Consider the following 217,684-nt stretch of genomic DNA (forward strand, 5'->3'; position numbering starts at 1 on the left):
AACACCCTCTCGACCGCGACCGCATCGGGTCGGTGCTCGGCGATCGCGGCGCGGATGCCCGCCGCGACGACGGCGAGGCGGTCGCCGATCTCCGCATCCGGGGCGGAGCGGATCACCCCCACGTGGACCAGCGTGCCGCGGCGGGCACGGTCGACATCGACGATCCCGACACCGCACCGGGTCAGTCCGGGGTCGATGCCGAGCACGCGCAGCGAAGTGGTCACCCGATCAGGCTAGGCCGCGTGCGCCGTCGCCGGCTCGCGCCGCGCCTACGCGTCGTCGTTCTCGAGCTCCGCCTGGACCTCGGCCGACAGATCGAAGTTGCTGAAGACGTTCTGCACGTCCTCGCTGTCCTCGAGCGCATCGATGAGGCGGAACACCTTGCGGGCGGTCTCGGCGTCGATCTCGACCTTGAGGTTCGGCACGAACTCGACGTCCGCCGACTCGTAGTCGATCCCGGCGTCCTGCAGGGCCGAGCGGACGGCCACCAGGTCGCTCGCCTCGGTGATGACCTCGAAGCCCTCGGCGTGCGGCTCGATCTCCTCGGCGCCGGCCTCCAGCGCCGCCATCATGACGTCATCCTCGGTGGTGCCCTCGGAACCGACGACGATGACGCCCTTGCGGCTGAAGTTGTACGCGACACTGCCCGGGTCGGCGAGGGTGCCGCCGTTGCGGCTGAGTGCCGTGCGCACCTCGGCCGCGGCGCGGTTCTTGTTGTCGGTCAGACACTCGATCATGAGCGCGACGCCGTTGGGCCCGTAGCCCTCGTACATGATCGAGGTGTACTCGACGGCCTCGCCGCCGATGCCGGCACCGCGCTTGATGGCGCGGTCGATGTTGTCCTTGGGGACGGAGGTCTTCTTCGCCTTGAGCACCGCGTCGAAGAGCGTCGGGTTGCCCTGCAGATCGGCGCCGCCCAGCTTGGCCGCGACCTCGATGTTCTTGATGAGCTTGGCCCAGGACTTCGCACGGCGCGCGTCGATGACGGCCTTCTTGTGCTTGGTCGTGGCCCACTTGGAATGCCCGGACATAAGTCTCCGCTCGTCGTCTGCGCCCCGGAACGCCGCCCAGGGCGTCGTCCAGTCTATCGAAACGTGCCGCGGCACCGCTCCGGTTCCGCTGGCACAGGCGTTCGCGCGAGTTCAGGCATCTGCGCGCGGAGGCGCCTGTTCTCCCGCGCAGGCCTGAACTCGCAGTCGCGAAGTCAACGGCGGGAGATCCGATCCAGGAAGCGCCGGTGGAACCGCGTCTCGTTCGAGATCTCCGGGTGGAAGCTCAGGCCGAGCAGCCCGTCCTGCTCCACGGCGACCACACGGCCGTCCGGCAGCGTCGCGAGCACCGAGGCCCGCGGCCCCACCGCCTCCACGACGGGTCCGCGGATGAAGGCTGCGGTCACCGGCTCGTGGAACGCGGGCACCGTCAGCTCCGCCTCGAACGACTCGGCCTGCCGCCCGAACGCGTTGCGCCGCACGACCGCATCGAGTCCGCCGAAGCTCTGCTGCCCGTCGATCGCGTCGATGACCTCATCGGCCAGCAGGATCAGCCCCGCGCAGGTGCCGAGCACCGGCATCCCGCCGGCGATCGCGTCACGGATCGGCTGCTGCAGCCCGAACAGCCGCGCCAGCTTGTCGATCACGGTCGATTCGCCGCCAGGGATCACGAGGCCGTCGACCCGGGCGAGTTCCTCGGGCCGACGGACCAGAGCGACGTCGGCGCCGAGGGCCTCGAGGAGCACGGCATGCTCCCGCACGTCCCCCTGGAGCGCGAGGACGCCGACGCGCGGACTACCAGCCACGCTCGGCGAGGCGGTGCGGCGCGGGCAGGTCGCTCACATTGATGCCGACCATCGCCTCGCCCAACCCGCGGGACACCTCGGCGATCACCTTCGGGTCGTCGAAGAACGTGGTGGCCTTCACGATGGCCTTCGCCCGCTCGGCGGGATTGCCGGACTTGAAGATGCCGGAGCCGACGAACACGCCGTCGGCGCCGAGCTGCATCATCATCGCCGCGTCGGCCGGGGTCGCGACCCCACCGGCGACGAACAGCACCACGGGGAGCCTCCCGGTCTCGGCGATCTCCGCGACGAGCTCATAGGGCGCCTGCAACTCCTTCGCCGCCACGAACAGTTCGTCCTTCGGCAGCGCGGTCAGCGCGGCGATCTCTCCCCGGATCTTCCGGATGTGCTTCATCGCCTCGGACACGTCACCCGTGCCGGCCTCGCCCTTGGAGCGGATCATCGCCGCGCCCTCGTTGATGCGGCGCAGCGCCTCCCCCAGGTTCGTGGCCCCACAGACGAACGGCACGGTGAAGCCGAACTTGTCGATGTGGTTCACGTAGTCGGCGGGCGAGAGCACCTCGGACTCGTCGATGTAGTCGACGCCGAGCTCCTGCAGCACCTGCGCCTCGACGAAGTGCCCGATCCGCGCCTTCGCCATGACGGGGATGGACACCGCGTCGATGATGCTGTCGATCATGTCCGGGTCGCTCATCCGCGAGACGCCGCCCTGCGCGCGGATGTCCGCGGGGACCCGCTCCAGTGCCATCACGGCGACGGCGCCGGCGTCCTCGGCGATCTTCGCCTGCTCGGCGGTGACGACGTCCATGATGACGCCGCCCTTGAGCATCTCGGCGAGACCGCGCTTCACGCGTGCGGATCCGGTGGTGGGCTGCTCGGTCATGGGGGTCTCCTGTCGGATGATCCGAAATGGTTTTTGATCTAGATCAAAGGTAGCACTGTCCGCTCCACCTAGAATCTCGGAGGAGGATCATGAGCGAGCAGATCAGGGGAACCACCGCGGCCGAGATCGCGGACAGCGTGCGCGCCCTCCGGGACCGCGGCACGCTCCGCCCCGGCGAGGTCCTTCCTCCGGTGCGCGAGCTCGCGGCGACACTCGGTGTCAACCGGAACACCGCGGTCGCCGCCTACCGCCAGCTCGCGCAGGCGGGACTCGTGCATTCGCGAGGGCGCGCGGGCACCGTGCTCGCCGGCGTCGACGTCGTGCCGCAGGAGGGCTACGCGCCGGACACCGTGCTCCGCGACATCGGCACGGGCAACCCCGACCCTTCTCGGATCCCCGACCCGTCGCAGGCGCTCGGCACGATCGGCCGCCGCCCCGTGCTCTACGGCGAGCCGGTGATCGACCGCGGTCTCGAAGCGTGGGCACGGGAGTGGATGGGCGCCGACCTTCCAGGGCAGGACTTCCGCGTCACCGTCACCAGCGGGGCCGTGGATGCCGTCGAACGGCTGCTCGCCCAGGCCCTGATGCGGGACGACGCGGTGGCCCTCGAGGACCCCTGCTTCCTCGCGAGCATCCATACCGTGCGGCTCGGCGGGTACCGGGCCGTCACGGTGCCGGTGGACGAGGAGGGCATGACGGTCGACGGCCTCCGTGCCGCTCTGGACGCGGGTGTCCGCGCCGTCATCTGCACCCCGCGGGCACAGAACCCGACGGGCGTCAGCCTCTCCCCCGCCCGGGCGAAGGCGCTGCGGGCCGTGCTCGCCGATCACCCGTACGTGCTCGTGATCGAGGACGACCACTTCTCTCTGCTCTCGCAGCGCCCCTACGAGTCGCTGATCGGCCCGGAGCACCGACGGTTCGCCCTGGTGCGCTCGGTGTCGAAGTTCCTGGGCCCTGACATGTGCCTGGCCCTCGCGGCGACCGATCCCGAGACCGCTGAGCGCCTGGCGATGCGGCTCAGCCCCGGCACCACCTGGGTGAGCCACCTGCTGCAGCGCCTCACGCTCGCCCAGCTCACCGACCCCGCCGTGCGCGATGAGATCGCGGAGGCAGGTCGGCACTACGCCGCGCGGAACGCCGCCTTCGCGGAACGCCTGCGCGCGGAGGGGATCGACGCCCCGGACCCGGACGGCCTGAGCCTGTGGGTCGGCTTCGCCAAGCCGGCGCGCGCCATCGCCGACCACCTCATGCGCCGGGGCTGGCTCGCGCGCACCGGCGACGACTTCGCGCTGGACGAGCGCGCCGAGCCTTCGCGCCACCTCCGCCTGACCGTGCACGACCTCTCCGAGGACGACACGGCGACCCTCATCGCCGACCTCGTCGCCGCCGGACGATGACCACCCGACGCGGGCTCCGGCCCGCCCAGAATGAAAGGGACCGGGTATGAAGATCCTGTCCATCCAGTCCGCCGTCGCATACGGTCACGTCGGCAATTCCGCGGCTGTCTTCCCGCTCCAGCGCATCGGCGTCGAGGTGCTGCCGGTCTACACCGTCACCTTCTCGAACCACACCGGGTATGGCGCCTGGCGCGGCCCGCTGATCGACCCCGCCGATGTGGGCGAGGTCATCACCGGCATCGAGGAGCGCGGCGTGTTCGGCTCCATCGACGCCGTGCTCAGCGGCTACCAGGGCAGCGAGGGCATCGGCGACGTCATCATCGACGCGGTCGCCAGGGTGAAGGCCGCGAACCCCACGGCGCTGTACGCGTGCGACCCGGTCATGGGCAACGCGAAGTCCGGCTGCTTCGTGGCTCCGGCCATCCCGATCCTGCTCCGCGAACGCGTGGTGCCGGTGGCCGACATCATCACGCCGAACCAGTTCGAGCTGGGCTTCCTCACCGAGACCGAGCCCGACACGCTCGAGTCGACCCTCGCGTCGGTCGACCTCGCGCGGGCGATGGGGCCGCGCACGGTGCTCGTCACGAGCGTCGAGCGGCCGGACCGCGAAGAGGGCACGATCGAGATGCTCGCCGTGGACGACGCGGGCGCGTGGCTCGTGCAGACCCCGCACCTGCCGATGAAGGCGAACGGCTCCGGCGACGTGACGGCGGCGCTGTTCACCGCGCACTACGTCGCGACCGGCAGCGCGCAGACCGCTCTGGAGCGCACCGCCTCGAGCGTCTACGACCTGCTGCAGGCCACGCTCGACTCGGGCGAGCGCGAGCTGCAGCTCGTCGAGGCGCAGGAGTTCTACGCGAACCCGCGGATGCAGTTCACCGCACGGCAGGTGCGCTGAGTCCCCGGAACGGGGACCCCGACGCGACGGCTCAGCGGTCGGCGGGGGGCCACGCCTCGGCGACGGCCTCCCGCACCTCGCCGAGGAGCTGCGGGAGCGCCTTCGTCTTGGCGATGATCGGGAAGAAGTTCGCGTCCGAGCGCCACCGCGGCACCACGTGCTGGTGCAGATGCGCGTCCACGCCCGCTCCGGCCACCGCTCCCTGGTTCATGCCGAGGTTGAAGCCGTCGCAGCCGGAGACCTCGCGGAGCACGCGCATCGCGGTCTGGGTGAGGGCGCCGATCTCGGCGACCTCCTCGGCCGTCGCCTGGTCGTAGGTGGCGATGTGCCGGTACGGGCAGACGAGCAGGTGACCCGAGTTGTACGGGAAGAGGTTCAGCAGCACGTACGCGGTCTCCCCGCGCGCCACGATGAGCCGCTCGGCATCCGGGTACTTCGGTGCCTCGCAGAACGGGCATTCCTCGCGCAGCGGCTCCGGCCCGGCCTGGATGTACGCCATCCGGTGCGGGGTCCACAGCCGCTGGAACTCGTCGGGCACCCCGACGAGACGGGAGGCGTCCTCGAGGTCCGCCTCACCGTCCGTCATGCGAGGTCTCCCGCCTTCAACACCAGCGCGTGCGAGGCGATGGCGGCGCTGATCCGGCGCACCGCGTCGGCGACCGGCACGCCGTTCTCCTGCGTGCCGTCGCGGAAGCGGAACGACACCGTCCCCGCGGCACGATCCTGCTCCCCCACGATGAGGATCAGCGGCACCTTCGCGGTGGTGTGATTCCGGATCTTCTTCTGCATCCGGTCGTCGGAGTGGTCGACGTCGGCCCGCACGCCCGCCGCCCGGAGCTGCGCGATGACGTCGTCCAGGTAGTCGCCGTACTGCTCGGCCACCGGCACACCCACCACCTGGCTGGGCGCGAGCCAGAGCGGGAAGTCGCCGGCGTAGTGCTCGAGGAGGATCGCGAAGAAGCGCTCGACGGAGCCGAGGAGCGCCCGGTGGATCATCACAGGCCGGTGCTTCTGCCCGTCGGGACCGGTGTACTCCAGCTCGAACCGGTCGGGCTGGTTGAAGTCGAGCTGGATGGTCGACATCTGCCAGGTGCGGCCGATGGCGTCGCGGGCCTGCACCGAGATCTTCGGGCCGTAGAAGGCCGCGCCACCCGGGTCGGCGACGAGCTCGAGACCGGATTCGATCGCGACCTCGCGCAGCGTGTCGATCGCCGTCGCCCACTGCTCGGGCTCGCCGAGGAACTTCGGGTTGCCCTCCTCGTTCGTCGAGAGCTCGAGGTAGAAGTCGTTGAGGCCGTAGTCCCGGAGCAGGTCGAGCACGAGGTTCAGGTTGGTGGTGAGCTCCTCCTTCACCTGGTCCTGGGCGACGTAGATGTGCGCGTCGTCCTGGGTCAGACCGCGCACGCGGGTGAGCCCCGACAGCGTGCCGGACTTCTCGTAGCGGTAGACCGTGCCGAACTCGGCCAGACGCAGCGGCAGCTCCCGGTAGGAGCGCCCGCGCGAACGGAAGATGAGGTTGTGGAACGGGCAGTTCATCGGCTTCAGGTAGTAGTCCTGGCCCTGGCGGGTGACGTTGCCCTCGTCGTCGACGACCTCGTCGAGGTGCATCGGGGGGAACATGCCGTCCGCATAGGTCTGCAGGTGCCCGGACGTCATGAAGAGATCCTTCTTCGTGATGTGCGGGCTGTTGACGAGGTCGTAGCCGTTGCGCAGCAGGTGCTTGCGCAGGTTCTCCTCGATCTCGTAGCGGATGATGCCGCCCTTGGGATGGAACACGGCCAGTCCCGAGCCGATCTCGTCCGGGAACGAGAACAGGTCCATCTCGGCGCCGAGCTTGCGGTGGTCGCGACGCTCGGCCTCGGCGATGCGCTCCTGGTAGGCGCGCAGCTCGTCCTTCGTCGGCCATGCGGTGCCGTAGATGCGCTGGAGCTGCGGGTTCTTCTCGCTCCCCCGCCAGTACGCGGCGGCGATGCGGGTGAGGTCCCAGCCATTGCCGATCATGCGCGTGTTGGGCAGGTGCGGACCGCGGCAGAGGTCCTTCCAGACGACCTCGCCATCGCGGGTGGTGTTGTCGTAGATCGTGAGCTCGCCCTCGCCCACCTCGACGGATGCCCCCTCGGCGATCTCGCCCTCGGAGGCCGTCGACGGGCCCTTGAGCCCGATGAGCTCGAGCTTGAACGGCTCGTCCGCGAGCTCCGCACGAGCCTCCTCGTCGGTCACGACGCGACGGACGAAGCGCTGGCCCTCGCGGACGATGCGCTGCATCTCCTTGGAGATCGCCTTGATGTCCTCGGGCGTGAACGGGGTGTCGACGCCGAAGTCGTAATAGAAGCCGTCGGTGATGGGCGGACCGATGCCGAGGTTCGCCTGCGGGTTGATCCGCTGCACCGCCTGCGCGAGCACATGCGCGGTCGAGTGACGCAGGATGTTCAGGCCGTCGGGGCTGTCGATCGTGACGGGCTCGACGTCGTCGGTGTCGGTGACCGTCGCAGCGAGGTCCTTCAGGACGCCGCCGACGCGCATGGCGACGACGTTTCGGTCAGAGAACAGGGCGAAGCCGTCGGTCGGCTGGGCGTTTTCAGGCACTGATCACTCCATCTGGGTCTGGATCTAGGCTACTCGTCCGCTCGCCGGTCGCCGACCGTCACGCGGCGGTCTCCGACAGCGGATCCGCGGCCGCCGGTGCGAAGATGATGATCGCCGCCCCGGCCAGCGCCACCACGGATCCGATCACGTCCCACGAGGTGGGGCGGAATCCGTCGACGATGACGCCCCAGGCGAGGGAGCCTGCGATGAAGATCCCGCCGTAGGCGGCCAGGACGCGGCCGAAGTTCGCGTCCGGCTGCAGCGCCGCGATGAACCCGTAGGCACCGAGGGCCATCACCCCGAGGACGGCGAACAGCCACCCCCTGTCCTCCTTCACCGCCTGCCAGATGAGCCAGGCACCGCCGATCTCGGCGATGGCGGCGAGGAAGAAGAGGACGGTGATGCGCAGCACGGTCATCGCCTCAGTGTGACAGGCACGGCGTCCGACGGGGACGGTAGCGTGGGCGCATGACACGGACGATCGCCCGCTGGCTCCTTGCTCTCGCCCTCGGGACGATGGGCGTGCTGCACTTCACCCAGACACGCGGGTTCCGGGTCGTCGTGCCCGACTGGGCGACCCGCTTGACCCGGATGGACAAGGACACGATCGTCCTGGCGTCGGGTGCGGCCGAGGTCGCGCTCGCGGCGGGCCTGGTGGCTCTGCCGCGGGAACGCCGCAAGATGGGGTGGGCGACGGCGGGATTCTTCGCCGCGGTCTTCCCTGGCAACTGGCATCAGTGGCGCACCGGGAGATCGACGCCCGGGCTCGACACGGAGCGGCGGCGGTTCGGCCGCCTGTTCCTGCAGCCTCTGCTGATCGCCTGGGCCCTGTGGGCGACCCGATGACCTCGCCCTCGATCGTCTGGTTCCGCGACGATCTCCGCCTGGCCGACAACCCCGCGCTGCGTGCCGCGGTCGACCGCGACGAACCGATCATCGCGCTCTTCGTCCTCGATGAGGAGTCCCCCGGCATCCGTCGGCTGGGCGGTGCCGCGCGTTGGTGGCTGCACCATTCGCTGGCCTCCCTCGCCGCGCGGCTGCAGGAGAAGGGGACGACGCTGGTGCTGCGGCGCGGGCCCGCCGACCGGATCGTGCGGGAGCTGGTCGCCGAGTCGGGTGCCGGAGCGGTCTTCTGGAACCGCCGCTACGAGGCGGCCGGGCGCGAGATCGACGCGGGGCTGAAGGCGACGCTGCGCGACGACGGTCTCCAGGTGGCGTCTTTCGCGGGGTCGCTCCTGCACGAGCCGTGGACGGTCACCACCGGGAGCGGCACGCACTATTCGGTCTTCACGCCGTTCTGGCGGGCCTGTCTGGCCCTTCCGGCCCCGCGCGCTCCGCTCCCCGAACCCCGCGAGCTCCCCGGCGCCGGGAAGCGGCTCTCCTCCGATGCGCTGGACGACTGGGGGCTGCTACCGACCGCCCCGGACTGGGCGGGCGGGCTCCGCGAGACATGGGAGCCCGGGGAGCCCGCCGCGCGCCGCCGGTTGCAGCACTTCCTCGCCGACGACATCCGCACGTACGACCACGCTCGCGACGCCCCGGCTGCCGGTGCCACCTCCCGGCTGTCTCCGCGACTGCGCTGGGGCGAGCTCAGTCCGTTCACCGTGTGGCATGAGGCGATCGAGGTCGACGGGGCGGGCGGATTCCTCTCGGAGCTGGGCTGGCGCGAGTTCGCCTGGCACACGCTGTTCCACTTCCCCGACCTCGCGACGAAGAACCTGCGGCGGGAGTTCGACGCGTTCCCGTGGCCTCCGCTGGATCCCGCACGTCTGGAGCTCTGGCAGCACGGCGAAACCGGAGTTCCCCTCGTCGACGCGGGCATGCGCGAGCTCTGGCACACCGGGTACATGCACAACCGGGTGCGGATGGTCACGGCATCGTTCCTCGTCAAGAACCTCCTCATCGACTGGCGCCTCGGCGAGGAGTGGTTCTGGGACACGTTGGTGGACGCCGATGACGCGAGCAATCCGTTCAACTGGCAGTGGGTCGCGGGTTCCGGCGCCGACGCTGCCCCGTACTTCCGCGTGTTCAACCCGGAGCTGCAGGCCAGGAAATTCGACGGCGAGGGGCACTACATCGGGCGCTGGGCTGCGGACGCCCCCACTGAGCCGATCGTCGACCTCGGCGAGACGCGCAAGGCTGCGCTCGCCGCCTACGACGTCGTGAAGCGCACCGGAGCACCACGGGGCTGACGCGCGCCCCGGCCCGTCACGGACTCCGGCACATGGCAGACTGGTGGCCGTGAGCCCGTCCCGCAAGCCCGCCGTCGTGCGGGGCTTCGCGACCTCGTCGCTCGCGATCTTCGTGGCTCTCGCAGGTCATGTGAGCGGCGGCGGAGAGATGCCGGGCCCCTTGGGCATCCTCGTGCCCTGGCTGTTCGCCTTCATGGTGAGCGTGCTGCTCGCCGGACGGAAGCTCTCCCTCACCCGACTCGCCCTCTCGGTGGCTGTGAGCCAGTTCCTCTTCCACGTGCTCTTCGTGCTCGGCACGGTCACTCCGTCCGGCGTGGCGATCCGGCACGTGCACGGCGCACCGCTCGTGCTTCCCGCAGCCGAGGGCGCTGCGGTCGTCGCGACCGCGGACGCCGCGATGTGGCTCGGGCACGCCCTCGCCGCCCTCCTCACGGTGACGGCGCTCCACCGCGGCGAGCGGCTGCTCCTCACCGTGCGTGATCTCGCCGTCCGATTGATCCGCTGGGTGCGTCGGCGTGCGGACGTGACGCTCGCCCCGCGCTCCGCCACCTCTCCGTGTCGCCTGGCCGGGGTCTTCCTCGTCCGGACGGCCCATGATCTTCGGCTCCTCACCCCGCTTCTCGGGCGCGCACCGCCCTCTCTTCCCGCGCTCTGATCCGCGCCCACGGCTTCGCGCCGTGCGGTGCGTCCTCGCGCTGTCCCGGTGACGCGCGTCCGAACGCAGGTACCCACGTCGCTCGGCGACGTCTGAAGAGAGGCTCTTCCATGTCCCCTGTCCGCAGATTCGCGGCCGGGGCGGTGCTGGCGGCTGTCGCGATCCTCGCGACGGCAGCGCCGGCGACCGCCCATGACCAACTCCTCGAGAGCGACCCCGGCGACGGTGAGCATCTCGATGCTGCGCCCTCGAGCGTCACCATGACGTTCTCGGGCGAGCTCCTCGTCCTCGACGAGTCGACCGCCGGGGCCGTCGTCCTCGTCGTCGACGCGGAGGGCGAGGACTGGGCGACCGGCGAGGTGGAGGTGCGCGGCCGGAATGTCACGGCCGCTCTCAGGACGGACATGCCGGACGGCGGGTACCAGGTGCGTTGGCAGGTCGTCTCCGAGGACGGGCACCCGATCGCGGGGGTCATCCCCTTCGCCGTCGGAGACGCCGTCCCGCTGGAGTCGACACAGAGCCCGGAGCCGACCTCCTCCGCCCCGGACGACTCGTCGACCGCATCGGATCAGAACGCAGACGAGACGGGCGACCCGATCCGGGTCCTGCTCGTCGGCGGGGCGGGCGCGGCACTCGCCGTCGCTGCTTTCGCCCTCCTCCTCAATCTCCGCCGCCGCCGCGCGGCCGCCGTGCCGCCGGAATCCGGCGACGACACGGCAGAGAACTCCTGAAAGGCATCATCATGAACACTCGCACTTCTCTTCCCCGCCTCGGCGCGGCGATCGTCCTCTCGCTCGTCGCGCTCACCGGGTGCACCGCGCCCACAGCCGAGACGCCGACCAGCGCCCCCGCCGGTGAGGTCCTCCGGATCGACGACGCCTGGGTCAAGTCGGCCGATGACGGCATGTCCGCGGGCTTCGGCGTACTCGTCAACGAGGGCGCGGCGGACGTGACGGTGACGTCGGTCACCTCCGCCGCCTCGCCGATGATCGAACTGCACGAGACCGTGGAGAACGAGGCCGGGGAGATGGTCATGCGGGAGATCGCCGGGGGCTTCGTCGTCCCCGCCGGCGGCACCCTCGCCCTCGAGCCCGGGGGGAATCACATCATGATGATGGACCTCTCCGAGCCTCTGAAAGCCGGTGACGAGGTCGCGTTCACCGTCACCCTGTCGGACGACTCCACGTTCGAGTTCGCCGCGCCGGTGAAGGACTACTCCGGCGCGAACGAGAACTACGACGGCGCCGACGACCACGAGGGCATGGACCACTGATGTCCGCGCGCGTCTCGGGCGCCCGCGCCGGCCGCACCGGCTCGACTCGGCGGCAGTTCCTCCTCGGAGGGGCTGTCGCCGGTGTCGGGGCCGCCGTCGCGGTCGGGGCGGATGTCGCCCTCACGCGAGCGGACACGGAGGCTCCCGCGGCCCCCGCACCGCTCAACGGCTCCCTCACCGTCCCGTTCCACGGCGTCCATCAAGCCGGGATCGACACCGCGGCGCAGGCGCACGGCTCGTTCGTGGCGCTCGATCTGCGCCCGGAGGTCGACCGCGACGCGCTCCGCCGGCTCCTGCGGATCCTCACGGACGATGCGGCGAGGCTCACCCAGGGACGGTCGGCGCTCGCGGACTCGGAGCCGGAGCTCGCCGTCGCCCCGGCCCGGTTGACGATCACATTCGGCTTCGGTCCGGCACTCGTGGCACGGGCTGGCGGCAGCACCCCCTCGTGGCTCGCGCCGCTTCCCGCCTTCCGGGTGGACCGCCTGCAGCCGGAGTTCTCGGACGGAGACCTGCTCCTCCAGATCGCAGCTGACGACCCCCTGACCGTCGCACACGCGCAGCGCATGCTCCTGAAGGACGCGCGCGGCTTCGCGACCGTCCGGTGGATCCAGCAGGGCTTCCGCCGCGCACACGGCACCGAGCGACCGGGGACGACCATGCGCAATCTCTTCGGACAGGTCGACGGCACGAGCAACCCGCAGCCGGGGACCGACGACTTCGAGCGCGTGGTCTGGAGTGATGACGGCTGGCTGGCCGGCGGCACGGGCATGGTCCTGCGCCGCATCCGCATGGACCTCGACGCCTGGGACCGCCTGGATCGCGGGGGCCGCGAGGCCTCCGTCGGGAGGACCCTGCGCGAGGGCGCGCCGCTCACGGGGACGTCGGAGTTCGACGAGCCGGACTTCGACGCGACGACGGCCATCGGGTTCCCCGTCATCCCGGCGTTCGCGCACATCCGGCGCGCTCGCGGAGACGGGACGGAGCGCATCTTCCGACGGGCGTATAACTACGACGAGCGCCCGGCCGGAGACGGCGTGTCCGAATCCGGGCTGCTCTTCGCCGCGTTCCAGGCCGACGTCGCGCGGCAGTTCGTCCCGATGCAGCAGCGGCTCGACGAGCTCGACCTGCTCAACGAGTGGACGGTCCCGATCGGATCCGCCGTGTTCGCCGTCCCTCCGGGATGTGCGGAGGGCGGCTACATCGGGGAGACGCTCCTCGACTGAGGCCGAGGAGTCAGTGGGGTCCGCGTCGCCGCGCGGCGGCGACGGCGGGCCCCACGCCATCCAGGACGGGTTCTCCGTGGCCCGTCAGGACGACCCGCGCGCTCGTCCGTGCCAGGGTATCCAGCGACTCCATCGCCTCCGCGGTATCGGCGGTGGCCGCCCTGGCGACGATCTGCGGACCGGTCTCGCCGGTGTACGGGTCGAGCGTCACGAGGGCGTCGCCGGCGATGAGCACCCCGGACTCCTCGAACAGGTACGCGCAGTGCCCTTCCGTGTGCCCCGGAGTCCACAGGGCGATCGGGGTCCCGGGGGCGTCGATCGGATGCTCGTGCGTCACGCGAGGCTGCGCGTCGACGCCGCGGACGTTGAGCGCTCCGGCAAGAGCCATCCGGGTGATGGTGGGGATCCCCCGCGGATGGGTGAGCACGTAGGGGACGCGAGGTGAGGCCGGACGGTAGCTGTAGGGGTGACGGGCCAGTTGTGCGTCGCGAGGGTGGACGAACACCGAGACCCCCTCCTCGTGGAGCCCGCGCGCGACACCGACGTGGTCGAAGTGCCCGTGCGTCAGGACGACCGCATCGATGTCGGTCTCCTTCGCCCCGAGGTGGCCGAGCAGGTCGCGCAGCACGCCCCTGCTGCGCGGCAGTCCCGCGTCAAACAGCGTGAGCCCGTCCGCGGTCTGCACGAGGTAGCAGTTCACGTCCGCCACACTGATGCCGAAGAAGCCGGGAACCACCTCCGTCCACTGCCGCCCTCTGCTCATTCCCGGTCCTCCTCGTCGTCGGCGGGTCCGCGCCCCGCATCGAAATTGCGCTCGTATCGTTCCCTGGCCTCGAGCAGGACGTGTTCGCCGATGACGGCGATGGGCTCCACCTCTCGCAGCAGCGGCTCGCAGTCGGGCCCCCGACCGCAGTGCTCGCCACGGAGGATCCAGGCGATGCGCTGCGGATCCTTCTCGGCGAGGTGCCGGTACTGACAGAGCTGGCGCGCGAGCCAGTCCTCCAGCGGACGCGTCCACCAGCGTTCGGCGTCCAGCGGGTTCACGGAGAGACCGGGCAGCTCGAGGCCGCTCTCCGTGTCGACGCTGGAACGTCGAGCATCCGCATCCGGGCCCTCGGAGTAACGTACGTGCAGACCGCGGCATGCACGGACGACGGCGGCCAGTTGCGCCAGATGGTCGATGCGTCGCAATCCGGTCGCGGCGTCGCGATCGGATGTCGAGGCGAGGCCGCAGGTGCGGTCCAGAGCGGCATCGGTCATGGCCTGAGCGTACGAAGCGGTCCCCTCCTGCCGAGGGGGATTGACAATCCGCGGTTCTCGCCCACGTCGCAGCGGCGTCCGGGAACGGGCGCATGAAGTTACCGCGTGACTCCTGATGCGTCAATGCCCTCTCAGCGCGCGCACAGGAAGTCCTACGGTCGGGCAACCGCACCACACCCTGGAGGGGATCATGAGCGACACCACCCGCACCACCCGCTACGCCGGCACACCGATCCAGAAGACGGCGCTGATCATCGGCATCGTCTTCCTCATCGTGGGCATCGCCGGTTTCATCCCGGGCGTCACCCACTCGGCCGAGCACCTGCACGGCGCCGGAGCAGCGTCCGAGGCCCTGCTCCTCGGCGTGTTCCAGGTGTCCGTGCTGCACAACGTCGTGCACCTGCTGTTCGCGGTCGCGGGCATCGCGCTCGCCGCGTCGCCGCGCGCGTCCCGTCTCTACCTCATCATCGGCGGGCTCGCGTACCTCGTCGTCTGGCTGTACGGCCTCATCGCGGTCGGCAACGAGCAGCTGAACTTCCTGCCGGTGAACAACGCCGACAACTGGCTCCACCTCGGTCTCGCGATCGGCATGGTGCTGCTGGGCATCTTCGTCAGTCGAGAGCCGCGCGTCCCGCAGAACGGCGCGGGCACGGCGCGCGTCTGACCTCACCCCACCCGGTCGGGACGTCCCCTCCTCGCATGACGGAGGGGGCGTCCCGTCTGTCGCGTCCGGCGTGGAGCCGGAGTGCGAGCGGTGTCCGCGGCCCGGTCACCCGTCCACGGGTTGCACGGCGTTCCCCCAGACCCAGCAGCGGTACGTGCGGTCACCGGCACGGAACTCGATGCCCGCTGCGAGCGGGGTGGAGCGGACGACCTTCGCCTCCACGCGGATCGCCTCCGGACCGAACCGCACCCACGCCCGCACCCGCCGCTGGAGCGCGTGCGGATAGACGGTGACGGCGGACTCCCGCAAGGCGAGCTCGCGATCGGACAGGGACTGCAGGGGGCCCCGGCGCGCGGCGGCCTCGATGGCCTGATGCTGCGACCGCATGTCGTTGTACGCAGAGAGCGCACGACCCGAGTTCCCCACACCGGCTCCTTCCTCCGGCCCCGTCCAGGATATCGATATTCGAACACATCTTCGAACTCGATGTCGACGGCATCGACACGCAGATTCGCACCGAGGTCGCGGAGCTCCGCGATCGGACTGCGACCTCGCGCGGAATCTGCGACCCCGCGCGCAGGGAGGAGAGCTGGGGGCAACAAAAAACCCCCGGCGAACCGGGGGTTTCAGGTGGTGCGCGATACTGGGATCGAAACAGTATGCGCGACACTGGGCCAACCCCTGCCATCTCGCGGTTTATCCGCAATATGGTGCGGATGCGGCTGAGCCGTGTTAAGGTCACTGGGACGCACGAAGACGCACAGCCACGCACTAGATATTGCCCGTTGTTGCCCAGGGAGGACCGTATGGCCAGCAGAAGACGAAAGAGGCGCGAATCCTTCGGCGCCATCAGGCTGCGCTCCTCTGGCCGCTATCAGGCCTCTTATGTCGGCCCGGACGGTCGGCGTCACAACGCACCGCAGACATTTGACGGGATCACCGACGCGCGCGGGTGGCTAGCCGTTCAGCAGGCGCGGATACTCGATGGAACATGGTCCGAGTTTGAAACGGTGCGCGCAGAACAGGCAGGCAAGGGCCGCGGCACTTCATTTGCTGAGTATGCCGAGGATTGGGTTGCTACCCGCACCAATCGGAACGGTGAACACCTGCGCCCGCGGACTGCCGCTGAGTACCGCCGGCTCCTTGCAGGCGCCCTCTCCCCCTTCGCAGGCTCACGCCTTTCCGCAATCACTCCCGACCAGGTGCGCGCCTGGTACTCCTCGCTCATAGCGTCCGGAACGAAGACTCAGGCCGCGCGAGCGTACGAGCTCCTCAAAGCGGTCCTCACCACGGCCGTTGCCGATGGCCGGATCAAGACGAACCCGTGTCAGATACGCGGTGCTGCGTCTGCGTCGACGGGGAAGAAAGTCGAGCCGCCTACGGCCTCCGAACTGCAAACCATCGTGGACGCGATCACACCAAAGTTCTGTGCCGCTGTCGTCCTCGCCGCGTGGGCTGGGCTGCGCTACGGCGAACTCACGGAGCTCAGGCGGCGTGACATCGAGTTAATCGACACAGGCGAGGGAGCCCGCTCGATCGTCGTCAATGTGTCGCGTGCAGTTGCCCACGTCCCCGGCCAAGGGTTCGTGGTTGGGCGCACTAAATCGGAAGCCGGCGTGCGGACCATCGTCCTTCCACCACACGTCAACGAGATCGTCGAGTCCCACTTGGATGAACACGTTGGACGGTCTGCCGACAGCCTCCTGTTCCCATCCGCGGACGGCAGCGGACACCTCGCCCAGTCAGCCTTCTACAAGCACTGGGACCCTGCTCGCAAAGCAGCCGGCAGAGGTGACATGCCCTGGCACGCACTGCGGCACTACGGAGCAACCAGAGCGGCCCTCGCAGGCGCCACCCTCAAGGAACTGCAGGCGCGTCTCGGGCACTCCACCGTGGCGGCCGCGATGCGCTACCAGCACACTGCAGGCAGGGACGAAGAACTCGCGCGGCGCATGAGCGAACTCGCGTAAGTCGTGGCGGCACCCGTCGCCATACGAAGAGCCCTCGTCGAGTTGCAGCTCGACGAGGGCAAGGTCAAACAACTGGAGTCGCAATGACCAATGCAACTGTATCCGCAATTACGGACACCTCACAGTGCCCCGTCTTCCGCTGGTGCGAACTCGATCACACCGACCCGGACATTATCGAGCACGCAGCCAACGCCCACGAGAGGCACCTGACCATCACGGCCGGGGATGTGAGCGAGACCTTCCTACTGGAAGCTGTGAACGGGCGGCCACGGATTGAGTGCGTGTTCGACGGCGCGGAGATCTGGATCGAACCCGGTGAGGCCACCAACACGTTCCAGAACATCGCAGTGGTGTTCGCCAGGGCAGCCGCCGAGTATGAGCAGTTCGCCAAGGCCCTCTCGACGCGCCTCACGCGACCCCACAGCGTCACTGCCGAGCTCGCCGATCGGGACGTCTGATGGCGGTGCACGAGCAGTTCCACGCTCTCGAAAGAGCAGGTCTATCGGCTAGGGCAATTGCAGGCATCTGCGGCGTTTCCAGCCGAACGGTCGTACGGTGGCGGCACTCAACAGGGTTGACCCACTGCCCACCGGCCTCTCCCCTACCGCAGGACAAGCTGGCGGCGGCGCTACGGCTCCTCGAGGACGGGGCCTCTATCAGCGAGGCTGCGCGATCCATAGGCTGCTCCAACAAGACGCTCTCGAGGCGCTGGCCGCAGTACGCGTGGAGCCAGACGCAGGCTGGAAAGTTCGCGGCTATGGTCCGACGCGTCGAGCGCGGGTGGCGAGAGGACATAGCTAATGCCTGCTAAGAGACCACGTTCCCGAGTTGACGACCACATCGTCGCCATCATCCGAGAGGCGATGCGAGAGAAGCACATGCTTCAGAAAGACCTCGCCTGCGCAGCCGGGATGTCTCAAGCGCAAGTGAGCGTTCGATTGAGACCAACGGGGCCGTCCATCCCGATCGACCAAGTGGTCCGCATGTGTGGCGCACTCGGCCTAGACGTCTCCTCGGTTTTCAATCAAGCGGAACAACGCGCCAGGTCGTCCTGTCCAACGACAGGCGTGACCGAACCCGACGAGGACGAGCAGACGCGAGCGGTGGGACGGCGGATCGCCGCGTCTCTCTGGGTGGGCTGCGACGATCCTGACTTCATCGTGCTCGCCATCGACCAGAACATGTTCCGAGATGACAACCGCTTCTGGACTCCCAACCGCAAACAGCTCGCGCTCATGTGGGCACTCCACGACCTCGCCTACACGATCGGCCGCCGCTACCCAATCCGCGACCCATTCATTCTCAAGCCGGTGATCGAGCCTTCCGAGATCGTCCCCTAGGACGCATTGCTCGACCGCAGTCCTGCTATCCACACTTTGTCCACAAAGTTGTCCACAATCCGCTTTTCAACGAATTTCGACGCGCGAAAGTCCTCGTGATCCCCGGAAATACGCGGTTCTCCGGGATTACGGCAGGGCAGGCGTCGTCGCCAACGCAGCCAATTTCACGTTTTTGCACGCGAACGTCGGGGGCGCTTGCTCAAATAGATATGCGGCCTCGTGCCGTGCAGTACAGAGAAGAGCTTCGTGACACAAGCGCGCCCGCTCAACAGGTCAGAGCGTTGAGCGGGCGCTACCACGAAGACGCGCGGAAGTGTCGAGGTGGGTGCCAACAGGCTACCCGCCCCGACTTCAGACCAGGGAATCGAGGTTGGAAATGTCGCACACCGAGTGGAGAAGCATCGCCGAGGTAGCGGGCGATATGGGCGTAAGCACTGACACCGTAAGGCGCCGCATCACTGACGGAACAATTCGGGCCGTGAAGTTCGGCCCTAGGCTCATCCGGATTGATATGGCCAGCGTCGAAGGGTGGACCCGACCGCTGACCAGGGACGTGGCGTGACCATCGGTCCCGTTGAAAGGCTCCTCCGATACTCCTACGCCGGACAACCCGTCGTCGTACCGCCCGCAAAGATGACAAAGATCATCCGCAAGGCGCTCCGATCGATCGGCTTCGCCCGCACGGTCCAGCTGATCGATGCACTGCGGCGGGGAGCGATCAGCCAACAGCAATTGCGCGTCCTAACGCACACGGGCATCCCGGATCCCACGGGCGAGCTAGCGGCCCAACGGGTCGACTTCATGCGCGCATTGCATTGAGCGCTCCCATCGCAAGAACGAGCACACAATCTGGCACTACTCCACCAACACGACGCAACAGACGGCGCCCCTCATCCCGGCCGAAGAGGGGCGCCTTCTGCTTCAACTGAACATCACCCCGCGAAAGGGGCCACATGAGACGCAACACAAAGGAGACCGCGTTCCAGAGACGCATGAAGGAGTTCCACGAAGCACGCCAGCGGATCGCGGCGAGCCGGCAGCGGGCGAAAGGGGATGGCGCGTGGCAAAGACAGACGGGTTCGTCCGACTCCCCAACTGGTTGATCGATGACGCTGACCTCTCCGCGCACGAGTTGATCGTGTACATAGTTCTGCTCAGGTTCCGGAACCAGAAGACCGGAAAGTGCTACCCAGGCATGTCAACGATCGCAGACTGTGCCCGCATCTCTCGCCGATCGGTCATGCGGGCGATCGATGGCCTCGAGCAGCGCCAGATGATCAAAGTCGAGCGTAGGAGCACGATCAAGGACAACAAGCCGAACATCTACACAGTCGCGCTTGCGAACGAAGCGCCTGACCGGATCTGGGAGACGAGCGCAAGGGGACGAAGAATCCCTAAGCGTGTCACTAGTGACTCCGAGTCACTAGTTGAAGCCGTTATCGATCAGACCAGTGACTCCGAGTCACCGGCCAGTGACAAAACAGGTCTTAGACCAGTGACTCCGAGTCACCCAAACAAGACCTACAAGAACCAGATCCAAGAACAAGCTGTAACACCCGCATTCGCTGAAAGCGGGTCCGACCGATTCACATTCGACGAAGAACAGGACAACGGAGCAACCGAGAAGCAGGTGGCGTACCTGAAAGACCTCGCCATCCACCTCAACTACGCAACAGGCGGAGGCATCCCGAACGAACTGCAACTACAACGGTGGCGCAAGCTCACCAGGGACGAAGCAGACCAGCGAATCCGCGGATACCTCAAAGAGCTCGGCCGTCCGGACGACATCTACTACCCACAAGCCGGAGACCCAGAGTTCTTCGCACTCACCGACGCCGGCAAAGCCTTCGCAGAGTCAGCAGGTCAACCCGACGCAGTCTTCGAGTACGGATTCGGCATGAAGGAGAACTCCGCATGAACCGACCAGAGGCGTCCGGACCGCAACTCAAAGAAGGGAGAACACCGATGGGCGCAGCAGCCCCGAAGCCACTCAACTTCCGAGCACTAAGCAACGCCTGGGACGACCCACTCGCATTCGCCCGCGAACTGAGCCGGTATTACTCACAACTCGAAGCCTCGGGCCACAGGCAACCGACGCGCGACTGGACCACCGCGCTTCGAAAGGAGAAACCAATGAACACGGACGAGGACACCCCCACAATCGGGCTCAGAGACGCAGCCGGCCTCACCACGACCGATCCAGGGCTCTACGAGCCCGAGGGCATGAAGCGAGCCGCCGAAGGACTTTACGTCCCCCAGGACGAGACATGACCCGCTTCTACTCGGCACCACACAGATACCAACAGAACATCAACGACGGCCACGAAGCAGCGGTCACCCCGGCCGTCCTCCAAAACCCGACCGGCGCAACCGAACCAGGGATCGCGATCATCGTCGGCCGGTTACCGAAACTCGTGATCCCTACATCGGACGCAATCCGCATCGCAACAGACATCGCGGATGCTGCAACCAATCAGAACAACTAAGGAGACACCATGGCACTCGACCAGTTCAGCACCGAAATCAACACCCTCCGCGAAGCCGCCAGCACACAGATCCGCACCTTCCAGAACGACCGCGAAGCCGTCAAGACGAACCCCAACCTCAGCGCAACCGGCAAGCAGCAGGTACTCGACGAGTCCCGGGCAAACGTCAAGGCCGAGCTCGCAAAGCTCAGCCAGCAGGAAGAGGCCGCCATCGCGAAGAAGCTCGACTCTCTAGAGCAGTCCCTTCACACCCGCCTCGGAGACAGCGGTGCAGACCTCATCGCAATCCGCGACGCCGAGGAACGGGCCGACAACCTCGACGAGCAGCGCGATGCCGTACGTGCGATCAAGCGCGCCATCCGCTCCAACGACCGCCCGCTGGCCTACGCCGTCATCCGACGAGCCAACGAGATGGGCTGGACGGAAGCGATCGACACAGCCGCAGAGGCATACCCCGCGGCAGGGGAAGCCCTCCGCGATATCCGGGACCTCACCCGATTCCGGGACGACATCAGCCAGGTCCTCTCCCGGCAGATGTCCTACTACATCAGCGACCTGTGACCGGCACCGTACACATCGGGGAACACAGCTACACACTCCCCGACGACGAAGCCCGGGAACTGGGCGAGGCGGCGATACGGACCGCGACGGGTCGAGGCGGGTGGCTGTCACCCGACGACAACACCCTCATCGCAATCACACCGGGCACACCGATCAGCATCACCATCACAGGTGAGTTCACTGCCGACAACGTGCCCAACGCGAAACCGAAGCACATCCTCAATCGAGGTCACCAGCCGCGCCAAGCACGCGTCTGGTGAGCGAAAGAGGTGGCCAGGAGATGGGACCCTGGCCACCTCCCCCTCCCCCTCCGTCAGCGGCCCTCCCGAAGGTATAGGGCCGTTCTCTCCCCGAACGCCCAAACAATGGGCCTCTTTCGGGGGTCAAGTTGTAGTGAAAGAAGGTGTTGTTTATGGCTGGTATGCCGAGAGGCCTGGATGGCCCGGGCCGGAAGTTGTGGAAGTCGATCGATGAGCAATTCGATCTCGCTGAGCATGAGCGGACGCAGCTTGAGCAAGCATGTCGCGTGCGAGACACGATCGAGGTTCTTCGCGCTCGGGTTGCGACGGATGGGGTGATGATCAAGTCCTCTCAGGGTGATCGGCTTCATCCGGCGATCGTCGAGGTGCGTCAGCAGCAACTTGCTCTTGCGCGACTGTTGGCGACGCTCAAGGTTCCGGGTCTTGAGGAGGACGACCTGCCGGCGTCGCGGCCGGTGAGAGGCGTGTATCCGCTTCGGAACGCATCGTGAGGCGTAAGAGCGCGCCGCATTCCAGAATGGGGGTGACCGCGGATGAGGAGGAAGAGACTCGCTGATCGAGATCCGTCAATTGCGGAGTTGCTCGGTCCGGAGGGCCTGATGGCATCACGACCGGATGACCCCTCAATGCCTTACCCGCTTCGTGCGGCGGCATACCGAAGGTGGATGGATAAGCGTGCCGAGTGGGTTGCGCGGCGGGAACGGTATGCGCTCGAGCATGGCTGGCCGGGTGGCGACTACGCACGTCACCTGGAGGAGAACGAGGCTCACCCCGTGCCGGATGCGCCGTTCGACCCTGACTGGGAGATGCTGCACGGCGGCCTCTGAGATTTTCCGTGTGTGAAAAGGCCCTATACCTCTGGGGGGGCCGTGAAGGGGGCGGGAGGGACTCCCCGCCCCGCGAGTTTTGATGAGAAGGAGTTGGAGCGATGAATCCTTGGGAGATCGTTAGTTGGATCGGCGCGATTGCGGTGTCGATTGTGATCATCGGGCTGTTGGTCGTGTTCGTGAAGGGCGTGGTGAAGCCGTCGTCGCCGGAGCATCCGGTTGATCGGATGGCGCGGCGGCTTGGGGGTGACTCGCGTGGATGATCTGGATCTGGCGCGGCGGGTGTCGGCGATGGTGATCCTGGCGGAGCCGTCTGAGCGGGAGTCGGTTCTGCAGAGGGAGATACCCTTGGACCGGTTTGCTCGTGTGCTTGCCCTGCTGCCGGGGGTGATGGCAGCGACGGTCGATTCGGTCGTTGCGCGGGATAAGCGGCACCGGCTGGCTGTCCAAGGTGTCCTGCGTACGTTTTTGCAGGAAACGAAGCAGTAGCGGCGCTTGAGCCGGACAGGGCGTCTCGACCTCATTGGTCGGGGCGCCCTTCGTAATTCAACAGGGGATGTCGCCTACCTCTCTGCGTGGCCTTCGGGCTGTTTGGAGGTGCCGTAGTGGCACAGGAAATCGGTGTGGCCTATGTGAGCTTGCTCCCTTCTGGGACGGGCTTTTCGAAGGCGGTGGACAAGGAGGCACAGCAGTCGTTTTCGGCCGCTGAGAAGCGTTCTACGGGCTTCTTCGCGTCTTTGCGGAGCGGTGTGGGGAGGATCGTCGGCGGTGTGGGGTTGCTTGCCGGCACGGTCGGGGCGATCGCGCTGGGTGGGGGCATCTCGCGTGCTCTCAACATCGAGGACGCGACCGCGAAGCTTAAGGGTCTGGGGCATGACACGAAGGCCGTTGAGGCGATCATGCAGGACGCTCTTGCTTCGGTGAAGGGCACGGCGTTTGGTTTGGATGCTGCGGCGACGACTGCGGCTTCTGCGGTTGCTGCGGGTATTAAGCCGGGTCAGGAGTTGGAGCGGTATCTGCGGTTGACGGCGGATGCGGCGACGATTGCTGGCACGTCGATGGGTGAGATGGGCGACATCATCAATCAGGTGACCTCTAAGGGTTACGCGGGGATGGAGAACCTGAATCGGTTGACGGAGCGGGGTATCCCGATCATGCAGTGGCTCCAGAAGGAGTATGGGGTCACTGCGGATGAGCTTCAGAAGATGGTGTCTCGGGGTGAGGTTGACGCGGCCACGTTCCGTAAGGCGATCGAGGACAACATCGGTGGCGCGGCTCTCGAGTCAGGGAACACGACGCGCGGGTCGCTCGCCAACCTTGGCGCCGCGCTGAGCCGACTCGGGGAGGCGTTCGCTGGCCCTGCTCTGGGGCTCGCTAGGGACTTCTTCGGTGAGCTGACGACGATCGCGGATGGGATCACCGCTCGGGTGCAGCCGGTCGTGGAGAAGTTGCAGTGGACGCTGGATGGGATCGACTTCCAGTTCTCCGATTCGGTGCTGAACACTCTTGATCGCATGGTGTCGGGGTTCTCGGAGCTCAAGGGCACCTTCTCTGGAATGGAGGGGCTCACACCGGTCTTCACGGCGCTGGCCGGCGCGATGGCTCCGATGGTGGCCGCTCTACCGATCATCGGCCGGTTCCTTCCGGTGGTCTCTGGACCCGTGGGCGCCGTGATCGGTTTGATCGCTGGCCTTGTGATCGAATCCGACGCCTTGCAGTCTTCGCTTCTCGGGCTCGGTGAGACGTTCAAGCCTCTCGGCGCTGTGCTGCAAGAGTTGGGGACAACGGTCGGGCCAGTGGTGGCGGATTTGCTCGCGCGCCTCGGTGACCAACTCGCTGAGGTGGTGCCGCTGCTCGCCGACGTCCTGGTGGACGCGATCTCTCAACTGGCCCCGCCGCTGGTAGAGCTGCTGGTGGCGTTGCTTCCGCTCCTGCCCCCGTTGATCGAACTGGCCGTGGACATTCTGCCGATCCTTACGCAGGCGCTTCAGATGCTCATCCCGGTTCTTGTGCCGTTGATTCAGGGGTTGGCGGAGTTGACGGCGTTTGTGGTGAATCTGCTGTTGTTCTTGAATGGCAACACAACCATGGACGAGTGGGGCCGTCAGATTGAGGGCACCCAGGGGCCGATCATCGATATGGCGCGTGGGATCAATGAGTGGTTGGCGCCGGCGTTGAACTTCTTGATGGGGTTGGTGTCGCAGGTGGCGTCTACCTGGAATGCTGCGTGGTCGCGGGTTACGTCGTTCTTCAGTTCGGCGGCGACGAACATCAGCGGGACTGCGACGCGCATCTGGTCGACGCTTACCTCCTCTTTCAGTAGTGGTGTGAGCCGAGTCGTGACGATCTTTACTGCCCTGCCGCGTCACATTCAGAATCTGTTTGCGGGTGCTGGTTCGTGGCTAGTTAGTTCGGGTCGCGCCTTGTTGCAGGGGTTCATTGACGGTATCCGTTCGATGATCCGCAATGTCGGTGACGCGATCGGTGGCGTGTTGAGTTGGGCGCAGGGGTTCTTTCCGCATTCGCCCGCTCTTCGTGGCCCGTTCTCGGGTCAGGGTTGGGCTGCCGTTTTCGATGGTGGCCAGTCGTTGATGGAACAGTTCGCGTTTGGTGCTGAGTCGTTCCGTCCGCAGTTGTCGTTCTCGAACCTTGTCGGGCTGACGGGTGCGGCGGCATCTGTCGTCGCTAGTGGCCCTTCGGAGTTGATTGTTCGTGATGTGAACGACCAGCTTGTGGGTCGCATGGGTGTTGAAGCGGATGCGCGGATCGGCCGCTACGACCAGATCTCAAAGGCGTGGTCACGGGCTGGCGCCCGCTGGTAGCCCCACCTATTCAGGGCCCGTGTCAGATGTCGGTGACGCGGGCCGCTGAAGGACCATCGCCAAAGAGGCCTCCGCCTGTGTTCCCGCTCAGCTGGAGGCCTCTTCCGCAGCTACCAGTTCACTAGCAGGGCTCGTCTGCGAGCTGCTCGTATTCCTCGTATCCGAGCTCATCGTCCAGCGCGTGCTCCGCCTCGAGCGCGAGTTCCGACTGTCGACTCATGACTTCCCCATTTCTTCAGTTATGCCCGACCCCAGTGACCGAGGGTTGAAGTCTAGGGCCTCCTGGCCTAGCGAGATGGGGCACCCGCCTTTCAGGGGTCCCCGAGGCGCCGATCGTAACCACTACGGTTGCGCGCATGGACGTCAGCTTCTTCATGATCTATATGGGCGCCCTCGCTTCGTTTCTCGCGATCGGTGCGATGGTGACCCACCTCCTGCTCAGTAAGGAGATCCTGCCCGCAGGACCAATGCTCGAAGCTGCGCAATGGACCCTAGTGGTCCTTTCGCTCGTCGCCGCGATCGTATCGATCGTTGACACTATGGTTTGCCGCGGTCGGTCCAGCCGGAGACCCAGTTGGTCCGTCCGTGAGCGGGATCGTCCTTTTCGTCGTGCTGACGGTGCCAGGCATGGCCCCGATAGTCCTCGCCACCGTGGCATACGACGCGCACAAGGAACGCAAGAAGGAAGCTCGCTCCAACGGCTAGCGATGACTGCGCTCGAGGCCCTGGATACGCAGATCCAACGCTGCGATGATTCGGGCTTGTGCCTCCGCAAGGGCTAGAAGAGTGTCAACGATGTCGGACATGTTCGCGTTCTCCGGGTCCGCGTGCCACTGGATAGCAAGGGCCTGCACCTGATCAGACGTCGCAAGCAACCATCGATTCGCGGAGTCGGGCAGATTCGGGTCGTCGAGTTCCACGCTCAAAACCGTAACCCTGAAAGAGCACTGGAGTGAATGAAGGCCTTAGACGACACCCGGCAAGTGCTCAACCGCTCCCGTGTTGGCGGGCTCCGGCACGAGGTACAAGCCGGTGGGAGCGTTGGCAGTGAAGGCAAGAGCGTCGACCCATGCGCGGTTGATAGCAGGCTGACGGCTCCCCGAATACTTGAAAACAAGCGACGAACCAGCGTGGACCCACACGGTCGTGCGGCCGCCCCCGATGCTCGAGTCGTCCTTCCAGGTGAACGCAAACGGCTCACCACGTCGGAGTTTAGCCGTCATGACAAGTTGGAGGTGGGTGAGTGCGCGATCCTCGATATCGGTCTTTGGTCCGCCGTCGTAAATGAACTTGCCCATCACAGGTTCCTATCGCTCGTGCTTTTAACTACGATCCCATCTAGCAGCACGGACGGACACCCCACTTTCGTCTACCTCCCCCCGCAGAATGGCAATAGGTAGCGGGAGATCAGAGCCAGTTGTCTCCCGGATAGTCGTCGTACCAGTCTTGAGCGGCACCGGTCTCAGAACCGGGGGCCTCCCCAACAGCGTGTTCGACACTGACCACGACCCTCGTATAACGGGTGACGAGCACGCTCAGCGTCTCGAACCGTGAAGCGAAGGTCACGAACCCGGGCTCCCCGTGCGAGGCCGACTCGATGCGACCCATCAGATCACCGACGTCGCAGTCCTCCGCCAAGATGAACGTCTCCCCGTCGATGCTGATTCGTGTGGTGGGGGTCATGACAATCTTGTGCATCGTTTGTAGCCGGCTCATCGGGACACGCACGCGTGTGCTCCGCTCAGACTACGCAGGACTCGCCCCGTGTCAGGGGGCATTGCGCATCGGCCTCATGTGTGAGACCGACATGCGTAGACCGTCGACCCGTAGAGTGAACCCATGGGAACGATCCAGTACGGCGACAGCAGTGAGATCCACATCGAAGACCGAGCTCTCGCGCACCTCAAGGTTGCGATCGCGACCAAGCTGCGCCGCAACGAGAGCTTCACCCTTTCCTGGAAGCACCCAGAGGGCGATGCCCCCGGTCGCTCCACGATCTGGCTTCACCCGTCCATCCCCCTGCGTTTCACGTTCGAGACACCCGAGAACCCGCAACTCAACGCGAAGTGGGTTCAGACGCTCATGATGGAAGCCAGCTCCTCCGGCGGTATCACCCTCGTCGACGAGGTCGTTGACACCCCCGTGGAAATCGATGCTTCCGCCCTGGCCGACCTCGGGGCAGAATAGGCGGCACCGGGGAGGGGAGCGCGCGCCCATCTTGCGGCGCAGCTCGCTCGGTTGATCCCCTTCCCGCCCGCCGCGGGGAGGGGATCGTCTCTTGTCACTCGACGCTGATGTAGAGCGGTAGCGCAGCAGCCTGACCATGCCCAAGAACCGCCGGCGTGGATGGGTCTGGAGCAGAGGGCACCGAAGTGCGGACGCAGCCGTCTCAGGATCAAGGCAGTGTCTTACGCAAAGCAGCTTCTGTCGCTACGGTGTGCCCATGAGTACCAGCGATTACACCCTGGATCAGATCCTTCAGGAGATGAAGAAGCAGACGAAACTCCTGCAGGAGCTGGTCAAGAAGACTGGAGACGTGGAGAGTGCCGTCTGGGACACCGCGCCGGAGTAGCCAGCCGACGGCTCTTCGCAACGTGTGCCCCGTAGCGACAGAAGCATGGGGCGGAGCGGTTATTGCCTCGAGCGCAGTCAGACCGGCATACTGGCTCCGATCCCTTCTCCGCCTCCCCGCGGAGGAGGGATCACTCATGAACGGGAAGAGTAGTGGAGCGGTACCTGTCACGCGCCGAGTTCGCCGAACGCATCGGTGTCCTCACGAGCACACTCTCTCGCTACAAGCTCCCCGAACCAGACGCCATGATCGGCAGCACCCGCGGGTGGACCGCAGAGACGGTCGACGCATGGAACGCCGCACGACCAGGGAAGGGCGTCAGGCCGGGACAGAAGCCGTCAGTATGATGTGACGAAACCCAAGAGTCACATAGGAGCTTCACAACGATGCGATACGTCCTGCGCCCAGTAACAGTAGCCTCACTCGCGTCGATCGCATCAGACTGGGAAGCAATCAGCGGCGCTGAAGAGTTCCAGATTGAGCTCGCATCAGCGTTCGAGTTTGCCCGTACGCATCTTGATGAGGTGTTGGATCTCTACGACACGAAGGAAGGGCGAACAGACGCACTAGTGGAGATCGTTCGCAGTGATCGCGCGAGCATGTCGAAGCTTCTGAAGCTCTGGGTGAGTCCCGAGTTCTGGCAGATCTCTAGTGACGAACTGCGGGATCGTCTAGTCGAGCTCCACGCTAGCTCCTTCGCACTCGTGATCGATCACGGCATGAACAACAACATGGATACGGTGAAGCTCTACGGTCGCACAGATGCGATGATGGATGTATTGCGAACTTTGTCAGCTGTTTGGGATACTCTCGGAACAACCGGATGGAGTTCACGGCTTGATGGCCGCTGGCTGGCCATCACAAAAGACTAGGAAACGTAGCCATGAAGCATGAGCAGCTTGAGACGATCCTTGACGCCTTCGTTGGCGCGTTCGATCAGCTTTCCAACGAACAGCTCCACGAACTGACGATGGCCTCTTATGTGGAGGCTCGTCACGCCCTGCAGGCGCCCGTCGCGGCCTGACCGCCCACCAACTTCCACCAAAAGCCCCCGCTTGACGGGGGCTTTTGCGTGTCACGGGTGCGGCAATAAGGTTGCCCTGGCGGCGGCCCGGTCTTCTGTAGTCGACGCTGAGAGAGCGGGCAAGACGCCACGAGCCACCGCAGTTCACCTCGGCACCGGGATAGGCGTGAATCCGGCCTGTGGCGAGCCGATCTGGAGCTTCACAAGTTGCTCCCCCTCGCGGAAGGCATTCCAGGTGCGGAACAGGTAGAAGAGCGCCTGACCCGGAACGATCCGGCGCGACGCTCCGGCTTGCAGATCGTTCGAAACCCGGCGCGAGAGGGTGAGGAAGGGGTCTCCCGGGCCGTGCTGAATACCGTCACGGATGCGATTGAAGAACTCGGCCGTGTCGTCGACGTCGAGCTTGGAGAACTCGAGGAACGCGACTCCGAGGGCGCTGACGGGCAAGCGGAGGTAGCGGTACATGCCGCGTGCGTGTCGGGCAGCGAACTCGATGTCCGGGATCGCGAGCACGGCTTCCGCGAGCTCCGACTTGGTGATGCCCGTGCTGCCGCCCAGGTTGGATGCTGCGTGCTTCACGTCGCCGGCCTGATAGGCCGAGTAGAGACGAGCGATCGCCCCGACATCCTTCGCATCCGCTCGATCTGCAAGGCCCGTGATGACGAGCATGTCCCCCGCGTTCCGCGACGAACCAGAGTCCAGCACGACGAGGGCATCCTCGCTGATACCCCGCACCACGAGCACCCATGCCCCCTTGCCCGCTGCGACGATCGCCTGACACCGGTTCTGGCCGTCCACCAGCCGCCCTAAGGCGTCAAACTTGATCGCTTCCCCTGTGATGACCCAGCGGTCGCTCTGGATGTCTCGTGTAGCCGTTGATGCGGCTCTTGCGGACGTTGCGGTTGTTGTCGATGTTCAGCGCGAGCCAGCTCACCGCGAGCTCTGGCGTCACGAACACGTACTCGGCTGTTTCACCGCTCGGACCGTGAGCAACGGTCGGTGCTTCGTTCTTCATGGTCTGCCCCTGTCTCGGCGGAGCATCGTCTGTCTCCGCCGTCGAGACACAGTTGTAACCAAGAAGTTTTCGGGCCGCACTATTGCCGGATCATGTTGCCCAGATGTTGCCCGCGGGTGCCAGGGCAACAAAAAACCCCCGGAAAACCGGGGGTTTCATGGTGCGCGATACTGGGATCGAACCAGTGACCTCTTCCGTGTCAGGGAAGCGCGCTACCGCTGCGCCAATCGCGCCCGTTGGGGCTATTCAGTTTTCCCGTGAGGTGGCGACGGGATTCGAACCCGTGTAAACGGCTTTGCAGGCCGGTGCCTAGCCGCTCGGCCACGCCACCGTGTGGATTGACCCCACGTGCCGCCGATCTTCGAGAAGATCTACTGCACTCGAGCGGATGACGAGACTCGAACTCGCGACCCCAACCTTGGCAAGGTTGTGCGCTACCAACTGCGCTACATCCGCATTTCGTTCCCGGTTGTCCCGGGCACTTATGAAACATTAGCCGATGATCGGCGCTCCGCCAAACCCGCAGCGAATCTCGCGCGTGTCTCCCGGACTGGTCATCGGAGCGCCTGACGGTCGGGTAGTATCGGTTGACGTACCCCACGGGTATGGGCGATTGGCGCAGTTGGTAGCGCGCTTCCTTCACACGGAAGAGGTCATCGGTTCGAGTCCGGTATCGCCCACCGAATCCCCTCCGAAGGCCCCGGTCATCCGGGGCCTTCGGCGTTTCCGCCCGTCACAGGATCCTGCCGTCTCCCGGGCGGGAGACCCGCAGCCACCGGTAGCCGTAGGCCGGAAGCTCCAGCTCCACCTCTCCGTCGTCGTCGAGGGGCACGCGCCGCGCGTCGAGGAGGTCGACCAGGGTCGTGCCCGCGGGCTCCTCCCCCAGTCGGAACCGCGTCGTCGCCGGACGTTCCGCGAAGTTGTGCACGGCGATCGTGCGCCCGACGTCGGCCTCCAGGGAATGCACCAGCAGGGCGTCCTGCGGCTGCTCGATGACGGTGAACGACCCCCACCCGAGCTCCGGCGATACCCGGTAGAGCGCGGTCAGTTCGCGGAGGAAGTGCAGCAGCGAGCCATGGTCCTCGAGCTGGGCGGCGGCATTCACGTGCGTGGGCGCGTACCCGTCGGTCGGCGGCGGCGCGACGAGCCGGGAAGGGCGCGCGTCGGAGAAGCCCCCGTTGCGATCCGCCGACCACTGCATCGGCGTACGCACGGCCTGCCGCCCCTCGACGGCGATGTTCTCGCCCATCCCGATCTCCTCGCCGTAGAAGAGAACGGGGGTGCCGGGGAGCGTGAAGAGCAGGCTGTACGCCATCCGGATCCTCCGCGGGTCGCCTTCCAGCATCGGCGGCAGGCGCCGCGTGATCCCGCGGCCGAACACGCGCTGCCGCTCGTCCGGCGCGAACGCCTCGAAGACCTCCTGACGCTCGGCATCGGTCAGCTTGTCGAGGGTGAGCTCATCGTGGTTCCGGAGGAAATTCGCCCATTGCACCTCCGGTCCGAGGACCGGGCGCGCGGTGAGTGCGGCGACGAGCGGTGCCGGATCACGGCGGGCGAGGGACAGATACAGCGACTGCATCGCCACGAAGTCGAACTGCATGGTCAGCTCGTCGCCGTCGGTGCCCCCGAAGTACGCGCGCTGCTCCTCGTACGGCAGATTGACCTCGCCGAGCAGGATCGCCTCGCTGGAACGACGCTGCAGGAAACGCCGCATGTCGCGCAGCAGCTCGTGCGGATCGGGGATGTCCGCCGTCTTCGGAACCTCGAGGAGGAACGGCACGGCATCCACGCGGAAGCCCGAGACGCCGAGCTGCAGCCAGAACCCGATGACCTTGGCGATCTCGTCCCGGACCACGGGGTTGGCGATGTTGAGGTCGGGTTGGTGCTCGTAGAAGCTGTGCTGGTACCACTGCCCGGACTTCTCGTCCTTGGTCCAGATCCCGTCGGCCTGCCCGGGGAAGACCGGGTTCTTCTGTCCCTTTGGAGGCGCGTCGTCGCGCCACACGTAGTAGTCGCGATAGGGCGAGTCGACGCTGCGGAGCGCCGCGCGGAACCACGGATGACGGTCCGAGGTGTGATTGACGACGAGGTCGACGATCACGCGGATGCCGCGGTCACGGGCCGTGCGTATCACCTCCACGAGGTCGCCGTGGGTGCCGAGACGCGGGTCCACGCCGTAGAAGTCGCTGACGTCGTACCCGTCGTCGAGGTCCGGCGAAGGGTAGAAGGGCATGAGCCACAGGCACGTCACGCCCAGCTGTGAGAGGTAGTCGATCCGCTGCGCGAGGCCGCGGAGGTCGCCGACGCCGTCGCCGTCCGAGTCCAGGAAGGTCTCCACATCGAGGCAGTAGACGACGGCCGTCTTCCACCAGAGGTCGCTCGTATCGGTGATCTTCATGTGCGCTCCCTCAGAGCGGGCAGGATCTCGGCGGCGGCCGCCTTCAGGAACCGGGTCTGCTCCCGTCCGACGTGATGCAGGTAGATCCGGTCGAAGCCGATGTCGACGAGCTCCGCCACCCGTCCCGCGAGCGACCGGGCGTCGTGGTCGACGAGGACGGCCGCGCGCAGCCGCGCTTCATCGACCTCGCCCACCGCGGCGTCGAAATCCTCCGGCTGCTCGATGTTCCACGCGAGCGGCGGAGTGACCACGCCCTGCCGCCACTGCTCCTTCGCGATCGCGTACGCCTCGGCGTCGTCCTCGCCCCAGCTCACGTGCGTCTGCAGGATGCACGGCCCTTCTCCCCCGGCCGAGCGGTAGGCCTCCACCACCCTCCGCAGCGCGGACGGCTCCTGGGCGACGGTCGCGAGGCCGTCCGCCCAGCCGGCCGCCCACTCCGCCGTCTCCGGACTGACGGCGGTGGCGAAGAGCGGCGGCGGCTGCGCCGGCCGGGTCCAGACGCGGGCGCGGTGCACCCGCACGAGACCGTCGTGATCGACCTCCTCGCCGGCGAGCAGCCGTCGGATCACATCCACGCTCTCGTGCAACCGCGCGTTGCGGACGTCCTTGGCCGGCCAGACGTCGCCGGTCACGTGCTCGTTCATCGCCTCGCCGCTGCCGAGCGCGGCCCAGAACCGTCCGGGGAACATCTCCTCCAGCGTTCCGAAGGCCTGCGCGACGATCGCGGGGTGGTACCGCTGTCCTGGCGCGTTGACCATGCCGATGGGGAACCTCGTACGGGCCAGCGCCGCAGCGATCCAGCTGAACGCGAATCCCGACTCCCCCTGATCGGGGAGCCACGGGGCCAGGTGGTCGGAGCACATCGCCCCGTCGAAGCCGGCCCACTCCGCGCTGACGACCGCGTCCAGCAGCGCGCTGGGTGGGATCTGCTCATGGGAGGCGTGGAATCCGATGAAGACCATAGGCCGAGTCTGGCAAGGGACGACGCCCGGCGGCAGTGGTTGACAGGAGCGCCGGGTGCTGGCAAGTGGCGGCCGATGTCCGAGGGCGGACGTAGGCTGCCCGGGTGCCGAAACCCCGACTTCTCCCCGGCCCCTGTCCCCTCTGCGGTGGTCTCGCTGGGCTGCGAACGGACGACGCGTGGCACTGCGCGCTCTGCGGCTGGCGCTACGGGGACTCCCCCGACCCCGATCTGCCGTTCCCGCGGATCGACGTCGTGTACTACCTCCGCTACGACAACCGCGTGAAGATCGGCACGAGCAGACAGCCGCGGCGCCGTCTCGCGAGCATCCGTCACGACGAGCTCCTCGCCTTCGAGCACGGCGATCGGGTGCGCGAACAGCAGCGGCATCGGCAGTTCGCCTCCGCTCGCGAAGGCGGTGAGTGGTTCACCCTGACACCGGAGATCCGCGCCCACATCGCGGCGCTGCAGCGGCACGGCGACCCCTGGCATCAATACGCGCGCTGGCTCAGCGCCGCGCTCCGAGGGTGAACGCGCCTATCACTGCGCACAGGATCGCACCAGGGGATCCCCCGCTGCGCCGGCAGGAGGCAGACTCGCCTGTGAACGGGCGCACCCGGCGCCCCGCGTGAGAGGACCGGACATGAACGGACGAGAGAACATCCCCGCCGACGACGTCAGCGCGCAGGATCCGCTCGCCGGAGACGGGAGCGGCGACCCGAACAGCGACCGCCAGTTCCTGCAGGACCTGCCTCCCGCACAGGTCGACACCGAGCAGCAGCAGGAGCATCAGGCCGAGTCCGACGACGAGGCCTAGTCCGCGCGGACGACGAGGGGCGACCGGATCGATATCCGGTCGCCCCTCGTCGTGTGCGGATCAGGCGGTCGCAGCCCGTCCGCGGGTGCTCTGCGGCTGCGGCTGCGAGAACAGCACGACGACGATGACGGCAGCACCCACCACGACGTGCGGCAGCCAGACGTTCAGCGCCTCGCCTGCGAACCCGAACAGCCACGGCGAGAGCGCGAGGAAGAGGCTGGCGACGATGTCGAAGACGAGGTGCACGGGCATGGGGATCAGACCGAACGGACCCCACTCGTACTTCGTGAAAAGGCTGTAGACGATGAGGCCCACGCCGAGCACGATCGGGATGACGACCGGGGCTCCGCCCATACCGGCGAAGCCGAACAGCCAGGGCGCGGCGATCAGAGCGATCCCGACGACGTAGTCGAGAATTCCGTGGACCTTGGTCGGGATGAAACGCATGATTCCTCCTTGGGTGCCGCCGGCGGCGACTCATTAGAAGGTTCGGAGCCCTGCGCCCATCGGATGGGAGGCGGCTGCCGGGTCAGCTCTGCGCCCATCCGTACCGCCGCTGGAGCGCTGCCGCGACCCGTGCGTACCGGCCACGATCCAGGGCCGCCGCCTCACGGCGCAGCCCACGCTCATGGACGCTGTAGAGCTGTTCGATGTCCACCCACGATTCGCGGCCCTGCCCGTCCCACTCGCCGCTCCCGATCGAGAGGTAGTCGCGCTCGCCGTCGTGGGGCCTGCTGGTCATCCGTACCGCGTAGACCCGCTCGGAGGACTGCCGCCCGATCACCAGCACCGGCCGGTCCTTGCCTCGACCGTCGTTCTCCTCGTACGGCACCCAGGTCCAGACGACCTCGCCGGCGTCGGGAGCGCCGTCCCGGTGCGGCGCGTAGGCCACGCGGACGGCCGGCATACGCCCGGGGTCGAGCCGCACGGTCTCGGTACCTCGGATCTGCCCCGGCTCGACTCCGGCGTCCGGCGCCTTCGCGGATCGCCGCTCGCGCTCCTCGGCCGTCCGCAGACGCGCGTCCGGGCGCCGCGGACCGGGAGAGGTCCGCGACGCCCGGGGGGAGCCCACTGCTCGGCGCAGCAGGTCCGCGAGTGCCTTCAGGATGCCGTTGCTGGTCGTGCCCACACGGTCACCCTAACCGTCGTCACGCGTTCGCGAGAGCGTAGCCCTCCTCGCCGTGCACGACCTGGTCGACACCGGCGATCTCGTCCTCGTTCGTGATGCGGAACCCGATCGTCTTCTGGATCACGAAGCCGATGACCCACGCGACCACGAAGGAGTAGATCAGCACGCCCGCGGCGGCGATCACCTGCACGGCGAGCTGACGGGCGTCGCCACCGACGAAGAGGCCGGTGCCGGTGGCGAAGAAGCCGAGGTACACGGTGCCGATGAGGCCGCCGACGAGGTGGATGCCGACCACGTCGAGCGAGTCGTCGAAGCCGAGGCGGAACTTCAGCTCCACCGCGAGGGCGCAGACGATGCCGGCCACCGCGCCGAGCAGGAGGGACCATCCGGGGGTGAGGTTGGCGCATGCCGGGGTGATCGCCACGAGACCCGCCACCGCGCCGGAGGCGGCGCCGACGGACGTGGGCTTGCCGTCCTTGATGCGCTCGATGAGGATCCAGCCGAGGATCGCGGCCGCGGTCGCACCGAGCGTGTTCAGGCCGATGAGGCCGACGCCGCCCATGTCCTCGGCGAGCCACTCCGCACCGGCGTTGAAGCCGAACCAGCCGAACCACAGCAGTGCGGCGCCGAGCAGCGTCAGCGGCACGTTGTGCGGCTTGAGGATGCCCTTCTGGAAGCCGATGCGCTTGCCGAGCACGAGGGCGAGGGCCAGCGCCGCGGCACCCGCGTTGATGTGCACCGCCGTGCCGCCCGCATAGTCGATCACGCCGATGCCGCTGTCCTCGCCGAACAGGGTCGTGCCGAGGTTCATGATCCAACCGCCGCCCCAGACCCAGGCCGCGACCGGGAAGTAGCCGACCGTGGCGAAGACGCCGGCGAAGATCAGCCAGCTGCCGAACTTCGCCCGATCGGCGATCGCCCCGGAGATCAGGGCGACGGTGATGATCGCGAAGGTGGCGCCGTACGCGACGCTGAGCAGGGCGACGTTCGAGCCCTCACCCGAGGCGAGGCTGGACAGCCCGATGTCCGCGAACGGGTTGCCCGCGAAGGCCGTGGGGCTGTCGACGGCGCTCATGGAGAAGCCGAAGAGAATCCACAGCACGGCGACGAGTCCGATCGAGCCGAAGCTCATCATCATCATGCTGACGACGCTCTTCGCCTTGACGAGACCGCCGTAGAAGAAGGCGACGCCGGGCGTCATGAGCAGCACCAGTGCCGTCGCGGTGATCGCCCACGAGATGTTGCCGGGAGCATCCATAGGAAAACCTCACATCCGAAGTAATTGAGAGCTTCAGTGTGACCATGGGCGATTTCGCCCATGCGTGAGGTTTGTTTCTCCGCTGTTACAGCACGGCTCCGGGTGTGAACATCGCGTTACGCAGGCCTGCAGGCTTACGCAGAATGCGTGAGCGCGTTCAGCCGGGAGATGGCGCGCAGGTACTTCTTGCGGTAGCCACCGGCGAGCATCTCGTCGGAGAACACGGCGTCGAGCCCGACACCCGTCGCGAGGATCGGGATCTGCGCGTCGTAGACCCGGTCGACGAAGGCCACGAACCGCAACGCCTCCGACTGGTCGGTGAGCTGACGCACGCCGCGCAGCCCCACGCGGTGCAGCCCGTCGATGAGCCTGATGTAGCGCGAGGGGTGCACCTGGGCGAGATGCCGGATGAGGTCGTCGAACGCATCGTCCGACACAGCGCCGTCCGCCGCGGCCGCCTCGACCGCGGCCTCGTACGCCGCGTCCTCCAGCGCCACGGCGTGACCGTCGATCGCCCGCTGCCGGAAGTCGACGCCGTCGATGCGCAGCGTCTGGAAGCTGTCCGACATCGCGTGGATCTCGCGGAGGAAGTCCTGCGCGGCGAAGCGCCCCTCGCCGAGCGCGTTCGGCGGCGTGTTCGAGGTGGCCGCGAGCCGGGTGCCGGTGGGCACGAGTTCACCCAGAAGGCGCGTCATGACCATCGTGTCGCCCGGATCGTCGAGCTCGAACTCGTCGATGCAGAGCAGATCGGCGCCCTTGAGGAGGTCCACGGTGTTCTTGTAGCCGAGTGCCCCCACCAGAGCGGTGTACTCGATGAACGAGCCGAAGTACTTCCGCCGGGCGGGCATCGCGTGGTAGATCGACGCGAGCAGGTGCGTCTTGCCCACGCCGAAGCCGCCGTCGAGGTAGACCCCGGGCTTCAGTTCCGGCTCCTTCTTCGCCCGACTGAACAGACCGCCCCGCTTGACGGGAGCACCACGTCCGGCGAAACGCAGCAGCGTCTGCTTCGCCTCCTCCTGCGACGGGTAGGCGGGATCCGCCCGGTAGCTGTCGAACGTGGCGTCGTCGAACTGCGGCGGCGGCACCAGGCTCGCGAGCATCTCGGGTCCGCTGACCGTCGGCGTGCGCTCGGTGAGGTGGACGGTTCCGGTGCGGGTGGTCGGGTCGGTCATCACGGTCCTGAATCAGGCAAGGGCCTGTGTCGAAGTCTTACGGATCGGGTCCCGGGGGCGCGCGGAGGATCTATCGTCGAAGGGACGGATCCACACTACGCCGTCCGCACCGCCCGCTCGCCCGCTCACCGCTACGGAGACCCCATGGCCATCGAGTTCGACTCCTCCTCCCCCAAGTTCGCCGAGTACGCCGAGCCCGGCCGCCTGGTGACGACCGAGTGGCTCGCCGCCCACCTGGGAGAGCCCGGCCTCGTGGTCGTCGAGTCGGACGAGGACGTGCTCCTCTACGAGACGGGCCACATTCCCGGAGCGGTGAAGGTGGACTGGCACACGGAGCTCAACGACCCGGTCGTGCGGGACTACGTCGACGGCGAGGGCTTCGCCGAGCTGCTGAGCCGCAAGGGCATCGCCCGCGACGACACGGTCGTGATCTACGGCGACAAGAACAACTGGTGGGCGGCGTACGCGCTGTGGGTCTTCTCCCTCTTCGGTCACGAGGACGTCCGTCTCCTCGACGGCGGCCGTGATCGCTGGATCGCGGAGGGCCGCGAGCTGACCCGCGAGGCGACGAACCGTCCCGCCACGGAGTACCCGGTGGTGGAGCGGGACGACACGGCCATCCGCGCGTACAAGGAAGACGTGCTCGCGCACCTCGGCAACCCGCTCATCGACGTCCGTTCCCCGGAGGAGTACAGCGGCGAGCGGACCACCGCTCCCGCCTACCCGGAGGAGGGGACTCTGCGAGCCGGCCACATCCCCACCGCGCAGAGCGTGCCGTGGGCGAAGGCGGTTGCCGAGGACGGCGGCTTCAAGAGCCGCGCCGAGCTCGACGCCATCTACCGGGACGGCGCCGGGCTGCAGGACGGTGACGACGTCGTGGCCTACTGCCGCATCGGGGAGCGCTCGAGCCACACGTGGTTCGTGCTGAAGCACCTCCTCGGCTTCGAGAACGTCCGCAACTACGACGGCTCGTGGACGGAGTGGGGCAGCGCGGTGCGCGTCCCGATCGTCACGGGCACGGCGCCCGGCACCGTCTGAGGTGGGAGAATGGCGGGGATGAACGCCTCCGCCCTGCCCGAGACCCTCGCCGAGATCCGCGACGGATTCCTGGAGACCCCGGAATCGGATCGCCTGCTGCTGCTCCTGGAGTACGCCGACGAGCTGCCCGCCGTTTCCGATGAGGTCGCGGCGCATCCGGAGATGGGCGAGCGCGTCGCGGAATGCCAGTCGCCGGTCTACATCTACGTGGAAGTCCACGACGACGTCGTGACCATGCATGCGACCGCCCCTGAGGAGGCCCCGACGACCCGGGGCTTCGCGAGCATCCTCGTGCAGGGCATCACCGGACTGACGGCGGACGAGGTGCTGGCGATCCCCGAGGACTACCCGCAGTCGATCGGGCTCACCAAGGCCGTGTCACCGCTGCGGATCGGCGGCATGACCGGCATGCTGATGCGGGCCAAGAACCAGGTCAGGCAGAAGCGCTGAGCCCCTGTGCCGCGAGCCATTCCGAGATGGCCGTGGTCCAGCCCTTCTCGTCGTAGTTCCAGAGCTTGGTGTGCCGGGCGACGGTGAAGCGCGGCATGGTGACCAGGTCCGGCCGCGCCTCCTGCAGTGCGTGCGAGGCGTCCGCCGGGACGAAGCCGTCGTCGTCGCTGTGCAGGATGAGAATCGGCGCCCGTAGCTCATCAGCCCGAGCGACCATGTCCAGACGGTCGAACAGGATGGGCTCATCCGCACCGCTGAGCTTCGCCGTGAGCGGCAGCTGCAGCGCTCCCATCGCCAGCGCGGGCAGCGGTGCGCGCACCCGGGCGACCTGAGCCTGGAAACGGAGGACCGTGCGCCAGTCGACGACCGGCGACTCCAGGATGATGCCAGCGATGCGATCCCGATGGCCAGAGTTGACCGCAGCCTGCAAGGATACCGCCCCGCCCATGGACCAGCCCATCAGCACGATCCGCTCGGCGCCGTGACGCAGCGCATAGGCGATCCCGGCGTCGACATCGCGCCACTCGGATGCGCCGAGCGCATAGGCGCCCGCCTTGGTCCGCGGCGCCTCGCCGTCGTTGCGGTACGACACGACGAGCGTGGGCAGCCCCGCCGCGTGCATCACCGGCACGGCACGGAGGCACTCGGCGCGGGTCGTGCCGCGACCGTGCACCTGGATGACCCAGGTCGAGGAGTCCCCCGGGAAGAACCACGCGGGGCACGGCCCGGCCGGCGAGCCGATGAGCACGTTCTCCCATCGCAGGTGCAGCTCACTCGGCGACATGTAGTAGCTGCCGCTGAAGGACGCGCCTCGGTCCACCCTGGCACCGGGTTCGATCTTCGTGAGGAGCTTGCGCCGCACCGTCGTGCTGTCCGCGCTGAGAACCGCCCCGAGTTTGACGTAGCCGTACGTGCCCGTGGTGAAGAGGCCGTATCGCCCCGGCAGCTCGGTGTCGAGGGTGCGGCGGAGTTCGATGGTCTGCGCCCCGGTGTCGATCGCGAGGATCTCCGTGTCCTGGACGCGGCTTCGCAACGGGGTGACGACCCGACGCGCCACCGCGATCACGAGGATCCCGACGGTGGCGCCCAGGGCGAGGAGCGCGGGGACAACGATCGCAACGGCGTGCCTGAGACTCTTCATCGCCTTCCGACTCTAGCCTGTTGCCGTGACCGCACACCCCGAGGCCGGGACGCCCTTCGACGCCGCCGTCGCCGAACTGCGCGCGACCGCGTTCCGCGACGACATCGCGGTCCGCGAGATCCCCACGCCGCAGAACCTCGCGCCCTTCGCGATCGCGCTCTCCGCCGACGTCCGCCCGGGCGAGGACGGCGACTCGATATACGGGACCGGACGGTTCATCCTGCTGCACGATCCGGACGAGCCGGACGCCTGGGGAGGCGCCTGGCGCATCGTGATCTTCGCCCAGGCTCCGCTCGAGACCGAGATCGGCACGGATCCGCTGCTCGCCGACGTCACGTGGTCGTGGCTCGTGGACGCCCTGGACTCCCGGGAGGCGATCTACCACTCGCCGTCCGGCACGTCGACGAAGACGCTGTCGAAGGGATTCGGCGGCCTCGCCGACGAGGGAGACGGCGCACAGATAGAATTGCGGGCGTCCTGGACTCCGGAGGGCCCGTTCCGACCGCACGTCGAAGCATGGGCCGAGCTGGTCGGAATGCTGGCGGGGCTTCCGCCGGGTTCCGAGGGCATCGCCGTGATCGGCGCGCGAAAGGCTGTACGTGACTGAATACTCCGTGATCTCCGAAACCGAGGAGTTCCGTGCAGCCTGTGCTGCGCTCGCCGCCGGCACCGGCCCGGTCGCCGTCGATGTCGAGCGGGCGTCCGGCTTCCGCTACTCGCAGCGGGCCTATCTGGTGCAGGTCTTCCGGCGCGAGGCCGGGGTGTTCCTGTTCGACCCGCCCGCGATCGGCGACTTCGCCCCGCTGCAGGAGGCCATCGGCGACGTCGAGTGGGTGCTCCATGCCGCCAGCCAGGATCTGCCCTCTCTGCGCGAGTTGCACCTGGAGCCGAAGGAGATCTTCGACACCGAGCTCGCCTCCCGCCTGCTCGGTCATGACCGGGTGGGTCTGGCCGCCGTCGTCGAGGACACGCTCGGCATCACCCTGAAGAAGGAGCACTCGGCCGCCGACTGGTCGACCCGTCCGCTGCCCGACTCCTGGCTGGACTATGCCGCGCTCGACGTGCTGCATCTCGTCGACGTCCGCGACGCTCTCGTCGCCGAGCTCGAGGAACAGGGCAAGACCGCCTTCGCCGCTCAGGAGTTCGCCGCCACCCTGGCGCGCGCCCCGAAGGCCCCGCGCGAAGACCCCTGGCGGCGACTGAGCGGACTCCACCAGGTCCGTGGTGCCCGCAACCTCGCCGTCGCCCGCGCCCTGTGGGAGGCCCGCGAGATGTATGCGCAGCAGCAGGACATCTCCCCCGGGCGCCTCGTGCCCGACCGTTCCCTCGTCGCCGCGGTCCTCGCCAACCCCGCCTCCAAGCAGGCCCTCGCGGGAGTCAAGGAGTTCCAGGGCCGCGCGAGCCGCACCCAGCTCGACCGCTGGTGGCAGGCGATCGTCGACGGCCGTGCCGCGGAGACGCTGCCGCGCGAACGCGTGCCGAGCGACGCGCTCCCCCCGCCCCGCGCCTGGGGCGACCGCAACCCGGAGGCCGACGCCCGGCTGAAGGCCGCCCGTCCCGCCGTCGAGGCGGTCGCGGAGGAGCTGGGCATGCCCACCGAGAACCTCCTCACGCCCGAGTACCTGCGCCGGGTCGCGTGGGACGGCCCGGGCGCCACCGCGGAAGAGATCGGCGCCGCCCTCTCCGCACTCGGGGCACGCCCCTGGCAGGTTGAACAGACTGCACAGAAGATCGCCGACGCCTTTGTAGAGGCGACGCAATCGCCCGACACCACGTCCGCGACCGCTTCGTAGGTTCGATCCAACCGATTCCTCCCGGTTTCCGGCCGTTCATAGACTGAGGCCACCGCACTAACTTGGAGGCAGAGTGGCCGAGATCTCGGACGTCTTCTTCGTCGATGGAGTGCGCACCCCCTTCGGGCGCGCCGGCGAAAAGGGCATGTACTGGAACACCCGCGCGGATGACCTCGCCGTCAAGGCGACCATCGGCCTGATGGAGCGCAACGCGGCCGTGCCGGCGGACCGCATCGACGATGTCGCGATCGCCGCGACGAGCCAGACCGGCGACCAGGGGCTCACCCTCGGACGGTCGGTGGCGATCCTCGCCGGACTGCCTCAGACCGTCCCCGGACTGGCGGTCGAGCGCATGTGCGCCGGCGCGATGACGAGCGTGACCACAATGGGCGCTTCGATCGGCGTGGGCATGTACGACCTCGCCCTCGCGGGCGGCGTCGAGCACATGGGCCACCACCCGATCGGCGCGAACGCCGACCCCAACCCGCGCTTCGTGGCGGAGAAGATGGTCGACCCGGGCGCTCTCAACATGGGCGTCACCGCGGAGCGCATCTTCGACCGCTTCCCGCACCTCACCAAGGAGCGCTCCGACCGCTACGGCATGCGCAGCCAGCAGAAGGTGCAGGCCGCCTACGACGCCGGCAAGATCCAGCCGGACCTCGTGTCGGTCGCGATCAAGGGCGCCGACGGTGCCTGGGGTCTGGCCACCGAGGACGAGGGCCGCCGTCCGCAGACCACGATGGAGGACCTCGCCGGCCTCAAGACGCCGTTCCGTCCGCACGGTCGCGTGACCGCAGGGACGTCCTCGCCGCTCACCGACGGCGCGACGATGTCGCTGCTCGCCGGCGGCGGCGCCGTCAAGGAGCTCGGACTCGCGCCCAAGATGCGCATGGTCTCGTTCGCCTTCGCCGGTGTGCAGCCGGAGATCATGGGCATCGGTCCGATCCCGTCGACCGAGAAGGCGCTCAAGAAGGCCGGTCTCGACATCTCCGACATCGGTCTGTTCGAGCTCAACGAGGCGTTCGCCATCCAGGTCATCTCCCTGCTCGACCACTTCGGCATCGACGACGACGACCCCCGCGTGAACCCGTGGGGCGGCGCGATCGCCGTGGGCCACCCGCTGGCCGCATCCGGCGTCCGCCTCATGATCCAGCTCGCGGCGCAGTTCGCCGAGCGCCCCGACGTGCGCTACGGCCTGACGGCGATGTGCGTCGGTCTCGGTCAGGGCGGATCGGTCATCTGGGAGAACCCGCACTACGACGGAAAGAAGAAGAAGTGAGCTACGACGACGTCGACTTCTCGCCCATCCAGGCGCTCACCGAGGGAGAGGTCATCACGCACTCCCCCGTGCGTGACATCCGCCTCGCGTCGGGCAAGGTCCTCGCCCTGATCACGCTGGACAACGGTCGGGACCACACCCGCCCGAACACCCTCGGTCCGGCCACCCTCACCGAACTCGGCGCGACACTCGACGGCCTGAAGAGCCGCGCGGCGGCCGGCGAGATCCAGGCGGTCGGCATCACCGGCAAGCAGTACATCATGGCCGCCGGTGCCGACCTCTCGGACATCAGCAAGGTCGGCTCCCGGGACAACGCGCGTCTGATCGCCCAGCTCGGCCACAAGGTGCTCGGGAAGCTGAGCGAGCTCGGCGTGCCGTCGTTCGCGTTCGTGAACGGACTCGCACTGGGCGGTGGCCTGGAGATCGCGCTGAACTCCACGTACCGCACGGTCGACGCATCGGCGGCGGCCGTGGCGCTCCCCGAGGTCTTCCTCGGCATCATCCCCGGCTGGGGCGGGGCGTACCTGCTGCCGAACCTCATCGGCATCGAGAACGCCCTCGAGGTGGTCATCTCCAACCCGCTCAAGCAGAACCGCATGCTGAAGCCGCAGCAGGCCTTCGACCTCGGCATCTTCGACGCCATCTTCCCCGCCGCGAACTACCTCGAGAACTCGCTCGCCTGGGCGGACGCGGTCCTCGGCGGCAAGAAGGTCGTGCGCAAGAACGAGCCTGGCAAGATCGAGCGGCTCACCAAGTGGCCGATCGCCATCAAGATGGCGCGCGGCATGCTGGAGTCCAAGATCGGCACCGTGCCGAAGTCGCCCTACGCGGCTCTCGAGCTGCTCGACAAGGCGAAGAGCGGCACCAAGGCGGAGGGTTTCGCCCGCGAGGACGAGGCGCTGGCGGAACTCGTGACCGGGGACCAGTTCGCCGCGTCGATGTACGCCTTCGGCCTCGTGCAGAAGCGTGCGAAGCGTCCGGTCGGCGCACCGGACAAGCAGCTCGCGAAGAAGGTCACCAAGGTCGGCATCATCGGCGCGGGTCTCATGGCCAGCCAGTTCGCGCTGCTGTTCGTGCGCAAGCTCCAGGTGCCGGTGCTGATCACCGACCTGGACCAGGCACGCGTGGACAAGGGCGTCGCCTACATCCACGAGGAGATCGGCAAGCTGGAGGCCAAGGGCCGCGTGGACGCGGACACCGCGAACAAGCTGCGCGGGCTCGTCACGGGCACCACCGACAAGGCTCTCTACGCGGACTGCGACTTCGTGATCGAGGCGGTCTTCGAGGAGGTCGGCGTCAAGCAGCAGGTCTTCGGTGAGATCGAGAAGATCATCGCGGAGGACGCGGTGCTCGCCACGAACACCTCGTCGCTGTCGGTCGAGGAGATCGGCGCGAAGCTCGCCCACCCCGAACGGCTCGTCGGCTTCCACTTCTTCAACCCGGTCGCGGTCATGCCGCTGATCGAGATCGTGAAGACGCCGACGACCGCGGACACCGCACTGTCCACCGCATTCGTCGTCGCCAAGAACCTGGGCAAGAACGCGGTGCTCACCGCCGACGCCCCGGGCTTCGTGGTGAACCGCCTGCTCGCGAAGGTCATGGGCGAGGCGGCGCGCGCCGTCTACGAGGGCATTCCGATCGCCGACGTCGAGAAGGCGTTCGCGCCGCTCGGCCTGCCGATGGGGCCCTTCCAGCTCATCGACCTCGTCGGCTGGAAGGTGGCCGCGCACGTGCAGGACACGATGGTGCGCGCATTCCCCGACCGGTTCTACGCCAACGAGAACTTCCACGCCCTCGCCGAGCTCGACCAGGTCGTCGAGAAGGACAAGGGCGGCCGTGTGGTCGGCTGGACGAAGCAGGCCGAGAAGGTCCTGGCGCCCGCCGTCGGCAAGAGCCCGGCATCGGCGGCCACGATCCTGCAGCGCGTGCAGGACGGGCTCGCGACCGAGATCAAGCTGATGCTCGACGAGGGCGTGGTCCCGGAGGTCGAGGACATCGACCTGTGCCTCATCCTCGGGGCAGGCTGGCCGTTCATCGACGGTGGGGCCTCGCCGTATCTCGATCGCGAGGGGGCGTCCGAGCGCGCGTTCGGCGGTTCCTTCCACACCCCGCAGATCCGCGGCATCGAAAGCCGCTGATCACGTCTCCGCAGGGGGTCGCGCCGTAGGCGTGGCCCCCTGTGTCGTCCCCGGTGCCGGACGGGCATCCGGCTCGCCGCGGCGCGGCCAGTGCGACAGGGCATGCTCCGCGAGCGCGGTGATGGTCAGGGACGGGTTCACCCCCGGATTGGCGGGCACAGCGGCCCCGTCGACGACGTGCAACCCCGGGTGTCCCCAGACGCGCTGGTACTCGTCCACGACACCCTCCTCCGGTGACCCGGAGATCACGGCTCCGCCGAGGAAGTGTGCCGTGAGCGGGATCCCGAAGACCTCCGGCCACGAACCGCGCGCCTCGGCGGGAACCCCACCCTCGCGCTCCAGACGCGCGGCGATGGCACGGGCCGCGCGATGCGCCTCGGGGAGGTGGCTGGGGTTCGGCGCGCCGTGACCCTGCGCGCTCGTCAGTCTCGTCCGTCCGAAGCGGCGCCGCAGCGACAGCGTGAGCGAGTTGTCGGCGGTCTGCATGACGAGTGCGATGATCCCGCGCTCGCTCCACCGCCGGAGGGACGCGAGGCGCAGGGCCCGGGCGGGGCGGCGCAGCACCTGGCCCGCGAGCGCGACCAGGCGGCCCGGAAGCGCGCGTTCGCCCGGGACCAGCACGGTGGCGAGTGCTCCCATGAGGTTCGACCCCGGACCGTAGCGGACGTTCTCGACATGGGTGCGGTCATCCACGTGGAACGAGGTGGTGATCGCCACGCCCCGCGCGAGCTCCACCCGCTCGGGCACCCGGACGGCGACGGCGCCGTCCAGGGCCTCTGAGTTGGTGCGGGTGAGCCGGCCCACGGCGTCGGAAACGTGCGGCAGCGCGCCGGCGGCCTTCATCCGATGGAGGAGCTGCTGGGTGCCCCAGGTGCCCGCCGCCAGGACGACCTCCCGTGCCGTGACGGTCTGAGGACGCCGTCGGAGCCAGGAGCCGCTGCGGCGCGTCGTGACGGAGAATCCGCCGTTCGGGAGCTCCCGCACCTCGGTCACGGTACGCAGCGGCTCGATGACCGCTCCGCGGCGCTCGGCGAGGGCGAGGTAGTTCTTCATCAGGGTGTTCTTGGCACCGACGCGGCAGCCGACCATGCAGTTGCCGCAGAGCGTACAGCCCGTGCGCTCGGGGCCCTCACCGCCGAAGAACGGGTCAGCGACTCGCTCACCGGGTACGCCGAACCACACGCCGACGGGTGCCCGGCGGAAGGTGGCGCCCACCCCGAGGTCCTCGGCGGCACCGGCCATGATCCGCTCGACGGGTCCGTCGTGAGGATAGTGCTCCACCACGCCGAGCATGCGCTTGGCCGTGGCGTAGTGCGGGGCCAGAGCCGCGCTCCAGTCCCGGATCGACGACCACTGCGGGTCGGCGAAGAACGCCGCGCCCGGCTCGTACAGCGTGTTCGCGTAGTTGAGCGACCCGCCGCCGACGCCGGCGCCGGCGAGGATCATCACGTGCGGAAGCCGATGGATGCGCTGCACTCCGAAGCACCGGAGCGCCGGGGCCCAGAGATAGCGACGCACGTCCCAGCTCGTCTTCGCGAAGTCCTCGTCGGCGAATCGTCGCCCGGCCTCGAACACGCGGACGCGGTAGCCCTTCTCGGTGAGCCGGAGTGCGGCGACGGAGCCGCCGAACCCCGACCCGACGATCACGACGTCCTCATCGAACATGTGCGTCCCTCCTCTCCGCGTCGGTCATGACGGTCAGCGCCGCCGCGCGGACCGAGATCGTGCAGGTCTCCTCCCCCACGCGCTCGCCGTCCGCGTAGGCCACGAGACCGGGCGCGGCGACGGTGACCGTGCGCGCCCGGAGGTGATGCACCTCCGGGCGCGCGAGATGCCTCCCGCGTAAGAGCACGGGGAACAGGCGCACCAGGCGGACGCGGCCCAGGGGCCCCACGGCGACGACGTCGAGGGTGCCGTCATCCGGAACGGCGCCCACGCAGACCGGCATCCCTCCGCCGTAGCTGGCCGTGTTCCCGACCGCCACCAGAGTGCCGCGGGCGGGGATCGCCGGGCCGTCATCGGCGCGGATCGTGAAGTCGAGCGGACGCAGCCGGACGAGCTCGATGAGCAGCGCGAGGTAGTACCGCAGTGCGCCGGACGGCCAGCGGAGGCGATTGGTGCGATCGCTCACGCGGGCGTCGAACCCCAGCGCCGCCACGGTGAGGAACAGCGACGTGCCCGTCGATGTCCGCACCTCGCCGATGTCGATGGGCCGGGGCAGGCCGGTCAGGGCGAGCTCGACAGCCGCCGCCACGTCCGTGCGCGGCAGCCCGAGCGCTCGCGCCAGGTCGTTCCCGGTGCCGGCGGGGACCACCGTGACCGGGACGCCTGCGGCGCACACCACGTCGAGGATGCCCGAGAGGGTGCCGTCGCCGCCCACCAGGACGAGCCCGTCCGGTGCCGCGTCCAGCGCGAGCATCGCGAGCCGCCTCGTCTCCGCGGGCGACCCTCCGGCGTAGACGCGGACATCCGCGCCCCGCTGTCGCAGGTGATCGAGCGCCTCCTCGGTGGCCCGCTGCCCGCGGCCCTTGCCGGAGAGCGGATTCGACAGCACCGCGATGTGCCCCATCTCAGACGGTCGCCCTCGTCGGGACATCGACGAGCACGGCACCCGGATTCATGATGCCGCGAGGGTCCAGCTCCCGCTTGACGGCGGTGAGGATCCGCACGCCGGTCTCACCGATCTCCTGCGCGAGCCAGGGGGCGTGATCGCGACCCACGGCGTGATGATGGCTGATCGTCCCGCCGTTCGCGAGGATCGCGTCGTTCACCCTGCCCTTCACCTCGGCCCACGCGCCCAACGGTTCGCGTCGCAGTCCGGCGAGCACCGTGAAGTAGAGGGAGGCGCCCGTCGGATACACGTGCGAGACGTGGCACATGACGTACGAACGCGCGTCGACCGCGTCGAAACCGTCCCGCAGCGCCGCCTCGACGGCCTCCTTCAGAGTGCGCAGGTTCGACCAGGTGGTCGCCGTCTCCAGCGTCTCGCAGAACACCCCAGCGTCGAGCAGCGCATCGCGCAGGTAGGGTCCGTCGAATCGTCCCGCCGCCCACTCCTCCGCATCGCCGGTGCCCGCAGAGCGACCGCCCGCCGCGGCGAGGATCGCCGCGGTCCGGTCCCGGCGCGCCGCGGCCTCGTCGCCCTCGAACACCGTCACGACGCTCGCCCCCTTCGCGAGGGCCTTCCCGATCCGGCCGACCTGGGCGAGGCTCACGGCGGTCTCGGCCTCGTCGGAGAGACGGATGACCGTGGGACCCGCCCCCTGCTGCACGACGCGGCGGAGCGCATCGGCACCGCCGGCGAAGTCGGGGAAGGTCCACGACTCGAAGATCCGCACCGTCGGCACCGGGTGCACGCGGACCCGGACCTCGGTGATGACGCCGAAGATCCCCTCGGAGCCGAGGAAGAGGCGGAGAAGATCGGGGCCGGCCGCCGACCCCGGCGCGCGTCCGAGGTCGAGGTCTCCCGTCGGTGTCGCGACCCGGATCCCCGTCACCATCGCCTCGAACCGCCCGTTGCCCGCGGAGTTCTGTCCGGACGACCGTGCAGCCGCGAACCCTCCGATCGTGGCGTAACGGAAGCTCTGCGGGAAGTGGCCCAACTCCAAGCCGTGTGCGGAGAGCTGCGCTTCGGCATCGGGTCCGGTCGTCCCCGCCGCAAGGGTCGCCTCGCCGCTGAGCGTGTCGAGGTGGAGCAGGCCGGAGAGCCGGCGCAGATCCAGGCTGAGCACGGCGCGATGCGGGCCGGGCTCCGGGTCCAGCGCCCCCACGACGCTCGTTCCCCCGCCGAAGGGGATCACGGCGAGCCCCCGCTCCCCCGCCAGAGCGAGACACGCACGGACGGCGTCATGGTCCGCAGGAGACACGACGGCATCGGGCGCATCCTGCTCGAGAGCCCGTCGACGCAGGAGATCGGGCGTGGAACGTCCTCCCGCATGCCGGAGCCGTCCCGCGGTCGAGACGTCGACCGCATCGGCGCCCACGGAATCTTCGAGTGCAGCGACATCGTCCGCCGTCAGCCGGGACGGCCGGATGCGCACGTCCTCCAGCGCGGGCGGCTGCGGAGGGCGCCGCACGCGGCCCAGCAGCAACGGCAGCAGCCCGCGGACGGCGAGCGGGAGATCCTTCGCCCGACTCGGGTCGCCCCACCCGTTCCAGCGCATCTCGGGTCTGTCGGCTCCGCTGCCGTTCCGCTGCTCCATGCGTTACAGTGTGACACATCATGGAAGAACGTCAATCTCCCACTCTTCCCTCCGACTCCCTCGCCCCGGCGTGGGACGCCACGCAGCGGCGCGTGCTCGACGCGGCCGATGACCTGCTCGTCCGCGGCGGCGTGCACGGGGTGACGATCGCCGCCCTCGCACGGCGTTCCGGCCTCAGCCGGCCCACCATCTACCGGACGTGGCGGGATGCCGACGACGTCGTCCGTTCCGCGCTCCTGCGGCGGGTCGCCGACCTCCTCGACGGGTTCCCCGAGCGAGCCAACTCGCGAGACGCTCTCGTCGAGGACGTGCTGCGGTTCACCTCGCTGTTCCGCGGCGACCCGGTGTACGCCCATCTCCTCGACGAGGAGCCCGAAGCGTTCACCCGCTACACCCTGCAACGCGTGGGCTCCAGCCAGCGGCTCATCCTGCGGTGGCTGTCCGACGCTATCGCAGCCGGCCAGGCCGACGGATCGGTGCGCGGGGGCGCCCCGGGCGAGATCGCCGTCATGCTGCTCCTGATCGCCCAGTCCGCTGTGCTGTCGCACGCGACGGTGGCCGACCTCATCGACGAGCGGGCCTGGGAGCGCGAGCTCCGCGCCGCGCTGGACGGCCACCTGCGGCCATGACCCCTGCCTCGACCGCCCTCCACGCGGGCCGCCGTCGACGCGAACTCGACGCCGCGGCCGATGACATCTGCGACCTCCTCGTCGTCGGCGGCGGGATCACCGGAACGGGCGTGGCCCTGGACGCCGCATCGCGCGGGCTCCGCGTGACCCTGATCGAGGCGGAGGACCTCGCGTTCGGGACGAGCCGGTTCAGCTCGAAACTCGTCCACGGCGGGCTGCGGTATCTCGCGACGGGGGACGTGGCGACGGCACGCGAGAGCGCACGCGAACGGCATCTGCTGATGACGGTGATCGCGCCCCATCTGATCCGTCCGCTCGGACAGCTGCTCCCGTTCGCCCCCGGTGTCAGCGGCCGCCAGCGCGGGGCCGGAGCGGCGGGGATGGCCATGGGTGACCTCCTCCGCCTGCAAGCGCGCACGAGCGGGAAGGTGCTACCGGGACCGCACCCCGTCGGGACGGCGAGGGCGCTGCGCCTGTTCCCCGCGCTCAACCCCTGGGGACTCCGCGGCGGCATGGTCACGTATGACGGCCAGCTGTCCGATGACGCCGCCCTCGTCGTGGCCGTCGCCCGGACGGCGGCCGGTCTCGGGGCGCGGATCCTGACCAGAGTCCGCGCCGAGCGGCTGCATGCCGACGGGGCCACGACGACGGACATGCTCACCGGGGAACGCATCGAGATCCGTGCACGGGCGGTCGTCAACGCCACCGGAGTCTGGGCGGCGACTCTGGACGACGGCCTCACGCTGCGCCCGAGCCGCGGCACCCACATCGTCCTCGACGCCGCCCCCCTCGGGCATCCGACCGCTGCGCTCACCATCCCGCTCGAAGGCTCCATCAGCCGCTACGTGTTCGCCCTGCCCCAGCGCGGTGGGCGTGTCATCGTCGGACTCACCGACGTGGACGCGCCCGGACCCATCCCCTCCGTCGCCGAGCCCACCGACACCGAGATCGACTTCCTCCTGGAGACACTGAACCGCCTGCTCGCGGTGCCGCTGGCGCGGGACCGCGTCCGCGGCGCGTTCGCGGGGCTGCGTCCACTGGTCGACACCGGAGCGGCCGAGACGGCGGACGTCTCCCGCCGGCATCTCGTCCGCACCTCCGAGTCCGGGGTCGTCTCCGTGCTCGGCGGCAAGCTCACGACCTACCGACGCATGGCGGAGGACGCGGTGGATCTGGCGGTGCGACAGCGCGGCCTCCGGGTCGGACCCAGCGGCACCGCGACCCTGCGGCTGATCGACGATCCCGCCCCGGACGACGGCTCGCAGGACGCCGTTGCGGACGGCATCGCCCTCTCCCGACCGGTCGTCGAGCACGCTGTCCGGTCGCAGGGCGCTCTCACCGCGGCCGATGTGCTCGATCGTCGCACTCGGATCGGGCTGGTCCCCGACGAACGCGCCAGAGCTCTCCCGACCGTGGAACGGATCGTCGCCGAGACCCTCGCCGACGTCCCCTGACCGACGGAAGCCCGCTCCAGGGAACGTCCGTCAGTGGCGCTCGTGGAGTGGGAGCTCGATCGCTCCGGTCTCCCCGGCGTGGCGGGCCTTCGGGATGCGCGTACCGAGCACCTGCGCCACGACGTCCTGAGCGATCTTGGAGGCGGTGAGACCGGCATCGGCGAGGATCTGGTCGCGCGATGCGTGGTCGATGAACTCGTCGGGAAGACCCAGCTCGTCGACAGCCGTGTCGATGCCCGCCTCGCGGAGCACCTGCCGCACGCGCGTGCCGATGCCGCCCACGCGGATGCCGTCCTCCAGCGTGATCACCAGTCGATGCTGCGCAGCGAGCTCGACGACCGACGGTTGCACGGGGATCGCCCAGCGCGGGTCGATCACGGTGGCGCCGATGCCCTGGGCGCGCAGCCGGTCAGCCACGTCGACGGCCAGGGCGGCGAAGGGTCCGATCGCGACGATGAGGACGTCCTCGCCCTCGCCCCGTGCGAGCACGTCCACGCCGTCCTCGAGGCGCTCGAGCGCCGGGAGGTCGGCGGAGACATCCCCCTTCGGGAAGCGGATGACGGTCGGGGCGTCCTCCACGGCGACCGCTTCGTCCAGTGCCTCGGTCAGCCGCGCGCCGTCGCGGGGGGCGGCGATGCGGATGTGCGGGACGATCTGCAGCATCGCCAGATCCCACATGCCGTGGTGACTCGGTCCGTCCGGGCCGGTGACGCCGGCGCGATCGAGCACGAACGTGACGCCCGCCCGGTGCAACGCGACGTCCATGAGCACCTGATCGAACGCGCGTCCCATGAACGTGGCGTAGACGGCGACGACCGGGTGCAGACCGCCGTAGGCGAGTCCGGCGGCCGAGGCCACCGCGTGCTGCTCGGCGATGCCGACGTCGTAGACCCGGTCGGGGAAGCGCTCCGCGAAGGGGGCGAGACCGGTGGGCCGGAGCATGGCGGCGGTGATGGCGATCACGTCCGAGCGTCGCTCCCCGACCTTCACGAGAGCGTCGGAGAATACATCGGTCCACCCGCGGCCGCCTGAGGACAGGGTCTCCCCCGTCGTCGGGTCGATCTTGCCGACCGCGTGGAACTGGTCGGCCTCGTCGTCGCGGGCCGGCTGGTAGCCGCGACCCTTCTCGGTGATCGCGTGCACGATGACCGGTGCACCGTAGGACTTCGCGAGCTCCAGCGTCTCCAGCAGCGCCGGCAGATCGTGACCGTCGACCGGGCCGAGGTACTTGATGTCGAGGTTGGAGTACAGCGCCTCGTTGTTCGTGAACCGCGAGAGGAAGCCGTGCGTGCCGCCGCGCACGCCGCGGAACACTGCGCGTCCCACCGGCCCGAACGCACGGAAGAGGCGATCGGACTTGTGGTGGAGGTCCTTGTAGGCCGCGGCGGTGCGGACCCGGTTGAGGAAGCGCGACATGCCGCCGATGGTCGGCGCGTACGAGCGGCCGTTGTCGTTCACGACGATGACGAGGTTGCGGTCGTTGTCGTCGGAGATGTTGTTCAGCGCCTCCCATGTCATACCGCCGGTCAGCGCGCCGTCGCCGACGACCGCGACGACGTGTCGGTCCGCGCGGCCGGTGGCGGTGAGTGCCCGCGACACGCCGTCGGCCCAGCTCAGGGAGCTGGAGGCGTGGGACGACTCGACGACGTCGTGCGGGCTCTCCGCGCGTTGCGGGTAGCCGGCAAGCCCCTCCCGGACGCGCAGCTTCGAGAAGTCCTGGCGACCGGTGAGGATCTTGTGGACGTACGACTGGTGGCCGGTGTCGAAGATGAAGGGGTCGTCCGGAGAGGAGAACACGCGGTGCAGGGCGATCGTCAGCTCCACCACGCCGAGGTTCGGCCCGAGGTGACCGCCCGTCTGCGAGACGTTCTCGACGAGGAACGCGCGGATCTCCGAGGCGAGTTCTTCCAGTTGCTCCGGAGAGAGCCGATCAAGATCGCGCGGTCCAGAGATGCTCGGAAGAATGGGCATCTGCGCCTCCTCACAGGCCTCGACGGAGCGTCCGAACGGGTGCGGACGTCTTCCCGATCCTACCGCTCGGAGCCGGGAATCCCCCGAGGGCGGGGGACCCTTGACATGCCGAAGGGGCCCGTGTCGGTGGACACGGGCCCCTTCATCGATGCGCCTCAGACGAGCGAGCGCAGCACGTACTGCAGGATGCCGCCGTTGCGGTAGTAGTCCGCCTCACCGGGGGTGTCGATGCGGACGACCGCGTCGAACTCGACCGGCTGCTTGCCCTCGGGCGAGTGCTCGCTCGGGGTGGCGGTGACCTTGACCGTCTTCGGGGTGACGCCGTTGTTGAGCTCCTCGAGCCCCGTGATCGAGACGATCTCGGTGCCGTCGAGGCCCAGCGACTCCCAGCTCTCGCCGGCGGGGAACTGCAGCGGGACGACGCCCATGCCGATGAGGTTGGAGCGGTGGATGCGCTCGAAGCTCTCCGTGATCACGGCCTTGACGCCCAGGAGGCTGGTGCCCTTGGCCGCCCAGTCGCGCGACGAGCCGGAGCCGTACTCCTTGCCGCCGAACACGACGAGCGGGGTGCCCTGCTCGGCGTAGTTCATGCACGCGTCGTAGATGTACGACTGCGGGCCGTCCGGCTGGGTGAAGTCGCGGGTGTAACCGCCCTCGACGACCTGTCCGTCGTTCACGGCCGAGACCATGAGGTTCTTCAGGCGGATGTTCGCGAAGGTGCCGCGGATCATGACCTCGTGGTTGCCGCGACGCGAGCCGAAGGAGTTGAAGTCCTTGCGGTCGACGCCGTGCTCCGTGAGGTACTGGGCCGCGGGCGTGCCCGGCTTGATGTTTCCGGCGGGCGAGATGTGGTCGGTGGTGACCGAGTCGCCCAGCGTCGCCATGACGCGCGCACCCTCGATGTCCTTCACCGGGGTGAGCTCCATCGTCATGCCGTCGAAGTACGGGGCCTTGCGCACGTAGGTCGAGTCCTCGTCCCACTGGAACGTGTCGTCGTCCGGCGTGGGCAGGTTGCGCCAGCGCTCGTCACCGTCGAACACGGTGGCGTACTGCTTGATGAACTGGTCGCGCGAGATCGACGAGTCGACGATCTCCTGCACCTCGTCCGGCGAGGGCCAGATGTCCTTGAGGAACACGTCGTTGCCCTCCGCGTCCGTGCCGAGCGCGTCGGTCTCGAAGTCGAAGTGCATCGAGCCGGCGAGGGCGTACGCGATGACCAGCGGCGGGCTCGCCAGGTAGTTCATCTTCACGTCCGGGCTGATGCGGCCCTCGAAGTTGCGGTTGCCCGAGAGGACGGCCGTCACGGCGAGGTCGTGCGAGTTGATCGCCTCGGAGACCTCTTCGATCAGCGGACCGGAGTTTCCGATGCAGATGGTGCAGCCGTAGCCGACCGTGTAGAAGCCGAGGCCCTCGAGGTCCTTGTCCAGGCCGGACTTCTCGTAGTAGTCCGTGACGACCTTCGACCCCGGGCCGAGCGTGGTCTTCACCCACGGCTTCTGCTTGAGGCCCTTCTGCCGCGCCTTGCGGGCGAGGAGACCGGCGGCGATCATGACCGACGGGTTGGACGTGTTGGTGCACGACGTGATGGCGGCCAGCGTGACGGCGCCGTTGTCGAGGGTGTACTGCTCGCCCTCGGGAGTGGTGACCGGCACAGGGTTCGACACGTTGGCCGGCGCACCGCTGCTGATGTGCACCGGACGCGTGGTCGGCTCCTCCTCCCCCGGGACCTGTCCGGGGTCGGACGCCGGGAAGGAGTGCTTGGACTCGAGGTCGACGATGTCGTCGCTGGTCGAGGCCGTGGCGTAGTTCAGGATGTCCTGCTCGAACTGCGTCTTCGCCTCGGAGAGGAGGATGCGGTCCTGCGGGCGCTTCGGACCGGCGATGGACGGGACGACCGTGCTGAGGTCGAGCTCCATGTACTCGCTGAAGACGGGCTCGTGAGAGGCGTCGTGCCAGAGCTTCTGCTCCTTGGCGTAGGCCTCGACGAGCGCGACGGCCTCGTCGCTGCGGCCGGTGAGACGCAGGTAGTCGAGGGTGACGTCGTCGATCGGGAAGATCGCGGCGGTCGAGCCGAATTCGGGCGACATGTTGCCGATCGTCGCGCGGTTCGCGAGCGGCACGGAGGCGACGCCCTCGCCGTAGAACTCGACGAACTTGCCGACGACGCCGTGCTTGCGCAGCATGTCGGTGATGGTGAGCACGACGTCGGTCGCCGTCACACCGGCGGGGATCTCACCGGAGAGCTTGAAGCCGACGACACGCGGGATGAGCATCGACACGGGCTGGCCGAGCATCGCGGCCTCGGCCTCGATGCCGCCGACGCCCCAGCCGAGCACGCCCAGGCCGTTGACCATCGTGGTGTGCGAGTCGGTGCCGACACAGGTGTCGGGGTAGGCCTGGAGGACGCCGCCGTTGGTGCGGTCGTAGATGACCTTCGCGAGGTGCTCGATGTTCACCTGGTGGACGATGCCGGTGCCGGGGGGCACGACCTTGAAGTCCTGGAACGCGGTCTGGCCCCAGCGGAGGAACTGGTACCGCTCGCCGTTGCGCTCGTACTCGATCTCGACGTTGCGCTCGAGCGCGTTCTCGGTGCCGAACAGGTCGGCGATGACGGAGTGGTCGATGACCATCTCGGCCGGCGAGAGCGGGTTGATCTTGTTCGGGTCTCCCCCGAGCGCCGTCACGGCCTCGCGCATGGTGGCGAGGTCGACGATGCAGGGCACACCGGTGAAGTCCTGCATGACCACGCGCGCCGGCGTGAACTGGATCTCGGTGTTGGGCTCCGCGTTGGCGTCCCACGACCCGAGCGCCTCGATCTGCGCCTTCGTGACGTTCGCGCCGTCCTCGGTGCGAAGCAGGTTCTCCAGGAGGACCTTGAGGCTGAAGGGGAGCTTGTCGAAACCGGGCACCGTGTCGATGCGGAAGATCTCGTAGTCGGTGCTGCCGACCGTCAGGGTGCTCTTGGCACCGAAGCTGTTCACCGTGGACACGAATCCGTCTCCTTCTATTCGGATGGGAGCGACAGGCGCCTCCATCTTGCTCGCCGGTGCGGCCGCGCGGCTAGCAAGGGGGACCTAACCAGTCTGCTCCGCGCAGGTCACTGGCGAAAGCCCGTGATTTATCTTGATGTCGAGATAAATCTATCACGCCGCCGCGGGGTCGTCGTGCGACGACGCGCGGGGATAGAGCGCACGGATGACCAGCCAGGTCACGGCGATCAGCGGCGCGAACAACGGCAGCCCCATCACGAGCTTGAGGGTTCCGAGCGCCGTGACGTCGCCGGCCAGGTAGAGCGGGAACTGCACGATCAAACGCGCGAAGAACAGCGCGGCCCAGGCGATACCCAGCCAGAAGAACGCCCGCCGCTTGCGACGATCCGCACGCCAGGCGGTGCCCTCCCCCATCAGGAATCCGACGGCGAGTCCGATGACGGACCAACCGATGAGAGCGGAGACGAGGATCGCCGAGCCGTATACCGCGTTCGTGATGAGGCCGGGGACGAAGTTGTCCTCGCCACGGCCTGTCCATAGGGCCAGCCCGGCGGCGGCCACGGCGGCGATCAGTCCGCCGAGGGCGGCCGACGGCGGCGACTTCTGCACCAGCCGGACGACGGTGAACACGGCGGCCAGACCGACGGACACTCCGAGGGGCAGCAGCAGGGGGTCCGGCCGGAGGGTGAACAGGATCACGAACGCGAGGCTCGGCAGCACCGACTCCAGGATCCCGCGCCAGCCGCCCATGGCCGACCAGACGACCTTGTGCGTCTGCGCGTTCTCGGACGGATCGAGCCCAGCCTTGCGCGCCGCACCGCCGAGGGCTGCTCCGAGGATCTCCGACGCGCTCTGCGTGCGCGGCTCCTCGGGGTCCGGCGTGGTCACGCGGAGCCCGGCGTCGCCGGCATCTTCAGCGGGATGAGGTCGCGCGGCGGCATGGGCGCTCCCCCGCGCACGACGACGATCGAGCGGAACAGGTCCTCGACCTTCGCCGCGGCCTCGGGGTCGGACGCCGCCGCGCCGCCGATCACGCCGCGCAGGAACCAACGGGGACCGTCGATGCCGATGAAGCGCGCGAGACGCAGGCCGGAGCCCTCGCTGGCCGTCGCGGGGACCTCGGCGAGGAGCTCCTTGCCGAGCGGTCCCTCCCGCTCCTCGACGCGACCGCCCTGCGCCTTGACCTGGTCGCGCAGCTGGACCCGCGTCTCATCCCAGAGACCGCCGCTGCGCGGAGCCGCGAACGGCTGCACCTGGAGAGAGGACTCGGCGTAGTCGAGCCCGACCGCCACGATGCGCTTGCTCTGCTCCTCCACCTCGAGCCGCAGGTTCAGGCCCTCGCGCGGCAGGATCTTGATCCCGCCGAGGTCGATGTAGGGGCGGACGGGGTTCGCCTCGGAGTCGTCGAACGGGCCCTCGGTGGCGCGGTTCTCCGGCGCCGACTTGGAGGGGGTGTCGTTGCTGTCGGTCATTTCGCCTGTCCTGCTTCGTTCTCGGGGGTCTGTGCCTGATAGCCGGTCGATCCGAACCCGCCGGCGCCGCGAACGCTGTCCGGCAGCTCGTCCACCGGAAGGAACCGGGCCCGAGTGACGGGCATCACGATGAGCTGCGCGATGCGATCGCCGACGGCGACATCGTACGCGCTGTGGATGTCCGTGTTGATCAGGCTCACCTTGATCTCTCCCCGGTAGCCGGCGTCGACGGTGCCGGGCGAGTTCACGATCGAGATGCCGTGCTTCGCCGCGAGACCGCTGCGGGGCACCACGAAGGCCGCATAGCCGTCGGGCAGCGCGATGCGCACGCCCGTGGGCACGAGAGCCCGATCCCCCGGCTCCAACCGCACGGCCTCGGCGGCGACGAGATCGGCTCCGGCGTCGCCCGGATGCGCATAGCCGGGGACCACTGCGGCGATAATGGGGACATCAACGGAATCGGTCACCCCATGAGGCTAATGCAGAACCCCGCAACGGACGCACGTCCCCGCTACCACGAACGACTGGCCCCCAGCCTGTGGCTGCTGGTCACGATCGCCCTGGCGGGACCGATGGTGTCCCTGATCTTCGTGCCGGTCGGCTCGACCTTCGCGCTGCTCCTCGGAGCGGCGGTCTCGGCGCTCCTCGTGGTGGCGGCCCTCGCCCTCGCTCCGGTGGTGTCGGTGCAGGACGGCGTCCTCCGAGCCGGACGCGCCCACATCGACGTGCGCTATCTCGGCGAGCCGACGGCACTGACCGGCGAGGAGGCGCGCAGCGCCAGAGGACCCGAGCTCCCGGCTCGCGGGTGGCACCTCATCCGCGGCGGCATCGACGGAGTCGTCGTGGTGCCGAACACCGATGAGGCCGACCCCGTCGTGGCCTGGACGATCTCGACCCGCACCCCCGACCGCCTCGCCGCGGCCATCCGCGCCGCACGGGACTGACCGCCCCGCAGACGACAGCGCGCCCCTGACCGGGATGGTCGGGGGCGCGTGGGGCGTCGCTCGGAGGGCTGCTCAGGCAGCGCACTCCTTGCAGATGGGGCCGTCGGGTCCCTCGTGGTCGAGCTGCGAGCGGTGCTTCACGAGGAAGCAGCTCATGCAGGTGAACTCGTCCTGCTGCGCGGGCAGCACGACGACATCCAGCTCGAGGTCGGAGAGGTCCGCGCCAGGGAGGTCGAAGCTCGACGGGTTGTCGGAGTCCTCGTCTCCGGTCGTGCCGGACAGCTTGTCCGGCACACGCTCCTTGAGGGCTTCGATCGACTCGGAGTCGTCTTCACTCTTTCGGGGAGCGTCGTAATCGGTTGCCATGCGGTGAATCTCCACTTTCATGGTGCGAGTGGGCGGGTGCGCCGTCGGGTAATCGGCGGCCATAGTTTGCATGACCGGCGGGCGTTTCGCAAATGCCCTCCCATGCGACAGGGCAAACTCACGGCACGCCCGCCGTATTCCCTGTCCCGGCCCGTCCGGCGTGACACCATGAACGCACACCCATCAGAGGGGCATTCGCATGGAAAACGTCACCATCGTCGGCACAGAAGCAGGAGTGCTCGTCCTCGCGACCGAGGCGGGCGAGCGGTTCGCGCTGCCCATCGACGCGGTGCTGCAGCGGGAGATCCGCCGCGCGACCCGCCAGGCCGAGCCGGCCGCACAGAAACTCGCCGCGAGCCCGCGGGATATCCAGGCGCAGATCCGCGCCGGTCTCACCGCCGCGGAGGTCGCCGAGCTCCTCGGGATCAGCGTCGACGACGTCGCCCGGTTCGAGGGCCCCGTCCTCGCCGAGCGCGAGCACATCATCGGCCAGGCCCTCGCCGTGCCCGTCCTCATCGGCAGCGAGGTCGAGCCGGACGCGCAGCCCACCTTCGGAGCTGCGGTCCGCGCCAAGCTCGCCGAGGTGTCCGCATCGTCCGAGCGCTGGGCCAGCTGGAAGGAGGAGTCCGGCTGGATCATCAAGCTCGAGTTCTCCGCCAACGACGTCGAGCACGACGCGCGCTGGAGCTTCGACCCGCGACGCAGCGCCCTCTCGCCCCTGAACGCCGATGCCACGCAGCTCTCCCGCCAGGGTTCACTCCCGGAGGGACTCATCCCCCGCCTGCGCGCGGTGGAGGCCGACCGTGCCGCCTCGCCCTATAAGGACGACAGCCGTTTCGATTCGGGTGCCTTCGGTCCCCGCCTCGTGCCGACGCCCGCCGCGGAGGCGGAGGAGCCGGCGCAGCCCGAGCGTTCGGCACCGGCGGTCCAGGACGCGGCGATCAACCGCGCACCCGACTCCGCCTCGACGAGCCCGGAGACCGCGGACCTCCTCGAGGCCCTGCGTCGTCGCCGCGGACAGCGGGAGCCGTCGCCGATCGAGCACGAGGTCGAGGAGATCCAGGAGGATTCCGACCCGATCGCCCTGTTCGCCGCGCTCGAGGAGCCGGACGACGAGCCCGAGGCTCCGGAACCCGCACCGCGTCAGCCCGGGTCGGGCGACAGCGAGGGCAGCGGACGCCGACGGCGCCGCAACGCGATGCCGTCGTGGGACGAGATCGTCTTCGGAGCGCGCACCGACGAGTGATCGTTCCGGGGCCCCGTCAGGAGGCGAAGGCCCCGAACCGCAGGAACGGTACCCGGGTCTCGTCCGGCGTGAGCGCTCCGTGCTGTCCCACCATCCCTCGGTTGCGCTGGTCCTCGGCGGTGCCGTCGTAGAGCGCGCGCACTCCGGTGGCGATGACCAGCACGTCGCCGATGCGATCGAGGACCTCATCGCGCACGACCGGACCGAAGAGGCCCGCCCGGACCGCCTCCTCTCGGGTGACGACATCGGCCGCGCCCTCGAGATCGCTGCGCAGACGCGTCGTCACCAGCGCCGCATCGGCGTCCGGCTCGCGGTAGAGGTGCAGCATGCGGGGTTCCCCACCGACATGACGGATGCCCCCGAGATGCTGCTCCTCGAGCACCACCTGCCGGTGGAACGGGACGTCGACCATGCCGTGGTCAGAGGTCACGACCACGCCGACCCGCGGAGGGACGCGAAGCGACAGCGCGCCGTCGATCCGCTCCAGGGCGGCCACCCACTCGGCAGAGGCGACACCGTGCTTGTGCCCCGCCTTGTCGACCTCGGGAAGGTAGCAGTAGACGAGCGATCCCGGATGCTCCTCGGCCAGCGTGTACGCGACCTCGATGCGTTCCTCCGGCGTCGCGGCAGGCACGAACGTCGCCCCCCTCAGCGTGGCGCGGGTGAAGCCGCTGTGCGCGTAGGTCGCGAGTCCGACCGCGAAGGTCTCCCGCCCGGCGACTGCCGCGCGCTCGAAGACGGTGGGCGCCGCCTGCCAGGTGAGCGGGTCGAGGCCGTCCGTCTCCCACCCGCTGAGCTGGTTCACGAGGACATCCCGTTTCGGGTCCCTGACCCGGTACCCGACGAGACCGTGTTCTCCCGGCCACACGCCGGTGGTGAGGCTCGTCAGCGCGGCGGCCGTCGTCGTCGGGAAGACCGTCTGCGCGATGTCCTTCTTCGTGATCGACGCGGTCAGCGACCGCGCGTGACCGGCATGCCCGCGGAGGCTGATCGCACCGAGGCCGTCGATCACGACCAGCACCACCGCGTCGGCGCGGGGCAGCGTGGCGGATTCGCCGCGGAGAGCGGCGCACAGGTCGTCCGCCACCCCGACGACGCTCCGGGCGCCCGGCGGCGCGGACGGTAGCATGAAGGACATCCGAGCCAGTCTGACACAGGCTCCCGTACGCCCTCAGGAAGTCCATGCCGAAAACCCCGCCGCCCGAGCCTGTCGAGGAACGCATCCAGGACATCGATCTCTCCCACGAGATGCAGGGCTCCTTCCTCGAGTACGCGTATTCCGTCATCTACTCGCGTGCGCTCCCCGATGCCAGGGACGGCCTGAAGCCGGTGCAGCGCCGCATCCTCTTCCAGATGGCGGAGATGGGATTGCGGCCGGACCGCGGCCACGTCAAGAGCGCCCGCGTCGTGGGCGAGGTCATGGGGAAGCTGCATCCGCACGGCGACTCCGCGATCTACGATGCCCTCGTCCGCCTCGCCCAGGAGTGGGCGCTGCGGGTGCCGCTCGTCGACGGTCACGGCAACTTCGGATCCCTGGACGACGGCCCGGCTGCCGCGCGATACACGGAGGCGCGCCTCGCCGCCCCCGCGCTGTCGCTCACCGAGAACCTCGACGAGGACGTCGTCGACTTCATCCCGAACTACGACGGCCAGTTCCAGCAGCCCGCGGTGCTGCCTGCGGCCTTCCCGAACCTGCTCGTCAACGGCGCCAGCGGTATCGCCGTGGGCATGGCGACCAACATGGCGCCGCACAACCTCATCGAGGTCGTCGCCGCGGCGACCCACCTCCTCGAGCACCCGGACGCCACCACCGAGGACCTCATGGAGTACGTCCCCGGCCCCGACTTCCCGTCGGGCGGGATCCTCATGGGGCTCGACGGCGTGAAGGACGCCTACACGACCGGTCGCGGCGCCCTCAAGGTCCGCGGACGCACGTCGATCGAGCCGCTGGGTCCCCGACGTACGGGCATCATCGTCTCCGAGCTCCCGTACATGGTCGGCCCGGAGCGTCTGATCGAGAAGATCCGCGACGCGGTGCAGGCGAAGAAGCTTCAGGGCATCAGCGACGTCACCGACCTCACCGACCGCAACCACGGCCTCCGCGTCGCCATCGGCATCAAGACCGGATTCGATCCCAACGCCGTCCTGGAGCAGCTCTACCGGCTCACGCCGCTGGAGGACTCCTTCAGCATCAACAACGTCGCGCTCGTCGACGGCCAGCCCCGAACGCTCGGCCTCAAGGAGATGCTCAGCGTCTACGTCGGCCACCGCATCGAGGTCATCACGCGCCGCAGCCGGTACCGTCTCGCCCGTCGGGAGGAGCGCCTGCACCTGGTGGAAGGGCTGCTCATCGCGATCCTCGACATCGACGAGGTCATCCAGGTCATCCGGTCGTCCGACGACACCGAGCAGGCACGCACCCGGCTCCGGTCCGTGTTCGACCTCAGCGAGCCGCAGGCCGAGTACATCCTCGAGCTGCGGCTGCGCCGCCTGACGAAGTTCTCGCGCATCGAGCTCGAGGCGGAGCGGGACGCCCTCCTCGCGGAGATCGCGTCGCTGCGGGAACTGCTCGCCAGCCCGGCGCTGCTGCGTGCCGCCGTCGCCCAGGAGCTGGACGCCGTGGCCGAGGCCTACGGGACGCCGCGCCGCACCCTGCTGATGAACGCGGCCCCGCCGAAGCCCCGCGCGACGAAGGGCGCGGTGGATCTGCAGATCGCCGACGGTCCGACCACCGTGGTCCTCTCGACGACGGGGCGCGCCGTGCGCGTGGACCTCGGCGAAGGACAGGAGCTCACCGCCCCTGCCCGGCGGAGCAAGCACGACGCCATCCTCGCGACCGTCGAGACGACGGTTCGCGGTGAGGTCGGTGCGCTCACGAGCACGGGACGCGTCGTCCGCTTCTCCCCCGTCGATCTGCCCTCGGTGCCCGGCACCTCCGTACAGCTCGCCGCGGGGACTCCGCTGCGCGACTACCTGGGGGTCACGACCAAGGGCGAGCGCATCGTCGGGTTCATCCGATTCGACAGCGACACCCCGGTCGCCCTCGGCACCGCGCAGGGAATCGTCAAGCGGATCGTGCCGTCGACCCTGCCGGTGCGCCCGGACCTGGAGGTCATCGGCCTCAAGAGCGGAGACTCGGTCGTCGGTGCGGCCGACGCGGCGGACGACGCGGACCTCGTGTTCCTGACGACCGACGCCCAGCTTCTGCGGTTCTCGGCCTCGGCGGTCCGCCCGCAAGGAGCACCCGCCGGCGGCATGGCGGGCATCAAGCTCGGCTCCGGCGCCGCGGTCCTCTTCTTCGGTGCCGTCACCCCGGACACCGACGTTGTCGTCGCCACGGTCGCCGGCGCGGAGAGCATCCTGCCCGGCACCGATCCGGGCCGCGCGAAGGTGTCGGCGTTCACCGAGTACCCGTCCAAGGGCCGCGCGACCGGTGGCGTCCGCGCCCACGCCTTCCTGAAGGGCGAGGACCGCCTCACGGTCGCCTGGGTCGGCCCCCGCCCGGCTCTGGCCGTCGACCCCACCGGCGCGGTGCGCAAGCTCCCCGAGCCCGGAGCGCGCCGCGATGCCTCCGGCCAGCCGATCGACGGCGTCATCGGCAGCATCGGCCGGACCCTCGTCTGACCCGTCCGCCAAGAAAGGGGACCCGGCCTCGCCGGGTCCCCTTCTTCGTCCCCGCCGCCCTCAGGCGTCGATGGCTTCGCGCGAGAGCTGGTCCGCGGAGTCGATGATGAACTCCCGCCGCGGGGCGACCTCGTTGCCCATGAGCAGCTCGAAGACGCGGCCCGCGGCCTCGGCATCCTCCATCCGTACCCGGCGGAGCAGGCGACCGGAACGGTCCATCGTCGTGTTCGCGAGCTGCTCCGCGTCCATCTCCCCGAGACCCTTGTACCGCTGGATCGGCTCGTGCCAGCGCTTGCCGGCCTTGCGGAGCTTGGCGAGCAGGGCGTGCAGCTCCTGCTCGCTGTAGGTGTAGATGGTCTCGTTCGGCTTCGAACCCGGGTTGATGACGATGATCCGGTGCAGCGGCGGCACGGCGGCGAACACGCGTCCATGCTCGATGAGCGGTCGCATGTAGCGGAAGAACAGCGTGAGCAGGAGCGTGCGGATGTGCGCTCCGTCGACATCGGCGTCGCTCATGAGGATGATCTTCCCGTAGCGCGCCGCGTCGATGTCGAAGGTCCGCCCGGAGCCCGCGCCGATCACCTGGATGATGGACGCACACTCGGCGTTGGACAGCATGTCGCCGACCGAGGCCTTCTGCACGTTGAGGATCTTCCCGCGGATGGGCAGCAGCGCCTGGAACTCGCTGTTGCGGGCGTTCTTGGCCGTGCCCAGCGCCGAGTCGCCCTCGACGATGAAGAGCTCGCTGCGCTCCACGTCGTTCGTCCGGCAGTCGACGAGCTTGGTCGGCAGCGTGGACGACTCGAGCGCGTTCTTGCGGCGCTGCGTCTCCTTGTGGGCGCGTGCGGACACACGCGCCTTCATCTCGGAGACGATCTTGTCGAGCAGCTGCGTGGCCTGGCTCTTGTCGTCGCGCTTGGTGGAGGTGAAACGCTGCTGGAGGTCCTTGCGCATCACCTGCGCGACGATCTGGCGGACCGCGGGCGTGCCGAGCACCTCCTTCGTCTGACCCTCGAACTGCGGCTCCGGCACGTTGACCGTGAGGACGGCGGTGAGGCCGGCGAGGACGTCGTCCTTCTCGAGCTTGTCGTTGCCGACCTTGAGCCGACGCGCGTTCTGCTCGACCTGGCTGCGGAGCACCTTCAGCAGCTCCTGCTCGAAGCCCTGCTGATGCGTGCCGCCCTTCGGCGTGGAGATGATGTTCACGAAGGAGCGGATGCGGGTGTCATAGCCGGTGCCCCAGCGCAGGGCGATGTCGACGGCGCATACGCGCTCAACCTCGGTCGCCACCATGTGGCCGTCGGGCTGCAGGACCGGGACGGTCTCGGTGAACGTGCCCTCTCCCTGGATGCGCCAGGTGTCGGTCACCGGCGGGTCGACCGCCAGGTATTCCACGAACTCGGAGATGCCGCCCTCGTAGAGGTACGAGGTCTCCACGGGGCCGGTCGGAGTGCCGTCCTCCCCCACCACTGCGCTCGCGGCGCGCTCGTCGCGGACCACGATCTCGAGGCCGGGGACCAGGAAGGCGGTCTGCCGCGCGCGGGTCTCGAGCTCGGCGAGCTGGAAGGCGGCGTCCTTGGTGAAGATCTGACGGTCGGCCCAGTAGCGCACACGCGTACCGGTGACCCCGCGCGGCGCCTTGCCGACGACGCGCAGCTCACTGTTCTCCTCGAACGGGGTGAAGGGCGCATCGGGCCGCTTCTCCCCCGAGTCCTGGTAGATGCCGGGCTCGCCGCGGTGGAAGGACATCGCGTAGGTCTTGCCGCCGCGGTCGACCTCGACGTCGAGGCGCTCGGAGAGCGCGTTCACCACCGAGGCGCCGACGCCGTGGAGACCGCCCGACGCCGCGTAGGAGCCGCCGCCGAACTTCCCTCCGGCGTGCAGCTTGGTGTAGACGACCTCGACGCCGGTCAGACCGGTCCGGGGCTCCACGTCGACGGGGATGCCGCGACCGCGGTCGTGCACCTCGACGCTGCCGTCGTCGTGGAGGATGACGTCGATGCGGGAGCCGTTGCCGGCGACCGCCTCGTCGACGGAGTTGTCGATGATCTCCCAGAGGCAGTGCATGAGCCCGGGCGAACCGTTCGAGCCGATGTACATGCCGGGGCGCTTGCGGACCGCTTCGAGTCCTTCGAGCACCTGGAGATGATGGGCGGAGTACTCGGCATTCACAATCTCCGAGTCTATTCGCGGGACGGTCCCGCCCCCCGCAGACACTCCCCGCGGCACCGCCTTCGCGCGTGTGCGCGTACGCGCTGAGCGAAACACGCCGTCGACCGGGCATGCCCCCAGGTGCAGCGTGGTTGTATTGAGCACGACCAACAAGGACGCCGACACCCGAGGAGGCCCCGAGATGAATGCAACGACCGAACGTGAGACCTCCGCTGTCGAGTACCGCCTGACTGCGATGGACCGGTGTGACTCGTGTGGAGCGCAGGCCTACATCGCCGCCGAGGTCAACGGCTCCGAGCTGCTCTTCTGCGCCCACCACGGCCGCAAGTACGAAGAGAAGCTGCGCAGCGTGGCCACGAGCTGGCACGACGAGACCGCTCGTCTCGTCGAGACGGTCTGATCAGCGCCTGAACCGGCCGAGCCGGTTCACTCCACGACCCTCCGCCGAATCCGCGGACCGAGGCGGGTGAGGATCTCCTCGCCCACCGTCGCGATCCGCTCGGCGAGGGTCGTCGCTGTCTCCTCCCCCTGCGTGCCCGGCCCGAAGATCGTCACCTCGTCGCCGACAGCCATCCCCGGCCAGCCCTCGACGGTCGTCGTCGCCAGGTCGATCTCGGGCGCCACGCGGGGGCCTGCCGGGGTACCGACCGTCATGCCGGCCAGCGTCGAGGGCAGGCCGTCGAGACTGCCGACGGCCACGACCGCGGCGTCGCCGTCGACCCGGACGACCGGGGCCACGAGACGTGCCGCCGGCTGCACACCGTCGAGATCCGGGCCGTCCGCCGAACGGATGCCGTAGCAGAACGCCCCGATCCGTGACACCGTGCCGCGCAGTTCCGGACGCCACCAGGATGCCGCCGACGCTGTGAGGTGCAGGGCCGCCGGCACAGCTCCGGACAGACCGGTGTGCTGCACGGCATCGAGGAACACGGACTGGGCCTCGTCGTCCTCGGCGTCGCTCGCCTCCGCGATGTGACTCCACACGCCCACGAGCGCGAGGGTGCCCGCGCTCTCGGCCGCCCTCGCCTCGGCAACGGCCGCCGCCCAGTCCTCCGGACGCACGCCATTGCGATGGAGGCCGGTGTCGATCTTGAGGTGCACCCGGGCACGCACACCGAGCACATCGGCCCGCGTGACGATGCGGCGCAGGTACTCGATGGTGCCGACGCCGAGCTCGATGTCCTGCAGGAGCGCCTCGTCGATCTCCTCGTCGGTCGAGGTCGCCCAGGCGAACACGGACGCGGTCCCGCCTGCGAGGCGCCGGACGTCGAGGCCCCCGCGCACGTCGTAGCTGCCGAACGTCGTCACCCCCGCCTCGCGCGCGGTCTCCACCGCCCAGCGGAGTCCGTGGCCGTACGCGTCGTCCTTGAGCACCAGCATCAACGTGGAGTCGCCCAGTCGGTCGCGCACGGCCGCGATGTTCGCGCGGAAGACGGCGCTGTCCAGGCGGAGTTCTGGTCGCATCGGCCCACCCATCATGCCTCCCATCCGCGCACGGCGTGAGCACCGGGGACGGCCACGAGCTCCGCGGGCGTCATCCCGGTGACCTCGGCCCAGCGGGCGATCGCGTCGGATGCGGGGCCGGTCCCGCCGAAGAACGTCACCGTGTCTCCCACCTCGGCCGCGGCGCCCTGGAGGTCGATCACACAGACGTCCATGGCGACTCGTCCGACGATGGGACGCAACGCGCCGGCGATCTCCACGTCGGCGTGATTGCCGAGAGAGCGGACGACACCCTGCGCGTAGCCGCCCGTCACGAGCGCGACCTCCGTGTCCGCTGCGGCCCGGAAGGTGTAGCCGTAGGAGACAGCCTCCCCCGCGCGCAGGCGCTTGGTGGACATGACCCGGCCGACCAGGCGCATGACCGGAGGTGTCGCCGGGATTCCCTCCGCGGACGGCAGCCCGTAGAGGAGGACGGGGTCGACGTCGGGCGTACCGACGGTCGTGGCGCTGATGCCTTCAAGGCGCAGGGCCTCGACTTCGCCTGGCGAGTCCACGAGGACCTCCTCGACGCCCGCGGCTGTCACCGCGTGGGCCACGGCGAGCAGTCCATGCCCCCATGCGTCGCGGCGGAGATCGGCACGGCGGCCCCCGGCACGGATCGCCGCGGACGCGCCGGCAGCAAGGGCCGAACGCGAGATCATCGCCTGCGGAAGCGCACTCGAACTCGTGTCACACACGTCCTCCAGCCTAGCTTCCGCGCTCTCAGGAGCCTGGGGGCTCCCCGCGTAGACTGGGACGTCGATCCCTAGACCCGGAGCTCCATGTCTCGTCTTTCTCTCGCGCCCCGCATCCGCTATCTCCTCGGCCGTGCCCGCCGCATCGACGTCGGTTCGGTGTTCGAACGGGCGAAGGAGGCCTCGGCACAGCACCACCGTCCCGTTCCCACGATCGTCGCCGACATGCTCTGGTCGGCGGCCCGCCACAACGTGGGCTTCCAGGACTACATCGACTACGACTTCGCGATGCTCAACCGTGCCGAGCGCGAGACGTACATGACGCACCCGGTGTCCAACCAGCTCTCCCAGAAGTACGACCACCCCGACTTCCGCTGGATCTTCCAGGACAAGATCGAGTTCAACCGGAAGTTCTCCGCACATCTGCATCGCGAGTGGATGGTGGTCGAGGAGGGCAACGCCGACGAGGTCCGTGCCCTCACGGAGCGCCTCGGAACGATCGTCACGAAGGAGCCGGTCGGCCAGGCCGGGACCGGTGTGCACCGATATCACGCCGCCGACATCACGGACTGGACCGAGTTCCACCGCGGTCTCCTCGACCGCGGCGAGCTGCTGATCGAAGAGGTCATCCGCCAGCATGACGACCTGGCGGCCGTGTGCCCCGGGACCGTGAACACCACCCGCATCACCGCCTTCTTCGACGGGGAGAAGGCGCACATCCTCGCAATGGCGCAGAAGTTCGGCCGCGGCGCGGTGAGCGATCAGATGACCTTCGGCGGCTTCTACACGATGCTCGACGAGAACGGGCACGCCGTGGGGGCCGGCTATGACTCGCACGGGCACGTGCACGAGACCCACCCGGACTCGGGCTTCCGCATCGCCGACTTCCAGCTGCCCTACATGGACGAGGTGCGCGCTTTCATCGATCAGGTCGCCCGGGTCGTGCCGCAGGTGCAGTACGTCGGATGGGACGTCGTCGTGACCCCGGACGGCCCCGTGCTCGTCGAGGGGAACTGGGGGGCGGGCGTCTACGAGAACAAGCCCAGCGTCACCGGCATCCGTACCGGGCACAAGCCGCGCTACCGCGAGGTCATCGGCTTCTGACCTTTCGACAGCTCACCCTTCGACAGGCTCAGGGACCCCGCATGGGTCGCTGAGCGCGTCGAAGCGCCGGGCCACCCCTGTACATGCGAACCGGCCCCTTGCGTTCACACGCAAGGGGCCGGTTCGGTCGTGAAGGGGTGGGTCGAGCTGTTCAGACCGCGCGGACGATGCCGAGCGGGGTGGACTCGAGGCCCTGGCCGAGCGGATTGTCCCCGAGGATCTTCACCAGCCGCAGCTCCCCCGCCTTGTCCAGGGTGGAGCCGAGGATGTTGCCGCCGAGATCGTTGATGTCGACCACGGCCACCTCGGCCTGGCCGCCGATCAGCGTCTTCAGGTGCGCCGCAACCCGGTCCGGGTCCTTCGGCCCGAGCACCACAGCCTCGTTGTACGGCGGGATGGTGTGCTTCGTCGGTCCGTCGATCGCGCGGGCCTTGTCCCCCGCGATGCGGTAGAAGTCGCCCTTGCGCCCGAACGCCTTGGTGACCGCCGAGACGGCCGCCGCGAAGAGGATGCGCGGCGTGCCGCACTCGCGCAATGCCATCTCCATCGTCTCGGGCATGCCGAGACCGATGCCGTACGGCGTGCGGGTGACGTACTTCGACAGGAACAGCGCGAGCTTGCGCGGCTTGATCTCGTCGAGGCGGTAGGACCGGCCCTGCGTGATCGCGACGATCTTCTCGGTCACGAAGAGCAGGTCGCCCGGCTGGACGGCGGCCTTCGCGTACTCCGTGATGATGGCGTCGAGATCGTCGTCCGGCATCACGACGCGGGTGCGCAGCGGGATCCGCGCGTAGCTCTTTCCGTCGACGCTCGTCTCGAGCGCCTTGCCCTCGTTCGCCTGCATCACTCGAGGTAGTCCCGCAGCGACTGCGAGCGGCTCGGGTGGCGCAGCTTGGCCATCGTCTTGGACTCGATCTGGCGGATGCGCTCGCGCGTCACGCCGAACGTGTCACCGATCTGGTCGAGCGTCTTCGGCTGACCGTCGCCCAGGCCGAAGCGCATCCGGATCACGCCGGCTTCGCGCTCGGAGAGGGAGTCGAGGAGCTGCTCGAGCTGACGCTGCAGCATCGTGAAGCCCACGGCGTCGGCGGGGACCACGGCCTCGGTGTCCTCGATGAGGTCACCGAACTCGCTGTCTCCGTCTTCGCCGAGCGGGGTGTGCAGGGAGATCGGCTCGCGGCCGTACTTCTGCACCTCGACGACCTTCTCCGGAGTCATGTCGAGCTCGCGGCTCAGTTCTTCCGGGGTGGGTTCGCGACCGAGGTCCTGCAGCATCTGTCGCTGCACGCGGGCGAGCTTGTTGATGACCTCGACCATGTGCACCGGGATGCGGATGGTGCGGGCCTGGTCGGCCATGGCGCGGGTGATGGCCTGACGGATCCACCAGGTCGCGTAGGTCGAGAACTTGAAGCCCTTGGTGTAGTCGAACTTCTCCACCGCGCGGATGAGACCGAGGTTGCCCTCCTGGATCAGATCCAGGAACTGCATGCCGCGACCGGTGTAGCGCTTGGCGAGGGAGACGACGAGACGGAGGTTCGCGCCGAGGAGGTGGCTCTTCGCGCGCTGGCCGTCACGGGCGACCCACTGCAGGTCGAGTCCGAGCTGGCTCGTCTTCTCGGCGGGGGACATCGCGGAGAGCTTCTCCTCCGCGAACAGACCCGCCTCGATGCGCATCGCGAGCTCGACCTCTTCGGCCGCGTTCAGCAGCGCGACCTTTCCGATCTGCTTCAGGTAGTCCTTGACCGGGTCGGCCGTGGCACCGGTGATCTGGGTCGAGTAGACCGGGACCTCTTCGTCGTCCTTGGAGGAGATGACGATCGCGCCGGTCGGCAGCGGCTCGGTGAAGGCCGGCTTCGCGTCGTCCTCCTCCTCGTCGCCCGCGGCGTCCTCGGAGCCCTCGGCTGCGGCGGCGTCGTCTTCCTCGACGACGTCGTCCGACTTCTTCTTCTTCGCGGGGGCGCGCTTGGCCGCGGCGCGCTTGGGCGCAGGAGCCGCTTCGGTCGTTTCGACGTCCTCGACCTCGGGATCCGCGGTGATCTGATCGGCCTTCTTCGTCCGCGTGTTCTTCGTCGTGGCAGGAGTCACGTTTCGCCTTTCACGGGGCCGCTGGGAGACCCCGGGACATTTCGGACACTAGTAAGACCCTTGTCAAGTCCAGTGCTCGAAAACACTGATTGACAACGGGTCGGACTCCTAGTATCGCACACGTATGGCGATGAGGACGCATTCCCGCCCGATCCGCTGCGAGAGATTCAGCCGCGTCCCGGCTTGTCCTCGTCACCCGACGGCCGAGATGCGAGGTAGCGCTCGAGCTCGGCCGCGAGTTCGTCGGCGCTGGGCAGGTCGCGTTCGCTGAATCCGCCCTCGTCGTACGAGTCGTCCTCGGGGTCACGACCGGCCATGTAGGCGTCGTACCGGCGCTCGAGGTTGTGCACCATCTGCTGCAGTTCGTCGTTCGCTGCGACCTGCTCGTCGACTCGGGCGAGGTAGTCCTCACGGCGCTCCTGCACTGCGTCGAGCATGAGCACGAGGCCGGTCGAGGCCATGAGCTTCTCCGCCGCTGCACTGACCGCCTCCGGATTCTCCGTCTCCGCGAGGTAGTGCGGCACGAGGAGCACGAAGCCGACGACGCGCTCCCCGCGCTCCGCGAACCGGTACTCGAGCAGGTGACCCGCGGTCGCCGGGACCTGCGTGCGCGGACGCCACACGGAGTGCGACACGACGAGGTCGCGCCGGTTCCCGCTCACCGTCGTCCCGATGGGGCGCGTGTGCGGCACGGGCATCGCGATCGAGTGGACCCAGTGCAGCCCCGAGGCCTCGAACTCCGCAGCGAGATCCAGGACGGTCTCCGCGAAGGCGTTCCACGCGAAGTCGGGCTCGTAGCCCGTGAGCAGCAGGAACGGGCGTCCCAGCGCGTCCGTGGCGAGGGAGAGCTCCAGACGGGGCGGGCGGAACTCGGCAAGGTGGTCCTGGTCGAAGGAGATGACCGGGCGGCGTGCGCGGTAGTCCAGGAGCACATCGTTGTCGAAGACCGCGAGCGGCTGCGGCGACGTCGTCTCCCGCAGATGATCGATGAGCCCCGACACCGCACTGCCCGCGTCGGTGAAACCGGTGAGCAGCATCACGAGAGGCAGGCCGTGGGGCACCGTGGGGGCGTTCGCGACGCGTTCGTGGATCTCTCCGGAGAAGGGCATGTCTCCATGCTACGAGCCGCACCCGGAGCCGGGCTCTGACGTGTCTCGCTGAGAGCGAACACACCCCGGCCGGCGGACCGACGACCCCGGGGCGGAGATCCTAGGATGGAGAGCATGACGCTTCCCGTGCTCTCGCACACCACCGATCAGTTCCCCGGAAGCGCTGCCGATGCCGCAGTGCTCGTCGTCCCCGATCTCTCCGAGTCGGCCGAGTCGCTGGCGGCTCACCCCGGTCTCGCCGACGCTCTGGCGGGCATCGGCTTCACCGGCGCCGCCGGTGCGTTCGCTCGGGTCTACGCCCCCGAGGTGACGCCCCTCCCGTTCGCCGTCGTCGGCGTCGGCTCCACCGTCGACGACGCCTCCGTACGGAGCGCAGCCGGCGCGGCTCTCCGCTCCCTGACCGGCTTCGACACCGTCGCGCTCGGCCTCGCCGGCGGTCTCGAGGAGCACGCGGCTGCCGCGGCGGAAGGCGCCGTCCTCGGCGGCTACCGCTTCGACGACTACCGCGCCGAGAACGGCAGGAAGAAGCGGGCGACGGCGGTGGTCGTCCACGCCCCGCTCGACGACGAGACGATCGCCCGCGCTCACGCCACGGGTGAGGCCGTCGCTCTCATCAAGGACCTCGTGAACGTGCCCGCCGAGTGGCAGAGCCCCGCGCAGCTGGCGCAGAGCGCCGCCGACAGCGTCGCGGACCTCGACGTCACCGTGGAGATCCTCGACGAGACCGCTCTCGCGGAACAGGGTTTCGGTGGCATCCTCGGCGTCGGCCAGGGATCCGACCGGCCGCCGCGCCTCGTCCGCCTCGACTACGCGCCGGCGGACGCGCAGCGGCACATCGCCCTCGTCGGCAAGGGCATCACCTTCGACACCGGCGGACTCTCCTTGAAGCCGGCGGCTTCGATGGTCGGCATGAAGTTCGACATGGCCGGTGCCGCGACCTCCCTCGCCGCCCTCCGCGCCATCGCGGCCCTCCGCCTCCCCGTGCACGTGACCGCCTGGCTCTGCATCACCGACAACATGCCGTCCGGTCGTGCTCTCCGCCCCGGGGACGTCATCCGCATCCTCGACGGCACCACCGTCGAGGTGCTGAACACCGACGCGGAGGGGCGCCTCGTCCTCGCCGACGGTCTGGTCGCCGCGAGCCGGGAGAACCCCGACGTCATCATCGACGTCGCGACTCTGACCGGCGCGATCGTCGCAGCCCTCGGCCACCGTCACACCGGCGTCTTCGGCGACGACGAGACGGTCGCGGAGTTCCTCGCCGCGGCCGCCCGCACGGGAGAGCCCGCGTGGCACATGCCGCTGCCCGCCTACATGGAGGAGACGCTCGACTCCCCCATCGCCGACATGATCAACGCCAACATGGGAGATCGGATGGGCGGCGCGTCCTTCGCCGGTCTCTTCCTCCGGCGCTTCGTCGGCCGCACCTCGGACGCGGACGACGCGCCGCGCATCCCCTGGGTGCACCTCGACATCGCGGGATCCGGTGAACACGCCGGCGCCCCCTACGGCTTCACAGAGAAGGGCCCCACGGGGGCGATGGTCCGATCGATCATCGCCTTCGCCGAAGCAGCATCCCACCCGGAGGCATGACACCCATGACAACCCACACCTTCGACATCGTCGTCCTGGGCGGCGGCAGCGGCGGGTACGCCGCGGCACTGCGAGCCAGCGAGCTCGGCAAGTCCGTCGCACTGATCGAGAAGGACAAGGTGGGAGGCACGTGCCTCCACCGCGGGTGCATCCCGACGAAGGCGCTGCTGCACGCCGCCGAGGTGGCGGACCACGTGCGTGACGCCGCCTCGGTCGGCGTCACGCATTCGTTCGGCGGGATCGACCCGGCGGGCGTGCGCACGTATCGCGAGGGCATCGTCGCGAAGAAGTACAAGGGCCTCGAGGGGCTCGTCAAGGCGCGCGGGATCACGACGGTCGCTGGGCTCGGCCGCCTGAACGCGGACCGGAGCGTCACTGTCGGCGACGATGTCTATGTCGGCACCGACGTCATCCTCGCCACCGGCTCGTACAGCCGCTCCCTGCCTGGTCTGGAGATCGGCGGACGGATCCTGACCAGCGAGCAGGCACTCGCCCTGGACGTGATCCCGGAGCGGGTGCTCATCCTGGGCGGCGGCGTGATCGGCGTCGAGTTCGCGAGCGTGTGGCGCTCCTTCGGAGCCGAGGTGACGATCGTGGAGGCGCTGCCCCACCTCGTCCCGAACGAGGACATCGCGATGAGCAAGGGCCTCGAGCGTGCGTTCCGCCGCCGGGGCATCCAGTACTCCCTGGGCGTGCGCTTCCAGACTGCCACCCAGGACGACTCGTCCGTCACGGTCACGCTGGAGGACGGCAAGGAGTTCACCGCCGACTACCTCCTCGTCGCCGTCGGCCGCGGCCCCGCCACCGCCGACCTGGGATTCGAGGAAGCAGGCGTGCGCCTGGACCGCGGGTTCGTGACGGTGGACGGCGACCTCCGCACCGGCGTCCCCGGCGTGTGGGCGGTCGGCGACATCGTCCCCGGCCTCCAGCTCGCCCACCGCGGGTTCCAGCAGGGCATAGCGGTCGCCGAGCGCATCGCGGGCCTCTCCCCCGTGAACGTCCCTGACGTGCAGATCCCGAAGGTCACCTACTCGAGCCCGGAGGTCGCCTCGGTCGGTCTGACGGAGGAGGCGGCGGTCGCCGCGCACGGTGCCGACGCCGTCCACTCCTACGAGTACAACCTCGCGGGGAACGGGAAGAGCGAGATCATCGGCACGGGCGGCCTCGTCAAGGTCGTCCGCCTCAAGGACGGTCCCGTGCTCGGTGTGCACCTCCTCGGCGACCGCGTCGGAGAGCTCATCACCGAGGGACAGCTCGCGGTCGCGTGGGAGGCTCATCCCGAGGACATCGCGCCGCTCATCCACGCCCACCCGACCCAGAGCGAGGCCCTCGGCGAAGCCTTCCTCGCGCTGGCCGGAAAGCCCCTGCACGCCCTCTGAGCACCAACCGGTGCCCGAGTCACTAAGCTAGACAAGCGTCATACAACTTCTGAAGGAGACTCAGTCATGAGCACATCCGTGGTCCTCCCCGCTCTCGGTGAGAGCGTCACAGAGGGTACGGTCACCCGCTGGCTCAAGCAGGTGGGAGACACCGTCCAGGCGGACGAGGGCCTGCTCGAGATCTCGACCGACAAGGTCGACACCGAGATCCCCTCCCCCGTCACCGGCGTGATCGAGGAGATCCTCGTGGCCGAGGACGAGACCGTCGAGGTCGGTGCTCTGCTGGCCCGCATCGGCGACGGCAGCGGTGCGGCACCGGCCGACGATGCCCCTGCTGCGGCTGAGGCCGCCCCGGCTGAGGCCGCCGCCCCCGCCGCTCCGGAGCCCGCCGCGGCTCCCGCGGCCGAGCAGCAGGCACCCGCCGATTCCGCTCCCGCCGAGTCCGCGCCTGCGGCTCCCTCCGGCGACGCCACCGACATCGTGCTCCCCGAGCTCGGTGAGAGCGTCACCGAGGGCACGGTCACCCGCTGGCTCAAGCAGGTCGGCGACTCGGTCGAGGTCGACGAGGCGCTCCTCGAGATCTCCACCGACAAGGTCGACACCGAGATCCCGTCGCCGGTCGCCGGGGTGCTGCAGGAGATCGTCGCCGGCGAGGACGAGACCGTCGAGGTCGGCGCCGTGCTGGCACGCGTCGGATCCGGTGCTGCTCCCGCAGCCCAGCCCGAGGCTCCCGCTGCTCCGCAGGCCGAAGCCCCTGCCGCTCCGCAGGCCGAGGCGCCCGCCGCTCCGGCTCCGCAGGCCGAGGCTCCGGCTGCACAGCCCGAGGCTCCCGCTGCTCCCGCTCCGCAGGCCGAGGCCCCCGCAGCGCCCGCGCAGGCCGCTGCTCCGGCACAGCCCGCGCAGGCGGAGGCCCCCAAGCTGTCGCTGCCGACCGAGAGCGACAACCTCTACGTGACCCCGCTCGTGCGCCGTCTGGCTGCGCAGCAGGGTGTGGACCTGGCCACGGTCAAGGGCACCGGCGTCGGAGGCCGAATCCGCAAGGAGGACGTCCTCAAGGCCGCAGAGACCGCCACCGCCGCACCGGCAGCCGCTGCAACGCCGGCTCCGGCCCCCCTGGAGGTGTCGCCGCTGCGCGGGACCACCCAGCCGATGTCGCGCCTGCGCAAGGTCCTCGCCAAGCGTGCGGTCGAGTCGATGCAGCAGACGGCCCAGCTCACCACGGTGGTCGAGGTGGACGTCACCGCTCTCGCCGAGTACCGCGACAGCGTCAAGGCGTCGTTCCTCGAGAAGACCGGCGACAAGCTGTCCTTCCTGCCGTTCTTCGCCCTCGCCGCGGCGGAGGCCCTGCAGGCCTTCCCGATCATCAACGCGACGGTCGACGGCGAGCAGATCGTCTACCCGGCGTCCGAGAACGTCTCGATCGCGGTCGACACCGAGCGCGGTCTGCTCACGCCGGTGCTCCGCGACGCTGCGTCGAAGAACATCGCCGAGATCGCCCACGAGATCGCCGATCTCGCGGCGCGCACCCGCGACAACAAGCTGAAGCCCGACGAGCTCGCCGGCGGCACGTTCACGCTGACCAACACCGGTTCGCGCGGCGCGCTGTTCGACACGCCCGTGGTGTTCCTGCCGCAGTCGGCGATCCTCGGCACGGGCACGGTCGTCAAGCGCCCGGGTCTGGTCAAGGTCGGCGGCACGGACGCGATCGCGGTCCGCTCCTACGTGTACCTGGCTCTGTCGTACGACCACCGCATCATCGACGGTGCCGACGCGGCACGCTTCCTCGGTGCGGTGAAGGCTCGCCTCGAGGCTGCGCAGTTCAGCGGCCAGCTCGGCGCCTGACCGACGGCTCGCCTCACTTCGGCTGGTCCGCGACGCGATATGCGTCGCGGACCAGCCATTTTTCATCTGCCCACACCAGCACGAGGATGGCTGCCTCCTCGGTCTTCGCTTCGCCGCTCTCGGGCGATGACGGCAGCTCCATCACGGCCATGTCTCCATAGCGATCCACGAGAACCGCATCCTTCCGACCGGCCATCTCGGCAGCGACGGGCGTGATCCCGGCGGAACCGGCCGCGACGGCAGCGGCGCACACCGCGTCGTCGCGTGCCTCGCACTCGACGATCTGCGCGAGGAGTGCCGGGAGAGCGCCTGTCGGATCGTCGGCCTTCGGCGGCGCCGCGGACGCGGACGGTGAAGGAGCAGGTGTCGGCGCAGTCCGCCTGGCAGGGCCCGCTCCCTCAGGACGGTCAGCGGACGGAGGAGTGCTCCCCGCTGCCCCGACCGCGGGATCGTCTCCGTCGCTCGGCCACAGCAGCCCCGCGAGGAGCACCGCCGCCGCGCACGCGCCGGCCACGATGAGAACCCGCCTGCGCCGGGAATCCGTCTCCCCTCCGCCCGCCGGCGGCCGTACCCTGATGGTCCGCCGATCGAGGAGAGGTCGCGCCCCGCTGACGACTCGATCGCGGAGGGCGAGCAGGCCGGCGAACGCCCGTACCGGGCCCCCTTTGACCGCACTCTCTTCCCGCATCCGACGCTCCCGCAGCCGTGCGCGGGTGACGGGTTCGGTGCGGACTCGTCGCACCGCACCGGAGACACCGGCTTCCGTGGGCGCCGCCCGGTCCTCGGCAGCCTCTTCCAGTGGTCGTGGTGCTGCGATCTCCAAGAGGTCGCTCTCTGCGTCCTCGAGCAATCGCCGGGGCACCCGGCGCTGTGCTGCGGCCGAGCGAACGCGATCGCGGGTGCGGTCGAGGACCCGGGCCATCGTCTTATCGGTGCACTCCGCGCGTAGCCGGTCCACGATCACCAGGACGGCGGTCGGCGCGTCCTGACCGGGCCCCAGCACGAAGACCGGCCGGCCCCCGTCGGTGAGCCACCATGTCCCGTGCATGTCCACCGCCGACGCGGGCCCCAGCTCCGCCAGTCCGCGCAGAAGACTCACGACCACCGTGCTGACCTCCCCCGATGGCAACCCGCCCCGCCGGAGCCGCCGATCCACGTAGGCCTCCAGGCGCTCGGTGCACCAGGGCAGAAGGACGTCGTGTCCGTCCGCGCGGCGGATCATGTCCACCGGCGCGGCGATGTGCTGGGTGCCCGCATATCGACAGCCCGCCCAACCAGCGAGGCTCTCGGCCTCGACGCGCACGACCGGACCGTCCGGCGAGGTGACGAGCGCACCGCGAAAGGGCCCCTCAGCAGAGTCGAGGAGTCGGATCGTACGGTGTGCCTGGGGAAGCACGGCCTGCTCGCGGGGGGCACTCTCACGCGCTGGTGTCATGCGATCCATCCCACCCGACCCGCGGGACGCTCCGTCCGAACTCGTTGCTCGGGGACGAGATCCCGTGGCGGGTCGGATTGTGCAGGAGAGATCGCGCACACGCTCTCCGCTGCACGCGAACGGCGGCATCGCACGGCCTTCGGACTCGGTAGGCTGGTCTCCATGGCAAAGCGTGCTCCTGAACCCGAGAAGCGTCCTGGGTTCTTCTCCCAGATCAAGTCCCTCTTCCGGTTCACGCGCGAGGCCTATGCCTGGCTTCCCTGGGCGCAGGCCGCGATCCTCATCGGCGGCGTGCTGCTCGGCCTCCTGGCCGGCTACCTGATTCCGCCGTTCCAGGTGTGGACGCTCGTCCTCTGGGCCATCACGGGCTTGATGCTTGGCGTCCTCGGCGCGCTGTTCCTCATGACCCGGCTGTCGACCTCGGCCATGTACACGAAGATCGACGGCATGCCCGGTGCGACCGGCCACGTGCTCAGCACGAGCCTCGGTCGCCGGTGGCAGGCCTCCGAGACCCCGGTGGGCATCAACCCGAAGACGCAGGAGGCGGTGTACCGGACGGTCGGCCGCGGCGGCATCGTCGTCGTCGGCGAGGGCGCCCGCGGACGCCTCACCCGACTCGTGAACGAGGAGCGCAGCCGTGCGCAGCGCGTCGCTCACGGCGTGCCGATCACGGTGCTCTACGTCGGGCACGGCGAAGACGAGGTGCCCATCGCCGACCTCGCGAAGACCATCAAGAAGCTCCCGAAGGCCATCGACAAGGCCACGATGGCGGCCGTCATCCGCCGCATCGACTCGGTCTCGCAGTCGCTGTCGTCGCTTCCCATCCCGAAGGGGATCGACCCGACGAAGGTGCGGGCGCAGCGTCCGCGCTGACCCGCTCCCCCGGACCGCGAAGCGCGGCCGCCCTGACCGAGGGCGGCCGCGCTTCTCTCATTCCGAGAGCGGCTGCTTGGGCAGGCGGCGCACCTTCGCGCGGCGACGACGACGCTCGGGGATCATCGAGCGCATCTCATCGAGCTTGCCGAAGCAGAACAGGCGGTCGTCGGGCTCGAGGACCACATGCTTGCGCGGGTTCGGGATGACACTGACCCCGCGGTGCAGGGTGAGCACCGTGATGTCGCGCTCCCACAGGCCCGCCTCCCCCAGCGTCTTGCCGACCAGGTCGGCGGCGCCGTGGACCATGAGTTCGGCGACGCCGTAGCCGGTGGAGACGGTGAGGCGCTGCCGGACGTCGATCTCCGGGAAGGCGACCTGACCGGCGATGTAGTCGATGATCGCGCCCGCGACGTCGAGCTTGGTCGCGGTCTCGATACCCTGCAGGCCCGGGGAGGAGTTGACCTCCATCACCAGGGGTCCCTCGTCCCCCTCCAGCATGTCCACGCCGGCGACGCGGAGTCCCATGATCTGGGCCGACCGCACGGCAGCCCGCTCGTAGACCGGGTCGAGCTCGATCGCCTCGACCGAGCCGCCACGGTGCACGTTGGAACGGAACTCGTCCCCCGCTGCCGATCGGCGCATCGCGGCGACGACGCGGTCCCCGACGACGAGCGCGCGGATGTCGCGGCCCCGGCTCTCGGCGATGAACTTCTGGATGAGCACGTTCTGCTTGGTCGAGTGGAGCGTCTCGATGATGGCCTCAGCCACCTTCACCTGCGGCGCGAGGATGACGCCGATGCCCTGGGTGCCCTCGAGCAGCTTGATCACCACGGGAGCGCCGCCGACGCGCTCGATCGCCGGCCGCACGTCGGCGCGGTTGCGGACGAAGGCCGTCGGCGGCATCGCGATGTTGTGCCGGGAGAGGATCTGGTTCGCCCGGAGCTTGTCGCGCGCGCTCGAGATGCCGTTCGCCGTGTTCGGGGTGTAGACATCCATCTGCTCGAACTGTCGCACCACCGCGGTACCGAAGTACGTGATCGAGTTGCCGATGCGTGGCAGGATCGCGTCGTAGTCGCTGAGCTGCCGACCACGGTAGTGCAGGTCGGGTTCGTCGGAGGTCAGGTCGATCGCGAAGCGCAGGGTATTCAGCACCTTCACGTTGTGCCCTCGCTGCAGTGCGGCCGCGCGGAGGCGTTGGGTGGAGTACGCCTGCGGCGCACGGGACAGCACTGCGATCTTCACGGGGGATTTCCTGCCAGGATGTATCAGGTGAGTAGGTCTACCCATTCAAACACCCTTACGGGGTGGCGCGAGTGGGTGAGCCTGCCCGATCTCGGAGTCGACTGGATCAAAGCCAAGATCGACACCGGCGCCCGCACTTCGTCCCTGCACGCGTTCGACATCCAGGAGTTCGAGCGCGATGACGAGCCCTGGGTGCGGTTCCGTGTGAAGCCCTGGCAGGACAGCCAGGAGGATGCCGTCGTCGTCGAGTCCCCCATCCACGACCGGCGGGCCGTCCGGAGCTCCTCCGGCCACGCGCAGGAACGTCTCGTCGTGCAGCTGATGATCCGTCTCGTCGACCGAGAGGTGCTCGCCGAGGTCACGCTGAGCAACCGGGACGAGATGGGTTTCCGGATGCTGATCGGCCGCGAAGCGTTGCGTCGCGGGTACGTCGTCGACCCCGCGCGCTCGTTCCTCGGCGGCAGAGCACCCCGCGAAGCACGCCGTCGCAACCGCGGCCGCGACTGAGCCTCAGGCGCGGATGAGGACCGTGCCCACAGCCTTGTCGTGGAGACCGCGCTGATCCGGGTCCCACACGACGGCCGGGATCACGACGAGGAGAAGCAGCGTGCGCACGATCGGGCGCCACAGACCGACCCATCCGCCGTCGAGACGGACGACGCGCATGCCGAGGATGCGGTGCCCTGGGCTGCCGCCGGCGGTCGGGATGAAGAGGATCTGCACGACGCCGAAGATGAGCAGCGTGGCGAACGGGTCGTACTGGAAGAACGCGACGGAGAGGATGACGGCTGCCGTCCAGTCGATCGCGAGGGCCCCGATGCGACGTCCAGGGCGACCGATGCTCCCCGGTCCGGACTCCGGGAGTCCGAGTCGCTCACCGGGGTACGTGTTCACAGCATCCGTCACCCCTCCAGCCTACCGAGGCTGTGGATGCCCTCCGATCCTGCTCACGCTGTAACACGGACGAAACAAAGCGGATACCGTGGAGAAATCCCCCGTCCGTACTGTGCAAAGTGGCCCCGAAGCCATCGATCCGCATCACAGGAGTCGTACATGTTCAAAGATTCGTCCGAGGTACTGGCCTACATCAAGGAGAACGACGTCAAATTCCTTGACATCCGTTTCACCGACCTCCCTGGTGTGCAGCAGCACTTCAACATCCCTGCGGCGACGGTCGACGAGGCCTTCTTCACGGACGGACAGCTGTTCGACGGCTCCTCCATCCGTGGCTTCGCCAGCATCCACGAGTCGGACATGCAGCTGATCCCGGATGTGACGACGGCGTACATCGACCCCTTCCGCGAGGCGAGCACCCTCGTGATGATCTTCGACATCTACAACCCGCGCACCGGCGAGATCTACTCGAAGGACCCGCGTCAGGTCGCGAAGAAGGCGGAGAAGTACCTCACCTCCACCGGCATCGCCGACACCGCGTTCTTCGCCCCCGAGGCCGAGTTCTACATCTTCGACGACGTGCGCTACTCCGTCACTGCCGGCGAGAGCTTCTACAAGGTCGACTCCGAGGAGGCCGCGTGGAACACCGGCCGCGAGGAGGAGGGCGGGAACCTCGCCAACAAGACCCCGTACAAGGGCGGCTACTTCCCCGTCAGCCCGGTCGACAAGACGGCCGACCTGCGCGACGACATCACCCTCAAGCTCATCGATGCGGGCTTCATCCTCGAGCGCTCCCACCACGAGGTGGGAACGGCCGGCCAGCAGGAGATCAACTACCGCTTCGACACCATGGTGCACGCGGCCGACGACATCCTGAAGTTCAAGTACATCGTCAAGAACACCGCCGAGGAGTGGGGCAAGGTCGCCACCTTCATGCCGAAGCCGCTGTACGGCGACAACGGCTCGGGCATGCACACCCACCAGTCGCTGTGGAGCGACGGCAAGCCGCTCTTCTACGACGAGGCCGGCTACGGTCAGCTCAGCGACATCGCGCGGTGGTACATCGGCGGCATCCTGGCCCACGCGCCGGCGCTGCTCGCCTTCACCAACCCGACGCTGAACAGCTACCACCGTCTGGTCAAGGGCTTCGAGGCGCCGGTCAACCTGGTCTACTCGGCCGGCAACCGCTCCGCCGCGATCCGCATCCCGATCACGGGCTCGAACCCGAAGGCCAAGCGCATCGAGTTCCGCGCCCCCGACGCCTCCGGCAACCCGTACCTCGCCTTCGCCGCGCAGCTCATGGCGGGCCTCGACGGCATCAAGAACCGGATCGAGCCGCACGAGCCCGTCGACAAGGACCTCTACGAGCTTCCGCCTGAGGAGGCCAAGAACATCCCGCAGGTGCCGAACTCCCTGCTGGACTCGCTCGAGGCGCTCCGTGCCGACCACCAGTTCCTCCTCGAGGGCGGCGTGTTCACCGAGGAGCTCATCGAGACCTGGATCTCCTACAAGTACGAGAACGAGATCCTGCCGATCGCTCAGCGCCCGCACCCGTTCGAGTACGAGCTGTACTTCGGAGTCTGAGCCGAACGCAGATCGCGAAAGAGTCCGTCCCCATCCGGGGGCGGGCTCTTTCGCTGCATGGGAACCGTGAGGCTACGGCAGCCCTACCCCCACGTACTCATTTGGGGTTACTTCCTACGCATATTCAGACATTTCGCTGTCCTCTGACCCTGTCTTCACCTATGCTCGATCCCGCAGCCGGGGGGCTCGCAGGAAGAGGGCGGCATGTCGCAGGATTATGAGGTCGACACGGATGTGTTGCGGGCGATGGCGGCGAAGACGCGGCGCATCATCGCAGACGTCGGGGCGACCGACCTCACCCCGCCGACGAGCGCCGGCCACGAGTGGGTGGTCGCAGCCTCTGAGCGGTTCGCCGAAACCTGGTCTGCGGGCCTCGCAGCGCGGGTGACGGTCTCCGACGATTTCACCGAACGTCTGGCGACGACGGCCCGGGTCTTCGATGAGGGGACGGATGCCGCGAAGGCCGAGGTCGACGCGATGATCTGGGAAGAGTGATCGAGCTCGGGCAGACCCGCTCCGCCACCGCCCTCATCCCCGGCTCCCCCGGCGAGGTCAGGGCGACGGCCGCGGCATGGAAGGCACACGGCGTGGCCGCGGCACGGGTGCGCGACCAACTCGCGACGCTCGACGACGACGGCACCTGGACAGGCGAGGCCTACGACGCGTACCTGGCGCGTTTCGATCGTCAGCTGCTGCACTGGTCGAACGCCGGCGACGGGCTCCGCGAGGGCGCTCACGCCCTGTTCACCTGGGCGGATGCGCTGGAGTGGGCGCAGGAGGAAGCCGCGCGCGCCATCACCCTGTGGGACGAGGCCGAGCAGCAGGCCGCCACGGCACTGGCCGCGCACCGCGCTTACGTCCGCGAGCTTCGGGTCGGGCAGGGCCTTCGGCACCCGGAGGTGGAGGTGCCATTCGTCGACCCGTCCGGTCCCGCGCATGAACAGGCCAGAGCGGTGCTGTTCAACGCCCGGGCGACGCTGGATGTCTTCGCCCGAGACTGCGCAGTCCGGTTGGACCAGGCCGCAGAGGCCGCGCGCATGCCGCTCACCGAGGCTGAGGCCGCGACCGCAGCCCAGCATGCCGTCACCGAGGCGGTGTTCACGCTCGCTGTCGTGCAGCCGTTCCAGGCCACGATGGACATGCTCGCCGCCTCCGCGCGGACGCTGTGGGAGCACCCGGACATCATCCTCGAACTCCTCGGCGGAGCCGCCCTGGTCATCGGCGGCGGGGCCATGATGGGCGGCGGCGGAGCGGTCGCCGTAACCGGCGTCGGCACCGTCCCTGGGGGTGGTCTGGCCTGGGCTGGCGCCGGCGTAGCCGCGGCCGGCCTGACCGCAGCCGGACACGCTGCCGGCAGGTGGGCGAACGAGTCCGCTCAGAATGCTCCTGAGCGCCCCGCCCCACACCCCACGCACGGCGGACGGAACGTGCTCGGCCAGTACAACGGCGACGGCCAACGCCCCTGGGTCGACACAGAAAAGATCGGACTCGATCGTGTCGCCGAGGACACCGGCAAGGACGTTATCCGCAACAAGATCCGCGCGACCATCCAGGGGTATCACCACAATCCCCAAGCGACCTCAGACCAAGTTCGCTATTACGATGGCTTCATCGAGAACGCCGACGGGACGTACACCGGCATCGAGATCAAGGGCGGCACGGGCAGCCGCGATGCAGCCCAACGTGGCTTCGATGCAACCGTGAGCCCCGAACGACCAGCGACCGCCACCCTGAATGGGGAGAGAATCACAATCACTCGAGTAATTCTGGAGACCGTGAAATGAGTCAACCGACACATATCCGTCAGATCAATGACGATACTCGCGGCGCACTGGTCGATTACTTCCGGCCGTACCAGGAACAGATCCAGTTCTCGCTGCGTCAGCTCAACGGGTCCTCAACATGGGCATGGAGCCTGTGGCGCGCCCCAGAGGGCGCGGACCTTCTGGACAGCATCCCCTTCAGCGAGGAGTACATCCAGTGTGCCGGGACAGCGGAAGCCCTTGTGATCGAGGTCCGCTATGTCGACCCGGACGGCACCGCGCATCAGTATGTCGTCGGGCGTCCGGGCGCGGACATGTCCGGCGAGCCCACCGAGGTCATCCACTGGGATGACGGACGCCATTCCACCACCGTGTATCCCAACGAGGTGTTCACGGCCGACGAAGCAGCGGTGATCTTCTACACCTACTTCCTCACCGATGAAGTCGCCCAGCCCTACACGCTCCGCGAGATTGACATGAGCGTCCCCGACCCCACCGAGGACGAGGCGCCATGAGAGTCGCGGTCCGTCACGACGCGATCGCCGACACGGTCGCACAGCTCGCTGCGTTCTCGGGGAGAGAGGAGACTGCGGTGACCTCAAGCAGGACGCACGGCCAGCAGTTCACGAGCGGTCAGATGGGGTGGATCACAGAGAACAGGCGCCCCGTCGCAGATCACTTGCGCCTCATGCTCGGCCGCTTGGACGGCGTGAGCGAGTTCACGTACAGCATCTGGCGTGGCGCGGACCCGTCTAGCATCATCGGATTCCAGAAGCCTCTGACCGACTCCTTCATCCAGGCGACCGGTTCAGCCGATCAGATGACCGTGGAAGTCCGCCTCCCCGCGCCTGACGGCGAGACCCACCTGTACACGGTCGGGCGTCCCGAGCCTGCCGACGGGACGACGATGCTAATCCCGATCAGTCAGACCCGCGCCGTGCGCGTGTTCTCGAACGAGGTGTTCACCGCTGACGAAGCCGCAGTCATCTTCTACACGTACTATCTCACCGACGCCGTCGCTCAGCCGTACGTCCTCCGCGAGCTCGACCTCAGCCAGGAGCTGTCGGAGGAACGATGAGAGTCGCGGTCCGTCACGACGCCATCAGCGACACAGTCGCGCGTCTCGCCCTCACCGTCCGGCAGTTCCAGGAGCAGCTCGACACCCTCGACGCGGAGGCCGCTCGACTTCGATCCTCATGGTCCGGTGAGGCACAGGCGGCATACGACCGCGCCCACCACGACTGGGACACCGCCATCCGCGGCATGAAGGCCGCCCTCGCCGAAGCCAACCGCCGACTCATCACCGCCAATGCCATCTCCAGGGCAACCGCCAGCACCGCCGCCCGCCTCTGGAAGTGACGCTCATACGGTTCGGGATGGAACCCCCGCCCGCGTCAAACTGGACGGCGAAGACATCGTCGTCACACGAGCAGAAACGCAGGTTGCGCCTTGACGTTCAAGCCCACCCACGCCTCGGTCTCTCCCTCGGGACTCTACGGATTCGTCACCGACGCCTACCGTCCCATCCCTGACGAGCTCCGCTTCATGTTGGGACGCCTCGACGGGGAAACGAAGTTCACGTGCAGCATCTGGCGAGCGGAGAACCCTGAGAACGGATTCGTCACGCCGGAAGACCTGACCGGCTTCTTCATCCAGGCGCCGGGATCAGCAGATGGCATTACTGTCGAGGTCCGACTTCTTGGACCTGACGGCAAGAGCCACCTCTATACGATCGGGCGCCCTGAGCCCGTCGACGGGACGACGACGCTGATCCCGATCAGCCAGACCCGTGCGGTGCGCGTGTTCTCGAACGAGGTGTTCACGGCTGACGAAGCCGCGGTCATCTTCTACACCTACTACCTCACCGAAGCCGTCGCGCAGCCGTACGTCCTCCGCGAGCTCGACCTCAGCCAGGAGCTGTCGGAGGAACGATGAGAGTCTTGGAGACCGCCAGCACCGCCGCTCGCCTCTGGCGGTAACGGCGCTGGGCATGGCCCGCGTCAGAACTCGTCGGCGACGATCTCGGCCTTGAACCCCGCGGAGTTCTCCAGCCATCCGGCGTAGTGATCGGGCCCACCGGCGTGCGGGTAGCGCTCCGCGTACAAAGGCCGCCAGCCGTGCTCGGGTGCCGCCGCGATGATCGCGTCCACTCGGCTCGGCGGGCCCGCAGCGAAGGCGAGATGGTTCACGCCAGGGGCGCGACGATCGTGTGCGCTGCCGCTGAGGTTCGGGGATATCGTGAGGGTGACATACGCGCCACCCGCCTCCCAGGACTCGCCCTCGGGCCATGCGCCGGCCCGGACGAAACCCACCGCACCGAACAGCCACCCCCACTCCGCTCGCGACGACGCGAGGTCGGCGACCCAGATCTCCACGTGGTGAATCCCTGCCATCCGTCCAGTCTCCCAGCTCCCCATGGATCCCCCGTTGCAGGTGTCGGCCTCCACGTCAACCCCAACGCAGCGTTTTCTCTGCGCGGATACGGTGAAGACATCGTCGGGATACCCGGTCCCGCCAGTGGAGGACGCCGTGATCACCCAGGAAGCCCCGCCGACCGCCGCGCTTCTGGACGGCCGCTACCGTCTGGCAGAGGCCGTCGGTATGGGCGGGATGGCGACCGTGTACCGCGCGGAGGACATCGCCCTCGAACGCACCGTCGCGGTGAAGATGTTCCGCGAGTCCGACGACGCCGTCGTGCCGGTGGAGCGGGTGCACTCGGAGAAGGCGCTCCTCGCGGGTCTCAACCACCCTGGCCTGGTCACCCTCCTCGACGCGCACCTCGAGCCCGGACGACCGAAGTACCTCGTGATGGAGTACGTGCCCGGACCGACTCTGAGCAAGCGCATGGCACGCGCGACGGTCCCAGCGCGCGAGATCGCCACGATCGGGGCGGACATCGCCTCCGCCCTCCACGCCGTGCACAGCGCCGGCATCGTGCACCGCGACATCAAGCCCTCGAACGTCCTGCTCACCCCGCCTCTCGACACGAACGGCCGGTGGAGCGCGAAACTCGCCGACTTCGGGATCGCCTGCGCCATCGACATGTCCCGTGTCACCACTCCCGGCATCGTCCTCGGGACGCTGACCTACATGGCACCGGAGCAGTTGCGCAGCGGCGACATCCGTCCCGCGGTCGACGTCTACGCGCTCGGGCTCGTCCTGTTGGAGGCGCTCACCGGTAAGCCCGGCTTCGCGCCCACCCTCAGCGTCGAATCCGCCCTCGCCCGCCTCCACATCGCCCCCGAGATCCCCGCGGAGCTGGGGTCGGAGTGGGTCGGGCTGCTCACCGCGATGACCGCGATCGAGCCCGAAGCACGGCCGCATGCTCTGGAGGTCGAGGGCGAGCTGCGCCGGCTCGTCGATCTGCCTTCGACCGGAGAGGTCGCCACGGACGTCACCGTACCGCTTCCGGCGCCGACGGCAGGCGCCCTCCCCCGCACCCGCGCCGAGGCCCGCGCCCGTCGTCGCGTCGCGTCGGCGCACCCCGCGGCGTCCCCGGCCCGGCGCACGCGCCGTCGTCGCGAGTCTCTCCTCATCGCCGCGGTGGTCGTGCTCGGCGCGGTGACCACCGCCTCCGCAGCACTGGTCGGACACGGCGAGCAGGCCCTCGCCAGCTCGGGTGCCGTCTCCGACGGCGCGTCGAGGATCGTCGAGGACGTCGTGCCTATCGAACCGGCTCCCACCGACACCGCCCCCGACCTGGCGCCGGCAGAGACCGTCGCGGTGGAGCCGGTGGCCGCGACCCCGGTAGCACCGGCGTCATCGGTCACCGAGTCGGCGCCGGATACGAGCCTGCCCGAGAACGCCGCACCGCAGGCGCAGGAGAACCGAGGCAAGAGCCCTGGCCGCGACGGCAACAACGGCAAGGGCAACATCAGCCACTGACCCGACGCCCCCGACGCCCGCCGAGCCGGCGGGTGTCGCTGAGCAGCGCACGGGACCTGGTGGAGGAAGATCGAGTGTCGACTATCGACAGAGGGAGGGGACCATGCGTCGCAGGAAGTTGATCGCACCGCCGGATCCGGCACCCAGCGTGTCCGCACAGCGACGGTCGCCGTCGAGCGTGGTCGCCGGCGCCAGGGCGAACCCGTTCATGTTCGGTCTCCTCGGCGCCCTCGGGGTGCTCGTCGCGCTCATGATCGGCGGCATCGTCGGCCAGCTCGCCACCGTGCTGGTCTACATCGGCGTCGCCCTGTTCCTCGCGCTCGGCCTCGATCCGATCGTGCGGTTCATCGAACGCAAGCTCCCGCGTCCGGCGGCGGTCGCCGTCGTCGTGATCGGCGTGCTCCTCGCCTTTGCCGGGATCATCCTGGCCATCGTCCCCACCCTGGTGGAGCAGATCGGGAACCTCATCAAAGACGGTCCGGAGATGATCAAGGAGTTCACGAAGAGCGCCTGGTTCCAGGACGTCAGCGGACAGTTCGGCGGCACGATCCAGGATGCGGTCGACGGCGTGCTCGGCTTCGTGCAGAACCCGGACAACTTCCTCGACATCGGCGGCGGCGTCTTCGCCGTCGGCGCAGGGATCGCCGGCGGCCTGACGGGCGTCACGATCGTGCTCATCCTCACGCTGTACTTCATGGCATCGCTGCGCAGCATGAAGCGGGTGGCCGCGCGGTTCGTCCCCGCCTACCAGCGCGACACCTTCAGCGAGCTTCTGGAGGACGTCTCGAGCGCCGTCGGGCGCTACGTGATCGGTCAGGCGAGTCTCGCGCTCACCAACGGCGTCCTGAGCCTCATCTTCCTCACCATCATCGGAGCGCCGGTGCCGGCGCTGCTCGCACTGATCGCGTTCATCGGCTCGATGATCCCGCTCGTCGGAACGCTCTCGGCATCGATCATCATCTCGCTCATCTGCCTGTTCGTCTCGCCGACGACCGCGCTGATCGCGATCATCTACTACCTGATCTACATGCAGATCGAGGCGTACGTGCTCTCCCCGCGGATCATGAGCAAGGCCGTCGCCGTCCCCGGCGCACTGGTGGTCATCGCCGCGGTGGCCGGTGGAGCGCTCGGCGGAATCCTGGGCGCTCTCGTCGCCATCCCGGTGGCCGCGAGCATCATCATCATCGTGCAGAAGGTCGTCTTCCCCAATCAGGACAGGAAGAGAACGCCGCCGGCGGTGACCGTCGCCTGATCAGCGGACCAGGACGGCGCCCGGCTGCACCCGCACGGTGAACGCGTCGATCTCGCCGATCTCCTCGCCGTCGATCTCGAACATCTGCGGCGCGGAGAGCTGCACGCGGATCCGCTCCGCTGAGACGTGGGTGGTGGAGTCCGTGCTGACCGCCTGATCGACGTTCCCGATCATGCGACGGATGCCGTTGTCCCAGACGACCGAGCGGACGGTGTCGAGCCACTGCAGCGCGCCGTCGGAGCTGATGAGCAACATGTCGAGGAGCCCGTCGTCGAGGACGGCATCGGGCAGCAGACGGATGCCACCCTGGAGCATGCCGCAGTTGCCGACGAGCAGCGTGTGACCGCGCACCTCCTCCGGCTCGTGGTCGTCGAGCTGCAGCGTGATGTCCGTCATCTCGGTACCGGCCAGTGCGCGCCCCATCGCCTCGACGTAGGCGAGCCAGCCGGCGCGATCCTTGAGGTCGTCGTTGGTCTCCACGAGCATCTGCGCGTCGACCCCGAAGCCGACCATGACGGAGAAGGCATGCTCCTCGCCGTCGAACTCCACCCAGCCGAGGTCGATGCGGTGCGGCTCGGAATCGCGGATGTGCTCGAGCGCCGGCAGCACGCCCTCGAGCGGCACGCCGAGGTTGCGCGCGAGCAGATTGCCTGTGCCCTGCGGGACGATCCCGAGAGCGACATCGGTGCCGACCAGAGCCTCCGCGACCGCGCGGATCGTGCCGTCACCGCCGACCGCGATGACGAGGGCACAGCCCTCCTCCACCGCTTTCGCCGCGACGCCACGGCCGGGGTCATCCGGAGTCGTCTCGCCCCAGCGCACGTCGGCTTCCTCACCGAAGGCGATGGTGACGGCCTCGCCGAGGACATCCCGGTCGGACTTCGTCGGGTTCCAGATCACGCCGATGCGAGGAGAGGTCATACGCTCACTCTGAGCGACGGACGACGATCGTGCAACTCGACCGGCCGTCTAGCCGTAGAAGAGCTGCTCGAAGGTTCTCCGGGCACGCCGGGTGACGGCGAGATAGTCCTCTTCGAGCGGTGTCGCCGACCGGGGTGGATAGCCGAGCAGACGGGCCAGGGCATCCAGCTGACGGCGGTCAGCGGGCAGGACGTCGCTCGTCTGACCCGTGAGCAACGTGATGCCTGAACGGAGTCGGCTCGACAGCAGCCACGCCGCCCGGAGGCGCTCCGCGTCGTCCTCCTCGACGAGCCCGGCGCCGACCGCGGCGTCGAGTGCCTGCAGGGTCGACGTGGTGCGCAGGCCGGGGACATCGGTCGCGTGCTGCAGCTGGAGAAGCTGCACGAGCCACTCCACGTCGCTGAGAGTCCCCGGTCCGAGCTTGAGATGACGACGCGGGTCGGTCCCCTGCGGCAGCCGCTCCCCCTCGACCCTGGCCTTGATCCGCTTGATCTCCCGGAGCCCCTGGAGATCGACCGCCTCCGGGTACCGGATGCTGTCCGCGAGTTCCATGAACCGCCCGATGAGCTTCGCGCTGCCGGCGACACCACGAGCCCGCAGCAGCGCCTGAGCCTCCCACGACAGCGACCAGCGACGGTAGTAGGCCGCGTAGGCGTCGATGGACCGCACGATCGGACCGTTGCGCCCCTCCGGCCGCAGACCCGCATCCAGGTCGAGCGGGAGGCGATGGTCGGTCAGATGCTCGCGGAGCCCCGCCACGATCCTCGTCGCCAGCTTCTCCGCCCTGCCCGAGTCGACACCGTTCGCGTCGTACACGTACAGGACGTCCGCGTCGGACCCGAAGCCGAGCTCCGCACCGCCGAACCTCCCCATGCCGATGACGGCGAAGTCGAGCGCTGCGTCCTCCGGCGGGACGACCTCTCGGAGAACGGCGCGGAGGCCGGCCTGGATCGTCGCATCCGTGATGTCGGTGAGCGCGGTGGCCACCTCCTCGATGGTGACGACGTCGAGCACCGCGGCCATGGCGGTGCGCAGGAGCTCGCGACGCCGCAGGGCGCGGACGGCCCGCAGCGCGTCGGCGACCGTCTCGTGACGCGTCTGGATCGCCCGCGCCTCCTCGTCCAGCGCCTGCGCGCTCCGCGGACGCAGCCGCTCGGCGCTGTCCAGCCAGGCCACCGACTCCGGGATCCACTCCAGCAGCTCGCCGATGTAGCGCGACGACGACAGCAGCCGGGTGAGGCTCTCTGCGGCGCCGGACGAATCCCGCAGCATGCGCAGGAACCACGATGTGTCGCCCAGCCGCTCGCTGATGCGGCGGAAGGCCAGGAGACCGTAGTCGGGGTCGCTGCCATCGGCGAACCAGCGCACCATCACGGGCATCAGGTGTCGCTGGATCGTCGCCTTGCGACTGATCCCGCGCGTCAGTGCCCCGATGTGTCGGAGGGCTCCGGCGGGATCGCGGAAGCCGATGGCCGCGAGCCGGTCATGGGCCTGCTCCGCGGAAAGGGTGCGCTCTTCCTCGGGCAGCCCGGCCACCGCGCTCAGCAGCGGGCGGTAGAAGAGGCGGGTGTGGATGTCGCGCACCTCGCGCCGGACACTCTCCCACCGGGCCCAGACGCCCTCCCCCGTGTCCGCCAGCTTCGTGCTGCGCGCCAGGATGCGCAGACCAGCGGGCGTCTTCGGCATGAGGTGGGTGCGGCTGAGATCACGCAACTGGAGACGGTGTTCCATGAGCCGCAGCACGCGGTAGTCGTGCGCGAAGGCGCCCGCATCCGCACGGCCGATGTAACCGCCCGCGACCAGCGCGTCCAAGCTCTCGAGTGTGCCGCGGGTGCGGAGGGAGGCATCGGTGAGACCGTGCACGAGCTGCAGGAGCTGCACCGTGAACTCGATGTCGCGCAGCCCGCCCGCCCCGAGCTTGAGCTGATACGGGGCGTCCTCCGGGTCGATGTGCTCCATGACCCGCTCGCGCATCCGCTGGACGCTCTCGACGAACTCCTCCCTGGCGGCGCTCGACCACACGCGCGGCTGCACGGCATCGATGTAGGCGGCGCCCAGTGCAGGATCGCCGGCGAGAGGACGAGCCTTCAGCAGCGCCTGGAACTCCCAGCTCTTCGCCCATCGGTCGTAGTACGCGACGTGGGAGGCGAGGGAGCGCACGAGCGCTCCCTGCTTGCCCTCGGGGCGCAGTGCCGCGTCGACCTCCCAGAGTGGCGGTTCGACCTCGATGGCGCTGAGGAAGCGCATGGTGTCCCTGGCCAGACGCGTCGCGATGTCGATCGCCTGCGGCTCGGACAGCGTCTCCTCGTCGGACGTGCCCCCGACGAAGATGACATCGACATCGCTGACGTAGTTGAGCTCCCTGGCACCCGCCTTGCCCATGCCGATCACAGCCAGCTGTGTCGTGGCGACGGCATCGCGACCCGCCGACGGCGCCTGGCGCGTGCGGGCGATCGCGAGCGACGCCTCGAGGGCGGCGCCGGCGAGGTCCGCGAGGGAGGCGGCGACCTCGGCGACGACGTCTTCGGGTCGCGGGTGGCCGAGGTCGAACACCGCGATCTCCGCGAGGTTCCGCCGATACGCGACGCGGAGGGCCACGATCGTCTCGTCCTCCGCCGAGTCGGCGAATCCGTCCTCAGCCCCGACGGCGGCGAGCAGCCGATCGCGCCAGACGTCCGCGGCGGGCAGCGCGTCGACGGGCGCCGCAAGCACGTCGAGCTCCTCGGGATGGCGCAGGAAGAACTCGGCCAGCCCCACGGAGGCACCGAAGACGCGCCAGACACGTTGGCGCGTCTCCTCGTCGGTGACAAGGGCCCGCAGCGGGGACGGGTCGCGTCGCGCCACCCGCAGCATCCCACGGACAGCCGCGTCGGGATCTGCAGCGACAGACGCCTCGAGCAGCATCGTCCGCGGTACGTCGAGCAGGCTCTCGAGCTCTGCCAGTGACGCCGCGGCCTCGCTCAGCTCGGCGAATCCGAGTCGAGCGAGGGCCGAAAGGGAGACGGAGGCGTCGGGGCGAGCCATGCCGTGCTCAGAGGAGCTCGAGGTTGTTCTTCAGCTCCAGCGGCGTGACCTGACCGCGATACGCCTCCCACTCCTTGCGCTTGTTGAGGAGCACGTAGTTGAAGACCTGTTCCCCGAGCGTCTCCGCGACCAGCTCGGAGGCCTCCATGTACTCCAAGGCGTGGTCGAGGCTGGCCGGAAGCGCCGAGTATCCCAGCGCCCGACGCTCGGCGTCGCTCAGCGCCCAGACATTGTCCTCCGCCTCCGGCGGAAGCTCGTAGCCCTCCTCGATGCCCTTGAGGCCGGCGGCGAGCATGAGCGCGTAAGCGAGGTAAGGGTTCGCCGCGGAGTCGAGGGCGCGGTACTCGACGCGCGAGGACTGGCCCTTGTTGGGCTTGTACATCGGGACGCGGACGAGCGCGGAGCGGTTGTTGTGGCCCCAGGTGATGAAGCTCGGGGCCTCGTCGCCGCCCCAGAGCCGCTTGTAGGAGTTGACGAACTGGTTCGTCACCGCGGAGATCTCATTGGCGTGCTTGAGCAGACCCGCGATGAAGTGCCGACCGGTCTTGGAGAGCTGGTACTTCGCACCCTCCTCGTAGAAGGCGTTCTGGTCGCCCTCGAACAGCGACATATGCGTGTGCATGCCGCTGCCGGGCTGACCGCTGAGCGGCTTCGGCATGAACGTGGCGTACACGCCCTGCTCGATCGCGACCTCCTTGATGACCGTCCGGAAGGTCATCACGTTGTCCGCGGTGGTGAGGGCGTCGGCGTAGCGCAGGTCGATCTCGTTCTGGCCGGGGCCGCCTTCGTGGTGGCTGAACTCCACGGAGATGCCGAGGTCCTCCAGCATGCGGACGGAGCGCCGACGGAAGTCGTGCGCGGTGCCACCGGGGACGTTGTCGAAGTAGCCCGCGGAGTCGACGGGCACGGGCCCCTCGGGGCCGAAAGACGACGACTTGAGCAGGTAGAACTCGATCTCCGGGTGCGTGTAGAACGTGAAGCCCGCATCGGCGGCCTTCGCGAGCGTGCGCTTCAGCACGTGACGGGGGTCGGCCACCGCGGGCTGCCCGTCGGGCGTGGTGAGGTCGCAGAACATGCGGGCGGTCGGGTCGATCTCCCCCCGCCACGGCAGCGTCTGGAAGGTCGTCGGGTCGGGCTGGGCGAGCAGATCGGACTCGTAGGTGCGGGTCAGCCCCTCGATGGCGGAGCCGTCGAAACCGATGCCCTCGGCGAAGGCGCCCTCGACCTCGGCCGGCGCGATGGCGACGGACTTGAGCGTGCCGATCACGTCGGTGAACCACAGGCGCACGAACTTGACGCCGCGCTCCTCGATCGTCCGGAGGACGAAGTCCCTCTGCTTGTCCATGGCTACTCTGCGCCCTGGCCCTTCTCCGCACCGAAGCCGCTGGTGGGCTTCGCGTCCCAGCCCTGCTCCGCGGCCTCTTCCTCGGCCCAGGCACGCGACCGCTCCTTGAGCACCTCGGGGGCGCGGTGCGCCTCGGCCTCCGTGTCGAACGGACCGATGCGGTCGATGGACGGCGAGAGCATGCCGAACTCGACCTCGCCCGTGGCGGAGTTGTACCAGTACTTGTGATCGCCGTCGGTCATGGCTGCTCCTTCTTCCCGCGAGCGGTTGGGGTGATGTCATCGATCCTACTGGCGTGCACCGTGGTCGCTAAGCTATCGGCCATGGCAAAAGCGATCGGCGTCGACATCGGCGGCACGGGCATCAAAGCGGGAATCGTCGACCTCGAACACGGCACCATGGCCTCGGATCGGGTACGTGTGCCCACTCCGGCCGGCGCGGCACCGGAAGACGTCCTCGTCGCGGTGCAGACGGTCCTGAAGACGCTCGACGTGCATGAGTCGACCCTGCCGCTCGGCGTGGCGTTCCCCGCGATCGTCAAGCGCGGGAAGACGCTGTCCGCCGCCAACGTCTCGAAGGAGTGGATCGACTTCGATGCCGAGCGCTTCTTCCGCGACGGCCTCGGCCGGAACATCGTCTTCGTGAACGACGCCGACGCCGCCGGCGTCGCGGAGGCCCGCCACGGCGCGGCGCGCGACGTGCTCGGCTTCACGCTGCTGACCACGCTCGGCACCGGGATCGGCTCCGCGTTCCTGTACGACGGCGTCCTGCTGCCGAACACGGAGCTCGGACACCTGAACTTCCGCGAGTACGAGTCCGTCGAGACGTATGCGGCCACCTCGGCGCGCGAGCGCGAGGGCCTGAGCTGGGAGGAGTGGGCCGAGCGCCTGCAGGCGTTCTACTCCCACATCGAGTTCCTGTTCAGCCCCGACCTGTTCGTGGTCGGCGGCGGCGTGTCGAAGAACGCGGGCGACTTCCTGCCGCTGCTCGACCTGAAGACGCCGATCGTCCCCGCGATCCACCGCAACAACTCCGGCATCATCGGCGCGGCCTCGCTCGCCGGCGACTGACCCTTCGACGGGCTCAGGGCCCTTCGACGGGCTCAGGGACCCAACGAGACGCTCAGGGCCCTTCGACGGGCTCAGGGACCCAACGAGAGAAGGCCCCGATGACGGGAGTCATCGGGGCCTTCTGCGTTCGGGGCGAATGGGCCGACCTGTACGCCGGGTTCTGTTCCGGGGTTCTTCGCCCCTTCGACGGCCATCTCTCTCGGCGACACGTTGCCGTGCCGCTCCAGCGGTCTACCCGAGGACTCGGCGAGCCGCGTCATCATCCTCTGTCTGACCTTGCTCCGGGCGAGGTTTACCTGGCGGGCCGTGTCACCACGGCCCCCGGTGGTCTCTTACACCACCCTTTCACCCTTACCCCTCGCGGGGCGGTCTGCTCTCTGTGGCACTATCTCGCGGATCACTCCGGGTGGGTGTTACCCACCGCCCTGCCCTGTGGAGCCCGGACGTTCCTCGGTGCGGTTGCCCGCCACGCGACCGTCCAGTCGACCCATTCGCCCCTCCAGTCTACGGGCCTCACTTCTCCGCGGAGTCCGCGATGCGCAGGTCGAGGGGCACGTCGATCGGGAAGGTGCCGAACAGGCGGGTCGTCGCGACGGCGGCGGCCTCGCGGACGGCGTCGGCCGCGGCCTCCGCGTGCTCCTGCGGCGTGTGCAGGATGACCTCGTCGTGCAGGAAGAACGCCAGGTGCGGTTCCCGGGCGAACGGCCCTGACGCCTCCGCGGCGCCGAAGACCTCGGGGAGCTGCGCCAGGCGGTGGCGGATCTCCGCGAGCCAGATGAGCGACCACTCGGCCGCGGTGCCCTGGACGATGAAGTTCCGGGTGAAGCGCCCCCACTCCCGCGCGCGGCGGCGGGCGAGGGAGACCACGGCGGGGTCGGCATCGGCGCCGGTGGCGTCGGCCTGCAGCCGCATCCACTCCGTGGACGGACGCGGCGAGGAGCGACCGAGCCAGGTCGAGACGATGCCGCCGTCCTCCCCCACGCGCGCCGCGTCGTCGACGAGCGCCATCGCGCGCGGGTACACCTTCCGCAGCCGGGGAACGAGTCGCCCGCTGTCGCCGCTGGTGGCGCCGTACATCGCTCCCAGCACCGCGTACTTCGCCTCGTCGCGCGTCGCGACGGCACCGGACGCGACGACGCCGGCGTAGAGGTCGCCGCCACGCGCCGCGTCCGCCATCGCCTCGTCGGACGCCATGGCCGCGAGCATCCGCGGCTCGAGCTGGGCGACGTCCGCGACGACGAGTGCCCAGCCCGGATCCGCGCGTACGGCGGGGCGGAGGTTGCGCGGCAGCTGCAGCGCACCGCCGCCGGCCGACGCCCACCGTCCGGTGACGACGCCCCCGGGGATGTACACCGGACGGAAGCGGCCGTCCTGGACCCATTCCGACAACCAGGTCCAGCCGTTCGCGCTGAGCAGGCGAGACAGCTTCTTGTAGGCGAGGAGCGGTTCGATCACCGGGTGCTCGTGGGCGGACAGCTCCCACTTGCTCGTGGACTCCACCGACACGCCGACACGGTGCAGGGCCCGCAGCAGCTTCGGCTGACTGTCCAGATGCAGCGTGGGGTCGTCGAGCAGGGCCCGCACCTCGTCGCCGCGTTCCACCATCCGTCGGGGCAGCCCGCCCGCTGCCGGACGCGCACCCAGCGTCTCGGTGAGGATCGCGTCATGCACCCCCGCGTCCCAGGGCAGCCCCGCGACGCGCATCTCCTCGGCGATCAGCCCGCCGGCCGACTCCGCAGCGCAGAGCAACGTCAGGCGGCCGTCCGTTGCCTCCGCCATCACGTTCCGCTGCGCGCGGTACTGCTCGAGCGCGGCCGTGATCGCGTCTTCGCCCGACTCCTCATCGAGGACGTCGAACAGGGAGGGGGTGGTGTCGACCGGGTCGCGACGCTCCCAGCCCGCGGCCGGGGGCAGCGGGGTGTTCACCATGGCGGTGTCGCGCAGGATCGCATGGCAGAGGACGAGGTCGTGGCTGCGCGTGATCCGGACCCCGGCGTTCAGCAGCAGCGCGTAGATCTCCGCCGCACTGCGGATGATCCATCGCGGCGTGTCGGCGGCTTCGACCTCAGCCACCCAGCCGGCGAGTTCGGACGCGGGGAGGAGGGTGCGCTGCTGCTCCTCGTCATGCTCATCCAGCTCGATCGCGGCGTACTCCCCCGCACCGAGGCCGATCAGCGCGAGACGTCGCTCCGGGCCCGACGCCGGCACCGTCACGGGCGGTGCGCGCCGGATGCGCTCACGACGAGAGTCCCGACTCCTCAGTGCGCACGAGGATGCAGCCGCACTCGGGGCACGAGACCACCTCGTCCTCGGGCGCGCGACGGATGTCGTTGAGATCAGTGCCGGGGAGCATCATCCGGCACCCCTCGCACGTACCGCGGGTGAGGAGCGCGGCTCCGGCGCTGTTCACGGCGCGGCGATCATACTCCGCGAGCAGGGGCGCGGGAACCGTGGCGGCGACGGCCTCCCGGTCGCGCGCGAGCTGGGCGCCGAGCTCGGTCGCCGCAGCGACGTCGGCCTTGCCCTGGGCGGTGAGAGCGCTGCCCTCCGCGGTCGTCGCGTCCAACAGGGCCTGCTGCGCGGCCACGGCGGCGTCGGCCTCCTCGACCCGGCCCATGATGTCGAGCTCGGCATCCTCGAGGTCGCTCAGGCGCTTGGCGAGGCTGGCGAGCTCGTGCTCCAGGGCCTGCGCCTCCTTCGGATTGGTGGCTGCCGCGAGGCGCTGGGCATCGCGGTCGCGGCGCTGCTCGGCGAGCGCGACATCGGACTCCAGCCGCGAAAGCTCGGTGCGGGCGTCATCCCTGGCACCGGTCAGAACCGTGAGCTCACGGAGCTGCTCCTGCCGGATGGCGACGAGTTCGGCGATCCGGCCCGCCTGGCTCGGCCGGGTGCGGGCTCGTTCCGCCTGCGCGATGCGCCGGTCGAGGTCCGCGATGTCGAGCAGGGTGCGCTGGTTCTCCGGGGTGGCGTTCACGCTCTCAAATCTAGTCGCTGCCGGGCCGAGCGCCGCATCACCGGATGTCGCCGTCCACGTAGAACCACGTCCGGTCCTCGCGGACGAAGCGGCTGCGCTCGTGCAGCGATCCGCGCGTGCCGCCCTGACGCCAGAAGGCCTCGAACTCGACCACGCCCACAGTGTCGAAAGGGCCGCCCGCCACGCGATCCACGATCACCAGCCGCCGCCATTCCAGGTCGGTGTCGAAGCCGATCGTCTCGGGTCGCGTATCCGGGTGCCAGGTGCGAAGGAGGTATGGGGCGTCCTCCCTTACGAACGCCGTGTACCGCGAGCGCATCAGCCGCTCGGCGGTCGGCGCAGCAGCCCCATCGAGGAGCGGTCCGCAGCAGGCGGCGAAGGTGTCCCCGGAGGCACAGGGGCAGCGGGCGGACTCCGTCATGAGAGCGCGACGATCAGGGTCATGCCTGCCAGCATCGCGCGGAGGGCCGCGACCCGCCAACTCGCTCTACGCTGGAGGCACGCCAACGGAGGAGCAACGATGACCACTGTCCCCACCTTCCGCGCCCACAACGGCTTCACCCTGCCGGCTCTCGGCCTCGGGACGTACCGCCTGAACGGCGACGCCGGAGCGGATGCCGTCGCCCAGGCCCTCCGTGCCGGATACCGGCTCGTTGACTCGGCCTTCAACTACGAGAACGAGGGCTCTGTCGGGCGCGGCGTCGCATCCGCAGGCATCCCCCGCTCCGAGGTCATCGTGACGACGAAGCTCCCCGGACGGCACCACGCCCGCGCGACGGCGACAGCCAGCATCGAGGAGAGCCGCTCACGCCTCGGCCTCGATGCGACCGACCTGTACCTCATCCACTGGCCGAACCCGAGCCAGGACGAGTACGTCGAGGCATGGAAGGCTCTCGTGGACGCTCAGGCGCGCGGCGTCGTCCGCCAGATCGGCGTCTCGAACTTCCTCCCTGAACATCTCGAGCGCATCGAGCGGGAGACAGGGGTCCGACCGGTCGTGAATCAGATCGAGGTGCACCCGTACTTCCCGCAGGAGGAGCAGCTGGCGTATCACCGCGAACGCGGCATCCTCACCGAGGCCTGGAGCCCGCTCGGTCGCGCGCAGGCTCTCCTCGACGAGGACGTCGTCCGCGAGGTGGCCGCCGCTCACGACATCACCCCGGCGCAGGCCGTCCTCGCCTGGCACGTGGCCAGAGAGACCGTCGCGATCCCGAAGGCATCCTCCGCGGCGCATCAGGCCGCGAACCTCGCCGCGGCCGCCGTGGTGCTCGATGACGCGGAGGTCGCTGCGATCACGGCGCTCGGACGCGCAGACGGGCGCCTGTTCGACGGTGACCCCGCCGTGCACGAGGAATCCTGAGTCACGACCGCTCAGACGCGCTGCGTGCCGAGGACGCGCAGGAACTCCAGCTTTCCGGCGGCCTCGCTGCCCGGCTGCGCCGTCAGGACGATGAGCGCCTGTGACTCGTCCTCCGTGAACAGCGCCTGACAGTCCACCTCGATCTCCCCCAGCTCCGGGTGGATGATCACCTTGTGCTGCTCGAAGCGACGGGCGACCTCGTGGGCCGCCCAGAGCTGCACGAACTCGGGGCTGCGCTCCGACAGGTCGGCCACGATCTCCCCGGCCCGCGACCGCGCGCCCATCGTTCCGTACGCCGCGCGCAGCGCCGCCACCAGTGCCCGGGACTGCCGGGGGTGATCGCCCTCCCGGTACCGGCGTCGCTCCTCGTCCGGTCGCGCGAACCAGCGATGGATGCCGCTCCGGTCGAGGCCGGTCAGGGCGCTCGCGTCACCGATCAACGCCCGCGAGGCGGCGTTCTGCACCAGCACCTCGTCGAGAGCCGAGACCACGAACGCCGGGGTGTCGTGCAGACGATCGAGCACGCGGAGGATGCCGGGTCGGACGTAATCGGTGACCACCGTCCGATCGGGTGCGCTGAGCCCGCTCAGTCGATACAGGTAGTCGCGCTCGTCGGATGACAGACGCAGGGCACGAGCGAGGGCGGCGAGGATCTGCGCGCTCGGCTGCGGGCCCCGACGCTGCTCGAGACGTGTGTAGTAGTCCGTCGACATGGTCGCCAGCTGCGCGACCTCCTCCCGCCGCAGTCCCGCCGTCCGCCGACGCGGCCCCTCAGGCAGCCCCACATCGGCGGGACGGAGCGCCTCCCGACGGCGCAGGAGGAAGTCGGCCAGGGCATCGCGATCCATCCGTGCAGTATCCCCCGGACACCGGACGGGATCCAGGGACCGCCGATCCCCCGATGAGCCGTCTCTGGAACGGCGCCGGTGCAGCGCCGAGGCTGAGGTCATGGACATCACCGGAAACACCATCTTCATCCCCGGCGCGACGAGCGGGATCGGTCTGGCGCTGGCACTCCGACTGCAGGAGCGCGGCAACACCGTGATCGTGGGAGGGCGACGAGAGGACCGGCTGGCCGCGATCGCCGCCGAGCATCCCGCACTCCGCACCGTCCGCATCGACACCACGGACCCGGGAAGCATCGACGAGGCCGCGGCCGCGGTCCTCGTCGCGCACCCGACGCTGAACGTGCTCATCACGATGGCGGGCATCATGCGCGCGGAGGACTGGACCACGCCGGCCGGCTTCCTGTCCACCGCCGAGGAGACCGTCACGACGAACATCCTCGGCCCGATCCGTCTCATCGCCGCCTTCATCGAGCACCTGCGAGCCCAGCCCGCGGCGACCATCATGACCGTCTCCTCCGGTCTCGCCTTCGCGCCCCTGAAGGTCACGCCCACGTACAACGCGAGCAAGGCGGCGATCCACATGCTCAGCGAGTCGCTCCGGCTCCAGCTCGCGGGGACGACCGTCGCGGTGCAGGAGCTCGAACCGCCGGCGGTGCGCACGGATCTCATGCCCGGGCACGCGGAGAACGATGCTGCTCTGCCCCTCGACGCGTTCATCGACGAGGTCATGTCCCTCATCGAGACCCAGCCCGACGCGACCGAGATCCAGGTCGAGCGGGTGAAGTTCCTCCGCTACGGCGAGGCTCGTGGCGACTACGACGAGGTCGTCGCGGTGCTCAACCGCACCGATCCGCACGGTCGGTGAACGCGGTGGATGGCCGGCCGCCCCACCGCCGTCACGCCTGCAGGGACGCGGCGACCGCGGTGAGCGCGTCGGCGGACTCCCGCAGCAGTCCGAGCTCCCGATCCGAGAACGCGGTCGTGCGGATCGGCACGGCGCCGGCGGCGCTGACGATCGACGGAACGGACAAGGCGACGCCGTCGATCCCGTGGAAGTCGTGGAGCACTGTGCTCACCGGCATCACCGCATGCTCGTCCCGGAGGATCGCCTCCACGATGCGCGCGCTGGAGAGTCCGATCGCATAGTTCGTGGCGCCCTTCCCCTGGATCACCTTGTAGGCGGCGTCGCGGACGTCGACGGCGATCTCGTCCAGCTCCTCCAGGGTGAAGCGCGGGTGGTCCGGGGTCTCCCAGTCGAGGATCGGGACCGTGCCGATCGTCGCCCGCGACCAGAGCGGGAACTCGGTGTCGCCGTGCTCTCCGATGATGTGGGCGTGCACGCTCGCCGTGGACACTCCCGCCCGCTCCCCCAGCTTCCAGCGCAGACGAGACGTGTCGAGCACGGTGCCCGACGCGAAGATGCGCTCCGGCGGCAGTCCGGTCTCCTGCTGCGCGATGACCGTGAGCACGTCGCACGGGTTCGTGACGATGACGTAGACGGCGTTCGGCGCGACGGCGAGCAGCTCCGGCATCATGCGCCGGATGATGCCGGCGTTCACCCCGGCGAGCTCGGTGCGCGTCTGTCCAGGGTTCTGTTTCGCTCCCGCGGTGATGACCACGACATGGGAACCTGCGGCCACGGAGATGTCACTTCCGCCGATGATGTCGCTGCTGCCCGTGAACTGCGTGCCGTGCGCGAGGTCCAGCACCTCGGCCTCGACCTTCTCGGTCGCGATGTCGTACAGGGCGACGTGGCGTGCCGAGCCACGGATGAGCGCGGCGTAGGCGACGCTGGACCCCACGCTTCCCGCGCCGACGACGGTGAGCTTCGAGTTCTCGATGATCTCCATGCGCCCATCCTGACAGCGCGGGCGCTGTGACGGCAGGGGTCTCGCCGGGAGAATCGCAGCGTCATCACACCGCCGCGGCGACCGCCTCTGCTGCGGTCCGATGGGTGAACCGGAAGCCGGACTGCTCCAGCACTTCCGGCCGCACATCGGCGTCGGGGAGCAGCAACGACTCGGCGGCATCGCCGAGGGCGAGGCGCAACGCCCACCGGGGAGCGGGCAGCCAGAACGGCCGGTGCATCCGCTGCGCGAGCGCGCGGCCGATCTCATTGGCTGATGCCCTCGTGGGTCCGGCGAGGTTGACGGGCCCCGCGAGCTTCTCATCGAGGACATGGCGGATACCGCGCACCTCGTCCTCCAAGGAGATCCACGGCCAGATCTGTGTGCCCGTCCCCAGAGGGCCGGCGACGCCGAGCTTCGTGAGCGTGATCATCGGACGGAGCACACCCCGGCGATGGATCACCGGTGCCGTCCGCAGCAGGGCGACCCGCGTGTGGTCCTCGGCGCGCCGCGCCGCGGTCTCCCACCGCACGGTGAGGTCGGCGAGGAAGGTGCTGCCGGGTCCGGAGTGCTCGGTGAGCACCTCGCCCGGCGCCGAGCCGTAGTAGCCCACGGCCGAGGCGGAGAGGAATGCCGGCGCGTCGGTGCGCAGGGCGCGCAGCGCGGTGGTGAGCGTGTTCGTCGCGTCGAGCCGCGATTCGACGAGTTGACGTCGATACCGGCGCGTCCACGGCAGGCGTCCGACGCTCGCACCGCCGAGGGCCACGACGGCCTCGGCGCCGGCGAGAACATCAGGGTCGAGGGCTGCGTCGCCCGGCGCCCACTCGACCTCGCCCTCCGCCTGCGGGGCCCGTCGCACCAAGGTGCTCACGTCGATCCCGTCGGCGCGGAGCGCGGCGGTGAGCGCGGATCCGATGAGGCCCGATGCCCCACTGATGACGATGCGTCGCTCCATTGCCGCTCCCCGCTGCAAACGATACGGGTGGGCCCTGCCGGGATCGAACCGACGACATCCACGGTGGAGTCCCCACGTTTGGCACCAATCGTAGACCTCTTCGCCGGACGGGCCGCGTCATGATGTTCGGCCGGAAGGCTCAGACGCCCGCGCCAACTGCCGAGGTGATCGACGTGCCCCGCCGTTGGTGGCAGATGAAGGAGGTCAGGCTCCGATGCTCCTGCGGATGGGAGTCCGAGGAGACTTGGCCTGCTCGCCCTTCGGTCGAGATCGCCTACACCCTGCGCTGGACGATGCGAGTGGTTGCCGAAGGGCACTGGGCATCCCCCGAGCACGCCGATACACCGTAGCCGCCGTCCGCCCGCGTGAACGACGCGCTCAGTGAATCGCCGTGATTCCTGGGCGCGTCGGTCGTCGCGGGCGTTTCGAGACGCTCCGTACGGTCATCTCACAGGCTCTGGAGGGGGCCTTCTAACCCGAGGAGAGACATCATGCACTTCCAGGACATCACCGCTCTTGAGATGTTCATCGACTACCAGCGCGCGCAGAACCTCGCCGTGACGACGATCCGCAACCGTAGGAGCATCCTGACCACCTTCGCACGACGCACCGGGACGCTCGTCGACTGTGACGTGTTCACCCTGCGCCGCTACATCGGCCGCGACGACGCCGTGAGCGCCGGCACCCGCCGCACCGAACGCGGCGCGCTCATCGCGTTCTACACGTTCCTGCAGGACGAGGGCCTGCGCGCCGACAACCCCGCGGCGAAGCTGCCCGTGGTACGCGTGCCGAAGGGTCAGCCCCGGCCGTTCACGCCCGAGCAGATCGACGCGATGCTCACCTCGGGCGCGTACGCGAAGACGCGGGCGATGATCCTCCTCGGCTACTACCAGGGCTTCCGGGTATCGTCCATCGCCCGCGTCCACGGCCGCGACATCGACATCGAGGGCCGGACAATCGCGACGCTCGTCAAGGGCGGCAAGGAGCGCCGCCTCCCGCTTCATGAGGTGATCGCCCATCTCGCGCTCACGATGCCCCGGGACGGCTACTGGTTCCCCGCACGCGGCGGACAGGGCGGTCACATCCGCGCGTCGTCGGTCACGGACCTCATCACGAAGGCGAAGGTGCGCGCCGGGATCACCGACCCGAAGCTCACGCCGCACTCGCTCCGCCACGCCTTCGGGACCGACCTCGTGGAGCAGGGCGTCGACATCCGCGTCGTCCAGGAGCTACTCGTGCATGAGCACCTGTCGACGACCCAGATTTACACCGCGGTCAGCGAGCGGCGGAAGCAGGACGGCATCCGCACGCTGACGCCGCGCGAGGTGCCCGCACGGTCCGGGAGGGGTGCCGCTAAGATCGCGGCATGACGAAGCAGACCCGCATCATCGTGATCGTCGGCTCGGCCGTGGCCGCGCTCCTCATCGCCGCGATCATCGTGGGAGCCGTCATCCTCAACACGCTCCGCCAGCAGGCGGAGAACGACGCCTACCAGGACTGCATGGCGCGGCACGGGTACGCCGCGGACGCGCCTCCGCCCGCCGTGGCTGATGAAGACCAGGACGAATACCTGGAGGACATCGCCGCGGCGGCGGAGGCGTGCTCCCGCGACTAGCGCGGAACGTTCGCCGCGGCCAGGGACGCCGCCGGTGTGCCCAGAATCGTCGAGCCGAGGCCGAGCCAGAGGGCGACCTCCTCGGCGGTCGCGAGCCCGTAGAAGGTCACGAGCGGCCCGGCCGCGGCGATGCAGCGGAACAGCCACAGGCGGGCGCTCGGGGAAGGAATCCACCGGTTCGGGGTTTCGGTCGCGCGGGCTTCCGCGCGAGTCTTCGGGGTGTTCATCGTGCTTCCTTTCAGGGGGCGAGGATGTTGAAGGCTGTGCCGGCGACGGCGACGAGCAGCGCAAGGAGTCCGGTGGTCCGGCCCCAGCGGGCGGTGTTGTCGGCCTGGAGTGCGGCCTGGTCCTCCTCCACGTCCGCGATTCGTTCGTCGTGGCGAGCGAGCAGCTTGCCCTTCTCGTTCAGGCGCGCCTCATGCTGGTTGAGGGTGCCTTCGTGCTGGTCGAGGCGCTGGTCGTGTCGCGCGAGCGTGGCGGTGAGCATCCCCTCGATGCGCGCGACGATGATGCGGAGGTCGAGCTCCTCCCCCGTCATCGTCATTGTCATGCCCGCTTAGGGGTCGGGATCTCGCCGCGGGTGCCCTTGAGCGGCTTGAGGCCGTTCATCGCCCGGCGTGTGTTGACCATGTTGAGTGCGCTGTCCCACTCGGCCTGCGTGACGCTCTGCGGGTCACCCCAGAGCTTGCGCTCGCTTCGTGAGATGTCCGGGCCTTGGACGTGGAAGGTGAGTTCCCCGACCGCGGCGCGGCGGGTCTCGTCGTTCTTGTCGTCGGTGTTGTAGATCGTGCGCATGGTGATGTCTCCTTGCCTCTTGGCCTTTCTCTTCGCGGGGATGGGCTGGCCGTAGCGGCGGTCGCGACTACGGATGTACTCGAAGTGGTGGTCCTCGCCGCGGATGTAGAGCCGGTTCCGAATGAACCCGTTCTCGGCGAGGATCGCGACCACGTCCGGGTCGGTCCAGTCATCCGAGTCGAGGGCGGTCCCCTTGGTGTGGAACGCGAGCGGATCGGACGGGTGAAGCGCCTTCGAGTGCCCCGGGTGCGGGCCGCGACCCGTGACATACGCCTGCCACGAGTTGTACATGCGAAGCTGCGTTGCCCAATCGCGCAACGTCGAGTTCGTATCGATCTCGCGCCCGAGCTGCGCCTCAGCCCGGCGGAACGCCTTGGCCGCGTCTGGCGTGAACTGCACACCCGGCCGAATGGTGTCGATGACGAGACCGCCCATCATGCGCCCCTTGCTTCGAGGGCTTGGATGCGCTGGGCGAGGAGGTCGACGGCCTGATGAAGCTGCGCGTTCTGCACCATGAGGAGGCCCAGGAAGTCGATACTGTCGGGCACCGGGTTGCCGTCGTCATCACGGACCAGCTGCGTCGTCGTGGTGTCCGTGGAGGCGTCGTAAAGCGTCTCGGTCTGGTAGACCACGAACGGGCGCTGGTCGTCGTTCTCGTTGAGCCGCTCGGCGATGTACCCGTACTTCCAGGCGCCGTCACCGTGGCGCATCTGATACCGCACCAGGGACGGCCACACGTCGCCGAGGGATGCGGGATCGATCTCGCTGATGAACTTCTTGTACCGCTCGCTCGACGCGCCACGCGAGATCCGCCCGTCGCTGTTGATGTACGCGACGGAGTATCCGCTCGTGGCGGGACCGCCGGCCGAGTAGATCGGGACCGTCGCACCGGGGCCGATGCGAGCGTTGAGGTAATCGACGCCGACGAGTCCAGTCGTGCGCCCATCGACGTAGCTCTTGGTCGCGAGGTGCGGGCCGTCCGTGGGGTTAGCCGCGACGAGCCTGCCGCCGGAGTGGTAGAAGGGCACCGTTCCGTCTGGCGCGGCGGATGAGGCTGCTTTGACGAGGCCGAGGTTCGCCCGAGCGCCTTCGGCGTTTGTCGCCCCGGTGCCACCCTTGGCCACGGATGTGACCGCACTCGTGCGTTGCGCGATGTAGTCCCGGGTCTTGTTGACCTCGGTGCCGAGCGTCTTCGCGGGTTCGTTGCCGGTGAGGACATCCATCCCAGCGGCGGCCGCGTCGTCTCCGGTTGCCATGTCGTCTCCTAGAGGTTGTTGATGGTGCCCACGAGGGCGTTGATCGTCCCCGGCAGCAGGGCGATTGCTCCGGCGGGGGTGTCGGTGGTGCGGGAAGTGGCCGTGACTTCGTTCCGGGCGAGGTCGAACTCGACGCGCTCGGCGATTCCGATCTGCAGCGGCGTGCTTTCGAGGACCGCTGAGAAGGTCTGTTCTGCGGTCTCGGTCCAGGTCGCTTGCTTCGTCGCGGTGACTGTGCGCCCCTTGCCCTGTGCGCGCTGCACCGCGTACCGGGCGCGACCGGGACCGGGATACGGGGCGTTGATCTCCCGGAGGATGACCTTGGACGGCGTGGGGGTGAGTGCGTAGGTATCGTCACGGGTGTGCGTGATCCCGTCGCGATCGGTCCAGGTGTAGCGGAACACCGCGGCGTCGTACCAGGCTTCGGAATCGCGGGTGAGTTCCTCGCTCCCGTTGATGATGTTCACTCCGTACCGGTAGGTCTGCGCCCCGGGCTCGCGCCACGCGGCGTCGCGGAGTGTCCACTCGCGCGCCTCGTTGCACACCAGCCGGAAGCCGGCCGCCTGCACGAGGGGGTGCAGGAACGCGAGCGCGGATGTCCCGGCAGGCCAGCGAAGCGCCTCGGGGCGACGTTCGACGAGGGGTGTGCGGGTTGAGGCGGACTTGTGCGCGACGTCCTGCCACGAGACCGTGTACCCGGCTGGTGCGATCGAACCGTCGTGGTACGGGATAGCACGGTCACCCTCGTGGAACATTGCCGCGTCGACGAAGTGAATCTGACCGGAAACAGTGCCGGTGATCGCGATGTACGGGAGGACGTGCGTGGCGCCGGGAGGGGCGACGGCGGAGATGGTCGGGCGCACATAGCCGGCGGAGGAGGTCGCGACGGGGGTTCCGACGACGGTCGAGACCACGACCGTGCCGTTGGCGTTGCGCCATTGCAGGCGGGCCTCAGCCATGCGCCCAGTGCCGGAGGTGATGACGTGGGCGTTGAACGTGTATTCCTTGCCCGGCACGACTGAGAAATCGCTGGGTGCGGCCACCGGCGCCACAAGCGCGTTCACGCCTGCAGCGGTCACCCGGAGTACGTAGCCACCCGCCGGAGCGGAGGACAGCGCCACGCGGGCGAGAGCAGGGTTCCCGCCGACCTGGATCCAATTCGCCGCATCGACCTCGAGCGACGGATTCGCGAGGAGGTTGGTCACCTCCCAGTACGCGGTTGCGTCGGCATCGGTCGGCCCCGGCTCCAGCGCCGTCCCGATCTTTCCGAGCACGTAATCGCAGACACTACGCAGGGAGCTCTGCAGCGGCCACGCGCCATCGTCGTCGACGAGCTGCGCGAAGTCAGCAAGAATCGCCTCGTCTGACGCAAGGTCGAGGCTCACCTTCGCGGAACCCCGGTCGGGCGCACCCCGGCGAATGCCGAGGTTGAACACGCGGCCTCCGGCCGTGATCTCCAGGCGCCGCGAATTCCGGGGGTCGAGGTCGGCGAGCAGGTCCGGGTCCGGAAGCGCGAGGCGGATACCGTTCGCGGAAACGTGGGGGGCCTGCCCGGAGTCGAACACGATGCGCCCGGCGTCCTGGTCCATCGTCACGGGGATGCTCGGGGTTCCGAGAATTCGGGCGGTGTAGTCGGGCGCTGCGACGGTCACGGCGCCACCTCCACGAACGGGATGGTGATCCACCACACACGTCGAGTGTCCTCGTCCAGGGTGATCGAGAGGTCGCCTTCGCCGACGATGAACGACATGTCGACCGCGTCAACCTCGGGGTCTGTGATCGCGAACACCTGCGGGATCGACAGGACGGCGAAGGCGGCGAGAGCGTCAGCTTGCTCAGGGAAGAGGCATTGAAACTCCCCGCGGCGGAGCCCCGGTGCTCGGAAGGTGATGTCTGGATTCGGGCGGTTGATGATGTCGTGGACGATCGTGCGGGCCTGGCGGCTCGCCTGGTAGCCGTCGATGAGTTCCGGCGTGATGGTCCCGTTCGAGTGTGTGATCGTCGCCATGTCAGTCCCACTTCTCCAAGCCCGCCGCGATCCCGCCACGAACTACGTCGACCGTGATGGTGCGACGGCGAGCGGTAAGAGCGTTGATCCTGCGCTCCGCCGAGAACGTATCGGCGATGACCTTGACCGTGCCCGGCTTGATGCTGCCCGCCTTGTCCTCGACTCGCTGTATGTCCTCGGTGGCCCGCTTCGTCTTCGCGTTGACGGCAACTTCGGTCTCATCGGGAAGGCGGTAGATCGCATTGCCGAGCGCGTCGGTCTCCCCCGTTGCGACGCCCACGGTCATCGCGTACTGGTAGGCGGTGCGCTCGGCGAGGCTGGCGGCGTCGGCACCGCTGATGTAGCCCTCCTCCGTGGCCTTGAGGACGGCCTCCAGCTCGCGCACCCGCCCACTCGTGACGGAGGTCGTCATGCCGTTGGCGGCGAACGCTTCGGTGAGGCGGTCGAGCTTCGGCCCACCCGAGGCGAGCGCGTCGATCACGTCGACCTGATCCCAGCCGGAGACGTTCGCGAGGTCGGTTACCTGCTTGTACTTCTCGGTCTCGCTCGTCCACTCGTTGATGCGCTGGGTGTAGCCGGCGGCGGAGAGGGCCCCGGCCACGTCATAGGCGAGACCGAAAGCGGACTCGCGTGCTTCGTCCGCGGCCTCCTGCACCTCGTTGAAGTGATTGACCATGACGCCGGCGGCTGCGGCGACGGCGAGGCCGGCGGCGGCGCCTGCGGGACCGAAGTCCGCGAAGGCGTTGGCGGCGACCTCCTGGCCAAGCTCGGCGATGGACTCGAAGGAGCCGTCGAAGCTCGCCGCCGTCTCGCGGGCGGACTGCATCGCCTCGTCCTTGAGGCCCTGGACGCCCTCCTCGGCCTTCTCGAACCCGCGCTTGCCGGATTCGCCGATGTCGTCGAACGTGTCCTTCGAGCGCCGCTGCACGTCCTTGAGGGAGTCCTCGATCCCATCGAGAGCCCGCTCGCCGTCGCGGCCGGCGTCCCGGAACTCATCGCCGATGCCCTCGACGGCGCGCTCCGCCTGCTTGGCGGAGAGCCCCATCGCACGGAGGGCGTCCTTGATGTCGTCGTCGGACTTGCCAGCCTTGCGGGAGGCCTCGACGAGCTTGGCGGCGAAGCTGTCAACCGGGCGGGTGGACCGGGCCGATTCGTCGCCGACGCCCTCGACCGCGGCCTCCAGGTCCGCGAGGGCCTTCTCGCCGTCCTTCGCGCCTTTCGCGACACCGGAGGCGTTGAGGCCGATGTCGATCTCGAATCGCTTGCTCATGATCCTGTGGCTTTCTCGATGTTCTCGGCGACCGTCCGGTAGGCGGTCTGCGCGTAGAGGGACCAGGCCCGCGGGATGAACTCCCGGAGCGCGGGATAGACGACCCGCCCGGCCTTGACGTAGTGCCAGAACTGGCGCTGCGTGCGCCGGGTGACCGATCCGCGGCGTGTCTGATAGGTGGCGTAGTCCTCGCGGTAGGCACCGAACTCGGTCTCGCGCGGGAACTTGCCGTTGGCCCCGGCGATGAGCTTGGCGCCGCGGTCGGAGACGTAGACGGTGGCGGGTGCCACCAGCCGCTTGTGGAAGATCGCCTCACCGGGCGACTTCTCGGCCAGGAGCTTCTTCCACTCCGGCACGATGACGCGCTTCGTCTGCGCACGAGCTTCCTTCGCGACCTCGCGCGGGATGGTGGCCATGACCTGGACGAGCGCGGTCAGCGTGGGGCTGCGCCGCACGTCGAGCTGCATGGCCACCACTCACTTATGCGCCGGGCGCTGCCACGGGCACCGGCCGCGGCCGGCCCTGGACGCCGTGGGTAACGGAGGATGTCGCGACCGCGTTGACCTGCCCACCGATGGAGCCAGGGGCGATGAAGATGTCGGCCTCCCATCCGAGGCCGCCACGGACCGGCTCGAAGAGCATGGTGACCTTCTCACCCTCGTGCTCGTACAGGAACATGGAGAGGGAGTCCGGGGTCTCCCAGTCCTGGGCGTAGTCGAGCTGCGCACCCCAGGTCGTCGCGGTCGGGAAGTTGAAGGTGGCGTCGGGGGTCAGCCCGTTCCACGTCACGTTGCCCGTCGTGGGGGTGAGCGTGACGCCGGAGACGTGCTTCTCGTAATCGGACTCCGCGATGCGCAGGAGCACGTCGCGGAGGACGATGGGCTGGACTTCGATCTGAGGCATGAGTGGTGTGCTCCTAGCTGGGGTCGGCTGGTGCCGGCGGGGCGGTAACGGGGTTGGTCGTGATGACGGTGATACTCAGCCGCCACCCGAAGTAGGCGTCCCAGAACACCGCCTTGGAGGCGCTGATGCGGTAGAAGCTGGTCGAGGAGAGCGCGGCCTCGTAGAGCTCAGCCACCGACTCGTCTGCGTCCGCTTCGGCCTTGCGCACGTCCATGCGGTTGGTCGCGATGCAGACGTCGACCGTCGCGGCGATCTTCGAGAGCGGGGCCTCCGGGAAGGGCTCGAAGCCCGTGTACTCCAGCCACATGAGGGGCCGGGAAAGGGCGTGCATCTTGTCGGGGATGCCGTCCTCGGCCTTCCAGTCAGCGGGCACGAGCGGCTTGAGGACGCCGAACACGTACTCGCGGACGGTGGGCGCGTCGGGGTCAGTAGACATCGGGCTTCCCATCTGCCGGGCGGATGATGCCGCGGATGGTCTTGTCGAGCGGCCGCGGAGTGAAGCTGAACTGTCCGTCGCCCGCCTCGCCCCCGCCGGACACACGGCCCGCGTTCCAAAGGTTCTGTGCCTGCCGGAGCTGCGCGTAGACGTAGTTGAACGGCGTCTCGGCAGGGTCGGCGCCGAGGAGCGCGAGCACCGCGGCGAGCTTGTCGGAGAAGCCGAACTGCGTGAGGAGCAGCTCGACGGCACCCGCGAGGGTGGCGTTCTCGGGAGCGTAGGTCAGCACCTGGACCCGTGCGGTGTCCAGCAGGAACCCGCACGATTCCTCGTCCTCGATGGGGGCGTCCTCCCACGCTCCGAGGAGACGTTCCTGATCGGTGATGCTGTACCAGGCGGTCATGACCTACGCTCCCGTTCGCTTAGCCGGCGGCCTTGGCGGTGCCTCGGGCGACGAGCGACTCCGGGCGGACGACGAACGTCTCCAGGTAGCCGATGACGGCCTTGTCGATGCCACCGCGGGCGATGTCGAGCGCTTCGAGGTTGATGGGCGTCTCGCCCTGCTCGCGGAACTCGATGGCGTTGTGAGCGCCGGCGGCGACGGCGGGCTGCGCGTTGTCGAAGCCGGCGGCGTCGAACGCCTCGTCCGGGGCGCGCTTGACGGTCACGCCGTCGCCGGAGCCCGTGCCGTCGCCGCGGACGGCGAACGTGACGTACTCGGGCACGAGGTCCTTCGGCGTGAAGCGGAGCTGCCGCCACGCGGCCTTGTTCACGAGCACGAACGCGGCGTCGTCGTCGGCGTCGGTCACGTCGTCGATCGCGTCGATGACGAGGCCCATCGCCTCCGGGTACTCGGTCGGGTAGTCGGTCGCCGGGGCGACGATGCGGGAGCCGTTCGCGGTGATCTTGCCTGTGGACTGGTCGACCGAACCGGACGCGGCGCCGAGGATGTCGGCGAGGGCGTCGAGGTCGGTGATCTTGGCGTAGGAGTCGACGACGCCCTGGATGAAGGCGGCGACGACTTCCTGGCCGCCGTCGAGGTCCCAGAACTCGCGGGCGAAGTCGGCGGCCCAGCCGTACGCGCGGCGGGTGGCGGCGATGACCGAGGTGCTGCCGGAGCCGCTGGGGAGATCCGTCTTGTTGCCTGCCCAGGGCTTGACGAGGCCGGTGCCCTGGTCGAGCTTCCAGCCCTTCCGCCCGGAGACGTTGATGCCGTAGGCGTGGACCACGAGGTCCATGAATCGGCGCGCGTAGGTGCGGCCCTGCCAGACCTTGCCGACCCACGCGGGCTGGATGACGCCGCTGGTCGCGGTGGTCAGTCCGCCCGTCGCGTTGACCTTGATGTCGGCCAGCGCGGCGAGCAGCGTCTCCGCCTCGTTCTTGTCCGGTGCGCCGTTCTTCACGGCGGCGATGGACGCGAAGATCGTTCCCAGCTCGTAGGCCTTGGTGATCTGCTCGACGGACGTGCCGGGGGCGGTGGCGAGCAGGGTGCTCGGGACGGCGGGTGCCGTGGCCTGGCCCGGCTCGATTGCGGTTGCGGTCACGGTGGACCCTCCTTCTGTGTTGACCTCGGCCGGGGCGGCTTCGGGGGTATAGGTGACGACTTCGCCCTCTGCGGGCTCGATCACGACGGACTCGGGAAGCGTGTCGGTGTGCAGCTCCAGGACTCCGCCTTCGGGAACGACGGCATCGAATCCGCGCTTGTCCAGGAGCTCCGAGCCGTCACCCGTGTCCTCGGCGGCGAGCAACGTGGCTCCCTCGAATGCGGGCCGCTCGACCTGAGCGGACCCGAAGATGCGGCCAGCGATCGCTTTGCCGTTGCGGATGAGGACGCCGGCCGCTTCGACGCTGAGGTGGCGACGCTTGCCGCTCTTGCCCTCTTCGTAGGCGGCGCGACCGGCGGGCGTGTTGGCGTACTTGTACGACGCGAACACTCCCTCGGGCTGTTCCCAGAGCCGCGTGATCGCCGCGACCGGCTTCTCACGCTCGTGGTCGATGGTGTGCGCGGTCCCGGTGGTGTCCTCGGGAATCTCGAACACGCCGGGCTCGACCTCAAACTCACCGATGTTGGACCGGGCCTTCACGCCGTAAGGGATCAGCAGGCCGCTCGCGGTGAGGTCCTCGGCGGAGAACTCGAGCGTCCCAGCGTCGATGATGATGTCGGTCATGGTCATGCCTCGCTTGCGGGGTTGGTGGTCGGGGCGGGGATCGCGACAATGTGGGAGCGGTCGCCGCGGATGGACGTACCCTCAGGGCTCACGTCGTCGAGGCTGAGCCGCGCCTCGAACGCGTTGACGAACCGCTTCGCGAGGCCGAACTCCCAGAGATCCGAGCGGGATGCACCGCCCTCGCCGACGCCCTGATAGCGCATCTCGGTCCCGCCGCCGCTACCGCCCTGGCGGACGCCTTCGATCAGGCTCGCGGGGCTGCTGGTGTGGTTGGCGATGTCAAGGCGCACGGCATTCCGGCCGGACTCGAAGAGGTTGGTCTCGACGTCCCCGGGAAAGTCCACCGGGAACTCCGAGACCTTGAGCGCCACAGAGCCGTTCTTGCTCTTGCGAGCGGCGACCCACTGCTCCTTGTACTCCTTGCGCTCCTCGGGTCCCCAGGACTCCCAGACGTCGCGCGGGATGCCGAGCACGGTCAGCGGGATCGGGTTCTCCAGGCGGTCCATGTAGGCCGCCTCGATGAGCCGGGCCTCGCGGATCGTGTCGACTCCATCGACGAGCAGACCGTTCGCGCCGTAGCCGAGCGGGATCGCCACGACGTGGTGGCGGAACGCGGCGGGGACGATGCTCTCCTCGACGACGATCCTCCCGCCTTCGACGGACCACGCGCCGAACGGGATGTGAAGCGCGTCGGTGGCGACGTGCGGGTGATCGTTGAATCCGAGCGCCGCCCACCCGTTGAAGAACAGGTCGGAGCCGATGCCGAACTTCCGGTGATACGGGGAGACACCGCTCTCCGGAGCGTTGACGAGCCACGCCGGCTGGGGTGAGAGCGGTTCCCCGTTCCGGTCGACCGTGCGGAACACGGTCTCGGCGAACATCGTGACGTGGACGCCGTGTGCGCGCTGCACGCCGGGGACGCGGAGCGCGATGTCGCGGGTGATGGGGACGATGCCCTGCTTCATCTCCGAAGCGATCAGCTCGTCGACGGTGATCTGGACGAGCGCGTCGGACGGCTGCCAGGGCGAGGAGACGGCGATGGGTACCGCTGGCGGAGGATACGCGGCGGCGATCTGCTTCTTGAAGATTCCCACGCTCAGAGAGTGCGGGGCACCTTACACATTCGCGGTCGTCTCGGCGTGTCGCCGCCGGTACATCTTGGCGGCGTTGCGCGCTCGGTAGTCGCCGGGGTGCGCCCGCTCCTCGTGCGCTGATGCGGTGTCGTGGGCCTCCAGCATGTCGAATCGAAAGGCGTTCCAGTCGCATCCGGCGCACCGGACGGTGACACCGGAAGGGCCCTTCTCCAGGCGGATCAGTCGGGGTCGGGTCACGGGTCTACTCCTCGAACACGTCGTCGGGCTTCATGGTGGTGGGCACTTCGTCGAGGAAGTGCAGCGCGAGAGCTGCGGCCTCCAGCGGCGACACGTCGGCCTCGGGGTCCGCGTCGGGCGGCCCGAAGCGGAAGGTGCCGTAGTTGCCGAACTTCTGCCGCTTGGCGATGCGGAGAGCGGCCTCCAGGCGCGGGTGGTGGAAGATCACGAGGTCGTCGTCCGTCAGCGCCTTGATGAATCCGGCGGTCGACCGCGGGATGTCACCGGGCTTCGTCGGCTTCATCACGGGACGCGGCTTCGCCTTCGCGAGGTGCTTCGTCGCGACCGTCTCGGTGTACCCGTAGGCGTCGTAGTACAGCGTCGTCGGCGACCGGCGAAGGCGGAGCAGGACCTCGCGGTCGACGCCCGTGTGCCCCTCCTGCCAATGCCACAGCGCGACGGCGCGCTTCCGCTTCGGGGCGCTCTCCCCCGCCATTTCCAGCGACGCCGCCACGAGGTCGCCGGGCTCGTCGTACTCCCAGGCCACAGCGAGCGACGAGGCGGTGCCGAGGTGGTGAACCTTGAACGCCGCCGCGAAACGCTCGGGCGCGACCTCCGGGAACGGGAGCTTGCGGAGCGCGCGGTCGACGAGGGCCGGCGCGAGCGCCACGTCCGCGGCACCCTCGGTTCCGAACTGCCCGCCGTACTCCAGGAGGAAGTCCTCCAGCGGGAACTTGTTGAAGGACCGCTGCGGCGCGTCGGTCAGCGTCGTGAAGCCGAGGCCGGGGTGTGTCAGCTCGATCCACTCGCGCATCCGCCCGCCCGTTGCGCCCGTGCGCGGGTGCGGGATGTCCGGCTCCCACGACACCAGCTCAGCGCGGTCGACGGTCTCGGGGATGCCGTGCCACAGCACCGATGCGTCCTCGTCATGGAGGTTCTCCCAGAGGAGCTGCCCCGTCCGCCACTTCTGCCCCGTGCCGGCCAACACGAACTGCGCTCCCGGCTTGGTGTCCATCGTCGGGATGACGGCGCGGTTCACGTCCTCGCCCTGCTCGATGTCCGCCTCACCGGCCTCGTCGCCGAAGGCCATGTCGAAGCCGCCCGAGCGGAACATGTCGCCGTTGGGTGTGCCGACCAGGAGCAGGGAGCCAGTGTCACGGAAGTAGAGCTGCTCGCCACCCTTGGACAGACCGATGGCGACCGGGCTCTTCCGGCGGTCCGGCCAGAGCTTGTCGAGGTGCTTCACGATGTCCTCGCGGAACCGCTGCCCCGCCTTGAAGCCGGTCGTGAACATCGTCCACCCGATGGTGTAGTCGTCGCGCGACCAGCACCGCCCGAGCATCACCGCCTGCACCGCCGTCGTCTTCGTCGACCGGCGCGGCTCGAACACCACGTTCATGAAGTTCCCCGCGGCGAGGAGGTCCGCGACCATGAGCTGCATCGGCGACGGCCCGCGCCCCATGTCGCCCGCGCGCTGCCGGTGATCGAGGCGGAGGAGGTGCGCGCCCTGGATGAACTCGCCGCGAGACTGGTCCGTCGTCACGAGCTCGTCGAGACGGATCGGCGCGAGGTGCTCGATCTTCGACCGCCACTCCAGCCAGTTCGCCTCCGACCACAGATCGGCCAGCGTCGGCGTCGCCGCAGTCATCGCCACCCGCCCCGCTTGAACCGTGCACCGCAGACCGGGCATCGCTCGGTGGCGAGACACGCTTCGCACATCGGATCCCGCGAGCCGTCGAGGCGACCCTCCTCCCAGTCGAGCAGCGTGCCGCACGCCGCGATCACGAACTCAGCGCTGATCTGACAGCGGACGTGGACGCCGTGCTCGACCTCGGGGGAATTTGCTTCCCGGATCGTCGGGGCGAGTGTCGTGCTTGTGCTCATGATTCTCCAGTTCAGGGGGGGATTTTGCTCTTGGAGCCGAAGGCGGGGGTTGCACGGCGGCTCAAAAAAAGACCGGCTCACCACGGCGCGAGCCCCTCGGTCGATGTCTTTCCCGACCGCCGAGGCGCGATGACCGGCAGCGCCCGAGCCGCCCGACCGTTGGTGATCGCGGCGCCACGCCGTCCACCCTCGGAGCGGTTGCTCTTCACGGTCTCGGGTGCGAGGTTCGAGATCGCGTTGCCGCCGTCCCACTCGATGTGTCCCACGTCGAACGGCATCCCCGGCTCAAGCACAGCACCCGTGCGCCAGCACCTGACCTCGGTGCCGTTGCGCCAGCACGCCCGGACCCGAGCCCGCACGATGCGCGCGTTGCGCAGGTACTCGGGGTCGCGGTGCTTGCCTGTCACGTCTTGTCCTCGACGAGCGGTCGTACTTCCTCGGCGATCCGGATGCCGCACCGCCCGCACCGGGTGATGCCGACCACAACCATGCGCCCGCCGCGGTGCTCGACGATGCTCACGAGCTGCGGTGCGTGCATCCCGAAGAGGCAAGCGAGACCGGTCATGCGGCATCCTCCAGTTGTTCCGAGAGGACGAACCGGACGCGTGCACCGGGTGACCAGTCCACGGCGTCCAGTTCGTCTTGCTGCAGGTCGAGTAGGTCAGGCGACATCGATCATCTGCTCGGCGAGCAGTCGAATTGCATCCGCCTGGAGGGTCGCGACGGTGGGTGCCAGGAACTCCCGTGCGGCGGCCCGTGCGGCGTCCCGTGCGGCGGCCCATGCGGCGACACGTGCGGCGGCCCCTGCGGCGTCCCGTGCGGCGGCCCATGCGGCGTCCCATGCGGCGGCCCCTGCGGCGGCCCCTGCGGCGGCCCGTGCGGCGGCCCGTGCGGCGACACGTGCGGCGGCCCCTGCGGCGTCCCCTGCGGCGTCCCCTGCGGCGTCCCCTGCGGCGTCCCGTGCGGCGTCCCGTGCGGCGGCCCCTGCGGCGTCCCGTGCGGCGGCCCCTGCGGCGGCCCGTGCGGCGGCCCCTGCGGCGTCCCATGCGGCGGCCCCTGCGGCGTCCCCTGCGGCGGCCCATGCGGCGTCCCCTGCGGCTCGCACGACGGGGCCCGCGGCCTCGGCGGTGTGCATGTCGATGATGGGTGCGAGGGCGCGGACCTTCGCTGCTTCGGCGGGGAGCGAGAGGTCGAGGAAGGTGGGCAGGTGGGTGCGGATGAGCCAGTCGAGGGCGATGTACGAGCGGCGCTCGTCGTGGCCGTCGTCGCGGGTGCCGATGATGCGTGGGATGAGCGGAACGAGTTCCTGGCGCTTGTCGTCGGGGAGCACGTCGTTGAGCGACCTGCCGAACGATCCGAGGACGGGCGAGACGCACTCGGGGTGGTCGCTGAACGGTTCCCCGGCGACGTAGGATGCGGCCTCGAGGAGGCACATACCTGCCTCGGGCGTGGAGTGTGCACCGGAGTCGAGGGTGATGGTGGGCGTGCTCATGAGTGGTTCCCTTCGTTGGTGGTGGGTCGTGCATGCCGGTCGGGGCGGGTGCGTGCGCGCTCCCCAGAAGCGGCCCCAGCCGCTACCGCCCCGAGCTTGTGGGCATGGTGGCGTTCGACGAGCCACCAGGCGAGGTAAAGGATCGCGGCGAGCGGGAGGCCGACCGCGGGGTCGATGTAGTCGGGAGTGTTCATGCGAATCGGCCTCCGCGCTTCACTCGGCGAGTGACGCGGGCCGTGAGGACGCGACGCTGCTCCTGAGTGCCGGCCAACGTCGTGGCTCCTGCATCAGCGAAGGCCTCGGCCCGCTGGAAGTCGGCGGCGCCCGAGAGCACGCCACGCGCCAGCTCGGCGAGGAGTCGCGAGTTCCGTTCGATCTCGCGGCGTGCTGTGGGCCTCCAGCGCTTCGCTTCCTCGGCGAACGACTCGGCCAGCTCGAACAGGTCGTTGCTCAGGGCGATGCGGTCGGTGTCGGTGATGGTGCCGGTGTGGATTCTCATGCTGCTCCCTGCACTCGGGCTGCGGAGCATCCTCGCTCGCAGTGTCGGTCATCGATCAGGACGTGACCGCACGACCCGACACCCGCTCTGTAGGTACCTACGAGAGATGAGTTAGACGGTTCTTTTACGGTTCTATGTGCGACAACAGATGTCGGGCCGTAGGTCCTGATCTCGTCGGGTCGCGACATATTTGTCGGGCCGTGCGACCCGTCAGCAGGTGTCGGGTCGTTAGAGGGTGACGCCCCGACAGCAGGTGTCGGGCCGTTGGCGAAGAGAGGAGGCTCGCCGTAGTCGCGTCCGAAGTCGAAGTTGAGGTCGAAGACGACGGGCTTGCGGTCGGCGCGGAGGTGCTCGGTGAGGCGCTGGTCGCCGTGCCGGATGAGCCCTCGGGTGCGTAGGTCGCGGAAGGCGCGCTCGACAGTCCGCAGGCTGCATCCCAGCTCGTTGGCCAGCTCGGACTTCTTGCGCCAGACGTTGCGGCCGTCGCTGTGGGCGTGGTTGGCGAGCAGGAGGAGCACTCGGAACGCCGTGGGCGGCACGACGTCGAGCGGGAGCTTGGATACCCAGATGAAGGCTTCGAGGCTCATGCGGCGTCCCACGGGTCCTGCGCGAGGATCGCCTCGATGTCGGCCGCGGCGTATCGTCGCTGAGTGCCACCGGGCCGGATCGCGCGGACCTTGCCGCTGTCGGAGAGCCGGGAGACGGTCTTCGTCGTCACGCCGAGCGCTGCCGCTGCCTCAGCCGGGGTGATCCACTCGGAATCCGGAAGCTGACTTTTTGGCATGTTCGGGACGATACCAGACAATTTGGCAGTATCGGGAATATCAGGAATCACTCAGGCAATATGTCCGGAATGTCCGCTAGCATGCCGGTATGAGCACAGTGAGCCCGATCCGGACCAGTGAGCCAATCGATGTCGTCGTCGGCCGGCGCATCCACACGCTTATGTGGGAGCAGCGGGTCAAGAACAAGGACCTCGCCGAGCTCCTCGGCATCGAGCCGACCGGCGTCGGAAAGAAGCTGCGCGCCGAGCAGCGGTTCAGCATCGAGCAGCTCGTGACCGTGGCGGCGCACCTGAATACGACGGTGGCGTACCTCGTGGGCGAGTCGAGCACACCGCGTCCGGTGGGCCCTGCCGGGATCGAACCGACGACATCCACGGTGTAAACGTGGCGCTCTACCAGCTGAGCTAAAGGCCCTGGTGCGCTCAGTCTATCCGGGCGCGGATGCGCACCCGTGTCGTGGAAGAGGGCTAGGCTGAGGTCGGCGCGCGTTGTGCACGGCCGACAAGGCTGCCCGTGTCGCTTCCCGTTTCCTTGGCATGACCTGCCAGCTTGACGAAAGGTTCCCCCGTGACCGTCCACGACCAGGATCCGTACTCTCAGGGCCCCCTCGACAGCGATCCGGAAGAGACCGGTGAGTGGCAGCAGTCGCTCGACGAGCTGGTGGACGCCAAGGGCCACGGCCGCGGGCGCGAGATCATGCTCAGCCTGCTCAAGCGCTCCAAGGAACTGCACCTGAACGTGCCGATGGTTCCGACCACCGACTACATCAACACCATCGCCCCGGAGAACGAGCCCGAGTTCCCCGGCGACGAGGAGATCGAGCGCCGCTACCGCGCCTGGATCCGCTGGAACGCCGCCATCACGGTGCACCGCGCCCAGCGCCCCGGCATCGGCGTCGGCGGTCACATCTCGACCTACGCGTCCTCCGCGGCGCTGTACGAGGTGGGCTTCAACCACTTCTTCAAGGGCGCGGACCACCCCGGTGGTGCCGACCAGATCTTCATCCAGGGCCACGCCTCCCCCGGCACCTATGCCCGCTCGTTCCTCGAGGGTCGCCTGACCGAGGACCAGCTCGACGGCTTCCGCCAGGAGAAGTCGCACGCGCCGAACGGCATCCCGTCGTACCCGCACCCGCGCCTCATGCCGGAATACTGGCAGTTCCCGACGGTGTCGATGGGTCTCGGCCCGATCAACGCCATCTACCAGGCGATGTCGAACAAGTACCTCGAGAACCGCGGCATCAAGGACACCTCGCAGTCGCACGTCTGGGCCTTCCTCGGCGACGGCGAGATGGACGAGGTCGAGAGCCGGGGTCAGCTCCAGGTCGCCGCGAACGAGGGTCTCGACAACCTCACCTTCGTCGTCAACTGCAACCTGCAGCGCCTTGACGGGCCGGTGCGCGGAAACGGCAAGATCGTCCAGGAGCTCGAGTCGTTCTTCCGCGGCGCGGGCTGGAACGTCATCAAGGTCGTCTGGGGCCGGGAGTGGGACGACCTGCTCGCCCGCGACACCGAGGGCGCGCTGCTCAACCTCATGAACGTCACCCCCGACGGGGACTACCAGACGTACAAGGCCGAGTCCGGCGCCTACATCCGTGAGCACTTCTTCGGCCGCGACGAGCGCACCGCCGCCCTGGTCAAGGACTACTCCGACGACGACATCTGGAACCTGAAGCGCGGTGGCCACGACTACCGCAAGGTCTACGCCGCCTTCAAGGCCGCGACCGAGCACAAGGGCAAGCCGACCGTCATCCTCGCGAAGACCGTCAAGGGCTACGGGCTCGGCCCGCAGTTCGAGGGCCGCAACGCGACCCACCAGATGAAGAAGATGACGCTGGACAACCTCAAGACGTTCCGCGACGCGATGCACATCCCGATCACGGACGCGCAGCTCGAGGAGAACCCGTACCTGCCCCCGTATTACAACCCGGGACCGCAGGACGAGACGATCCAGTACATGCTCGATCGCCGTAAGGCCCTCGGCGGCTTCCTCCCGGAGCGCCGTTCGACCCACGTGGGCCTCTCCCTGCCCGAGGACAACGCCTACGCGCTGCCGAAGAAGGGCTCCGGCACGCAGGAGATCGCCACGACCATGGCGTTCGTCCGCCTGCTGAAGGACCTGCTGCGCTCGAAGGAGTTCGGCCACCGGATCGTGCCGATCATCCCCGACGAGGCGCGCACGTTCGGCATGGACGCGTACTTCCCGACCGCGAAGATCTACAACCCCAACGGCCAGCACTACACCTCGGTCGACCGGGAGCTGCTGCTCGCCTACAAGGAGAGCCCGCAGGGCCAGATCGTCCACGTCGGCATCAACGAGGCCGGCGCCGTCGCGGCGTTCACCGCAGCGGGCACCTCGTACGCCACGCACGGCGAGCCGCTGATCCCGATCTACATCTTCTACTCGATGTTCGGTTTCCAGCGCACCGGCGACGCCCAGTGGGCGGCCGGCGACCAGATGGCCCGCGGCTTCATCATCGGCGCCACCGCCGGACGCACGACCCTGACGGGTGAGGGCCTCCAGCACGCCGACGGCCACTCGCACCTGCTCTCCTCCACCAACCCGGCGACGGTGTCCTACGACCCCGCGTACGGCTACGAGATCGCGCACATCATGCGCTCCGGTCTCGAGCGGATGTACGGCGGGCAGCACGAGGACCCGAACGTCATGTACTACCTCACCGTGTACAACGAGCCGATGGTGCAGCCCGCCGAGCCGGCCGACGTGGACGTGGACGGCATCGTCCGCGGTATCCACCGCGTCTCCATCGGCGAGGGCGACGGCCCCCGTGCGCAGCTCTTCGCCTCCGGCGTCGGTCTGCCGTGGGCGCTCGAGGCGCAGGAGCTGCTGAAGAAGGACTGGGGCGTCGTCGCCGACGTGTGGTCGGTCACCTCGTGGACCGAGCTGCGCCGTGACGGCCTCGCCGCCGACGAGCACAACTTCCTCCACCCGGAGCAGGAGCCGCGCACCGCGTACCTCACGCAGAAGCTCCAGGGCGCCGAGGGTCCCGTCGTCGCGGTCAGCGACTTCATGCACGCCGTGCAGGACCAGATCCGCCCGTGGGTTCCGAACCGCTTCGCCACGCTCGGCGCCGACGGCTTCGGGTTCTCGGACACCCGTGCCGCGGCACGCCGCTTCTTCAAGATCGACGGACCGTCGATCGTCGTGCGCACGCTGCAGGCACTGGCCGAGGAGGGCAAGGTCGACCGCGGCCTCTCCGCTCAGGCCATCGAGAAGTACCGCCTGCACGACGTGAACGCCGGCACGAGCGGCAACGCAGGCGGCGAAAGCTGAGCCCTCGGTGACAGCTGCCTCCGCCGCCGGCATGGACAAGGCCGCCACGCTCACCTGGCTCCGCCGGATCTCCGGTGACATCGCCACGGTGACGATCAAGCGGCTGGAGGACACCCTCCCCTGGTACGCCGACATGCCACCGGCCCGCCGCTCCGCGGTCGGGCTGGTGGCGCAGGCGGGCATCACGTCGTTCATCCAGTGGTACGACGACCCCACGTCCACCCCATGGATCGCCGCGGACATCTTCGCCGCCGCTCCCCGTGAACTGCTGCGGAGTGTGAGTCTGCAGCAGACGCTCCAGCTCATCCGCGTCACCGTCGAGGTGACCGAGGAGCGGGTCGCGGGCAAGGGCGCGGATCTCCGAGAGGCCATCCTGCTCTACTCGCGGGACGTGGCGTTCGCGGCGGCCGACGTCTACGCCCGCGCCGCCGAGGCCCGCGGCCTCTGGGACGCACGGCTCGAAGCGCTCGTCGTCGACTCGATCCTCACCGGCGAGGCCGACGAGGAGCTGCCGAGCCGGATCGCCGCGCTCGGGTGGCACGGTCACGGGGAGGTCGCTGTCCTCGTCGGGACCACGCCCCCGCAGTTCGACGTCGATCTGGTGCGCCGCACCGCGCGCAAGCTCGCGGTCGACGTGCTCATCGGGGTCCAGGGCTCGCGACTCGTCCTCGTGCTCGGACGCGCGCGCGTCGAGGGTCAGGAGGGCGAGGACGAGGAGCTCGGGTTCCAGGAGATCGCCACGCGTCTGGAGCCCTCGTTCGGCCCGGGCTTCGTCGTGCTGGGCCCGGCGGTCGCCGCCCTCGTCGACGCCAGCCAGAGTGCTCGTGCGGCCCTGGCCGGATTCGCCGTCGCCCGTGCCTGGCGCGGCGCACCGCGGCCGGTCGAGGCCGACGACCTGCTGCCCGAGCGCGCCCTCGCCGGCGATCCGCTCGCGAAGCAGACCCTCATCGAGCGCATCTACCGCCCGTTGCAGGCGCACTCGACCGACCTCGTCACGACGCTCTGGAGCTACCTGGACAACGGCCGGTCCCTCGAGGCGACGGCCCGCGAGCTCTTCGTGCATCCCAACACCGTGCGCTACCGCCTCAAGCGGGTGAGCGAGGTCATCGGGTGGGACGCGACCGGGCCCCGCGAGGCGCTCATCCTGCAGACCGCACTCATCCTCGGCTCCATCGGAGCCGCGGAGCAGGTCCGGCGCCGTTCGCCTCTGCGTCGCCCTCCGCGCTGACCGAGACGGCGAACCTGTGCGCCACACACAAGGGTTCCGCGCAATCTTGTGATGGATCATCCACCGTTCTGCCGCGATCGTTGGCAGACTGGGTGGGTGATTGTCGTCGTCTGCCCTGGACAGGGCTCGCAGACCCCCGGATTCCTCGCCCCCTGGCTCGAGCTCGACGGAGTGGAGGAGCGTCTCGCCGCCTACTCCGAGGCCGCGCAGGTCGATCTCCGCGCGCACGGCACCGAGTCGGACGCGGACACCATCCGCGACACCCGCGTCGCCCAGCCGCTGATCGTGGCCGCCTCCCTCGCCGCCGGTGACGCTCTCGTGGCCGCCGCCGGTCGCCGCGCGGACGGCATCGCCGGGCACTCCGTCGGGGAGATCGCCGCTCTCGTCGGCAGCGGTGTCCTGGACGCCACGACCGGCATGCGCCTCGTCGGCATCCGTGGGCGGGCGATGGCGGATGCCGCGGCCCAGACCCCGACCGGGATGAGCGCGGTCCTCGGCGGTGACGAGGAGACGCTCCTCGCCCGACTCGCCGAGCTCGGCCTCGCGCCGGCGAACTTCAACGGCGGCGGGCAGATCGTCGTCGCCGGCCCTCTTCCGGCCCTGGCGGCCCTCGCCGAGGAGCCGGTCAAGGGCACGCGCGTGGTGCCGCTCCAGGTCGCCGGCGCGTTCCACACCGACTACATGTCATCCGCCGTCTCGGTTCTTCGCGACGCCGTGGCCGACGTCCAGCCGGCCGACCCCGAGATCACGCTCTGGACCAACCGTGACGGCTCCGTCGTGACCGACGGCGGGACAGCGCTCGATTACCTCGTCGACCAGGTCTCCTCGCCCGTCCGGTGGGACCTGTGCATGACCTCCTTCGCCGACGCCGGCGTGACCGGCGTCATCGAGCTCGCCCCCGCGGGCGCCCTGGTCGGTCTCGCCAAGCGCGGCCTGCGCGGCGTGCCGACGGTCGCCGTGAAGACCCCCGAAGACCTCGAAGCCGCCGTCGCGCTGCTGAACGGAGAAGCCGCATGACCGCCTCCCTCGCCCAGATCGCCGGGCCCGCCTACACCCGCATCTACGCCTTCGGCGCGGCTCGCGGCGAGAACGCGGTGCCCAACGAAGACCTCATCGGGCCCATCGACTCGAGTGACGAGTGGATCCGGCAGCGCACCGGCATCATCACGCGCGTCCGGGCCGACAAGGGGACGGACGCCATCGACCTCGCGACCGAGGCGGCGGCCGAGGCCATCGAGAAGTCGGGTGTGCCGGCAGACCAGGTAGACCTCGTCATCGTCGCGACCATCAGCAACCCGAAGCAGACGCCGTCGGTCTCCGCGATCGTGGCGGACCGCGTCGGGGCCAACCCGGCTGCGGCGTACGACATCAACGCGGCCTGCGCCGGCTACGCGTACGCGGTGGCGCAGGCCGACGCGCTCATCAAGGCCGGTGCCGCCCGCCACGCCCTCGTGATCGGCACGGAGAAGCTGTCCGACGTCGTCGACCCCACGGACCGCAGCATCTCGTTCCTCCTCGGCGACGGCGCCGGCGCGGCTCTCATCGGCCCCAGCGACACGCCGGGCATCGCCCCTGCCGTCTGGGGCAGCGACGGCTCCAAGGCCGACGCCGTCGGCATGAACGGCACCCTCACCGACTTCCGCGACGGCGTGGTGCCGTGGCCGACGCTCCGCCAGGAAGGTCCGACGGTCTTCCGCTGGGCGGTCTGGGAGATGGCGAAGGTCGCCCGCGAGGCGCTGGAGAAGGCCGGGATCGAGGCCTCCGACCTCGCCGCCTTCATCCCGCACCAGGCGAACATGCGCATCATCGACGAGTTCGCCAAGCAGCTCGGCCTGCCGGAGACCACCGTCATCGCCCGCGACATCGAGACCACCGGCAACACGTCCGCCGCCTCGATCCCCCTCGCCAGCCACCGCCTCATGGCCGAGCACCCGGAGCTCTCCGGCGGCCTCGCCCTGCAGATCGGCTTCGGCGCCGGCCTCGTCTTCGCGGCCCAGGTCGTCGTCCTCCCCTGAAGACGCGCCGACCTTCCCTAGACTGTTCCACGGTTCCGAATACAACCCGTAAGAAAGAGGAAGACCACCATGGCTTTCACCAACGATGAGGTCCTCGCCGGCCTCGCAGAGCTGATCACCGACGAGACCGGCATCAACGCCAGCGAGGTCGCCCTGGAGAAGTCGTTCACGGACGACCTCGACATCGACTCGATCTCGATGATGACGATCGTCGTCAACGCCGAGGAGAAGTTCGGCGTCACCATCCCCGACGACGAGGTCAAGAACCTGAAGACCGTCGGCGACGCCGTCAACTTCATCGTCGCGGGCCAGGAGTAATCCCGGCAGGATGCCACCCTCGCCCCGCGCGAGGCGTGGCATCCTCCGGCCCTGCCCATCCCCCGCACGAACTCGTTTCGACAAGGAACCACACCTCATGACCAAGCGCATCGTCGTCACCGGCATCGGCGCCACCTCCGCCATCGGCGGGACGGCCCCGGAGAACTGGGACAACCTCCTCGCCGGTGCCTCCGGCGCCCGCACGATCGAGCACGACTGGGTGCAGGAGTACGACCTCCCCGTCACGTTCGCCGCCTCTGCGAGCGTCCGTCCGGAAGAGGTGCTGCCCCGCCACGAGGCGAAGCGTCTCGACCCGTCTTCGCAGTTCGCCCTCATCGCGGCGCGCGAGGCCTGGGCGGACGCGGGCTCGCCAGAGGTCGCTCCCGAGCGCCTCGGCGTCGACTTCGCGACGGGCATCGGCGGCCTGTGGACGCTGCTGGACGCCTGGGACACGTTGCGTGAGAAGGGCCCGCGCCGGGTCATGCCGCTGACCGTGCCGATGCTGATGCCGAACGCGGCCGCCGGCAACCTGTCGCTGCAGTTCGAAGCCCGGGCCTACGCGCAGACCGTGGTCAGTGCCTGCGCCTCCAGCACCGAGTCGATCATCCACGCGTTCCACCACCTTCAGGAGGGCCTGGCCGACGTCGTCATCGCCGGTGGCACCGAGTCGGCGATCCACCCGATCACGATGGCCGCCTTCGCCTCCGCGCAGGCGCTGTCGCGTCGTAACGACGACCCGGCCCACGCCTCGCGACCCGGCGCGATCGACCGCGACGGCTTCGTGATGGGCGAGGGTGCCGCCGCCCTCATCCTCGAGACCGAGGAGCATGCCAAGGCCCGCGGCGCGAAGATCTACGGCTACATCCTCGGAGGCGGTGTGACCGCCGACGCCTACCACATCACCGGCAACGACCCCGAGGGCAAGGGTGCGGCGCGTGCCGTCATCCAGGCACTCGAGGAGGCCGGCATCACCCCCGACCAGGTGACGCACATCAACGCCCACGCGACCTCGACCCCGGTCGGGGACCCCAACGAGTACGTCGCGCTGAAGAACGTCTTCGGCGACCGGATCGACGAGATCCCGGTGTCGGCCACCAAGGCGTCGACCGGACACCTGCTGGGCGGCACAGGAGCGCTGGAGGCGATCTTCTCCCTCCTCGCGCTGCGGGACCGCGTGGCCCCGCCGACGATCAACATGACCGAGCCGGACCCGGAGGTCCCCTTCCGTCTGTCCGGAGAGGCGGCTCCGCTCGGCGACGGCCCGCAGATCGCCATCAGCAACTCGTTCGGCTTCGGCGGACACAACGCCGTGCTCGTGCTGGGCGGCGTCGACTGACCGCTTCCGCATGCGCGACGAAGGCCCCCGGGATGTGATCCCGGGGGCCTTCGTCGTGCGCGGTCCGCTCTGGCCCTTCGACAGGCTCAGGGACCCAGGGGCGCGCTCGCCCGGACGGCAAGGCGCTGCGAACGCTCCCGACGGCGGCGCTCGATCCGCGGGAGGAACCAGCCGATCAGCGGACCGACGCCGAATGCGAACAGCACGGTGCCGACGCCGACGGGGCCGCCGAGCAGGAAGCCGACCAGCAGCACGGAGCCCTCGATGACCGTCCGGGCCAGCCAGACCGGCCACCTGGTCACTCGCACGAGGCCGGTCATGAGTCCGTCGCGCGGTCCGGGACCGAAGTCCGCCGCGATGTAGAGACCGGTGGCGAACGCCAGCAGCACGAGTCCGAAGACGAACATGGGCGCCCCCACCCATACGGACGGCGGCGCGGGCAGCACGAGGAGCGTGAGGTCGGCGAACGGTCCGATGAGCAGGGCGTTCAGCAGAGTGCCGAGGCCCACCCGTTGACGGAGCGGGATCCACAGCAGCAGGACGACGATCGAGATGAGCACCGTGACGACCCCGTACCCGAGTCCCGTCCAGCCCGCGACGCCCAGCGACAGGACGTCCCAGGGCGCGACGCCGATGCCGCCCCGCACCATGAAGCCGAGGGCGACGCCGTAGAGGAAGAGCCCGCCCACGAGCTGCGCGAGCCGCTCGACCAGGTCTCGACGGCTGGTCGCGGTGAAAGGCAGGAAGACGGCACGGAAGAGCATCTCTCCATCGTGGCCCGTGCGAAGACCTCCGAGGACGACCACTGAGCGAAAAGTGGCCTGCACATGGAAGGCCACTTTGCGGCAGTCTGGAGGCATGGCATCCCGTCTCGTCACGCAGCTCGGCATCCAGGACCTCGACGACACCTCGGCGTCCGGTCTCGCCGACCGCATCAGAGCGCTCATCCTCGACGGTCGCCTCACCGTCGGCGAGCGACTGCCGAGCGAGCGCGCCCTCGCCCTCGAGCTGCGACGGTCCCGGTCGACCATCACCCGCGCTTACGGCGTGCTGGAGGCCGCCGGCTACGTGTCCCGGCATCACGGCGGCAGCACCCGCGTCGCGCTCCCGCACGGCCCGTCGACAGCCACCCCGGGCCGGGACGACGAGGCGATCGACCTCTCGATCGCCTCCATGGACTCGACCCCCGGTCTGTACGACGCCACCGTGCGCTCCCTCCCCCGACTCGCGGCTCTGCGCGGTACGAGCGGCTACTCGCTGCAGGGTCTTCCCGAGCTGCGTGAGGCCGTGGCCCGCCGGTTCACCGAACGCGGCGCGGTCACCACGCCGGACGAGATCATGATCACCTCCGGCGCCCTGAACGCCGTCAACCTCATCCTCACGGCGATCGGCCGCCGGGGCGAACGCGCCCTCGTGGAGCAGCCGACCTTTCCGCACGCGCTCGAGGCGCTGCACCGCCACGGCTACCGTCTGGTCCCCACACCGGTCGACACCGACGGCTGGGACACCCGGCACCTCAGCGACACGCTGCTGACGGCTCGGCCGCACGTCGCCTACCTCATCCCGGACTTCCACAACCCCACCGGCGCGACGCTGCCGCAGGAGGAGCGGTCCCGGATCGCCACGACGGCCCGGAATACGGGCACCCATCTGATCGTGGACGAGACGACGGCGGAACTCGACATCGACCGCGGATGGGCTCCGGTGCCGATGGCGGCCGAGGGGCCGAACGTCATCACGGTCGGGTCGATGTCGAAGATCGCCTGGGGAGGCATGCGCATCGGCTGGGTGCGCGCCGAGCGCTCGGTCATCGCCCGACTGCTGGCCGTCCGTCCCTCGTTCGAACTCGGCACAGCGCTCCTGGAGCAGTGCATCGCCGTGGAGCTTCTCGATGACGTCCCGGCGCTCACCCATCATGTCCGACGCCGCCTCACGGCGGGGCGGGACGCGGTGGCTGCGGGGATCGCGGATATCCCGGGGATGCGCATGCCGGAGACGCCCGGCGGCCTCTCCGCCTGGATCGACCTCGGTGCCCCCTTGTCGACCACGCTCTCCCTCGCCGCACGGGAACGGGATCTCATCCTCCCACCCGGGCCCCGCTTCACGACCGGCGGCGTGCTGGAGCGCCGCCTCCGGGTCCCGATCACGCTTCCCCCCGAGCGGACGGCGGAGGCGATGACGCGCCTGGCGCAGGCCTGGGCGGACGTGCGCGGCGGTGGAGTGGACGCCACCGCCGACCTTGCTCACGCCGCAGTGATCTGACCGGCACAGACGAGGACCCCGCCCGGTCACCCGGGGCGGGGTCCTCGTCGAGCGGAGCGGGGATTCGTCTTCTCAGCGTCCGGGATCACTCACCGGCATCCGATACTCACGCCTCCGGGCTCCTGGTCTCAGCGGCCGGTCAGCCGACCTTGTGGAGCCAGACGACGCGCGCGTCGTCGCTGGCGTGACGGAAGGGTTCCAGCTCCTCGTCCCAGGCGGAGCCCAGGGCGACGTCGAGCTCGCGCTGCAGCTCGACGGCGTTTCCCGCGGCGATCTCCATCGCGTAGCGGATGCGGTCCTCGCCGATGACGATGTTGCCGGCGGCGTCGGTCTGGGCGTAGTGGATCCCGAGGTCGGGGGTGTGCAGCCACCGACCGCCGTCACTGCGCGGAGTGGGATCCTCGGTCACTTCGAACCGGAGGTGCTCCCAGCCGCGGATCGCGGTCGCGAGGGCAGCGCCGGTTCCGACGGGGCCGTCCCAGTAGAACTCGGCGCGGCGGGCGCCGGTCAGCACGGGCTGCTCGGTCCAATCGAAGTTCACCGCACGCCCGATAGCGCGACCCACCGCCCATTCCAGGTGCGGGCAGAGCGCGCGAGGCGCCGAGTGGATGAACACCACTCCGCGTGCGTAAGCCGTCGCCATGATCTCTCCGTTTCATCAGGTGCGTCTTCCCCTACGACCTGAACCACGAAGTGGCGAGAGTATGCGGTTGTGCGCCCATTCTCGCCGAGTTCCCGCGAAATCACAAGCGTGTGATTCGACGACGAAGGCCCCGGTCCGTGGACCGGGGCCTTCGGGCGCTTCGACGAGCTCAGCGACCCACCGTGGGGACGCTCAGCGACCTACCGTGGGGACGCTCAGCGACCTACCGTGGGGACGCTCAGCGACCCGCCGTGGGGACGCTCAGCGACCCAGTGTGCGGAGGCTCAGGCCTCGCTCATGGCCTGCTTGACCTGCTGGCCCTTGGCGGCGTAATAGGCCGCGCGGGCGGCGTCCTTGCGGGCCTGCTCGGCATAGCCGAACTCGAGCACGTCCTGCGGAACCTCGACGTTCGGGACGTCGTCGGTGCCGTGGTACTTCTCGATGTACGCGTCGAGCTCGGGACCGGACGTCCACGAGGTGATGAGGCAGTAGCGCGGGTCGGTGCCGTTGTGCGTGGCCGCGTGCCACAGACGCTGGGTGTCGACGATGAGCTGCGCACCGGCCGGCAGGGCGATGCGGTACTCGATGCTGGGGTCCGTGCGGTTCTCGCGCAGGACGAAGTAGCTGTCCTTGTCGTCGGTCAGGTTGAAGAACCCGCGCACGACCCAGCCGGTGCCGTCCGGGTTCAGACGGTTGTTGTCGTCCTGGTGCAGGTTGTAGAGGCAGTCGCCGTACGGGGTCGGCTGCAGCTCGATGACGCGGCAGCGACCGACGTTCGCGCCCGGCTCCTGCGCGCGACGCGTGAGGTTCGGGGCCTTGGCGGTCTGCTCGTCGATCCAGACGCCGTCCTTGTCGGTGCGCGGCGGCTTGTGGTTCCAGAAGCCGTTGCACTCGATGTCACCGAAGGCGCTGGCGAGGGGCGCGAACCGGGTGTCGCCCGAGGACTTCCAGTCGACGTACTCGATGTCGAGCCACTCCTTGGGGTCGGCCTCCTGGTCGTAGCTGTCGAGGACGACGAAGCCCTTCTCCTCCAGCGCTGCGGACTTGATGTATCCCATGATCGAGTCATGTTCCTTTCATCGGGGGCCAGCACGTTTTAACAGGCCCTGATAAGGCAAGGCTAACAGCGGGACCCGGCGCTCCCCCGGAGGGTCACCGTGGATAAGCGAATAGACTGGGCGGGGCACCCGGCGCGTCCGTGGCGCCTGTCGCTACGGGAGGACGAGACACCAGCATGAGCACCGCGACCAACGTCGAGGCGACGGCAGTCAACACGATCGAATGGCTCGCGGCGGGACGCACGACCATCGTCGTCCCCGTCTACCAGCGGCAGTACCGCTGGGACATCGGCGGCTGCGAGCGGCTCCTCTCCGACGTCAGGGCGGTGGCCGCGGAGGACGACGCGCATCGCCACTTCATCGGCTCGATCCTCTCCGCCGAGGACGGCTCCGGCGCGGACGCCGACCTCATCCTCATCGACGGGCAGCAGCGCCTCACCACGCTCATGCTCCTCGTCGCCGCGCTGCATCACTCGGTGCGCGACCGGGACCCGGAGCTCGCCGCCGACCTCGCCCGCGTGCTCGTGCGCACCGACGACCCGGAGCGCACGAAGCTTCGGCCGCACGACGCCTGGGCCGATCTCTACGAGTCGGTCGTGCTCGACCGCCGTGACGACCTCGATCGCGAGTCGCGCTTCGACGACAACTACGCCTTCTTCCGCAGCCAGATCCATGCCGACGAGGTGCCGCTCATCTGGCAGGGGCTGCAGCGACTGGAGCACGTCTCGATCACGCTCGGTGCGCAGGCCAACGCGCAGCAGATCTTCGAGAGCCTGAACTCCACCGGCGAACCGCTGCGGGACCATGAGCTGATCCACAACTACATCCTCATGGGCCTGAACCACGCCGAGCAGATGGACGTGGAGGCGCGGTTCTGGCTACCGATCGAGCAGCACACGGGCGAGGCGATCGGAGCGTTCTGGCGCCACTACCTCGTGCTCGTGACGGGGCGAGAGGTGGCGGCGAACGGGGAGCACGGGGTCTACAGCGCCTTCCGCCAGTCGTTCCCGCGCGTCGACGTCGCGCACCTCCAGGCCGACGCCGAGACCTGGCGGCACTACGCGGAGATCTACGGCCTCCTCCTCGATCCGACGAAGGAACCGGACCCCGAGATCGCGCGTCAGCTGCGGCACGTGAACACGTTCGGACGCTCCTCGTACCCGCTCGTCATGAGCGCGTACAGCGATCACGCGCGCGGGCTCATCGACCGGGCCCAGCTCCTCGAGACGCTCGAGTGGCTGCAGGCGATGTTCCTGCGCCGTGCGCTGGTGAACCTCCCCGCCGAGCGGCTCATCGCCCGTCTCTGTCGTGCGCGTCGCGACGGACACGACGCCCTCGCCCGCGCCATCGCGCGCATCACCCCGTCGGACGAACGGGTCAGTGCGGTGCTCAAGTACAGCGAGCTGCCGTATCCGGCCTACGTGCTCGGCCGGCTCGAAGGCGTCGATGACGTGGACGGCTACGACGTCGAGCACATCGTGCCCGCCGTGCCCGGCGACGCCTGGTCCGGCGACGGCGTGCGCCCGTGGAGCGAGTATTCGGAAGACGAGCAGAACAGCCACCGCGCCCTCGCGCCGACCCTCGGCAACCTCACACTGCTGGAGCAGGGGCTCACGGAGCGGGTGTTCGGCGCCTCGTTCCCGGTCAAGCGCGATGAGGCCTATGCACGCAGCGCGGTGCCGGCCACTCGCGCTCTGGCCGCGCAGGAGTCCTGGGGCACGGCGGCCATCACCGCACGCACGGTGGGCCTGACAGCCGACCTCGTCCGCGTGTGGGCACGACCCGCGCTGCCCGAGATCGACGACGACGGACTCACCCCGATCCTCGACGCGGTCCGACGCCGCGGCTGGCCGGCGGGGTGGGAGCGCGAGTTCGACTACGTCGAGTACCGCGGCGAGCGATGGGAGGTCTACGACGTCAAGCATCTGTTCAACCGCGTGTTCCGCCGCGCCTGGACGGACACCACCGAGGCCGCTCTCGCCTACTGCGCGACCCACGGCGGCCCGATCTACCGCGACAAGGCGTGGAAGGGGCACTGGGATGACCTCGACGACACGCACTACCTCTACATGGGCTGGGACTCGAACTACATGATGACGGCCGTCCAGGGGGTCCTCGATGAGTCCGGCATCGCCGCCGAGGTCTTCGTGAAGTACTCCTACATCGGGAATGTGATGTGACCATGACCACTGTCATCCGCCGCCGCCTGCTCGACCTCGCCGTCGAGGAGCACACGCTCACGGTTCCCCTCGTCTGGGGCGACCCGGCAGACACCCGTACGATCGACGTGTTCGCCCGCGTGGTGACACGCGACGGGGGCGAGACGCTCCCCTATCTGGTGTTCCTGCAGGGCGGGCCCGGCTACGAAGCCCCGCGTCCCTTCCACTCCTCCACAGCGCCCGCGTGGCTGGACCAGGCCCTCGCGCACTACCGACTCGTCCTCCTGGACCAGCGCGGCACCGGCCTCTCCTCCCCGGTCGGCGACGGCGACCTCGTGCGGGGCGCCGAAGCCGTCGCCGAGCATCTGACCCACCTGCGCGCCGATGCCATCGTGCGCGACTGCGAGGCGCTGCGGGAGCACCTGGGGGTGCCGACGTGGAGCGTCCTCGGGCAGTCCTTCGGCGGGTTCACGACGCTGGCCTACCTGTCGACCCACGCGGATTCGCTCGACGACGTCTTCATCACCGGAGGCCTCAGCACGGTCGAGCGCGACCCGGACGAGGTCTACGCCCTCTGCTACGACAAGATGCGCACGGCGTCCGAGCGGTACTACCGGCGCTTCCCGGAGCACCGCGACGTCATGCGACGCCTGATCGATCTCGCGGACGCCGGTGAACTCGTCCTCCCCGACGGCGAGGTCGTATCGCGTTCCCGCCTCCGCTCGGTGGGCTCCGCTCTCGGCACCGACGACGGTTGGCAGACGCTCTGGTCCCTCCTCGAGCGCGATCCCTCTTCCAACGCCTTCCGCTACGACCTCCAGCACGCCATGCCCTTCGGCGCACGCAATCCGCTGTACTACGCGTTCCACGAGTCGAGCTACGCGAGCGGACACACGACGCGGTGGTCGGCGGAGCGCGTCGAGCCTGACGACTTCCGCGACGACCCCACGCTGTTCACGGGCGAGCACATCCGTCGCGAGTGGGCGGACACCGTCCCCGGGCTGCAGCCGTGGCGCGAGGTCACGTCGATCCTGGCGGAGCACCCCTGGCCGCGGATCTACGACACCGTCGCTCTCGCCGACTCCGGAGCCACGGGAGCGGCCGCGGTGTACGTGAACGACCTGTACGTGCCGCTGGAGTTCTCGCTGGAGACCGCCCGCCTGCTCCCCGGTGTGACGCCGTGGGTGACGAGTGAGCACGAGCACAACGGCCTGCGGAGCGGTCCTGTGCTGGCGCGCCTGATCGACCTGGCCCACGGACGCCGCGTCCGCTGACATCCGCCGCGCGACGGATACCGTCGACATGGTCGGCGATCTATCCTGGGCGCATGGAGCATCTGCTCGGATGGACCACGATCGCCCTCGTACTCGGTGCGGGGCCGGTGCTCTTCTTCGTCGGCATCCGGCACTCCCTCTCCCGTCGCCCGGTGGAGGAGAAGTACGAGCAGGCCGGATCCGGAGGGCTCGTCGGCGTCTTCGATGCCGTGTGGTCCCCCACGGCGCACGAGGCGGGACAGGAGCGCGACCGGCAGACCCGGCGCACCGCCCCGGCGCCGAGCCCCGGCGACCCGCCGGGCCGCATCCAGCACGGACGCATCGTCATCGACGTGTGAGCACCCCACCGGGCATGACGAAGGCCCCGTGCTCCGAGGAGCGCGGGGCCTTCGTGAAGCGGTCCTTACTTGGAGCCGCCGAAGCCCTTGAAGCGCTGGTTGAACTTCTCGACGCGACCGGCCGAGTCCATGATGCGCTGCTTGCCCGTGTAGAAAGGGTGCGAGGCCGAGGAGATCTCGACGTCGATCACCGGGTACTCCACGCCGTCCAGCTCGATCGTCTTGTCGCTCGTGACGGTGGAGCGGGTGAGGAAGGTCTCGCCCGAACCCAGGTCGCGGAACACGACAGCCTTGTACTCGGGGTGAATGTCAGTCTTCATGGGATTCCTTTGTTGCTGCCCTGGATTGTGCCAGGGACGAGGGAAGTCTGTGGTACGAACGCACCAAGGATCGATTCTACCAGTACTTCGACGAGCTCAGTAACCCATCGGGGCCGAGCTCAGTAACCCATCGGAACCGAGCTCAGGAGGCGGCGCGGGCGGAGTAGCGCCCGTCCTCGCTGCTGAGCGCGATCGGCATGCCGAAGGTCTCGCCGAGGGCATCGGCGGTGAGCGTCTCGGCGATCGGGCCCGCCGCCACCACGGCCCCGTCGCGGATCAGCAGCACGTGCGTGAACCCGACCGGGATCTCCTCGACGTGATGGGTCACCATGAGCATCGCGGGCGTCGTCGGAGCGGAGGCGTAGCCGCCCAGCAGCGCCAGCAGCTCCTCACGCGACCCGAGATCGAGCGAGGCCGTCGGCTCGTCGAGCAGCAGCAGCTCGGGGTCGGTCATGACCGCGCGGGCGATCTGCACGCGCTTCTGCTCGCCGTCGCTCAGCGTGCCGAACGTGCGGTCGGCGAGGTGCGCGAGACGCCAGTCCCCCAGCACCCGCAGTGCGCGCCGCTCATCGATGTCCTCGTAGCTCTCGTTCCAGCGGCCGAGCACGGAGTACGCCGCCGTGAGGACCGTGTTGAGAACCGTCTCGTCGCGCGGGATGCGCTTGGCCATGGCCGTCGAGGCGAACCCGATCCGGGGTCGGATCTCGAAGACGTCCGCGCGTCCGAGCGTCTCGCCGAGGACGGTGACGGTGCCAGAGGTGGGATGCATCAAGGTGTCGGCGAGCTGCAGCAGGGTCGTCTTGCCCGCCCCGTTCGGCCCGAGGATCACCCATCGCTGATCGTCCGAGACCTGCCAGGTCACGTGATCGATGATGTTGCGCCCCTCTCGGCGCACGACGACGTCGGTGAACTCCAGAGCGATCGGCATACCGAAAGCCTATCGGCTCAGGCGGACAGCTCTGCGTAGAGCGCGCGGGTCTCGTCGGCGATCGCACCCCAGCTGAACTGCGCGCGGGCACGCTCCCGACCGGCCTCCCCGTACTCCTGAGCCCGCGCCGGATCCGAGGTGACCTCGGTCAGGACCGCCGCGAGATCGGCGACGAAGCGGTCGGGATCGGTGGGTGTGCCCGTGCCGTCCTGTACCTGCTCGATCGGGACCAGCCGGCCCGTCACGCCGTCGTCGACGACCTCCGGGATTCCGCCGGTCGCGGTCCCCACGACGGCCGCTCCGCAGGCCATCGCCTCGAGGTTCACGATCCCGAGGGGCTCGTAGACGGACGGGCAGACGAACGTGGTCGCCGCGGCCAGGATCGCCGACAGCTCATCGCGCGGCAGCATCCGCTCGATCCACACCACACCCTCGCGGGTCTGCTGCAGCAGCCGCACCCCCTCCTGCACCTCCGCCATGATCTCCGGGGTGTCCGGCGCTCCGGCGCACAGGATCAGCTGGACCTCCGGAGGCAGCAACCGCGCTGCCTGCAGGAGGTACGGCAGCCCCTTCTGCCGCGTGATGCGGCCGACGAAGACCACCGAGGGACGGTCAGGGTCCATGCCGATCGAGGAGAGGAAGGCGGGGTCGTGCACAGGACGCCACCGCTCCACGTCGATGCCGTTGTGGATCACGCGGACCCGTGCGGGGTCGACCTGCGGGTAGCTGCGCAGGATGTCGGCGCGCATGCCGGCGCTCACCGCGATCACCGCGGCGGCGTTCTCGTAGGCGAGCTTCTCGATCCCGCTCGAGACGGCGTAGCCGCCCCCGAGCTGTTCGGCCTTCCACGGCCGGAGCGGTTCGAGGCTGTGCGCCGTGAGCACGTGCGGGATGCCGTGGAGCTGGGAGGCGAGATGGCCGGCGAAGTTCGCGTACCAGGTGTGGCTGTGCACGACGTCGGCGCCCGCGATGGCCGACACGATCTCCAGGTCCGTGCCGAGGGTCTGCAGAGCCGGGTTGGCGGCGGCGAGGCTCTCCGGGGCACGGTAGGCGAAGGTGCCGTCCTCATCGCGCGGCGCACCGAACGCGCGCACCGTCACGTCGATGTCACGACGCAGCGCGGAGACGAGCTCGGCGACGTGTACACCCGCGCCTCCGTAGATCTCCGGCGGATACTCCTTGGTGATCATCTCGACTCGCATGCCTAGACGCTATCGAGCGGGTTGTCCAGATGCTAGTTCCCCGCGCCGAACCGCATCTATGGTGGAGCCATGTCCGCTCCAAAGAAGGTCTTCGGGATCATCCTCGCCGGCGGCGAGGGCAAGCGACTCATGCCGCTGACGGCCGACCGCGCGAAACCTGCCGTCCCGTTCGGCGGGCAGTACCGCCTGATCGACTTCGCCATCTCGAACCTCATCAACTCCGGGCTGAGACAGATCGTCGTGCTGACCCAGTACAAGTCGCACAGTCTCGACCGGCACATCTCGCAGACGTGGCGGATGTCGGCCCTCCTCGACTCCTACGTCGCGTCCGTCCCCGCCCAGCAGCGCCTCGGCAAGCGGTGGTTCTCCGGCTCCGCCGACGCGATCCTGCAGAGCATGAACCTCATCAACGACGAGAAGCCGGACATCGTCGTCGTCATCGGCGCCGACCACGTCTATCGGATGGACTTCCGTCAGATGCTCGAGGCGCACATCGAGTCCGGCGCGAAGGCGACGGTGGCGGGCATCCGCCAGCCCCTCGCCCTGGCGTCGCAGTTCGGGGTCATCGACGCCGACCCGGAGTCCGGGCGCATCCGGCAGTTCCTGGAGAAGCCGACCGACGCCACGGGTCTTGCGGACTCCCCGCACGAAGTCCTGGCCTCCATGGGCAACTACATCTTCGACACGGACGCCCTCATCGCGGCGGTCGAGGCGGATGGAGAGCTGCCGACGTCGAGCCACGACATGGGTGGCGACATCGTCCCGTACTTCGTCGACCGCGGCGAGGCCGGCTACTACGACATGAAGCAGAACGAGGTCCCTGGCTCGTCGCCACGCGACCGCTCCTACTGGCGCGACGTGGGAACGATCGACTCGTTCTTCGACGCGCACCGGGACCTGATCTCGACCCTCCCGATCTTCAACCTCTACAACATGGAGTGGCCGATCCACTCGCAGGCGGTCAACTCCCCGCCGGCGAAGTTCGTCCGCGACTCCGTGGGACGGATCGGGAACGCGATCGACTCGATCGTGTCGCTGGGGTCGGTGCTCTCCGGCACGCACCTCGAGCGCAGCGTCGTGGGCCCGTGGACGCTCGCCGGCGGCGGGTCGACCATCACGGACTCCGTGGTGTTCGATCACGTCCACGTCGGCCAGGGCGCACGCGTGCATCGGGCGATCCTCGACAAGAACGTCGTCCTCGCCGACGGGGCGACGGTCGGGGTCGACCGCGAACGGGACCTCGCCCGCGGGTTCACGGTCACGGAATCGGGGATCACGGTCGTCGGCAAGGGCGTGTTCATCGAGCGCTGAGGCGTCGAGCGGTGCCGAGCCCCGGACTCGGGTCGCTAGGCTCGATGGCGTGACCACCGCGCGATTCCTCGTCGTCCTCGATGCCGATTCCACGCTCATCCGGAACGAGGTGATCGAGCTCCTCGCGGAGGAAGCGGGTCGCCGCGCCGAGGTGCAGGCGGCCACCGAAGCCGCGATGCGCGGTGAGATCGACTTCGCGACCAGTCTCCGCTCCCGAGTGGCGGCTCTCGCGGGCGTACCCGTCGAGGCGTTCGCCCGGGTCCGCGCCCGCGTCGAGCCCACCCCCGGTGTCCGCGAGCTCACCGCCGCCGTCCACGCCCGAGGCGGGGTGGTCGGCGTGGTCTCGGGCGGGTTCCACGAGATCCTCGACGACGTCGCGCCGGGGCTCGGTGTCGACCGCTGGCGTGCCAACCGTCTGTCCGTGGCCGACGGTGCACTGACGGGCGAGGTGGACGGCGACATCGTCGACGGGGCGGCCAAGGCCTTCTGGCTGCGCACCTGGGCGGAGGAGCTCGGCGTGGCACGGCACGCGACCATCGCGATCGGCGATGGCGCCAACGACCTCCCGATGATGGCGGTCGCCGGCCTGGGGCTCGCGTTCAACGCCAAGCCCGCCGTCCGGGAATCGGCGAGCCTGGTCATCGGCCCTGTCGACCTCGGAACGGTCATCCCTCTGCTCCCCTGACCCTCGACGATGTCCGTGGCCGGGTCTACCGTCGGGTCATGGACATCATCCTCATCCCCGGTCTCTGGCTCGACGCATCGAGCTGGGACGACGTCGTGCCCGCTCTCGAGAAGGCGGGACACCGCGCGCACCCACTGACCTTGCCCGGACTCGACGCCACCGCGGAGGCGGCAGCAGGCATCGGGATCGATGACTGGGTGGCGTTCGCGGTCGCCGCCGTGGACGCCACGGAGGGCGACGTCGTGGTCGTCGGACACAGTGGCGGAGGCAATGTCGCCTGGGGCGTCGCCGACGCACGCCCGGACCGCGTGGCACGGGTCGTCTTCGTCGACACCGTCCCGCCGCCCCCGGGCTCCGGCATCAGCGAGTTCCCGGTGCAGGACGGCGTCGTCGCCTTCCCCGGCTGGGGCTTCTTCCCCGACGAGGACGTGCATGACCTGGACGACGAGACCAGGGCGCGGACGAGCCTCCTCACACACAGCATCCCCGCTCGGGTCCCGACCGGCGAACTCGCGCTGCGCAACCCCGCTCGGCATGGGATCCCGGTCTCCCTGCTGATGGGAGGACTGGACCAGACGTCGTTCGACGAGGTGATCAGCCAGTGGGGCCCGTACGCGACGGAGTACCGGGCGATCGACGATGCCGAGGTCGTCCGGATCGGGTCCGGACACTGGCCGCAGTTCTCCGCGCCGGAACGTCTCGGCGAGCTCCTCGTGCGTGCGATCGACCGCTGACCGCGAGGGCCCGGGGTCAGTGCCCCATGCCGAGACCGCCGTCGACCGGGATGACAGCGCCGGAGATGTAGCCGGCGTCGTCGCTCGCCAGCCAGGTCACGACGCCCGCGACCTCGTCCGGCGTCGCGAACCGGCCGGCAGGGATGTTCGCCTTGTACTGCTTCTGCGTCTCCTCGGGGAGCTCTGCGGTCATGTCGGTCTCGATGAACCCGGGCGCCACGACGTTGGCCGTGATTCCGCGTCCGCCGAGCTCGCGCGTGAGGGAGCGGGCGAAGCCGACGAGCGCGCTCTTCGAAGCGGCATAGTTCGTCTGCCCCGCGGAGCCGTAGAGGCCCACGACGCTGGAAATGAGGATCACCCGTCCGAACCGCGCGCGCAGCATGCCCTTCGAGGCACGCTTGACGACCCGGAACGTGCCGCCGAGGTTGGTCGCGATGACGCTGTCGAAGTCGTCCTCGCTCATGCGCATGAGCAGGGTGTCCTTGGTGATGCCGGCGTTGGCGACGACGATCTCCACCGGGCCGAGCTGCTGCTCCACCTCGGTGAAAGCCGCGTCGAGTGCGGCGGCGTCCGTGACATCCGCGCGCACCGTGAGGGTGCCCTCCGGACCTTCGCCGCTCCGGGCGGTGACCGCCACCCGGTATCCCTCACGCACGAAGCGCTCGGCGATGGCACGGCCGATGCCGCGATTGCCTCCGGTGACGAGGACGACGCGCTCCGCGCTCATGGGACACTCCTGGGTCTGGGATCGAGGGCCGGGGTTCCGGGCCGTGATCGATCCTAGCGACGTTGCCGGTCCGGGTTCACGACGGCCGTTTGACAGACGAAGACCCTCCTGGGACGCTGAGGGCGACGAAAGGCAGCAGCGTGAGCGATCCCCGTATCCCCGGTCCGTCTGTCGAGCCCCCGGCGATCCCGCCGGCGCCCGGCTCGTCCCCTGCGTATCCGGGAATGCCGCCCGCACCGCCGACCAACGTCGCACCGCAGCAGTACTCGCCACCTCAGCAGTACTCGGCCCCGCAGCAGTACTCGGCCCCGCAGCAGTACCCCGCCCCGCAGCAGTACTCGGCCCCGCAGCCGTACGGGGCGCCGCCCGCACGGCCGTCCAGCGGGCTCGCGATCACCTCGCTCGTCTGCGGCATCGCCGGTGTCGTGCTGTTCTGGGCGATCGTGCCGATGCTCGCCTCGATCGCGGCCGCGATCACCGGGCACATGGCACTCGGGCAGATCCGGCGCACTCCCGGTCTCGGCGGACGCGGCATGGCGATCGCCGGACTCATCCTCGGCTACCTGATGATCGGCGTGCTCGTCTTCACGATCGTCTCGACGCTCATCAGCCTCGTGGTGTTCGGCGCCTTCACCCTGCCCTTCGTCTTCGCGAACTGACGCTTCTCGCGGGCATGCCGATGTCGCTGCGGCGGCGTAGGCTGGAACCATCGTGAAGAACGCACGTCGAGTACCGGCCGTCACCTCACTGCCGCAGTCCCCGCGGGATGAGGGTGACCACCGTGTGCGTCGATACGCCCTGACGATGACGATCCGCATCGTGTGCTTCGGGCTGATGTTCTTCGTGCAGCCGTTCGGCTGGTGGACATGGGTGTTCGCGCTGGCCGCTGCGGTCCTCCCTTACATCGCCGTGGTCTTCGCGAACGCCGGCAGCGACAGCACGGAGACGGCAGCCGAGTCGCCGATGCGCGAGATCGACGCACCGTCGGCGGCGCCGACGCCCGCTCCGGAGATCGCCCCAGACGTCATCACCATCCGCGAAGGCCGCACGGAACGATGAGCGAACTCATCTGCTCGCGCGCCGGATGCCGGATCGCGGCCACGAGGCAGGTCGTCTGGCGCAATCCGCGCATCCACACCGCCGACCGCGAGAAGATCTGGCTGGCGTGCGATGAGCACGTCGACTTCCTCTATGACTACCTGGCCGCGCGGGACTTCCCGGTGACGGTGCGAGACGGGGTGCCCTCATGAGCAACCGCCTGACCCGCTGGGGTGTGTACGTCCTCATCGCCATCGGCTTCGCGATCGCGTGCGTCTTCCTGTCGAACTGGCAGTTCGAGCGGAACGAGTCCCGGGCCGAGCAGATCGCGCTCGTGGAGCAGAACTACGATGCGCCCGCCGTCCCGCTCGCGGACGTCGTCGCCGAGGACGACCTCGACCCCGCAGACGAATGGCGGCCGGTCACTTTGCACGGCGAGTACCTCGCCGACGAGCAGCTCCTGGTCCGCAACCGTCCGCACGGAGGCACGAGTGCGTTCGAGGTTCTTGTCCCCTTCCGGGACGCGGACGGCCGTGTGCTCATCGTCGACCGCGGCTGGGTGCCCCCGGGCGAGGGCGAGCTCCCGGACACGGTTCCCTCTCCGCCTTCTGGTGAGGTCACGGTGACCGTCCGGCTCCGCCCGGGCGAGCCGCTTCCCGCATCCGGGCGAGGGGCTCCGGAGGGCCAGGTGCCCACCATCCACCTCCCCTCCATCGGGGACCTCGTCGGAGACGACGTCATCACCGGCGCCTACGGGCGCCTGGTCGAGGAGCAGCCCGCCGCGGATGCGGCGCTGGGCGGTTTCGAGTCCCCGACCGACGACCCGGGGCCGCACCTGTCCTATGCGATCCAGTGGATCCTGTTCGCCATCATGGGCTTCATCTTCATCGGGTACATCATCCGGACCGAGATCGTGAAGCACCGCGAAGACGTCGAGGGGAAACCGGCACCGGTGAAGGCTCCGAAGCGCCGCGACCGCGATGCGGACGTCGAGGACGAGCTGCTCGACGCCCGCTGACCTCGCCTGCGTTGTCAGCCCCGATGCCTCCGGCGCCGGGCCGTCATCGCCACGATCCCCGTGGCGAACAGGAGGGCCCCGAGGAGCAACGTGCCCCATGGGTCCCCTCCGGTGCGGGGAAGATGACCGCCACCGGGCTCCGTTCCGGAGCCGTTCGGAGGCGGCGTCGGCGCTGGCGGCGCGGGGGCGTCCTCCCAGACGGCGTAGAGGACGAGGTCGCCGGTGAGCGCCGAGATGCTGAGCCGGTCGAACGCCGGATCGGCGACCGTCGCGTCCGCGGACGTCGACCATCCGAGGAACGTGGTCCCGGGCCCTCTGAAGAGCAGGTCGAATGCTCCGGGATAGGTGATCGACGCCTCCGGAGGCCCTTCCCAGGTGACGGTGCCGTCGGCCCCGCCGTTCTCGCGGAAGGTCACGGCGAACGAGGGAGACGGATCGGCGTACACGGCGGTGAGCGTGATGTCCCGTCCGGCGAAGCGCACCGTGCGTCCGGCCTGGAAGAGTCCGTCGGCCGCTACGGGGCTCGTGATGATGCGCGCCACCGCGATCGTCGCGATGCGCCAGCCGACGAAGACCTCGTCGTCCCGGGTCAGTCCCGCTCCGTCCACGACGATCGCGCTCGATCCGGCGTCGTAGCCGAGAGGATCCGTCGGTACGGTGCCGCCGGTGTTGCCGTCCCCGTCATAGCGGAGGGTGAAGGGAGCGGCCTCCGGCTGCTGCCACCGGGCGTAGAGATCGAGGTCGGCGCCGACCGGCGTGTCGAAGTCATACGGTACGAAGAAGCCTGCTGTCGTCCGCTGATACCAGCCGAGGAACGTCTGGCCGTCCGGTTGCGGGGGCAACGGATCCGGAGTGGTCGCCATCCCCTGGTCCTCCACCGTCTGCGTCAGATCGTCGATGGGCTCCGGGCTGGACGGGTGGTCGTAGAACCGGACGGTGTGCGGATCCGTCAGCCACCGCGCGTAGAGCACGAGGTTGCTGGCGGGCATCGTCGCTCCGTCGAACGTGAACGGCACGTTGAACTGGGAGTCGGTGTACCAGCCGAGGAAGACAACGCGACCACGGGTCGGGTCGGCGGGTGCCGAGGGCTCGAGCGCGGTCTCGAAGGGGATGCCTGTGACGGCGGGGATGGCTGTGCCCCCTCCGGTCACGAAGCTGAGCGTGTAGGTGTTGCGGCTGTAGAACTGGTAGCGGTACCGGTCGTTGACGTTCCCGCTGTTGTTGAGCTGATACAGATGACCCGACGCCTGGTCGAGCTGGAAGTAGTTGCCCTGCGTGTTCGTCCCCGCGCCATAGCCCACGTACGACGTGAAGCCGTCGATGACGCTGGCGACCTGCCGATCGCCGTTCGAGGCCCAGTACCACGCGCTGCGGTACTGACCGAAGACCTGATGGCCGGAGGGCACGGAGGCACGGACAGCGGTCTTGTTGTTGGCGTACAGCGTCTCCACCCGCAACGGATCGTTCGGTACGCCGTCCGGCCCGAGCACGGCGTCCGGAGCGGGCTGCCCCTGGTCCAGCTCTTCCGCGTACTCGAATCGTTGCGTGAGGTTCTGGGTGCGCGCGGCAGCCATCTTCCCGGTCATCGTCGTCGTGCGGTTCGCGAGATCGACGGAACCGGTGTCCGCCCCGGCACCGGTGTAGACCGCGGTGAAGATCAGAGGGGTGAACTGCTGCGGCCCCCAGCCGCGGAGGACGCAGCTCTGGTTCTCGGTCCCGGCGTCGTAGGCGGTGATCAGGCCGGAGCCGTCCGTCTGCGACAACGGCACCGGCGCCACGCCCGCGGCCTGCATGTCGAAACCGATCTTCTCGCGGACCGAGAGCGTGCCGAGGAGCTGCGCGCCACCGGACACCGTCGAGGCGAAGTACGTGGCGCCGCCGACGTCCATGGTGATGTCGTAGGTGCCTGCCGCGGCGCACGCCGCGGGCACGTTCGCCGAGCTTCCCGGGGCGATGAGTCGGAAGTCCGTCCGCCACAGCGACCGCGTCAGGTAGACGTTCACCACCGTCGATCCGTCTCCCTGCACAGTGACATCCTGTTGGCTCACCGCCAGGTCGGCGAATGTCAGCGGATCCGACTGCACGACGGCGGGGTCGAGCTGCGCGCGCACGAGCTCCTTGATGGGCGTCGGGAGGTCGTCCTTCACGGTCGGGCCCCCGACGGTGGAACCCGCGGTCGCTGTCGACGCGATGTCGTCGAGGAAGAGGAAGTTCGCCGGGTCCGCCAACTGCGCGTCGCTGAGCCTCCCGTCCGCGTCGGTCCACGCGGGCGGCGTCGCTCCCGCGGCCGTGAACACCGGCGCCGGGTAGGACTCCGGGACCACGTTCGGCTTCTCGAGCCAGTAGCTGACGTGGTACTCGACGTCCTGCCCCTGCCAGCCGGCATAGAGCGTCGCGGTATCCGTCAGCGGGAGATCGACGGGTTGCGTGCGCGCCGCATCCGCCCACCACTGGGTGAAGGTGTAGCCCGTCCTCGTCGGCGGCGTGATGGCCGCGAGATCCGCAGCCGTGAAGGCGGTGTCGGGCTCGACGACGAACTCGGGGGACACGGCAGTGCCGTCGGTCACGAACGACACCGCGAAGCCGGAGACGAGGATCGGCACCAGCCGGAAGTTCTCCGTGACAGGAGCAGCGAAATCGTAGGGCGTCCGGGTCGGGTCGTCCTCCCGGTACCACTCCCCCGTGAACACCTGCCCGTCCGGGACCTCGGCGACATCCGGTGCGATCTCCCCTAACGGCTCGCCGTCTCGCACCTCGTCGGCATCGATGATGCGGTCGGCGTCCTCTCCCGCGGGACCGGCGAGGAACTGCACGATCCGCGTGTCGGCGAACGTCGCCCGGACGACGAGGTCCGTCGTGATGACGGTGCTCTCGAACCGGAACGGCTCCTCGGCGCGGGGAGGTCCCGTGACCCAGCCGTCGAACGGTCCCTCCGCGGAGGTGGGCGCCGGCTGCCGAGGCGCCAGCCCTCCGGAGACGACGGCGACCTCAGCCACGGTGCTGCCGAGGGACTCGAACGTGACGGTGTGATACCCCCAGATGCCCGGGGTCGTCGGCCCGCCGACCGGGGCGGCCGCGAGAGCCGGAGCCGCGGTGACGACGGCGCCCCCGACTCCGAGGAGGACTGCCAGCGTGGCCGCGAGAGCCCGTCGTCGTGCCATGCGCATGTGTCGTCCCCCTCCGACGAGCAGATCGCTACAGTGTGCCACTCCGTTCCCCCCGGTTCCAGCCCCTCTCACCCCCGCCCTCACCCCGCCCCCTCTCCCCCGGCGAAGCTCGAAAACGCTCCTCCCCGCACGCTTCCAGGCACCTTTCCGATCCCGCACGGGTGTCCCCCGCTGCTACGGGATCGAAAACGGGCGTTCGTAAGCAACCGGAGGCGCGTTTTCGATCCCGCGCGAGACGACGGTGCGGGATCGAAAACGTGCCGTCCGAGTGATGGGGCGGAGCGTTATCGATCGCTGGAGCTGGGATCGGCGCCGGTGGCGGTGTGCTGCCATCGGCCCTCGACGCGGCGGTAGACGATCCGGGTGTGGTTTCGATCCGGGGAGCCCTGCCAGAACTCGACCCGCGTGGGCACGACACGCCACAGCACCCAGTCCCCCGGATGGAGACCGGCGCGTGCGTCCTCGGAGCGGGCAGCGAGGTCGGCGTCGCTCTCCGCCGGGGACGCCTCCTCCACGGTTCCCCGCACCCGCACCGCGCGTCGCTGCGGCTGCCACCACAGATTCAGGGCCGCGGCCGGACGCGCCTCGAGCTGCGTGGCCTTCCGTGAAGACCGTGCTCCGGCGAACGCCCAGCCACGCGCGTCCACGTCCTTGAGGATCAGCGTGCGCGCGTCCGGCAGGCCGTCCGCGTCGACGGTCGCGAGGGTCGCGGCGTGCGGTTCCGGAACGCCGTCTGCGGCCGCCGTGCGGAGCCAGTCGCGGAAGAGCGGCACCGGATCGTCGGGGAGGTCAGCGAGGCGCAGCGGCGGAGCCGTGCCGGTGAGGGCCGGCTGCGCGCGCAACCATACCGCGAGCTCCGAGGGAGGAAGGATCGACTGCTCGGCCATGCTCCGACTATGCCACGACCGGCTACGCGAGCTCGATGAGGTCCTGGTACTCCTGGCTCCAGATGTCCTCGACGCCGTCGGGCAGGATGAGGACCCGCTCCGGGTTCAGCGACTGCACCGCGCCGGGGTCGTGCGACACGAGCACCACGGCACCCTCGTAGTGGGCCAGAGCCCCGAGGATCTCCTCGCGCGAGGCCGGGTCGAGGTTGTTCGTGGGCTCGTCGAGCAGCAACAGGTTCGCGGACGACACGACGAGGGTCGCCAACGACAGTCGCGTCTTCTCACCGCCGGAGAGCACGCCGGCCGGCTTGAGGACGTCGTCGCCGGTGAACAGGAACGAGCCGAGGACCTTGCGCGCCTCGGTCTCGGTGATGTGCGGGGCCGCCGACACCATGTTCTCCAGCACCGAGCGGCTGACGTCGAGGTTCTCGTGCTCCTGCGCGTAGTACCCGACCTTGAGGCCGTGGCCGGGCTCGAGCTGGCCGGTGTCCGGCTGGTCGACGCCCGCGAGCATGCGCAGCAACGTCGTCTTTCCCGCACCGTTGAGTCCGAGCACGACGACCTTGGAGCCACGGTCGATCGCGAGGTCGACGTCGGTGAAGATCTCCAGCGAGCCGTACGACTTCGACAGTCCGGACGCCATGAGCGGGGTCTTGCCACAGGGCGCCGGCTTCGGGAACCGCAGCTTCGCGACGCGGTCCTCCTGACGCACGTCTTCCAGGCCCGACAGGAGCTTCTCCGCGCGGGCGAGCATCTGGTGCGCGGCCGCCGCCTTGGACGCCTTGGCTCCGAAGCGCGCCGCCTGCTGCTGGAGAGTGGTCGCCTTCTTCTCCGCGTTGGCCCGCTCCTTCTTGCGGCGCTCCTCATCCGCGGCGCGCTGGCGCAGGTAGTTCTTCCAGTTCATGTTGTAGATGTCGATGACCTGGCGGTTGGCGTCGAGGTAGAAGACGCGGTTGACGGTCTCGCCGACGAGCTCGACGTCGTGGCTGATGACGATCAACCCGCCCTTGTAGTTCTTGAGGAACTCCCGCAGCCACACGACGCTGTCCGCGTCGAGGTGGTTGGTCGGCTCGTCGAGGATCATCGTCTGCGCGTCGGAGAAGAGGATGCGCGCGAGCTCGATTCGACGGCGCTGTCCACCGGAGAGGGTCGACAGCGGCTGGTCGAGGATGCGGTCCGGCAGCGAGAGGTTGTGCGCGATCGACGCCGCCTCGGCCTCGGCCGCGTAGCCGCCCTGCGCCTCGAACTTCTCGGTGAGCGCCCCGTAGCGCTTCATCGCCTTCGCCGCGACCGCGGGGTCGTCCGAGCCCATCGCGAGCGAGGCCTCGGTCATGCCGAGGTTGAGCTGGCCGAGGCCGCGGGCGTCGAGGATGCGGGTACGGGCGAGATCCTCCGGGTTGCCCGAACGCGGGTCCTGCGGCAGGTAGCCGAGTTCGCCGGAGCGGGTGACGGTACCACCGGAGGGCAGCACGTCGCCGGCGAGCACCTTGGTGAGTGTCGTCTTGCCCGCACCGTTGCGTCCGACGAGGCCGATCTTGTCGCCGTCGGACACACGGAACGAGACGTTCTCCATCAGCAGGCGCGCGCCAACGCGGATCTCGAGGTCGTGCACGGCAAGCACAGCGGACGTCCGTTCGTTCGGGAGGAGGGTGATGGCCGAGCGGCCAGCCTCCCAGTATATGCCGCTGCGACGGCGCTGATCGCCGACAAGATCCCTCTGCAGGGTGACCGAGGCGATACCGGGGAGTGATGACCCGCCCCGCACCCGCTGCCTACGGTGCTGGAGTGGACATCCTCAACGACCTCATCCTGCAGGCGATCGCCTCCCCGTGGCTGTACGCGGTGCTCTTCGCGGTGACCGTGATCGACGGGTTCTTCCCTCCGGTCCCGAGCGAGACGGTCCTCGTCGCCGCGGCGGCCGTCGCCGCGTCCACCGGCGACGGCAACATCCTGCTGCTCGGGGCGGTCGCCGCCCTGGGCGCCGCGATCGGCGACAACATCGCGTTCCTCATCGGTCGCCGGCTCGGCACCACGAGGTTCGCGTGGATGCGCCGCCCTCGCGTCGCTGCCGCGTTCGCCTACGCGCAGCATGCTCTCGACCGCCGCAGCGCGACGCTGATCCTCGGCGCGCGATACATCCCGATCGGTCGCGTGGCCGTGAACATGTCCGCCGGAGCGCTCGGGTTCCCCTGGCGGCGGTTCCTCCCGCTGAGCCTCATCGCCGGTGTCAGCTGGAGCGTGTTCAGCCTCGCGATCGGGTTGCTCGCCGGTGCCTGGCTGCACGACCAGCCCGTGCTCAGCGCCGCCATCGGCGTCGTCATCGCCCTGATCGTCGGCATCGTCATCGACCGGATCGCCGCGCTCCGCCGCCGCCGTACGGCGGTCCCGCACCTGGCAGGATGAGACGCATGGCACGCCGCCGAGAGCGCACCCCGCGCCCGTCACGGATCAGCCGTCGCACCGGCGCCCTCGTGGCGCTGACCACGGCGGTCGTCGTGCTGTACGCGCTCCTCGTCCCGCTCCAGACGGTGCTCTCGGGCACGCCGCTGCCGCTGTCTTTCCTGCTCGGTGCCGCCGTGTGCGGGCCTCCCCTGCTCGTCCCCTCCCGTCCGCGGACCGCGATCGTCGTGTTCGCCGCCGGCGCCTTCCTGCTCCCTCTCCTCGTCGAGCCGGCGCGGGCGATCCAGTCCCCGTGGCCGTGGTCGGTACCGGCACTGCTCGCGTTCGTCCTCTTCGTGGGCGTGATGTCCTTCGTGCAGGGAGCCCGACTCGGCGCCCTCACCCTCGTGATCGGCGCACTCACCTCCCTGACGGCGCCCCTGCTGCGGCCGGACATGGTCGCGACACCGGCGAGCTCCGGGAGCGTCACCGCCAACCTGATCGTGACGACCTCGGTCGCCGCCGCGATGTTCCTCATCGCCGTCCTCGTCGCCGGCCGCGTGCGGGTGGCGGCCGAGCTGACCAGGGAGAAGGAGCACAGCGCCCTGGAGGAGTCGCGGCGCGCCCTCGTGGAGGAGCGCACCCGTATCGCCAGGGAGCTGCACGACGTCGTGGCGCACAGCATGTCGGTGATCCAGGTGCAGGCGTCGACCGCACGCTACCGGATCGCGGACCTCGATGCCGACGCGGCGGCCGAGTTCGACGACATCGCCGCCACCGCTCGCTCCTCGCTCACCGAGATGCGGCGCATGCTGGGGGTGCTCCGCACGGAGGACCAGCATGCCGAGCTCGCACCGCAGCAGGGACTGGACGACGTGCCGGCCCTCGTCGACACCATCCGACGCGCCGGCGTGGAGGTCGGTCTCGTGCTGGAGGGGATCGAGGCGGCCTCGGCCGCCGGACCCGGTGTGCAGATCGCCGCCTTCCGCATCGTGCAGGAGGCACTGAGCAACGCCGTCCGCCATGCCCCCGGAGCACGGGTCACCGTCCGCCTTCACGCCGATGCCGGCAGCCTGCACATCCGGGTGCGCAACGCGGCGCCGCCGCAGCCGGTCGAGAACCCCACCGGGGGCTACGGCCTCCGGGGAATGCGCGAGCGCGCAGAGCTGCTGGGCGGGAGCCTCGCGGCCGGCCCGTCCGACGACGGGGGCTGGACGGTCGACGCCACCCTGCCCCTGTCCCCCGCGGCATCAGCGGCCGCCCCGACCGCCCCGGCGGAAGACAAGGAGAACTCGTGACGATCAGCGTGCTCATCGCCGACGATCAGGCGATGGTCCGCGCCGGCTTCGCCGCCCTGCTGGACGCCCATGAGGGCATCCGCGTGGTGGGTCAGGCCGCGGACGGCGCAGAAGCCGTCACGCTCGCCGCGCGGCTCGACCCCGACGTCATCCTCATGGACGTCCGCATGCCGGAGCTCGACGGCATCGAGGCCACCCGGCGCATCCTGGGCCCGTCGTACCCGGCCGCGCACGTGCCGCGGATCCTCATGCTCACCACGTTCGACATCGACGACTACGTCTACGACGCCCTCGCCGCCGGCGCCAGCGGCTTCCTCCTCAAGGACGCCCTCCCGGAGGAGCTCGTGCATGCCGTCCGCGTGGTGGCGGGGGGCGATGCGCTCCTCGCCCCGAGCGTGACGCGGCGGATGATCGAACAGTTCGCCGGACGGCGGCCGGCATCACGCAGGTCAGCGACCGCCCTCGCCGATCTCACCGACCGGGAGCGCGAGGTGCTCGTCCTCATCGGCAAGGGCCGCTCCAACACGGAGATCGCGGGCGACCTGTTCATCGCCGAGCAGACCGTGAAGACCCACGTCGGCAAAGTGCTCGCGAAACTCGGTCTCCGCGACCGCGTGCACGCCGTCATCCTCGCCTACGACACCGGTCTGGTCGAACCCTCCGCCTGAGTCACCCCTGCGTAGGGGTCAGGACGGCACCACGGGGTGATGTCGTGCCGACCACCGCGTCCATAGCCTCCGAGGACACCGTTCCCAGGAGGACTCATGGTCATCGCCGCGGCTCCACGCCTCAGCACCCCCGCCCCCGCCGTATCCGCCCCCACCGGCCACCGCGACACCGGCATCGACGTCGTCCGGGCACTGTGCGTGCTCGGCGTCGTCCTGCTGCACGCCGTCATGGTGGGGGTCACGGTGTCCGAGTCCGGGCCGGTGTTCGAGAACGCGAGCGACGGCACGGGCTGGATCGCGCCGCTGAGCTGGCTGCTGCAGGTGATGCCGCTCTTCTTCGTGATCGGAGGGTTCTCCGGACTCCTCGCCTACCGCCGCCTCCGCGACCGCGGCGGGAGCGCCACCGCCTTCGTGGCCGGTCGGGTGCACCGGCTCCTGCGTCCGGCCCTGTTCACCATCGCCGCGGTCGGCATCGCTCTCGCCGTGCTCACCGTCGTCGGGGTCTCCCCGGATCTCATCGCGGTCGCGGGTTTCCGGTACGGGCAGCCCCTGTGGTTCCTCGGGGTCTTCCTGCTGTGCCAGGCCCTCCTCCCCGCCTTCGTCGCGCTGCACGACCGCGCGCCGCTGCGGACCATCGCTCTCCTCGCCGCTGCGGCCGTCGCGGTCGACGTGCTGCGCGCCACGACCGGGAACGACGCCCTGGGTTTCCTCAACCTCGCCTTCGTCTGGCTGACGATGCAGCAGCTCGGGTTCTTCCTCGCCGACGGACGCATGGATGCACTGCGGCCCGGAGTCCGCGTGGCGATCGGCACCGGCTCCCTCGGGCTCCTCGTCGCACTCTTCCTCGGGGGCGTGTACTCCCCCGACCTCATCGCCAACATCAACCCGCCGACAGCCGCCCTCCTGCTGGTCGGGCTCATCCACACGACCCTGTTCTCCCTGTACCGCGACCGGATCGGACGCTTCAGCCGGCACACCCCGGTGGCCGCGTTCACCGCGTTCGTGACCCGGCGCACGATGACCATCTACCTCTGGCACATGCCGGTGCTGTTGGTGATGGCCGGAGCGACAGCGCTGGCAGCGATCGTCGGGGGGCTCAGCCTGCCCGCACTCGACAGCGTGGAATGGTGGGCAGCCCGCCCGCTGTGGCTGGTGACGGCACTCGTCCTCACCGCCCTGGTCGCCGTGCGCGTCGATCGCTTCGAGAACCACCCCTCGCCGATGGCGACGGACTCGCGCCGCCGCCTGGTGCTGGGGACCGCCGTGGGACTCACGGGGGTGGTGCTGCTCCTCGTCCTCGGTACGACGGTCTCCACTGCGGCGCTCGCCGTGCTGCTGCTCGTGGCTGCGCTGCGGCTCGCCGGCCGCTCCGGGAGCGCCGTCCCCGCCCCCGCCGTCGTGGCGTGACCGTCAGCCGACCCCGCGGGCGGCGAGGGCATCACCGACCTGGTCCGCGTGGCGGAGCGTCATGACGAGCAGGGGCACCACGCCACGCACACCCAGTCTCACACCGCGGGCGCGCTCCGCATCGCGCACCCGCTGTGCGAAGCCCGCGACGACGGGCACCATCGTCAGGGTGAGCGACACCGCCATCGACACCGCCTCGGGGTCCACCCCGACACGGCGCAGCGGCCGCAGGAGGCGCTGCAGCACCTCCAGGAGGTCGGACATGCGCGTGGTCAGGGTGAGGAGCGCGGCGAGCAGCAGCAATGCGGCGACCCGCCCGGTGCTCATCCAGGCGGCCACGGGAGACACGAAGACGGCGAGGGCGATCGCGAGCACGAGCAGGACCGCACGCAGCCGCCACAGCTCGATCAGGGCGGCGGAGAGCGGCACACCTCCGATCGGGTAGAGCGCGAACACGGCCGCGAGGCAGACGGCGATGCTGACCGGCCCGTGCGGGAACAGGGTCATCGCGAGCGCCGCGAGGGCGAGGCCCGCCAGCTTCGGTCCGGCCGGCACCCTCGACAGGCGCCCCGGCACGAGCGGCCGGGACGGGATCACGCGCACAACCGGCGATAGCGCGCGATGACCGACTCGGGATCTCCCTGCTCGACGACGCGCCCGCCGTCGAAGAGGACAGCCGTGTCGCAGCGCGCGGCGAGCTCGAGATCGTGGGTGACGATGAGCACCTGCGCGTCCTGTTCCAGGAGGAGGTCTCCGATCCGCCGCGCGTTGCGCAGGTCGAGGAGCGTAGTCGGTTCGTCCGCCACGATCAGTGCCGGCTCGGAGAGGAGCACCGCGGCGAGGGCCAGCATCTGCTTCTGGCCTCCCGAGAGCGACGACGCCGGGATGTCGGCGTGGGCGCCGAGACCGTGCCGATCCAGCGTCTCCTGCACGCGGGCGGCGATGTCCCCACGGGGCCGCCCTCGGAGGGACAGCGCGAGATCCTCGGCCGGGGTCGGCATCAGGATCTGGGCATCCGGATCGGTGAAGACGAAGCCCACCCGGCGGCGGACGGCGGTCCGCTCTCGGAGCGCGTCGAGGCCGTGGACGGTGACCGTTCCCGTGGTCGGCGTCATGAGGCCGTTCAGCAATCGGGCGAACGTCGACTTCCCGGAGCCGTTCGCACCGATCACGGCGATGCGCGGCGCGGTGAGTTCCAGCGTCACGTCGTCGAGCAGAACGCGGCCGTCGACCGTCACGCCCACGCCGTCGAGACGCACCGTTCCCGGCTCCGCGAGCGTCGCGGTCGTCCCCGGCTGCCGCCTGCGCATTCATCCTCCTGAACACCGTTCACCTGAACGCCGTTCACTATAGTGGGGGCATGAGTCCCGACACGAATCCCGCCCGTCATGACCGGGACAGCGTCTCGCGGACGGCCCTGGCCCTCCTCGACGAGGTGGGGCTGGCCGACCTCTCCATGCGCCGCATCGCGGCTCGGCTCGACGTGCAGCCCAGCGCTCTCTACTGGCACGTGGCGAACAAGCAGGAGCTCCTCGCCGACCTCGCCGACCGGATCACCGCCGGGGTTCCCGCCGGAGACGGCGGGGTCCTCGCGACTGCCCGCGCGCTCCGCGACGCCCTCTTCGCCTACCGGGACGGCGCGGAGCTCGTGCTCAGCACGTACGCGCTCCAGCTGGGCTCGGCCCACGCCCGCGAGGCTCTGGTCGCGGCCCTCCGCGCGGAGGGAGCTCAGGACGCCGAGGACCGCGGCGCCGCGATCCTGCATTTCGTGCTCGGTCATGCGACCCTCGTCCAGCAGCGGATGCACGCCGACAGTCACGGCGCCCTCCCGTCCTCCAGCGAGGTCGACGTGACGGCGGGTCTGGACCGGGTGTTCGACCTCGGTGTGATCGCCCTCGCCGGTGAGCTCAGCGCACCGAAGACTCCGCGGCGTGCCCGAGCCTGAGCCCGGGGATCACCGCGAGCAGCACCAGCCCGACACCGAGGACGAACACGACCGCGAACGCATCCGCCCGGCCACCCAGAGTGGCGACGGCGAGCCCCGCCAGCGCGATCGCGACCGCCGAACCCGTCGCGTCCGAGATCGAGAGCGCCGAGGAGTTGAATCCCTGGTTCGTCTCATCCGAGTAGGCGAGGGTCAGCACGGTGAGCCGCGGGTACAGCAGCCCCATGCCGCCCCCGGCGAACGCCCACCCGACGATCACGAAGATCGGGGAGGCGTCGAACGCCGCGGCGGCCAGCACGCAGAGCATCGCCACGAGCAACGCTCCCAGGCTGAGAGCCGTGATGCGGTGGTTGCCCAGTCGCTCACCGTAGCGACCCTGCGCGGCGGACGCACCGGCCCACGCGAAGGCGGCCAGCATGAGGGCGACCCCGGCCCAGGTGGCGGAGAAGTCGAACTTCCGCATGAGCAGGTACGGGATGTAGGCCTCCGCGGCGAAGAACGCGCCGGCCGCCACGCCGCGCATGAGCACGACACTGGGAAGGCCGGCGCCGGCGCGCAGCGTGCGTCGCGGCAGAAGGGGCAGCACGGCGACACCGATCGCGAGCACGGCTCCCAGCGCGACCGGCCAGCCGATCACCGGATCGAGCTCGGCGGACAGTCCGATCACCACCGCGAGCACCGCGACGACGACGGCGAGCGAGAGGCGCGTGAGCAGCGCCCGCCGGTCCTGCGGCTCCCCGCGGCCGAGGTCGACACCGCGCAAGCGGATCGCGACCATGGAGAACGCGATCGCGGTCAGCACCGCCACGCCCAGGAACGCCCATCGCCAATCGAGGTACTCCGCCACCGCTCCCGCGAGGAAGGGCCCGATCATCGACGGCACCACCCAGGCGGCCGCGAATGCCGCGAACACCCGCCCGTGCAGGTACGGCGGATACAGCCGCGCGACGACGACGTACAGAGCGACGGTCTGGCCACCGGCACCGAGCCCCTGCACCAGTCGTCCGATCAGGAACTGGGGCATCGTCGCCGCGAACCCGGAGATCAGCAGGCCGAGGATGAAGAGGGTGACGGCGGCGTACAGCGCGCCGCGCGGACCGCGCGCGTCCGACCAGGAACCGGCCGCGACCATCCCGATCACGCTGGTCGCGAGCGTGCCCGCGAAGGCTACGGCGTACAGCGACTGGCCGTCCAGGGCATCGCTGACGATCGGCATGACCGTCGTCACCGCGAGGGCCTCGATCGCGGCGAGGAAGATCAGGGCGACAGCGCCCAGAGTCACCCAGACCCGGCTGCGGTCCCAGATCGTGGCGGTCGGCTCCGCAGCCGTCATCGCTCGACGAGCGCGGCGATGCGCTCGATCGCCTCGGTGAGGATCTCGGGGCTGGTGCCGAAGTTGAGCCGCACGTGTCCGGCCCCTTCCTCCCCGAAGGCCGGGCCGAAGTGCAACGCGACCTTCGCCTCGCGGAGGATCTGCCGGGCGGGATTGTCGCCCCAGCCGAGTGCCGAGAGGTCGATCCACGCGAGGTACCCCGCGTCCGGAATGCGGTAGCGGGCGGCGGGCAGGTGACGGGCGAGGAGATCTTCCAGCAGCACGCGGTTCTCGTCGAGGGTGCGCAGGAGGCCGTCGAGCCAGGCGTCGCTCTCCTCCGAGAATGCGGCGACGGCCGCGAGCAGACCGAACTGTCCCGTCCGCCACTCCACCTCGACCGGCAGGTCGCGAACGACCGCGGACGTCTCTTCCGCGGCGGTCACCATGAGCGCGCACTTCAGTCCCGCGAGATTGAACGCCTTGCTCGCGCTGACGACGGCATAGCCGACCCGGGCTGCCGCGTCGCTCGTGGCGAGGAAGGGCGTGAAGCCCGCGCCGGGCTGCGCGAGCGGTGCATGGATCTCGTCCGAGACGACCGTCGCGCCGAACTCCTCGGCCAGGTCAGCCAGCGCGGCCAGCGTCTCCCGATCGTGCACGGTGCCCGTCGGGTTGTGCGGGTTGCAGAGGAGGATGGCCGTCGCGCCGTCCTCGAACGCGGCGCGGATCCCGTCGAGGTCGAGCTCCCACCGCGTCCCCGTGTCGCGCAGCGGCACCCGCTGCACCTCGGCTCCCGCCTCGGCGACGAGGTCGTAGAAGGGCGGGTAGACCGGAGGCGTCACGACGACGCGCTCCCCCGGCTGCGTGACGCGGCGGAGGATCTCGACGATGCCCATGCTCACGTCCGCCGTGCTGCGCATCCGTGCGGGGTCGGGACGCCAGCCGAAGCGGCGCTCCGCGAAACCCGCGTAGGCCTCCGCGAGCGGTGTCCGCGAGGCGATGTACCCGGTGTCCCCGAGGTCCAGCGCCCGCTGCAGAGCGGCGGTGATGGGCGGAGCGAGCGGGAAGTCCATCTCCGCGACGAAGAGGGGCAGCACGTCCTCGGGATACTCCCGCCACTTCTCGCTGGTGCGCTCGCGCAGCTCCGACAGCGGCAGGGCCTTGACCGACAGCATTCGTCCTCCGATTTCTCTCCGCGCCGATGCGGAGACGTCGAAGCGGGCGTGCCCGGCACGCCCGCTTCGTCTGGTGGTCAGGTGACCGGAACGCTCAGATCGCGAAGCCGAGAGCACGCATCATGTCGCGTCCGTCGTCCGTGATCCGCTCGGGTCCCCACGGCGGCATCCACACCCAGTTGATGCGGAAGCGGTCCACGACGTTGTCCAGGGCCTGCGCCGTCTGGTCTTCGAGGACATCCGTGAGCGGGCAGCCCGCACTGGTCAGCGTCATGTGGATGACGAGAGCGTCGTTCTCGTCATCCCAGGCGAGGTCGTAGATGAGCCCGAGGTCGACGACGTTGATCCCGAGCTCAGGATCCATCACGTCCTTCAGGGCCTCGGTGACCGCGTCGTACTTCTCGTCCGTCAGGGTCGCTGTCATGCGATCAGCCTACGCCTCGATGGGAGCGGAGGGGTCGAGGAACCGGTCGTAGCCCTCGTTCTCCAGACGGTCGGCGAGCTCGGGTCCGCCCTCCTCGACGATCTTGCCCGCGACGACCACGTGGACGTAGTCCGGGCGGATGTAGCGGAGGATCCGGGTGTAGTGCGTGATGAGCAGCACACCGAGACCGGTGGACTCCTTCGCGCGGTTGACACCCTCGGAGACGATCTTCAGCGCGTCCACGTCGAGGCCGGAGTCGGTCTCGTCGAGCACGGCGAACTTCGGCTTGAGCACCTCGAGCTGGAGGATCTCGTGGCGCTTCTTCTCGCCACCCGAGAAACCCTCGTTGACGTTGCGCTGCGCGAACTTCGGGTCCATGCGGAGGTTGGCCATGGACTCCTTGACGTCCTTGGTCCACTGCCGGATTGAGGGCGCCTCGCCGTCGAGCGCGGTCTTCGCGGTGCGCAGGAAGTTCGTCACGGTCACGCCGGGGATCTCGACCGGGTACTGCATGGCGAGGAACAGGCCGGCGCGGGCGCGCTCGTCGACGCTCATCGCCAGGACGTCCTCACCGTCGAAGGTGATGGAGCCGGACGTGACCGTGTACTTCGGGTGGCCCGCGATCGTGTAGGCCAGGGTGGACTTGCCGGAGCCGTTGGGGCCCATGATGGCGTGGGTCTCACCAGTGTTCATGGTGAGGGTGATTCCGTTGAGGATCGGGGTGGTCCCCGCCTCGGTCTCGACCGTCACATGCAGGTCGCGGATCTCGAGAACAGACATTCTTCAGACTTCCTTCGTCACAGCGGGATCGATGAGCACGTCGTCGCCGTCGATCTCGACGACGTAGACCGGAACGGGCTCATATGCGGGGAGATTCTGGGGCTTGCCGGTGATCAGGGAGAACGCCGAGCCATGAGCCCAGCACTCCACCGTGTCGCCTTCCACGAAGCCCTCGGACAGCGAGATGTCGCCGTGGGTGCAGGTGTCGCCGATGGCGTGGATGACGCCCTCGCCGTCCTTGATGACCGTGATCGGCACACCGTCCGGCTCGACGCGCAGCGGCGTGTCCTGCTCGAGCTCGGAGACGCCGCAGACGCGCTGCACGGTCACGCGTTCACCTCGGCGAGCTCGGCCTCGATGGCGGCCAGCAGCTCCGACTCCAGGTCGGGGATGCCGAGGCGCAGCACGATGTCGGTGAGGAAGCCGAGAACCACCAGGCGGCGGGCCTCGTCCTCCGGGATGCCGCGAGCCTGGAGATAGAAGAGCTGCTCGTCGTCGAAGCGGCCGGTGGCACTCGCGTGCCCGGCGCCGACGATGTCGCCCGTCTCGATCTCGAGGTTCGGGATGGAGTCGGCGCGCGCGCCCTCCGTGAGCACCAGGTTGCGGTTGGCCTCGTACGAGTCGGTGCCGGTGGCATCCGCACCGATGAGCACGTCGCCGATCCACACGCTGTGGGCGCTCTCGCCCTGCAGCGCGCCCTTGTAGAGCACGTCGCCGGTCGTGTGCGGGCCCTTGTGGTGCAGGTACACCTGGCTCTCCAGGTGCTGGCCGGAGTCGGCGTAGGACAGCCCGTACAGGTAGCCCTCGGAGCCGGCACCGGCGAGCTCGACGCTCGGGTTCACGCGCACCACGCCGCCGCCGAAGCTCACGACGAAGTGCTTGAGCGTGGCGTCGGCCGCGACCCGCGCCTGGTGGGCGGCCGCGTGCACGGCGTCATCGTCCCACTGCTGCACGGAGACGACCGTGAGCTTCGCCCCGTCACGCACGATGATCTCGACGTTCTGGGCGTACTGCGCCGAGCCCTTGTGCTGCAGCACCACCGTGGCGGAGCTGTGCTCGAGGGCCTCGATCACGATGTGGGCATCCGCCCGGCGGTCGGCTCCGGTGCCCGTGAGCGACACGAAGATCGGCGCCGCGACCTCCTCCTCGCGCGGGATGCGGATGTGCAGCGCCTCGGAGGCGCCCTGCCACGCGACGGCGGCGGTGATGTCCTCGGCGAGGAAGACCTCGCCGCGCGGAGCGGTTCCCGCCGTGAGCGGTGCGCCGACGTACTGCTCGCCGGACGTGAAGGAGTACTGCACGCCCTCCTCGCCCTCCGCGGTGCGGAACAGCGGCGTGAGCGCGGCCACCGGCGTGTGCTTCCAGTTCACCTCGCGACCGGTCGGCGTGCCGAAGTCGTCCGGGTCGAACGAGTGCGGGCGCTCGGAGCGGGTCTGCACCGGGACGAATCCCGCGTCCGCCACCTGGGCGGCCGGGTCGATGTGCGCGTTCGTGTGCTGCGCCTCGCTGGGCGCTGTCGTCGAGGCCGCCATTTAGCCGACCGATCCTTCCATGCCCATCTCGATGAGCTTGTTCAGTTCCATCGCGTACTCCATGGGCAGCTCGCGCGCGATCGGCTCGATGAAGCCGCGCACGATCATCGCCATCGCCTCGTCCTCGGGCATGCCGCGGGACTGCAGGTAGAAGAGTTGCTCTTCGCTGACCTTGGAGACCGTGGCCTCGTGCCCGAGCTGCACGTCGTCGACACGGATGTCGATCGCCGGGTAGGTGTCGGAGCGCGACTTCGTGTCCACGAGCAGCGCGTCGCAGCGGACGGTGTTGGCGGAGTGGTGCGCAGCGGCGTCGACACGGACCTCGCCGCGGTAGCCGGCACGGCCACCGCCACGCGCGATCGACTTCGAGACGATCGACGACTGCGTGTACGGCGCCATGTGGATCATCTTCGCGCCGGCGTCCTGGTGCTGGCCGGGACCGGCGAACGCGACGGAGAGGGTCTCGCCCTTGGCGTGCTCGCCCATCAGGTAGATCGACGGGTACTTCATCGTCACCTTGGAGCCGATGTTCCCGTCGACCCACTCCATGGTCGCGCCCTCGTGCGCCACGGCGCGCTTGGTGACCAGGTTGTAGACGTTGTTCGACCAGTTCTGGATCGTCGTGTAGCGCACGCGGGCGTTCTTCTTCACGATGATCTCGACGACGGCCGAGTGCAGGGAGTCCGACTTGTAGATCGGGGCCGTGCAGCCCTCGATGTAGTGGACGTAGCTGTCCTCGTCGGCGATGATCAGGGTCCGCTCGAACTGGCCCATGTTCTCGGTGTTGATGCGGAAGTAGGCCTGCAGCGGGATCTCGACGTGCACGCCCTTGGGGACGTAGACGAACGATCCGCCCGACCAGACGGCGGTGTTCAGCGCGGCGAACTTGTTGTCGCCCGCCGGGATGACGGTGCCGAAGTACTCCTCGAAGAACTCGGGGTGCTCGCGCAGGGCGGTGTCGGTGTCCATGAAGATGACGCCCTGCTGCTCCAGGTCCTCGCGGATCTGGTGATACACGACCTCGGACTCGTACTGCGCGGCGACGCCGGCGACGAGACGCTGACGCTCGGCCTCGGGGATGCCCAGGCGCTCGTACGTCTCGCGGATCTCCTCGGGGAGGTCTTCCCAGCTCTGCGCCTGCTTCTCGGTGGAGCGGACGAAGTACTTGATGTTGTCGAAGTCGATGTCGCTGAGGTCGGCGCCCCACGTCGGCATCGGCTTGCGGCCGAAGAGCTGATAGCCCTTGAGGCGGGTCTTCAGCATCCACTCCGGCTCGTTCTTGAGGGCCGAGATCCCGCGGACGACCTCTTCGGAGATCCCGCGTTTGGCGACGGCACCCGCGGCATCCTCATCGTGCCAGCCGAATTCGTACACCCCCAGACCATCGAGCTCCGGGCGGTCGATCAGCACATCCGACATGCAACACTCTCCTCACAGGTCCCAAACGGTGTCATCCGCCCCGACACACCTGATCCCCGTCGAGTCTGCGGGAGCGGGTGCCGTTGGTGGGCCCTCATCACGGGCGCTTCCATCGCGCCTAAACTGTTGACGATGCTTCAGCGCTGTCAGCGCTCATCGCAACAATCCGATTCTACAGGTTCCGCCTGACGGACGGGCCGTGCGCCACGTCTTCGACGGGCCGGAGGACTTATGCCCGAGACGACCATCCCCACCGCTTCGACGACGCGGGCGACCCCCTCCCCCCGCTCCGCCGTATGGGGTCGCGCGCTCACCGTCTTCGCCTGGCTGTCGTTCCTCAGCGAGACGATCATCATCGGCACCGGCGGTGCGGTGCGTCTGACGGGCTCCGGCCTCGGCTGCACCGAGTGGCCGCTGTGCACACCCGAGTCGCTCGTCCCGATCGTCGAGGTGCAGGGCATCCACGGGATGATCGAGTTCGGCAACCGGCTGATGACCGGCGTCGTCGGGATCATCGCGATCGCCGTCGTCCTGCTCGTCCTGCACACCATCAGCGGCCGCCGGGCGCTCATCAACGCCCTGTGGTTCGCTGTCGGCGGTCTCGCCGGGGCGACGGTCGCCTTCGCCCTGGTCTCGCTCACCGACTTCCCGGCGTTCCCCGTCGCCTCCGCCGTGCTCCTGATCGCGGTGATCGCGGCCGCGGTCCACTCGGTCCGCACGACGCCCGCCCGGCGGGACCTCGTCCTCCTCGCCTGGCTCGTGCTGATCGGCGTCGTCGCGCAGGCCTTGGTCGGCGGCATCACCGTGCTCACGGGCCTGAACCCCTTCATCGTCGGGTTCCACTACACGTCGTCGCTCCTGCTCGTCTGCATCACCGCCGCGTTCCTCGTGCGGCTGGCGACTCCGGAAGGACCGCGCGAACGGGCCGTCCCCACCTGGTTCGCGATCGTGACGCACATCACCGGCCTCGCCCTGGCCGTGACCATCCTGTTCGGCGTGCTGACGACCGGCTCCGGCCCGCACTCCGGCGACGCCGACGTGCTGCGCCGCGGCTTCGACGCCACGGTCCTCGCCCATGTCCACTCCTGGCCGGGCTACATCCTCGCCGCGCTCGTACTCTTCCTGACGGTGTCCGCCTGGGTCCTGCGCCTGGAGCCCCGCCGGTGGCTGCTCGTGCTCGTCATCGCGATCCTCGTGCAGGTCGCCGTCGGTGTCTGGCAGGCGCGAGAAGGGCTTCCGCCCGTGCTCGTGGGCATCCACATGGTCCTGGCATCGCTCTCCGCCGCGACTTACACCGTCGTCGTGCTGCACCTCAAGCGCACCGCGTCCGTCGTACCCGCCCCTGCCGACTGACCTGCCGCACAGACGATCCATAGCGCGCGCACCGGGCGCTCATCACCGCATCGACCATCGTGGTCGACATGAACAAGACACTCACCCGCAGCGCCGGGTTCTGGCTCCTCATCGTCGTCTCCCTCGCCGCGGTCGGAGTCGGCGGCTGGATGATCGCCGGACAGGTCGGCACGATGACCACGACCCTGATGGACGGCACCGCCACCGGTGTCGAGGTGTACGTCGGTCAGTCGCTCGTCGTCGTCGGCGCCGTCGTCCTCGGCGCGGGCCTGGTGGGCCTGCTCCTGTCGCTCGGCCTCGTCGCCGCGCGCACGCTGGTCGCCACCCCCGTCACCGCCGCGCCGATCGTCGAGCAGGAGGCGCCGATCATCCAGGACGAGACGGCCGAAACGGTCTCAGTCCCGCGCGAGGAGCCCGCTCTCCCGGCCGCCGCCGCAGAGTTCGCAGAGCCGCAGGTCGATGCGGAGCCGGCGTCCGCGGAGCCCCAAGCCGACGAGGATCAGAAGGGCAGCAGCGGGTCGATCGCCACGGCGACGAACAGCAGCGTCAGGTAAGTGATCGAGGCGTGGAAGACCCGCATCGGCCGCGCCTCGGTCCCCCGCACCGCCTGGTTGTACAGGCGGTGCGATTCGTAGATGAACCAGCCGCCGAACACCAGGGCGGAGACGGTGTAGACGAGGCCCATGCCGGCGATCGGCACGAGCAGCAGCGAGCAGGCGACCGTGGCCCACGCGTACAGGATGACCTGCAGGCCGACCTGCGACGCGTTACGGGTGACGCCGAGCATGGGCACGTCGACGTCGTCGTAGTCGTCCTTGTACTTCATCGACAGCGGCCAGTAGTGCGGCGGCGTCCAGAGGAAGACGAGCAGGAACAGGATGAAGGCGGGCCAGTCGAGCGATCCGGTGACGGCGGACCAGCCGATGAGGACCGGGAAGCAGCCCGCGATGCCGCCCCAGATGATGTTCTGCTCGGTACGGCGCTTGAGGATCATCGTGTAGATCACGACGTAGAAGAAGATCGCGGAGGCCGACAGGACCGCCGTGAGCCAGTTCGTGGTGAACCAGAGCCACACGGTCGACACGATCGCGAGCGTCCACGAGAAGATCAGGGCACCGCGCGGGCTGACCTCGCCGGTCACGAGCGGGCGGTTCTCCGTACGGTGCATGTGCGCGTCGATGTCGCGATCGAGGTACATGTTGAACGCGCCGGCGGAACCGGCGCTCATGGACCCGCCGATGACGGTCGCGAGGACCAGCCAGAGATCGGGCAGCCCACCCTGCGCGAGGAACATGACCGGAACGGTCGAGACGAGGAGGAGTTCGAGGACTCGGGGCTTCGTCAGAGTCACGTAGGCGCTCACCGTGCGACCGATGGACGACTTCCGTACGGTCTGATCAGACATCGTCGAGATCTCGATCGCCTCCTCCGCGCGCGTTACCGGACAACCTCTCCAGTGTATGACACGCCGTGACGCCTTCCGCGCCTTCCGGCCCCCGGCCGCCGGGACCGTCACCGCTATGCTGAGAGCACTCGCGCGCCCGGTGCTGCGCACAAACCCGCCCGTCCCCGGACGATGCGGGATGCGCCAGGGAAGTTGCGGATGCGCCAGGGAATACCGGCGCCCTCGAAACTGTCGGAAAGGGCATGAACGTGTCGGAATTGCAGTGGGACGAGATCGATCGACGCGCGGTGGACACCGCCCGGATCCTGGCGGCCGATGCGGTCGAAAAGGTCGGCAACGGTCATCCCGGCACGGCGATGAGTCTGGCCCCCGCCGCCTATCTGCTGTACCAGCGTGTGCTGCGGCATGACCCGACCGACACCGACTGGCTCGGCCGCGACCGCTTCATCCTGTCGGTCGGCCACTCGTCGCTGACGCAGTACGTGCAGCTCTACCTCGGTGGGTTCGGCCTCGAGCTCGACGACCTCAAGGCGCTCCGCACGTGGGGTTCGAAGACGCCCGGCCATCCCGAGTACGGCCACACCAAGGGTGTCGAGATCACGACGGGTCCGCTGGGCCAGGGCCTCGCCTCCGCGGTGGGCTTCGCCTACGCCGCCCGCTACGAGCGCGGCCTCTTCGACCCGGAAGCCGCGGCGGGCACCAGCCCGTTCGACCACTTCGTCTACGTGATCGCAGGCGACGGCGACCTGCAGGAGGGCGTCACCAGCGAGGCCTCCTCGCTCGCCGGTCACCAGCAGCTCGGCAACCTCATCGCCATCTACGACTCCAACCAGATCTCGATCGAGGACGACACCAACGTCGCCTTCACCGAGGACGTGGCCGCCCGCTACGAGGCCTACGGCTGGCACGTGCAGACCGTGGACTGGAAGAAGACCGGCGAATACGTCGAGGACGTCGCCGAGCTCCACGCCGCGATCGAGGCCGCCAAGGGCGAGACCGACAAGCCGTCGCTCATCATCCTCAAGACCATCATCGGCTGGCCGGCCCCCGGTAAGCAGAACACCGGGAAGATCCACGGATCGGCACTCGGAGCCGACGAGCTCGCCGCCACCAAGAAGGTCCTCGGGTTCGACCCGGAGCAGACCTTCGTGGTCGCCGATGACGTGCTGGAGCGCACCCGCGGCCTCGCGGAGCGCGCCGCCGAGGCCCGCGCCGCCTGGCAGGAGTCGTTCGACGCCTGGGCCGCCGCCAACCCCGAGCGCAAGGCCCTGCTGGACCGCGTCGAGGCGCACGAGCTCCCCGCCGACATCGCGGAGGCCCTCCCGGTCTTCGAGGCCGGCAAGGACGTCTCCACCCGCGCCGCGTCCGGCCAGGTCATCAACGCGCTGGCCGCGCAGCTCCCCGAGCTCTGGGGCGGCTCCGCCGACCTCGCCGAGTCGAACCTCACCACGATCAAGGACGCGCCGTCGTTCATCCCCGCCGAGTGGTCGACGCACGAGTGGTCGGGCGCCCCGTACGGCCGGGTGCTCCACTTCGGCATCCGCGAGCACGCGATGGGCGCGATCGTCAACGGCATCGTGCTGCACGGGCCCACGCGCGCCTTCGGGGGCACGTTCCTCATCTTCAGCGACTACATGCGTCCGGCCGTGCGCCTTGCCGCGCTGATGAACGTGCCGAGCGTCTTCGTCTGGACGCACGACTCGGTCGCCCTCGGCGAGGACGGCCCGACGCACCAGCCGATCGAGCAGCTCGCGACGCTGCGCGCGATCCCGAACCTGGCCGTCGTCCGTCCGGCGGACGCCAACGAGACGGCCGCCGTGTGGCTCGAGATCCTCCGGCGCCACGAGGGCCCGGCCGGCATCGCGCTGACCCGCCAGAACATCCCGGTGTTCCCGCGCGGCGAGGGCGAGGCTTCGGGCGATACCTTCGCCTCCGCCGCCCAGGCCGTCAAGGGCGCCTATGTGCTCGCCGAGGCGCCCGGCGGCACGCCGGACGTCATCATCGTCGCGACCGGCTCCGAGGTGCAGCTCGCGGTGAACGCCCGCGAGGTGCTGGCCGGCGAAGGCGTGAACGTCCGCGTCGTCTCCGCCCCGTCGCTGGAGTGGTTCGCGGAGCAGGATGACGCCTACCGCGAGAGCGTGCTGCCGTCGTCCGTCACCGCCCGCGTGTCGGTCGAGGCCGGTTCCGTGCTCACCTGGCGCGGCATCGTCGGCGACCGCGGTCGCTCGGTCGGCATCGACCACTTCGGCGCCTCCGCCGACTACAAGACCCTCTTCGAGAAGTTCGGCATCACCACCGAGGCCGTCGTCGCGGCCGCCCGCGAGACCATCAAGGAGAACGCATGAGCACCCCCACCGCCCAGCTCGCCGCCGCCGGCGTCAGCATCTGGCTCGACGACCTCTCGCGCACCCGCATCTCCTCCGGCAACCTCGCCGAGCTGATCGCGTCGCGCAACGTCGTGGGCGTCACCACGAACCCGACCATCTTCGCGAACGCGATCACGGACAAGAACGACACGTCCTACGACGCGCAGGTCACCGAGCTCGCCGCGTCCGGAGCTTCCGCCGAGGACGCCGTGTTCGCCGCGACGACCCAGGACGTCCGTGCCGCGCTCGACGTCTTCCGCCCGGTGTGGGAGGAGTCCGGCCACGTCGACGGTCGCGTCTCGATCGAGGTCTCCCCCGACCTCGCCCACGACACCGACGGCACCGTGGCGCAGGCCAAGGAGCTGTGGAAGACCGTCGACCGCCCCAACCTCCTGGTCAAGATCCCGGCCACGAAGGAGGGGCTCCCCGCGATCACCGAGGCGATCGCGAACGGCATCAGCGTCAATGTCACGCTCATCTTCAGCCTGGAGCGCTACGCCGAGGTCATCGACGCCTACCTGACGGGACTGGAGCGCGCGCACAGCGGCGACTTCGACCTGTCCAGCATCCATTCGGTCGCCTCGTTCTTCGTCTCGCGCGTCGACACCGAGACGGACAAGCGTCTGTCGGCGATCGGCTCCCCCGAGGCGGAGGCGCTCAAGAGCAAGGCCGGTCTCGCGAACGCGCGCCTCGCCTACGAGCTGTTCGAGCAGAAGTTCGCCGAGAAGCGCGCACAGGACCTCCTCGCGCTCGGCGCGAACCTCCAGCGTCCGCTGTGGGCCTCGACCGGCGTCAAGGACCCGAATCTCCCCGACACGCTGTACGTGACCGAACTGGTCGCTGACGGCGTCGTCAACACGATGCCGGAGAAGACCCTCGAGGCGACGTTCGACCACGCCGTCGTCACGGGAGACACCATCACCGGCGGCTACGAGGAGGCCCGCGAGGTCTTCGCCGGGCTCGCCGAGGTGGGCGTCGACTTCGACGCCGTCACCGAGGTGCTCGAGGAGGAGGGGGTCGCGAAGTTCATCGACTCCTGGCACGATCTGCTCGCGCAGGTCACCGAGGCTCTGGAGGCGCAGCGATGACCTTCGCCATCCACGCATCGGGCGCGGCGCGCGTCGCGATCGAGGAGACCGTGCCCGCCTTGGTCCACGACCTCGTCGCCTCCCGCATCACCGGTGGCGACGCCACGCTCTGGGGTCCGGCCGCCGAGGCCGAGGCTTCGGTCCGCCTCGGCTGGGTCGAGGCCGTCTCGGTCTCCCGCCCGCTGGTCGCGGAGATCGTCGCGCTGCGCGAGGAACTCGCGGCGAAGGGCGTCACCCGCGTGGTGCTGGCCGGAATGGGCGGCTCCTCGCTCGCCCCCGAGGTCATCGCGCAGACCTCCGGCGTCCCGCTCACCATCCTCGACTCCACCGCCCCGGGTCAGGTGCTCGCCGCCCTCGACGAGGGTCTCGCGGAGACGGTCCTCGTCGTGTCGTCGAAGTCGGGCTCCACGGTCGAGACCGACTCGCAGCGCCGGACCTTCGAGGCCGCCTTCCGCGACCTCGGCATCGATCCCACCGAGCGGATCGTCGTGGTCACGGACCCCGGCTCCCCGCTCGACGCCTCGGCACGCGAGGCCGGCTACCGGGTCTTCAACGCCGACCCGAACGTGGGGGGCCGCTACTCGGCGCTGACCGCCTTCGGTCTCGTCCCCTCGGGACTCGCCGGCGTCGACATCGACGAGCTCCTGGACGAGGCCGAGGCCTCGCTGCTCGAGGTGGCCGTGGACTCCGCCGACAACCCCGCACTCCGTCTCGGAGCCGCGATCGCCGCCACCAGCCCCCGCCGCGACAAGCTGGGTCTGATCACCGACGGCACGCACATCAAGGGGCTGCCGGACTGGATCGAGCAGCTCATCGCCGAGTCCACGGGCAAGGAGGGCACGGGCATCCTCCCGGTCGTCCTGCTCCCGGTCTCGCCGGAGCTGGACCCGGTCCCCGCCGACCTCCAGATCGTGCGTCTCGTCGACGACGCCAACGAGTTCCACCTGCACGAACGGCACGAGGGCGAGATCCTCGTCAGCGGCACGCTCGGCGCGCAGTTCATCGTCTGGGAGTACGCCACGGCGATCGCCGGGCACCTCCTCGGGATCAACCCGTTCGACCAGCCCGACGTCGAGTCGGCCAAGGTCGCCACCCGAGGTCTGCTCGACGCGCGCCCGGAGCCGACGGCTCCCGCGTTCGTCGAGAACGGTGTCGAGGTCCGGGTCTCCGACCCCGCCCTCGCCGCGTCGGGAACGGTCGAAGGCGTGCTGGACGCTCTCTGGGCGCAGCTCCCCGCCGACGGCTACGTGTCCATCCAGGCGTACGTCAACCGCCTCGAGGTGCCGCAGCTCCAGGGTCTGCGCGAACTCGTCGCCGCCGACTCGGGGCGCCCGACCACGTTCGGCTGGGGACCGCGCTTCCTGCACTCCACGGGCCAGTACCACAAGGGCGGCCCCGCCCAGGGCGTGTTCCTGCAGATCCTGGAGCGCACGGACGTGGACCTCGAGATCCCCGACCGCCCGTTCACGTTCGGGCAGCTCATCCAGGCGCAGGCGGCCGGCGACGCGGGCGTGCTCGCGGAGCACGGACGGCCCGTCGTCTCGCTGACGATCACCGAGTCCTCGGACGACGTGCTCGCCCTCTTCGAAGCCGCACAGAAGTAATCGCAGGAGAGCCCCCACCGATGTCTGTACCCATCTCGCGCGGGCACAACCCGCTGCGCGACCCCGACGATCGTCGTCTCAACAGGATCGCGGGGCCCAGCGCCCTCGTGATCTTCGGCGTGACGGGTGATCTGTCCCGCAAGAAGCTCATGCCGGCGGTCTACGATCTCGCGAACCGAGGGCTGCTGCCGCCCGGCTTCGCGCTCGTGGGCTTCGCCCGCCGCGACTGGGAGGACCAGGACTTCGCCCAGGTCGTCTACGACGCGGTGAAGCAGCATGCCCGCACGCCGTTCCGCGAGGAGACCTGGACGCAGCTGCTCCAGGGCATCCGGTTCGTCTCCGGCGAGTTCGACAACGCCGACTCCTTCCGCAAGCTGCGGGAGACCGTCGAGAAGCTCGACGTGGAGCGCGGGACCATGGGCAACCACGCCTACTACCTTTCGATCCCGCCGAAGGACTTCCCGCTCGTCGCGAAGCAGCTCAAGGACTCGGGCCTCGTGGGCGAGGACGCGGACGACGACGAGCGCTGGCGGCGCGTCGTCATCGAGAAGCCGTTCGGGCACGACCTCGAGTCGGCCCGCGCTCTCAACGCCGCCCTCGAGGTCGCGTTCCCTGCGGACTCGATCTTCCGCATCGACCACTACCTCGGCAAGGAGACGGTGCAGAACATCCTCGCGCTGCGCTTCGCCAACGAGCTGTACGAGCCGATCTGGAACCGCAACTACGTCGACCACGTGCAGATCACGATGGCCGAGGACATCGGCGTCGGCGGTCGCGCGGGGTACTACGACGGGATCGGCGCCGCACGCGACGTCATCCAGAACCACCTGCTCCAGCTCCTCGCGCTCACGGCGATGGAGGAGCCCATCAGCCTCTCCGCCGAGCATCTGCGAGCAGAGAAGGAGAAGGTCCTCGCGGCGGTGCACGTGCCGGAGGATCTGTCCCTCGCCACCGCGCGCGGGCAGTACGCCGGCGGCTGGCAGGGCGGTGAGAAGGTCACCGGCTTCCTCGACGAGGACGGGATGGACCCCGAGTCGACGACCGAGACCTACGCGGCGATCAAGCTGGAGATCGACACCCGGCGCTGGGCCGGCGTGCCGTTCTATCTGCGGACGGGCAAGCGCCTGGGCCGACGCGTGACCGAGATCGCGGTGGTGTTCAATCGCGCACCGCAGCACCTGTTCGGCCGCGGCAACGCCTCGGAGCTCGGTCAGAATGCGCTCGTGATCCGCGTGCAGCCCGACGAAGGCGTCACGATCCGCTTCGGCTCGAAGGTGCCGGGTAACGGGACGAACGTCCGCGACGTGACGATGGACTTCGGCTACGGCCACGCGTTCACGGAGGCGAGCCCGGAGGCGTACGAGCGTCTGATCCTCGACGTCCTCCTGGGCGACCCGCCGCTCTTCCCGCGGCACGAGGAGGTCGAGCTCTCCTGGAAGATCCTCGACCCGGTGGAGAAGTACTGGGCCGCCCAGGGCGGCCCGGTGGAGCAGTACGCGCCCGGCTCGTGGGGACCGGCCTCGGCCGACGACCTGCTGGCCCGCGACGGACGAGTCTGGAGACGCCCGTGATCATCGACCTTCCCGACACGACCGTCAGCCAGGTCGCGAAGCAGCTCGTCAAGGTGCGCGAGGAGGGCGGCGCCGTCGCCCTCGGCCGCGTCCTCACCCTCGTCATCTCGGCCCGCAAGGGGGTCGCTGAGGCCGCCATCGATGCCGCGAACGATGCGTCGCGCGAGCACCCGATGCGCGTGATCGTGCTGACCACCGGCGACGGCGAGTCCCGACTGGACGCGCAGATCCGCGTGGGCGGCGACGCCGGTGCGAGCGAGGTCGTCGTGCTGCATGCGCACGGCGACGCCGCGAGCAACGAGGAGAGCCTCCTCACCGGTCTGCTCCTCCCCGACGCGCCGGTGGTGGCATGGTGGCCGGATGAGGCTCCCACCGCTCCGGCGACGTCGCCTCTCGGCCGGATCGCCCAGCGCCGGATCACCGACGCCGCGACGTCCCCCGACGTCCGCGACCGGCTCGCGCTCCTCGGGCGCACGCATGCCCCGGGCGATACCGACCTGGCCTGGACGCGCCTGACGCACTGGCGTGAGCAGCTGGCCGCGGTGCTGGACCAGCCGCCGTACGAGACCATCACCGCCGTCGAGGTCCGCGGGGCGAGCGCCTCGCCGTCCACGGCGCTGCTCGCCGCCTGGCTGCAGATGGCACTCGACGTCCCGGTCCGGTGGTCGTACGAGGACCCGGAGCACTGGCAGGAGGGTATCAAGTCGGTGCGCCTCACGCGCGAGTCCGGCGACATCCTGCTCGAGCGGCCGTCGCCGGGTGTGGCCGTGCTCACCCAGCCCGACCAGCCCGATCACGACCTCCACCTGCCGCGGCGCACGCTGCGCGAGTGCCTTGCCGAGGAGCTGCGCCGGCTCGACCCCGACGTCCTGTACGGTCGAGTGATCACGGAGGGCTGGGAGAAACTCGGTCCGCCCGAGACAGGAGAGTGACCTCGATGCCGGGATCGTCCGCAGAGAAGCGGGTCGTGGTCGAATCCACCCCGACCACCCTCGCCCTCCGGGTCGCTGATCGCTTCCTCACCCGCGTCCGCGCGCGCACGCGGAACGGCCGGCTGGCTCACATCGCCCTGACGGGCGGGTCGATGGGCGGCGCCGTGCTGCGCGCTGTACGGGAAAATCCGCGAGCCGCCGAGATCGACTGGTCCCTCGTCCACTTCTGGTGGGGCGACGAGCGGTACGTCCCTCGGGACGACGCGGACCGGAACGCGCTCCAGTCCCGAGAGGCGCTGCTCGACCACATCGACGTCCCGGCGGAGAACGTGCACGAGGTCGCCGGCTCCGACAGCGGACTCGACCTCGATCAAGCCGCCGCCGCGTATGCCGCCGAGCTCGCCCGTTTCGGCACCGAGGAGCACCCGTGGCCGTCGTTCGCGGTGTGCTTCCTCGGAGTCGGTCCCGACGGTCACATCGCCTCGCTCTTCCCGGACCGCGAGGAGGTCACCGTGACCGACGCCGCTGCGCTCCCGGTGCGGGACTCCCCCAAGCCTCCGCCCGAGCGGGTGACCCTCACCCGCCCTGTGCTGAATGCCTCCAAGCGCGTGTGGCTGGTCCTGACCGGTGCCGACAAGGCCTCCGCGCTGGGCCTCGCTCTCGCCGGCGCCAGTTACACGAGCGTTCCGGCAGCCGGGGCGAAGGGGCGCAAGCGGACGGTGTTCTTCGTCGACGAGGCGGCGGCATCCGAAGTCTCGCCCGACCTCATCGACCAGGCCTACTGAGCGTCGGGGTCGCGCGTCTCGCGCGGGTCCGGCTGCTCCGGCGCGCCCGATGACGGCGCCGCAGGCGGGGCCACGGGATCACTCCCCCGGGTGATGCCGAGGTCCTGGCTCTCGCTGAGGACCTGCGGATGGAACCGGGCGAGCCCGACGACACCCCAGACGGCGATGCCGCCGGCGACTCCGAAGATGATAAAGACCCACCACGGCGCCGCCGCGGCCTCGCCGAGCACGAGCATGCCGATGAGCACGGCGACCATGGGGTCGACGACCGTCAGGCCCGCGATGACGAGGTCAGGGGGACCGGAGCTGTAGGCGGTCTGCACGAAGTACGCACCCACCGCGCCCGCCGAGAGCAGCGCGAGCAGGCAGACCGCGGTGATCCACTCGAACTGGCCCGCCTCGATCCGCTTGATGATGACCTTCGCGAGGGTGGCGACGAAACCGTAGAGGATGCCGGCGCCGATGATGTAGAACAGCGCCCGCATCCGGTGCCGGAGGATCAGCCAGCATGCCCCGAGCACGATGATCACGACGAGCAGGATCGCGAGGATGACGAACAGCTCGCGGTCCGTGACCTCCTTCTCCGTGGCGTAGATCGCGGCGAAGAACACGAACAGGAAGATGCCGCCGACACAGGCGATGATCGCCGTGAGGGATTGCCGCGTGGGAGCGTGACCGGTGATGCGGGCGTTCAGCAGCGTCGTGATGACCAGCGCGATGGCACCGAGCGGCTGCACCACGATCAGCGGCGCCTTGACGAGGGCGGCGAGCTGGCAGACGATCGCGAGACCCAGCATGAGCGTCCCGACCACCCACGATGGTCGCGTGAAGAGCCGCTTGAGCTGATCGAAGCTGAGGCCGGCGGCGCCGTCGGAGCCACTGAGCCGCTCGACCTTCTCCACGCCGCGGTGCTGGTACTGCGCCCCGAGCGACATGAACACCGCGCCGGCGAGGGCCAGCGGGATGCCCAGGAGCAGGCCGGGGTTCTGGAACGCTCCGACCAGCTGGTCGCCGACGTCCTCGACCGTCCCCATCCACACCCCTGCGCTCACAGTACGACCCTACCCGGAGAGTGCCGCCGACTAGGGTTGTGACGTGGCTGTCCTTCCGATTCGCATCATGGGCGATCCCGTCCTGCACTCCCCCGCCTCCCCCGTCGAGGCCATCACCGACGAGATCCGCACCCTCGTCGCGGACATGTTCGAGACCATGGACGCCGCGCCCGGCGTCGGCCTCGCCGCTCCGCAGGTCGGGGTGCCGCTGCGGATCTACACGTACTCCTACGTCGACGACGACGACCAGCCGTGGCGCGGTGTGCTCATCAATCCGGAACTGTGGATGACGCCGACGGAACCGGGCGCTCCCGACCCCGAGCTCGAGTCCGAGGGCTGCCTGTCGTTCCCCGGCGAGCGGTTCCCGTTGCGCCGGTCCGACCGCGTGCGCGTGACGGCGACGGACCTGGACGGTGGCCCCGTCACGCTCGAGGTGGACGGCTGGCGCGCGCGCATCATGCAGCACGAGTTCGACCACCTCGACGGCGTGCTCTACATCGATCGCCTCTCGGACTCCGACTGGAAGACCACGCAGAAGATCGCCCGCAAGCGCGGCTGGGGGCGACCGGGTGCCAGCTGGTTCCCCGGCCTCGACGACCTCGAGGGCTGATCGCATTCAGCCCACGCACAGCATCCTTCAAGTTGCGTCATAGACTCCGGGCACTATAGCGTGTTCGCGGCGGGGATATTCAGCATGCCCCGCGTCACGCTCTGAAGGGGAAATCCATGATGAAGTCGCGCACCCGTCGCGCACTCGTGCTCACCGGTTCGGCCGTCGCCGTCTCGCTCGCCCTCACCGGTTGCAGCGCGATCAACAGCATCCTCGGCGGCGGTCGCGCCGACGCCGACCGCGACGAGGAGACCGGCCAGGTCACCGAGAGCGCGAACATCGACGTCTTCTCGGTGAAGCTCGGCGACTGCATGCTCGAGACCGGCTCCGGAATGCTCACCGACGCGAACGTCGTGCCGTGCTCCGAGCCCCACGACGAAGAGGTCTTCTACGAGATCAAGATGGACGACGGCGACTACTCGGAGGACGCCATCAGCGCCGCCTCCGAGGGCTGCATCGGCGACGCGTACACCTCCTTCGTCGGCGTCTCCTACCAGGAGTCCGCCCTGGACGTGACCACGCTCACCCCCAGCAAGGACTCGTGGGAGCAGGCCAACGACCGCGTGATCCAGTGCATCATCATCGACCCGGCCGGCCAGGTCGAGGGATCGCTCAAGGGCGCCGCACGCTGATCCGACGGCATCTCCACGAAGGGCTCCGCCATCAGGCGGGGCCCCTCGTCGTCCGGGTCGTGGGTCAGTCGTCGGAGGCGCGCAGCGCGAGCCACGCCGCGACGCGGTCATCCGGATCGCTCAGGGAGAGTCCGATCAGATCCTCGATCCGTCTGATGCGGGTCGTCAGCGTCTGCCGGTGGATGCGGAGTCGCGCCGCACTCTCGCTCCAGGCTCCGTTCGTCGCGAGGAACACTCGGAGGGTGTCCAGCAGCTCCGCCGACCTCTCGGCGGCGCGCAGCGGATCGAGCAGTCGGGCGAGGCGGCCGGTCTGATCGCTGTCCAGCGCCCCGAGCACGAATGACACCGTCGGGATGGCCTCGTAGCGGACCACGCGTTCGCCCCCGGTGCGCGCGGCTTCGCAGGCGTGCCGCGCCTCGTCGATGCTGCGCGCGAGAGCATCGGTGCCCGCTGGTCGGCCGAGACCGAGATAGAGGGTCGAGGCGAACGCCCTGGCGCGATGCGCGATCTGGTCGGCATGGTCCTCGCGCACGACGCCCTGGACGATTCCCCGCTGCGACGTGAAGACGTGCTCCGCGCCCAGCTCGTCGAGCCAGAGGCCGAGCAGATGCTCGACGTCGACACCGCTGGTACGGGAGGCGAGGGCGAACCCCACCAGCACGCGCTCGTGCACGCCCCAGCGGCGGAGCAGACGAGTGGCCTCCTCCCCTCCCTCGCGCACGGTCTCGAACATCATCGAGCGGCCGAGGCGCTCCAGCTGACTGCTGTCCCTCGTGCGCATGAGCAGATCGAGCAGCGCCGCGGCCTGCGAGCTCAGTTCCCGACCGCGGCCGGAGCTGTCGTTACGCGGAGCGGTCACGAGCTGCGCGCTGATGTCCTGACCGGGACCGACCGGGTGCACCTGGAGGGCGCGATGCCGCACCCGCACCGGCCTGCCGACGGCGACCGCGATCGCGTCGTCGATGTGCAGGCTTCCGGCACCCGCCGTCGTGATGACCTCACCATGCCGGTCCAGCAGCACCGCCCACCCGTCAATGCGGTGCGCGAGCTCGGCGATGACGCCGGTGATGCCGCTGCGTCGCGCCGCCAGTGTGAGCACCCGCATCGCCGAGGTGATGGCGCGAGCCTCCGCCGCCTGATCGACCGCGAGGAGCGAGGTCAACGTCGGGACCAGCAGCGACGGCGGCATCGGCACCCCGACGATGGCCGTGATTCCCGCGTCCCGCACCGCTTCGCGAAGACGGGGGCTGTCGTCGCTCGTGACCGCCACGGCCTCCCCCAGCGCGGCGCGCCGGTCGCCGTCGACGCCGAAGAGCGCGGTCTCTTCGGCCACGACGAGCGTCGCATGGAGCGGATCCACCGGTGGACCGAAGTCGTCGAGGGGTACGACCGCGTTGACGGGCCGCGCACCGGGAACGGCGCCGGGCAGCAGCTCCGCGCGGAGATATCGGGCCACCGAGGCGACGTCACGAGCCACCCTCCGATCATACAGATTGTCGAAGAGCAGCCGTTCTCTTCACATATCTGTCGGATGCCGAGGAGTTCCGCTCTCTCCTAGCATCGTGCGCATCCCCACTTCCCGAAGGATGTCATGAAAGCTGTTGTCTTCCGCGACCCCCAGTCGCCCATCGAGTTCGTCGACGTCGACCTCGCTCCGCCCCGCGCCGGTGAGGTGCGCGTACGCATCGCCGCTGCCGGTGTCTGCCACTCCGACCTGCACGTCAAGCGCGGCGAGTGGGACGCCGCCGCTCCCCTGGTCATGGGCCACGAGGGCTCTGGCGTCGTCACCGAACTGGGCGAGGGCGTCACCACGCTCGCTGTCGGCGACCACGTCGTGCTGAGCTGGGTGCCGCCGTGCGGCGAGTGCCGCTACTGCCGCGCCGGTCACGAGGCCCGCTGCCAGAAGGTCGCCACCGTGGTCGCTCCCCTCGGCGTGCTCTTCGACGGCACGTCGCGGCTGAGCCGCGACGGCGAGCAGCTGCACCACTATCTGGGTGTGTCGTCCTTCGCGGAGGAGGTCGTCGTCCCCGCATCCGGAGCCGTGAAGGTCCGCGACGACGCGCCCCTCGACGTCATCGCCGTGGTCGGCTGCGCTGTCGCGACCGGTGTCGGCGCCGTCCTGAACACCGCCGCCGTGGAACCCGGATCGACCGTCGCCGTGATCGGCTGCGGGGGCGTGGGCCTCAACGTCGTCCAGGGAGCCCGTCTCGCCGGCGCCGAGCGTATCGTCGCGATCGACGTGCGCCCGGAGAAGACGCAGATGGCGCTGCAGTTCGGCGCCACGGATCGCATCGACGCCTCTCAGGGCGACGCGGTGGCCCAGTTGCGCGAGCTCATCCCGGACGGCGTCGACTACGCCTTCGACGCGATCGGGCGCACCTCCACGACCGAGCAGTCCATCCAGATGCTCGGACTCGGCGGCGCCGCCGTGATCGTCGGCCTGCCGCCCACAGGGGCGCGTGCCTCGTTCGAGCCGCTCGTCCTCGCCGAGGCCGACCAGCGCATCCTCGGCTCGAACTACGGCTCGGTGCGACCGTCGATCGACGTCCCCGCACTCGTGGACCGCTACATGGACGGGCAGCTGAAGATCGACCCCCTGATCTCGGGCCGCCGACCGCTGTCCGAGGCCGCCGCCGCGCTGGACGACCTCGACGGCGGCTCGGCCCTCCGCACCCTCCTCATCCCCTGACCGCCGCGCGCGGCCCATCCCTGAAACCCGAATCCAGGAGAACCATGTCTGACACTGTCGTCGCCCCGCCCGGCGCCCCGCAGGATGCCGGGCTCCGCACCGGCGTCATGAGCGGACCCGAGCTCGCCGCCCAGGCCATCGCCAACATCGCCCCCAGCGCCGTCATCGCCTTCACGGCCGCCGCCATCTTCCTCGGCGCCGGGAACGGCACCATCTACGCCTTCGCCCTGGCCACGATCGTGATCCTGTGCGTCGGGTACTGCGTGGTGGTGTTCGCCCGCAAGCATGCCTCCGCCGGCTCGCTCTACACCTACGTCTCCAAGGGTCTCGGGCCGTTCGGCGCCTTCCTCGCCGGCGTGACGCTGCTGATCGGCTGCTTCGGCATCGCGGCCGCCTCCCTCAGCGGCTCGGTCAGCTACATGGGCCAGTTCCTGAGCATGCTGGGCCTGCCCGCGCAGGGCCTGGGGTGGGATGTCGGCCTGGCGATCCTGCTCGGTGGCCTGGCGACCCTCTTCACGATCCGCGGCATCAGGCTCTCCGCCCGGGTCTCGCTCGTCCTCGAGCTGCTCTCCGTCGGCATCATCCTCGTGCTGCTCATCGCAGCGCTCGCGTGGGCGGGGCCCTCCGCCTGGGACCCCGCGCAGGTGCTCGCGACCGGCTCCTCGTTCCAGGGCATCGCGTCCGGCATGGTGCTCGGCATCCTGGGCTTCGTGGGCTTCTCCTCCGCGGACGCCCTGGGGCGCGAGGCCAAGGAGCCGTACAAGGCGATCCCCCGCGCGATCATGTGGAGCGCCCTCGGTGTCGGCGTGCTCTACGTCTTCGCCGCCTACACGCAGATCGCGGTGCTCGGCGACGACCTCGCCACCGCCGCGAGCCCGTTGGAGAGCATGTCCGCCCTCATCGGCATGCCGGGCTGGTTCGCGGCCGTGCTCACCTTCGGCGTGTCCGCGTCGTTCTTCGCCGTGGTCGTCGCCCCGCTCAACGTGATCGGTCGCATCGTCTACGTGATGGGCAAGGAAGGCGTCGTCGCCGAGCGCTTCGGCCGCACGCACGAGCAGCACCTCACGCCGCACCGCGTGCTCACCCTCGCCGGTGCTGCGGCGATCACGGTCGACATCGTGCTGCTGGTCGCGGGAGCCGCGACGGGCGACATCCTCGTCTGGGTCAACACCTGGGGCACCTACGGCTACATGGTCGCCTACGCCCTCGTCGCCATCGCGTGCGTGGTCTACACCCAGCGGGCGAAGATGCGGAACGGTCTCGTGAAGGTCTGCGCGACGGTCGCCGTCGTGACGATGGCGTACGTGTTCTTCGCGAACGTGTGGCCCGTCCCGGCCTTCCCGTACAACGTGATCCCGTACGTATTCCTCGTGACGGTCGCCCTTGCGCTGACCCGGTACGCCTACCTCGCCCGTCGCCGGCCTGATGTGATCGCCCGGATCGGCAACACCGAGACGAGCGCCATGGAGGGCGTCGGCTGAACGACGCTCCCCGCCGAGAAGAGCCCCTCCGCGTGGAGGGGCTCTTCCTCTGCGTCCGGCGCGATCGTGCGCTCCGGATACGAGAGAAGCCCCCTCCGTGGAGGGGGCTTCTCTCGTTGGCTCCCCGGCTTGGACTCGAACCAAGAACCTGCCGGTTAACAGCCGGCTGCTCTGCCAATTGAGCTACCGAGGAATGTGCGCCGCTGTGCGGGCAACTCGTCAAGCTTAGCAAACTCCGGACGCGGTTCGTGACACCGGGGCACCTTCCGCGGCCGTCGGGCGTGTCGCGCTCAGCGGCGTGAATCCGACTCCGCATTGGGCACCCACAGCAGGTCCTTCCCGACGCCGCGCGCGACGACATGGCCCCCACGCAGCATGAGCGTCTCGGCGTTGAGTTCCCGGATGAAGTCCGCGTCGTTGGTGACCAGGAGCGCGGCCATCCCCTCCTCCTTGCGACGCCGGGTGATGGCGTCGAAGACCACCGGCCGCACCTCCAGATCGAGGTTCGCGAGGATCTCGTCGGCGATGAGCACGCGCGGCTCCAGCACGAACGAGCGGGCGATCGCGACGCGCTGCCGCATCCCCGCGCTCAGCTCATACGGGAACTTCGCCGCGGTCCCGAGCGGCAGGTGGAGCTCATCGAGGAGCGTCGCCACGCGGATCGAGAGCGCGCGGGTGTTGACGCGCTTCTCCCGGATGAGGATCGGCTCGGCGATGACCTCGTTGACCGTCAGCTGCGGCGGCAGGTCCGCCCCGGCGCCCTGGGGCACGAAGCCCGTGCGGTAGGTGAGGATGCGGTGCTTGCGGCCTGGGCGGCGGATGTCGATGCCGCAGACCTGTGCCCGGCCGCCGACGACGCGCACCGAGGGATCGGTCGAGCCCGCGAGCGCGGCGACGAGGGTCGACTTGCCAGAGCCGGTCGGTCCCGCGACGCAGATCAGCCCCCCGGGAGCGAGCGAGAACGTCACGCCGTCGACCGCGCGATTGGGCGCGCCGTGACCGATCCGGTCGATGACCAGATCGGAGCACTCGATCGCGTTCGAGGATTCGGGCGTGCGGGGCATATGTCCATCCTGCCGTCTCGTCCGGGACCGTTCCGGTTACGACTCGGCGAAGAAGCGTTGGCGCTCCACGTCGATGTCCCGCAGCCGCACCCGCAGCGCGCGCCCGCCGTCGGAGTCCGCAGGGACGCGCTGGACCGCGCCCAGCAGCTCCTGCTTCTCGTGCTCGAGCTGCCGCAGCACCAGGCGTCGCGCGAGATCGGTCGCGGAGGCCACCGCTCCGGCCTCATCCCGTGCCGGGAACGGCGTCATCAACAGCTCGCCGGCGAGGGAGCGGTAGGGCTCGCGCACACTGTTCACCGCGTCCGTCACCCATCCGGGGCGGCTGCGGTCGGGCGCGGCCGCGACCGCCTCGCGCACCGCGTCGAGGCCGGGTGTGCGGAACGGCTCGGCGAGAGCCCGGGTCAGCAGCGCCGCATCGACCTGGTGTCCGTACTGCAGAGCCCCCATGAGCGCGTCGCGCTCCACGGCGACGTCGGGTGAGCGGGGCAGGCTGGCCAGTGTGACCGCAGCGACCACGGGAGCGCCCGTGGACGGGTCGACCCGCGGCGTGCTCTCTCGGCGCGTCTGGGGCGCGGCGGACTGCGCCCCACGGGCGGCACGCTCCACCTCCCCGTGCACCTCGGTCGGATCCATGCCGAGCCGGCGCGCCAGCACCCGCTCGTACCCGGGGCGCAGCAGCCGGTCGCGGATCTCCGCGACGATGGGGGCCGCGGCACGGAGAGCACCGACCCTGCCCTCGACGGTGGCGAGATCGAAGCCGGCGAGCTTGCGGTCGATCGCGAACTCGAACATGGGCTGCTTCGCGTCCATGAGGCCGCGCACCGCCGCGTCGCCGCGCTGCAGCCGGAGGTCGCACGGATCGAGGCCGTCGGGCGCGACCGCGACGAAGGTCTGGGCGTTGAACTTGTCGTCTTCCGTGAACGCCCGCAGTGCGGCCTTCTGTCCCGCCTCGTCGCCGTCGAACGTGAACACGACCTCACCGGACGCGTTGTCATCGCCCATCACCCGCCGGAGCACCTTGATGTGCTCGGCGCCGAACGCCGTCCCACAGGTCGCGACCGCGGTCGTCAGGCCCGCGAGGTGACAGGCCATCACGTCGGTGTACCCCTCGACGACGACGACCCGACGGGGGTCGCCGCGCGCGATGTCGCGCTTGGCGAGGTCGAGCCCGTAGAGGACCTGGGCCTTCTTGTAGATCGGTGTCTCGGGGGTGTTGAGGTACTTGGGGCCCTGATCGTCGTCGAAGAGCTTGCGGGCGCCGAAGCCGATCGTCTGCCCCGACACATCCCGGATCGGCCACACCAGGCGCCCCCGGAACCGGTCGTACACGCCGCGCTGTCCCGTCGAGACGAGGCCCGCGGTGCTCAGCTCCTCCCGCGTGAATCCCTGGGAGGTCAGCGTCTTGAGCATGCCGTCCCAGCCCCGCGGGGCGAAGCCGACGCCGAAGTGCGCCGCCGCGCCCGCGTCGAAACCGCGCTCCCCGAGGAATCGGCGGGCGGCCTCGGCATCGGGCGACAGCAGCTGGGAGCGGAAGAACTCCGCGGCGGCCGTGTTCGCCGCGTAGAGCCGGCTGCGGCCGCTCGTCTCCGGCGCCGCACCCCCGTCCTCATAGTGGAGCGTGTAGCCGATGCGGCCCGCGAGCCGCTCGACCGCCTCCGTGAAGCTGACGTGATCCATCGCTCGGAGGAAGGAGTAGACGTCGCCCGACTCCCCGCACCCGAAGCAGTGGTAGTAACCGACCTGCTGCCGGACGTGGAAGCTGGGGCTCTTCTCGTCGTGGAACGGGCACAGGCCCTTGAGGGAGCCGACGCCCGCGGATTTGAGCGCGACTCGCTCCCCCACGATGTCGGCGATGTTGGTGCGGGCCTTGACCTCGTCGACGTCGGCCTGACGGATGCGGGGCATCAGCGCGCGCCTTCTGCGACGGGCCGCCTCTCGACGGGCGTGCGCGCGCCAGGGCGCGCATGACGCGGCGTCCAGATGCCGACCTCCGCCGGGTCGATCTCCCCGACCAGCCGGTTGTGCCAGTCGATCGCGCTCTGATCGGTCAGGCTCGCGATCTGATCGACGACCACCCGCGCCCGCTCCGCATCGCTCTCCGCCGCGACGAAGTCGGCAGCGAACGCCGGCTCCAGCACGTCGGCGCCGGCAGACCACAGGGTGTCGGTGGACCACAGGGCGTCGGCCAGCCGCTTGAGGACCCGCCGCTGCTCCTTGTAGACACCCTTCCTGGCGTCGATCGTGACGATCGCCTGACCCATGATCCCCTTGAGCACCGCGATCTCGACCTCGACCACGCGCGGCACGATGACATGCGCGTTGTAGCGGACCAGCCGCGTGCCTCCGAACGCCTCGCGCGTGGCGGAGACCGCCGCCCGTGCGAACCGGCCGATGAGGTCGCTGGTGAGGTTCTTGAGCCGCGCGAGATCCTGTCGGGAGCGGTCGAAGGACGCCAGCCACATCGGCTGCGAGGCGAGCCGGTAGAGCGCATCGGCGAGCTCATCACGCGTGAAGTCGTAACCGACCCACTGCTGGATCCGGCTGAGCAGGGCCTCGTGGGCAGCGGGATCGGCGAGCTGCGCGACGTCGACGTAGCCGTTGACGATCGCGTCCTCGAAGTCGTGCACCGAATAGGCGATGTCGTCGGAGAGGTCCATGATCTCGGCCTCGATGCAGCGCAGCCGCCCCGGCGCTCCGTCGCGCATCCAGCGGAACACGGCCTCGTCCTCCGGGTACACGCCGAACTTGAGCCGGCCCCCCGGGTCGGGGACGGGACTGTCGACCGTCCACGGGTACTTGCAGGTCGCGTCGAGCGTCGCCCGCGTGAGGTTCAGACCGACGGAGGAGCCGCCCCCGTCGAGCACCTTCGCCTCCAGACGCGTGAGGATGCGCAGCGATTGGGCGTTGCCCTCGAAGCCGCCGATGGCCTCAGCCCATTCGTTCAGCGCCCGCTCGCCGTTGTGCCCGAACGGCGGGTGACCGAGGTCGTGGCTCAGGCACGCGGTGTCGACCACGTCCGCCGAGACCCCGAGGGCGGCGGCGAGCTCCCGGCCGACCTGGGCGACCTCGAGCGAGTGCGTCAGGCGGTTGCGGGCGAAGTCGGCCGTGCTGGCGGGGCTGAGCACCTGGGTCTTCGCGGCGAGCCGTCGCAGCGCGGCCGAGTGCAGCACCCGGGCACGGTCGCGGGCGAAATCGTCCCGCTCGGAGCGATGGGTCTCCGCGAAGAAGCGCTCCGCGTCGCGCGCGTCATAGCCGTCGGCGCGTGCGCCGACCCGGGGGTCATCCGCCACTGTTCTCGATCTCCGCTCCACGCATCATCTCCGAGGCCGACGAGGCGAGCTCGCGCGACTCCAGCCACTTCTCCGGAAGAGCGGTCCTCTTCGGGTGCCCCGCGCGTCCGCGCTGCCCTTCGGCGTCCGCACCAGGGTACGGTGCCGCACGGTCGAGCCGTCCGAGGAGGTCGTCGATCTCCTGCAGGCTCGACGCAGTCGCCAGACCCGTCCGGATGTCGCCGCCGACCGGGTAGCCCTTGAAGTACCAGGAGACGTGCTTGCGGATGTCGCGGCAGCCGCGGTCCTCGTCCTCGAAGAACTCGACGAGCAGCTCCGCGTGCCGGCGGAAGGCGTCGGCGACGAAGCCGAGGGTCGCATCGACCGTCTTGCCCTCTCCGCCGAAGGCGAGGGCGAGCTGCCCGAACAGCCACGGCCGTCCGAGGCATCCGCGGCCGACGACCACGCCGTCGCAGTCGGTCTCCGCCATCATCCGCACGGCGTCCTCGGCCGACCAGATGTCGCCGTTGCCGAGCACGGGGATGCTGGTCACCGCCTGCTTGAGCTCGCCGATCGCACTCCAGTCGGCGTGTCCGGAGTAGAACTCGCTCGCGGTGCGCGCGTGCAGGGCGACGGCTGCGGCCCCGGCATCCTCTGCGGCGCGGCCGGCGTCGAGGAAGGTGAGGTGGTCGCGGTCGATGCCCTTGCGCATCTTCACCGTGAGCGGGATGTCGCCGGCGGCCTTCACCGCCTGATCGACGATGTCCGCGAAGAGCTTCGACTTCCACGGCAGGGCCGCCCCGCCGCCCTTCCTGGTCACCTTGGGGACCGGGCAGCCGAAGTTGAGGTCGATGTGGTCGGCGTGGTCTTCCGCGACGATGATGCGGACGGCCTCGGCGATGGTCTTCGGGTCGACGCCGTAGAGCTGGATCGAGCGCGGCGTCTCCGACTCGTGGTGCCGGATCAGCCGCATGGTGGTCTCGTTGCGCTCGACGAGGGCGCGCGACGTGATCATCTCGCTGACGTACAGGCCGGCCCCGTACTCCCGGCACAGGCGCCGGAACGCCGTGTTCGTGATCCCGGCCATCGGCGCGAGGACGACCGGCACGTCGAGGTCGATCGGGCCGATGCGGAGCGGGCGGGCGGGGGCGGTGGCGACAGTCATGGCGTGTCCATTCTCCCAGACCCGGAGCCGGTGGGGATGCGGCGACCTAAGCTGTGCATATGACCGATTCCGCGCTCCGTTCCATCCCCTTCACCGACGCCCAGGGGCAGGAGAAGACTCTGGACGATCTGGGTGCCGATGTGGTGCTCGTGGTGAACGTGGCCTCCAAGTGCGGCCTCACCCCGCAGTACGAGCAGCTGGAGGAGCTGCAGCGCCGATTCGGCGACCGCGGCTTCACGGTGGTGGGGTTCCCCTGCAACCAGTTCTTCGGTCAGGAGCCCGGTTCGGTCGACGAGATCCTCGAGTTCTGCTCCACGACCTACGGCGTCTCCTTCCCGGTGAACGACAAGGTCAAGGTCAACGGCAAGAACGCCGCGGAGCTCTACAAGGCACTCAAGGAGACGCCGGACGCGGGTGGCAAGGCCGGCCGCGTCGAGTGGAACTTCGAGAAGTTCCTCGTGCTGCCGGACGGCGACGTGCTGCGCTTCCGTCCCAAGCAGAAGCCCGATGCGCCGGAGATCGTCGAGGCGATCGAGGCCGCTCTCCCCCGCTGAGTCCGGTCGTTCACCTCCACGTCACGTGGGCACCGCTCCCGCGGCGCCACGGAGACGGGCCGCGTTCACCTTCCGGCCTCCCCGTCGACATCTGATGTCCCTAGTCTCGCCGCGGCGATATCCGCCCGAAGACGAAGGAGACCACGCATGCCCGACCGACTGCCGATCAGCCGGCGAACCGTCCTCACCGCGGGAGCACTCGGTGCACTCGGCACCACCCTCCCCCTCGGCACCGCGCCCGCCGCAGCGGCGACGGTTCCCGCCTCGCCCGGCACCGGACAGCGGCGGAACCTGCGGTTCCGCGCCGACGGCACCTTCAAGGTCGTGCAGTTCAACGACACGCAGGACGACGAGCTCACCGACCGCCGCACCGTCGAGCTGATGGAGAAGGTGCTCGACCAGGAGAAGCCGGACTTCGTGGTCATCAACGGCGACGTGATCACCGGCGGGTGCGAGACGCGGCTGGCCGTGAAGCAGGCGATCAACAACGTCGTCATGCCGATGGAGTCCCGCCGCATCCCATGGGCGGTGACCTATGGCAACCACGACGAGGACTCGCTGCCGCAGTCCGGTGTCGATGAAGCGGGGATGCTGAAGATCTACCGCTCGTACGAGTACAACGTGAACGCCGAGAACACCCGCGGCGTGACGGGCACGAGCAACACGATCGTCACGATCGGCTCCGCTGCGAAGAAGAACCGGGAGGCGTTCGCGCTCTGGCTGATGGACTCGGGCCGATACGCGCCGGATGCCATCGACGGCCAGGACTTCGCCGGCTACCCCGCGTGGGATTGGCTGCGCATGGACCAGGTGGCGTGGTACCGCGAGCAGTCACAGCGTCTGGAGCAGCGCCGCGGCCGCAAGGTCCCCGGGCTCATGTTCCTGCACATCGCGCTGTGGGAGCACCGCTTCATGTGGTGGGGTGGCGTCGACACCCGCACGGCGGCCGACGCCGCGCGCGGCAAGGCCCGTCACGGCATCGTCGGGGAGCGCAACGAGGACGAATGCCCCGGTCCGTTCAACTCGGGGATGTTCAACGCGATCCTCGAGCGCGGCGACGTGAAGGGCGTGTTCGTCGGACACGATCACATCAACGACTACGTCGGCGACTACTACGGCGTGATGCTCGGATACGCCCCGGGAACCGGCTTCGGCGCGTACGGCCTCTCCGGCGCCGAGCGCAACCGCATGCGTGGGGGCCGGGTCTTCGAGCTGAAGGAGACCGGCGAGGACGTCGCGATCACCACAAGGGTCGTCTACGCCAGGGACCTGGGCATCGACCTGACCGCGAACGATCAGCCGATGAAGCCGCTGCCCCTCGGCCCCCGCCAGCAGCGCATCTGAGGCCAGGCGGCGAAACGGCGGGGACCCCCGACCCGGGGTCCCCGCCGTCGCCTGCCGGAGCGGGTCAGGCCTCGACGGCAGCGCTCCGCTGCGCCCAGAGGTCGCGGATGACGTTCTCGAACGCCGCAGGCGGCTGCGCGCCGCTGATGCCGTACTGACCGTCGACCACGAAGAACGGCACGCCCTGGATCCCGTACGCGCGAGCCTGCGCCTGGTCCTGGCGGACATCGGCGAGGTACTGCTCGCTCTCGAGCGCGGCGCGGGCGCGATCGGCATCGAGGCCGACCTCGGCCGCGAGGGCCACGAGGTCGTCGATGCGCCCCACATGCTTGCCCTCGGTGAAGTACGCGGACATGAGCCGCTCCTCCATCTCGTGCTGGCGCCCCTCGGCCTTCGCGAAGTGCAGCAGCTCGTGCGCCTTCACGGTGTTCGTGTGCTGCAGCAGGTCGAACCGGTACTGCAGGCCCGCGTTCGCGGCGACGTTCGTGACGTTGGCCAGCATCTGCTCGACCTGCGTGCGCGGCATGCCCTTGTGACCGGAGAGGAAGTCGATCTCGTCGCCGTCGAAGTCGACGGGGGTGTCGGGCGAGAGCTCGAACGAGTGGAAGGTGACGGTGACCTGCGGAGCATCCTCATCGGCCGCGACGGCTTCGAGACCCTTCTCGAGGTTGCGCTTGCCGATGTAGCACCAGGGGCAGGCGATGTCGGACCAGATGTCGATGGAAATGGGTTCAGTCACACGATGGTCAACCGCCCGCGCGTCCGACGTATTCCGTCAGTAGAATCCTCGGATGCTCTCCGCCGATGATCCGCTTCCCTTCCGGCCCGAGCGCGTGCTCGTCGCCGGTGTCACCGGCTCGGGGAAGACGACACTCTCCCGGCGACTCGCCGCGCTCTGGGAGCTGCGGCACGTGGAGATCGACGGCCTGTTCCACGGTCCGGAGTGGACCCCGCGGGCGGAGTTCCTCGACGACGTGCGCGCCTTCGCGGCGGACGAGCGCTGGGTGACCGAGTGGCAGTACACGAGCAAGGGCACCGACGAGATCCTGACTCCGAGGGCGCAGCTCGCGGTCTGGCTCGACTACCCGTACCGCGTGGTGCGGTCGCGTCTGCTCCGACGCACCCTCAGCCGCAGCATCCTCCGCACCCGGATGTGGAACGGGAACGTCGAGAAGCCGATCTGGCGGATGCTGGGGAGCACGCCGGAGGAGAGCATCCTGGCGTGGCAGACCGCGACGCTCCACAAATGGACCGAGCGCTTCCCCCAGGTGCAGGAGCGCTTCCCGCATCTCACGATCGTGCGGCTGACGCATCCGCGCGAGACGGAGCGCTGGCTGCGGGCTCAGGCCGACGTCGGGGTGTCCACTGCGCCGCCGAAGCGACGGTCGCGGGAGAGGTAGACCCCGATCGCACGCCAGAGCTCCTCGCGGGAGAAGTCCGGCCACAGCGTGTCGAGGAACACCATCTCGGCGTAGGCCGACTGCCACAGCAGGAAGTTCGAGGTGCGCTGCTCCCCCGAGCTGCGCAGGAACAGGTCCACGTCCGGCATGTCCGGCACGTACAGGTGCCGGCGGATCATCTTCTCGCTGATCGCGTTCGGCTTCACCCGCCCGGCCGCGACATCGGCCGCGATCGCCCGCATCGCGTCGACAAGCTCGATCCGTCCGCCGTAGTTGACGCACATGGTGAGGGTGAGCACGTCGTTGTCGCGGGTGAGCTGCTCGGCATACTGCAGCTCCTTGATGACGCTGCCCCACAGGCGCGGCTTGCGCCCGGCCCACCGGACCCGCACGCCCCACTCGTTGAGCTGATCGCGACGGCGGTGCAGCACATCGCGGTTGTAGCCCATGAGGAAGCGGACCTCCTCCGGCGAACGAGCCCAGTTCTCGGTGGAGAACGCATAGACGGAGAGGTGCTTCACGCCGGCCTGGATCGCGCCGGCGACGACGTCCAGCAGCACCTCCTCCCCTGCCTTGTGCCCCTCGATGCGGTTGAGCCCCCGGCGGTTCGCCCAGCGGCCGTTGCCGTCCATGACGATGGCGACGTGCTCCGGGACGGCGGGGAACGCGGGCGGATACACGCCCGTCCAGTCGATCGGCCGGTAGGGCACCGCGTCCTTGTGCGTGTAGGGCTTCGGGCTCACCGTGCTCCTTCTCCGGGGGTGGACGAGACGTGCGCGAGCGAGCGGATGCCGCGCTCCAGGTGCCACTGGGCATACGCCGCGACGAGGCCGGATGCAGCCGCCGTGTCGGCGTGCGGGGCGGCGTCGATGAGGTCCCAGTCCCCGCGGATCAGCGCGCGCAGCAGCGTCAGGGTCTTCTCGGCGATCCGGGGGCTCCCGGCGGGCGCGTCGGCACGGCAGACCAGGCCGCCGAGCTGCGCGACGAAGACGGAGTGCGGCCCCGGGGCTCCGCAGCGCGCGCAGTCCTCGAGGGACGGCGCCCACCCGGAGAGGGACATGACCCGCAGCAGGTACGAGTCGAGGATGCTGCGCGGGGCGTGCTCGCCGCGGGACAGCGCCCGCAGCCCGCCGACGAGCAGGAGGTACTGCTCCGGGGTGGCCTCGGCGTCGCTGAGCCGATCCGCCGTCTCGACCATGGCGTTCGCGGCGGTGAACCGGTCGTAATGAGCGGCGATGTCCGTGCCATAAGCCCCGAGCGACTCGGCCTGCTGCACGATGTCGAGCGAGCGGCCTTCGTAGAGCTGCACGTCCGCGACCATGAACGGCTCGAGGCGGGAGCCGAACTTCGACGAGGTGCGACGCACACCCTTCGCGACCGCGCGCACCTTTCCGTGCCGCCGGGACAGCATCGTGACGATGCGATCCGCCTCCCCCAGTTTGTGGGTGCGCAGGATCACCGCTTCGTCTCGGTAGGTGGGCACCCTTCGATTATCCTCCGTGCGCGACAATGGACGCGTGACCGAACCGCTCTTCACCATTCCGCTGTGGGCGGACCTCCTCGGCGTCGGCCTCGGCGGAGTGCAGGGCGCGATGTTCGCCGCCGGGTTCCAAGGGCAGCGTCGGCTCGACTGGCTGGGCGTCGCGATCATCGGGATCATGATCGGCATGGGTGGCGGTCTCATCCGCGACATCCTGCTCGGACAGACTCCCGCGACGCTGCAGAACCAGTGGTATCTGGTCACGGCCGCGGGTGCCGCGCTGCTCGGCATGCTGCTGGCCGGACTCTTCACGCGACTCAACACCGCGATCGTCGTGCTCGACGCCGTGGTGATCGGCATGTTCGGCGCCTTCGGAACGAGCAAGGCCCTCGCCTTCGGCATCCCCGAAGTACCCGCGGTCTTCATCGGCGTGTGCGCCGCGGTCGGCGGGAGCGTCCTCCGCGACATGCTCATGGGGCTGCCGACCGCCATCATGCACGTCGGCTCCCTGTACGCGGTGGCCGCCGCGGCCGGCTGCACGTTCATCGTCGTCGCGAACGCGGTCGGCATGCCGATCCCGCTCGCGGCGGTCATCGGCATCGTCGTGACGGCTGTGATCCGCATCCTCGCCGTGACGTTCGACGTCTCGCTTCCGGAGCAGCGCCGTCTGTACCGCCGCAAGGTCGCCGCGGAGACCGGCGCCATCGCGATCGTGAAGCCCCAGGACTGACTTCGAGTCGCGCGATTGGCTCCATCCCGCAGCCGGATACGACCAATCGCGCGATTCGAAGGAGGGTCAGGTGCCGGCGAGCCCGTCGATCACGCGCGCGAGACCGAAGTCCCAGGCTGCTCGAGCGTCGTAGGGGGCGCCCATCGACTCCCCGGCAGCCTGACCCACTGACCGGGCGAGCGGCATCGCGTCACCGAGATAGGCCGCCAGACGCGGTGCGGCCTCTGCCCACGAGGCCGCGAACGAATCCGCGCTCTCCTCCTCCCGCATGCGTGCTGCCGCGGAGAGAGTGAAGTCGAGCACGAAGCTCAGCGCCGCATCACGATCCACGGCGGTGAAGCCGAGGCCGTCGAAGGCGTGGAGTTCCCGGTCGTACTTGGCGATGGTTCCAGGGCCGAGCGCGACCCGCGGGTCGTGGATGTCGATGAGCCAGGGGTGAGCCCGGAGGAGGCGCAGGTTGTCCTCGGCGACCGCCCGGACCTCCGCGCGCCACCCGGACGCCTGCGCAGGCTCGGTGGGCATCCTGGCGTGCATCGCATCCGCCATCAGGACGAGCAGGTCGGCGCGGCTGTTGACGTGCGTGTAGATCGACATCGGAGTCAGCTCGAGACACTGCGCGAGAGACCGGATCGTCACCGCGCCGAGGCCCTCGGCGTCAGCCAGCGCCACGGCACGATCCACGACGTCATCCGTCGAGTGGCGCGCCTTCGGACCGCGCTGCCGAGCCACGGGAGCCGCGGGGCTGTGCCGCCAGAGCAGATCGACGAGATTCCTGGTCATCGGGAATAGCCTAGACCGCTCCGGACTTAACCCTGTACGCTGTACAGACTTTTGGAATGGAGCATCGTGAACATCACTCAGACCGCCCTCTCGCTCAACGTCCCCGACGTGGCGGCCTCCGCCGCCTTCGCCATGACGCATTTCGGCTTCGAGGAGGCGATGTCCGCGGAGGGCTTCGTCTCGTTGCAGCACCCGGGACCCGTCCCGAACGTCATCTTCCTCGAGACCGGGCTCACGACGTTCCGTCCGGAGGAGATCGCCGGATCCGCCGGTCAAGGCACCCTGATCGTCTTCGTCGTCGACGAGATCGACCGGGAGTTCGCCCGCATCGCCGCCGCGGGTGCGCGGGTGGTCACCGCTCCCGAGACCGAGCCATGGGGCGAACGCTACTGCCAGTTCGCCGATCCCAACGGCCTCATCTGGCAGCTGGTGCAGTGGATGGACTGACCCCCTCCTTCGAATCGCGCGAATGGTCCCATCCGGCGGCCGGATACGACCAATCGCGCGATTCGAAGGAAGATCAGACGGCGGCCAGCTCCTGCTGACGGCTGCGGATCGAGCGGTTCACGCCGGACACGATCGCCTTGAGCGACGCGGTCGAGATGTCGCCGTCGATGCCGACTCCCCACAGGCGCTGGTCGCCGACCTGCAGCTCGACGTAGGCCGCGGCCTGCGCGTCGCCGCCGGCGCTGAGAGCGTGCTCGACGTAGTCATAGACCGTGATGTCGAACCCCTGACCCCGGAGCACCTCGACGAACGCCGCGACCGGACCGTTGCCGTTGCCGGAGACGGAGACCTCCTGGTCGTCGTCCCGCAGCACGACATCGAGCACCACGTCACCGGACATGTCGCTCCTGGTCTGCGTGGCGAGCAGCTCGAACCGCCCCCACTTGGCCTCGGTGTCGGCGGCGGGCAGGTATTCGTCCGTGAAGATCGACCAGATCTGCTCGCTGGTGACCTCTCCGCCCTCGGCATCCGTCTTGGCCTGCACGACCCCGGAGAACTCGATCTGGAGCTTGCGCGGCAGGTCGATCGCGTGATCGGACTTGAGCAGGTACGCGACCCCGCCCTTGCCCGACTGGGAGTTCACGCGGATGACGGCCTCGTACGAGCGGCCGAGGTCCTTCGGGTCGACGGGCAGGTACGGCACGGCCCACTCGATCTCGTCGACCGTCACGCCCTGCGCCTCGGCCTTGGCGGCCATGGCCTCGAAGCCCTTCTTGATGGCGTCCTGGTGCGAACCGCTGAACGCGGTGAAGACGAGGTCGCCGGCCCACGGGCTGCGCTCCGGCACCGGCAGCTGGTTGCAGTACTCGACCGTCCGCTTGACCTGATCGATGTCGCTGAAGTCGATCTGCGGGTCGATGCCCTGAGTGAACATGTTGATGCCCAGCGCGACGAGGTCGACGTTGCCGGTGCGCTCGCCGTTGCCGAACAGGCAGCCCTCGATACGGTCGGCGCCGGCCATGTAGCCCAGCTCCGCCGCGGCGATCGCGGTGCCGCGGTCGTTGTGCGGGTGCAGCGACAGGATGACGTTCTCGCGGTGGGCGAGGTGACGGCTCATCCACTCGATCGAGTCGGCGTAGATGTTCGGCGTCGCCATCTCCACCGTCGCGGGGAGGTTGATGATCACCTTGCGGTCCGGCGTGGGCTCGAAGATCTCGATGACCTGGTTGCAGACGTCGACCGCGAACTCCAGCTCGGTGCCGGTGTAGCTCTCCGGGGAGTACTCGTAGTACACCTGCGTGTCGGGGATGGTCTTCTCGAACTGGCGGCACAGCCGAGCGCCCTCGAGCGCGATGTCGATGATGCCCTGCTTGTCGGTGCGGAAGACCACCTCGCGCTGCAACACGCTCGTGGAGTTGTAGAGGTGCACGATGGCCTGCTTGGCTCCCGCGATCGCCTCGTAGGTGCGAGCGATCAGGTGCTCGCGCGCCTGCGTCAGGACCTGGATCGTGACGTCGTCCGGGATGACGTTCTCCTCGATGAGCTGGCGCACGAAGTCGAAGTCGGTCTGGCTCGCCGACGGGAAGCCGACCTCGATCTCCTTGTAGCCCATGCTCACGAGCAGCTCGAACATGACGCGCTTGCGCTCGGGTGACATCGGGTCGATGAGGGCCTGGTTGCCGTCGCGGAGGTCGACCGCGCACCAGCGGGGGGCCTCGGTGATGCGGGCGTCGGGCCACGTGCGATCAGGCAGGTGGACGGTGATCTGCTCGTGGAACGGCCGGTACTTGTGGATCGGCATCGCGGACGGGCGCTGAGTGTTCTGCATGATGGGGCTTCTTCTCTTCGTCAAGATGAACGGGCCAACACAAGCGCCGCGACGAGGAAGGCCCTAGCTTTAGGACTCGTCGCGGCAGCTAAGAAGAAGCAGACCGCCGAAAGGCATGTGGTCATGCTAGCAGGGAAGCCGCAGGTGTTTCGACGCCCCGAGACGATGCGAGTGCGCGCGACACTGGTCGGTATGAGCACCTTCCGCGACCGTCCCCTCCTCGCCGTCGGCGTCGTGTCGGCGCTGTTGCTGCTGGCCGGCTGCGCCGCGAGCCCAGGAGCATCGTCGCCGCCGACCAGCACGACGGTCCCGTCGGACTCCCGCCTGGAAGAGGCGGAGCCCGCGCCGCCGGAGGGGACCGTGGTCGCCACGGGAACGGTCCTCGACGAATCCGGGGAGGTCCGGCTGTGTCTCGGTGCGATCCGCGAGTCGTATCCGCCGCAGTGCGACGGAGTCGCGCTCGACGAGTGGAGCTGGGACGGTGTGGACGGCAGCGAGGCGTCCGGGGAGACGCGCTGGGGGGCGTACGCGGTCACCGGCACCTGGGACGGCGAGCGGTTCACGGTGACCGCACCGCCCGCCCTCCTCGCGCTCCACGATCCGATGGCTCCGGAGGATCCGACCGACGGCGCGGACGGCGCGAGCACGGCGGATGAGCTCGACCGCGTGCAGAACGACATCGCCGGACGCCTCGGCGCGGACGCGCTCGCCGTGTCGACGGACCGCGGCTACGTGTGGCTCCAGGTCGTCTGGGATGACGGGACGCTGCAGGACGCGGTCGACGCCGAGTACGGCGAGGACGTGGTCATCGTCACGTCCGCGCTCCGCGAGATCGACTAGGCGTCGGTGACCAGCGCGAGCTTGCCGCCCGGGTGCCCTGTGGCGAGGAGCCGGTGCGCGGCCGGCGCCTCGGTGAGCGGGAACGTGCGCGCGAGCGGAACCACCAGGTCGCCGTTCTGCGCCAGGGCGACGAGTTCGCTGCGCACCTCGTCGCGGAATCGTGCACTGTCCGGCATCGACCCCGCGATCGCGAGGAACCCGTCGGCCGATGCCCGCGCGAAGTTCGCGATCGTGACGATGCGGCGGCGATCGGACACCAGGGCGAGGGACACGTCGATCGCCTCGTCGGTGCCCACCGCATCCAGAGCCGCGGCGATCGGTCCGTCGGCCAGCGCTCGTACCCGATCAGCGAGGCCCCGTCCGTAGGCCACCGGGACCCCGCCGAAACGCCGCACCTCGTCGAAGCGTTCGGGGCTGGCGGTGCCGATGACCCGGACGTTCCGGAGCCGCGCCTGCTGCAGCACGCTGACACCGACCGCGCCCGACGCCCCGTGCAGCAAAACCGTCTCCCCCGGCGACGCCCCGGTGACGGCGAGCATCTCCGCGGCCGTCGTGCCGACGAGCAGAAGGTTGGCCGCTTCCGGGTGGGTGAGCGTGGACGGCTTCGCGAACACCTTCGCCGCGGGCACCGTGACCTCGGTCGCGTAACCGCCCCGCACGCGGAACGCCACGACCTCATCGCCGACCTCGGCCTCACCGGAACCGATGCGGGTCGCAGGGCCGATCGCCGCGAGCTCACCCGAGACCTCGTATCCGACGGGCACGGGGAACTCGAGCCCCGGTCGGGGGGCCGCGACATGCTTCGCGTCGGCCGGATTCACACCGGCGGCCCGGACGCGGATCGTGACCTCGCCCTTTCCCGGCGCTGCGGGCTCGTACTCCTCGAACTCCCACGACTCGGGAGACCCCGCCGCCGTCGCCACCCAGTGCGTCGCCATGGTCAGCCGTCCTGCCGTCAGAGGAAACAGCGGATGTTGGTCGCGGTGCCGGAGACGTTGCTCCACGCGTTGGCGGAGACCGTCGCCAGGACCGTGCTCCCGTTCCGGACCTGCATGTAACCGGAGGTGCGGGCGTTCGCCGCCGACTTCGTCGCGAAGGAGGAAGGGATCGCGATGGTCGTACAGCTTCCCCAGCTCAGCATGGCGCCGACGCGATTGAGCTCCCGGTACGCGCAGATGCGACCGGTCGCACAGTTCCCGACTGCACGCGCCATCGTGCGGACGGTCCCGGTGTTCGAGGTGTACTCCATGTCGAGCTTCGGCCAGACGGCGCTGCCGGCGTCGATCACCACGCCACCGGGCACCTCCTCGAGGATACGCACCATCAACGGGTCGAGCGTCGGCTCCTCAGCGGTGGCCGCGGCGACGGGACCGCCTGCTCCGGTCAGCACCAGCGCCAGTCCGACCACGACGGCGATGCGCAGCCGTGTCATCGCAGCATCTCCTCGTCGATGTCCCACATCCGGTAGTCGACGATCGCCCCCGCGGGGAACACCCCGTCGTCCTTGAGTACCGTCCGTTCGAGACCCACGATGCGGCCGGTGTCGAGCGATACGAGCACGTCGTCACGGACGACGCCGTCCGCGGAGATGACACGGATCCCGGCGACCGGGCGGCCGAGGCGATCGTTCGTCGTCCCCAGAGCCTCCGCGCCCCCGGACTCCTCGATCAGAGTCAGCAACTCGGCGTGCTGCGCGTTCGTCAGCGTCCACTGCCCGAAGACGGAGGTGATCGCCGTGACCGCCTCGAACGCGGTCGGCTGCTCGGGCATGTCGAAGGCGACCAGCAGCGCCCGCACGTCCGCGGCGGAATCGCCCGGGACGTCGACGACAGGAGTGACGAACTCGCCCGGAGCGAGGACGACGCGGGATGCCACCTCGCCCGTGCTCTTCACCTCGGCCTGTCCGTTCGCCACCGCATCCGTCGGCGCATACGGCTCACCGTTGATGGCGACGGCCTCTCCCGAGAGGTCTTCCTCCCAGGTGAAGGTCGCGAACTGCGGAACGACCTCGGCCCGTTCGGTGTCGACCTCGACGTTGTACGACCAGAACGCCGTGCGCGTCGAGCGCTCGGGTTCCGCCGGTGGACTGAAGACCTCGAGGTCCGCCTCCGCCGCGGCCACCGTATCGCTCAGCGAGCCGGCCGCCTCGAACACGAGCGGAGACGGCGCTCCCGCGACGGCGGCTCCTTGCGGGAGGAGGACGCCGAAAGCCACCGCGGCGGACGCCGCGACGGCCGTGAGGCCCGCTGCCCAGCCGATCGTCCTCGCACGCCGTCGTCGCGGCGCACGAGCAGATCGGATGATGCGATCACGCGCGGCGATGGCGCGCGCGTCCGGAGGGGCGTCCCTCGGGGTGCGCGCGGGATCGGCCTCGACGAGCACGCGCTCGAGCAGAGCATTGTCACTCATCACGCATTCCCCGTCCCCTCCAGTCCCAGCGTCTCTCGCAGCCGATCCTCGGCACGAGCCAACGTCTTCCGTACCCGGGACTCAGAAGTGCGCAGCAGCTCCGCGATCTCCCCCACCGCGAGTCCATCCCAGTACGTGAGCATGATGATACGCCGTTGCAGCGGAGTGAGGACACCCAAAGCCCTGAGCACTTCGCTGCGTCCGAATCCGCCGAGGGTCTCGGGGTCGCCGGAGAGCCCTGAGTGCACGGCGTCGATCGCCCCGTGGGCGGTGGATGAGCGCCGGGACCGCGCGCGCAACCGACGGTCGGTCTCACGGAGCAGCCAGACCCTCCCCGGGGGCCGTGTCGGTCGGAGTCGCGACCACGCCGCGAGGAAGACCTCCGACACGATCTCGCTCACCTCGTCGTCGTCGGGGACGACGCCCTCGATATGGTGGCGCACCGTCGCCCAGTGCTCGTCGAACACTCGTGTGAAGATCTGGTCCCGCAGCGAGCTCGGGTCTTCGCCGCGGCCGATCATGTCGGTGGGGTCGGCGGTCTGCCCGCCGCCTCCGACGTCCTGCGGGCCTGCATGTCAGAACCCGAGCCGGCCGAGCTGCTTGGGATCGCGCTGCCACTCCTTCGCGACCTTGACGTGGAGCCCGAGGAACACGCGGGTCCCGAGCAGCTCCTCGATCCCCGCGCGGGAGCGGGCACCCACGTCGCGGAGGCGCTTGCCCTTGTGGCCGATGATGATGGCCTTCTGGCTGTCCCGCTCGACCACGATGGAGGCGTGCACGTCGGTGAGGTCGCTGTCCTCGCGCGGGGCGATGTCGTCGACCACGACGGCGATCGAATGCGGGAGCTCATCGCGCACGCCGTCGAGGGCGGCCTCGCGGATGATCTCGGCGATGCGATCCTCCGTCGACTCGTCCGTGGTGACCCCCTCGGGGTAGAGCGCGGGCCCCTCGGGCATGAGCTGCAGGATCTCGTCCGCCAGCACCTCGAGCTGATCGCGCGTCAGCGCCGACAGCGGGATCACGGCGGCCCAGTCCTCGCGGAGGGAGTCCACCTCCATCAGCCGCTCGGTGATCTCATCGCGCCCGGCCGCGTCGGTCTTCGTGACGATGGCGATCTTCTGCGCGCGCGGGTAGCCGTCCAGCGAAGCGGCGATGCGGCGATCGCCGGGACCGACCTTCTCGGTCGCGGGCACGCAGAAGCCGATCACATCGACGTCGCCCAGCACCTGCTCGACGAGGTCGTTCAGCCGCTCGCCCAGGAGCGTGCGCGGCTTGTGGATGCCGGGGGTGTCGACGATGACGAGCTGTCCGTCCGGGCGGTTGAGGATGCCGCGGATCGCTCGACGCGTGGTCTGCGGCTTCTCGCTCGTGATGGCGATCTTCTCGCCGACGAGGGCGTTGGTGAGCGTCGACTTGCCCACGTTCGGCCGTCCGACGAAGGTCACGAACCCGCTCCGGGTGTCTTCAGTCATCGCGCCGTTCTCCTTCATCCTGCACATCTTCGGGCTCTGCTGCCCGCTCCACGAACACCGTCGCGATCCCTCGGCCCCGCCCGCGGGAAGCCCCGCCGGTGAGCACGAGGCCGTGGACGGTGGCCGTCGCACCGGGCTGCGGCACCTGGCCGAGCGTCTTGCCGAGCAGACCGCCGATGGAGTCGACGTCCTCGTCCTCGAGCTCCAGGCCGAACAGATCGCCCACGTCCTCCAGCGAGAGCCGGGAGCTCACGCGATAGCGGCCGTCGCCCAGGTCGACGAACTCGGCGGATACCTGATCGTACTCGTCCGAGATCTCCCCCACGAGCTCCTCGATGAGGTCCTCCAGCGTCACCAGGCCGGAGATGCCGCCGTGCTCGTCGATTACGAGACACACGTGCACCGCGTCGCGCTTCATCTGCTGCAGCAGCGTCTCCGCACGCATCGACTCGGGAACGAACGTGGCGGGCCGAGCGATCGGACGGATCGAGGCGGCGCGCCAGGCGCTGTCGTCGCGGTAGGCGAACTGCACGAGGTCCTTGAGGTAGAGCACCCCGACGACATCGTCGGCCTCATCATCGACGACCGGCATCCGGGACACGCCGCGGTGCAGGAAGAGCGACATGGCCTCGTCGGTCGTCGCCTCCGCGCCCACGGTGACCATCTCGGTGCGCGGCACCATCACCGCGCGGACGAACTGGTCGGTGAAGTCGAACACCGAGTGGATGAGGTCGCGGTCGTCCTCCTCGATGAGGTCGTTCGAGGCGGCCTCGTCGACCATGCTCAGCAGCTGGTCCTCGCTCGAGAACGAGCTGCGTCCGGTCCCCGGGGTGACGCGGTTGCCCAAGACGACGAGGCCCTGGGCGATCGGCCCGAGAATGATGCGCAATCCCCGGACGACGTTCGCACTCCCCCGGATCATGCTCTCGGCGTGCTGATGCCCGAAGGTCCGCGGACTCGCCCCGACGAGGACGAAGGTGATGCCGGTCATCAGGATGGCGGCGGCGAGCATCGCCCACCAGATGTTCTCGAAGACGATCGTGAACGCCACGGTGACGAGCACGGCAGCCGTCACCTCCGCGAGGACGCGGATGAAGGCGACCGCGTTGACGTGCGCGTCGAGGTCGCCGGCGATCCGCTCCAGCGCCTTCGCGCGGCGGCCCTCGGTCGCCATGTCGGCCAGGCCGGCACGGGAGGTCACGCCGTATGCCGCGTCGATCGCGGCCATGAGGCCGCCGAACGCCACCAGCAGCACGGCGGCGACGAGCAGCAGCAGCTCTGTCATCGCCGGCGACGCTCGGACGCGGCGAAGCCCTGGATGAGCTGCTTCTGCAGACCGAACATCTCCCGCTCCTCATCCGGCTCCGCGTGATCGAAGCCGAGAAGGTGCAGCAGTCCGTGCGTGGTGAGCAGGATGAGCTCGTCCATCAGCGTGTGGCCGGCGGCCTGCGCCTGCGTCTCCGCGACCTGCGGGCAGAGGACGATGTCGCCGAGCAGCCCGGGGGGCGTCGGCCGGTCCTCGGTACCGGGGCGGAGCTCGTCCATCGGGAAGCTGAGGACGTCGGTCGGGCCCGGCTCGTCCATCCACTGCACGTGCAGCGCCTCCATGGCCCCTTCGTCGACGAGGACGATGGCGACCTCGGCGTCCGCGCTGACGTGGAGCTGCGCGAGGTTGAAGTCGGTCAGCCGCTGCAGCACGGTCTCGTCGACATCGATCGCCGACTCGTTGTTGATCTCGATCATGAGAGCCCTCGTTTCGGCATGCGATCGCGTGGTCCTGGTCGCTGGGCACCGCGTCGCTCGGCACGGTTGGCGAACTCGTGCGCCTGTTCGCGCTCGGTGCGCTGCGCCACGCGGCGCTCGTCGTACTCGCTGTACGCGTCGACGATGCGACCGACCAGCGAGTGCCGCACCACGTCGTCGCTGGTCAGGCGGGAGAAGTGGATGTCGTCGATGCCGTCGAGCACGCGGGTGACCAGGCGGAGACCGGAGGCTCCCTGCGGGAGGTCGACCTGGGTGATGTCGCCGGTGACGACCATCTTCGTCCCGAACCCGAGACGGGTGAGGAACATCTTCATCTGCTCGGGCGTGGTGTTCTGCGCCTCGTCCAGCACGACGAAGGAGTCGTTGAGCGTGCGCCCCCGCATGTACGCCAGCGGCGCGACCTCGATGGTCCCGGTCGCCATCAGGCGCGGCACGATCTCCGGGTCCATCATCTCGTTGAGCGCGTCGTAGAGCGGCCGCAGGTACGGATCGATCTTGTCGGTGAGCGTGCCGGGGAGGAACCCGAGGCGCTCCCCCGCCTCGACCGCCGGACGCGTGAGGATGATGCGCGTGACCTCCTTGCGCTGCAGCGCCTGGACGGCCTTCGCCATCGCCAGGTAGGTCTTGCCCGTTCCCGCCGGACCGATGCCGAACACGATCGTGTTCTCCTCGATCGCGTCGACGTACTCCTTCTGGCCGAGCGTCTTCGGCCGGATGACCTTGCCGCGCGTGGACAGGATCGCCTCGCCCAGCACCTCGCTGGGACGCGGGCCACCCTCCTGGCGGAGCATGCGCGCAGAGCTGGACACGTCGCTCGGGGCGAGGTCGTGGCCGGCCTTGGTCATCGCGAGCAGCTCGTCGACGAGGTTCTTGGCCTTGGCGACGGCCTCGCGCTCACCCGTGAGCGTGATCTCGTTGCCGCGGACGAGCACCTGCACGTCGCGGTGCTCCCGCTCCAGCATCCGCAGCAGCCGGTCCTGGGGACCGAGCAGCTGCACCATCGCGACACCGTCGGCGTAGAGCCTTTCGGTGACGGTTTCCTGATCGTCAGAAGCCAACGAGCTTGTTCTCCTCGAGGTTGCCGAGCACATGGGCGTGCACGTGGAAGACGGACTGCGCGACACTCGCGCCGTTGTTGAAGATGAGGCGGTACTCGCCGTTGGCGTGCTCCTCGGCGATGCGCTTGGCGGCGGCGACCATCTCCGCCAGCAGCTCGGGATCCCCGGCTGCGAGTGCGGTCACGTCGCGGTACTCCTCGGTCTTCGGGATGACGAGTACATGGAGCGGCGCCTGTGGATCGATGTCGCGGATCGCGAAGACGCGACCGGTGTCGAGCAGGATCTCCCCCGGGATGTCCCCGGTGAGGATGCGCGTGAAGATCGAGGGTTCGCTCATGCTCTCAGCTTACTGGGGGGACGCGGGCCGCGGCCGGTCACCAGCGGCCGAGGGCCACCGAGAGCACGGCGATGGCGGCAGGTCCCGCAGTGGAGGTGCGCAACACGGTGTCGCCGAGCAGGACGCGCTCAGCGCCGGCCGCCGCGAGCCTCTCGAGCTCCTCCGGAGCGATCCCGCCCTCCGGACCCACCACGAGCACGAGGTCACGGTCGTCGGGAACGAGCGTGGAGAGCCGGGCGGGAGCGGTCGGGTCGAGCAGCAGCACCCGCTGCGTCGCCGCGCGCGCCGCAAGCTGTGCGGTCGACTCGGGGGCGGCCACCTCGGGCACCCAGGTCCGGTGCGCCTGCTTGGCCGCCTCGCGGACGATCGTCGCCCAGCGCTCGCGTCCCTTCACCGCCTTCGGCCCCTCCCAGCGCGACACACTCCGGCTCGCCTGCCACGGCACGATCTCGTCGACGCCCAGTTCACATGCCGCCTGCACCGCGAGCTCGTCGCGGTCGCCCTTCGCGAGCGCCTGCACGAGCACGAGACGCGGAGTCGCCGGCTCGTGCTCGACGCGCTCGGCGATCCGGACATCGACGCGCGACGGTGACACCTCCTCGGCGACGCCGGTCAGCCAGACGCCTCGACCGTCGCCGACGGTGACCGTCTCGCCGACGCGCAGCCGCCGGACGACGGCCGCATGCTTGGCCTCGGCGCCCGTCAGTGACACGAGACCGCCCACCGCGGCGTCGCCCGCGGACTCGACGAGGAAGTGCAGCGCCACGATCAGTGGGTACGGAACCGGTCGCGCAGCTTGGAGAACAGGCCCTGCTGGAACTGCGCGAGCTGCGGGCCCGGCGCCTTGTTCTTCTTCGCGAAGTCCTCGATGAGCTTGCGCTGCGCGGAGTCGAGCTTGGTGGGGGTGACCACCTGCACACCGACGCGGAGATCGCCACGCTGGGTGCCGCGCAGCGGCGTGATGCCCCGTCCCTTGATGGTCAGCACGTCGCCGGACTGCACGCCCGCGCGGATCTCCAGGTCGACCTCCCCGTCGAGCCCCTCGATCGAGGTCTCGGTGCCCAGGATGGCGTCGGTCATGGACACCTCGAGCGTGGCGAGCAGGTCGTCGCCGTCCCGGCTGAACGCGGGGTGCGGGTTGACCGTCACCTCGACGTACAGGTCGCCGTTCGGGCCACCGGCGCGTCCGACCTCGCCGGAACCCGGGAGCTGCAGCCGCAGGCCGGTCTCGACGCCCGCCGGGATGTCGAGGGACACCGTGCGGCGCGACCGGACGCGTCCCTGACCGCCGCAGGTGCCGCAGGGGTACGGGATGGTCGTGCCGTAGCCCTCGCAGGTGCCGCAGGGCTGAGAGGTGACGACGTTGCCGAGCAGGCTGCGCACCTGACGCTGCACGTGGCCGGTGCCACCGCAGATGTCGCAGGTGACGGGTGACGTGCCCTCCTGGCAGCACGAGCCCTGACAGGTCTCGCAGAGCACAGCCGTGTCCACCTCGATGTCGCGGTGCGCACCGAAGACCACGTCTCCCAGGTCGAGTGTGACCCGGACGAGGGCATCCTGCCCGCGCTCCCGTCGTGACCGGGGACGAGCGCCGCGCCCGCCGCCCTGGGACGCGCCGAAGAACGTCTCGAAGATGTCGCCGAAGCCGCCGAAGCCGCCGAAGTTGTTCGCGCCGTCACCGCCGCCCATGTCGTAGCGGCGGCGCGACTCCTCGTCGCTGAGCACGTCGTAGGCGTGCGTGACCAGCTTGAACTTCTCTGCGGCCTCCTCGCCCGGGTTCACGTCCGGGTGGAGCTGCCGTGCCAGGCGCCGATACGCCTTCTTGATCTCGTCGGTGGAAGCGTCCCGGGACACCCCGAGAACCTCGTAGTGGTCCGCCACAATCGCCTTTCTGCGCGTGTTTTCCGTGGGGCCGCCTCAGCGGCCGGCCTCGTCGTCGTCGAGCATCCGCGACAGGTAGCGGGCGACCGCCCGTGCCGCTGCGAGGTTGCTCGGATAGTCCATCCGGGTCGGTCCCATGACACCGACCCGCGCGGTCCCCGAGGGTGCCGCGTAGTTGCTGGCCACGATCGACGCCTCGCCGAGCCCGAAGGAGGCGTTCTCGGTGCCGATGCTCGCCGCGAGGCCGTGCTCGTCCGGCACCATCTCGCTCATCAGCCGCAGCAGCGTGACCTGCTCCTCGATGGCCTCGAGGAGGGGATGGATGCTGCCGCGGAAGTCCTGTTCCCGTCGCGCCAGGGTCGCCGCGCCCGCCATCACGAGCCGCTCCTGCCGGAAGCCGCCGAGCTCGTCGATCACGACTCCGGCGACGGCGCGGAGAACGCGGTCCTGGGGGGCCTCCTCCGTGGCGAGGAGTGCCTGCAGGCGGTCGGAAGCCGCCGCGATCGCCTGCCCGGTGATGAGGGCGGACAGTCGAGCGCGCAGCACCGCGAGGTCCGCTTCGTCGATCGTGTCCGGCAGCGCGGTGATCCGCTGTGATACCCCGCCGGCGTCCGTGACCAGGACCGTGAGGAGCCGGTTGGGAGCGAGCGTCACGAGTTCGACGTGCGTCACGTGGGCCCGCGCGAACGACGGGTACTGGGCCAGCGCGACCTGTCCGGTGAGTTGCGTGAGCACGCGGACAGTACGGACCATCAGATCGTCGAGGTCGGCCGGATCGGCGAGGAACGACTCGATGGCCGAGCGCTGCGCGGTGGAGAGCGGTCGGAGCTGGGCGAGGTGATTCACGAACACCCGGTAGCCCTTGTCCGTGGGGACGCGCCCGGACGACGTGTGCGGAGCCGTGATCAGCTCTTCGTCCTCCAGCTGCGCCATGTCGTTGCGGATCGTCGCGGCCGAGACGCCGAAGGAATGGCGGTCGACGATGGAACGGCTGCCCACGGGCTCGTGCGTCTCGACGTAGTCCTGCACGATCGCGCGGAGAACCTGCAGCCCTCGCTCTGTGACCATGGGTTCCCCTTCCCGCCGACCGGGTGCTGGCACTCTGCCGCCCTGAGTGCCAATCCTACCTCCTGCGATCGGGAGTTCTCCGAAGGCGGGACGGCCCGGGCGGCGTCGCTCAGTCCGTCAGCTCACGCACCACCGCGTCGGCGAGGAGGCGACCGCGCAGCGTGAGCTGCACGCGACCGCGGATCGCCGCCGGCGCATCGATCAGGCCGTCGGCGATGAGCCCGGCGACGCGGTCCCTGTTCCGCTCCGGGACGTCCGTCACCGCGATCCCTTCGCGGATGCGGCTGAGGAGGAGGATGCGCTCGAGCGTCTGCGCCTCCTGGTCGGGACGTTCGCGACCTGCCGCCGGCGAGGATGAGGCGGCCAGCCGCTGTGCGTAGGCCGCCGGGTGCTTGACGTTCCACCACCGGAGCCCGGCCACGTGGCTGTGCGCCCCGGGGCCGAAGCCCCACCAGTCGCTCCCCCGCCAGTATGCGAGGTTGTGCCGCGACCGCTGCCCTTCGCTGCGGGCCCAGTTGCTGACCTCGTACCACTCGAACCCGGCGGCGGCGAGGCGCTCGTCCGCCATCTCGTACATGTCCGCCTGCAGGTCGTCGTCCGGTGTCGGCACCTCGCCACGACGGATCTGCCGCGCGAGCTTCGTGCCGTCTTCGATGATGAGCGCGTACGCGGAGATGTGGTCGGACTCCAGGGCGAGCGCGGCGTCCAGGGATGCTTCCCAATCCGCGAGCGATTCCCCCGGCGCGCCGTAGATGAGGTCGACGCTGACGGCGAGGCCCGCGTCCTTCGCGGCGGCGACCGCGGTGCGCACGTTCTCGGGCCGATGCGTCCGATCGAGCGCGGCGAGCACGTGCGGGACGGCCGACTGCATGCCGACGGAGAGTCTCGTGACCCCCGCCTCTGCGAGGATGCGCGCGACCTCCGGCGTCACCGTGTCGGGATTGGCCTCGACCGTCACCTCGGCACCCGGAGCGAGCCCGAACGCCGCGGTGGCCGCTCCCAGCATCCGCGCCAGATCGCCTGCCGGCAGCAGCGTGGGTGTGCCGCCACCGAAGAACACCGTGTCCATCGGCCGCAGCGCTCCGGCGTCCTCCAGCACGGTGCGGGCGAGGGCGATCTCGCCGATGAGGGTGGACGCGTAGTCCTCCTGCTTCGCCCCGCGGAGCTCGCTGGACGTGTACGTGTTGAAGTCGCAGTAGCCGCAGCGCACCCGGCAGAACGGGATGTGGAGGTAGGCGGAGAACGGCGTCTCCGCGGAGATCGGGAGGTCGGCAGGGAGTCGCCCGTCCGGCGGCGCGGGATCCCCGAGCGGAAGCGGTCCCGCCATCACACCGGGGTCGCGTAGAGCGGGGAGATCGCGCGGAGGTAGCGCGCGAAGAGCTCGCGACGGCGGCGCTTCATGAGGGCGGGGACGAGGCGATAGAGCAGCGTGTTCGGGGCGTCGAAGGCGCGGACGGTGAACCACACCTCGTCGTTGTCCTCACGCCAGTCCACATCGAACGACTCCTCGCCGCGGACCACGGATCCGCCCACCGTGCCCAGCACGAAGCCGATCCGGCGGGTCTCCTCGGTGACGGAGATCACGCGCAGCTCCGAATCGGCGCGCATGCCACCGACACGGCCGCGCAGGTGGAGCGTCATTCCCGCGCCCACGAAGGGCATCCCCTCCGCGTCGTACCGCGGCTCCACGTCGCGCTTGCTCGGCGCGATCGGGTTCCCTTCGGCGTCGAAGCTCACGCCCGCGTACGCCGGACCGGGAGCAGGACGGACATCTTCCACGGAGAGCCCGGCGGCGCGCTGCGCCGTCCACGACAGCAGGGCCTCGCCGGCCGTCTGGAAACGCTCCTCACCGCTGCCGATGCGCCAGGATTCCTCCGCCGGGATGCTGCGCTCCGGCGGGTACTGCATCAGATCGGGGGCGTGGGTCGCACCCACGGCCGCATAGTCCACCGTGTCGTCTCGGAAAGTCCCGCGCCGCATGAGTTCCAGCCTACTTCGGGTTCCCTGAGCGAACACCCCCCGCGCCGCACGCCGTCACATCCCCCGGATGATGCTGGGTCCCTGAGCCTGTCGAAGGGCTGGATCCCTGAGCGTGTCGAAGGGCTGGGTCCCTGAGCGTGTCGAAGGGCGCACAACACTCAGTCCAAGGCTCCTCCACACCGCTGGGTCCCTGAGCTTGTCGAAGGGATCTCCTCACGCCCCGGCCAAGCCGCACGCACCTCCGCCATGATGGCCCGATGCCATGGGCCTACATCCTCGAATGCGCAGACGGCAGTTTCTACACGGGCAGCACGAACGGCGACCTCGAAGCCCGCGTCTGGGAGCACAACCACGACGACGCCTTCTCCGCCAGTCATACGCGGCGCCGGAGACCGGTCTCACTGGTGTACGCGGAGCACTTCGACACCGTCGACGCCGCCTTTTTCCGGGAGAAGCAGATCCAGGGGTGGAGCCGTGGAAGAAGATGGCGCTGATCGAGGGTCGGTGGGAGGACCTTCCGTCGTTGTCGACCTCGTACAGTGCGCTTCGACAAGCTCAGCGACCCAGCGCGGGCAGCCCCTGAGGACGGCGCGCTTCGACAAGCTCAGCGACCCAGCGTGGACCGACCCTGAGAACCGCGCGCTTCGACGAGCTCAGCGACCCAGCGCGGGCAGCCCGGAAGAACCGAGGCTACTTCTTGTCCTTGGTCTCGACGTCGCCGGAGAGCGCGGCGATGAACGCCTCCTGGGGGACCTCGACGCGGCCCACCATCTTCATGCGCTTCTTCCCCTCCTTCTGCTTCTCGAGGAGTTTGCGCTTACGGGTGATGTCACCGCCGTAGCACTTCGCGAGCACGTCCTTGCGGATCGCGCGGATCGTCTCGCGAGCGATGATGCGGGCACCGATCGCGGCCTGGATCGGCACCTCGAACTGCTGGCGAGGGATGAGCTTGCGCAGCCGCTCCGCCATCATCGTGCCGTAGGCGTACGCCTTGTCACGGTGCACGATCGAGCTGAACGCGTCGACCTTCTCGCCCTGGAGCAGGATGTCGACCTTGACGAGGTCGGCCTCCTGCTGCCCCGAGGGCTCGTAATCCAGGGAGGCGTAGCCCTGCGTCTTGGACTTGAGCTGGTCGAAGAAGTCGAACACGATCTCGCCGAGCGGCATGTTGTAGCGCAGCTCGACGCGCTCCTCGGAGAAGTACTCCATGCCGAGCAACGTGCCACGACGCGACTGGCACAGCTCCATGACGGTGCCGACGTAGTCCTTGGGCAACAGGATGGCTGCCTTGACCATGGGCTCCGACACCGAGCCGATGCGCCCATCGGGGTACTCGCTCGGGTTCGTGACGGTGACGGTCTCGCCGGTGTCGCTCGTGAGCACCTCGTAGATCACGCTCGGCGCGGTGGTGATGAGGTCGAGGCCGAACTCCCGCGCGAGGCGCTCGGTCACGATCTCCAGGTGCAGCAGGCCGAGGAAGCCGCAGCGGAATCCGAACCCGAGAGCCACAGAGGTCTCCGGCTCGTACTGCAGCGAGGCATCGGAGAGCTTCAGCTTGTCGAGCGCCTCGCGCAGTTCCGCGTAGTCGCTGCCGTCGATCGGGTAGATACCCGAGAAGACCATCGGCTTGGGGTCCGTGTAGCCGGGAAGAGCTTCCGCCGCGGGCTTGCGGGCGTTCGTGATCGTGTCGCCGACCTTCGACTGACGCACGTCCTTCACGCCGGTGATGAGGTAGCCCACCTCGCCGACGCCGAGACCCTTGGTGGGAGTGGGCTCCGGGCTCGACACGCCGACCTCGAGAGCCTCGTGGTTCGCGCCCGTGGACATCATCTGGATGCGCTCGCGGGGCGAGAGGCTGCCGTCGACCATCCGCACGTAGGTGACGACACCGCGGTAGGCGTCGTACACGGAATCGAAGATCATGGCGCGCGCCGGTGCGTCCGCGTCCCCAACCGGAGCCGGGATCTCCTCAACGATCCGGTCGAGCAGATCCTCGACCCCCATGCCGGTCTTCCCGGAGACCCGCAGCACATCCTCGGGCTTGCCGCCGATGAGCGAGGCGAGCTCCTTCGCGTACTTCTCGGGATCGGCGGCCGGGAGGTCGATCTTGTTGAGGACGGGGATGATGTGGAGGTCGTTCTCCAGCGCGAGGTAGAGGTTGGCGAGCGTCTGGGCCTCGATGCCCTGCGCCGCGTCGACGAGGAGGATGGCTCCCTCGCATGCCGCCAGCGACCGCGACACCTCATACGTGAAGTCCACGTGACCCGGTGTGTCGATCATGTTGAGCGCGAAGACCTCGTCGGCCCCCTGCGCCTGGGCGAGCGCCCAGGGCATCCGCACCGCCTGGCTCTTGATCGTGATGCCGCGCTCACGCTCGATGTCCATGCGGTCGAGGTACTGGGCACGCATGTCCCGCTCCGCGACCACGCCGGTGATCTGGAGCATGCGGTCGGCCAGGGTCGACTTGCCGTGGTCGATGTGGGCGATGATGCAGAAATTGCGGATCTGCGCAGCCGGCGTCGCGGCAGGCTGAAGAGGGGTGAGAGCGCGTGGGGACATGTCCCGTCGATTGTACGGTGAGGGCTCTCATAATCCCCATTCGGGCGTATCGGTGATAGTCTCCCGAAGTTGCCCGGGATCAATCCGTGACACCGGATCCCGTAAGCGATACGACTCCGTCACAGACTCCGTGAGGGCTGTCGCGTCGCGCGGAACGGCGGATGACACCCGATCATCCGCCCGGCTCAGCGTTGCGTCGGCAGACCCCGAGCGCGTCTGGAGAAGAGAAAGACAAATCCCCCTTGATCAAGTACCTCGCGCGCCGTGCCCTCGGCTGGCTGCTCATGATCGTGGTCGCGACGAACCTCACCTACTTCCTCGCGTGGGGCTTCCTCGATCCGCGCAGCAACTATGTGGGTCGTCGCCCTCCGCTCACCGAAGAGCAGATCGTGAACACCCTCGCTCCCCGCAACCTGAGCGACACCGTCCCGCTCATCGAGCGGTGGTGGACCTGGTTCACCGGCATCCTCCTCCGCTGGGACTGGGGCGTGAGCCCGACCGGCGGTTCCGTCAACGAGCAGGTCGCCTACCGCATGTGGGTCAGCGCAGAGCTCGTCCTCGGGGCGACGATCCTCACGACGGTCCTCGGCATCGCGCTCGGCGTCTACACCGCGTCTCGGCAGTACAAGCTCGCCGACCGCATCGGCCAGGCCACGAGCATCATCACGCTCAACATCCCGATCGTCGTCGCGGCCTTCGCGATCGTCCTCCTCGCGATCGGCCTGAACAACGCCACCGGTACCCGCATCTTCTACGTGACCGGCAACGCGAGCCAAGGCGTCGAGGGTTTCTTCCCCACGCTCATAGACGTGTTGCAACACCTGACGCTGCCGACGATCGCGCTGGTGCTCACCGGCTACGCCAGCATCCACTTCCTGCAGCGATCGCTCCTCCTGGACAACATCAACGCCGACTACGTCCGGACGGCCCGCGCGAAGGGCCTGACCAAGCAGCAGGCCATCCGGAAGCACGCACTTCGGACGTCTCTCATCCCCGTCGCCACGCAGGTCGCCTTCACGATCCCCGCGATCTTCACCGGAGCGGTGCTGACCGAGACGATCTTCGCGTGGAACGGCATGGGCCGGTACTTCATCGAGACCATCACCAAGAACGACATCCACGGAACCGTCGCGATCGCCGCCTTCGGTGCGGTCCTCACGGCGATCGGCGCCATCCTCGCCGACATCGCCGTCGTCGTCCTCGACCCGCGCGTGAGAGTGAGCTGACATGAGCACCGACATGCTCGACCCGACCATCCACCCGGAGCCGGAGACCGCCGGCCCCGAGACCACCCGCGTCGCCACCAAGCGGCTGTCGAAGTGGACGCTGTACTGGCGACGCTTCTCCCGGAACCGCGGAGCCCTCATCGGCCTCGTGATCTTCGTCGTCCTCGTGCTGTTCGCCATCCTCGGGCCCTTCATCGCCCGGTACGACCACATCGAACTCGACTTCCTGAACCTCAGCACTCCCCCGTCCGCGGAACACTGGTTCGGCACGAACAACGCCGGAAACGACCTCTTCGCCCAGGTCGCCGTCGGCCTGCAGCGGTCGCTCATGATCGCCATCACCGTCTCCGTCGGCGTCACGATCGTGTCCGCGCTCGTCGGCACGGCCGCGGCCTACTTCGGCGGCTGGACGGAGCGCATCTCGCTCCTGGTCATCCACTTCATGATGGTGATCCCGAGCTTCCTCATCCTCGCGATGATCTCGAACAAGGCCGGCGGCGACTGGCGCGTCATCGCCCTCATCATGATCTTCGTGATCGGGTGGTACTTCCCCGCCCGCGTCATCTGGACGATGGCCCTGTCGCTCCGCGAGCGCGAGTACGTCAGTGCCTCCCGGTACATGGGCGTCGGCGGCATGCGCATCGTGCTCCGCCACCTCCTGCCCAACATCGGCTCTCTCCTCGTCATCAACTTCACCCTCGGCGTCGTCAACGCCGTGGTGACGGAGACGGGCCTGTCCTTCCTGGGCTTCGGCGTCAAGATCCCCGACGTGTCGCTCGGTGCCCTCATCGGCGCCGGCTCGAGCTCGTTGACCACGGCGCCCTGGCTGTTCTACTTCCCGGCGGCGGCGCTGACCCTGCTCACCGTGTCGATGGCGCTCATCGCCGACGGCCTGCGCGACGCCCTCGATCCCACCTCGGCTGCTGGAGGCCGCGCATGACCAACGTCCTCTCCGTCCGCGACCTCAAGGTCAGCTTCGCCTCCGAGGCCGGCCGCGTCGACGCCGTCCGCGGCGTCTCCTTCGACCTCGAAGCCGGCAAGACCCTCGGCATCGTCGGCGAATCCGGCTCCGGCAAGTCCGTGACCTCGCTCGCGATCATGGGTCTCCTCGACGAGAACGCCAAGGTCACCGGCTCGATCATGTATGACGGGAAGGAACTCGTCGGCATGAGCGACAAGCAGCTGTCGGTCATCCGCGGCAACGGCATGTCGATGGTCTTCCAGGACCCGCTGACCTCGCTCACGCCGGTCTACACGGTCGGCGATCAGCTCATCGAGGCCCTCACGGTCCACCGCGGCCTGTCCAAGAAGGACGCCTGGGACCGCTCCGTCGAGCTGCTCAAGCTCGTCGGCATCACCGAGCCCGAGCGGCGGATGAAGTCCTTCCCGCACGAGTTCTCCGGAGGCATGCGGCAGCGTGTCGTCATCGCCATCGCGATGGCCAACGATCCGAAGCTCATCATCTGCGACGAGCCCACCACGGCCCTCGACGTCACCATCCAGGCGCAGATCCTCGACCTCATCGAGAAGGCGCAGGACGAGACCGGCGCGGCGGTGATCATGATCACGCACGACATGGGCGTGGTCGCCCGCACCGCCGACGACGTGCTCGTGATGTACGCCGGCAAGCCCGTGGAGCACGCGCCCGTGCGCGAGCTGTTCCACAAGACCCGCATGCCGTACTCGATCGGTCTGCTCGGCGCCATCCCGCGCGTGGACAAGGCCGAGAAGGAGCCGCTGACCCCCATCAAGGGGAACCCGCCGCTGCTCATCAACCTCCCGGACGCCTGCCCGTTCGCCGACCGCTGCCCGATCGTCATGGACGCCTGCCGCGCCAAGGAGCCCGAGCTGCTCCCCGTGCCGACGGGCTCTGGCGACCTGCATCAGGCGGCCTGCATCCGCGCGCACGAGATCGAGGACGGCGGCCTCCTCGGTGGCCTGCCCGTCTACCCCGTCCGCCCCGTCCCGGAGAGCGACCTCACACGGACGCCGCGTGAGGAGCGGCCGATCACGCTCGAGGTGAAGAACCTCCGCAAGACGTTCCCGTTGGTCAAGGGCGCGTTCTTGAAGCGCAAGGTCGGCGAGGTCCAGGCGATCAAGGGCATCAGCTTCGACGTGCGCGAGGGCGAGACGATGGCCATCGTCGGCGAGTCGGGCTCGGGCAAGACGACGACGCTGCTGCAGATCATGGACATGGTCAAGCAGACCGAGGGCGACATCGTCATCGCCGGCACCAGTGTCAACGACATCCACAGCCGCAAGGTCGAGCGCGCCCTGCGCCGCGACATCCAGATCGTCTTCCAGGACCCGATGGGAGCCCTCGACCCGCGCATGACGGTGGCCGACATCATCTCGGAGCCGCTCTTCGCGATCGGCACTCCCAAGGAGGAGGCGCACCGGCGGGTGGACGAGCTCATGGACCTCGTCGGGCTCAACCCCGCGCACAGCGACCGCTTCCCGCAGGCGTTCTCGGGCGGTCAGCGGCAGCGCATCGGCATCGCCCGGGCCCTGTCGACGAACCCCAAGATCGTCGTGCTCGACGAGCCGGTGTCCGCGCTCGACGTCTCGATCCAAGCCGGCGTCATCAACCTGCTCGACGAACTCAAGACCAAGCTCGGGCTCTCGTACCTCTTCGTCGCGCACGACCTCTCGGTGGTGCGTCACATCGCCGACCGCGTGGCCGTGATGTACCTCGGCGAGTTCGTGGAGCACGGCGACGTCGACCAGGTCTTCGACGACCCGCAGCACCCGTACACGAAGGCGCTGCTGTCGGCGATCCCCGTGCCGGATCCCGACATCGAGCGCACCCGTGAGCGGGTGGTCTTCGACGCCGAGACGATGTCGACGAAGCCCGCGACGGTCTGACCCGAAACCATGCGCCCGTTCCTGGTCACCGTCCGATAACGGTTAGGCGGCATTCACCGCAGTGCGGTGTACCGGGATAAAGCTCGAACTAGTCTTCCCTTTATGAAACGCCGAAAGGCGAAAGGAGCACCATGAAGAACAAGAAGTTGCTGGGGGCGGTCGCGATCGGCGGCGCCCTCGCACTCGCCCTCGCGGGCTGCGCGAGCGGTTCCGGGAACACCGGTGGCGGGGACAACGGCGAGAAGGTCGAGACCAAGACCGCCGACTACAACCCGCAGGACCGCAGCAACCTCCAGGAAGGTGGCGAGGTCAACTTCCCCATCAACGAGATCCCGGAGCAGCTGAACGGCTTCAACAGCGATGCCAGTGCTGACACCGCTCGCCTGTGGTCGTGGTACATGCCGCAGATCCTCCTGGTCTCGCCGGAGGGCGAGGTCACGAAGAACGACGCCTACCTCGATGCGTACGAGATCGGCGAGGAGGATGGCAACACGACCATCACCTTCACGTTCAAGGACGAGGCGCACTTCAACGACGGCACCGACATGGACTGGACGTCCATCGACGCCACGTGGAAGGCCAACCGCTCCTACGACGAGGGCTTCAACCCGAACGCGACCGACGGCTACAAGCAGATCAAGACCGTCGAGCAGGGTGACACCGCGAAGACCGCCGTCGTGACGTTCGACGGCATCTACGCCTGGCCGTCCATGGCGTTCCTCACGGGTGGCGTCCTGCACCCGGACATCGCCGACCCGGCCGTGTTCAACGAGGCCTTCATCGGCAACATGCACCCCGAGTGGGGCGCCGGCCCGTACACCGTCGACACGTTCGACGCGAACGGCGGCTTCGTCTCGTTCAAGCCGAACCCCGAGTGGTGGGGCAACGCGCCGCTGCTCGACACGGTCACCTTCACGGCCATGGAGCCCGACGCCTCGATCAACGCCTTCAAGAACGGCGAGATCGACATGGTGGGCGCCAACACCAACGACCGCCTGAAGCAGGTCCAGGAAGTGGACGACACCGTCGTCCGCCGTGCGCAGCAGACCGCCAAGACGGTCCTGCTCGTCGACGCCGACAAGCCGCAGTTCGAGGACATCGACGTGCGCAAGGCGTTCTTCCTCGGCGTGAACGTCGACCAGCAGAAGCAGATCGCGTGGAACGGCCTCGGCTACGAGGAGCCGGTCGCCGGTTCGCTCAACCTGTACTCGTTCCAGGACGGCTACAAGGACTCGTTCGCCGAAGCCGGTCTGAAGCACGACGTCGAGGGCGCCAAGAAGCTCCTCGACGACGCCGGCTGGACCGAGGGCGAGGACGGCATCCGCGAGAAGGATGGCGAGAAGCTCTCCGTCACGTTCCCGATCTTCGGTGAGGACCCGACCATCGAGGCCCTCGCGAAGTCGCTGCAGGCGCAGCAGAAGGAGATCGGCATCGACCTCAAGATCGATGTCCGCGCCTCCGCCGACTTCTCCAGCGACTTCACCACGAAGAACTGGGACGTCGTCTCGCTCCGCTTCACCGACTCCGACCCGTTCGGCCCGGCCTGGTTCTGCCAGCTCTACTGCTCGGACAGCGGTCTGAACCTGTCGGCGACCGGCACGGAGGAGATCGACAAGCAGATCGCCGACGAGGTCGAGAGCCAGAAGGACGCGGAGTCCTGGACCACCGCGGCGATGGACCTCGAGCCGAAGATCATCGAGCAGACGTGGGGCCTCATCCCGCTGTACAGCGGCCCCTCGATCTACGTGGTCAAGAACGGCCTGGCGAACCTCACGCCGGAGCCCTACGTCGGTCTCGACCTGTTCGGTGTCACGCCGGTCGAGAACGTCGGCTGGGAGAAGTAACACTCTCTGACACATCTCGTGTCGAAGCGGGGTCGGTGGTCCATCCACCGGCCCCGCTTCCTTATGCTGAAGGCGTGACCGTCCAGACCGTCCTCGTGCACGGCATCCGCACGTCCGCCACGATGTGGCGGTCGCAGGTCGAGTACCTGGAGGCGCACGGGCTCCCCGTCACCGCCGTCGACCTCCCCGGCCACGGCAGCCGGATGGACGAGGACTTCACCCTTCACGAGGCGCTGCACACGATCGACGCGGCCGTCCGCGCCGCCGCGGAGAAGGGCCCCGTCCTGCTGGTTGGCCACTCGATGGGCGGGCTGCTCTCCCTCGCGTACACGGGCGGGGCCGAGCCTCCCCCTGTCGACGGACTCGTCGCCGCCGCGTGCACGTCGCTCCCCCGCGGCCCCGGGCTGCGTGCCTATCGGCTGTTCGCCCGGGCCGTCGACTCCCTGCCGGACCGCGGCATGTGGCTGACGCAGCGGATGCTCGCCGCGACGATCCCCGAGGACAACCGCGGCGACTTCTCCGCCGGAGGATATGCGCTGGACATCCAGGACCAGACGCTCCGCAGCCTCGCCGCCCTGGACGTCGCCGCCGCGGTCCCCCGGATCCGGGTACCCCTGTGGTTCGTGAACGGCCAGTACGATCAGCTCCGGCTGAACGAGCCCCTGTTCCGGCGCCTGGCCCCGCAGGCGGAGCTCATCGTCGTGCCGCGGACCACGCACCTGCTCACCGCCATGCGTCCGCGGGTGTTCAACGCCGTCCTCGCCCTCGCGATCGCGACGATCGAGGAGCGCGCGGCGTCACGCTGAGGACACCCGCGGCCGCGCGGCAGCGGTGAGCGCTCCCCCGACGAGCGACAGGATGGCCGCCGCCAGGAAGACGAGCCAGAACCCGCCGGCCAGGGCGACGAGTCCTGCGCCGAGCACGGGCCCGATGAGCTGTCCGAGGGCGGCGGTCACGTTCACGATTCCGAGATCGCGCGCGTGATCCTGCTCATCCGGGAGCAGATCGGCGGCGAACGCGAGGCCCACCGTCGAGAAGGCGCCGTAGCCGACGCCCATGAACGCGGCGGCCACCATCGTCATCTCGAAGGTCGGTGCGGCCACGATCACCATACCCGACGCCGCCTGCACGACCGTGGC

233 protein-coding genes, 6 tRNA genes and 1 other RNA gene (2 of these 240 running past the window's edge) are annotated in these 217,684 nt (G+C 69.1%); 111 read left to right on the forward strand and 129 right to left on the reverse strand.

What is annotated here, in order from left to right; genetic code table 11:
* The 4 genes from ruvC to pdxS form a co-directional block, all read right to left on the reverse strand.
* Positions 1 to 224: the start of a crossover junction endodeoxyribonuclease RuvC gene (gene ruvC / locus AC3B5L_RS08920; RefSeq protein WP_187661526.1), read on the reverse strand. Its footprint begins 361 nt before the window's first position; 224 of the gene's 585 nt are visible here — the first part of the coding sequence; the start codon lies at positions 222 to 224; the stop codon falls past the left edge of the window.
* A gap of 45 nt (positions 225 to 269) precedes the next feature.
* Positions 270 to 1,031 (reverse strand): YebC/PmpR family DNA-binding transcriptional regulator, encoded by a 762-nt coding sequence (locus AC3B5L_RS08925; protein ID WP_187661527.1) that lies wholly within the window; start codon positions 1,029 to 1,031, stop codon positions 270 to 272.
* Between the two features lie 173 nt (positions 1,032 to 1,204).
* Complete coding sequence (gene pdxT, locus AC3B5L_RS08930; protein ID WP_259954519.1) at positions 1,205 to 1,795, reverse strand: pyridoxal 5'-phosphate synthase glutaminase subunit PdxT; 591 nt, start codon at positions 1,793 to 1,795, stop codon at positions 1,205 to 1,207.
* A complete protein-coding gene (gene pdxS / locus AC3B5L_RS08935; protein ID WP_259954520.1) occupies positions 1,785 to 2,678 on the reverse strand; it encodes a pyridoxal 5'-phosphate synthase lyase subunit PdxS in 894 nt (297 codons plus the stop codon). The genes pdxT and pdxS overlap by 11 nt, the downstream gene beginning before the upstream one ends.
* A gap of 89 nt (positions 2,679 to 2,767) precedes the next feature.
* On the opposite strand from pdxS, the gene AC3B5L_RS08940 reads away from it, so the two are divergent.
* Both AC3B5L_RS08940 and pdxY read left to right on the forward strand, forming a co-directional pair.
* A complete protein-coding gene (locus tag AC3B5L_RS08940; RefSeq protein WP_259954521.1) occupies positions 2,768 to 4,075 on the forward strand; it encodes an aminotransferase class I/II-fold pyridoxal phosphate-dependent enzyme in 1,308 nt (435 codons plus the stop codon).
* A gap of 46 nt (positions 4,076 to 4,121) precedes the next feature.
* Positions 4,122 to 4,973, forward strand: coding sequence for a pyridoxal kinase PdxY (gene pdxY / locus AC3B5L_RS08945; protein WP_187661531.1), 852 nt, complete (start codon positions 4,122 to 4,124; stop codon positions 4,971 to 4,973).
* Between the two features lie 31 nt (positions 4,974 to 5,004).
* On the opposite strand, the gene AC3B5L_RS08950 is transcribed toward pdxY, so the two are convergent.
* The 3 genes from AC3B5L_RS08950 to AC3B5L_RS08960 form a co-directional block, all read right to left on the reverse strand.
* Complete coding sequence (locus tag AC3B5L_RS08950; protein ID WP_187661532.1) at positions 5,005 to 5,559, reverse strand: HIT family protein; 555 nt, start codon at positions 5,557 to 5,559, stop codon at positions 5,005 to 5,007.
* Entirely contained in the window at positions 5,556 to 7,496 is a 1,941-nt protein-coding gene (gene thrS, locus AC3B5L_RS08955; RefSeq protein ID WP_366236923.1) for a threonine--tRNA ligase, read from the reverse strand. Before thrS ends, AC3B5L_RS08950 begins: the two co-directional genes overlap by 4 nt.
* A gap of 121 nt (positions 7,497 to 7,617) precedes the next feature.
* Positions 7,618 to 7,977: a YnfA family protein gene (locus tag AC3B5L_RS08960; RefSeq protein WP_259954522.1), complete on the reverse strand. Its 360-nt coding sequence runs from the start codon at positions 7,975 to 7,977 to the stop codon at positions 7,618 to 7,620.
* A gap of 50 nt (positions 7,978 to 8,027) precedes the next feature.
* On the opposite strand from AC3B5L_RS08960, the gene AC3B5L_RS08965 reads away from it, so the two are divergent.
* The 6 genes from AC3B5L_RS08965 (at position 8,028) to AC3B5L_RS08990 (ending at position 12,905) form a co-directional block, all read left to right on the forward strand.
* Positions 8,028 to 8,405 carry a DoxX family protein gene (locus AC3B5L_RS08965; protein WP_259954523.1) on the forward strand — a complete coding sequence of 126 codons (378 nt, stop codon included), beginning with the start codon at positions 8,028 to 8,030 and terminating at the stop codon, positions 8,403 to 8,405.
* Positions 8,402 to 9,751, forward strand: coding sequence for a cryptochrome/photolyase family protein (locus AC3B5L_RS08970; protein ID WP_259954524.1), 1,350 nt, complete (start codon positions 8,402 to 8,404; stop codon positions 9,749 to 9,751). The genes AC3B5L_RS08965 and AC3B5L_RS08970 overlap by 4 nt, the downstream gene beginning before the upstream one ends.
* A 49-nt stretch (positions 9,752 to 9,800) precedes the next feature.
* The gene (locus tag AC3B5L_RS08975) at positions 9,801 to 10,406 is read left to right on the forward strand and encodes a hypothetical protein (RefSeq protein ID WP_259954525.1); all 606 of its coding nucleotides are present in this window, start codon (positions 9,801 to 9,803) and stop codon (positions 10,404 to 10,406) included.
* 110 nt (positions 10,407 to 10,516) lie between these two features.
* Complete coding sequence (locus tag AC3B5L_RS08980) at positions 10,517 to 11,137, forward strand: copper resistance CopC family protein (RefSeq protein WP_490095650.1); 621 nt, start codon at positions 10,517 to 10,519, stop codon at positions 11,135 to 11,137.
* Positions 11,138 to 11,148: 11 nt separating this feature from the next.
* Positions 11,149 to 11,679: a copper chaperone PCu(A)C gene (locus AC3B5L_RS08985; RefSeq protein WP_259954529.1), complete on the forward strand. Its 531-nt coding sequence runs from the start codon at positions 11,149 to 11,151 to the stop codon at positions 11,677 to 11,679.
* A complete protein-coding gene (locus tag AC3B5L_RS08990) occupies positions 11,679 to 12,905 on the forward strand; it encodes a Dyp-type peroxidase (RefSeq protein ID WP_259954530.1) in 1,227 nt (408 codons plus the stop codon). Before AC3B5L_RS08985 ends, AC3B5L_RS08990 begins: the two co-directional genes overlap by 1 nt.
* A 10-nt stretch (positions 12,906 to 12,915) precedes the next feature.
* On the opposite strand, the gene AC3B5L_RS08995 is transcribed toward AC3B5L_RS08990, so the two are convergent.
* Together AC3B5L_RS08995 and AC3B5L_RS09000 are read right to left on the reverse strand one after the other, a co-directional pair.
* Positions 12,916 to 13,668, reverse strand: coding sequence for an MBL fold metallo-hydrolase (locus tag AC3B5L_RS08995; protein ID WP_268776276.1), 753 nt, complete (start codon positions 13,666 to 13,668; stop codon positions 12,916 to 12,918).
* Positions 13,665 to 14,165 (reverse strand): DUF6098 family protein, encoded by a 501-nt coding sequence (locus AC3B5L_RS09000; protein ID WP_259963066.1) that lies wholly within the window; start codon positions 14,163 to 14,165, stop codon positions 13,665 to 13,667. The genes AC3B5L_RS08995 and AC3B5L_RS09000 overlap by 4 nt, the downstream gene beginning before the upstream one ends.
* 190 nt (positions 14,166 to 14,355) lie before the next feature.
* On the opposite strand from AC3B5L_RS09000, the gene AC3B5L_RS09005 reads away from it, so the two are divergent.
* The gene (locus AC3B5L_RS09005; protein ID WP_259963067.1) at positions 14,356 to 14,829 is read left to right on the forward strand and encodes a DUF4383 domain-containing protein; all 474 of its coding nucleotides are present in this window, start codon (positions 14,356 to 14,358) and stop codon (positions 14,827 to 14,829) included.
* Between the two features lie 105 nt (positions 14,830 to 14,934).
* Here the strand turns inward: AC3B5L_RS09005 and AC3B5L_RS09010 are convergent, their stop codons facing one another.
* Positions 14,935 to 15,255, reverse strand: coding sequence for a hypothetical protein (locus tag AC3B5L_RS09010; RefSeq protein WP_232089025.1), 321 nt, complete (start codon positions 15,253 to 15,255; stop codon positions 14,935 to 14,937).
* Positions 15,256 to 15,635: 380 nt separating this feature from the next.
* Here AC3B5L_RS09010 and AC3B5L_RS09015 point away from each other — a divergent pair, with 380 nt between their 5' ends.
* The 16 genes from AC3B5L_RS09015 to AC3B5L_RS09090 all read left to right on the forward strand — a co-directional run bounded on the left by AC3B5L_RS09015 (position 15,636) and on the right by AC3B5L_RS09090 (position 25,095).
* Positions 15,636 to 16,799: a tyrosine-type recombinase/integrase gene (locus AC3B5L_RS09015; RefSeq protein ID WP_490095651.1), complete on the forward strand. Its 1,164-nt coding sequence runs from the start codon at positions 15,636 to 15,638 to the stop codon at positions 16,797 to 16,799.
* 83 nt (positions 16,800 to 16,882) lie between these two features.
* Positions 16,883 to 17,257: a hypothetical protein gene (locus tag AC3B5L_RS09020; protein WP_490095652.1), complete on the forward strand. Its 375-nt coding sequence runs from the start codon at positions 16,883 to 16,885 to the stop codon at positions 17,255 to 17,257.
* On the forward strand, positions 17,257 to 17,610 hold the full coding sequence (locus AC3B5L_RS09025; protein ID WP_222124356.1) for a helix-turn-helix domain-containing protein: 354 nt from the start codon (positions 17,257 to 17,259) through the stop codon (positions 17,608 to 17,610). The genes AC3B5L_RS09020 and AC3B5L_RS09025 overlap by 1 nt, the downstream gene beginning before the upstream one ends.
* A gap of 256 nt (positions 17,611 to 17,866) precedes the next feature.
* Positions 17,867 to 18,139 (forward strand): hypothetical protein, encoded by a 273-nt coding sequence (locus AC3B5L_RS09030; protein ID WP_144881124.1) that lies wholly within the window; start codon positions 17,867 to 17,869, stop codon positions 18,137 to 18,139.
* Between the two features lie 376 nt (positions 18,140 to 18,515).
* Positions 18,516 to 18,701 carry a helix-turn-helix transcriptional regulator gene (locus AC3B5L_RS09035; RefSeq protein ID WP_144881125.1) on the forward strand — a complete coding sequence of 62 codons (186 nt, stop codon included), beginning with the start codon at positions 18,516 to 18,518 and terminating at the stop codon, positions 18,699 to 18,701.
* A gap of 71 nt (positions 18,702 to 18,772) precedes the next feature.
* Positions 18,773 to 18,958 carry a hypothetical protein gene (locus AC3B5L_RS09040; protein ID WP_144881126.1) on the forward strand — a complete coding sequence of 62 codons (186 nt, stop codon included), beginning with the start codon at positions 18,773 to 18,775 and terminating at the stop codon, positions 18,956 to 18,958.
* A gap of 241 nt (positions 18,959 to 19,199) precedes the next feature.
* Positions 19,200 to 20,057 carry a helix-turn-helix domain-containing protein gene (locus AC3B5L_RS09045; protein WP_313362622.1) on the forward strand — a complete coding sequence of 286 codons (858 nt, stop codon included), beginning with the start codon at positions 19,200 to 19,202 and terminating at the stop codon, positions 20,055 to 20,057.
* Complete coding sequence (locus AC3B5L_RS09050; protein WP_490095653.1) at positions 20,054 to 20,410, forward strand: hypothetical protein; 357 nt, start codon at positions 20,054 to 20,056, stop codon at positions 20,408 to 20,410. Before AC3B5L_RS09045 ends, AC3B5L_RS09050 begins: the two co-directional genes overlap by 4 nt.
* A complete protein-coding gene (locus AC3B5L_RS09055) occupies positions 20,407 to 20,625 on the forward strand; it encodes a hypothetical protein (RefSeq protein WP_371512425.1) in 219 nt (72 codons plus the stop codon). The genes AC3B5L_RS09050 and AC3B5L_RS09055 overlap by 4 nt, the downstream gene beginning before the upstream one ends.
* A gap of 9 nt (positions 20,626 to 20,634) precedes the next feature.
* The gene (locus AC3B5L_RS09060; RefSeq protein ID WP_490095654.1) at positions 20,635 to 21,186 is read left to right on the forward strand and encodes a hypothetical protein; all 552 of its coding nucleotides are present in this window, start codon (positions 20,635 to 20,637) and stop codon (positions 21,184 to 21,186) included.
* Positions 21,183 to 21,446 (forward strand): hypothetical protein, encoded by a 264-nt coding sequence (locus AC3B5L_RS09065; protein WP_490095655.1) that lies wholly within the window; start codon positions 21,183 to 21,185, stop codon positions 21,444 to 21,446. Before AC3B5L_RS09060 ends, AC3B5L_RS09065 begins: the two co-directional genes overlap by 4 nt.
* Before the next feature lie 152 nt (positions 21,447 to 21,598).
* Positions 21,599 to 21,937 (forward strand): terminase, encoded by a 339-nt coding sequence (locus AC3B5L_RS09070; protein WP_490095656.1) that lies wholly within the window; start codon positions 21,599 to 21,601, stop codon positions 21,935 to 21,937.
* 174 nt (positions 21,938 to 22,111) lie between these two features.
* Entirely contained in the window at positions 22,112 to 22,273 is a 162-nt protein-coding gene (locus tag AC3B5L_RS09075) for a hypothetical protein (protein ID WP_490095657.1), read from the forward strand.
* A 101-nt stretch (positions 22,274 to 22,374) separates the two neighbouring features.
* Positions 22,375 to 22,536: a hypothetical protein gene (locus tag AC3B5L_RS09080; RefSeq protein ID WP_187662274.1), complete on the forward strand. Its 162-nt coding sequence runs from the start codon at positions 22,375 to 22,377 to the stop codon at positions 22,534 to 22,536.
* Positions 22,529 to 22,762, forward strand: coding sequence for a hypothetical protein (locus tag AC3B5L_RS09085; protein ID WP_490095658.1), 234 nt, complete (start codon positions 22,529 to 22,531; stop codon positions 22,760 to 22,762). The genes AC3B5L_RS09080 and AC3B5L_RS09085 overlap by 8 nt, the downstream gene beginning before the upstream one ends.
* Before the next feature lie 116 nt (positions 22,763 to 22,878).
* Positions 22,879 to 25,095, forward strand: coding sequence for a phage tail protein (locus tag AC3B5L_RS09090; RefSeq protein WP_490095659.1), 2,217 nt, complete (start codon positions 22,879 to 22,881; stop codon positions 25,093 to 25,095).
* Positions 25,096 to 25,796: 701 nt separating this feature from the next.
* Here AC3B5L_RS09090 and AC3B5L_RS09095 read toward each other — a convergent pair.
* The 3 genes from AC3B5L_RS09095 to AC3B5L_RS09105 all read right to left on the reverse strand — a co-directional run bounded on the left by AC3B5L_RS09095 (position 25,797) and on the right by AC3B5L_RS09105 (position 26,778).
* Positions 25,797 to 26,015 carry a hypothetical protein gene (locus AC3B5L_RS09095; protein WP_490095660.1) on the reverse strand — a complete coding sequence of 73 codons (219 nt, stop codon included), beginning with the start codon at positions 26,013 to 26,015 and terminating at the stop codon, positions 25,797 to 25,799.
* A 45-nt stretch (positions 26,016 to 26,060) separates the two neighbouring features.
* Entirely contained in the window at positions 26,061 to 26,393 is a 333-nt protein-coding gene (locus AC3B5L_RS09100) for a DUF7882 family protein (protein ID WP_336502439.1), read from the reverse strand.
* Between the two features lie 109 nt (positions 26,394 to 26,502).
* On the reverse strand, positions 26,503 to 26,778 hold the full coding sequence (locus tag AC3B5L_RS09105; protein ID WP_490095661.1) for a hypothetical protein: 276 nt from the start codon (positions 26,776 to 26,778) through the stop codon (positions 26,503 to 26,505).
* 156 nt (positions 26,779 to 26,934) lie between these two features.
* Here AC3B5L_RS09105 and AC3B5L_RS09110 point away from each other — a divergent pair, with 156 nt between their 5' ends.
* From AC3B5L_RS09110 to AC3B5L_RS09125, 4 genes are all read left to right on the forward strand, one after another.
* A complete protein-coding gene (locus tag AC3B5L_RS09110; protein ID WP_060922087.1) occupies positions 26,935 to 27,282 on the forward strand; it encodes a DUF7882 family protein in 348 nt (115 codons plus the stop codon).
* Between the two features lie 256 nt (positions 27,283 to 27,538).
* Positions 27,539 to 27,667: a hypothetical protein gene (locus tag AC3B5L_RS09115; protein WP_490095662.1), complete on the forward strand. Its 129-nt coding sequence runs from the start codon at positions 27,539 to 27,541 to the stop codon at positions 27,665 to 27,667.
* Positions 27,668 to 28,053: 386 nt separating this feature from the next.
* The gene (locus tag AC3B5L_RS09120; RefSeq protein WP_490095663.1) at positions 28,054 to 28,539 is read left to right on the forward strand and encodes a hypothetical protein; all 486 of its coding nucleotides are present in this window, start codon (positions 28,054 to 28,056) and stop codon (positions 28,537 to 28,539) included.
* A gap of 11 nt (positions 28,540 to 28,550) precedes the next feature.
* Positions 28,551 to 28,691, forward strand: a complete 141-nt coding sequence (locus AC3B5L_RS09125; RefSeq protein ID WP_490095664.1) for a hypothetical protein — start codon at positions 28,551 to 28,553, stop codon at positions 28,689 to 28,691.
* A gap of 144 nt (positions 28,692 to 28,835) precedes the next feature.
* Here the strand turns inward: AC3B5L_RS09125 and AC3B5L_RS09130 are convergent, their stop codons facing one another.
* The 5 genes from AC3B5L_RS09130 to AC3B5L_RS09150 all read right to left on the reverse strand — a co-directional run bounded on the left by AC3B5L_RS09130 (position 28,836) and on the right by AC3B5L_RS09150 (position 30,162).
* Complete coding sequence (locus AC3B5L_RS09130; RefSeq protein ID WP_490095665.1) at positions 28,836 to 29,489, reverse strand: hypothetical protein; 654 nt, start codon at positions 29,487 to 29,489, stop codon at positions 28,836 to 28,838.
* Between the two features lie 16 nt (positions 29,490 to 29,505).
* On the reverse strand, positions 29,506 to 29,706 hold the full coding sequence (locus tag AC3B5L_RS09135; RefSeq protein ID WP_490095666.1) for a hypothetical protein: 201 nt from the start codon (positions 29,704 to 29,706) through the stop codon (positions 29,506 to 29,508).
* Positions 29,707 to 29,864: 158 nt separating this feature from the next.
* Positions 29,865 to 29,939: transfer RNA gene (locus tag AC3B5L_RS09140), tRNA-Val, on the reverse strand.
* 27 nt (positions 29,940 to 29,966) lie between these two features.
* Positions 29,967 to 30,037: transfer RNA gene (locus AC3B5L_RS09145), tRNA-Cys, on the reverse strand.
* A 52-nt stretch (positions 30,038 to 30,089) separates the two neighbouring features.
* Positions 30,090 to 30,162, reverse strand: a tRNA-Gly gene (locus AC3B5L_RS09150).
* Positions 30,163 to 30,313: 151 nt separating this feature from the next.
* Here AC3B5L_RS09150 and AC3B5L_RS09155 point away from each other — a divergent pair.
* Positions 30,314 to 30,386 (forward strand) — tRNA-Val (locus AC3B5L_RS09155).
* 53 nt (positions 30,387 to 30,439) lie between these two features.
* Here the strand turns inward: AC3B5L_RS09155 and AC3B5L_RS09160 are convergent.
* Both AC3B5L_RS09160 and AC3B5L_RS09165 read right to left on the reverse strand, forming a co-directional pair.
* Complete coding sequence (locus tag AC3B5L_RS09160) at positions 30,440 to 32,104, reverse strand: alpha-amylase family protein (RefSeq protein WP_259963069.1); 1,665 nt, start codon at positions 32,102 to 32,104, stop codon at positions 30,440 to 30,442.
* A complete protein-coding gene (locus AC3B5L_RS09165; protein WP_259963072.1) occupies positions 32,101 to 33,066 on the reverse strand; it encodes a TIGR03885 family FMN-dependent LLM class oxidoreductase in 966 nt (321 codons plus the stop codon). Before AC3B5L_RS09165 ends, AC3B5L_RS09160 begins: the two co-directional genes overlap by 4 nt.
* Positions 33,067 to 33,170: 104 nt before the next feature.
* Here AC3B5L_RS09165 and AC3B5L_RS09170 point away from each other — a divergent pair, with 104 nt between their 5' ends.
* Positions 33,171 to 33,596, forward strand: a complete 426-nt coding sequence (locus AC3B5L_RS09170; protein WP_259963074.1) for a GIY-YIG nuclease family protein — start codon at positions 33,171 to 33,173, stop codon at positions 33,594 to 33,596.
* A gap of 112 nt (positions 33,597 to 33,708) precedes the next feature.
* Positions 33,709 to 33,882 (forward strand): hypothetical protein, encoded by a 174-nt coding sequence (locus tag AC3B5L_RS09175; RefSeq protein ID WP_268776275.1) that lies wholly within the window; start codon positions 33,709 to 33,711, stop codon positions 33,880 to 33,882.
* 60 nt (positions 33,883 to 33,942) lie between these two features.
* On the opposite strand, the gene AC3B5L_RS09180 is transcribed toward AC3B5L_RS09175, so the two are convergent.
* From AC3B5L_RS09180 to zapE, 4 genes are all read right to left on the reverse strand, one after another.
* Positions 33,943 to 34,329, reverse strand: coding sequence for an SPW repeat domain-containing protein (locus tag AC3B5L_RS09180; protein ID WP_187661546.1), 387 nt, complete (start codon positions 34,327 to 34,329; stop codon positions 33,943 to 33,945).
* Positions 34,330 to 34,411: 82 nt separating this feature from the next.
* Entirely contained in the window at positions 34,412 to 35,011 is a 600-nt protein-coding gene (locus AC3B5L_RS09185) for a type II toxin-antitoxin system PemK/MazF family toxin (RefSeq protein WP_268776274.1), read from the reverse strand.
* A gap of 19 nt (positions 35,012 to 35,030) precedes the next feature.
* Positions 35,031 to 36,269, reverse strand: a complete 1,239-nt coding sequence (locus AC3B5L_RS09190; RefSeq protein WP_025103552.1) for an ammonium transporter — start codon at positions 36,267 to 36,269, stop codon at positions 35,031 to 35,033.
* A gap of 134 nt (positions 36,270 to 36,403) precedes the next feature.
* Positions 36,404 to 37,441 (reverse strand): cell division protein ZapE, encoded by a 1,038-nt coding sequence (zapE, locus tag AC3B5L_RS09195; RefSeq protein ID WP_259954890.1) that lies wholly within the window; start codon positions 37,439 to 37,441, stop codon positions 36,404 to 36,406.
* A gap of 144 nt (positions 37,442 to 37,585) precedes the next feature.
* Here zapE and AC3B5L_RS09200 point away from each other — a divergent pair, with 144 nt between their 5' ends.
* Together AC3B5L_RS09200 and AC3B5L_RS09205 are read left to right on the forward strand one after the other, a co-directional pair.
* The gene (locus AC3B5L_RS09200) at positions 37,586 to 38,479 is read left to right on the forward strand and encodes a sulfurtransferase (protein WP_259954892.1); all 894 of its coding nucleotides are present in this window, start codon (positions 37,586 to 37,588) and stop codon (positions 38,477 to 38,479) included.
* 18 nt (positions 38,480 to 38,497) lie between these two features.
* Entirely contained in the window at positions 38,498 to 38,929 is a 432-nt protein-coding gene (locus AC3B5L_RS09205; RefSeq protein ID WP_268776273.1) for a SufE family protein, read from the forward strand.
* On the opposite strand, the gene AC3B5L_RS09210 is transcribed toward AC3B5L_RS09205, so the two are convergent.
* Positions 38,913 to 40,070, reverse strand: coding sequence for an alpha/beta hydrolase family protein (locus AC3B5L_RS09210; protein ID WP_187661551.1), 1,158 nt, complete (start codon positions 40,068 to 40,070; stop codon positions 38,913 to 38,915). The two genes, AC3B5L_RS09205 and AC3B5L_RS09210, sit on opposite strands and share 17 nt — an antisense overlap.
* Positions 40,071 to 40,095: 25 nt before the next feature.
* On the opposite strand from AC3B5L_RS09210, the gene AC3B5L_RS09215 reads away from it, so the two are divergent.
* The 4 genes from AC3B5L_RS09215 (at position 40,096) to AC3B5L_RS09230 (ending at position 45,280) form a co-directional block, all read left to right on the forward strand.
* Positions 40,096 to 40,677 carry a DUF3000 domain-containing protein gene (locus AC3B5L_RS09215; protein WP_187661552.1) on the forward strand — a complete coding sequence of 194 codons (582 nt, stop codon included), beginning with the start codon at positions 40,096 to 40,098 and terminating at the stop codon, positions 40,675 to 40,677.
* Positions 40,670 to 41,863: a ribonuclease D gene (locus AC3B5L_RS09220; RefSeq protein WP_268776272.1), complete on the forward strand. Its 1,194-nt coding sequence runs from the start codon at positions 40,670 to 40,672 to the stop codon at positions 41,861 to 41,863. Before AC3B5L_RS09215 ends, AC3B5L_RS09220 begins: the two co-directional genes overlap by 8 nt.
* 73 nt (positions 41,864 to 41,936) lie before the next feature.
* On the forward strand, positions 41,937 to 43,142 hold the full coding sequence (locus AC3B5L_RS09225) for a thiolase family protein (protein WP_187661554.1): 1,206 nt from the start codon (positions 41,937 to 41,939) through the stop codon (positions 43,140 to 43,142).
* The gene (locus AC3B5L_RS09230) at positions 43,139 to 45,280 is read left to right on the forward strand and encodes a 3-hydroxyacyl-CoA dehydrogenase NAD-binding domain-containing protein (RefSeq protein ID WP_268776270.1); all 2,142 of its coding nucleotides are present in this window, start codon (positions 43,139 to 43,141) and stop codon (positions 45,278 to 45,280) included. Before AC3B5L_RS09225 ends, AC3B5L_RS09230 begins: the two co-directional genes overlap by 4 nt.
* Here AC3B5L_RS09230 and AC3B5L_RS09235 read toward each other — a convergent pair whose 3' ends face one another.
* Genes AC3B5L_RS09235 through AC3B5L_RS09245 form a run of 3 tightly spaced genes read right to left on the reverse strand, consistent with a single transcriptional unit; the run spans position 45,281 to position 49,482 of the window.
* The gene (locus AC3B5L_RS09235) at positions 45,281 to 46,945 is read right to left on the reverse strand and encodes a GMC oxidoreductase (RefSeq protein WP_268776269.1); all 1,665 of its coding nucleotides are present in this window, start codon (positions 46,943 to 46,945) and stop codon (positions 45,281 to 45,283) included.
* Positions 46,935 to 47,849: a YegS/Rv2252/BmrU family lipid kinase gene (locus AC3B5L_RS09240; RefSeq protein ID WP_268776268.1), complete on the reverse strand. Its 915-nt coding sequence runs from the start codon at positions 47,847 to 47,849 to the stop codon at positions 46,935 to 46,937. The genes AC3B5L_RS09235 and AC3B5L_RS09240 overlap by 11 nt, the downstream gene beginning before the upstream one ends.
* A 1-nt stretch (position 47,850) precedes the next feature.
* On the reverse strand, positions 47,851 to 49,482 hold the full coding sequence (locus AC3B5L_RS09245) for an FAD-binding oxidoreductase (RefSeq protein ID WP_490095667.1): 1,632 nt from the start codon (positions 49,480 to 49,482) through the stop codon (positions 47,851 to 47,853).
* Positions 49,483 to 49,502: 20 nt separating this feature from the next.
* Here AC3B5L_RS09245 and AC3B5L_RS09250 point away from each other — a divergent pair, with 20 nt between their 5' ends.
* The gene (locus tag AC3B5L_RS09250) at positions 49,503 to 50,111 is read left to right on the forward strand and encodes a TetR/AcrR family transcriptional regulator (protein WP_490095668.1); all 609 of its coding nucleotides are present in this window, start codon (positions 49,503 to 49,505) and stop codon (positions 50,109 to 50,111) included.
* Positions 50,108 to 51,565, forward strand: a complete 1,458-nt coding sequence (locus AC3B5L_RS09255) for a glycerol-3-phosphate dehydrogenase/oxidase (protein ID WP_268776266.1) — start codon at positions 50,108 to 50,110, stop codon at positions 51,563 to 51,565. Before AC3B5L_RS09250 ends, AC3B5L_RS09255 begins: the two co-directional genes overlap by 4 nt.
* Before the next feature lie 30 nt (positions 51,566 to 51,595).
* Here the strand turns inward: AC3B5L_RS09255 and dxs are convergent, their stop codons facing one another.
* The 5 genes from dxs to dut all read right to left on the reverse strand — a co-directional run bounded on the left by dxs (position 51,596) and on the right by dut (position 58,465).
* Complete coding sequence (dxs, locus tag AC3B5L_RS09260; protein WP_292794094.1) at positions 51,596 to 53,536, reverse strand: 1-deoxy-D-xylulose-5-phosphate synthase; 1,941 nt, start codon at positions 53,534 to 53,536, stop codon at positions 51,596 to 51,598.
* A 155-nt stretch (positions 53,537 to 53,691) separates the two neighbouring features.
* Positions 53,692 to 56,571 (reverse strand): aconitate hydratase, encoded by a 2,880-nt coding sequence (locus AC3B5L_RS09265; RefSeq protein WP_490095669.1) that lies wholly within the window; start codon positions 56,569 to 56,571, stop codon positions 53,692 to 53,694.
* Positions 56,572 to 56,679: 108 nt separating this feature from the next.
* The gene (locus tag AC3B5L_RS09270) at positions 56,680 to 57,414 is read right to left on the reverse strand and encodes a DUF3159 domain-containing protein (protein WP_490095670.1); all 735 of its coding nucleotides are present in this window, start codon (positions 57,412 to 57,414) and stop codon (positions 56,680 to 56,682) included.
* Entirely contained in the window at positions 57,411 to 57,998 is a 588-nt protein-coding gene (locus tag AC3B5L_RS09275; RefSeq protein ID WP_060921813.1) for a DUF3710 domain-containing protein, read from the reverse strand. The genes AC3B5L_RS09270 and AC3B5L_RS09275 overlap by 4 nt, the downstream gene beginning before the upstream one ends.
* Positions 57,995 to 58,465, reverse strand: coding sequence for a dUTP diphosphatase (dut, locus tag AC3B5L_RS09280; RefSeq protein WP_187661564.1), 471 nt, complete (start codon positions 58,463 to 58,465; stop codon positions 57,995 to 57,997). Before dut ends, AC3B5L_RS09275 begins: the two co-directional genes overlap by 4 nt.
* Positions 58,466 to 58,477: 12 nt before the next feature.
* Between dut and AC3B5L_RS09285 the strand changes: the two genes are divergently transcribed.
* Positions 58,478 to 58,942 (forward strand): DUF3093 family protein, encoded by a 465-nt coding sequence (locus AC3B5L_RS09285; protein ID WP_187661565.1) that lies wholly within the window; start codon positions 58,478 to 58,480, stop codon positions 58,940 to 58,942.
* A gap of 72 nt (positions 58,943 to 59,014) precedes the next feature.
* On the opposite strand, the gene AC3B5L_RS09290 is transcribed toward AC3B5L_RS09285, so the two are convergent.
* Complete coding sequence (locus tag AC3B5L_RS09290) at positions 59,015 to 59,308, reverse strand: DUF4193 domain-containing protein (protein ID WP_060921810.1); 294 nt, start codon at positions 59,306 to 59,308, stop codon at positions 59,015 to 59,017.
* A gap of 199 nt (positions 59,309 to 59,507) precedes the next feature.
* Between AC3B5L_RS09290 and sepH the strand changes: the two genes are divergently transcribed.
* On the forward strand, positions 59,508 to 60,554 hold the full coding sequence (gene sepH / locus AC3B5L_RS09295) for a septation protein SepH (protein WP_187661566.1): 1,047 nt from the start codon (positions 59,508 to 59,510) through the stop codon (positions 60,552 to 60,554).
* Between the two features lie 16 nt (positions 60,555 to 60,570).
* Here sepH and AC3B5L_RS09300 read toward each other — a convergent pair whose 3' ends face one another.
* Complete coding sequence (locus AC3B5L_RS09300; RefSeq protein WP_490095671.1) at positions 60,571 to 61,692, reverse strand: alkaline phosphatase family protein; 1,122 nt, start codon at positions 61,690 to 61,692, stop codon at positions 60,571 to 60,573.
* Between the two features lie 44 nt (positions 61,693 to 61,736).
* Here AC3B5L_RS09300 and AC3B5L_RS09305 point away from each other — a divergent pair, with 44 nt between their 5' ends.
* Entirely contained in the window at positions 61,737 to 64,178 is a 2,442-nt protein-coding gene (locus AC3B5L_RS09305) for a DNA gyrase/topoisomerase IV subunit A (RefSeq protein WP_490095672.1), read from the forward strand.
* A gap of 60 nt (positions 64,179 to 64,238) precedes the next feature.
* Here AC3B5L_RS09305 and AC3B5L_RS09310 read toward each other — a convergent pair whose 3' ends face one another.
* Positions 64,239 to 66,350: a DNA gyrase/topoisomerase IV subunit B gene (locus tag AC3B5L_RS09310; protein WP_490095673.1), complete on the reverse strand. Its 2,112-nt coding sequence runs from the start codon at positions 66,348 to 66,350 to the stop codon at positions 64,239 to 64,241.
* A gap of 181 nt (positions 66,351 to 66,531) precedes the next feature.
* Here AC3B5L_RS09310 and AC3B5L_RS09315 point away from each other — a divergent pair, with 181 nt between their 5' ends.
* Positions 66,532 to 66,750, forward strand: a complete 219-nt coding sequence (locus tag AC3B5L_RS09315; RefSeq protein ID WP_187661569.1) for a DUF7455 domain-containing protein — start codon at positions 66,532 to 66,534, stop codon at positions 66,748 to 66,750.
* A gap of 26 nt (positions 66,751 to 66,776) precedes the next feature.
* On the opposite strand, the gene AC3B5L_RS09320 is transcribed toward AC3B5L_RS09315, so the two are convergent.
* Positions 66,777 to 67,814, reverse strand: a complete 1,038-nt coding sequence (locus AC3B5L_RS09320) for an alanine racemase (RefSeq protein ID WP_490095674.1) — start codon at positions 67,812 to 67,814, stop codon at positions 66,777 to 66,779.
* An 11-nt stretch (positions 67,815 to 67,825) separates the two neighbouring features.
* A complete protein-coding gene (locus AC3B5L_RS09325; RefSeq protein WP_232089028.1) occupies positions 67,826 to 68,530 on the reverse strand; it encodes an alanine racemase in 705 nt (234 codons plus the stop codon).
* A gap of 84 nt (positions 68,531 to 68,614) precedes the next feature.
* Here AC3B5L_RS09325 and AC3B5L_RS09330 point away from each other — a divergent pair, with 84 nt between their 5' ends.
* On the forward strand, positions 68,615 to 69,631 hold the full coding sequence (locus AC3B5L_RS09330) for a sugar-transfer associated ATP-grasp domain-containing protein (protein ID WP_025103580.1): 1,017 nt from the start codon (positions 68,615 to 68,617) through the stop codon (positions 69,629 to 69,631).
* Positions 69,632 to 69,782: 151 nt separating this feature from the next.
* Here AC3B5L_RS09330 and AC3B5L_RS09335 read toward each other — a convergent pair whose 3' ends face one another.
* The 3 genes from AC3B5L_RS09335 to AC3B5L_RS09345 all read right to left on the reverse strand — a co-directional run bounded on the left by AC3B5L_RS09335 (position 69,783) and on the right by AC3B5L_RS09345 (position 72,825).
* Positions 69,783 to 70,475: a coenzyme F420-0:L-glutamate ligase gene (locus AC3B5L_RS09335; RefSeq protein WP_071328695.1), complete on the reverse strand. Its 693-nt coding sequence runs from the start codon at positions 70,473 to 70,475 to the stop codon at positions 69,783 to 69,785.
* The gene (locus AC3B5L_RS09340; protein WP_187661572.1) at positions 70,475 to 71,716 is read right to left on the reverse strand and encodes an RNA polymerase sigma factor; all 1,242 of its coding nucleotides are present in this window, start codon (positions 71,714 to 71,716) and stop codon (positions 70,475 to 70,477) included. The genes AC3B5L_RS09335 and AC3B5L_RS09340 overlap by 1 nt, the downstream gene beginning before the upstream one ends.
* 167 nt (positions 71,717 to 71,883) lie before the next feature.
* Positions 71,884 to 72,825 (reverse strand): proteasome assembly chaperone family protein, encoded by a 942-nt coding sequence (locus tag AC3B5L_RS09345; protein ID WP_187661573.1) that lies wholly within the window; start codon positions 72,823 to 72,825, stop codon positions 71,884 to 71,886.
* A 114-nt stretch (positions 72,826 to 72,939) separates the two neighbouring features.
* On the opposite strand from AC3B5L_RS09345, the gene AC3B5L_RS09350 reads away from it, so the two are divergent.
* The 3 genes from AC3B5L_RS09350 to sucB all read left to right on the forward strand — a co-directional run bounded on the left by AC3B5L_RS09350 (position 72,940) and on the right by sucB (position 77,639).
* Complete coding sequence (locus tag AC3B5L_RS09350) at positions 72,940 to 74,418, forward strand: leucyl aminopeptidase (RefSeq protein ID WP_490095675.1); 1,479 nt, start codon at positions 72,940 to 72,942, stop codon at positions 74,416 to 74,418.
* A gap of 5 nt (positions 74,419 to 74,423) precedes the next feature.
* Positions 74,424 to 75,797: a dihydrolipoyl dehydrogenase gene (lpdA, locus tag AC3B5L_RS09355; protein WP_490095676.1), complete on the forward strand. Its 1,374-nt coding sequence runs from the start codon at positions 74,424 to 74,426 to the stop codon at positions 75,795 to 75,797.
* Between the two features lie 66 nt (positions 75,798 to 75,863).
* Positions 75,864 to 77,639, forward strand: coding sequence for a 2-oxoglutarate dehydrogenase, E2 component, dihydrolipoamide succinyltransferase (gene sucB, locus AC3B5L_RS09360; protein WP_315637712.1), 1,776 nt, complete (start codon positions 75,864 to 75,866; stop codon positions 77,637 to 77,639).
* 13 nt (positions 77,640 to 77,652) lie between these two features.
* Here sucB and AC3B5L_RS09365 read toward each other — a convergent pair whose 3' ends face one another.
* On the reverse strand, positions 77,653 to 79,074 hold the full coding sequence (locus AC3B5L_RS09365) for a hypothetical protein (RefSeq protein WP_490095677.1): 1,422 nt from the start codon (positions 79,072 to 79,074) through the stop codon (positions 77,653 to 77,655).
* Positions 79,075 to 79,236: 162 nt separating this feature from the next.
* On the opposite strand from AC3B5L_RS09365, the gene AC3B5L_RS09370 reads away from it, so the two are divergent.
* A complete protein-coding gene (locus AC3B5L_RS09370) occupies positions 79,237 to 79,947 on the forward strand; it encodes a DUF4191 family protein (RefSeq protein WP_187661578.1) in 711 nt (236 codons plus the stop codon).
* Between the two features lie 57 nt (positions 79,948 to 80,004).
* Here the strand turns inward: AC3B5L_RS09370 and AC3B5L_RS09375 are convergent, their stop codons facing one another.
* Positions 80,005 to 81,192 (reverse strand): RimK family alpha-L-glutamate ligase, encoded by a 1,188-nt coding sequence (locus tag AC3B5L_RS09375; RefSeq protein WP_060923121.1) that lies wholly within the window; start codon positions 81,190 to 81,192, stop codon positions 80,005 to 80,007.
* Positions 81,193 to 81,210: 18 nt separating this feature from the next.
* On the opposite strand from AC3B5L_RS09375, the gene AC3B5L_RS09380 reads away from it, so the two are divergent.
* On the forward strand, positions 81,211 to 81,699 hold the full coding sequence (locus AC3B5L_RS09380; protein WP_187661579.1) for an ATP-dependent zinc protease family protein: 489 nt from the start codon (positions 81,211 to 81,213) through the stop codon (positions 81,697 to 81,699).
* A 3-nt stretch (positions 81,700 to 81,702) separates the two neighbouring features.
* Here AC3B5L_RS09380 and AC3B5L_RS09385 read toward each other — a convergent pair whose 3' ends face one another.
* Positions 81,703 to 82,098: an RDD family protein gene (locus tag AC3B5L_RS09385; protein WP_232089029.1), complete on the reverse strand. Its 396-nt coding sequence runs from the start codon at positions 82,096 to 82,098 to the stop codon at positions 81,703 to 81,705.
* Positions 82,099 to 82,245: 147 nt separating this feature from the next.
* Between AC3B5L_RS09385 and glnA (AC3B5L_RS09390) the strand changes: the two genes are divergently transcribed.
* The 7 genes from glnA (AC3B5L_RS09390) to AC3B5L_RS09420 all read left to right on the forward strand — a co-directional run bounded on the left by glnA (AC3B5L_RS09390) (position 82,246) and on the right by AC3B5L_RS09420 (position 87,368).
* Positions 82,246 to 83,670 (forward strand): type I glutamate--ammonia ligase, encoded by a 1,425-nt coding sequence (gene glnA, locus AC3B5L_RS09390; protein WP_187661580.1) that lies wholly within the window; start codon positions 82,246 to 82,248, stop codon positions 83,668 to 83,670.
* A gap of 204 nt (positions 83,671 to 83,874) precedes the next feature.
* Positions 83,875 to 84,165: a hypothetical protein gene (locus tag AC3B5L_RS09395; RefSeq protein ID WP_363443778.1), complete on the forward strand. Its 291-nt coding sequence runs from the start codon at positions 83,875 to 83,877 to the stop codon at positions 84,163 to 84,165.
* Positions 84,162 to 85,454 (forward strand): WXG100 family type VII secretion target, encoded by a 1,293-nt coding sequence (locus AC3B5L_RS09400; protein ID WP_490095678.1) that lies wholly within the window; start codon positions 84,162 to 84,164, stop codon positions 85,452 to 85,454. The genes AC3B5L_RS09395 and AC3B5L_RS09400 overlap by 4 nt, the downstream gene beginning before the upstream one ends.
* Entirely contained in the window at positions 85,451 to 85,948 is a 498-nt protein-coding gene (locus AC3B5L_RS09405; RefSeq protein ID WP_363443773.1) for a hypothetical protein, read from the forward strand. Before AC3B5L_RS09400 ends, AC3B5L_RS09405 begins: the two co-directional genes overlap by 4 nt.
* Positions 85,949 to 86,025: 77 nt before the next feature.
* The gene (locus tag AC3B5L_RS09410) at positions 86,026 to 86,511 is read left to right on the forward strand and encodes a hypothetical protein (RefSeq protein ID WP_490095679.1); all 486 of its coding nucleotides are present in this window, start codon (positions 86,026 to 86,028) and stop codon (positions 86,509 to 86,511) included.
* Entirely contained in the window at positions 86,508 to 86,792 is a 285-nt protein-coding gene (locus AC3B5L_RS09415) for a WXG100 family type VII secretion target (RefSeq protein WP_363443767.1), read from the forward strand. Before AC3B5L_RS09410 ends, AC3B5L_RS09415 begins: the two co-directional genes overlap by 4 nt.
* A 90-nt stretch (positions 86,793 to 86,882) precedes the next feature.
* The gene (locus tag AC3B5L_RS09420) at positions 86,883 to 87,368 is read left to right on the forward strand and encodes a hypothetical protein (protein WP_490095680.1); all 486 of its coding nucleotides are present in this window, start codon (positions 86,883 to 86,885) and stop codon (positions 87,366 to 87,368) included.
* Between the two features lie 65 nt (positions 87,369 to 87,433).
* On the opposite strand, the gene AC3B5L_RS09425 is transcribed toward AC3B5L_RS09420, so the two are convergent.
* Positions 87,434 to 87,826: a VOC family protein gene (locus AC3B5L_RS09425; protein WP_259952454.1), complete on the reverse strand. Its 393-nt coding sequence runs from the start codon at positions 87,824 to 87,826 to the stop codon at positions 87,434 to 87,436.
* A gap of 136 nt (positions 87,827 to 87,962) precedes the next feature.
* Here AC3B5L_RS09425 and AC3B5L_RS09430 point away from each other — a divergent pair, with 136 nt between their 5' ends.
* Complete coding sequence (locus tag AC3B5L_RS09430; protein ID WP_490095681.1) at positions 87,963 to 89,318, forward strand: serine/threonine-protein kinase; 1,356 nt, start codon at positions 87,963 to 87,965, stop codon at positions 89,316 to 89,318.
* A gap of 103 nt (positions 89,319 to 89,421) precedes the next feature.
* Complete coding sequence (locus AC3B5L_RS09435; RefSeq protein WP_490095682.1) at positions 89,422 to 90,570, forward strand: AI-2E family transporter; 1,149 nt, start codon at positions 89,422 to 89,424, stop codon at positions 90,568 to 90,570.
* On the opposite strand, the gene AC3B5L_RS09440 is transcribed toward AC3B5L_RS09435, so the two are convergent.
* Genes AC3B5L_RS09440 through AC3B5L_RS09455 form a run of 4 tightly spaced genes read right to left on the reverse strand, consistent with a single transcriptional unit; the run spans position 90,571 to position 96,102 of the window.
* Positions 90,571 to 91,491 (reverse strand): diacylglycerol/lipid kinase family protein, encoded by a 921-nt coding sequence (locus AC3B5L_RS09440; RefSeq protein ID WP_187661590.1) that lies wholly within the window; start codon positions 91,489 to 91,491, stop codon positions 90,571 to 90,573. It abuts the gene before it with no gap.
* Between the two features lie 48 nt (positions 91,492 to 91,539).
* Positions 91,540 to 94,515: a bifunctional [glutamine synthetase] adenylyltransferase/[glutamine synthetase]-adenylyl-L-tyrosine phosphorylase gene (locus AC3B5L_RS09445; protein ID WP_490095683.1), complete on the reverse strand. Its 2,976-nt coding sequence runs from the start codon at positions 94,513 to 94,515 to the stop codon at positions 91,540 to 91,542.
* Between the two features lie 7 nt (positions 94,516 to 94,522).
* Positions 94,523 to 95,860 carry a type I glutamate--ammonia ligase gene (glnA, locus tag AC3B5L_RS09450; RefSeq protein WP_071329447.1) on the reverse strand — a complete coding sequence of 446 codons (1,338 nt, stop codon included), beginning with the start codon at positions 95,858 to 95,860 and terminating at the stop codon, positions 94,523 to 94,525.
* A gap of 2 nt (positions 95,861 to 95,862) precedes the next feature.
* A complete protein-coding gene (locus AC3B5L_RS09455; RefSeq protein WP_187661592.1) occupies positions 95,863 to 96,102 on the reverse strand; it encodes an SPOR domain-containing protein in 240 nt (79 codons plus the stop codon).
* An 81-nt stretch (positions 96,103 to 96,183) separates the two neighbouring features.
* Between AC3B5L_RS09455 and ppgK the strand changes: the two genes are divergently transcribed.
* Positions 96,184 to 96,930, forward strand: a complete 747-nt coding sequence (gene ppgK, locus AC3B5L_RS09460; RefSeq protein WP_025103605.1) for a polyphosphate--glucose phosphotransferase — start codon at positions 96,184 to 96,186, stop codon at positions 96,928 to 96,930.
* A 133-nt stretch (positions 96,931 to 97,063) separates the two neighbouring features.
* On the opposite strand, the gene rnpB is transcribed toward ppgK, so the two are convergent.
* From rnpB to AC3B5L_RS09480, 4 genes are all read right to left on the reverse strand, one after another.
* An RNA gene (gene rnpB, locus AC3B5L_RS09465) (RNase P RNA component class A) lies at positions 97,064 to 97,420 on the reverse strand.
* A 23-nt stretch (positions 97,421 to 97,443) separates the two neighbouring features.
* The gene (locus tag AC3B5L_RS09470; RefSeq protein WP_490095684.1) at positions 97,444 to 99,144 is read right to left on the reverse strand and encodes a bifunctional 3'-5' exonuclease/DNA polymerase; all 1,701 of its coding nucleotides are present in this window, start codon (positions 99,142 to 99,144) and stop codon (positions 97,444 to 97,446) included.
* Positions 99,145 to 99,166: 22 nt separating this feature from the next.
* Entirely contained in the window at positions 99,167 to 99,904 is a 738-nt protein-coding gene (locus tag AC3B5L_RS09475; protein WP_259952445.1) for a zinc ribbon domain-containing protein, read from the reverse strand.
* Positions 99,905 to 99,941: 37 nt separating this feature from the next.
* Positions 99,942 to 100,325: a YchJ family protein gene (locus AC3B5L_RS09480; RefSeq protein WP_268776240.1), complete on the reverse strand. Its 384-nt coding sequence runs from the start codon at positions 100,323 to 100,325 to the stop codon at positions 99,942 to 99,944.
* Between the two features lie 99 nt (positions 100,326 to 100,424).
* Between AC3B5L_RS09480 and AC3B5L_RS09485 the strand changes: the two genes are divergently transcribed.
* The gene (locus tag AC3B5L_RS09485) at positions 100,425 to 101,264 is read left to right on the forward strand and encodes an aldo/keto reductase (RefSeq protein ID WP_490095685.1); all 840 of its coding nucleotides are present in this window, start codon (positions 100,425 to 100,427) and stop codon (positions 101,262 to 101,264) included.
* A gap of 11 nt (positions 101,265 to 101,275) precedes the next feature.
* Here AC3B5L_RS09485 and AC3B5L_RS09490 read toward each other — a convergent pair whose 3' ends face one another.
* Positions 101,276 to 102,112 carry a helix-turn-helix transcriptional regulator gene (locus AC3B5L_RS09490; RefSeq protein WP_490095686.1) on the reverse strand — a complete coding sequence of 279 codons (837 nt, stop codon included), beginning with the start codon at positions 102,110 to 102,112 and terminating at the stop codon, positions 101,276 to 101,278.
* Positions 102,113 to 102,212: 100 nt separating this feature from the next.
* On the opposite strand from AC3B5L_RS09490, the gene AC3B5L_RS09495 reads away from it, so the two are divergent.
* Positions 102,213 to 102,977: an SDR family oxidoreductase gene (locus AC3B5L_RS09495; RefSeq protein ID WP_259952428.1), complete on the forward strand. Its 765-nt coding sequence runs from the start codon at positions 102,213 to 102,215 to the stop codon at positions 102,975 to 102,977.
* A gap of 31 nt (positions 102,978 to 103,008) precedes the next feature.
* On the opposite strand, the gene AC3B5L_RS09500 is transcribed toward AC3B5L_RS09495, so the two are convergent.
* Both AC3B5L_RS09500 and AC3B5L_RS09505 read right to left on the reverse strand, forming a co-directional pair.
* Positions 103,009 to 103,962, reverse strand: a complete 954-nt coding sequence (locus tag AC3B5L_RS09500; RefSeq protein WP_187661599.1) for an L-lactate dehydrogenase — start codon at positions 103,960 to 103,962, stop codon at positions 103,009 to 103,011.
* Between the two features lie 64 nt (positions 103,963 to 104,026).
* Positions 104,027 to 104,914, reverse strand: coding sequence for a TIGR01777 family oxidoreductase (locus AC3B5L_RS09505; RefSeq protein ID WP_490095687.1), 888 nt, complete (start codon positions 104,912 to 104,914; stop codon positions 104,027 to 104,029).
* A gap of 491 nt (positions 104,915 to 105,405) precedes the next feature.
* Between AC3B5L_RS09505 and AC3B5L_RS09510 the strand changes: the two genes are divergently transcribed.
* Positions 105,406 to 106,284: a tyrosine-type recombinase/integrase gene (locus AC3B5L_RS09510; RefSeq protein WP_490095688.1), complete on the forward strand. Its 879-nt coding sequence runs from the start codon at positions 105,406 to 105,408 to the stop codon at positions 106,282 to 106,284.
* A complete protein-coding gene (locus AC3B5L_RS09515; protein WP_490095689.1) occupies positions 106,281 to 106,529 on the forward strand; it encodes a hypothetical protein in 249 nt (82 codons plus the stop codon). The genes AC3B5L_RS09510 and AC3B5L_RS09515 overlap by 4 nt, the downstream gene beginning before the upstream one ends.
* Here AC3B5L_RS09515 and AC3B5L_RS09520 read toward each other — a convergent pair.
* The 24 genes from AC3B5L_RS09520 to AC3B5L_RS09635 form a co-directional block, all read right to left on the reverse strand.
* Entirely contained in the window at positions 106,526 to 106,756 is a 231-nt protein-coding gene (locus tag AC3B5L_RS09520; protein WP_490095690.1) for a hypothetical protein, read from the reverse strand. The genes AC3B5L_RS09515 and AC3B5L_RS09520 overlap by 4 nt on opposite strands.
* Before the next feature lie 11 nt (positions 106,757 to 106,767).
* Entirely contained in the window at positions 106,768 to 107,079 is a 312-nt protein-coding gene (locus tag AC3B5L_RS09525) for a hypothetical protein (RefSeq protein ID WP_490095691.1), read from the reverse strand.
* Entirely contained in the window at positions 107,076 to 107,762 is a 687-nt protein-coding gene (locus tag AC3B5L_RS09530; RefSeq protein ID WP_490095692.1) for a hypothetical protein, read from the reverse strand. Before AC3B5L_RS09530 ends, AC3B5L_RS09525 begins: the two co-directional genes overlap by 4 nt.
* Positions 107,759 to 108,580, reverse strand: a complete 822-nt coding sequence (locus AC3B5L_RS09535) for a hypothetical protein (protein ID WP_490095693.1) — start codon at positions 108,578 to 108,580, stop codon at positions 107,759 to 107,761. Before AC3B5L_RS09535 ends, AC3B5L_RS09530 begins: the two co-directional genes overlap by 4 nt.
* 8 nt (positions 108,581 to 108,588) lie before the next feature.
* Positions 108,589 to 110,232, reverse strand: coding sequence for a hypothetical protein (locus AC3B5L_RS09540; RefSeq protein WP_490095694.1), 1,644 nt, complete (start codon positions 110,230 to 110,232; stop codon positions 108,589 to 108,591).
* Positions 110,229 to 110,588, reverse strand: coding sequence for a hypothetical protein (locus AC3B5L_RS09545; protein WP_490095695.1), 360 nt, complete (start codon positions 110,586 to 110,588; stop codon positions 110,229 to 110,231). Before AC3B5L_RS09545 ends, AC3B5L_RS09540 begins: the two co-directional genes overlap by 4 nt.
* A gap of 1 nt (position 110,589) precedes the next feature.
* Entirely contained in the window at positions 110,590 to 111,858 is a 1,269-nt protein-coding gene (locus AC3B5L_RS09550; RefSeq protein WP_490095696.1) for a hypothetical protein, read from the reverse strand.
* Entirely contained in the window at positions 111,855 to 112,331 is a 477-nt protein-coding gene (locus tag AC3B5L_RS09555) for a hypothetical protein (protein WP_371512079.1), read from the reverse strand. The genes AC3B5L_RS09550 and AC3B5L_RS09555 overlap by 4 nt, the downstream gene beginning before the upstream one ends.
* A gap of 7 nt (positions 112,332 to 112,338) precedes the next feature.
* Positions 112,339 to 112,761: a hypothetical protein gene (locus AC3B5L_RS09560; RefSeq protein ID WP_490095697.1), complete on the reverse strand. Its 423-nt coding sequence runs from the start codon at positions 112,759 to 112,761 to the stop codon at positions 112,339 to 112,341.
* A 13-nt stretch (positions 112,762 to 112,774) separates the two neighbouring features.
* Positions 112,775 to 113,197 (reverse strand): hypothetical protein, encoded by a 423-nt coding sequence (locus tag AC3B5L_RS09565; RefSeq protein WP_490095698.1) that lies wholly within the window; start codon positions 113,195 to 113,197, stop codon positions 112,775 to 112,777.
* Entirely contained in the window at positions 113,187 to 113,600 is a 414-nt protein-coding gene (locus AC3B5L_RS09570; RefSeq protein WP_490095699.1) for a hypothetical protein, read from the reverse strand. The genes AC3B5L_RS09565 and AC3B5L_RS09570 overlap by 11 nt, the downstream gene beginning before the upstream one ends.
* A 19-nt stretch (positions 113,601 to 113,619) precedes the next feature.
* On the reverse strand, positions 113,620 to 115,365 hold the full coding sequence (locus AC3B5L_RS09575) for a hypothetical protein (protein WP_490095700.1): 1,746 nt from the start codon (positions 115,363 to 115,365) through the stop codon (positions 113,620 to 113,622).
* Between the two features lie 2 nt (positions 115,366 to 115,367).
* Positions 115,368 to 116,459 (reverse strand): hypothetical protein, encoded by a 1,092-nt coding sequence (locus tag AC3B5L_RS09580; RefSeq protein ID WP_490095701.1) that lies wholly within the window; start codon positions 116,457 to 116,459, stop codon positions 115,368 to 115,370.
* A 21-nt stretch (positions 116,460 to 116,480) separates the two neighbouring features.
* Positions 116,481 to 116,696 (reverse strand): hypothetical protein, encoded by a 216-nt coding sequence (locus tag AC3B5L_RS09585; protein WP_490095702.1) that lies wholly within the window; start codon positions 116,694 to 116,696, stop codon positions 116,481 to 116,483.
* A 4-nt stretch (positions 116,697 to 116,700) separates the two neighbouring features.
* A complete protein-coding gene (locus tag AC3B5L_RS09590; RefSeq protein WP_490095703.1) occupies positions 116,701 to 118,323 on the reverse strand; it encodes a hypothetical protein in 1,623 nt (540 codons plus the stop codon).
* Positions 118,320 to 118,559 carry a hypothetical protein gene (locus AC3B5L_RS09595; protein ID WP_490095704.1) on the reverse strand — a complete coding sequence of 80 codons (240 nt, stop codon included), beginning with the start codon at positions 118,557 to 118,559 and terminating at the stop codon, positions 118,320 to 118,322. The genes AC3B5L_RS09590 and AC3B5L_RS09595 overlap by 4 nt, the downstream gene beginning before the upstream one ends.
* Before the next feature lie 77 nt (positions 118,560 to 118,636).
* Positions 118,637 to 118,966, reverse strand: coding sequence for a hypothetical protein (locus AC3B5L_RS09600; RefSeq protein ID WP_217584855.1), 330 nt, complete (start codon positions 118,964 to 118,966; stop codon positions 118,637 to 118,639).
* Positions 118,963 to 119,124 carry a hypothetical protein gene (locus tag AC3B5L_RS09605; RefSeq protein ID WP_490095705.1) on the reverse strand — a complete coding sequence of 54 codons (162 nt, stop codon included), beginning with the start codon at positions 119,122 to 119,124 and terminating at the stop codon, positions 118,963 to 118,965. Before AC3B5L_RS09605 ends, AC3B5L_RS09600 begins: the two co-directional genes overlap by 4 nt.
* A gap of 96 nt (positions 119,125 to 119,220) precedes the next feature.
* Positions 119,221 to 120,051, reverse strand: coding sequence for a hypothetical protein (locus AC3B5L_RS09610; RefSeq protein WP_490095706.1), 831 nt, complete (start codon positions 120,049 to 120,051; stop codon positions 119,221 to 119,223).
* Positions 120,048 to 120,245 (reverse strand): hypothetical protein, encoded by a 198-nt coding sequence (locus AC3B5L_RS09615; protein WP_490095707.1) that lies wholly within the window; start codon positions 120,243 to 120,245, stop codon positions 120,048 to 120,050. The genes AC3B5L_RS09610 and AC3B5L_RS09615 overlap by 4 nt, the downstream gene beginning before the upstream one ends.
* Positions 120,242 to 120,550: a hypothetical protein gene (locus tag AC3B5L_RS09620; RefSeq protein WP_371512091.1), complete on the reverse strand. Its 309-nt coding sequence runs from the start codon at positions 120,548 to 120,550 to the stop codon at positions 120,242 to 120,244. The genes AC3B5L_RS09615 and AC3B5L_RS09620 overlap by 4 nt, the downstream gene beginning before the upstream one ends.
* Positions 120,547 to 121,137, reverse strand: coding sequence for a helix-turn-helix domain-containing protein (locus AC3B5L_RS09625; RefSeq protein WP_490095708.1), 591 nt, complete (start codon positions 121,135 to 121,137; stop codon positions 120,547 to 120,549). The genes AC3B5L_RS09620 and AC3B5L_RS09625 overlap by 4 nt, the downstream gene beginning before the upstream one ends.
* Positions 121,134 to 121,334, reverse strand: a complete 201-nt coding sequence (locus tag AC3B5L_RS09630; RefSeq protein ID WP_490095709.1) for a helix-turn-helix domain-containing protein — start codon at positions 121,332 to 121,334, stop codon at positions 121,134 to 121,136. The genes AC3B5L_RS09625 and AC3B5L_RS09630 overlap by 4 nt, the downstream gene beginning before the upstream one ends.
* Positions 121,335 to 121,381: 47 nt before the next feature.
* Entirely contained in the window at positions 121,382 to 121,624 is a 243-nt protein-coding gene (locus AC3B5L_RS09635) for a hypothetical protein (protein WP_490095710.1), read from the reverse strand.
* On the opposite strand from AC3B5L_RS09635, the gene AC3B5L_RS09640 reads away from it, so the two are divergent.
* The gene (locus tag AC3B5L_RS09640; protein ID WP_490096402.1) at positions 121,544 to 121,717 is read left to right on the forward strand and encodes a hypothetical protein; all 174 of its coding nucleotides are present in this window, start codon (positions 121,544 to 121,546) and stop codon (positions 121,715 to 121,717) included. The two genes, AC3B5L_RS09635 and AC3B5L_RS09640, sit on opposite strands and share 81 nt — an antisense overlap.
* On the opposite strand, the gene AC3B5L_RS09645 is transcribed toward AC3B5L_RS09640, so the two are convergent.
* Positions 121,677 to 121,749, reverse strand: a tRNA-Val gene (locus tag AC3B5L_RS09645). The two genes, AC3B5L_RS09640 and AC3B5L_RS09645, sit on opposite strands and share 41 nt — an antisense overlap.
* A 153-nt stretch (positions 121,750 to 121,902) precedes the next feature.
* On the opposite strand from AC3B5L_RS09645, the gene aceE reads away from it, so the two are divergent.
* The 6 genes from aceE to AC3B5L_RS09675 all read left to right on the forward strand — a co-directional run bounded on the left by aceE (position 121,903) and on the right by AC3B5L_RS09675 (position 129,526).
* On the forward strand, positions 121,903 to 124,629 hold the full coding sequence (gene aceE, locus AC3B5L_RS09650) for a pyruvate dehydrogenase (acetyl-transferring), homodimeric type (protein ID WP_490095711.1): 2,727 nt from the start codon (positions 121,903 to 121,905) through the stop codon (positions 124,627 to 124,629).
* Between the two features lie 31 nt (positions 124,630 to 124,660).
* Positions 124,661 to 125,857, forward strand: a complete 1,197-nt coding sequence (locus AC3B5L_RS09655) for a PucR family transcriptional regulator (protein ID WP_187664166.1) — start codon at positions 124,661 to 124,663, stop codon at positions 125,855 to 125,857.
* Between the two features lie 96 nt (positions 125,858 to 125,953).
* Complete coding sequence (locus AC3B5L_RS09660) at positions 125,954 to 126,874, forward strand: ACP S-malonyltransferase (RefSeq protein ID WP_490095712.1); 921 nt, start codon at positions 125,954 to 125,956, stop codon at positions 126,872 to 126,874.
* Positions 126,871 to 127,872, forward strand: coding sequence for a beta-ketoacyl-ACP synthase III (locus AC3B5L_RS09665; protein WP_259952297.1), 1,002 nt, complete (start codon positions 126,871 to 126,873; stop codon positions 127,870 to 127,872). Before AC3B5L_RS09660 ends, AC3B5L_RS09665 begins: the two co-directional genes overlap by 4 nt.
* 69 nt (positions 127,873 to 127,941) lie before the next feature.
* Positions 127,942 to 128,190, forward strand: a complete 249-nt coding sequence (locus AC3B5L_RS09670; protein WP_017202249.1) for an acyl carrier protein — start codon at positions 127,942 to 127,944, stop codon at positions 128,188 to 128,190.
* 97 nt (positions 128,191 to 128,287) lie between these two features.
* Positions 128,288 to 129,526, forward strand: a complete 1,239-nt coding sequence (locus tag AC3B5L_RS09675; protein WP_490095713.1) for a beta-ketoacyl-[acyl-carrier-protein] synthase family protein — start codon at positions 128,288 to 128,290, stop codon at positions 129,524 to 129,526.
* 86 nt (positions 129,527 to 129,612) lie between these two features.
* Here the strand turns inward: AC3B5L_RS09675 and yczE are convergent, their stop codons facing one another.
* Positions 129,613 to 130,290, reverse strand: coding sequence for a membrane protein YczE (yczE, locus tag AC3B5L_RS09680; RefSeq protein WP_259952293.1), 678 nt, complete (start codon positions 130,288 to 130,290; stop codon positions 129,613 to 129,615).
* Between the two features lie 94 nt (positions 130,291 to 130,384).
* Between yczE and yczR the strand changes: the two genes are divergently transcribed.
* Positions 130,385 to 131,788 carry a MocR-like transcription factor YczR gene (gene yczR, locus AC3B5L_RS09685; RefSeq protein ID WP_490095714.1) on the forward strand — a complete coding sequence of 468 codons (1,404 nt, stop codon included), beginning with the start codon at positions 130,385 to 130,387 and terminating at the stop codon, positions 131,786 to 131,788.
* A gap of 139 nt (positions 131,789 to 131,927) precedes the next feature.
* On the opposite strand, the gene AC3B5L_RS09690 is transcribed toward yczR, so the two are convergent.
* Positions 131,928 to 132,431, reverse strand: a complete 504-nt coding sequence (locus AC3B5L_RS09690) for a DUF3145 domain-containing protein (protein WP_187661607.1) — start codon at positions 132,429 to 132,431, stop codon at positions 131,928 to 131,930.
* 284 nt (positions 132,432 to 132,715) lie between these two features.
* Positions 132,716 to 133,489, reverse strand: coding sequence for a hypothetical protein (locus AC3B5L_RS09695; protein ID WP_025103622.1), 774 nt, complete (start codon positions 133,487 to 133,489; stop codon positions 132,716 to 132,718).
* Positions 133,490 to 133,665: 176 nt separating this feature from the next.
* On the opposite strand from AC3B5L_RS09695, the gene AC3B5L_RS09700 reads away from it, so the two are divergent.
* The 3 genes from AC3B5L_RS09700 to AC3B5L_RS09710 are packed head-to-tail and all read left to right on the forward strand — an operon-like array spanning position 133,666 to position 137,260.
* Entirely contained in the window at positions 133,666 to 135,669 is a 2,004-nt protein-coding gene (locus AC3B5L_RS09700) for a DUF262 domain-containing protein (RefSeq protein ID WP_490095715.1), read from the forward strand.
* Positions 135,666 to 136,922, forward strand: coding sequence for an alpha/beta hydrolase (locus tag AC3B5L_RS09705; protein ID WP_259952285.1), 1,257 nt, complete (start codon positions 135,666 to 135,668; stop codon positions 136,920 to 136,922). The genes AC3B5L_RS09700 and AC3B5L_RS09705 overlap by 4 nt, the downstream gene beginning before the upstream one ends.
* 53 nt (positions 136,923 to 136,975) lie before the next feature.
* The gene (locus tag AC3B5L_RS09710; RefSeq protein WP_187661610.1) at positions 136,976 to 137,260 is read left to right on the forward strand and encodes a hypothetical protein; all 285 of its coding nucleotides are present in this window, start codon (positions 136,976 to 136,978) and stop codon (positions 137,258 to 137,260) included.
* A gap of 65 nt (positions 137,261 to 137,325) precedes the next feature.
* Here AC3B5L_RS09710 and AC3B5L_RS09715 read toward each other — a convergent pair whose 3' ends face one another.
* From AC3B5L_RS09715 to glgA, 3 genes are all read right to left on the reverse strand, one after another.
* Entirely contained in the window at positions 137,326 to 137,580 is a 255-nt protein-coding gene (locus AC3B5L_RS09715) for a type B 50S ribosomal protein L31 (RefSeq protein WP_187661611.1), read from the reverse strand.
* Between the two features lie 142 nt (positions 137,581 to 137,722).
* Positions 137,723 to 138,508 carry an ABC transporter ATP-binding protein gene (locus AC3B5L_RS09720; protein WP_187661612.1) on the reverse strand — a complete coding sequence of 262 codons (786 nt, stop codon included), beginning with the start codon at positions 138,506 to 138,508 and terminating at the stop codon, positions 137,723 to 137,725.
* Between the two features lie 17 nt (positions 138,509 to 138,525).
* The gene (gene glgA / locus AC3B5L_RS09725) at positions 138,526 to 139,710 is read right to left on the reverse strand and encodes a glycogen synthase (RefSeq protein ID WP_187661613.1); all 1,185 of its coding nucleotides are present in this window, start codon (positions 139,708 to 139,710) and stop codon (positions 138,526 to 138,528) included.
* A 69-nt stretch (positions 139,711 to 139,779) separates the two neighbouring features.
* Between glgA and AC3B5L_RS09730 the strand changes: the two genes are divergently transcribed.
* Genes AC3B5L_RS09730 through AC3B5L_RS09740 form a run of 3 tightly spaced genes read left to right on the forward strand, consistent with a single transcriptional unit; the run spans position 139,780 to position 142,440 of the window.
* The gene (locus AC3B5L_RS09730; protein ID WP_062634342.1) at positions 139,780 to 141,021 is read left to right on the forward strand and encodes a glucose-1-phosphate adenylyltransferase; all 1,242 of its coding nucleotides are present in this window, start codon (positions 139,780 to 139,782) and stop codon (positions 141,019 to 141,021) included.
* Positions 141,022 to 141,070: 49 nt separating this feature from the next.
* A complete protein-coding gene (serB, locus tag AC3B5L_RS09735; RefSeq protein ID WP_187661615.1) occupies positions 141,071 to 141,706 on the forward strand; it encodes a phosphoserine phosphatase SerB in 636 nt (211 codons plus the stop codon).
* A gap of 38 nt (positions 141,707 to 141,744) precedes the next feature.
* Positions 141,745 to 142,440, forward strand: coding sequence for an alpha/beta fold hydrolase (locus tag AC3B5L_RS09740; RefSeq protein ID WP_259952284.1), 696 nt, complete (start codon positions 141,745 to 141,747; stop codon positions 142,438 to 142,440).
* Positions 142,441 to 142,456: 16 nt separating this feature from the next.
* Here AC3B5L_RS09740 and AC3B5L_RS09745 read toward each other — a convergent pair whose 3' ends face one another.
* Positions 142,457 to 143,167, reverse strand: coding sequence for a beta-ketoacyl-ACP reductase (locus tag AC3B5L_RS09745; protein ID WP_187661617.1), 711 nt, complete (start codon positions 143,165 to 143,167; stop codon positions 142,457 to 142,459).
* A 140-nt stretch (positions 143,168 to 143,307) separates the two neighbouring features.
* Here AC3B5L_RS09745 and AC3B5L_RS09750 point away from each other — a divergent pair, with 140 nt between their 5' ends.
* Genes AC3B5L_RS09750 through AC3B5L_RS09765 form a run of 4 tightly spaced genes read left to right on the forward strand, consistent with a single transcriptional unit; the run spans position 143,308 to position 145,223 of the window.
* A complete protein-coding gene (locus AC3B5L_RS09750) occupies positions 143,308 to 143,826 on the forward strand; it encodes a DUF4190 domain-containing protein (protein WP_259952275.1) in 519 nt (172 codons plus the stop codon).
* A 52-nt stretch (positions 143,827 to 143,878) separates the two neighbouring features.
* Positions 143,879 to 144,226 (forward strand): DUF3099 domain-containing protein, encoded by a 348-nt coding sequence (locus AC3B5L_RS09755; protein ID WP_490095716.1) that lies wholly within the window; start codon positions 143,879 to 143,881, stop codon positions 144,224 to 144,226.
* Positions 144,223 to 144,417 (forward strand): hypothetical protein, encoded by a 195-nt coding sequence (locus AC3B5L_RS09760; RefSeq protein ID WP_490095717.1) that lies wholly within the window; start codon positions 144,223 to 144,225, stop codon positions 144,415 to 144,417. Before AC3B5L_RS09755 ends, AC3B5L_RS09760 begins: the two co-directional genes overlap by 4 nt.
* On the forward strand, positions 144,414 to 145,223 hold the full coding sequence (locus tag AC3B5L_RS09765) for an SURF1 family cytochrome oxidase biogenesis protein (RefSeq protein ID WP_490095718.1): 810 nt from the start codon (positions 144,414 to 144,416) through the stop codon (positions 145,221 to 145,223). The genes AC3B5L_RS09760 and AC3B5L_RS09765 overlap by 4 nt, the downstream gene beginning before the upstream one ends.
* Positions 145,224 to 145,237: 14 nt before the next feature.
* Here the strand turns inward: AC3B5L_RS09765 and AC3B5L_RS09770 are convergent, their stop codons facing one another.
* The 3 genes from AC3B5L_RS09770 to AC3B5L_RS09780 all read right to left on the reverse strand — a co-directional run bounded on the left by AC3B5L_RS09770 (position 145,238) and on the right by AC3B5L_RS09780 (position 150,898).
* Positions 145,238 to 148,390 carry an InlB B-repeat-containing protein gene (locus AC3B5L_RS09770; RefSeq protein WP_490095719.1) on the reverse strand — a complete coding sequence of 1,051 codons (3,153 nt, stop codon included), beginning with the start codon at positions 148,388 to 148,390 and terminating at the stop codon, positions 145,238 to 145,240.
* A gap of 284 nt (positions 148,391 to 148,674) precedes the next feature.
* Complete coding sequence (locus tag AC3B5L_RS09775) at positions 148,675 to 149,277, reverse strand: pyridoxine/pyridoxamine 5'-phosphate oxidase (protein ID WP_268776220.1); 603 nt, start codon at positions 149,275 to 149,277, stop codon at positions 148,675 to 148,677.
* A 22-nt stretch (positions 149,278 to 149,299) separates the two neighbouring features.
* Positions 149,300 to 150,898, reverse strand: a complete 1,599-nt coding sequence (locus AC3B5L_RS09780; protein ID WP_210677646.1) for an ABC-F family ATP-binding cassette domain-containing protein — start codon at positions 150,896 to 150,898, stop codon at positions 149,300 to 149,302.
* A 128-nt stretch (positions 150,899 to 151,026) separates the two neighbouring features.
* On the opposite strand from AC3B5L_RS09780, the gene AC3B5L_RS09785 reads away from it, so the two are divergent.
* The 4 genes from AC3B5L_RS09785 (at position 151,027) to AC3B5L_RS09800 (ending at position 155,029) form a co-directional block, all read left to right on the forward strand.
* Positions 151,027 to 151,680, forward strand: coding sequence for a DedA family protein (locus tag AC3B5L_RS09785; RefSeq protein WP_232089031.1), 654 nt, complete (start codon positions 151,027 to 151,029; stop codon positions 151,678 to 151,680).
* Positions 151,681 to 151,685: 5 nt separating this feature from the next.
* On the forward strand, positions 151,686 to 152,954 hold the full coding sequence (locus AC3B5L_RS09790; RefSeq protein WP_268776219.1) for a sensor histidine kinase: 1,269 nt from the start codon (positions 151,686 to 151,688) through the stop codon (positions 152,952 to 152,954).
* On the forward strand, positions 152,951 to 153,622 hold the full coding sequence (locus AC3B5L_RS09795) for a response regulator (RefSeq protein ID WP_062634324.1): 672 nt from the start codon (positions 152,951 to 152,953) through the stop codon (positions 153,620 to 153,622). The genes AC3B5L_RS09790 and AC3B5L_RS09795 overlap by 4 nt, the downstream gene beginning before the upstream one ends.
* Positions 153,623 to 153,718: 96 nt before the next feature.
* On the forward strand, positions 153,719 to 155,029 hold the full coding sequence (locus AC3B5L_RS09800; RefSeq protein ID WP_268776218.1) for an acyltransferase family protein: 1,311 nt from the start codon (positions 153,719 to 153,721) through the stop codon (positions 155,027 to 155,029).
* A 3-nt stretch (positions 155,030 to 155,032) separates the two neighbouring features.
* Here the strand turns inward: AC3B5L_RS09800 and AC3B5L_RS09805 are convergent, their stop codons facing one another.
* On the reverse strand, positions 155,033 to 155,626 hold the full coding sequence (locus AC3B5L_RS09805) for a CbiQ family ECF transporter T component (protein ID WP_259952261.1): 594 nt from the start codon (positions 155,624 to 155,626) through the stop codon (positions 155,033 to 155,035).
* The gene (locus tag AC3B5L_RS09810; protein WP_259952259.1) at positions 155,623 to 156,339 is read right to left on the reverse strand and encodes an energy-coupling factor ABC transporter ATP-binding protein; all 717 of its coding nucleotides are present in this window, start codon (positions 156,337 to 156,339) and stop codon (positions 155,623 to 155,625) included. The genes AC3B5L_RS09805 and AC3B5L_RS09810 overlap by 4 nt, the downstream gene beginning before the upstream one ends.
* A 50-nt stretch (positions 156,340 to 156,389) precedes the next feature.
* On the opposite strand from AC3B5L_RS09810, the gene AC3B5L_RS09815 reads away from it, so the two are divergent.
* Positions 156,390 to 156,974: a TetR family transcriptional regulator gene (locus tag AC3B5L_RS09815; RefSeq protein WP_268776216.1), complete on the forward strand. Its 585-nt coding sequence runs from the start codon at positions 156,390 to 156,392 to the stop codon at positions 156,972 to 156,974.
* Here AC3B5L_RS09815 and AC3B5L_RS09820 read toward each other — a convergent pair.
* The 7 genes from AC3B5L_RS09820 to sufB all read right to left on the reverse strand — a co-directional run bounded on the left by AC3B5L_RS09820 (position 156,937) and on the right by sufB (position 163,613).
* Entirely contained in the window at positions 156,937 to 158,307 is a 1,371-nt protein-coding gene (locus AC3B5L_RS09820) for an MFS transporter (RefSeq protein WP_490095720.1), read from the reverse strand. The genes AC3B5L_RS09815 and AC3B5L_RS09820 overlap by 38 nt on opposite strands.
* Entirely contained in the window at positions 158,304 to 159,458 is a 1,155-nt protein-coding gene (locus tag AC3B5L_RS09825; RefSeq protein WP_268776214.1) for a MalY/PatB family protein, read from the reverse strand. Before AC3B5L_RS09825 ends, AC3B5L_RS09820 begins: the two co-directional genes overlap by 4 nt.
* 94 nt (positions 159,459 to 159,552) lie before the next feature.
* Positions 159,553 to 159,882, reverse strand: coding sequence for a metal-sulfur cluster assembly factor (locus AC3B5L_RS09830; RefSeq protein ID WP_017202280.1), 330 nt, complete (start codon positions 159,880 to 159,882; stop codon positions 159,553 to 159,555).
* A gap of 9 nt (positions 159,883 to 159,891) precedes the next feature.
* Positions 159,892 to 160,662, reverse strand: a complete 771-nt coding sequence (gene sufC / locus AC3B5L_RS09835; RefSeq protein ID WP_025103648.1) for a Fe-S cluster assembly ATPase SufC — start codon at positions 160,660 to 160,662, stop codon at positions 159,892 to 159,894.
* Positions 160,663 to 160,665: 3 nt separating this feature from the next.
* Positions 160,666 to 160,992, reverse strand: coding sequence for a non-heme iron oxygenase ferredoxin subunit (locus AC3B5L_RS09840; RefSeq protein ID WP_268776213.1), 327 nt, complete (start codon positions 160,990 to 160,992; stop codon positions 160,666 to 160,668).
* Positions 160,989 to 162,194, reverse strand: coding sequence for a Fe-S cluster assembly protein SufD (gene sufD / locus AC3B5L_RS09845; protein ID WP_366236744.1), 1,206 nt, complete (start codon positions 162,192 to 162,194; stop codon positions 160,989 to 160,991). Before sufD ends, AC3B5L_RS09840 begins: the two co-directional genes overlap by 4 nt.
* Positions 162,195 to 163,613 carry a Fe-S cluster assembly protein SufB gene (gene sufB, locus AC3B5L_RS09850; RefSeq protein WP_136052486.1) on the reverse strand — a complete coding sequence of 473 codons (1,419 nt, stop codon included), beginning with the start codon at positions 163,611 to 163,613 and terminating at the stop codon, positions 162,195 to 162,197.
* A 231-nt stretch (positions 163,614 to 163,844) separates the two neighbouring features.
* On the opposite strand from sufB, the gene AC3B5L_RS09855 reads away from it, so the two are divergent.
* Positions 163,845 to 164,966, forward strand: a complete 1,122-nt coding sequence (locus AC3B5L_RS09855; RefSeq protein WP_268776212.1) for a COX15/CtaA family protein — start codon at positions 163,845 to 163,847, stop codon at positions 164,964 to 164,966.
* Between the two features lie 68 nt (positions 164,967 to 165,034).
* Positions 165,035 to 165,520 carry a hypothetical protein gene (locus AC3B5L_RS09860; protein ID WP_268776211.1) on the forward strand — a complete coding sequence of 162 codons (486 nt, stop codon included), beginning with the start codon at positions 165,035 to 165,037 and terminating at the stop codon, positions 165,518 to 165,520.
* On the opposite strand, the gene AC3B5L_RS09865 is transcribed toward AC3B5L_RS09860, so the two are convergent.
* A complete protein-coding gene (locus AC3B5L_RS09865) occupies positions 165,466 to 166,371 on the reverse strand; it encodes a heme o synthase (RefSeq protein ID WP_187661634.1) in 906 nt (301 codons plus the stop codon). The genes AC3B5L_RS09860 and AC3B5L_RS09865 overlap by 55 nt on opposite strands.
* A gap of 248 nt (positions 166,372 to 166,619) precedes the next feature.
* Between AC3B5L_RS09865 and tkt the strand changes: the two genes are divergently transcribed.
* The 6 genes from tkt to pgl are packed head-to-tail and all read left to right on the forward strand — an operon-like array spanning position 166,620 to position 174,717.
* A complete protein-coding gene (tkt, locus tag AC3B5L_RS09870; RefSeq protein WP_490096403.1) occupies positions 166,620 to 168,716 on the forward strand; it encodes a transketolase in 2,097 nt (698 codons plus the stop codon).
* A complete protein-coding gene (gene tal, locus AC3B5L_RS09875) occupies positions 168,713 to 169,825 on the forward strand; it encodes a transaldolase (protein ID WP_490095721.1) in 1,113 nt (370 codons plus the stop codon). Before tkt ends, tal begins: the two co-directional genes overlap by 4 nt.
* Positions 169,822 to 171,429 carry a glucose-6-phosphate isomerase gene (locus AC3B5L_RS09880; protein WP_490095722.1) on the forward strand — a complete coding sequence of 536 codons (1,608 nt, stop codon included), beginning with the start codon at positions 169,822 to 169,824 and terminating at the stop codon, positions 171,427 to 171,429. Before tal ends, AC3B5L_RS09880 begins: the two co-directional genes overlap by 4 nt.
* 20 nt (positions 171,430 to 171,449) lie before the next feature.
* Positions 171,450 to 173,000 (forward strand): glucose-6-phosphate dehydrogenase, encoded by a 1,551-nt coding sequence (gene zwf, locus AC3B5L_RS09885; protein WP_268776208.1) that lies wholly within the window; start codon positions 171,450 to 171,452, stop codon positions 172,998 to 173,000.
* On the forward strand, positions 172,997 to 173,932 hold the full coding sequence (locus AC3B5L_RS09890) for a glucose-6-phosphate dehydrogenase assembly protein OpcA (RefSeq protein WP_187661639.1): 936 nt from the start codon (positions 172,997 to 172,999) through the stop codon (positions 173,930 to 173,932). The genes zwf and AC3B5L_RS09890 overlap by 4 nt, the downstream gene beginning before the upstream one ends.
* A gap of 5 nt (positions 173,933 to 173,937) precedes the next feature.
* Entirely contained in the window at positions 173,938 to 174,717 is a 780-nt protein-coding gene (gene pgl / locus AC3B5L_RS09895; RefSeq protein ID WP_187661640.1) for a 6-phosphogluconolactonase, read from the forward strand.
* Here the strand turns inward: pgl and AC3B5L_RS09900 are convergent.
* Entirely contained in the window at positions 174,711 to 175,751 is a 1,041-nt protein-coding gene (locus AC3B5L_RS09900) for a DMT family transporter (RefSeq protein WP_490096404.1), read from the reverse strand. The genes pgl and AC3B5L_RS09900 overlap by 7 nt on opposite strands.
* A 61-nt stretch (positions 175,752 to 175,812) precedes the next feature.
* Between AC3B5L_RS09900 and def the strand changes: the two genes are divergently transcribed.
* A complete protein-coding gene (gene def / locus AC3B5L_RS09905) occupies positions 175,813 to 176,379 on the forward strand; it encodes a peptide deformylase (RefSeq protein ID WP_490095723.1) in 567 nt (188 codons plus the stop codon).
* Between the two features lie 116 nt (positions 176,380 to 176,495).
* A complete protein-coding gene (locus tag AC3B5L_RS09910; protein ID WP_071329492.1) occupies positions 176,496 to 177,011 on the forward strand; it encodes a hypothetical protein in 516 nt (171 codons plus the stop codon).
* Between the two features lie 64 nt (positions 177,012 to 177,075).
* On the opposite strand, the gene AC3B5L_RS09915 is transcribed toward AC3B5L_RS09910, so the two are convergent.
* Positions 177,076 to 178,488, reverse strand: a complete 1,413-nt coding sequence (locus tag AC3B5L_RS09915; RefSeq protein WP_268776207.1) for a PucR family transcriptional regulator — start codon at positions 178,486 to 178,488, stop codon at positions 177,076 to 177,078.
* 114 nt (positions 178,489 to 178,602) lie between these two features.
* On the opposite strand from AC3B5L_RS09915, the gene AC3B5L_RS09920 reads away from it, so the two are divergent.
* Together AC3B5L_RS09920 and AC3B5L_RS09925 are read left to right on the forward strand one after the other, a co-directional pair.
* On the forward strand, positions 178,603 to 179,700 hold the full coding sequence (locus AC3B5L_RS09920; RefSeq protein WP_025103665.1) for an alcohol dehydrogenase catalytic domain-containing protein: 1,098 nt from the start codon (positions 178,603 to 178,605) through the stop codon (positions 179,698 to 179,700).
* A 44-nt stretch (positions 179,701 to 179,744) separates the two neighbouring features.
* Complete coding sequence (locus tag AC3B5L_RS09925) at positions 179,745 to 181,181, forward strand: APC family permease (protein ID WP_490095724.1); 1,437 nt, start codon at positions 179,745 to 179,747, stop codon at positions 181,179 to 181,181.
* Between the two features lie 117 nt (positions 181,182 to 181,298).
* Here AC3B5L_RS09925 and AC3B5L_RS09930 read toward each other — a convergent pair.
* The 5 genes from AC3B5L_RS09930 to dusB form a co-directional block, all read right to left on the reverse strand.
* Positions 181,299 to 181,374, reverse strand: a tRNA-Asn gene (locus AC3B5L_RS09930).
* 97 nt (positions 181,375 to 181,471) lie between these two features.
* Entirely contained in the window at positions 181,472 to 182,245 is a 774-nt protein-coding gene (locus AC3B5L_RS09935) for an ATP-binding cassette domain-containing protein (RefSeq protein WP_187661645.1), read from the reverse strand.
* 36 nt (positions 182,246 to 182,281) lie between these two features.
* Entirely contained in the window at positions 182,282 to 184,150 is a 1,869-nt protein-coding gene (gene dnaG, locus AC3B5L_RS09940; protein ID WP_268776205.1) for a DNA primase, read from the reverse strand.
* On the reverse strand, positions 184,150 to 185,535 hold the full coding sequence (locus AC3B5L_RS09945; protein ID WP_187661647.1) for a deoxyguanosinetriphosphate triphosphohydrolase: 1,386 nt from the start codon (positions 185,533 to 185,535) through the stop codon (positions 184,150 to 184,152). Before AC3B5L_RS09945 ends, dnaG begins: the two co-directional genes overlap by 1 nt.
* The gene (dusB, locus tag AC3B5L_RS09950) at positions 185,525 to 186,679 is read right to left on the reverse strand and encodes a tRNA dihydrouridine synthase DusB (protein ID WP_187661648.1); all 1,155 of its coding nucleotides are present in this window, start codon (positions 186,677 to 186,679) and stop codon (positions 185,525 to 185,527) included. Before dusB ends, AC3B5L_RS09945 begins: the two co-directional genes overlap by 11 nt.
* Before the next feature lie 59 nt (positions 186,680 to 186,738).
* Here dusB and AC3B5L_RS09955 point away from each other — a divergent pair, with 59 nt between their 5' ends.
* Both AC3B5L_RS09955 and AC3B5L_RS09960 read left to right on the forward strand, forming a co-directional pair.
* On the forward strand, positions 186,739 to 187,233 hold the full coding sequence (locus tag AC3B5L_RS09955; RefSeq protein WP_187661649.1) for a glutathione peroxidase: 495 nt from the start codon (positions 186,739 to 186,741) through the stop codon (positions 187,231 to 187,233).
* A 147-nt stretch (positions 187,234 to 187,380) separates the two neighbouring features.
* Positions 187,381 to 188,577 carry a metallophosphoesterase family protein gene (locus AC3B5L_RS09960; RefSeq protein ID WP_187661650.1) on the forward strand — a complete coding sequence of 399 codons (1,197 nt, stop codon included), beginning with the start codon at positions 187,381 to 187,383 and terminating at the stop codon, positions 188,575 to 188,577.
* A 64-nt stretch (positions 188,578 to 188,641) separates the two neighbouring features.
* Here AC3B5L_RS09960 and AC3B5L_RS09965 read toward each other — a convergent pair whose 3' ends face one another.
* Positions 188,642 to 189,316, reverse strand: a complete 675-nt coding sequence (locus tag AC3B5L_RS09965; protein ID WP_085607723.1) for a DsbA family oxidoreductase — start codon at positions 189,314 to 189,316, stop codon at positions 188,642 to 188,644.
* A gap of 52 nt (positions 189,317 to 189,368) precedes the next feature.
* On the opposite strand from AC3B5L_RS09965, the gene AC3B5L_RS09970 reads away from it, so the two are divergent.
* Positions 189,369 to 189,977 carry an adenylate kinase family protein gene (locus AC3B5L_RS09970; RefSeq protein WP_187661651.1) on the forward strand — a complete coding sequence of 203 codons (609 nt, stop codon included), beginning with the start codon at positions 189,369 to 189,371 and terminating at the stop codon, positions 189,975 to 189,977.
* Here the strand turns inward: AC3B5L_RS09970 and AC3B5L_RS09975 are convergent.
* Both AC3B5L_RS09975 and recO read right to left on the reverse strand, forming a co-directional pair.
* Positions 189,920 to 190,720, reverse strand: coding sequence for an isoprenyl transferase (locus AC3B5L_RS09975; protein ID WP_259952224.1), 801 nt, complete (start codon positions 190,718 to 190,720; stop codon positions 189,920 to 189,922). The genes AC3B5L_RS09970 and AC3B5L_RS09975 overlap by 58 nt on opposite strands.
* Positions 190,717 to 191,460 (reverse strand): DNA repair protein RecO, encoded by a 744-nt coding sequence (gene recO, locus AC3B5L_RS09980; RefSeq protein WP_187661653.1) that lies wholly within the window; start codon positions 191,458 to 191,460, stop codon positions 190,717 to 190,719. Before recO ends, AC3B5L_RS09975 begins: the two co-directional genes overlap by 4 nt.
* A 34-nt stretch (positions 191,461 to 191,494) precedes the next feature.
* Here recO and AC3B5L_RS09985 point away from each other — a divergent pair, with 34 nt between their 5' ends.
* Positions 191,495 to 192,187 carry a trimeric intracellular cation channel family protein gene (locus AC3B5L_RS09985; protein ID WP_101845374.1) on the forward strand — a complete coding sequence of 231 codons (693 nt, stop codon included), beginning with the start codon at positions 191,495 to 191,497 and terminating at the stop codon, positions 192,185 to 192,187.
* 66 nt (positions 192,188 to 192,253) lie between these two features.
* Here AC3B5L_RS09985 and AC3B5L_RS09990 read toward each other — a convergent pair whose 3' ends face one another.
* Positions 192,254 to 192,967, reverse strand: a complete 714-nt coding sequence (locus AC3B5L_RS09990; protein WP_490095725.1) for a TetR/AcrR family transcriptional regulator — start codon at positions 192,965 to 192,967, stop codon at positions 192,254 to 192,256.
* 66 nt (positions 192,968 to 193,033) lie between these two features.
* Between AC3B5L_RS09990 and AC3B5L_RS09995 the strand changes: the two genes are divergently transcribed.
* On the forward strand, positions 193,034 to 193,414 hold the full coding sequence (locus AC3B5L_RS09995) for a VOC family protein (RefSeq protein ID WP_315637663.1): 381 nt from the start codon (positions 193,034 to 193,036) through the stop codon (positions 193,412 to 193,414).
* Positions 193,415 to 193,487: 73 nt separating this feature from the next.
* Here the strand turns inward: AC3B5L_RS09995 and leuA are convergent, their stop codons facing one another.
* On the reverse strand, positions 193,488 to 195,242 hold the full coding sequence (leuA, locus tag AC3B5L_RS10000; RefSeq protein WP_268776204.1) for a 2-isopropylmalate synthase: 1,755 nt from the start codon (positions 195,240 to 195,242) through the stop codon (positions 193,488 to 193,490).
* A gap of 192 nt (positions 195,243 to 195,434) precedes the next feature.
* Here leuA and AC3B5L_RS10005 point away from each other — a divergent pair, with 192 nt between their 5' ends.
* A complete protein-coding gene (locus tag AC3B5L_RS10005; RefSeq protein ID WP_232089032.1) occupies positions 195,435 to 196,082 on the forward strand; it encodes a hypothetical protein in 648 nt (215 codons plus the stop codon).
* Here the strand turns inward: AC3B5L_RS10005 and AC3B5L_RS10010 are convergent.
* The 14 genes from AC3B5L_RS10010 to AC3B5L_RS10075 all read right to left on the reverse strand — a co-directional run bounded on the left by AC3B5L_RS10010 (position 196,079) and on the right by AC3B5L_RS10075 (position 208,051).
* Positions 196,079 to 197,020 (reverse strand): quinone oxidoreductase family protein, encoded by a 942-nt coding sequence (locus AC3B5L_RS10010; RefSeq protein ID WP_187661658.1) that lies wholly within the window; start codon positions 197,018 to 197,020, stop codon positions 196,079 to 196,081. The genes AC3B5L_RS10005 and AC3B5L_RS10010 overlap by 4 nt on opposite strands.
* A gap of 17 nt (positions 197,021 to 197,037) precedes the next feature.
* Positions 197,038 to 197,514, reverse strand: a complete 477-nt coding sequence (locus tag AC3B5L_RS10015) for a hypothetical protein (RefSeq protein ID WP_268776203.1) — start codon at positions 197,512 to 197,514, stop codon at positions 197,038 to 197,040.
* Entirely contained in the window at positions 197,511 to 198,491 is a 981-nt protein-coding gene (locus AC3B5L_RS10020; protein ID WP_268776202.1) for a hypothetical protein, read from the reverse strand. The genes AC3B5L_RS10015 and AC3B5L_RS10020 overlap by 4 nt, the downstream gene beginning before the upstream one ends.
* Positions 198,491 to 199,012, reverse strand: coding sequence for an RNA polymerase sigma factor (locus AC3B5L_RS10025; RefSeq protein ID WP_268776201.1), 522 nt, complete (start codon positions 199,010 to 199,012; stop codon positions 198,491 to 198,493). The genes AC3B5L_RS10020 and AC3B5L_RS10025 overlap by 1 nt, the downstream gene beginning before the upstream one ends.
* Before the next feature lie 54 nt (positions 199,013 to 199,066).
* Positions 199,067 to 199,963 carry a GTPase Era gene (era, locus tag AC3B5L_RS10030; RefSeq protein ID WP_187661663.1) on the reverse strand — a complete coding sequence of 299 codons (897 nt, stop codon included), beginning with the start codon at positions 199,961 to 199,963 and terminating at the stop codon, positions 199,067 to 199,069.
* A complete protein-coding gene (locus tag AC3B5L_RS10035; RefSeq protein WP_259952213.1) occupies positions 199,956 to 201,248 on the reverse strand; it encodes a hemolysin family protein in 1,293 nt (430 codons plus the stop codon). The genes era and AC3B5L_RS10035 overlap by 8 nt, the downstream gene beginning before the upstream one ends.
* Positions 201,245 to 201,706, reverse strand: coding sequence for an rRNA maturation RNase YbeY (ybeY, locus tag AC3B5L_RS10040; protein ID WP_025103688.1), 462 nt, complete (start codon positions 201,704 to 201,706; stop codon positions 201,245 to 201,247). The genes AC3B5L_RS10035 and ybeY overlap by 4 nt, the downstream gene beginning before the upstream one ends.
* Complete coding sequence (locus AC3B5L_RS10045) at positions 201,703 to 202,728, reverse strand: PhoH family protein (RefSeq protein WP_232089241.1); 1,026 nt, start codon at positions 202,726 to 202,728, stop codon at positions 201,703 to 201,705. The genes ybeY and AC3B5L_RS10045 overlap by 4 nt, the downstream gene beginning before the upstream one ends.
* Before the next feature lie 46 nt (positions 202,729 to 202,774).
* The gene (locus AC3B5L_RS10050; protein ID WP_101845350.1) at positions 202,775 to 203,122 is read right to left on the reverse strand and encodes an HIT domain-containing protein; all 348 of its coding nucleotides are present in this window, start codon (positions 203,120 to 203,122) and stop codon (positions 202,775 to 202,777) included.
* Between the two features lie 37 nt (positions 203,123 to 203,159).
* Positions 203,160 to 203,888: a 16S rRNA (uracil(1498)-N(3))-methyltransferase gene (locus tag AC3B5L_RS10055; protein WP_259952212.1), complete on the reverse strand. Its 729-nt coding sequence runs from the start codon at positions 203,886 to 203,888 to the stop codon at positions 203,160 to 203,162.
* Between the two features lie 2 nt (positions 203,889 to 203,890).
* A complete protein-coding gene (gene dnaJ / locus AC3B5L_RS10060) occupies positions 203,891 to 205,003 on the reverse strand; it encodes a molecular chaperone DnaJ (RefSeq protein ID WP_060922189.1) in 1,113 nt (370 codons plus the stop codon).
* A gap of 36 nt (positions 205,004 to 205,039) precedes the next feature.
* The gene (hrcA, locus tag AC3B5L_RS10065) at positions 205,040 to 206,071 is read right to left on the reverse strand and encodes a heat-inducible transcriptional repressor HrcA (RefSeq protein WP_259952211.1); all 1,032 of its coding nucleotides are present in this window, start codon (positions 206,069 to 206,071) and stop codon (positions 205,040 to 205,042) included.
* Between the two features lie 109 nt (positions 206,072 to 206,180).
* The gene (gene hemW / locus AC3B5L_RS10070; RefSeq protein ID WP_187661668.1) at positions 206,181 to 207,398 is read right to left on the reverse strand and encodes a radical SAM family heme chaperone HemW; all 1,218 of its coding nucleotides are present in this window, start codon (positions 207,396 to 207,398) and stop codon (positions 206,181 to 206,183) included.
* Complete coding sequence (locus tag AC3B5L_RS10075) at positions 207,398 to 208,051, reverse strand: DUF1990 domain-containing protein (RefSeq protein ID WP_187661669.1); 654 nt, start codon at positions 208,049 to 208,051, stop codon at positions 207,398 to 207,400. The genes hemW and AC3B5L_RS10075 overlap by 1 nt, the downstream gene beginning before the upstream one ends.
* Before the next feature lie 257 nt (positions 208,052 to 208,308).
* On the opposite strand from AC3B5L_RS10075, the gene AC3B5L_RS10080 reads away from it, so the two are divergent.
* Complete coding sequence (locus AC3B5L_RS10080) at positions 208,309 to 208,545, forward strand: GIY-YIG nuclease family protein (protein ID WP_490095726.1); 237 nt, start codon at positions 208,309 to 208,311, stop codon at positions 208,543 to 208,545.
* A 196-nt stretch (positions 208,546 to 208,741) separates the two neighbouring features.
* On the opposite strand, the gene lepA is transcribed toward AC3B5L_RS10080, so the two are convergent.
* The gene (lepA, locus tag AC3B5L_RS10085) at positions 208,742 to 210,610 is read right to left on the reverse strand and encodes a translation elongation factor 4 (protein ID WP_259952209.1); all 1,869 of its coding nucleotides are present in this window, start codon (positions 210,608 to 210,610) and stop codon (positions 208,742 to 208,744) included.
* A gap of 242 nt (positions 210,611 to 210,852) precedes the next feature.
* Between lepA and AC3B5L_RS10090 the strand changes: the two genes are divergently transcribed.
* The 5 genes from AC3B5L_RS10090 to AC3B5L_RS10110 all read left to right on the forward strand — a co-directional run bounded on the left by AC3B5L_RS10090 (position 210,853) and on the right by AC3B5L_RS10110 (position 217,351).
* A complete protein-coding gene (locus AC3B5L_RS10090) occupies positions 210,853 to 211,836 on the forward strand; it encodes an ABC transporter permease (protein ID WP_101845332.1) in 984 nt (327 codons plus the stop codon).
* Position 211,837: 1 nt separating this feature from the next.
* Positions 211,838 to 212,776 carry an ABC transporter permease gene (locus tag AC3B5L_RS10095; protein WP_062766635.1) on the forward strand — a complete coding sequence of 313 codons (939 nt, stop codon included), beginning with the start codon at positions 211,838 to 211,840 and terminating at the stop codon, positions 212,774 to 212,776.
* On the forward strand, positions 212,773 to 214,701 hold the full coding sequence (locus AC3B5L_RS10100) for an ABC transporter ATP-binding protein (protein ID WP_187661672.1): 1,929 nt from the start codon (positions 212,773 to 212,775) through the stop codon (positions 214,699 to 214,701). The genes AC3B5L_RS10095 and AC3B5L_RS10100 overlap by 4 nt, the downstream gene beginning before the upstream one ends.
* Before the next feature lie 131 nt (positions 214,702 to 214,832).
* Positions 214,833 to 216,545 carry an ABC transporter family substrate-binding protein gene (locus AC3B5L_RS10105; protein WP_187661673.1) on the forward strand — a complete coding sequence of 571 codons (1,713 nt, stop codon included), beginning with the start codon at positions 214,833 to 214,835 and terminating at the stop codon, positions 216,543 to 216,545.
* 74 nt (positions 216,546 to 216,619) lie between these two features.
* On the forward strand, positions 216,620 to 217,351 hold the full coding sequence (locus AC3B5L_RS10110) for an alpha/beta fold hydrolase (RefSeq protein ID WP_259952206.1): 732 nt from the start codon (positions 216,620 to 216,622) through the stop codon (positions 217,349 to 217,351).
* Here the strand turns inward: AC3B5L_RS10110 and AC3B5L_RS10115 are convergent.
* Positions 217,343 to 217,684: the 3' portion of an MFS transporter gene (locus AC3B5L_RS10115; protein ID WP_259952204.1), read on the reverse strand. Its footprint extends 897 nt past the window's final position; 342 of the gene's 1,239 nt are visible here — the last part of the coding sequence; its start codon lies off the right edge, out of view — the gene reads right to left on this strand; it ends in the stop codon at positions 217,343 to 217,345. The genes AC3B5L_RS10110 and AC3B5L_RS10115 overlap by 9 nt on opposite strands.

The sequence above is a fragment of the Microbacterium sp. C-MGS6 genome (genome assembly GCF_058140415.1).

What these genes read in the sequence shown, in the direction of transcription:
- AC3B5L_RS08925 (WP_187661527.1), bottom strand. Translation starts at nt 1,031, where the DNA reads ATGTCCGGGCATTCCAAGTGGGCCACGACCAAGCACAAGAAGGCCGTC.
- pdxS (WP_259954520.1), bottom strand. Translation starts at nt 2,678, where the DNA reads ATGACCGAGCAGCCCACCACCGGATCCGCACGCGTGAAGCGCGGTCTC.
- AC3B5L_RS08940 (WP_259954521.1), top strand. Translation starts at nt 2,768, where the DNA reads ATGAGCGAGCAGATCAGGGGAACCACCGCGGCCGAGATCGCGGACAGC.
- pdxY (WP_187661531.1), top strand. Translation starts at nt 4,122, where the DNA reads ATGAAGATCCTGTCCATCCAGTCCGCCGTCGCATACGGTCACGTCGGC.
- AC3B5L_RS08950 (WP_187661532.1), bottom strand. Translation starts at nt 5,559, where the DNA reads ATGACGGACGGTGAGGCGGACCTCGAGGACGCCTCCCGTCTCGTCGGG.
- thrS (WP_366236923.1), bottom strand. Translation starts at nt 7,496, where the DNA reads ATGCGCGTCGGCGGCGTCCTGAAGGACCTCGCTGCGACGGTCACCGAC.
- AC3B5L_RS08960 (WP_259954522.1), bottom strand. Translation starts at nt 7,977, where the DNA reads ATGACCGTGCTGCGCATCACCGTCCTCTTCTTCCTCGCCGCCATCGCC.
- AC3B5L_RS08965 (WP_259954523.1), top strand. Translation starts at nt 8,028, where the DNA reads ATGACACGGACGATCGCCCGCTGGCTCCTTGCTCTCGCCCTCGGGACG.
- AC3B5L_RS08970 (WP_259954524.1), top strand. Translation starts at nt 8,402, where the DNA reads ATGACCTCGCCCTCGATCGTCTGGTTCCGCGACGATCTCCGCCTGGCC.
- AC3B5L_RS08980 (WP_490095650.1), top strand. Translation starts at nt 10,517, where the DNA reads ATGTCCCCTGTCCGCAGATTCGCGGCCGGGGCGGTGCTGGCGGCTGTC.
- AC3B5L_RS08985 (WP_259954529.1), top strand. Translation starts at nt 11,149, where the DNA reads ATGAACACTCGCACTTCTCTTCCCCGCCTCGGCGCGGCGATCGTCCTC.
- AC3B5L_RS08990 (WP_259954530.1), top strand. Translation starts at nt 11,679, where the DNA reads ATGTCCGCGCGCGTCTCGGGCGCCCGCGCCGGCCGCACCGGCTCGACT.
- AC3B5L_RS08995 (WP_268776276.1), bottom strand. Translation starts at nt 13,668, where the DNA reads ATGAGCAGAGGGCGGCAGTGGACGGAGGTGGTTCCCGGCTTCTTCGGC.
- AC3B5L_RS09000 (WP_259963066.1), bottom strand. Translation starts at nt 14,165, where the DNA reads ATGACCGATGCCGCTCTGGACCGCACCTGCGGCCTCGCCTCGACATCC.
- AC3B5L_RS09005 (WP_259963067.1), top strand. Translation starts at nt 14,356, where the DNA reads ATGAGCGACACCACCCGCACCACCCGCTACGCCGGCACACCGATCCAG.
- AC3B5L_RS09015 (WP_490095651.1), top strand. Translation starts at nt 15,636, where the DNA reads ATGGCCAGCAGAAGACGAAAGAGGCGCGAATCCTTCGGCGCCATCAGG.
- AC3B5L_RS09020 (WP_490095652.1), top strand. Translation starts at nt 16,883, where the DNA reads ATGACCAATGCAACTGTATCCGCAATTACGGACACCTCACAGTGCCCC.
- AC3B5L_RS09025 (WP_222124356.1), top strand. Translation starts at nt 17,257, where the DNA reads ATGGCGGTGCACGAGCAGTTCCACGCTCTCGAAAGAGCAGGTCTATCG.
- AC3B5L_RS09035 (WP_144881125.1), top strand. Translation starts at nt 18,516, where the DNA reads ATGTCGCACACCGAGTGGAGAAGCATCGCCGAGGTAGCGGGCGATATG.
- AC3B5L_RS09040 (WP_144881126.1), top strand. Translation starts at nt 18,773, where the DNA reads ATGACAAAGATCATCCGCAAGGCGCTCCGATCGATCGGCTTCGCCCGC.
- AC3B5L_RS09050 (WP_490095653.1), top strand. Translation starts at nt 20,054, where the DNA reads ATGAACCGACCAGAGGCGTCCGGACCGCAACTCAAAGAAGGGAGAACA.
- AC3B5L_RS09055 (WP_371512425.1), top strand. Translation starts at nt 20,407, where the DNA reads ATGACCCGCTTCTACTCGGCACCACACAGATACCAACAGAACATCAAC.
- AC3B5L_RS09060 (WP_490095654.1), top strand. Translation starts at nt 20,635, where the DNA reads ATGGCACTCGACCAGTTCAGCACCGAAATCAACACCCTCCGCGAAGCC.
- AC3B5L_RS09070 (WP_490095656.1), top strand. Translation starts at nt 21,599, where the DNA reads ATGGCTGGTATGCCGAGAGGCCTGGATGGCCCGGGCCGGAAGTTGTGG.
- AC3B5L_RS09075 (WP_490095657.1), top strand. Translation starts at nt 22,112, where the DNA reads ATGGATAAGCGTGCCGAGTGGGTTGCGCGGCGGGAACGGTATGCGCTC.
- AC3B5L_RS09080 (WP_187662274.1), top strand. Translation starts at nt 22,375, where the DNA reads ATGAATCCTTGGGAGATCGTTAGTTGGATCGGCGCGATTGCGGTGTCG.
- AC3B5L_RS09100 (WP_336502439.1), bottom strand. Translation starts at nt 26,393, where the DNA reads ATGGGCAAGTTCATTTACGACGGCGGACCAAAGACCGATATCGAGGAT.
- AC3B5L_RS09105 (WP_490095661.1), bottom strand. Translation starts at nt 26,778, where the DNA reads ATGACCCCCACCACACGAATCAGCATCGACGGGGAGACGTTCATCTTG.
- AC3B5L_RS09110 (WP_060922087.1), top strand. Translation starts at nt 26,935, where the DNA reads ATGGGAACGATCCAGTACGGCGACAGCAGTGAGATCCACATCGAAGAC.
- AC3B5L_RS09115 (WP_490095662.1), top strand. Translation starts at nt 27,539, where the DNA reads ATGAGTACCAGCGATTACACCCTGGATCAGATCCTTCAGGAGATGAAG.
- AC3B5L_RS09120 (WP_490095663.1), top strand. Translation starts at nt 28,054, where the DNA reads ATGCGATACGTCCTGCGCCCAGTAACAGTAGCCTCACTCGCGTCGATC.
- AC3B5L_RS09125 (WP_490095664.1), top strand. Translation starts at nt 28,551, where the DNA reads ATGAAGCATGAGCAGCTTGAGACGATCCTTGACGCCTTCGTTGGCGCG.
- AC3B5L_RS09135 (WP_490095666.1), bottom strand. Translation starts at nt 29,706, where the DNA reads ATGAAGAACGAAGCACCGACCGTTGCTCACGGTCCGAGCGGTGAAACA.
- AC3B5L_RS09160 (WP_259963069.1), bottom strand. Translation starts at nt 32,104, where the DNA reads ATGAAGATCACCGATACGAGCGACCTCTGGTGGAAGACGGCCGTCGTC.
- AC3B5L_RS09165 (WP_259963072.1), bottom strand. Translation starts at nt 33,066, where the DNA reads ATGGTCTTCATCGGATTCCACGCCTCCCATGAGCAGATCCCACCCAGC.
- AC3B5L_RS09175 (WP_268776275.1), top strand. Translation starts at nt 33,709, where the DNA reads ATGAACGGACGAGAGAACATCCCCGCCGACGACGTCAGCGCGCAGGAT.
- AC3B5L_RS09180 (WP_187661546.1), bottom strand. Translation starts at nt 34,329, where the DNA reads ATGCGTTTCATCCCGACCAAGGTCCACGGAATTCTCGACTACGTCGTC.
- AC3B5L_RS09190 (WP_025103552.1), bottom strand. Translation starts at nt 36,269, where the DNA reads ATGGATGCTCCCGGCAACATCTCGTGGGCGATCACCGCGACGGCACTG.
- zapE (WP_259954890.1), bottom strand. Translation starts at nt 37,441, where the DNA reads ATGACCGACCCGACCACCCGCACCGGAACCGTCCACCTCACCGAGCGC.
- AC3B5L_RS09200 (WP_259954892.1), top strand. Translation starts at nt 37,586, where the DNA reads ATGGCCATCGAGTTCGACTCCTCCTCCCCCAAGTTCGCCGAGTACGCC.
- AC3B5L_RS09205 (WP_268776273.1), top strand. Translation starts at nt 38,498, where the DNA reads ATGAACGCCTCCGCCCTGCCCGAGACCCTCGCCGAGATCCGCGACGGA.
- AC3B5L_RS09210 (WP_187661551.1), bottom strand. Translation starts at nt 40,070, where the DNA reads ATGAAGAGTCTCAGGCACGCCGTTGCGATCGTTGTCCCCGCGCTCCTC.
- AC3B5L_RS09235 (WP_268776269.1), bottom strand. Translation starts at nt 46,945, where the DNA reads ATGTTCGATGAGGACGTCGTGATCGTCGGGTCGGGGTTCGGCGGCTCC.
- AC3B5L_RS09240 (WP_268776268.1), bottom strand. Translation starts at nt 47,849, where the DNA reads ATGGGGCACATCGCGGTGCTGTCGAATCCGCTCTCCGGCAAGGGCCGC.
- AC3B5L_RS09245 (WP_490095667.1), bottom strand. Translation starts at nt 49,482, where the DNA reads ATGGAGCAGCGGAACGGCAGCGGAGCCGACAGACCCGAGATGCGCTGG.
- AC3B5L_RS09250 (WP_490095668.1), top strand. Translation starts at nt 49,503, where the DNA reads ATGGAAGAACGTCAATCTCCCACTCTTCCCTCCGACTCCCTCGCCCCG.
- AC3B5L_RS09255 (WP_268776266.1), top strand. Translation starts at nt 50,108, where the DNA reads ATGACCCCTGCCTCGACCGCCCTCCACGCGGGCCGCCGTCGACGCGAA.
- dxs (WP_292794094.1), bottom strand. Translation starts at nt 53,536, where the DNA reads ATGCCCATTCTTCCGAGCATCTCTGGACCGCGCGATCTTGATCGGCTC.
- AC3B5L_RS09265 (WP_490095669.1), bottom strand. Translation starts at nt 56,571, where the DNA reads ATGGAGGCGCCTGTCGCTCCCATCCGAATAGAAGGAGACGGATTCGTG.
- AC3B5L_RS09275 (WP_060921813.1), bottom strand. Translation starts at nt 57,998, where the DNA reads ATGACCGACAGCAACGACACCCCCTCCAAGTCGGCGCCGGAGAACCGC.
- AC3B5L_RS09285 (WP_187661565.1), top strand. Translation starts at nt 58,478, where the DNA reads ATGCAGAACCCCGCAACGGACGCACGTCCCCGCTACCACGAACGACTG.
- AC3B5L_RS09290 (WP_060921810.1), bottom strand. Translation starts at nt 59,308, where the DNA reads ATGGCAACCGATTACGACGCTCCCCGAAAGAGTGAAGACGACTCCGAG.
- sepH (WP_187661566.1), top strand. Translation starts at nt 59,508, where the DNA reads ATGGAAAACGTCACCATCGTCGGCACAGAAGCAGGAGTGCTCGTCCTC.
- AC3B5L_RS09300 (WP_490095671.1), bottom strand. Translation starts at nt 61,692, where the DNA reads ATGTCCTTCATGCTACCGTCCGCGCCGCCGGGCGCCCGGAGCGTCGTC.
- AC3B5L_RS09305 (WP_490095672.1), top strand. Translation starts at nt 61,737, where the DNA reads ATGCCGAAAACCCCGCCGCCCGAGCCTGTCGAGGAACGCATCCAGGAC.
- AC3B5L_RS09315 (WP_187661569.1), top strand. Translation starts at nt 66,532, where the DNA reads ATGAATGCAACGACCGAACGTGAGACCTCCGCTGTCGAGTACCGCCTG.
- AC3B5L_RS09320 (WP_490095674.1), bottom strand. Translation starts at nt 67,814, where the DNA reads ATGCGACCAGAACTCCGCCTGGACAGCGCCGTCTTCCGCGCGAACATC.
- AC3B5L_RS09330 (WP_025103580.1), top strand. Translation starts at nt 68,615, where the DNA reads ATGTCTCGTCTTTCTCTCGCGCCCCGCATCCGCTATCTCCTCGGCCGT.
- AC3B5L_RS09335 (WP_071328695.1), bottom strand. Translation starts at nt 70,475, where the DNA reads ATGCAGGCGAACGAGGGCAAGGCGCTCGAGACGAGCGTCGACGGAAAG.
- AC3B5L_RS09345 (WP_187661573.1), bottom strand. Translation starts at nt 72,825, where the DNA reads ATGCCCTTCTCCGGAGAGATCCACGAACGCGTCGCGAACGCCCCCACG.
- AC3B5L_RS09350 (WP_490095675.1), top strand. Translation starts at nt 72,940, where the DNA reads ATGACGCTTCCCGTGCTCTCGCACACCACCGATCAGTTCCCCGGAAGC.
- lpdA (WP_490095676.1), top strand. Translation starts at nt 74,424, where the DNA reads ATGACAACCCACACCTTCGACATCGTCGTCCTGGGCGGCGGCAGCGGC.
- sucB (WP_315637712.1), top strand. Translation starts at nt 75,864, where the DNA reads ATGAGCACATCCGTGGTCCTCCCCGCTCTCGGTGAGAGCGTCACAGAG.
- AC3B5L_RS09365 (WP_490095677.1), bottom strand. Translation starts at nt 79,074, where the DNA reads ATGACACCAGCGCGTGAGAGTGCCCCCCGCGAGCAGGCCGTGCTTCCC.
- AC3B5L_RS09370 (WP_187661578.1), top strand. Translation starts at nt 79,237, where the DNA reads ATGGCAAAGCGTGCTCCTGAACCCGAGAAGCGTCCTGGGTTCTTCTCC.
- AC3B5L_RS09380 (WP_187661579.1), top strand. Translation starts at nt 81,211, where the DNA reads ATGTATCAGGTGAGTAGGTCTACCCATTCAAACACCCTTACGGGGTGG.
- glnA (WP_187661580.1), top strand. Translation starts at nt 82,246, where the DNA reads ATGTTCAAAGATTCGTCCGAGGTACTGGCCTACATCAAGGAGAACGAC.
- AC3B5L_RS09395 (WP_363443778.1), top strand. Translation starts at nt 83,875, where the DNA reads ATGTCGCAGGATTATGAGGTCGACACGGATGTGTTGCGGGCGATGGCG.
- AC3B5L_RS09405 (WP_363443773.1), top strand. Translation starts at nt 85,451, where the DNA reads ATGAGTCAACCGACACATATCCGTCAGATCAATGACGATACTCGCGGC.
- AC3B5L_RS09415 (WP_363443767.1), top strand. Translation starts at nt 86,508, where the DNA reads ATGAGAGTCGCGGTCCGTCACGACGCCATCAGCGACACAGTCGCGCGT.
- AC3B5L_RS09425 (WP_259952454.1), bottom strand. Translation starts at nt 87,826, where the DNA reads ATGGCAGGGATTCACCACGTGGAGATCTGGGTCGCCGACCTCGCGTCG.
- AC3B5L_RS09435 (WP_490095682.1), top strand. Translation starts at nt 89,422, where the DNA reads ATGCGTCGCAGGAAGTTGATCGCACCGCCGGATCCGGCACCCAGCGTG.
- AC3B5L_RS09440 (WP_187661590.1), bottom strand. Translation starts at nt 91,491, where the DNA reads ATGACCTCTCCTCGCATCGGCGTGATCTGGAACCCGACGAAGTCCGAC.
- AC3B5L_RS09445 (WP_490095683.1), bottom strand. Translation starts at nt 94,515, where the DNA reads ATGGCTCGCCCCGACGCCTCCGTCTCCCTTTCGGCCCTCGCTCGACTC.
- glnA (WP_071329447.1), bottom strand. Translation starts at nt 95,860, where the DNA reads ATGGACAAGCAGAGGGACTTCGTCCTCCGGACGATCGAGGAGCGCGGC.
- AC3B5L_RS09455 (WP_187661592.1), bottom strand. Translation starts at nt 96,102, where the DNA reads ATGACCGACGGCGATCACAAGTACTGGTACAACTCCGCCACGGGCGAG.
- ppgK (WP_025103605.1), top strand. Translation starts at nt 96,184, where the DNA reads ATGGCAAAAGCGATCGGCGTCGACATCGGCGGCACGGGCATCAAAGCG.
- AC3B5L_RS09480 (WP_268776240.1), bottom strand. Translation starts at nt 100,325, where the DNA reads ATGACGGAGTCCGCCCGCTGCCCCTGTGCCTCCGGGGACACCTTCGCC.
- AC3B5L_RS09485 (WP_490095685.1), top strand. Translation starts at nt 100,425, where the DNA reads ATGACCACTGTCCCCACCTTCCGCGCCCACAACGGCTTCACCCTGCCG.
- AC3B5L_RS09490 (WP_490095686.1), bottom strand. Translation starts at nt 102,112, where the DNA reads ATGGATCGCGATGCCCTGGCCGACTTCCTCCTGCGCCGTCGGGAGGCG.
- AC3B5L_RS09495 (WP_259952428.1), top strand. Translation starts at nt 102,213, where the DNA reads ATGGACATCACCGGAAACACCATCTTCATCCCCGGCGCGACGAGCGGG.
- AC3B5L_RS09500 (WP_187661599.1), bottom strand. Translation starts at nt 103,962, where the DNA reads ATGGAGATCATCGAGAACTCGAAGCTCACCGTCGTCGGCGCGGGAAGC.
- AC3B5L_RS09505 (WP_490095687.1), bottom strand. Translation starts at nt 104,914, where the DNA reads ATGGAGCGACGCATCGTCATCAGTGGGGCATCGGGCCTCATCGGATCC.
- AC3B5L_RS09510 (WP_490095688.1), top strand. Translation starts at nt 105,406, where the DNA reads ATGCACTTCCAGGACATCACCGCTCTTGAGATGTTCATCGACTACCAG.
- AC3B5L_RS09515 (WP_490095689.1), top strand. Translation starts at nt 106,281, where the DNA reads ATGACGAAGCAGACCCGCATCATCGTGATCGTCGGCTCGGCCGTGGCC.
- AC3B5L_RS09520 (WP_490095690.1), bottom strand. Translation starts at nt 106,756, where the DNA reads ATGAACACCCCGAAGACTCGCGCGGAAGCCCGCGCGACCGAAACCCCG.
- AC3B5L_RS09525 (WP_490095691.1), bottom strand. Translation starts at nt 107,079, where the DNA reads ATGACAATGACGATGACGGGGGAGGAGCTCGACCTCCGCATCATCGTC.
- AC3B5L_RS09530 (WP_490095692.1), bottom strand. Translation starts at nt 107,762, where the DNA reads ATGATGGGCGGTCTCGTCATCGACACCATTCGGCCGGGTGTGCAGTTC.
- AC3B5L_RS09535 (WP_490095693.1), bottom strand. Translation starts at nt 108,580, where the DNA reads ATGGCAACCGGAGACGACGCGGCCGCCGCTGGGATGGATGTCCTCACC.
- AC3B5L_RS09545 (WP_490095695.1), bottom strand. Translation starts at nt 110,588, where the DNA reads ATGGCGACGATCACACACTCGAACGGGACCATCACGCCGGAACTCATC.
- AC3B5L_RS09550 (WP_490095696.1), bottom strand. Translation starts at nt 111,858, where the DNA reads ATGAGCAAGCGATTCGAGATCGACATCGGCCTCAACGCCTCCGGTGTC.
- AC3B5L_RS09560 (WP_490095697.1), bottom strand. Translation starts at nt 112,761, where the DNA reads ATGCCTCAGATCGAAGTCCAGCCCATCGTCCTCCGCGACGTGCTCCTG.
- AC3B5L_RS09565 (WP_490095698.1), bottom strand. Translation starts at nt 113,197, where the DNA reads ATGTCTACTGACCCCGACGCGCCCACCGTCCGCGAGTACGTGTTCGGC.
- AC3B5L_RS09570 (WP_490095699.1), bottom strand. Translation starts at nt 113,600, where the DNA reads ATGACCGCCTGGTACAGCATCACCGATCAGGAACGTCTCCTCGGAGCG.
- AC3B5L_RS09575 (WP_490095700.1), bottom strand. Translation starts at nt 115,365, where the DNA reads ATGACCGACATCATCATCGACGCTGGGACGCTCGAGTTCTCCGCCGAG.
- AC3B5L_RS09590 (WP_490095703.1), bottom strand. Translation starts at nt 118,323, where the DNA reads ATGACTGCGGCGACGCCGACGCTGGCCGATCTGTGGTCGGAGGCGAAC.
- AC3B5L_RS09595 (WP_490095704.1), bottom strand. Translation starts at nt 118,559, where the DNA reads ATGAGCACAAGCACGACACTCGCCCCGACGATCCGGGAAGCAAATTCC.
- AC3B5L_RS09605 (WP_490095705.1), bottom strand. Translation starts at nt 119,124, where the DNA reads ATGACCGGTCTCGCTTGCCTCTTCGGGATGCACGCACCGCAGCTCGTG.
- AC3B5L_RS09610 (WP_490095706.1), bottom strand. Translation starts at nt 120,051, where the DNA reads ATGAGCACGCCCACCATCACCCTCGACTCCGGTGCACACTCCACGCCC.
- AC3B5L_RS09615 (WP_490095707.1), bottom strand. Translation starts at nt 120,245, where the DNA reads ATGAACACTCCCGACTACATCGACCCCGCGGTCGGCCTCCCGCTCGCC.
- AC3B5L_RS09620 (WP_371512091.1), bottom strand. Translation starts at nt 120,550, where the DNA reads ATGAGAATCCACACCGGCACCATCACCGACACCGACCGCATCGCCCTG.
- AC3B5L_RS09625 (WP_490095708.1), bottom strand. Translation starts at nt 121,137, where the DNA reads ATGAGCCTCGAAGCCTTCATCTGGGTATCCAAGCTCCCGCTCGACGTC.
- AC3B5L_RS09630 (WP_490095709.1), bottom strand. Translation starts at nt 121,334, where the DNA reads ATGCCAAAAAGTCAGCTTCCGGATTCCGAGTGGATCACCCCGGCTGAG.
- AC3B5L_RS09655 (WP_187664166.1), top strand. Translation starts at nt 124,661, where the DNA reads ATGGACAAGGCCGCCACGCTCACCTGGCTCCGCCGGATCTCCGGTGAC.
- AC3B5L_RS09665 (WP_259952297.1), top strand. Translation starts at nt 126,871, where the DNA reads ATGACCGCCTCCCTCGCCCAGATCGCCGGGCCCGCCTACACCCGCATC.
- AC3B5L_RS09670 (WP_017202249.1), top strand. Translation starts at nt 127,942, where the DNA reads ATGGCTTTCACCAACGATGAGGTCCTCGCCGGCCTCGCAGAGCTGATC.
- AC3B5L_RS09675 (WP_490095713.1), top strand. Translation starts at nt 128,288, where the DNA reads ATGACCAAGCGCATCGTCGTCACCGGCATCGGCGCCACCTCCGCCATC.
- yczE (WP_259952293.1), bottom strand. Translation starts at nt 130,290, where the DNA reads ATGCTCTTCCGTGCCGTCTTCCTGCCTTTCACCGCGACCAGCCGTCGA.
- yczR (WP_490095714.1), top strand. Translation starts at nt 130,385, where the DNA reads ATGGCATCCCGTCTCGTCACGCAGCTCGGCATCCAGGACCTCGACGAC.
- AC3B5L_RS09690 (WP_187661607.1), bottom strand. Translation starts at nt 132,431, where the DNA reads ATGGCGACGGCTTACGCACGCGGAGTGGTGTTCATCCACTCGGCGCCT.
- AC3B5L_RS09695 (WP_025103622.1), bottom strand. Translation starts at nt 133,489, where the DNA reads ATGGGATACATCAAGTCCGCAGCGCTGGAGGAGAAGGGCTTCGTCGTC.
- AC3B5L_RS09700 (WP_490095715.1), top strand. Translation starts at nt 133,666, where the DNA reads ATGAGCACCGCGACCAACGTCGAGGCGACGGCAGTCAACACGATCGAA.
- AC3B5L_RS09710 (WP_187661610.1), top strand. Translation starts at nt 136,976, where the DNA reads ATGGAGCATCTGCTCGGATGGACCACGATCGCCCTCGTACTCGGTGCG.
- AC3B5L_RS09715 (WP_187661611.1), bottom strand. Translation starts at nt 137,580, where the DNA reads ATGAAGACTGACATTCACCCCGAGTACAAGGCTGTCGTGTTCCGCGAC.
- AC3B5L_RS09720 (WP_187661612.1), bottom strand. Translation starts at nt 138,508, where the DNA reads ATGCCGATCGCTCTGGAGTTCACCGACGTCGTCGTGCGCCGAGAGGGG.
- glgA (WP_187661613.1), bottom strand. Translation starts at nt 139,710, where the DNA reads ATGCGAGTCGAGATGATCACCAAGGAGTATCCGCCGGAGATCTACGGA.
- AC3B5L_RS09730 (WP_062634342.1), top strand. Translation starts at nt 139,780, where the DNA reads ATGTCCGCTCCAAAGAAGGTCTTCGGGATCATCCTCGCCGGCGGCGAG.
- AC3B5L_RS09740 (WP_259952284.1), top strand. Translation starts at nt 141,745, where the DNA reads ATGGACATCATCCTCATCCCCGGTCTCTGGCTCGACGCATCGAGCTGG.
- AC3B5L_RS09745 (WP_187661617.1), bottom strand. Translation starts at nt 143,167, where the DNA reads ATGAGCGCGGAGCGCGTCGTCCTCGTCACCGGAGGCAATCGCGGCATC.
- AC3B5L_RS09760 (WP_490095717.1), top strand. Translation starts at nt 144,223, where the DNA reads ATGAGCGAACTCATCTGCTCGCGCGCCGGATGCCGGATCGCGGCCACG.
- AC3B5L_RS09765 (WP_490095718.1), top strand. Translation starts at nt 144,414, where the DNA reads ATGAGCAACCGCCTGACCCGCTGGGGTGTGTACGTCCTCATCGCCATC.
- AC3B5L_RS09770 (WP_490095719.1), bottom strand. Translation starts at nt 148,390, where the DNA reads ATGCGCATGGCACGACGACGGGCTCTCGCGGCCACGCTGGCAGTCCTC.
- AC3B5L_RS09775 (WP_268776220.1), bottom strand. Translation starts at nt 149,277, where the DNA reads ATGGCCGAGCAGTCGATCCTTCCTCCCTCGGAGCTCGCGGTATGGTTG.
- AC3B5L_RS09785 (WP_232089031.1), top strand. Translation starts at nt 151,027, where the DNA reads ATGACCCGCCCCGCACCCGCTGCCTACGGTGCTGGAGTGGACATCCTC.
- AC3B5L_RS09790 (WP_268776219.1), top strand. Translation starts at nt 151,686, where the DNA reads ATGGCACGCCGCCGAGAGCGCACCCCGCGCCCGTCACGGATCAGCCGT.
- AC3B5L_RS09800 (WP_268776218.1), top strand. Translation starts at nt 153,719, where the DNA reads ATGGTCATCGCCGCGGCTCCACGCCTCAGCACCCCCGCCCCCGCCGTA.
- AC3B5L_RS09810 (WP_259952259.1), bottom strand. Translation starts at nt 156,339, where the DNA reads ATGCGCAGGCGGCAGCCGGGGACGACCGCGACGCTCGCGGAGCCGGGA.
- AC3B5L_RS09815 (WP_268776216.1), top strand. Translation starts at nt 156,390, where the DNA reads ATGAGTCCCGACACGAATCCCGCCCGTCATGACCGGGACAGCGTCTCG.
- AC3B5L_RS09820 (WP_490095720.1), bottom strand. Translation starts at nt 158,307, where the DNA reads ATGACGGCTGCGGAGCCGACCGCCACGATCTGGGACCGCAGCCGGGTC.
- AC3B5L_RS09825 (WP_268776214.1), bottom strand. Translation starts at nt 159,458, where the DNA reads ATGCTGTCGGTCAAGGCCCTGCCGCTGTCGGAGCTGCGCGAGCGCACC.
- AC3B5L_RS09830 (WP_017202280.1), bottom strand. Translation starts at nt 159,882, where the DNA reads ATGACAGCGACCCTGACGGACGAGAAGTACGACGCGGTCACCGAGGCC.
- sufC (WP_025103648.1), bottom strand. Translation starts at nt 160,662, where the DNA reads ATGTCTGTTCTCGAGATCCGCGACCTGCATGTGACGGTCGAGACCGAG.
- sufD (WP_366236744.1), bottom strand. Translation starts at nt 162,194, where the DNA reads ATGGCGGCCTCGACGACAGCGCCCAGCGAGGCGCAGCACACGAACGCG.
- sufB (WP_136052486.1), bottom strand. Translation starts at nt 163,613, where the DNA reads ATGTCGGATGTGCTGATCGACCGCCCGGAGCTCGATGGTCTGGGGGTG.
- AC3B5L_RS09855 (WP_268776212.1), top strand. Translation starts at nt 163,845, where the DNA reads ATGCCCGAGACGACCATCCCCACCGCTTCGACGACGCGGGCGACCCCC.
- AC3B5L_RS09860 (WP_268776211.1), top strand. Translation starts at nt 165,035, where the DNA reads ATGAACAAGACACTCACCCGCAGCGCCGGGTTCTGGCTCCTCATCGTC.
- AC3B5L_RS09865 (WP_187661634.1), bottom strand. Translation starts at nt 166,371, where the DNA reads ATGTCTGATCAGACCGTACGGAAGTCGTCCATCGGTCGCACGGTGAGC.
- tal (WP_490095721.1), top strand. Translation starts at nt 168,713, where the DNA reads ATGAGCACCCCCACCGCCCAGCTCGCCGCCGCCGGCGTCAGCATCTGG.
- AC3B5L_RS09880 (WP_490095722.1), top strand. Translation starts at nt 169,822, where the DNA reads ATGACCTTCGCCATCCACGCATCGGGCGCGGCGCGCGTCGCGATCGAG.
- zwf (WP_268776208.1), top strand. Translation starts at nt 171,450, where the DNA reads ATGTCTGTACCCATCTCGCGCGGGCACAACCCGCTGCGCGACCCCGAC.
- pgl (WP_187661640.1), top strand. Translation starts at nt 173,938, where the DNA reads ATGCCGGGATCGTCCGCAGAGAAGCGGGTCGTGGTCGAATCCACCCCG.
- AC3B5L_RS09900 (WP_490096404.1), bottom strand. Translation starts at nt 175,751, where the DNA reads ATGGGGACGGTCGAGGACGTCGGCGACCAGCTGGTCGGAGCGTTCCAG.
- AC3B5L_RS09910 (WP_071329492.1), top strand. Translation starts at nt 176,496, where the DNA reads ATGATGAAGTCGCGCACCCGTCGCGCACTCGTGCTCACCGGTTCGGCC.
- AC3B5L_RS09920 (WP_025103665.1), top strand. Translation starts at nt 178,603, where the DNA reads ATGAAAGCTGTTGTCTTCCGCGACCCCCAGTCGCCCATCGAGTTCGTC.
- AC3B5L_RS09925 (WP_490095724.1), top strand. Translation starts at nt 179,745, where the DNA reads ATGTCTGACACTGTCGTCGCCCCGCCCGGCGCCCCGCAGGATGCCGGG.
- AC3B5L_RS09935 (WP_187661645.1), bottom strand. Translation starts at nt 182,245, where the DNA reads ATGCCCCGCACGCCCGAATCCTCGAACGCGATCGAGTGCTCCGATCTG.
- dnaG (WP_268776205.1), bottom strand. Translation starts at nt 184,150, where the DNA reads ATGCCCCGCATCCGTCAGGCCGACGTCGACGAGGTCAAGGCCCGCACC.
- dusB (WP_187661648.1), bottom strand. Translation starts at nt 186,679, where the DNA reads ATGACTGTCGCCACCGCCCCCGCCCGCCCGCTCCGCATCGGCCCGATC.
- AC3B5L_RS09955 (WP_187661649.1), top strand. Translation starts at nt 186,739, where the DNA reads ATGACCGATTCCGCGCTCCGTTCCATCCCCTTCACCGACGCCCAGGGG.
- AC3B5L_RS09960 (WP_187661650.1), top strand. Translation starts at nt 187,381, where the DNA reads ATGCCCGACCGACTGCCGATCAGCCGGCGAACCGTCCTCACCGCGGGA.
- AC3B5L_RS09970 (WP_187661651.1), top strand. Translation starts at nt 189,369, where the DNA reads ATGCTCTCCGCCGATGATCCGCTTCCCTTCCGGCCCGAGCGCGTGCTC.
- AC3B5L_RS09990 (WP_490095725.1), bottom strand. Translation starts at nt 192,967, where the DNA reads ATGACCAGGAATCTCGTCGATCTGCTCTGGCGGCACAGCCCCGCGGCT.
- leuA (WP_268776204.1), bottom strand. Translation starts at nt 195,242, where the DNA reads ATGCAGAACACTCAGCGCCCGTCCGCGATGCCGATCCACAAGTACCGG.
- AC3B5L_RS10005 (WP_232089032.1), top strand. Translation starts at nt 195,435, where the DNA reads ATGAGCACCTTCCGCGACCGTCCCCTCCTCGCCGTCGGCGTCGTGTCG.
- AC3B5L_RS10010 (WP_187661658.1), bottom strand. Translation starts at nt 197,020, where the DNA reads ATGGCGACGCACTGGGTGGCGACGGCGGCGGGGTCTCCCGAGTCGTGG.
- AC3B5L_RS10015 (WP_268776203.1), bottom strand. Translation starts at nt 197,514, where the DNA reads ATGACACGGCTGCGCATCGCCGTCGTGGTCGGACTGGCGCTGGTGCTG.
- AC3B5L_RS10020 (WP_268776202.1), bottom strand. Translation starts at nt 198,491, where the DNA reads ATGAGTGACAATGCTCTGCTCGAGCGCGTGCTCGTCGAGGCCGATCCC.
- AC3B5L_RS10025 (WP_268776201.1), bottom strand. Translation starts at nt 199,012, where the DNA reads ATGATCGGCCGCGGCGAAGACCCGAGCTCGCTGCGGGACCAGATCTTC.
- era (WP_187661663.1), bottom strand. Translation starts at nt 199,963, where the DNA reads ATGACTGAAGACACCCGGAGCGGGTTCGTGACCTTCGTCGGACGGCCG.
- AC3B5L_RS10035 (WP_259952213.1), bottom strand. Translation starts at nt 201,248, where the DNA reads ATGACAGAGCTGCTGCTGCTCGTCGCCGCCGTGCTGCTGGTGGCGTTC.
- ybeY (WP_025103688.1), bottom strand. Translation starts at nt 201,706, where the DNA reads ATGATCGAGATCAACAACGAGTCGGCGATCGATGTCGACGAGACCGTG.
- AC3B5L_RS10045 (WP_232089241.1), bottom strand. Translation starts at nt 202,728, where the DNA reads ATGGTGCAGCTGCTCGGTCCCCAGGACCGGCTGCTGCGGATGCTGGAG.
- AC3B5L_RS10050 (WP_101845350.1), bottom strand. Translation starts at nt 203,122, where the DNA reads ATGAGCGAACCCTCGATCTTCACGCGCATCCTCACCGGGGACATCCCG.
- hrcA (WP_259952211.1), bottom strand. Translation starts at nt 206,071, where the DNA reads ATGGTCACAGAGCGAGGGCTGCAGGTTCTCCGCGCGATCGTGCAGGAC.
- hemW (WP_187661668.1), bottom strand. Translation starts at nt 207,398, where the DNA reads ATGGCGGGACCGCTTCCGCTCGGGGATCCCGCGCCGCCGGACGGGCGA.
- AC3B5L_RS10075 (WP_187661669.1), bottom strand. Translation starts at nt 208,051, where the DNA reads ATGCGGCGCGGGACTTTCCGAGACGACACGGTGGACTATGCGGCCGTG.
- AC3B5L_RS10080 (WP_490095726.1), top strand. Translation starts at nt 208,309, where the DNA reads ATGCCATGGGCCTACATCCTCGAATGCGCAGACGGCAGTTTCTACACG.
- lepA (WP_259952209.1), bottom strand. Translation starts at nt 210,610, where the DNA reads ATGTCCCCACGCGCTCTCACCCCTCTTCAGCCTGCCGCGACGCCGGCT.
- AC3B5L_RS10095 (WP_062766635.1), top strand. Translation starts at nt 211,838, where the DNA reads ATGAGCACCGACATGCTCGACCCGACCATCCACCCGGAGCCGGAGACC.
- AC3B5L_RS10100 (WP_187661672.1), top strand. Translation starts at nt 212,773, where the DNA reads ATGACCAACGTCCTCTCCGTCCGCGACCTCAAGGTCAGCTTCGCCTCC.
- AC3B5L_RS10105 (WP_187661673.1), top strand. Translation starts at nt 214,833, where the DNA reads ATGAAGAACAAGAAGTTGCTGGGGGCGGTCGCGATCGGCGGCGCCCTC.